The following is a 230,686-nucleotide window of genomic DNA, read 5'->3' on the forward strand; positions in this document are numbered from 1 at the left end:
TCGCCCATGTCGTCGTCCACAAGTTCGATCACCATCTCCCCCTCTATCGCCAGGCAGAGATGATGGCGGCGCAGGGCATCGACATCGATCGTTCAACCCTCGCCGGCTGGGCGGGCCAGGCCGCGCATCTGCTCGATCCCATCGTGAGCCGCATCCGCGAGGAAGGACTGAAGGCCGCCAAGCTCCACACCGACGACACGCCGGTGCCGATGCTCGTGCCCGGCAAGGGCCGCACCGCGCAGGCGCGGCTCTGGGCCTATGTCGTCGATGACCGCGCATCGGGCGCCGCCACCCCGGCGCTCGCCTGGTATCGGTTCACCCCCGATCGCAGCGGCATCCATCCGCAGAGCGAGCTGGGGTCGTTCACCGGCCTTCTTCAGGCCGACGGTTATGCCGGATATGACAAGCTCTACCAGGGCAACGGCATCCAGGAGGTCGCCTGCTGGGCGCACTTCCGCCGCAAGATCTTCGAGTGCCACCAGACGAGCCCGACGCCGCTAACCACCGACCTGCTCGATCGCATCGCCGGGCTCTACCGGATCGAAGAGGACGTCCGCGGCCAGCCGCCTGATGTCCGGCGCCGACACCGGCAAGAGCAAGCAATGCCAAAGATCGACGCGCTTCGTGGCGTGATCGACGACGCCCTGCGCCGCCTATCGCCCAAGTCGGCGATGGCAAAGGCGCTCGCCTATGGTCGCAAGCGCTGGGACGCGCTGACCCGCTACATCGACGAGGGCATGGCGGAGATCGACAACAATATCGCCGAGCGCGCCATCCGAGCGATCGCGATCGGGCGCAAGAACTGGCTGTTCGCCGGATCGAAGGCCGGCGGCGAACGCGCCGCCGCCATCTACTCCGTCATCGAGACGGCCAAGCTCAATGGCGTCGAGCCGCAGGCCTATATTGCCGATGTCATCGAGAAGATCGCCTCAGGCTGGCCCGCCTCCCGCTGGGACGAGCTCATGCCGTGGAACTGGACAGCACAGACCGCACCCGTATGCATGGCGGCATGACCGATCAGATCGCCCGGATTCGCATAACGCTCGAAGACATGCTGCGCGACAATCAAGGTGAGAACAGCGCGACAATCTAGATGAGAAAGGCGGCGGTGTGTCTGTCGGGACGAGGGGCGAAGCCCCGAGGAGCGACAGACACACCGCCGCGAGCGCCTTTTCTTCTGGAAGGGCGCTTTTGGTGATCGTGACCTGTCAGGTGGCGCCTCCTTCTGAAGGGGAGAAGCGGTGCCTGGGAGCCATATCAACGATCATCAGGTGAGATTATATATGAAGATGAGACAGACAGTGTCGCCGCGTTCAGCGGCGGCGTGCGCGGCGTTCAGCACGGCGACGGCCTATCGGCTGGAGCAGGATGCGCAGTTGCCGTCGCAAAAGAAGGCGCCGCGCGGTCGCCGTCGCCCCGATCCGCTGGCGGATATCTTCGATAGCGAGGTTGTACCGCTTCTGGAGAGTGCGCCGGGAATCCGCGCCGTCGCGGTGTTCGAAGAAATGCAGCGTCGTCATCCTGAGCTTCCCGATGGAGTGCGGCGGACGATGGAGCGTCGGATCCGCAGTTGGCGGGCGCTGCAAGGCCCGGATCGCGATGTGATCTTCCGCCAGGTGCACGAGCCGGGGCGGATGGGGCTGTCGGATTTTACGGACATGGCCGATCTGGGTGTACGGATCGCGGGGGTCGAGCTCGACCACCGGCTGTATCACTTCCGGCTCGCCTGTTCGGGCTTCGAGCATGCCCATGTGATCCTTGGCGGCGAGAGTTATGTCGCGCTGGCGGAGGGTCTGCAAAATGCGCTGTGGGCGCTGGGCGGGGCGCCGCGTGAACATCGCAGCGACAGCCTGTCGGCGGCGTTCCGCAATCTGGATGCATCGGCGCGCGATGATCTGACGCACAGATATGACGCGCTGTGCCGCCATTACCGGATGGAGCCGAGCCGCAACAACCGCGGCGTTGCGCACGAGAATGGCGCGATAGAAAGCGCGCACGGGCATCTGAAGGCGGCAGTGCGTGATGCCCTGCTGATGCGCGGATCGGTCGACTTTGGCGAGCTTGCGGAATATCGACGCTTCATCGACGAGATCGTCGCGCGCAAGAATGCCCGGAGCGCGAAGCGCATCGACGCCGAGCGGGCGGTGCTTCAGTCGCTGCCGGGCATGCGCACCAGCGATTATGAAGAGGTGCTCGTCATGGTCACCTCCTCGGGCGGGTTCACGCTGCGCAAGGTCTTCTACACGGTGCCGTCGCGGCTGATCGGTCACCGGCTGCGGGTACGGCTTTACGACGACCGGCTTGAGCTCTTCCTCGGCGGCACGCCCCTGTTCACTCTGCCGCGCGGTCGCGCCGACCGCAAAGGCAAGCATGATCATGTCGTCGATTATCGCCATGTGATCCATGCGCTGCGGCGTAAGCCGATGGCGTTGCTGAACCTCGTTTACCGTGACCAGCTCTTCCCGCGCGAGGCCTATCGGCGCATGTTCGACCGGCTGATCGAGCGGCTCGCCGATCGGATGGCGTGCCGGACGATGGTCGAGTTGCTCAGCCTTGCACATGAGCGGGCCTGCGAGGCCGAGCTTGCTGGCGTGCTGGAATCCCTGCTGGCGACGCCGCAGGGCATGCCGGACATGGCAGCGCTGCGTGCGCGGTTCGCGCCCGACCCCGCGGCTTTACCCGAGGTTATCGTCGAGCTCGTCCCGCTGAGCGCCTATGAAGCGCTGCTGGCTCCTCGCGCGGAGGAAATGGCATGACCCAGGGCATCGATGCGACCAAGCTCACCCTGATGCTCAATGAGCTGCGGCTTCCGACAATCAAGCAGCTCTGGCCGACGTTCGCCGATCGGTCCGACAAGGAGGGCTGGCCGGCGGCACGGTTCCTCAGCGCCATCACCGAGCATGAGATCGCCGAACGCGGTCGCCGCCGGATGGAGCGGCATCTGGCGGAAGCAAAGCTGTTGCCGGGAAAGACGCTCGATACGTTCGACTTCGACGCGGTGCCGATGATATCGAAGGCGCAGGTCATGGCGATCTGCGCCGGAGACAGCTGGCTCGAAAACGGCGCGAACCTGATCCTGTTCGGCCCGCCCGGCGGGGGCAAATCGCACCTGTCGTCGGCGATCGGACTGGCGCTCATCGAAAAGGGCTGGCGCGTGCTGTTCGTCCGGACCTCCGACCTCGTCCAGAAACTGCAGGTTGCGCGCCGCGAGCTTACGCTCGAAAACGCGATCAATCGGCTCGATCGCTTCGATCTGCTGATCCTGGACGATCTGGCTTACGTCGCCAAGGACCAAGCCGAAACCTCGGTCCTGTTCGAGCTGATCAGCGCGCGATACGAGCGGCGTTCGCTGCTGATTACCGCCAACCAGCCGTTCGGCGAATGGAACCGGGTCTTCCCCGATCCCGCCATGACGCTGGCCGCTGTCGATCGCCTCGTGCACCACGCCACCATCTTCGAAATGAACGTCGAAAGCTATCGGCGGCGCGCCGCGATCGACCGAAAGCAGCACGGCGCAGGTCGGCCCGCAAAGGTCGCGACAATCAAAAATACCGGCCTGTCGCTCCACGACAATCAACCTGCGACATAGGCCTTGCCAGCGACAATTAAACACATCAAAACGGCACCGTCGCGGTCAGCGCTTCTCATCCTGATCGTCGCTAACTTCTCATCCAGATCGTCGCGCTACAAAGACATGAAGCCCGCCATCTGGCGCCGTGTCGAACTTCCCGTCACCAACAGCCTCAAGACCCTGCACCTCGCGATCCAGGCCTGCATGCTCTTCGAGAACTACCATCTGTTCCAGTTCGACATTGGCGATGCCGCCTATGGCATCCGCTTCGATGATGACGATGCTTTCATGGTCCGCACCCGCGATGCCGCCAATATGCGCATCGGCAAGCTCGTCGAGCGCGGCATCACCAGCTTCACCTACACCTATGATTTCGGCGACAACTGGCGACATCGTATCGAGATCGAAGAGATCTCATCCACCATCCCCGGCATCGATTACCCGCGCTTCGTCGATGGCGAACGACGAGCCCCGCCCGAAGATGTCGGCGGAACCCCGGGATTTGAAGAGTTCCTCAATGCCATGGCCAAGCCGCGCGATCCCGAGCGCGCATCCATGGTGCAATGGTATGGCGGCGTCTTCGATCCCACCGATATCGGCGCCGACGAGATCAACGCACGCATGGCGAAGCTCGCCAAGCGACGAGCACAGGGAAGAGCCGCCTACGCCGACGCTAAATCCCGCGACAGCTAATCGATGGCGGCTTCCTGACCACGCTTACCGCGCTTCTCGGTACGGACGACGAATGGACGCACGCGGTCACTCGAGACGCTGGTTTCGTCGGGAAAGGAATCCCGATCGAGCAGCTGCATGAGGCGATGGAACTGATCGGTTTTGCCTTGGTGCGGCGTGGCCGAAAGCAGCAGCAAGTAAGGCGCTGCCTCCGAGAGTGCCGCGCCCAGCTTATACCGCGCAACCTGATCGGTGCTGCCACCCATCCTGTGCGCTTCATCGATGATGACCAGATCCCAAGATGCTGAGATCAGGTCTTCGAAACGCTCTCGATTGTATGTGCTTAGCTGCTCCAGGCTCCAGCCACGCCTTGCCTCGAGTGGCTTCACGGAGTCCAGCGAGCAAATGACCTGATCGTGGAGACGCCAGAGGTTCTCTTCGTCGCTGCGCCATTGGCGAAACGCGGAAAGCTCGGCCGGTTCGATATACTGAACATGTTCCCCAAAATGGAGACGCATTTCGGCCTGCCACTGCCTTACCAGGCCCTTTGGGGCCACGATGAGAATGCGTTTAGCCATCCCCCGTAGCTTGAGTTCACGCAGGATGAGACCAGCTTCGACCGTCTTTCCGAGGCCCACCTCATCGGCCAGCAGATACCGAATTCTGTCCCTGCTCATCACGCGATTGAGGGCGTAAAGCTGGTGAGGCAGCGGCACCACGCTGGACTGAATGGGCGCCAAAAGTAGATTGTCTTCAAGAGCGTCCAGCAGCTTTGCCGCCGCTGCGGTGTGCAGAATTTCATCCGATGTTGGCTGGACGGACTCCAGCGAACTTAAATCACTCGTACGTGCGCGGACAACGGCATCCTTACCGGGCAACCAGACCCGATAGGCGATCTCACCCCAGATCTCCTCCCGGTCCACGACACGACATGGGGCGGCATGCCTTGCATGCCAACACCAGTCGCCGATGCCATGCCCGCGGACCTCATGCGTCACGCATCAGCCTCCATGCGAGTGAGTGCCTGGTCGTACCAGAGAAGGAGCTTCTCATCTTCCTGCAACGCCTCGTCGGGGATCTTTTGGGCAATACCGATGATGGTCTTGTAGTCCTTTGCTCCCCACGCGTTCTTGAAGCCCGCGCGAAGCACCTCGAGCCGGAACTCCCTGAGCTTCCGGCCGGGCGCGGACTTGTAGTTTTCGAATTCCTTCAGCAGCGACCGCTCGCGCTTCTGCTCGAGATCCTTCGCCTTGCTCGGATCGGGCGCGTACCAGCGGTCCTTCGCCTTGGCCTTCAGCCGCGGATCATCCTTCTCAAGACCGCGCAGATCCTTGAAGTTAGTGGAAAGGTAGCTGTGGATCTGACTGGGTACGTCGCCACTGCCATCGTAGCGTAGGAAGTTGTCGGCGAGCAGCGCCGACAGCTCTGGCCTCTCCTCGTGCTTCCGCCAGCCCGCACCGACTTGGGTGGTGAACTCAGGATGCACTTCTTGGTAGGTCGAGGGGCGCTTTCGCAGGAAGTCCATCAACCAGTCGATGGCGGAACGCTCGTCGGAGACGAACAGCTCCATCTGTGGCGCCTGCGCGGCTTGAGCCCGCTTTCGATCGTATTCGGCGACCTGTTCCGGAAGGAACACCATGCCGTCGCGTTCCGGGTAGCGATTGCGCAGGCCGTCGAGGAACTCTTCTGTCGAAAGCGGCACGGGGAAGTCGTGTCGCACAAACCAGGCAACCATTCTGTCGTAGATGCGGCGCGGATCGCGCTCCACGACCATCTCGAGGATGCCGCTCTTTCTCTTTGTGATCGGCAGCTGTCGGAGATGGGTTTCAACGAAATCCCATGAGGACTCAGGTGCGGCCCCGCGCTCTGCAAGGCGCTTCTCCAAGCCACCGTTTGGTTTGTAGGCCGAGATGACCAGATCTTGTTTCACGGCATTCGGCGAAACAACCTGTTGAAAGCTGCCTTGTTTCTTGTCAAGAGCGGTGACTTCAGCGACGACAAAGCCCACCTGTTGAAGGCCGACTTGAATCGAATTCCAAACCGCTGCTCTACTATTCGAGAAGACTATCGTGATCCATCGTCCAGGCTTCAAGACGCGATAATACTCTGCAAAGGACTCCGTCATTAGCTTCTGATAATCAAAAACGCTCTTATCTCTGACGCGATCCACAATGGCCTCCGGCAAGGCATCCGTACGGACTCCATGCCAAGATTCCACCAGTACATTCAAATCAGCGTAGTATATGTTTTCACCAAATGGCGGATCGGTGAAGATGTAGTCTACGCTTTCAGTGGGAATCGGCATATTTGTAGCCGACCCAGTCGTTATTGCAGTTACACGCTTCGGCCTGTAAGACTGAAACGCCTTAGTCAATCGCGAAAGCTTACCTTCTAGAACATACCAAGGGCTGCACTCCGCAGTTTGGCTGGCAACATAGAAGACGCCGCTAAGATATTGATTAACCTGCGAGAATCCGCTCGGCCTGTTGCGGTTAAGGATCGACATTGTCCAAATTGCCTGCTCCACCATGAAGAGAAGGAAATTTCGAGTGCGTGGATCTCTGTGTTCCTTAGCCTTTTGCCAAAGCAAGCCCATTGCTTGTGCAGCTCTCGGCAAGAACATGTGGTGAATGGCCGCGGTGTTTGTTGTTTTCATGCGCCCAACCCGGGTCATTTGCGAGTCTGGCATCGAATTCATTGGTAAATCATTCGGGAAGGGGAGTTCAGAAATTCTCCGAATGATCCCAAGGTCGTGATCGTCGGGCTCTTTGCTAAATTTCTGACGGCCGATTGAGTAGGCGATACTTACCGGCACTCTCTTCGGTCGCTTGTTCACTTCTTTGTTGCCTGGATTGAACCGCCCCGGGATTGCCGGAGGCCCTAACTCCTGAGAGGAAGGGCCTGTGATGAGTAAGACAACGAACAAATTTGCACCTGAGGTTCGCGCACGTGCGGTCCGGATGGTGCTGGATCACGAAGGCGATCATCCATCACGGTGGGCAGCCATTGTGTCGATCGCAGCGAAGATCGGCTGCGTTCCGCAGACGCTTCATGAATGGGTGAAGAAAGTCGAGGTCGACAGCGGCAAGCGCGCCGGTGTGCCGACCGAGATGGCTGATCGCCTCAAGTCCCTTGAACGCGAGAACCGCGAGTTGCGCCAGGCCAACGAGATCCTGCGCAAGGCGTCGGCATATTTTGCCCAGGCGGAGCTCGACCGCCCGTTCAGGCGATGACTGCCTTCATTGATGAGCATCGTGAGGTTTATGGGGTCGAGCCGATCTGCCGGGTTCTGCCGATCGCCCCATCCACTTACCACGAGCGGGTCGCTCAGCGACGAGATCCTGAAAGGCTATCAGATCGTGCCCGGCGCGATCGGGATCTGAAGCCCGAGGTGGTCCGTGTTTTTGCGGAGAACTTCGGCGTTTACGGGGTGCGCAAGGTCTGGCGACAGATGAACCGCGAGGGCTTCGCCGTCGCGCGATGCACCATCGAGCGGCTGATGCGCGACTTGGGCTTGCAGGGTGTAATCCGGGGCAAGCCGGTGCGCACGACGATCAGCGACAAAGCCGCGCCTTGTCCGCTCGATCAGGTGAACCGGCAGTTCCATGCGCCGGCGCCCAACATGCTCTGGGTGTCGGACTTTACCTATGTCGCGACATGGGCAGGCTTCGTTTATGTGGCCTTCGTCATCGACGTTTATGCCCGCTATATCGTCGGTTGGCGGGTCAGCAGGACGGCGCATGCGAGCTTCGTCCTGGATGCGCTCGAGCAGGCCATCCATGATCGCCGTCCTGCCCACCGTGGCGGGCTGATCCACCACAGCGATCGCGGCAGCCAATATGTGTCGATCAAATATACCGAGCGCCTCGCCGAGGCCGGGATCGAGCCGTCGGTCGGGAGTGTTGGCGACAGTTATGACAACGCCTTGGCGGAGACGATCAATGGCCTTTACAAGGCCGAGGTGATCCACCGGCGAGGTCCGTGGCGATCCTTTGAAGCTGTCGAATATGCCACGCTCGAATGGGTCGACTGGTTCAACAACAGGCGGCTGCTGGAACCCATCGGCAATATCCCGCCCGCTGAAGCCGAAGAACGATATTATGCCATGCTGGACGACGTCTCCATGGCTGCGTAACTTAAACCAAATGGCCTCCGGCAGTCCCGGGGCGGTTCAGATCAATGAAGCTTTCAAATACGAGGTCCATTTGCTCCTTTGTGGCCTCAGCTCCACAGTGATGGCAGGTTATCTTCTTGGATACTTTCTGCGTCTCATCATCCATCGCTGCAAATGTGAACACAACTTCACCACCGCAGGATTGGCATCCAAGAGTCTCACTCCAAACGGTATAATCAATACGCGCTTTTCGCTTCCCGTCCGAGTGTAGCGTCTCGTACATCCAACCAATTTCGCGCTCGACGTCAGCCAGCAATTGCTTGCCCGCCTTGGCGAAGGAATCGACATCGAACGGCAGGTTGTAGTTGGCACCAATGAACGTAGCCGCCGGGGAAAGATCGTTCAGAATGGCGTGCCGCGCGCCCCACTTCGGCGCGGCCATGCCTGCTTTCTTCCACTCCATCTCCACCTGGTGACGATAAGACGCGGGGGCCGTGCCGCACCACTGTGCCGCCACGCCGGTCATGCCCGATCCGGCAAATCCGTCGAGCACGACGTCACCAGGCTCGGTGAAGTGCAGGATGGACGGCACGATGGCCAAGTGGGGCACCTTGGTGTGGTAGGAATGCGCCTTGTAAATCGGATCAGTCTTTCCCACGGACACGTCGATAGCCATCGGCTCGCGAGCGTATTCCTGGCTAGGATCGTAAGCCTTTCCGTAGTGCTTCACGAAATCTGCCAGCCAGGGATTGGGGCACGCCGTGTAGTAGGGCGGATCCGACATCGCCAGGATCGCTTCGTCCGTCCCTTGCGGGAATCCCTCCTGCGTCCGGAACACCGGATCCTTCAGCTTCTCCGCCAAAAGCCCCAGAAAGTGCGCTCGCCGCGCGTCCTCGCTGGGGAAGGTCATGCCAAGGCATTCGAACGCGTTGCCGCTCTTCTTGGTTTCCATCTTCAGTTGTTCGTTCATCATCAGTCTTTCGGGAAATTGGGAAGTGCGCGATCAATCGACCACGAAGCGAAGCTTGGTGGTATCCTTGCCTTTGCAGCGATCGTTCAAGAACGCCTCAAACCGTTTGCGCAGATCTTCCGGTGTCGCGGGCGAGCCGCCAAGCAGAAGCGCCTGCCTGATATCCTCTCCGCTGACATTGATCTTTTCGAGGCCGGACAGGGCCTCCTGAATGGCCGCAACGAAGTCCGGCGTGACTGGTTCGGGGATTACCTTCGATGAAAGATACCCGTCGACTAGGCTTCGCGCTGCCGGCTTCAGGAGATCGAAATTCTCTTGGATGATCGGGTCTTCGAGATTGTCCAGAAGGGCCTGACTCCAGCCGTTGATTAGCCGGTCAAGCTCGTCATCGAGCTGCTTCAAGACATTGGCCGCGGGCAGCAAGTCCCCTTGCTCGTTCGCTGGGCGGAAGCCACAATGCGAACACACAGGTCCTGCAGAAAGATCAGATTCCACCAACGATGGACAGCTCTTGAGCTTGTCCAGCTTCTCCTCGAATGTTGTCAGCTGGCTGGTTGGCATAAGCGAGATCCCAGCAAGCGCGCGCAAAGCGACAAGTCGAGAATCCTTGCGAAGCGAAGTCTTAGTCTTGTCCTCGGTAAGGCCAAGTCGGGCAGTGCTGTGCTGCCCAACGTAGGCGGTAACGTAGTCCTTTTTAAGCTTTGCCAGGGTCTGCCGGTAATCTGTGGCATTCTGGACCCCGCTATCCGCAGCGAGCCTTTCGAGAAGCTGCTTGCGAGCATCCTGAGCCTGTTTAACCCAAGCATGATCAGGCGACAGGACCATTTCAGCCTGCGAGAGGTAGCCGGCCGTTGCGCCAAGCTCCGCCACGAGATCGAGAAGACCCTCGATGGCTTTCAACGTTTCGAGGTTCTTGGTCTGCGCAGCAATATCTTCAGACCCAATCCGGAGATTCTTGAGTTTACCCACCGTATTGTAGGGAGCCAAGTTCTCAGAGAATGCCTTCAGACTCTCGAGTTTGCTTCGCCGGTCAGCGATTTCCTCATCACGCAAGAGGGACTGACCCCAGAAGCTTAGCCTGCCGGACATATCGGTTGTCGCGCCAAGAACGCGGCGGGTCAGCTTTCCAACCTCTTCCTGCAGCCGTTTGACCGGCTCGTCGGAACCCTGGGTCGCTTGCTGAGCAAGCCCCGGCGGCAAGCCGAGCAGCTCAAATAGCGATCGAAGGATCGCGACGTTGATTTCCTTCGGAGCCTCCACATGCTTGAACTGCTTCAGGTCATCCAGCGAGCGCTCAGCGAGCAGAGATATCTTGCCGGAATCGATCTTGTCTCCGGTGATCGCGAGGACGATGTCGCCGGCGTAGACCAGTGCTCCAAGCACCGTGACCAAGAGATCGGGCTCAAGTCGGAACTTGATTGGCGAGAAGAATTCCACGTCGCCATCGCCGCTCAGCAGCTCGCTTCGATTAAGGACTTGGCCTTGACCCTTTGCCTTCAATCTAACGAGAACATCCTTGGCGTAGCGCGAGCGAGTGGGCTCAATCCGGTCACCGTCGAGCATTTCAAGGCCGTCGAGGATAATGATCGCATCTTTCGTGCGGCTTCCGCCGGCCAGCGCCTTCAAGGCGTTGCTGACTAGCTGCTTGCGGTTCGCTTCGGTCATCAGAGCTGAAAAGGCGGGATATTCTGGTGCGTCTTCCGCAAACTGGTTGTTGAGTGCCAGACCCGAGATCACGTTGACCACGTCACGGAAATTGATGCGCTCGTCGGGTCCGAGACGCGCCTTATCCCGCAGCGAAACACCTTTGGCCCAATCCTGCAGGGTTTTGGCCTTCCCTTGGTACGAAACCTCGAAGGCCGTCATCTGCTTTTCGTGCAGCCATTTGCTGATGTCCCGGATGGCATCCTTCGTCTTGTCGAGGTAGATGGACTTCGCGCCGCCACTCGCCGTCGAAGCAAGCTCTCGCGCGGCAGCGTAACAAGAAAGATGCCGCCTCACATCGTCATCCAGGTTCTTCAAGCGGAAGAATACCTCATCACCCTTGGCGTCATCTCTAAACCGCGGAGGCTCAAAAGGTTGGATGAAATAGATGTAAAAATCGCGCTCGGGCTGCGCCGTCGGACGGTCGTTTGGCGCTCCGAAGAAGAGGTAGCCATTTCGCTCGACACGGCGGTCCTGCCATTCGATCTGGTATTGCCAGATCTGATGCCCGGTCACGTAACTCGTGTCGTCGGTCCGCTCCATAAGCTGACTAATGGCGCTATAGTACGCACGATCGAGCGCATCATCGGATAGCGCTTCGGCGCGCTTCTCAATCTGCGCGTCGTAGTCCACGTCCTTCTTGAGATCGAGGTAGTATTGCTCCGTGTCAGACGCCTTCGAAATGAACTGCCCGTTCACCGTCTTGAGCGTTTCGCGAAGCACCGTCTGGACGAGCGACAGCAAGTCGGCTTCCGGCTCCCCACCCATGTCCTCAATGCCTGGTTGGAAGAGACACAGGGTGTCGCGAAGCTCTTCGGCAGTGGGGCCCACCGGAACGTAGATGTCGCCGCCGGTAGTCAGGCGATGCACCGACAAGCCATCGATGATGCGCAGTGCCATGGGCTTGTATGCAGGACGCGTGAAAGCTTTCGTCACCCGCTCCGAGAGGACTTCAGATACCTTCAGCACCGGGCCAATGTTGGGGTCCGCGCGAAGGACGGAGTTCGACGTGACGGTGTCCCAGAATTTGTCGTAGCCGATCAGGCCTGGCCGATCGCTCGGAACTTCATCCTTCAGGATCGCCTGGATTTGATCGCGCAAGGTCACGAGAGCGCCACGCTTTTCGGTGAATACCAGCCGCTCGAAGGTACCGATGTAATCGGGATGCACAGGAAAGAGCCTGACATACTCGTCCATGCGCTCGTTCATTGAGCCATAGAACTTTGCAAACGGCGTGAGGTACGTCCGGATCTTGTCCTGCTGATCGGCGGTCTTCTTGAGGAGACGTTCGGCGACTACGAAGCTCACGTCCTGGCGTGCGAGAAGCACTTGGGTGAAGCGATCCTTCACGCGGCGCAAGCTGTCGGCAACATGCTGGAATCGACTGCTGTCGAAGATGGCTTCCTGAACACCGGCCACGAAGCGAAAACGCAGATGCTTTGCGACTTCACCAATCTCGCGAAGGAACGAGAGATCGAGAACCAGATCGTGATCCTTGCGAGACCGCAGATATTCGAGGAATTCGTCGACAACGAGCAGCACGCCCTGGTTCGGATGAACTTCCGCGAACGCGGCCATCATCTCTTCAAAGGCCGCCTTGTTGTTGATCACCTGGTCCGCAGGAGGGAAGGAAAAGCTGACGCCGTTCTTCTCGAGGAAAAGTTCCAGCTGCTGAGTGATGATGTCGCGCAAGGACATCTGGCTCGAGATTTCGATCCTGTGGACCTTGAACTTGCCGGCGATCGTTGCCGCGGCTTCAGCCACTTTGGGATGACGGATCAAGGGAACGTAGGCGGCATCCTCGGCGACGAGCGACAACACGGACATGAGGTGCGATTTACCCGTACCGTAGTTACCGACGACCAGAAGTCCCTTGTGATCAACGGCTTCGTCGAACGACAGCTGCGGGACGATCTGCGTTGCGATGCGCTCGGCCATATCGTCGGAAATCACGTAGGTCGAAACGAGCTTCTTCGCTTCGTCCGGACGGTTCGCGTCCAGAAGCTGAATGACCGATTCAATCGGTTCAAACTGAATGAGATCGCCATACTGCATGGACATCTCCAAAATTCCTCTCAAAGCTCAGTTCAACTCAAGTACGATTGCGCCATCTACGGCGACATCGCAGTGCTCGGGATGACCCACTTTTGCGTAAAGCAGGCGGCCATCCTTGAAATTTCCCGGCCATGCCACGACGACTGTCATAGCGTGGGCCAAGCGTTTGATCGTATCGAAGGGATTTATCTTCAATTCTGCATCAAACATGACTTCGATATTGTCGAGTACGACTACCCCGCGATCGCGGTGATGCGAGAGCATGTCCCTCAATACGCCCAACACCTCGAAGCTTCTTTGCGAAGAAGGGATTGGAAGAAGCAGGTTCGAGAGTTCGCTACCGACATTTATGATCTGCAGATCGTGGGTTTTAGCGAATTCGGCGAGCAGAGCCGTTTTGCCTCCTCCGGAATTCGCGACGACTAGAACCAGCTTGCTGTTGAGCTGCGTCGCATCGGCAACCAATTGCTGAAGGCGCTCAAGCATCCTGCGCTCCGCGTGTATGAGAGGAGCTCTCAGCTCCCATTGCAGAGTTTATCGCGTCTGCATTCAGCAGAACGATCTGCTGATCCTGAGGCCGCCGAGCCGACGGGTCCGTGTCGAGCCCAAGCCGTTTGAGTGCGTAGTACAGGAGCGCGCGCTTGACCGGGATGGTCGCCCTCCCCCCTTCCATCGCATAATCGAGTTCGATCGCCTTTCGTTGGCCGACGCTCAGTTCAGGATGGGGCGCAATGACGAGGTCAATGTCACTGAGCCAGTCACGATCGCGCGAATCTGTCCCCTCGCTAGCCTTGCTCGCGCGGGTTTCTCCGATGCGGGACAGGACGAAGTCCTTGAACTCCCCGCTACGGACGCAGTGGGCCCGGGCGTGCCATCTGAACCCGTCAAAGACCAAGGCATGCGGCGCGATCCAGCGCCAGGACGGATCCGGCGAGGACATCGATTGATAAAGGACCTCGAGTACTTCCTTGCGCTTGATCGCGGTCACGACCGCTCGGAGAATGGGGGCAGACACACCGCGGGCAGGTGTTGGCGCGCAAGCAAACCCCGGAACGCTGCCGATCCAGGCATCGTCAGGAGTAATGATCCCGTCGGCTATCGATCTGATCTGAGTGAGATACCGCTCGGCGTCAGGCTTATGGAAGATTGGCTTGAAGGAAGAGCTTCGCACATAGGTCCGTGCGCTTTTGTCGTAGACCATGTTGGTCCCGGCCAGACCCAGATATCTGTTGAGATCGGCTGACGCCTGATTGATCGAAACCCCGAAAGTCTCGACGATATCGCTTCGGTTTACGTGCCCTTCCCAGAACAACCGGAATTCAATGAATTCCAGCCTGCTCTCGACCCCGCGTCGTAAACCTGATTCGCCGTCCATGCCTCGAAGCCCCCACAAAAGCTGGACCGACCAGTTTCTGTATGGGCACACCTACTGGACGGATGTAATTAAAGCAATGCGAATCTAATCCGCCAACACGTCAACACGATCCGAGATCGTAGACGCAACTCGCTCTGTAGACGCGAGAAAATTAAGAACGCGTTGCGTCGTCTTGCGCCTTGGTCGACGCCCTTCGCGCAGATCCTGCACGAAACGGGGGTCCCCGACGGCCTGCCTACCAAACATGCTGGCCTTCGTACCGCTACGCGCCAAATAGCCCTCGATCTGGTCCAGGAGCTCCATCGCCTTCGACTCGCTTTCCGCTTGTGTTCTTGTTATGTTCTTATTAGGAAGGCTTCCTAGAGTCTAGGATCGAATTTCCTAGACGGATGCGATAGGACCCGCAGCGATGGAAGATGCACGCAAAGCCCTGGACGATCTGATCCAGCAACGAGGCTGTAATTACTCCTCGATTTCTCGCCTTCTCGGACGCAACGCGGCCTACATCCAGCAATACATCCGCCGCGGCAGTCCCCGGCAGTTGGACGAGCAGGACCGGTCCGTGCTGGCCCGCTTCTTCGGAGTAAACGAGAAGATCCTCGGTGCGCCCGAACGGCGATCCGGCCCGGTCGTCGAACTGGTCCATGTCCCGGTTCTCGATGTCGAAGCCTCGGCAGGGCACGGCGCTTTGGCAGAGATGGAATCCAAATGCGCCCAGTTCGGGTTCGACGAGAAGTGGCTGCGCCGTCTGACCGCAAGCAAAGCGACGAGCCTTTCGATCATCGCCGTGCACGGGGATTCGATGGAGCCGACGTTGCATGACGGCGATGAAGTCATGGTTGACCTGAATGATGGACAGTCGCGGCTTCGCGACGGGATCTATGTGCTGCGCATGGATGATATGCTCAGCGTCAAGCGGGTGGCAATCGAACCGCAAGGCAAGCGGGTCTCCGTGCTCAGTGACAATTCGGCCTATCCCAGCTGGCGTGGCCTGGAGAAGCGGACGATCAATATCGTCGGCCGCGTGCTTTGGTTCGGCCGCGCGCTTCGCTAGATAGCTCGCCAATGCTTGCCTTTCTCGCTGCCTCGATCGTCGCTGCCGGCCAGACCTTTACCTGCACGCCCACGCATGTGTGGGATGGCGACGGGCCCATATGGTGCGCCGAAGGCCCCCATGTCCGCATTTCAGGAATCGCCGCACGCGAAATGGACGGGACATGCCGAACCAATCAGCCCTGCCCCGACGCGTCGGCGATCGAAGCGCGCGACGCGCTGGTCGATCTTCTTGGCGGCCCTCGCGGGACCATCTCGACAGGGCATGTCGCGGTTCGTGGACCGAGATTGACGTGCCGGTCGGAAGGATCGGCAGGCGGCAACCGGACGGCTGCCTGGTGCCGATTGCCGAACGGAGCCGATCTCTCCTGCGCGATGATCCAGACACGCACAGTGCTGCGTTGGGATCGCTATTGGAAAGGGCCTGCATGCCGCTAGGCCCGGAACTCTGTCTGACAGGCCGTCTTGCCGAAGGCCCCTTCGGACTTGAACTGCATTCGGGCGGCGGGGTGTGGGAGCTCGACACCGGGCGTGGAGCACGCCGGTTGCTCGGATGCGAAGTAGAAGTCTGCGGACGCCGCGCCGGGTTCAACGAGTTCATCTGCGATCAGATCTGGCCAGCAGGACAACCACGCCCTCCTCGCTCCAAATTCAATATTGAACTTCTCCTGGCGTGCAGTGTCGTGGGCTACGGTTTGATCGCGTTCTTCCTCGGCCTTGTTGGACGTCTCGGCTGATGCTGAGCGATTGGGAACTCTGGGCCTGTGCCAACCAAGTCCTGAATACCCATGGTGAGAATGCACCCCTTCATGTCGCCGAGCAGATCGGCGCGCTCGCACTGGCACAGGACGAGGCGGGCATCGCCACTTGGAAAGCCATCGCCAAACGCGTGGCAGAGCTGATGGGGAAGGATCGCCCGACGCGCCTGCAATAAGCCAGTATTACCTCAACCACATCTCAATGCTGGTCAGCCCATCGGCGAGAGATCGCCCGGAAAGAGAGTGGGCTGAGAGCTCCTGCCGGCATTCCCCTCTCCTTCGAACTCCAAACCCTGCATGCGTTCGACCAGGTGGCGCGCTAGATCGACACGAGCATTGCGCTGGGTTCGCGGGTCGTCAGCACCGAGCCCGACAAGCGTTGCTTCGGACGCAACCGCAAGCGCGACCTCGATTTGCGTAAACAGGATTTCATCGGCGATTCGGGACATGGTCGCCATGAGAACAAAAACAGAACTAACAGTCAACCGGTGCCATATGAACCCATGCGGAAAGATGCTGCGTCAGATCCCGATTTCGAAGGGCTTGGTGATCGAGCGATCGAGTTCGGGCGGCTCGCGAGCCGATTCTTGCGAACGATCAGACGCCTTGCCCTTAGCCTGGCCCGTTGCTGCCGCAGCGCGCAGCTGATTGACCGTTTCGAGTGCTGAGCGCTTCATTCCCGGATTGCGCTCAACAGCTGCTTCGAGCTTGCCGGCATTGTCGACAAACAGGGTCAGACCATCGCGCAGGCGGGTTATTGTCACGAGAAATGTCTGCTGGTTGGCAAGATTGCGTTCGCGGCTATCCATGACGGCGATCCCGCGGTCGGAGGTCAGACCCTGCGCCATGTGCGCATTGAGCGCGTAGGCGAGATCAAGACGCTCGAGCATGGGATCGCCCAGCCCCAGCAGGTGTTCGGCGCCAAGCGACGTTTTCACCGTGACACCCTTCGGATCAACCGCCACGATGCGCGCCTGATCGGCGTTGAGCAGTCCGCGCTTGTGATCGGTCGCCGTCCAGCGAATGCGGTCACCATCGTGGATTTCTAGTGGGCGAACCTCAAACAGACGCAGCGGATCCTGCTCACCCTGCGGTCGCATCTGGCCCGGCCGGAATTCAAAGCGCTTGCCCCGCTCGTTCTGTAGCATCACGCGTTCGCGGGAGGGATCGGTCGCGATCACCTCATAGCGCCCTCTCTGAAGGCCCTGCCCCCTTTGCCGGCGGTCGACTTCGAGCACCATGCCGGCCGCATAGCTGCGCGCATAGCGCATTTCCTCACGCGTCAGATTGACGCGCGACAGCACAGTGAGACCCAAGGAACCCGGTCCCAATTCGCCATTGGCCTTGAGCCCGATTTGGACTGCTTCATTCACCTGTCCGCGCAAGTTGCGACCCGAAGCATAAATCGCGGTCATCTCCCGCTCTGCAGGCGAAAGCGATAGCCAGGCCGCCGCGGCGTCGACGGAAGCTGTATTTCCCGACGTGACGACATGCGGGCCAAGATGTCGCAAGGCCTCGTCGATATTTCCGCCCTGCGCTGCATATTGAGCGTCGCGCAACGCCTTATCGCGGGCCCGGAGATTGGTGTTCATGGTGGCCGTTTCGACGCCTGCCTTCTGCATGACGTCGAAGGGTTTGCCTGCATCGACAGCGCCCAATTGCTTCCTGTCCCCTATGCTGGCGAAGCGGTCGAGCTGAAGCAGATTGGCTAGACGCACGAGCTTTTCCTTGTCGGCATTGCCGACCATCGAGGCTTCGTCGAGCAGCACCGTGGTGCCGCGCAGAGACGCGCGAGCCTCGGCAAGCCTCGCCTGGTCTGCTCCTTCCAGAAGGCCCTGATGTTGGCGCAAGAAGCGCGCGACCGTCATCGAGGGAATGCCGGTGTCACGTTCAAGCATCTGCACGAGCGTGTTCTGGACTGCGAGCCCGAGCACGGACTTGCCTTCCTCGCGCAAGATGTCCGCCACAGGTTTGAGAACGGTACTCTTGCCGGCGCCAGCTACGCCTTGAATGGCGACAATCCGGTTGTGCGAGGCGAGAAGCAGGCGCCCTGCCCCTTCCTGGCCAGGGTTCAAGGTCAGGCCATATTTGAGCTGAGAGAGCGCCTGTAGCCGCTCTCCGGCCACATCAGCTTCGACCACGGCAGACCCATGGCCACGTCCGGTTTCGACGGCGGCGATGATGCGCTGTTCGAGCCCGATCGCATCGCGGGTCGTGACAAGATTGCGATCTGCACCCTTGCCTTTTTGCAGGTGGCCCTGGCGCAGCAACTGGTCGACGCGGTGTTCGATGTCGGGGAGCGTGGTGGGCAAGGCAAAGCCTAGCGCTGAGCGATATATCTCAGTCCGCGAGAACGCCGCCTCGCGCTCGCCTAAATGCCGGATTGCCGATGCGACCGCATGAACGGCGGCGATCTGTTCGGGCGTCCGGCGCTCCATATCGCGAGGCACAAGCGGGTCGCCCTGACGTAGCCCCAAACGCTCCGCGAAGGTCGCAGCCAAAAGGCGCGCCCGCTTACCGATCGATCGGACCGAATTTCCAATTCCGGAGACGGAGCCTATGTCGGTGGCGGCCCTTGCATTGGCCTGTGCAATGACCAGCCTCGGATCAAAGCCCAAGTGTGCCGCTGCCTCGCGCCATTGATTCACGAGAGCCTGGCGGTCAGCCACTGGCCCCTTATCCGCGCGGGTCATCAATGTGGCTGCATCCAATGCGGCCGGACCTTTTGCCTCCATGGTCGAGTATGCCTCGAGAATCTCGGCGCGGCGCGAACTGAAGGCGTCACGCACGGGTTTTGGGACGCCCACCGCTTCGAAATTGCCATGCTTGCCGAATTCGCCAACCTGGTAGCCGAGCTTTTGTACGGCCAAGCGGAAGCGCGCCATGGTCATGGCATTGAGCAGCGTGTTGTGCTCCCAGATCTTGTCATTCCTCAGCGCTCGCCATTTGCCATCGGGTCCCTGGGTGACATTGGCAACCACGGCGTGAAAGTGCGCGTTGGGCTCCTGATTGCGGTTTGTATCGTGCTGGAAAAGCCCGATCACGAGATTGCGCGTCGCGACCACTCGTTCCTTGCCTCGGACCTCCATGCGGGTTTCGGCGAGATTCTTCTCGGCCCAGGCCAGCGTCTCGCGGACGGCAGCGCCATAGGCATCGAGGATGCGCCTGTCGCCCCCGACGAGGGCAAGGATGGACCAGCTCTTGGGCATCGAGAATGTGAGGTCGGTGCCGGCGCGATGGGTCCTGTTATCGCTCCCGACACGGCTTCCATCGGGCAGCATGCCCTTGAGCACGGCCTCGAACTGCGAGGCTTCGATAACGCCTCGCAGTCCAAGCGTCTCCGCGCCTTTGCCAAGCCACTGACCAGATCTCTCGGCATCAGCGCGGGTATAGTAATTGTCGGCAGCAAAGTAGTTGGCAGCGCCGCCGGCGGTACGGACATTGGCTACAGAGAGCATCAGGTCTCACTCCGCCCGGCGGCGTCTGCCTCGTGCGTCACAGTTCAAAATCGCCGAGATCGGGACCCTCGTGCGATGGCTGATCCTGCTCGGGAACGCCGTCTTCGAGCATGAGCTTGCGGGCTTCTGCCTCTCGTTGGCGCTGGGCTGTCCGATCGACGGCTTGCGGCTTATTCGAGGGCGGATTGGCCCGTGGCAAGTCGCTTCGGCGTCCCTCCTTCACGCTTGTCGATGGATTCTTCTCATCGGGATGATCGCCTTTGCGAAGCGTCGCATTCGTGGGCAGCAATGGACGGGAGTTACGCGGCGTTGCCGTGCGCTCTTCGGGCGACGATTTTCCCAGATGACCGGACTTACCTGACGGCTTCCTGAGGTCGTCGGGAATGTCCTTTTCGTCCTGTTTCGCCGCCTGCTGGCGTGATCGCTTGGCATCCGCCTCGACTACCGGCTCAAGCGGAAGAGTACCTTGCTTCGGGACGACAGGCTTGCCTGCCCCGTCATCGTTCGACGAAGGATGTTCGCTCTGGTTTGTTGGCGGATTAGCAGACGTCTGGCCGCCCCCAGTTTCGCCTTCGGCTTTCCGGATTGGCTCTCGATCCTTGGCCCGACCGACGAAGACATGCGCGATTCTTTCCCGGTCTATCGGCTTCAAACGGACCGGCGCCGCAGGAAAGCCGTCCGGGAATTTGATGAAGCCCGAGAGGCGCGGCAGGTTCATCAGTTGGTCGGGCAGCAACAAAGGCTCGATATGCTTGCGCGGCGTCAGACTGACGGCGTCGCGGGCATTGTTATAACCATAGGTGTAGCCTTCTTCCATGTCGCGAACCTGGCGATGGCCGATGAAGTCGGAACACCAGGTAGCTGTCTCGCGGTCTGCCGTACCGAGGATCAATTTCGTCCGGGCAAGCGATGCGAGCGTCATCGCCATGTTCTCACCGTAGACCTCCTTAAGCTTGGCGTAGGCATGGATGCCGGTGACGATTGCGCCGCCGAAATTGCGCGCCGTCTGCAGGCCTTTCTCGAGAGCGGGTAGCCGGTGAAGAGCGCCCAGCTCGTCGATGAAGAACCAGCATTTGAGGTCCTTGGTGCGGGGCATCGTCATAAGCGTGTTCATCGCCGTATCGAGCCACAGCGTGAGCAGCTGCGCGCACACGCTCATGTCGACGTAGCGCGCCGAGATGAAGACCATCGAGCCACTTCTTTTGGCGTTAGTGCCTTGCTCGTCATGGGCGCCCTCCTCGATCCAGTCGCGGACCGAAAAGCGGCGCCCGGAAGTGGGCAGGAGCTTCAGCGCCTTGGCGTTCACGTTGAACACTGCCCGGATCGATTCCGCCATACGCGCGGCTTCGGGAGCGGTCAGGGGATCGGCGATCGTGCCTCGCATCATGGCGTGGACCCGCGAGAGATCGGCGGTCATCAGTTCGCGAGCAAGCGCAGCATTGGTGCCCCGCCCTTCGGCCACCAACTTGAGGCAGAACTCGACGAACAGCGCACGCGCTGCGATAACCCAGAACTGTGCCTCCCCGCCCCCGTCATGGGGCACGAGGGCTTCCGCTGCCGCCCAGAATTCGCCCTCGGTGCGGCATTCGTCGAAGAGGCTCCATTGGGGACAGCGCGCGTCGAGCGGGTTCAGAATGATGTCCCGGTCGGCCTGGTAGAAGTGTTCGATGAAAGCGCCGGTGAGGTCGAACACGACGCAGCGCTGTCCCTTTGCGCGCGCTTCGGCAATCATGTCCGACATGGCGACTGTCTTGCCCATGCCGGTGGTTCCGATGAGCATGGCGTGGCTCTGTTCGAGCCGCCAGGGATAGACAACCGTCGCAAGATGCGAGGGCCGGTATGGAAATGCCGCGGACAGTTCCTTGGGCGAACACAGATGCCATTTCCAACCCATGGCGCTCGAAAGCTCTCGGGCGCGCTCGCGCTGGTTGTGCCCGCGCAGCTCATCGACCAGTTCCGGTAGCGTAACGAGCATGGCCCCGCGCTCATGCTTGCGCTCTTTCGAGCGACTGCCGAAGCGCGCTGCGAACCAGTAGAACAAAACGAAGGCCGGCACGAGAAGCAAGGCCGAACGCACCAGAGCATCGCCCAGCAAGTCGAGCAGATGATCCCATGCACGGCTCACCGGCGGATAGGCATCGAGCATGATGATGGGGATCTGGACTGTTCCTCCAAACCCCGTTTCGAGTGCGACCTGTTTGGCCGGATCGAACTCCATGAAGCCGTAGATGGCAGCATAAATGCGCATCCAGACGAGGTAGGTTTCGTGATCGCTCAGCCCTGCCGAAATGGTCCACCAGCTAGTCCAGGAAATGCCGATGGCGGCGATGATCAGCGGCCCCTTGAGGCCTGCTGCAAACATGAAGCTGAAGTGTCCGAGCAGCTGACTTCCGCGCGTGAAGTTGACGAGGTTACGCTTCATCGGAACCTCCCTCGCTGGCGTTTGCGGTGAGCCCTAGTTCCTTGCATTTGCGCGCGTAGGCCTGATGGGCTCGCTCACGCAGACTGTGATCGGCATGCCCTGCGAGGAGGGCATCAACGCCGACCATCGTGAACACTGATTGACGGCTGATGCGGTCGACCGATGTTTCGAGCTTCGATGCAAGATCGTCATTTTCACATGCCTGCGAAAGCAGCGACCGGATCCATTCGCTGACGCTTATATCGCGCCGCTTGGCTGCAGTACGAACCCGCTCAGCGAGCTCGACAGTGACATGTACCTGGAGAGATTTTGGCCGTGTCATGCACGGACTCCTTGTGGTCAGGAGCCCGGAACGCACTGCGAAAGGCGGTTATTTTCTAAATCAGAAATGAGAACATGTCAAGAACATGCGAGATGCGCAGGAATGCGCCATTTCTGGCTGCATTCAATCGAATCCGATTGGCGAATTGGCGACTATTCATTTCTGATTGAGAAGCTGCCATTTTTGCGAAAATCCTTCAAAACGCTGTCTTTACTATCTTTTTTACCGCCTCCCGCTTGCGATTTGTCGCGTAGGGTGTGCTCCTCAGTCCCCAGCTGCAAGGTCAGGAACCAGCCATTGAGCCTGTAACGGGCGATGCGGATTGCGATGCCGATTTCTTGAGATGGCTCGTGGGCTGCCGTCGCCCGGATCTCGGTAGTCACAGAACGGATCAGGGCCTATGCCGATTGGCTGAAAGCAGGCAACGAGGAGCCTGAGCATGACCCAGGTCACACTGAGCGCGACACCCAAGGGCAATGGTTTCCAAGCGACGATCACCTATTCAAACGGGGTGTCAATCAGTTCGGCCGAGGCTTTCCCTACCCAGGCAGAGGCGATCGAGGCGGCAGCTTTGAAGGTCCTGGAAATGCCAGAGCGACTTGCTGACCTGGACAAGCCCGATGCCCAGGATTGATGTCGGCCATCGACAATTGCGCCTGGTCTGACGTGGTCTGCAAAGGTCTGCGAGCAAAAAGAAAGGAGGAAGCCCTGACGGACTTCCTCCCAAACCGACGGGTCAGAATTCATCACTGAGCCGGCCCGGCACCGTATCAATGACACGGTCCAGCAAGGCCTTGGGCAACGCGCCGTAGTCCCCTTCATCGACCGCGATGTAGCCTGCATCTTCATCGCTCAGAATGTACTGCGTGAAGTAGCTGTGAAAGGACCGGGCATGGGCCTGATCCAGTGCGGCAACGAAGGCGGCCTGATCTGCCTTGAGACCGGCATCGGCAATGTTCGGCGAAGCGTACATGATCTATCCTCCTGATGTTCGATGCGTCGCATCAGGAGTTGCGAAAGATGTGGGTGACGGGCTGGGTCAGGGACCGCGCAAGCGGCCGCGAAGCGGCGATGGGGGCAACGATTTTTGCCGGGCTTGCCCGGTAAAAATGGTGGGGCCCCGTCGTCCTTGACGCAGCCCCAAAGCCTGCATCAGACTTGGCCTTTCTGCGAGAGAGACATCTCCAACGTCAGCGGGAAAGCGCACCAATCGCCCCACAAACCGTTTTCCTACACGCGTCCGGAATGCCAGTATCGTCAGCGGAGGGGACCAACGGCCAGCAAGAAGGAAACCCTATGGCCAGGTCCAAACCCACTGCGCGCGATGCGCTGAAGAAGCTGCGTGAACAGCGTGCTCAACTCGAAACCGAAGAGGCGCGCCTTCGCGAAGAGGCAGCGACCGAACTCGGCAAGGTGTTGATCGAGTGCGGCGCCGAGACGATCGAACCGGCACAACTGCGCCAGATCGTGCGTGCATCAATGGCACTCGGGATCGAAGAAACGCTGAAGCGCATCGCACCTGCGTAGCCCCAACCTGCGGCGGCAAGGGGTTCGATGCCCCGCGCCGCCGCATAGCCCCAGAGCAAAAGAAAAGGCCCCGATGGCGTCTGCCACCGGGGCCTTGTCGTGGGGTAAGGACATTCAGTCCTCGTCGATGTCGGGGGCTCCCTCGTTGCTGCCCGAACGGCCCTTGGTGAGGAAGTCGACCTTGTCGGCGATGATCTCGCAGCCGTAGCGCTTGGTGCCGCTCTGATCCTCCCACTGGGTGTAGTGGATGCGCCCTTCGACCGTCACGAGCTGGCCCTTGGTGCAGTACTTGGCGACGTTCTGGCCCAGGCCGTTGAAGCAGGTGATCCGGTGGAATTCGCTGTCCTTGGCGGTGTAGCCGTTCTCGTCCTTGTAGGTCTTGCCATCCTTGCGGGCGGGACGGTCGGTGACGACCGAGATCGAGGTGATGCTGGTTCCACCCTGGGTGGTGCGGGTTTCGGGGTCGCGAGCGATGCGGCCAACGAGGATAACGAGATTGGTCATGGGCTTTCTCCTGATCGAGCATTCCGGGTCCATCCCGGCTGCAAACCCGAGCAGAAGCGCCCCGCGGCGAAGCGCACCGGAGGGGAACCCGGAACTGGTTCGGGTGGTGCGGGCAGCCGGGCACAGCCCGGCAACTCGGCCGGACCTGATCCGGGTTGCGCGTCTCGACGGGGGGTGATTCAGGGACAGGTTTGTATCGAAGCCGGGTGGAGCTGGATGCCGTGAACAGGTTTGCCCTGCCTCGTGTTCCTCCGGTCTTGGTCGGATCATTCCCCCGCCATCCCTCCACCGGAGAGCCCCTTCCTAGATCACGGTACGGACCGCTCCGCCAGCAGTTGGCCTGGTCCCGGACACCCCGGCTCCGCCAGGGACAGGCATATCGATCGTCACCCCTTCAGCGCCGTCCAGAGGGTTGCCTCGAAGCATCCAGGCCTGCGGCGTGATCAAGCGCGCCCAGTCCGCAAAAGAGGGGATTGAGCCCAAGTCTTCGCGCACGTGCTGCTCGCCGACCAGACGCACCGGAACGACCCGGCCATCGGCATTAACGAGGGTCTCGCCGAAGATCGCCTCCAGCATGAATATCCCCTCGGCATGGTGCCGCAGCGCGCGGTGCCGAGGGTCTGCCAGGATTGCCTTGGACTGGTCGAACCACTGGTGCAGCGGGAGATAGTCATCGACCGTGCCGCCCCATTTCCGGACCGACGAGAGGGCGTGGTAATAGCAATGGGCCATGCCAAGTCTCCTAGAGCTCGGTCGAATGATCATCGGTCGCGGTGAAGCGCAGGCTGCAGTCGAGCACGAAGGTCGCTTCAGCCACATCGATCACCAGTTCGCCGCAGGCACCGTCGTTGATCTCCCAGCCAGGATGGTGACGTTCGAGCGCCAGATATGTCAGCTGCTCGAGAGCTTGCTCGAGTGAGTGCAGCTCCGCGGAACCGTCACCATCGGAGTTGCCTGCTTCGTCTTCCATAATGGTGACATCGGGGCACGTGATCGCGGCACCAGAGGCATCGAGGCACGCGCATTCCTCAACAGCACCGCTGTCGCCGCAGCCGTCAAAGCGGATCTCGACGCGGGCGATTCCGGCTTCCTGCAAGCGCGGGAGAATGACGGTCTTGAGTTGCTGAATTTCTTCGACCACCTGGGTCTGCCGCTGGGCCTGACGAACGGCAAAGTCGGCCATCACGGCCTCGATATCGATCATGGAATGCCTCCTGTAGAAAGGAGCCAACGACCATCGCTGGCTCCAGTCGACAGGCGCCCCCCTTTCCTCTGATGGACGACGCCAGCGCCGATCCGGCGCTGGCGCGAAAACCGACAGGGCCTTAGTCGGTCCTGGCCGAAGTGTTCTTCGGATTGGTACCGAGGGGCCCGCGGCGATCGACAACGGTGATCCGCCGAGCCTTGGCCTCGATCACCAGGCGTTCGAGTACGCCATTACCCGGGAACGCGATGACGTAGCGCGGATCGAGGGAGAGCATCCGCTCGTTGCGCTTGAAGCCGGCACGGGCGCCCAGGCGCATATCCAGCGAGAATGTCACCTGCGGGATGCCTCGACGTTCAGCCCAGCTCGAAGCCAGACGGTCGACACCCTTGGTGTCGCCGCCATGGATCAAGACCATATCCGGCACGCGGTCGCGGACCTTGTCGAGCGTGGCCCAGACATTGTTGCCGAAGGTCAGCGCATCGTCTTCGGTAGCATGACGGGTGCGCCCTCCGGCGAACACGACCGGGGTTCCTTCGGGCACGGCCGCACGGCGTTTGGCCTCGGCGCGGGCGCGCAGGAAGTCGCGACCTTCGACGAGCGCGGACGTCAGCATTGCACTGTGGTTGAAGCGCGAGCTGGAGACCGGCTTCCAGGAGGAACCGAACTCGTTGAGGTAGAGCGCGGCGGCAACTTCGCGCATCTCTTCGAGCGCCAGCATCGCGCTTTCTGCGCACTGCGCCCGCTCGACCTGGGTCTCGAGTTCATGGGTGTGGACCTCGGATCCATCGGCCGTAGCAATCAGCGCGCGGACCTCGTCGGTCGCCCGGTCGATGGCAGTCGATTTGCGTTCCGCCGAGCGGTGAAAAATGTTGACGAAGGCCCAGCCAAGATCCTCGGCATCGGCTTCTAGAGCGGTCCCGGACACCATGGCGAAAAGATCGGACCAGACCGCTTCGAGGGTTTGGACGACCGCCTCCCGGACTGGGAAATCGCTTGTCGATACGGGAGCGGGTCCAATCGAGAAGCCGGCAAGATCGAGCCCGGCGAGTTGGTCGGCGAATGACGTGTGCATGGGATTTCCTCCTGACTGACGTGAGGCCGACGCACCCGTTCATGGCTGCGCCAGCGAGAGCCCGTCAAGGCCAGCATTCAGGCAGGGTTGCGCACCCGTCAGGGGAAACCTGGCTTGGCGGGCTGGCGCGGGCAGGCCTTGAGCCCAAAGGGCGAAGGCCAACACGGGCCCGACCAAGCCGGGTTGCGCAAGACTGGCGGCTGGCCCAGGGCCTCTCTCGCATGGCGCCAGACCATGGGCGGTCGGAACAGATCCATAGGCAGGGGCACGCCCTATGCTTCATCCATGCATCGCCCCGGCTCGGCTCAAGCCGCACGCTTGGCGTAGACACCCTCTCCGTTCGACATATGCCCGAGACAGTCATAGTCGCCGAACACGGCATCGAAGCGGGATGCGATCTGGGACAGCCAGCGCTGTGCCCGCGGTGAGCGGGCCGTGCGCCAATCGGCGTCCCAATAGGCGCTGTCATCACGCTCGACGATCCAGACGGCCACCAGCCCGCCGTAGACCGATACGCCGAAGTCCGCGTAGGCATTGCGCATGAGGATCCGATCCTCGCGGCCGCGCCACCCGTCATGCGGGATCAGCGACGGGAAGGCTCGGCCGGCCCGCTCGCGCAGGTCTTCCCGCAGCCACTCGTATTCGAACTCCCAGTCGTCCTCGGGTTCGACCTCGAGCACCGTGAAAGCGACGATTGCGCCGCTGGGATAGGTGACTGATCGGCCCATAGCATCCTCCCTCAGGCGGCAAGCGCAGCGTCGTCTGACGCATCGCCAGATAGTTCGACTGTGACCCTTCCGCCGAGCTTCAGCAGCAGGCTCGAGGCTTCTTCGGCCTTGGCGGCAGCGGTCAGAATGGCGCGGTCGTCGTCTTTCAGGAGCTTGAGCCAGTGCTCGATATAGCTCGCGTGGTTGTCGAGATGGGTCACGGGCAGTCCCAGCTCAGCGCCCAGCATGGCGCTGGAGAGCTCGGCCACATATCCTGACAGTCCAGCCCCAATGTGAATTCCAGCAGCATTTTCCCGACCCGGTTTCATGCTGCGATCTCCTCGGACTGAGGCTGCTGAGCGTGCATCCAGTCAGCGGCGGCCTGAGCCTTGCTGGCGGCAGTGAAGATTGCGCGCGGATCATCCTTGAGCGCCCGGAGCCAGGAGGCGACGTAAGCGGCATGGTCGGGGCGCGGATGGTGCGCGATGCCGAGGTCAGCGAGGACAAACGAGGCGGTCAGCTCGGCGCAAATCTCCTCGATCGCAAGACTGTCACGCTTGAACCGCTCCGCGAAGTTGCGGTCGAGCCGGTGCTTGGCCCCTGTGGCGTGGGCCGCCTCGTGCAGCAGGGTGCCCATGTGCGCCGATGCATCGCGAAAACTGGCGAAGCCTGGCATAAAGATGCGATCAAGGTCGATCCGGTAGTGGGCATCATAGGCGCCTTCCGTAATCGGAATCTTCAGTGCCTCGACGAATGCATCAGCGTGTCCGAAGCGCTCGCTCTCGGGCAGTTGTGCCACCGGCTCGGGCTCGTATCCTTCGACCTGGGCAAGGTTGAACACCGTGAACGCGCGGGCGAACATGCGGCCAGGACCTGCCTCTGCGTCATCACGATCATCCTCGGCGCGCGATGCAGCCTGCTTCCAGAACACGACGGTGGTGCCGTGCTCACCCTTGCAGACCTGGGCCCCGAGCGAGGCCCACTGACGGTAGGTGCCCCACAGCCCGCTGGAATATGCGCTGGCCTCAGCAGCGATCCACAATGCCAGCACATTTACTCCCCGGTAGCGCTTGCGCGAGGTCACGTTCTGGGGCCGCGTGGTGGCCGCACCGTCGTGATGCCAGGGCATACGCCAGTCGCCGGCACCGGCTTCTATGGCGGCAACGATCTGGGTGGTGATGCGGGAATAGACGTCGGCGCGCTCGGCTGTCGGATGGGTCCGGGTCATGGGATATCTCCGCGACGGCCGGAGGGAATCTCTTTCCCGCTCCTTCAATCCGTCACCCTAAAATCGGCCCCTCTCCTCTCCCGCCACACCGCAAGCCGGTGTGGCGGCACCTGGCGCGATCTGGGCGAGGACAGCTTCGATCCGTGCCACCTCTGCTTGCAGCGTGACGCGCTGCGGCTCAGGAAGACGCTTCTCGCAAAGCAGTGCGCGCGCCTCGTCGGCCCCGCGCTGCCAAGCCGGACGATGCCGCTCAGCGATGCAGGCGTTGGGACAGCGGACCGGCTCACACATGGCGATCATCGGCGCGGGCGGGCCCGGTTCGGTGATCCGGTTGAGGCAGAGCGCGGTAGCGGGGTCGAAGAAGCAGTCAGCCAGCGGCCCGACGTGCAAGGTCCGCGCGAGACTTGCGAGCATCGTGCGCAGACGCGCCCGGTCGGCAATCATGGCTGGAAGCGGTGACAGATCGGCGGCGTCATCCAGCGCTGCTCCCACGCGGTATGCAGCAGGGCCGCCAAGGCGCGCGCCACCTTGCCGCTCGTCGAAATAGACAAGGATATCGTCGATCTGGCCGAGTGCCCGCTGCGCCTCGACTTCGCCGCGAAAACCCGACCGGCTGCTCCCGGCATAGCCTTCGAACGCGGCGACACTGGCGTGCTTGTACTGGATCATGCCGGCAATCGTGCCGAAGGGGCGGTTGGCGATATGCCAGGCGATGGTGCGGCGAAACTGCCGGGTGGTGATCCGCCATGGCACCCCGGCAGGGCCTAGGGGAATGACCGGGGCAATATCTGAACCGAACCGATCGTTGAGATGGTCGCGGAAGCGGTTCAGTTGCCGGACAATCTCCGAGGACACATGGGTCTTGGTGTTGACCCTGAGCGCGAGGACCGGCCACAGCGTCGTGGTCCCGCGTGCGCGTCCGGCCCGCGCGGACAGCTGCTCGAGCACGGCCACCGCTTCGGCGACCGGTGCAATCGTCACCCACTCGGCCTCCTCGCCGCGACCGAGCTTGCCCTTGTAGGCGATCGACCGGATGCGGTGGCGAAGGATGGCGCCGTCTTCGGCCCTGACCACTTGCAGGCAACCGCGCTGCATGGCCTGCAACTCGCTGTCGCGCATGCCCGAGAGGTAGGCGCAAACGACATAGGCCGCAGCCTGAAGCATGGCTTCCTCCAGCGCGAGCGCCTTCGCATCGAAGCGAGGCCGCCATGGCAAGCTGCTCGTCGGGTCGAGCGATATCGGCGTATCCATGCCGCCATCTTCCGTGCCCAGCTCGTCGATGGCAGCCGCAATCAGGTCCGGCGCACCGGTGGTCAGTCCAAGATGCATGGCCGGCTCGGACTGTGCATCGATGCCGGCGTGCAGGTGCATCAGATGGTAGTTTATCGGCGGCGTGACCTCGCCGGTCCGCTGATCGGTCCGCGTCGTACCATTGTGGGAGTTGGTCCAGATGGGAATACCGCGGCCTTGTCGCCGCAAGGTTGCTATGTATGCGTTGAGGCGCCGGCGCTGCCGCGCTCGCCGGATGATGGGATCGAGTCCGGCCTCCTGTGCGAGCAACCGGTTGCGCCTCGCTTCGAGGCGATCAAGCTCCCCGCGCGCGGCAAGGATATCGCCAGAAAAGTGGGTCACGTAGCGCAGCGACCAGGCCAGAAGCGGCGTGATGATCTCTTCGGGAATGCGCGGCGTCCGGTTCTCGCCGGCGATGTGCCTGGCACCTGCCACAGAGTACGTGTTGCGTTCCGGCCATGGCTCAAAGGAAAGGCGCGCAGTCGGCAGGTGCCGACGCAGTTCGTGGAGGTCGAAGATCACGCGCAGCAAATCTGCAGCTGCCACCGGACGCAGCCCGGCGGTGCGCAACGAGCGCGCAAAGCGGTCGACGAGTGGCTGATCGACCGGTGAAAGATCGAAACGGCCAAGCTCCGCCTTCACGAAGTTGAAAAAGCGCAGGGCCCGGTTCGCCTCGCCCCGCACCGCCGCCGGCTCAAGCTTGCGGCGATGCCCTGGCAGGTCGGTGTTGAGCCGTGCATGGAGGAACTGGCGCAGCGCATCGGCAATGGCGGGATCTTCGATGCCGCCGAAATGCACGGTGACGTGGCAGCGCCTTGCATTGTCGCGAAACACGCCGGGCGAGAGGTCCCAGCTCGGATCGCCGTAGCACGAGAGGTCCGCACGATCGAAGCCGGGGCGCAGGGCCCCGGAAATAAGCACCGGCAAGGCATCACGATCATCGGTCGCTGTGGTCTGTGACGCGATGGCAGTCATGCCCGTGCCTCAGGCGGAAGGTAGAGCGCGGGAGGATGAGTTGCGATCTGCGTGCGGGCCTGCGCCACAACGTCATCGCCGAAAGCGGGCAGGATCTGACGGGCGATGCGTGCATGGGCATGGCCGAACTTGGCGGCCCACTCGGCCTGGCCCATCGCGGTGCGTTGCTCGTCGATGAAGGCCAGGAACGCGAGGATGGCGGGCAGCTTGCGCGCGGTAATGACGGCGTTGCGGCAATCGAGGCAGCCCCAGAACGGTGTCGGGCATGGCGATCCGGCGGTGCTAAACGGACTGGTATAGAAACCGGCGCAGCTCGCGAGCCAGACGTCCTGCTCGCCGTCGAGCAGCGCAATGGTATCGTCAGTGCCGCGGAAATCGGGGTCTGTAACGGAATCGCGTAGCTGCGCTTCCTCAAGCGGTGGCAGTAGCCGCGGACCTGCAACAGCTTCCTCAAGAGCATCTACGACGGTCTGCTCGTGCAATGGCCGCAGCGACGGGACATCGGCGTAATGCCGCGCGGCAATCTCGACCGTATGCCCGACAGCAAAGCGGGTCATGTGTCCTTCGGTCTTGAGGTACCAAAGGGCCTTGTGCGTCTTGCGCAGCTGGGAGAGGCGCAGATAGAGCGGCGTGCCTGCATCATCGACGATACCGTGCCGAGCAGTCCAGGCGTCGATGGTCGAGCGGGGATGGCGAATGCCGTCGGCGATCTCGCCGTGCTGATAATAGACCCACAGGCAATCGGAAGGATTATGCGCCCGCGCCTTGGCCGAGTGTGCAATGATGCGCCGGATCAGGCCGCCCGGCGTGGTCGAGCCGCCGTCGCGCACCCGGATAGTCTTGTGTTCAGCGCCGTGCGCGCGAAGCTTGATATAGGCGATGTCCACGGTTCCGCCCGAGGCATTGCGCAGGCAATCGATGGTGAGCGTCTTGCAGCACTCGAGTTCAAGCCCGGTCTCCAGCGAGAGCAGAACGAGCAGCGGCACGATATCGGCAGCCGTGAGGTGATGGGCTGCGTGAAGGCTGATGTTCATGTCCGGAGCCGGCATGTTGCGGCTCCGGAATCGCCGGTGGAGCGCCTGCCACTCGGCATCGCGATAGTACAGCACCCCGCGTGCTTCGATGGCCGTATGGGCTCTTCGGGTCGCAGCCTCGATCTCAGGAACTTCGTCGAACCGGGGGCCAGCACGCAACCGCGCATCGATGGCGGCAAGGTCGGCGCGTGCCGCGTCGCGGAGCTGGCGGGCGACTAACGGGCTGTAAGCATCGCGCGGCCGCGGCCTCACATGGGGGTGCGAACTGACGTAGCGCAGCCGCTCGCGAAGCTCGGGGTGGATGGCACCCGCCGTATCGGTAGCGATCCGGCGAAGGACGGCAACGATCTTGGCGACCACGGTGGGAAGATGCACCCGCGACTTGCCCGCAGCTTCGAGCCAGGCCTCGAAGCCGTCGATATGACGGGCGCGCAGGTCCGCAGGGCCATCGATCCGGTCCGTTGTCGTCGCGAGGTAGGCGAAGAAGCGCGGCAGTGTGTTGGTATAGGCCTTGACGGTCGTCCGCACGATGATCGGCCCGCGCGGCGCAACCAACGAGAACAGGCCGCGGGCAAAGGCGAGCGCGAGGCCACGCGGGCGCAGGGTGGTGAAATCGACCAGCACCCCGCCGCCGTATGGGGGATCGATAGTGAAGCGCAGCGCACTGACCTGATCCCAGGGATCGGCACCCTGCGTTGCACCGTCTTGCTCAAAGCTGACCTTGCGCCCCTTCCTGGGTGAGCCGGTCATGCCGGGAGGTATCCCGGCACGCGCGCAAGCAACTCTTCGACCGCCGCATCGACGGTATCGGCGCGGGTAGCAAGATGATCGAGATAGATCGACGTGGTGGAAAGACTGGAATGGCCGAGCAGGCGTTGCACCTGCTGAAGCGGGTCGCCGAGCAACTGGCGATAGCCTTCCATGGCGCCTGCCGGTGCGGCTGCTTCGGCGAGGCGGCGCTGGATCAGCATCGCCAGCATGTGAACAGCGAAGGAATGCCTGAGTTGATGGGGGCTGACGCGAACGGGAATGCCCGCATCCGCGCAGCGGCGGCTCGCCCGGGCGAAGATCGCTTCCCATGAGTTGGGGAGCACAGGATGCCCGACCTCGGTAAGCCACAGGACGGCAGCTTCACATGGCGTGCCATCGTCGGCGCAGATGACAAACCTTGCCCGCTCGTCGGGGGTGACGACTTCCATATCCATAGTGCCGCCGCCAACCAGATGCATCACGGTCGGCAGCAGTGGTGGGCGATGTATGAAGATCGGGCGTTCGATGGCATCCCAGCCTCTGCGCGCCGTGAACTTGGAGACGGCCGAAGCGCGCTCAACCGCCATGTAGGCATCGAATGCCGACAGCAGTCGGCGTGGCAGCAGGATGGTACGGCCGCGATCACCCTTGGTCAGCGCCGCTGGAAGCTCGACCCGGCGTTGGCGCTCTGCGCGCGCATCCCCAACGGGAATCTCGGCGGCGAGCAGGAAGGAAGCTTCTTCGAGCCGCAATCCGGTCGTGACCAGCAGGTCCGCGAAAAGCGCGTTGCGCGCACCATTGCGGTCGCGTGCTCCGGGGCGCTCGGCTCCCTCGACGGTCAGGCCACGCAGTCCGACGTCCCGAAAGGCCTGGTAGTCGGCCAGATCGACAAAGCGGACATCGGACCGGCGGGCAGCGCGCTCGTAGGCTTCGTTGCGACCGGCAATGGCAGCGCGACGGCCCCCGTATGATCTTCGCCACACCTGCCGGTGGGTAAATGGGGTGCGTTCGACCAAGCCTTCGACTGCGGCCCAGCGGTATAGCTTGTCCAGCGAGGCAATCGCCCGGTTCCACGTCGATGCGGAAATCCGGAACTCCGCATCGCTGCGCCGGCGCGCGCGATAATAAGCACCGACATCATCGGCATCGGCTTGCCAGACAGTCTTGCCACGGACCGAGCCCAGGAAACGAACCCAGACCAGAATATCGTAGCCATGCGCGCGCAGCGAGTGGCGCGAACGCGCGCCGTTCAGCGGCAGGTCCAGGAAGAAGCGATCGAGGTCCGGATCATAGATCGCCTCCTCGCGCAGGATCACCGGAATGTAGGCGTCCAGGCCATCCGCTGCGCGGCGTTCCTGGATAACGATCAAGGCCCCTGAAATATCCACAGCTTGCCAGTCCCTCCCCCGGACCCCCTCCCGAATCCAGAACGCACCCGTTGCGCGCCTGCGGGACGGTGGTCATCAGGCCGGATTACGCCAGCTTATGGATAGCGCTTCATCCGGCCTGATGCCCCCCTGCGTTGCGCCAAATCATACCGTTCAATGGTGCGTCAGGCACGGTGCAGACTGTCCAGATAAGGCGATGAGTTCCTCGGCGGCATAGGCCGCCGTACCGAAACGGTTCTTGAGATCGCGTCCCAGCCGGCTGGCATGGCCGGTCCAGTGCGACAGCTCGTGAGCGAGCGTGGCATAGTAGTGGTCGAAGCCTTCAAACAGGGTCGCCGGAGGCATTGTGACCCGATCAGCCGTGGGTTCGTAGTAAGCCTCGCAGCCCTGCTGGCGTAGATTGACGGGGATGGCAGCGAAAAAGGCGTCGAGTTCGCCCTCGCGCCCTTCGGGCTCGACCAGTTCCAATGTTGCAGCCGGATGGAAGCGCTCGGGCAGACCGTCGACCTGATCGGCATTGAAGACCGGATAGGCCTTCAGCACCCGGCGGGCTTCGTCGGTCTTTTCGCCGGTATCGGGAGCTTCCACCTCCTTGGTGTAGCTCTTGTAGAAGATCGCAATGGTCGATTTCTCACCCTTGCGGACCTGGGCACCGAGCGATTTGGCCTGGTTGTATGTCATCCAGAACGGCGAGGCGTAGCCGCACATGTCGGCGACCATCCACAGCCAGAACACATTCATGCCCCGGTACGGAATCCCGCAGGCCCGCAGGGGCCGAGAAACGGGCACGCCGCGCCACGGCTTGATCCACGGCTTCGTGCCGGCTTCCAGACGCGCGATGATTTCCTGAGTGATGCGGGTGGCGGGCGACAGGCCGCCGCTCTGCCCCTTGCGATAGGCCATGATGGTTCTCCTGATTAAGGCATCTGGACAGTCGGCGACGGGTTCGCCGGTCAGTGCCACAGGGTCCCGAGCCCCCTCTGCTCTTCTCCCAAAAAGGAAGCGGCCCTCCGGCGTAAGCCGAAGGACCGCTTCTCGAGGTGCGAGTGCCCTTGCCTGTCAGGAGGAGGTCAGGCGGCCAGCTCACGGGGGGACTGATCTTCGGTATCGACACCGGTTTCAGCTGCAGTGGTGTCGACCTCGGGCTCGCCAGCATCCGGCGCAGCGGAAGCGAAGCGCATGACCTCAGGCACCCAGGCCAGAGCCTTCTCGCGCACTTCGACTTCTGTGATGTAGGTGCCGCCGAAGACACGCTCGGCACTCATCGCGAGATCGCCCTTCTTGACCGAGGCAAAGCGCGAGGAAAGCTCGAAGCCGCCGACATCGGTCAGCGAGTCGAGGATCACCTGCTTTGACACCCGGTCGAAATAGTTGGCCGCAGTCGGGCGCCACCACTGCGCCATGTCGATGCCGATCAGGCTGCCGAGGTGGTCCTGGAACGGCAGCTGACGCTCGCCCGTCATGTTGAGGCTCGCCTCGAGCGACCGGGCTACGACATAGCCAAGCCATGCCGCGCGGCTGTCATTGGACAGCGCGCGAAACAGGTCGAAGCGGGAAGTCGCATCGGTGCCTGCACGCCAGCTTTCGTCGAGATTGGACCTGAGCTCAGCGAGCGCGCTGCTGGCCGGAGCATCTTTGGCTTCGAAGCCAATGATCGGACCGGCCGGAAGAGGCGCACGCAGTGTGGTCGCAGCCCGCGTCCGCCAATCGTGCGTATCGGCATCAGCCAGCGTGAAGACCATGACGTCGAGCGCAAGCCCCGGGTCAGAGGCGACATGCAGCGCAAGGACGTCGCGGCGCTGCATGGCGAGCTCGTCGACCAGGCGCTTGGACAAGGTGGTCCGGCGCTTGTCCGTGCCGTCGTCTGCCGGAATGACTTCGATCCCGCTGTCGGCTTCGGCAGGTTCAGCCTGCCGCTCGCCGTAGAATACGGGCTGGAGAACCGGCGTGCCATCTCGAGAGAGCACCAGGATCATGCCCGCCTCGGCCTTCAATTCGGCCGGGATCACGGGTGGGCGTGCGCGGATGTCCTGACACTCGCGTTCGATGGCCTCGATAGCCGCTTCGGCCGCCGCCACGGCTTCCTCGGCGCTGTCCTCATCTTCCAGGATCGCCGCATGCTCGTCGTAGGAGGCATCGAGTTTGTCGAGCCTCGCCAGTTCCGCCTCGGTGAGCGGCGCCGGTTCGGCAGGAAGCCTGACCAGCCCTTCGACCAGATCGTGGCTGGCATAGGGATCGAGCGTGGGCTTGACCCAGGCGAGACCCTGCTCAGCTGCGAGCGCCTTCGCCTGTTCTTCCATCTTCGCCGCCGCGAGGCTCTCGAGCAAGGCGACATCGACCCAGGATTCACTGTCGTCGTCATCGAACAGTTCGCGCTCGATCCGCCCCCCGGCAGCAATGTAGGCGTCGCGGCCAATAAGCCGGGCGCGCGGATCGCTGCCCCGTACGGTTCCAGAGAGGACCATTCGCCGAATGCTGTCGGGATTGGGCGCATAGTAGGCCGAGGAAACCTGCTCGAAGACGCGGGCCTGGACTTCCTGGTCCGAGGTTGCGCCAAAGGCTTTGGCGATGTCGAGAGTGATCTGGCCCGAGGCAAGTGCCTCGAACACGACGGGCGCGAGCGTCGCGAGACGCAGACGGCCCTCGACGAAGCGGACGGTCAGGCCAAAGCGGCGCGCAACATCTTCAACAGTCGCACCGCCTGTCACAAGCGCGGCAAAGGCCTGGGCTTCATCGGCAGGGTTCATGGCCAGGCGGTGGAAGTTCTCCGCAAGGCTGGTCTCGACCGCGGCTTCAGCACTGTCTTCGAGCACGAGGCAGGTGACTTCGTGATCGCGGGCGAGGATCTTTTTGTCCGCGAGCGCGAGCATCGCGCGGCGGCGGCGCTCGCCGGCTTCGACCTCGAACTTGCCCTTGGCGGCGGGCCTCACGATGAGATTCTGCAGCAGACCGTGGGCTGCGATGCTGGCTTTGAGTTCGGCATCTGCAGCGGGGTCGCTGTGCCGGCGGACATTGCGAGGGGACTGGACGAGCTTGTTCAGCGGGATCGACTTGATCATGGGACACACTCCTGATTGTGAGCCCAGTGCATCGACCATCGACGCCCAAATGGCTCAATCAGGGCAAAGCCCACTCCCCTCTAGTGCGTTTGCTGCGGATATCCCGATCGGCACGGACAATGACCGATGGCGATGGTTGGGACAATCCTGCCGCTCCATAGCGATAGGTCGAACGGCAGAAACTGCCAGCAGCCGGCATTCAGCGGTTGCCTAACCGGCATCGCAGATTGACATAAGGTGGGCCGTCATCGGTCTGTAAGTTTTCGTCTTTATCAGAGGCGAGAATGCGGAGAGCAAATTTGGCGTTTGCTGGCTGGCTCCATCAACAAGGTTGCGCTTTTCGCTCAACTAGGTTCCGTAGACACAGGCAGTGTGGGAGAATTTCTCCGTCGTACCGTCCGGGCGATTCACCCAAAAACAGCGCGTCCCGAAATCTGCCGTGCGAACACTAAAATGTGTTATGCCGCAGCCGATCTTCATACCGGCATCTGGATGCCGGTCGAGTGCGGCGCGAAGAACGACTGCATCGTTGGCGCTTACCTTGTCGCCCAAGTCGTAGCGGTGTAGCATGGCGTTGAGATAGGCGACAGCATCTCCTCGCTTCACGAAGTGCATCGGCCCGAGATCTATTGGCTTAGCAGGCATCCAAGTTTCTCCCCTAGATCTGCTCTCCGACTGCTGCCCCATTATCGTCTAGGGGTAGCAATCGCTCGCGCAGTTCCCGAACGATTATCAGCGGAATATCCATAGCTTCGAGCTGATCGCGGCGTTCAGCGACCCAAGCTAGACAGTCGTTTTTGCTGAGATCATCCCTCGCGATCTTTTCGTAAAGTGCGACCGCGCTCATGCGGGAAAGCCCAAGTTCCATGAGCGACAACAGCGTTCGCGACGAGACGCCGAATTCCAGCTGCGTTCCGATATCGAGGTCATGCTCGATCAGATCGTCGCGGCCGATCTCGCGCAGGTGCATATGAAGCACATCCATATAAGCTGAGAAGAATTTGGGAGCCTTGAAGCGCGCGATCTGTTCAACGAGATCCATCGTGTCGCGAATAAGGGCAGGTAGCCGATAGCTCCTTCCAACGCTTTGATGCCATTCGATATTCCGACGTATCATTGTGGCAAGTGAAAGGCCCCGCAGCCAGTTTACAACGATGACTGCGTAGCGACGGTTCACATTTTCAGGGCCGAATGCGGGAAAAAGATGGGTGTGGATCCTGCCCATGATCGCAACAAAGCGGTCGAAGCTGTCTACGCTGGCGACATCAGCCGGCAGCAGATTTTCCACATCGCCGGAGTAGGAGCGGAAGGCTTCCAGAAGTCTTTGCAGCCCCATTGCGCTCACGCCAGGGTGGCGGGCCGCGAGCGTAGCGTCGATGTCAATCTTGGACGCCAGATCTCCCAAAACGCGGTCGAGTCTCGCAAGCGAAGCTGCGTCGTGCCGCTTCGCAAAACTTGCCCCGGAGATCGATCCGAGGCGCATGTAAGTCGTCAGAAGATAGGCTCCGACTTGCTCGAACTGATCGGATGGTCCAAGAGATGCTAGGTCGAGCGTATCGCGGTGGTCGAGATAGTTGACCAATTCGTCCCCAAATTCCAGCACAGCGTCGGTTTCGCGCTTGATTGGGTATCTGGCGCGTTGGGGTACGCCGGTCGGCCACGCAGCTTTGTCCTGCGGATTGATACAAATAATGTTTCCCTGAAACTCATCACCCCATCGGCCGGCACGGCCCGCGAGGTTCCAGAAGTCGTGCGGCTCCATCGGATGCCCCATGCCCTTGCGCGGACCGCGCAGGACGATGGTGCGGCATGATAGATTGACGCCTTCGATCAGCGTCGATGTGCAGACCAGGAACCGGATCTTTCCCGCGCGAAAGAGACGTTCGATCTCCAGTCGGATAAGTGATGGCATATTGCCGAAGTGAAAGGCGACACCACGTTCAACGAGTGGCGCGAGCCGAAAATTAGGATGCACGCCTTTTCGCGCCAAATCCGCTAAAGCTGCGAGTTCTGGGTCGATATCGACCATCGCAGGAAGCAGCTGGCTGATCAAATCGGCAACTTCCTCGGACTCCCCTGCCCCATTGGCATAGACAAGGGTGCCTCCACGCTGGCCGATCGCAGCGGCAATGAATGCGAGACGCTTGCGCAACCCGTCTGGCTTGCTGGGAAGTTCGAGCGTTCCAATCGGAAGAAGGGCTTCTCCTTGCCGGGCCGCCAACTGCCAAAGTTTTGGTTTTCGGGGGACCTGGTCTGCAACAATTACGTTTTGCAGCACCGTAGGCGCGTCACTGTCCACCGCCACAGTCTCGATTTCAGGAGGGGCGTCGGTTAACAGTTCTTCGGGGTTTTGTGTTGCCGGGCTGATGAAGACAATCTTCAGCTTGGGATTGGCGCGTGTCGCACGCTCGATTGCGTCTTGAAGAATGACGCCGCGCTGATTGTCTCCGATCTTGTGGGCTTCGTCGACAATCACGAGGTCGACTTTGAAGTCATCTCCCAGGATGTTCGCAAGAAGGTGCAACCGCTCCTGCGTGAAGACTAGGATCAGCCTCCGATCGCCGCCACGCGCAGAATCAAACTTCTCACGTAGTGGAAGCGATGAGACTTCGATCGAGTCGTTTTTTCCCAGAATCTTGGCGATGTTCGATTCGATTTCGGACACTAAGGCTCGTGTTGGCGCGAGGTAGATAGCAATATCCGCACTGCCCACGGCCATCTGGTCAATTAGCCATTGGAGCACAAGAAAGGTTTTTCCAGATGCAGTGGGCGCGGACGCCGAGAGCCAGTTCTGCCCCTTTGCGTTATTCCAAAAGCGCTGCTGGAATTCGTTGACTTGAAGCCACGCGCCGCTCGACTCAACAAGAATTGAGCGCTCCATCTCGCGTCGCTGTGCTTCCAGCCGAAGCGCGACGCCCAACCGCCCCTCAAGATCTTCTGCTAACATGTCCCGTTGGCGGGCGAGCGTGACGGCGCGAAAGTTTGATAACTTCCCGAGCAGGACCGCCCCGGCGTCGCGGATTGCCTGATCCTTGCTCAAGGAAAGAGCGGCGGTTGCAATCCGCAACGCGGTCTCTTGGTCAAATCGCTCGGCCGAGCGCGCAAGTATGCTTCCGGCCAGCAATAGGCGCGGCCAATCAATCACTACATCATTCGCCTCGGGCAACAGATTGTCGAGTTCGGTGCGAACTGTCATCCAGGTGATGGCATCTAGGTCATCACGTATTCCCTCGTCGCGCAGCCAGGATTGTAGTTCTGCGAGACTCATTCGCTTTTCAGTCCCATTGATTTGAGGAACGCTGAGCGGAAACCCTCGGCGGACGGGAGCGGTATGCAGAACAACTGGATTTCCATGTCGCTCAGCTTTTCAGCCAAAAGACGGGCGCCTATCTTGGCCCGCCAGCCCGTCAGCGCGTCGAGCGACGCCGCAACAATTTCGTCGGCGACCGCCTGCACATTATCCGCCGGATAAAACGGCGCGTCGAAGCCGACCAAGGCGATGCCGCAGTATTGAACCCGTGTAGACAAGACCGAAGAGCGATCAAAGTAGCGCCGGAGCGCGTCGGTTAAGACCGGATCGGTGAGATCAGCCTTATCGCTCAGCAGCATGAGGTCACGTTCGCGTCCGGCCCCTTCATGCTCCGGCTCGATAAGAAAGGGCGCTAGCGAGGCGAGGCAATCATGGATGGCTGAGTCGGCGCTTTTGTAGACTTTCGACTCGCCCCAATAGAGCTTGAGTATTCCGCTAGATGTCACACCTGCATAGACCCCGTCTGCGCCGTGATAGTGCATCCGGCTGTCTGTCTTCAGATCCATCTTACAAAGAATCTGAGGCAGCTGAAGGAATCGCTCCGCCAGAAGGAATAGCAGCATCTCGCCGCCCTCGCCCGTCTTTGCGAGGTCGGTGAACGACCGCTTGGCGCGCTCGACAAGCTCGGCGATGGCCTCCGTGCTGTTAAATTTCTGGTCGCGGAGCTTTGCATCTGCAACCTTCGAGCGAGGGATGGCGTAGTCGACAACTGCATTGCGCATGAACTCGGCAAGCCGTTGGGGCTGGACGCGACCATTTCCGTCAACTGTCAGGCAATGACAGTGAACCTTTACCTTGTGGCCATCGATCGAGATGTCGCGTTCGACCAGTGTGAGGTGAACGTCGAGGGCTTCCGGATTACCGGTCAGGATCGAAAGAAGATCGGTTTCAGTCAGCTGCGACAGATGGCCCCCCATTAGCTCGTCCACCCAATTCGTAAAAGGAAGACTGAACGATCGTAGGGTGCTGAAGGGAAGGCGTCCAGAAAAGTTGAAACTAAGGCCTTGGGGCACAATGCTGTCGGTCTGCTCAATGAAGCGGGAAGAGCGGGTTTCGGCAGGAGCAGCCGTTCTGTCGCGGTCTAGGAACAACTGACGCTAAATCGGTCGTTGCCATTACCGCGGCGAGGCCGAAAGCGTCAGTGGACGCATTGAACAGCGAACACTATTGAGGGCTGCCATGTTTCACCTGCACTGCACCAAGAAACTACTAGAGCGGATCAAACCCGAGATCGCTGAGCCCTGGCAAAGCGATACCGCCTTGGGCAATTGGTATGCCACGGTGCTGTTCTGGAAGCCGCAAGTCGCTTTGCTGGTTTCTGAGCGCACGCTGCTTCCCGTGCTTATGCCGCTAGCCCCAGCGGCCACGCTTGCTCGAAGATTCCCGGCACAATTGGCGCTGGTTCTGAATGAGCACGGCGTCTCATCTGAATTCATCGCTCAGGAAGTCTGGCGGATGGATCAGGTCCGGTACGCAAAGACTGCGAACCGGAGCGTCGTGGGCATCCTCAATGAGTTCGTTAAGCAGGCCGAATTCTGGCTGGCCGCCTATGCCTATGAAAAGGGCGATGATGACGACCTCCTGGCGATTTCCGCCAAGCTAGCGGAGACACCGTGTAGCCCGCTGTACAAGGGCCCGGTTTCGCCGGACAAAGCCCTTCGTGAACTCGTGAAGGCTGGTGCGCAGATTTAAGTCTGCTGGCCGCCCCCTGTGCTCGGAGATCCTACGGCAATCGTCCGGAAGGCCAAATCTTGCCGTCAGACAGGATCGGGCGGTAAATCGACGATACGGAAAACAGCCCCTGATCCGGCATCACGGACAAGGTCAACGCGCTCCCCATCCCAGTGATAGTCGAGGTGGCGCCCTTGCAAAGGATTTGACGCGCAGTCCGGGTAGAAGAGCGCGACGCATTCCCCACCATGATGCCGGATGCTCGGGTAGACAATGCCGTCGGATTCCGAGCCCCTGAGATTCGCAGCAAGAGCTTGAGATGCCGCGTAGCTGTCAGGGGCCAGCATCGGGGTCAGTTCTGCATCTGCGGATGTCAGATCATGGAGGTCTGCATCGACCGCCATGACGATCTCCCGGAACTGCGAAGTCCAGCCAGGCGCTTCCTTTGTCCGTGCCATAAAGCGGGCATGGTGGTGGATCGTCTCGAACAGTGCGGTTTCAAACCGGTCCCCGACATAGAGCACACCATAGCTACCATCGGTAAAGCGGCTCGGCCGGTCAGTGCTGACGTGGGTGAATGGTGCCATGAGGTAGGAGGCGCCGTTGCCGCCGACGCGTCGGTCGACTGGAACGAGGTCGAGATTCCCAATCGTCGCCATGATGCGGGGATTGGTCTTCTGCTCTGCCGAGATCAACAGCGGCCAGTCGGCCGGATCAGCGATGTCTTCGAACAGGTCGATCGGCGGAAAGGCGCTGCGGATGATCCTGACAGCGCCCTTCCACTCAACCCGAGAAACAGGGATAGCCGCCGTTCCGCTCACCAGCCACCACGATCGGCGTCGAGGTAGCGACGCACCCGCATGATGTCTGTGAGTTCGCCCCCGAGCATGACTTCGAGCGCACTGGATCCGCCAAACGCATCGTTGGCCGACCTGATCCAGGCATATCCCCGCGTCGCCTCCGAGAAGATGATCCGAAGCGCCTTGTGGATGCCCATGAGGTTGGAGAGCCGAGCGCGGCCATCGCGAGAAACGCGCCCCGGGCCTTCGGCTTTCCAGCGGCGATAAGAGCGCACTGGCATGTCGAGCAGCGTTGCCGCCTGGTCGTCGGTCAGCTCCCATTTGCCGAACAGATTGAGGACTGCCCGGAACATGGCAGCTGCCTCGTCCTGGGTAATCGGATCGGGACGGAAAGCGGCAATGGCAGTATCAACGGGTTGCAGAGCCAGCATGGCAAATCTCCATATGGCAGTACATACGCTCAATAATGCCATTTGGCAACAATCTATGCGGACGATGCCAACCTGGCAATCACGCTCGCCGCGCCTTCGATCGGCACGAACAGCCGCGTCTGGTAGCGGATGATTTCCGTAAAGCAGCCTTGGGCCTTGTACCAGTCAAGGCGGGCTACGCTCCATCCGGTCAATTCAATTCGCTGTGAGCCATTGACCAGACTGCGCTTGACCATGAGCTGCTCACGGCCGGCGAATTCCATGGGTCGGCCGGTCGCTAGGACGGTCTGGACGATGTCATCGGCGGAGTGCGATTGCTCGCGTTCCAAACCCAGCGCCCGGCACAGTTCGGGCACGCAATGGGCTGGAACCTCCCGGCCAAGGAGCGACCGGCCATCTACCGCCGAGATGCGGCTCACCCTCACGAAATCCGAAGGAAGCTTGTCCCAGACCGGCAGCAGGAGGCCCGTCGCAAGATAAAGGCGCTCGCGCTTGTGGCTGGACCGCGCTTCTTCAACCTCGGCCGCCCAGGCTTCGCGGAAAGCTTCGACGGAGATACCCTCCCAGCTGCTCTCAGCCAGCTGATCCTCGGTGATGTGGCTGCGCTTCAGCGGGCGCAGCAATTCGAAGCGGGAAACGCGCGTGCCGTCATCGGCAAGAATGCTGCGGGCGGGCACGAGCAAGGCGACCCGGCCCGAGCGGGCGTTCCGAACAGTTCGCTGCCGTTGCCCAGCGGCGAGGCCGTAGAGCTCCTCGAGTCGCTTGAGCGTCAACGGCTTCAAGGCTCTGGCAATTTCCAGTTCCAGCAGATGGGTTGTTGCGCCCGACGCCGGATCCGTGCGCAGCAGCGTGTCCAACAGTAGCGTGAAGTCCTCGACCGCGATGGTCTCAAGGCCGAGATCGAGCGTCCCGGCCTGGCGGGCGACATCGATACGCGCCTCGACCAGCCCCATGAACTCGTCAAAGATCGCGTTCTGCAAGGCAATCGGCAACGCGAGGATGCGATTGAGCCAGCGCTGGATCGGCGGCAGGTCATCGACCATCGACCCGTCAGGAGCTTCGATCCTGAGGCCCGTCAGCTCCTGGAAGCGCCCGAGGCTGACCGCTTCGAGCTTGCCGGTGAACAACAGGCCGAACCAGCGATGGAGCGCTTCCTTGGCGTAGATGCTCTCGAGATTGTCAGCCGGATCGAACAGGTTTTGCCCGCCGGTCTGGCGCTGCCCGCGCGTGAGGGCACCGAGGCTGTCGAGGCGACGTGCTATCGTCGAGATGAACCGGCGCTCACCGCGTACATCGGTCGTAACGGGCCTGAACAGCGGGGCCGAAGCCTGGTTGGTCCGATTGGTGCGGCCAAGCCCCTGGATTGCTGCGTCTGCCCGCCAGCCCGGCTCGAGCAGAAAGTGAACGCGGCGGGCCTGGTTCGTGGATGCGAGATCGGCATGGTAGCTGCGCCCCGTTCCCCCGGCATCGGAAAAGACAAGAATGCGCTTGGTGCCGTCCATGAATGCCTGGGTTTCAGCGACGTTCGCGCGCGGCGACCGGGATTGCAGCTTCTGACGACCATCGCGGCCGACGATGAGCCGCCGCGTCCGGCCGGTCACTTCCGCCACTTGGTCGACGCCAAAGCGTTCGATAGTGGCATCAAGCGCTGTCGCGATCGGCGGCAAGGCGCAGAGCTGCTCGATCATCCGGTCGCGCGCGGCGAGTGCCGATCGGCACATTACCGGCGCGCCTTGCTCGTCGCTCATCGGCTCGGAGCGAGGATTGCCGTTTTCGTCGGTGAAGACGGCCATCAGCCGGACAGGAAAGCTCTTGGCGAGGTAGTCGATCACATATTCTTTGCAGTCGCAGTTTATGTCGAGCGTGGCGGCAGGAGGCGCAGGTTTCCTTCGGTTTTCCATGATTTCACTCCAGATAATATGAGGGTCAGGGGGAATGTTCGGTGACGGGCTAGGCCCGCCTTCGAACATCGGTAAGCATGGTAATCAGGGCATCGGATGGTGGCTTGAAGCGCCCGGGCTTGATGGCGGGGGCACCATGAGCCGCGAGGATTTGCAGCTTCTCCTCGGGATCGGCCCGCAGGTATGTCTCGGTGCTCTGTATGCTGGCATGGCCAAGCCACAACGCGACCTTGCGGATGTCCCCGGTCGCCGCGAGCGTGTGCATCGCGCTGGAATGGCGCAACACATGCGGCGTAACCCGTTTGCCGAGGATCGACGGCTGCTTCGTTGCCGCGGTCTTGACGTGCTCGGCCAAACGGAATGCGAACCCGTCACGGGTCATGGGTTGCCCGTTGGCATTGAGGAATATCTCGGCAGCTTGCGCGTCGGGCCGTATCGCAAGCCACGCGCGCAATGCGAACTGGGTCTCCTTCCAGAGCGGCAGGACCCGTTCACGCCGACCCTTGCCCATGATGTGCACGGTGGACAGGGAGCGGTCCGGGAAATCGCGCAGCTGCAGCGACACAAGTTCCGATACCCGGAGCCCGCCGGCATAGGCCAGATGCAGCATGGCGCGATCGCGGGTGCCAAGCCGAGTGCGGGGATCGGGGGCGTCGAGCAACGCCTTGATCTCGGCCCGGTCGAGATAGTCGATCAGCGCCTTGTCAGTCTTCTTGGTCGGGATCGATCTGACGCGGAGAGCCTGATCGAGGCAGGCTGGAATGCGATACTCGATATACCGGAAGAAGGACCGGATCGCAGCGAGCCTGCCATTACGGGTCCGCACGCAGCTGCCGCGGCCGGTCTCTACATGGTCCAGGAAGGCCATGATCATGTCGGTGCCGAGATCCTCGATCTCAAGATCGGTCGGCCGACGCTTCAGCCGATCGGCAGCGAACTGAACGAGGAGGACGAAGCAGTTGGCATAAGTCTTCACCGTGTGCGGGCTGACGGCACGTTCGCGTGGCAGATGTTCACGCAGGTATGCCGAGAGATGGGGAGCGAGCGCCGTCATGCCGCTTCTCCCCGGTAAAGTTGCTCGCTGGCGGCAGCGATGTCGCGCAGCAGCACCGGAGTGGCTTCGAGATACCAATACGTGTTGGCGACCGACGCGTGCCCCAGATAGACGCTGAGTCCGGCCATGTGGTGTGCGATCGCCTCCCTGTCGGGCGGACATGCCTCAAGCGAGCGGACAGCGAAGGTGTGCCTCAGATCGTGGAGTCGCATGCCCGCCGTACCGGTTGGTCCACGATATCCGAGCTGCCGGGCTAATCTGACGAACACGACGTGGGCGCGCACCTTGTGCGGTGCCCGTCCCCGGATAGTGACGAACAGGTCGTTGCCCCTGGCCGCGTGCTTCTCGCGGAGGGCGAGATAGGCTTCGAGTGCTTGGCGCGTCGATGGCTGCAAGGCAATCAGCCGCTGCTTGCCGAACTTGCCGTTGCGGACGATCAGGCCATCCTCGACCAGATCGTTGCATTGTAACGCGAGGGCCTCGGAAATCCGGAGACCTGTCGCCGCGAGCAGGCCGAACAGGTAATGGTATGTGTATGGGCTGATCGTGCCTTGGGGTGGAACGTCCAATGCTGCAGTCATGATCGCCCGCACTTGGTCCGGTTCAATGATGGTCGGCGTCGGGCGTGGCCGCTTGCCCCGGCCGAAGACGCCGGCAGGCGGAACTTCGTGGCCTGAATCTTCGGCCTGAGCGAAAAGGCTGAAGTTACGTGCGGTGTCGAACCTCCGGCGGGCCACATATTGTGAGCTTGACGTGTGGCACCAGTCGTAGATGCGCTGGACCTGAGTGTGCCGATCGCCGAAACCCTCGGCGTAGGCAGCGTACTGGCGGAGCATCCGGTCCTGTTCGGAATACTTGCGACCCAGGCTGCGATGCAGAGCGACGTATCTTGAGATGTGTGTGTTCAACATGGCAGGTCTCCGGGCCAGGGCTGCGCGATCTTCATGAGCATCGGCAGATCGACCTTGGCGTAGATGGCAGTGGTCTCGGGCGAGCTGTGACGCAGGATGGTCCCAACGGACTCCAAGCCCGCGCCGGTGCGCAGCAAGTTGGTGGCAAGCGAATGCCGGAATATGTGCGACCCGGTCGGCACCCCTTCGATCCCACCGCGCTCGTGCGTGCGTGCAACGATGCCTGCGATCTCCGCGGACGAGCTGAATGGCCGGAACGGAGCTTGCACGCGCAGGAACAGATGCTCTTCGACGGCCTTCGGGCGGGCTGCCGCAAGATATGCCAGAATCGCGTCGCCGACATCCTGCGGCAGTGGCAACCGGTCCGGCCTTCGGGTCTTGCCCTTGACCCGGATGTACCCGCCCCGCCAATCGATATCGTCGAGCCGCATGTCCCGGACATCGCCCGCTCGCAATCCGAGCCTGGCGAGCAGGAGAATGATGGCCTTGTCGCGGACTTCCACCGGCCGATCAGTCGGACAGGCTGCAATGATCTTCTCGATCGTGGCCGGGTCAACGTGACGGGGTAACGCCGAAAGGCGGTAGCGTTGCACTGATGGTATCGCGTGCAACAATGCCGGTCGGCACTCGCCTTGCACGATCAAAAACCGAATGTAGCTCCTCATTATCGTGACGAGCAGCGATGCCGAACCCGGCGTCTCCTTGCTTCGTCGTTGGAACGCGCGCCTGAGAGCGGCTGCATCCCATTTTGAAGGCTCGCCGAGCATGGGCATGAGCCGCGTGATATCGGTCCGGTAACGCCGGATCGTCTCGTCGGTCGCGCCGCGATGTTGCTTGAGCCATGTCAGATATGCCGCCATGTGCGGGTTATCGTCCACCACCGGTTCGACCGATGGGATGACGCCTCGACCCCGCAGAAACTCGACGAAGTGCCGAGCGCAGCGCCGCCGCCGCTTGGTGCCCGTGGTGACCAGCTTGCCCCGCTTGCGCCAGACCGGGCAACGACAATCATGCACGGCGTACTGGTCGATGATCGTGTCGTCGATATCGGCCCACCGTCGTCGCGCAATGCGAAGCCAGGCCACGACATGCTCGGCCTCGGATCGATAGGACTGCGCCGGTCCCTGCGCGAGTTGCAGGCTATTGATCGCGTCGAAATAGTCGGCGAGGTGCCGTGGCAGATCGTCGATCCCGTCGTCGACTTCGACGTAGCCTTGATCTTCCAGGAAGCGGACGAAGCGTCTGACTCGCGCTGCCATGTCCGCCTTATATACTGGCTGCTGCGCTGAATACCGGTGGCACCGGCACCGGTGCTTCTCGAACCGCCGAACAGCCCGATCGTCGATCGTGCGGACCGCGATCCCATGGAGTTCCAGCCAATGCAGGAAATGGCGGGCAGCAGCGCCAAACAGAACCGCACAGGCTGACCTCTCGTCGAGCGACAGAGAGGAGAGGAATGCGGTGAGTAGGGTGTCGTGTCTGGGCGGGTCTTCGACCCGGAGCGGGGCCGCTCGAAACGGCAATGATGATCTTGTTCGCATTTAACTTCCTTCGACTTGTTGAGGTCGAAGGAACTGTAATTATCTGGAGTGAAATCATGGAAAACCGAAGGAAACCTGCGCCTCCTGCCGCCACGCTCGACATAAACTGCGACTGCAAAGAAGCGATCTAATGTTGAGCTCAACATTAGATGTATTCCCGCGGGGACAGATCGATCTCCAGCGCTTCGCGCTCTTCGTCCGAGAGGTCGGCTAGCCGACGATTAAGCATGGCTTCTGCGGTCGAGACGAGCTGGACGACAACGGCGTTCCCCTCGGCAATCGCTGCGTCGATGGCTGGTAACAGGCTGGGCAGCTTCATCGACAGAAGCAGCTGCGCGAAGAAGCGCTGCTTGGTTCCTTCGAAGATGGACAGCGCTGCGGACTTGGCACCGGAATTGAGCGTCCCGCCGGTTTCGCTATCGACGATCCGCGTGGCTTCCAGCGCTTCTCGGAGGTTGGCGTGAATGATCGCTTATCGCGAGGAAGCGGTAATGCGGAGGAACGCGGCGTAGTCCTGCAAAGCTGCGGAACATTTCGCCACGTCCTTCACATTATTCTATAGGGTGTCGAGCCATCCCATCAGATTGGCATCTCGCTTCCACGAAGGTGGCACGTTGCTCGCCGCCGGGGCGCCAACCTGTTCCAGCGCCTTTCGTTTGGTCTCCAGATTGGCCTGAGCATAGTGATTGGTCGTATCGAGACTGACGTGCCCGAGCCAACTGCGGATGACGGTGATATCGACCCCGGCGGCAACGAGGTGGACGGCGGTCGCGTGCCGGAAGCTGTGAGGCGTAACGTGTTTTGACTGGAGGGTCAGCGTCGATTTCGCGGCTTGTTCCACGTAGGCGTTGAGCTTGAACCGCACCCCTGACGCCCCTAGCGGTTCACCGTATCGATTGACGAAGATCCGCTCATCGGGCGCACGCGGCTGTCGCTCCAGTAGCTTCCTGAGCAATGCCACGGTTTCTGGCCAGAGCGGGCAGATGCGTTCCTTGCGCCCCTTGCCGTAAAGACGCACGAAGTTCGGTGCATCGAACCGGATTGCTTCGGGACAGAGGTCAAGCGCCTCTTGGATTCGCGCGCCACTGTTATAGAGGAACGAGAGCAGTACATGGTCGCGCAGCCCTTCGAGTGTCGATCGGTTGGGCTGGGCGAGGATGGCCTCGACCTCCTCGGGCTCGAGGTAGCACGGCGCGGAGGTGGGCTCCCGCTTCAACGGAACAGCCAGGACCTCTGAGCACTGCGCGATGTATTCCGGATTCTTGTCCGCCACGAAGCTGAAGAAGCTGCGGATGGCGGCCAGTCGGCAGTTCCGCGTGCCGATCGTGGTCTTGCGGCCATGCTCGGTATGATGAAGGAACGCGCGCACCTCGCCGGCCGAGACGTCGGTGAGCGTCAGCCGCGCGACCCCGCAGCCTTTTCGCTCCGCGACGAACCGAAGCAGCAGCCGCCAGGTGTCGCGATAAGAGCGGATCGTGTGGATTGACGCGCTGCGCTGCTCGGCCAGCCACTCCTGGAAGAACGCCCGCAACAACGCGGGCAATGGATTGCCTTTCCTCATGGCCGCGCCTCCGTGACAAGGCACGGGGCGCCGAGCGCGCGGAACCGTTCACTGGCTTCCTGCAACAGATCCTGCGTGACGGTGATGTAGACCAGCGTGGAGTGGAGATCCCGGTGCCCCATGTAGGTCGAGAGGAAGTGCAGTTTTTCCTGAGGGTTAATGCCGGACCGGTACCACTGGAGGATGCGGTTCACCACCATCGAGTGACGAAGGTCATGGACCCGCGGCCCGGTCCGGCCCGAAGCGGGCTTGAGCCCAGCACGGCGCATGACGTTGGTAATCATTGTCGTAACCGCCTCGGGCCTGTAGCGGTCATTTAAGTGGGCATGCCAGAACAGCCCTGATTTCGGGTTCTGTGGGCCGCCAGCGCGCCGCCTCGCATCGATGTACGCGCGCAGTTCGACCGCGACACTGTCGGATAGAGGCAAGATCCTGGTCTTGTAGAACTTCGTTTCCCGGATCGTGATCGTGCTTGATTGCAGGTCCACGTCACCAAGATCGAGCCATGCCAGCTCGCTTCGCCGTAGCCCGGCACAATAGGCCAGCATGATCATGGTGTAGAGGGTCAACGGCCGCAGCGGAGCGTCCGGCGACGGATAAGTCCGTGCGGTATCGAGCATACGCCGAACGTCAGCCGGGCTGAAGATATGCGGTTGCCGATGCTCCCGCGCTACTTCCCGCTCTGGCCGGGGATTGAAGCGCTTTGGCGGGATAGTCGGATCGAGGCGGAACCGCGCCTTGGTCAGGATGCGCGCCAGCTTCTGGCATTCAGCCGCGTGGTTGCGGGTCGGCTTGGCAGCCGCCCAGCTCGCAATCATTGCCTCAAGTGGTTGCTCCGCGAGGTCGGGACGGGCCTGAAGGAACCGATCGAACCGCAGCAGCCAGTGAGCCTGCGCTTCATATTGATATCCCCGGCTGCGCATCAGCATGACATGGTCTTGCATGAAGTCACCCAGCACGCTGCCGAAGGGCGCAGGCCGTCGTAACGCGGCCAAGGATTCGTCGGGATTCGGGGAAGCCAAGGCCCGCCAGATCGGCTTGCTTTGCTTGACGTTGTACCGACGGCGAAGTGCAGCAACAGGGTTGTCGGCGATCAGCCCGATTTCGACGAGGTGGTCGAGGAAGCGGTCGACAATGCAGACCTGATTGAGCAGCGTCGACAATCGCCAACGTTTTTGCATCTCCTTCAGCCAGGCGTCGAGCATCTGCCGGTCCACCGCCGGATGCCGGCGGGCAACATCTTCGAAGGTGCAAAGGAACCAGCGATATGTCGGTACGCTTCCCGGCCGGAACTGCGATTTTACCAGGAAGGCGTCGACGACGGTGCGATCGGGATCGTGCCAGGCGCTCATGACAGCACCTCCATTCCAGGCACCTCGAGTGCCACGGCTCGGAGATCATCTGTTGCCAGTTTGAGATAAGTATTGGTGGATTCGGTGGATCGATGCCCGAGCACGTCGCCGATGATCTTTTGCGGGACCGATGCCCGCAGCATTTCGACCGCACGTGCGTGGCGAAAGACATGCGGCCCCCGCTTTCCTGCTGGCACTACGCCTGCGGCGGCCAACCGACCGCGGATCATGCCGTACAGGTTCGTCATTGCGATATAGGGTGCGCAGGATCGGACGAAGATTTCCCGCACTTCAACCTGGGGCCGCCCAAGGCGCAGATAATCCAGCAGCGCTTCACCAACAGTCACCATTAGCGGCATGTACGAGTACGCGTTGGTCTTGGTGTGGCAGATCCGGAGGGATTCTGCGCGCCAGTCCACGTCATCGAGCCGAAGGCGGCATATCTCACCTTCGCGCAGCCCATACGTGGCAAGCAGCTGAAGTATCGCATAATCGCGTAGTCCGCGTGGCGATCTGTCCTCCTGCGTTGTCGCCAGAACCGCGGCGATTTGGCTCCTTTCCAGCGTCGACGGCACATCTTCGTAGGCATAGAGCATGGGGCCGATGATGTGTGGCGTCAGATCGGTCGGGATGCGACCCGTCCGATGCAGATGGCGAACCACCGAACGGAGACGCTCAGCGACATCGGCCAATGATTTGCGCCGTAAACCAGGCGCGCGCATGTCCATGTAGAGATCGATGTCCACGATGCTCAACGTTTCGAGGCTGGCGGCACCGGCCCGGTCGAACTGCCATCGCAGGAAGTTTCGCGCCTCCCACATCAGCGCCGCAATGGACGCGCTTGCCAAACCGCGCTCCTCGCGCAGCCATGCCTCGTATTCGCGGCAAATTTCATGTCGATGCTCGTCATCGGGACCGATCATTTCTGCGTCCGGGGGCCAATTGCCTTGAGCAAGCCGGAGGAGCTTGGCGATCGCGGTGCGGGGCAACATGTGCCAACGCGCACTGGGAGGCCGACCGTACTGGATCTCAAAATCCTGAACCGCATAGCCAAAATACTGATCGACCTGCTGCGGCGTCACAGTCTCGACCTGTATATCGCACTCGGCCAGATAATCGAGAAACGCGCGGGCGTAGAGACGGTGGTTCGCCACGACCACGGGATTGTAATTCTGTGTGGTGAGCGAATTCGAGAGTTCGGTGATCAACTCGTCATGCAACTTCAACATGATTGCCTCCTCAGCTGGTCCAGGGACCGCCGAGGTTCGCAACCAATATAATGCGCAGCAACTGCGCACACTATCATGGGAATTCGCCGGTTACGCCGCGCTCCTCCGCATTACCGCTTCCTCGCGATAAGCCGTCTTATGCGCAGCTCGCCATAAGATTGCCCAGGCCTCGGCATAGGCGTCATAGACCGCAATCTGATCCTCGCTCAGGCGATGCTCGAGGATTTCGTATTCGACGCCGGCGAAGGACAATGCGCGCGCGGTGTAGAGGCCGAGCGACTTGAGGTCCCGCGCAACCAGTTCCATCGCTGCGATCCCGCCGTCACGAATGTCGGCGACGAACGCCTCGCGATTGGCGAAGGCTGTCTCCGGACCCCACAGGCCAAGGCGCGTGGCATAGGCCAGATTGTTGACGTCTGATGCACCTGTTGCCGAGGCGTAGAGCACGCGTGCCCGCGGCAGGAGGTTCTGCAGGCGCACGCCAGCGATACCCTGCTCCGATCCCTTGACCTTGCCTCGCGATCCTTCGCCGCCAGCAGCATTGGCCATGGCGTGCGCCTCGTCGAACACGATCACGCCGTCGAAGTCATCACCCGCCCAGGCGAGGATCTGGTCGAGGCGGGTCGCATCGTTTCGGCCTGACCGCAGGGTCGGGTAGGTCACGAAGAGAATGCCATCGCGCATGGCGATGGGGGTGCCGAGTTTCCAAGAAGCCAGTGGCTGGATGTCGATCGGTAGACCACCAAGCGCAGCCCAGTCGCGCCGGGCATCTTCCAGCAGTGCCTCGTTCTTCGAGATCCAGATATGGCGGCGCTCCCCGCGCACCCAGCGATCGAGGATGACGCTGGCAACCTGACGGCCCTTCCCGGCGCCCGTTCCGTCCCCGAGGAAATAGCCCTGGCGGTACGTCTGGCCTTCCGCAGATGCCTTGAGCGAACAGCCCTTGTCCTCGGGCTCGAACCGACCGGGTAGATCGCGCGCATGGGCGCTAGCCGCGTAGATCAGTGTCTCTGCCTGGGCGGCCGACAGCAGTCCCTTGGCAATCATTCCGTCGGGCAGCTGGGGCACAGCTTCGGGAATCGGTGCGGCGATCGACCCCATGGCGACGGACTCAACGAGCGGCGTTGGATGCTCGGCCGCGCCATCGATAACGATCCTGCTCGGGCGATAGGGCAGATAGTGACCGACCTGAGGGGCAAGCGGCGCGGGGGTTTCGAGCGACTGGTAGGTGAGCGACCCGATAACGGTGGCTGCAGGAGTGAGCCTGGCTGATGTCGGCAACGGCCTGCGCGGCGCGGTCACCAGGCGAAACGGCGCACGAGCCGGGAGGCTCGATTGCTCGGGAGCAGCCTCCAAGCTGGCGCGAGCCGGCAGAGCATCGACAAGATCGACCAACTGGCCGATTTCGCTGGTACGGATTGTGACGGGCTCCTTGGAGCCTCCCACCTTGTCGATGACCAGCAGCCGGGTGGTGATCCCGGTGCCATGTCTGATGAACGCACGTTCGACTGCGGCATTGAGCCGCAGCGAGACTGGCCCCTTCAGACCCGCCAGAAACCTCGCGCAATCGAACCATTCGGGCATGATTGCGACAAGCCGACCGCCGGACGCCAGACGGTTCCAGGCCGACCTCAGGTGGCGCGAGCCGGTGCGACTATCGTGCCCTCGCTCGATGCCGTGCGAATAGGGAGGGTTCATCAACACGACGCTTGGGGTGATGGCGGGATCAAGCAGTTCGTCGATCAGCTCAGCGTCATGACCGGCCACTCGGGCAGCCGGGAACAGGGCATTCAGGCAGTCGCGGCGGAGCGGCGAGATTTCGTTGAGGGCAAGGCGCGAGCCGGCCTTGGCGGCCCAGACCGCGAGCATGCCCGTTCCGGCCGAGGGTTCCAGCACAAGCTCGCCAGTGGCCAGCGCGCAAGCTCGGGCAGCAAGCCAGGCAAGGCGCGGCGGCGTCGCAAACTGCTGCCATTCGATCTGCTCGTCGCTGCGATTGGTCTGGGTCGGCAGTCGGGCATCGAGGGAGCAGAAGAACTGTTCCGCCTCGTCGATCGACGCCGAGAGCAGAATCTGATCCGCTGCTCGCAGGTATTGAACCTGTGCCAGCTCGGTAGCTGCATGGGCGTCACGAACTGACCAACGCCCGAGAGCATCGCTCCCCCCGAAGTGCTCTGTCATGATGCGCGTGACGTCGCTGCGTGAAAGCGCGCGGCCTGCCGCCAGCTCAGAAGCCATGGTCTGGGCCGCCATCACAACAACGGGCGGTGATGGGTCATCGAATGCAAAGGCGAGGGAAGAGTTGGACATGGGAACCTCCTGACGAGGTCCTGCGGGTGGGCAGGCCTCAATCAACCGAAGGCCCCCTCTCCTCTGCTCGACGGATCGGGTTGTCGGGCGAGCCGCGACTTGAGTTCATCGTTCCAGTCAAAACCGGGTGAGGCTGGCGCGCGTGAGTGGATAACGCGATCAGGCGCAGTGTAGGCCTTCAGCGCGCGCTCCTCGGCGTGAGCACCTCCGGCGTCATTGTCGATGAATAGGAAGAGTTCGCGCACGCTTTCCGGGATTGAAACGAGACCGAACCGCTCGTTTCCAAGCGTCGCCCAGCAGGGGATCCCGAAGAGCTGCATGGCTGAGAGGGCGCTCTCGATACCTTCGGCAATGCCCAGCCTCCCCTGCACCGGGGGAGCAACTCTGACGGCACCACAGCCGAGACTGCCAAGCGCACGCTTGGGCCGCTCGAAGCCGGCCAGCTTGCCGCTCGCCACATCGAGAAATGTCCTGTGTACTGCGATAACGCCAATGTCAGTCGTTACTGCCGCCAGCATCGCAGGGAGAAATTGGACTGCTCCGCGTGGCCCGAGCGGCGTACGTTCCAGGTAACGGAACTGGTCAGATGCGCGCTGGAGACCACGCTGTGCGAGATATCGTTCGACGGGGCTGTCGGAGATCGCCGAAGCCGATTGCCACAAGCGTCGTGCATTGGGACTGAAGTCACCCTGCTTTTGCCGATCAGCGGTAAAGGCGCCAGAACCGTCAAAGAGCTCGCGGCTGCGAACGCCTTTGCGATCCAACGCCGCAATGACATCCTCATTCGAACATCCGGCGAAGCAATGGAACAGGATGGCCTTTCGCCCCAAGGTCACGCTGAGCGACGGTGTGCGGTCGTCGTGGGCGGGACAGCAGCACATGCCTTTGCCCTGGCGCCATGTTCCCTGGAGGCTTTCGACAATCGTGCGGGCGCGGCATTCGAGTTGATGGGCATTCTTTAGCTGGGGCATCGACCTACTCCGGTAGAGGTGCCCTCCCCGTGCAGCCTCCGCTCTGCACCAGCGCCAAACCAGTTTCCTACGTCATACGTTCTTTATATGTTCCATCTCGATTCGGCTATAGAAGGATCGAGAAATGACAATGAGAGCCCTCCTGATCGGTGGCATTGCCATCGCATCAGCCATGTCTGCTAATGCCCAGGAACTGCCAAGGCCAGATGCCCCCAAGCAACATGCCGGTCCTTCCGGCGGCATTCGGATTGTCGAAGCATCGAACGGGTTTCAGTTGGTCGAGCATGGGTTCTGGCAATCCGCGCAACCCGCCCCAGCACCAAGTTCGAGCGTTGCAGTAAATGGACGGGTCAACCTGCCGTACAGATACGAGCCCAAGGCCAAAACTGCCCCATCCGGGTTTCGGCGGGCGAGCTACCTGCCCCACGTCTATGCGGCGGAAGCGAAGTATTCATTGCCTACCGGCCTGCTCGACGCGCTCGTCTGGACGGAATCCCGCTATAACCCCCTTGCTGTCAGTCCGGCAGGCGCTGCGGGCCTTGGCCAGCTGATGCCAGCAACGGCAAAGGAACTCGGCGTCTTCAATCGATTTGACCCCATGGCCAATATCTTCGGCGCGGCGCGGTATCTAAGGCAGATGCTCGACAGGTTCGGCGTGGTTCACCTCGCTGTCGCGGCCTATAATGCCGGTCCAGGCGCAGTCGAACGCGCAGGCGGTATACCGCGGAATGGCGAGACGCCCGGATATGTCCGCGACGTTCTTCGCCACTGGCGTTTTTAGCGGTTGCTCCGCAAGTTAGCCGAAACAGAGGCAATCGACGGAATGTTGCCGGGCTGGACCATTTTGCAGGCAAGCGACTGCACGGGAGTTTAGCCGCTTTTGGCCTCGGCTGGGTACTTGGCTGCAATCTGCATTACCTCCTTACCCCACAACGCCAACGCCTCGCGCTTCTCGTTGGTATACTGGTGTCGGTGATAGACCCCCGCCACACCGGCCATAGCTGATCCTGATTGGTGATTGAGGACCGCTTCAGAAACCACCAGAGGTATGCCGAGACGCTGGAGGCCAGTTGCCACCGTCCGCCGAATGTCATGCATTGTGAAGTGACCGGCTTCGTAGCCGAGCTTCTCGTCCACGCTTGCTCTGATCCGCTTCCATGCTTTCGAGAGGCCGCTAACGCTGTTCGTGCTGGTGACCTTCGATGCCAACAGGATCTGGGATTGCTTGTGAGCGTCGTCAGGGTCGATCCCTGCGGCCATGAATACCTCTGTGACGACTGCAAGAGCCTGCGCGGACAGCGGCACCACATTCGCTTTGCCATTTTTCGCTCGGTCGCCTGGGACGGTCCAGACCTTCGCCTTGAAATCGAACTCGTCGCAAGCTGCATCGAGCACTTCACCCCGGCGTTGAGCCGTAAGGACAAGCATCTGCACAAGGTGACCGAACGGATAGCCATCCTCGACCGCAGATTGCCATAGCGCCGCGAGTTCTCGGTCGCTGAGTACGCGATCACGAGGTTCATTGCGTTTCGGACGCCAGGCGTCCCGGCAGGGATTGGCGGGCATATGCTCGAGCCTGGTGAGTGCCCAAGTGTAGAAGGTCGAAAGATGGCGATAGACGATCCGCGCCATCGTGAGGGTTTCCTTGCCCCGCTCGAATGCAATCTTCTCAACAAAGCGGCTCACGTCACCTCGGGTAATGGAGTCCGCGAGGCGGTCTCCGAGCTCGGGCTCAATGTACTTTCGGAAGACCCGATCGAACTCCCTCGCGCTGCGCTTTTTGCCCTCGATCTGCTGGGACAGATACGTCTCGTAGAGCTCGGCGACTGTACCGACGCCCTTTGCCCCCTTCCTCTTAGCACCCGGCTTTCTGGCAATGCTCTTGCCCTGCTCGACATCGACAAGCAGATCGCGCGCCTTCTTACGGGCATGAGCGAGGGTAAAGCTCGGACCATGGCGCCCGATGGTCACATTCAACCATTTGCCCTGAACCCGCTTGCGCAGAATGTACGTCTTGATACCACTGGCACCCATGCGGAGCCTCAGGCCGGGAACGATACCATCGGCCAGCTCAATCTGACCAGCCGCCGGTGCCTTGAGCCCAGCGATCTTCGCGTCCGTCAAACCTACTTTGTTCGCCATATGTGCCTGCTACCTTAGGTAGCTTTTTGTAGTGGATACTGGCGAACATTTCAAGAACAATGCGGATTATGAATCGCAGATTTCCGCCATTTTTGGACACATGCGGATGCGCTAGGACCCTCTGATCATGGCTCTTAATCAGCGGGTCCTAGGTTCGAGCCCTAGTGCGTCCACCACTTCCTTCGACGATCTGCGCCGCAGAACCGCTTCATGAATATGGCCTCGCATATTCCGCAACATGAAACGCGTTCGGCCTCAAATGGCGACTTCGAAACTGTCGGCCCGCGCCAGTTTCCAGGCGTTGCCGTAGAAATCGCGTTCGCAGGCGCCGTCCAGCAATTCGCCTTCCTCAAGGAAGATATGGAGTTGGGAGAAGAGCCGGATCTCGGTCAGGCTGACCCGGCGGACGAGATGGTGCGGGGTGATTTCGCCCGGATGGGCTAGTCCTGCCGTCGCGATCATCTCGGACAGCGCGAGAAGCGTGTTGCGGTGGTAATGATAGACGCGCTGCGCCTTGTCGGGCACGACGAGCGCGCGCTGGCGGACCGGGTCCTGCGTCGCGACGCCCGCCGGGCAGCGGTTGGTATGGCAGGAGAGCGACTGGATGCATCCGATCGCGAACATGAAACCGCGGCCCGCGTTGGTCCAGTCCGCTCCCAGCGCGATCGCGACCGCGATGTCGAAGGCGCTGACGATCTTGCCGGCCGCTCCCACCCGGATCCGGCTGCGCAGCCCCGCCCCCACCAGCGTGTTGTGCACGAAGAGCAGGCTTTCGCGCAGCGGCATGCCGAGGTGGTCGGCGAATTCCTGCGGCGCTGCTCCGGTCCCGCCTTCGGCGCCGTCGACGACGATGTAATCGGGCAATATCCCGGTTTCGAGCATCGCCTTGACGATGCCCATGAATTCCCAGGGCTGGCCGACGCACAGCTTGAAGCCGACCGGCTTGCCGCCCGAAAGGCGGCGCAGGTCGGCGATGAACTGCACAAGCTCGATCGGTGTCGAGAAAGCCTGGTGCCGCGCCGGCGAAATGCAGTCGCGGCCCATCGGAATGCCCCGCGTCGCCGCGATCTCCGCGCTCACCTTTTCGGCGGGCAGGATGCCGCCCTTCCCCGGCTTGGCGCCCTGGCTGATCTTCAGCTCGATCATCCGGACCTGCGGATCGGCCGCCCGTTCCGCAAAGCGGGCGGGGTCGAAGCGCCCGTCTTCGGTACGGCACCCGAAATAGCCGCTGCCGATTTCCCAGATCAGGTCGCCGCCATGCTCGCGATGATAGGGGCTGATCGAGCCCTCTCCGGTATCGTGCGCGAACCCGCCCAGCTTCGCCCCCTTGTTGAGCGCGCGAATGGCATTGGCGCTCAGCGCCCCGAAGCTCATCGCGGAGATGTTGAAGATCGATGCCTGATAGGGTTGCCGGCACGCGTCGCCGCCGATCGCGACCCGGAATGTCGCCGGGTCCGACGGAGGCACGGGGCGGGTCGAATGCGCGATGAACTCATAGCCGTTCTGATAGACGTCGACGAGCGTTCCGAACGGACGATCGCTGATCTGGTTCTTCGCGCGCGCATAGACCAGCGACCGCTGGATGCGCGAAAAGGGCGCGCGTTCGTGGTCGCCCTCGATCAGATATTGTCGGATCGCCGGCCGGATCTCCTCGAAGAACCAGCGCAGCCTGCCGACGATCGGGTAGTTCCGCTTGACCGCATGCCGTGCCTGGAAAATGTCGAACAAGCCGACGAGCGACAGGGCGACGCTCGCCGGAAAGACGAACAGCGCCCATGGCGCCGGGAGGAACAGCCCCGACACCAGCGCGGCGAGGACGCTGAGGAGCAGCGGAGCAAAGCGTTTGGGGAGCAAGTCGGTCTCCATTCGATCGTGCGACATGGCAAGGGGAGAAAGGCCGCGATGGCGCGCGGCCAAAGGGGCGGTCATCCGGACCGGCGGCGCATCCGCGTCGTCGCGGGCATTGGGATCATATGGTCCGCCGCCCGCCGCGCGGAACGAAACGGGGCGTCGCCTCGCGCTCGTGAAGCAGGCTGACCATCGCGAGCATCACCCGGCGAGCCGATGCGCTCGCACCGATGCGCGGGTCGCACCAAAGGCTGGAATAGAGCGCGGCATGGCGACGCAACGCACGGTCGAGATCGCCCTCCCGGCCCGCCAGGCGGCGTTCGAGGTTCGCCACCGCGTGCGACCCGCGTTCGATCGGCAGGCCGTTCGCGTCGACGGCGCGCCAGACGGCGCGGCGCTGCGCCTCCTGCGCTACGGGCGAAGCGTCGACACGGAAATGTCGGTCGAGCACGGCCTCCATCGGCTCGCCCGGCGTGCGCCGATCGGACAGGCGCAAGGCCAGCGCGAGCATCTGGTCGTCGGCGAGCGGCGAATGCTCGAGCCGCTCGATCGCGCTGTATCCATCGTCCGCAACCGCCCGCATCCGGGACGCCTCCTCAGCGGAAGCCAATATTTGCTCCGCCCGCTGCGCGGCTTCGCACAGCAGGCGCGAGAACAGCGCTTGCTGTTCCGCAGGTCCATCCACATCGATCTCCAAAGCGCTGAGCGGCGAGCGGCCCACGGGCGCGAGTCATGCCGCATGTCTCGAAAACCCCCGGGCCCGCCGCAATGCGGGTCCGGGGCGGCTAGCCTTCGAGCAGCCGACCGGCGTGATGCGCCGAGCGCCTCAGGGACAGGGAGACATGCATGGCGCGCAACATGGCCTTCTTTGCGGAAAATTCAACAGGCCGCGATGCTTCCTCCATATCGCGGCACGTCCGGCCACCCGCATCGACCGCACCGCGATCCCATTTCGCGCCGGATTTCGCTTTACAGGGCAGAGGGTGCCCGCCCGCTCTTGGCAGCGGGCCGCGAATGATGAACCATAAGCGGTCGCAAGGGGGATGTGATGGGGGAAGCTCGGTTGGGGAGAATGGCGACCGGCTCGATACGCGGCGGGCGGCCATGACCGACGTCAGGCTGGAGCGCGAGGCGCTGAAGCTGTTCGAACGGATGCTCGACATCGAGGAAACGGAACGCGACGCGTGGATCGAAGCGCAGACCGAAAACCGGCCCGAACTGGCGAGCCGGCTGAGGGCGATCCGCCGCGCCGCGGACAATGCGATGCTCCAGACCGGAGCGGCAACGGATGCACTGGAGGACGAGGAAATTCCCGAGCGCATCGGCGCCTATCGCATCGTCGCGCGCATCGGGCGCGGCGGCATGGGTTCGGTTTATCGCGGCGAGCGCGCGGCGGGCGATTTCGTCCACGAAACGGCGATCAAGATCATCAAGCCGGGGCTGCTTTCCGCGAATCTGGTCGAACGCTTCGAGCGCGAACGCCAGACGCTGGCGCGGCTGCGCCATCCCAATATCGCCCAGCTCTATGACGGCGGTGCGACCGAGAACGGGTCGCCCTATATCGTCATGGAATATGTCGACGGCCTGCCACTGTTGCAGTGGATCGACGAACATCGGGCGAGCCCGGCCGAGCGTCGGCGGCTATTCCGCGACATCTGCGCCGCGGTCGGCGTCGCGCACCAGAATCTGATCGTCCACCGCGACCTGACGCCTTCGAATGTGCTCGTCACCCACGACGGAACGGTCAAGCTGATCGATTTCGGCATCGCGCGGCCCGCCGACGCGCTGGCGGGACCCGGCCCGGCCGCAACCACCGGCCGGTCGTCGCTCGACAGCCTGAGCCTGACGCCGGGCTATGCCGCGCCGGAGCGCATGACGGGCGCCGAGGTCACCACCGCCGCCGACATCTTCTCGCTCGGCCGGCTGCTGGCCCGGATGATGCCCGAAGGCGACGACCCCGAATTGCGTGCGCCCGAATTGCGCGCCCCCGAATTGCGCGCCATCGTCGCGCGCGCGACGGCGGAGGAACCGGGGCGGCGCTATCCCACGGCGGAGGCGCTGCGCGCCGACGTCGAGGCCTGGGACGCGAACCTGCCCGTCGCGGCGATGGACGGCGGGCGGGCCTATGTCCTGCGCAAGTTTGTCCAGCGTCACCGCTTCGGCGTGTTCGCCGCCACCGCCGCCGCGCTGTTGATCGCGGGCGCGTTTGCCGCGACGGGATACGCCTATTCGGTCGCGGATCGCGCACGCGCGGCCGAAGCGACGCGCTTCGGCCAGCTTCGCGATCTCGCGCGCTACATGCTCTTCGATCTCAACGACCGGCTCGAACGCGTCGTCGGCAACACCGAGGCACGCGTCGATCTGGCGCAGAAGGCGCAGACCTATCTGTCCGCGCTGGCCGCGTCGCCGGGCATCGAGGATGAGCTGCGGCTGGAAGCGGCCGAGGGATTCATCAAGCTCGCACGCATCCAGGGTGTTCCCGGCGAACCCAATTTCGGGGAGAAGGAACAGGCGCGGGCCAATCTGGCCGCGGCGGAACGGCTGCTGCGCGCCGTTCGCGATCCGGGCGCGCCGACCGCCAATGCCTTGGCGCGACTGTACGCCCATCGCGCGGTGATCGAGGCGCACGGCTTTCTCGACGACAAGGCCGCCGACAAGGCGATCGCCGAAGCGACCCGCGCCCTCGACCGGACGCCTGCGGCGAAACGCGACCGCGGCTGGTTCGAGGCGCGCAGCACCGTCCGCAAGGCGCAGATCGAACTCGCCGACCTCGCCGACAGGATGGACCGCGTCGGCGCGCTCGCGCAGGATCTGGAAAAGGAGGTCGGCGAATGGCCCGCCGACGCGCAGACCTCGCGCGCCGCCGAACTCGACCGCGCCTATGCCGACTATTACCGCGCCTATGCGCTGTCGTTCGACGACAAGACGATGGAACGAAGCCTGCCGCTGTTCCACGCCGCAGAACAAAGGTTTCGCGATCTCGAGCGCGCGCTGCCGAACGACCCCATCGTCCTCTACATGATCGCTTGGACCGGTTATAACGGCTTTCCGGTCGCCTCGCGCCTCGGCAAGAAGGAAGAGGCCGCTCATTTCATCGAGCTGGCGCAGACGACGATCGATCGGCTGATGGCGATCGAGACCCGCGACAATGGCCTGATCACCATGTCGACCGGCATCCGCGAGGCGCAGGCGCAGTGGCTGCGCGACAGGGGCCGCTTCGCCGAAGCGATCGCCACCCAGCGCGAGGTGATCGCCGGACACCGGAAGCTGCTGGCGGTGAAGCGGTCGGCGAACACGCTGAGCGCGCACGGTTTTTCGCATATCATCCTTGGGATCATCGGGCGCGATGCCGGCGACCGGGCGCTGGCGTGCGATTCATGGCGGCAGGCCGAGCGCGACTTCGCGGACCTTCAGAAACGCGGCACGCTGCTCGGCTTCTATGCCGAGTTCCTGCCGGGGCTGCGCGCCAATCTGGCGAAGTGCGCGGCGGGGCGACCCGCGTCCGATTTCGGCCCGCTCCGCTGACCCGGCATCGCCGCCCCGTGGGACGGCACGGTCAGTCGGGGTCGATCGGATTGGCGAGCGCGTCGGCCAGCCAGGCCCGCGCCACCTGCCATCGCCGCTTCACAGTCGGTTCCGACACGCCCATCACCTCGGCGATATCGGCCGTCGTCATGCCGCCGAAATAGCGCATCTCGACGATCTCCATCAGTTCCTCGTCCAGCACCCGCAAGCGCATCAGCGCCGCGTCGAGCGCACCGAGGTCGATGCGGCGCGGGCCGTCCTCGATCTGCGTCGACAATTCCACCTTGCGATGGCTGCGCTTCGACGAGGACCGCAGGCGCGCGTGGTCGATCAGGATATGGCGCATCATCCGCGACGCGAGCGCGATGAAATGCGACTTGTCGGCCAGCGAGATGCGCTCCATCTGGACGAGCCGCAGCACCGCGTCGTTGATCAGGTCGCCGGTCGAAAGCGACGAATTCTGTTCGCGCCGCAACCGTGCGGCCGCGATCTGTTCCAGTTCGGGATAGAGTTTCCCGATCAGTTGATCGCGCCCATCGGCGACGCCATCGCGCCAGTTCCGCAGCAGCAATCTGGTCTGTGAACTTTCCACGAGCCGAATCCCCCCAACGCTCTGCGACCCGACCTTTCGGTCAGGGTAATATTGCAATGCATCATCGCGCAACCCCCTGCTTTTGCCGCGAATCCCGTTTTCGGGCGCCCGTCGGAAATTCGTCCGCCGCCGTGATCCGAATTCCACCGGTTCGCCGCTAACCAAGACGAGGGCGAACGGGCCGCATGGCGGATGCCGACGCGGAATGCCGGGACTATTGGGGGGACCGTGGGCGCGTGACCGATCGAAAGCGCATATTCGTCGCCAGCGCCGCTGTTCTGGCCGTGGCGGGTGGCCTGTATCTGGCGCTGGCGGACAGCAGTGCCGATAGTCGCCCGGCGGCTCAGCCCGCCGCCCAGCCCGCGATGCCCGCCGTTCAGCCGCTCGCCGCTGCACCGCCGGCCGACGCGGTGGCGCCGCCCGGCCTGGACAGCTCCCGCCCCAACGACTGCCTGATCGAACCGAGCCGCGTCGTGCGGGTCAACAGCGGTGTCGAGGGCGTGATCGAGGCAATCTACGTCGACCGCGGCGACAATGTCGGCAAGGGGCAGGTCGTCGCCCGCCTCCGCGCCGATGTCGACCGCGCGAGCGCCGCCGCCGCGGAGGCCCGCGCCGCCAATGCGCATGCGGTGCGCGCCGCCGACGCCCGCGCCGGCTACCTCGCTTCGGTCAGCCGCCGCAGCGACGAGATCCGCACCCACCTCGCCCGTGACAAGGTGGAGGAGGCAAAGGCCAACGCCGATGCCGCGGCGGAGGAGCGCCGCGCCGCGGCGCAGGACCAGCGCGTCGCCCAGCTCGAATATGTCCGCACCCAGCGCGTCCTGACCGAAAAGACCGTCCGCAGCCCGGTCAATGGCGTCGTCGTCGAGCGCGCGATGGCGCCGGGCGAATATCGCGGACCGAGCACGTCGCACATCCTGACGATCGCCCAGATCAACCCGCTCAACGTCGAGGTGTTCGCCCCGATCGCGCAACTCGGCGCGGTGCACGTCGGCGACATGGTGACGGTGTTCCCCGAGGACCCGGTGGGCGGGTCCTATCAGGCGCAGGTCAAGGTGATCGACCGCGTGTTCGACGCAGCCAGCGGCACCTTCGGGATGCGGCTGGAGCTTCCCAATCCGGGCAACAAGCTACCCGCCGGGCTTCGTTGCCGGCTTGAAATCGGCGGAAAGGCGTCACCGCGCACATGACGGCGCGGGGGCAAGCCAGCGAGAATAGGAGATTCGAGCGATGATGCGAAAAATGGCACTGCTGGGGGGCGCCGCGATGCTGCTCGCTTCGGGGGTCGCGCAGGCCGAAACGCTGCACGAGGCGCTGGAGGCCGCCTATCATTCGAACCCGACGCTGACCGCGCAGCGCGCACAGGTGCGCGCGGGCGACGAGAATGTCCCGATCGCGCGCGCCGCTGGCCGGCCGACGCTCGAAGCCTCTGCGGTCTATCAGGAAAATGTCCTGAAGGGCGATCAGACCGGTAATCTCTTCACCTCCGACCCCGATCGCCAGCTCGTCGGACAGCTCAACATGAACGTCCCGCTGATCAGCTTCGGTGCCGTCCGCAATTCGGTGCGGTCGGCCGAAGCCCGCAGCGACGCCAGCCGCCACGGCCTGCGCAGCACCGAATCGGACCTCTTCACCCGCGTCGTCGCGGCCTATATGGACGTCATCCGCGACGAAGCGACGGTGCGCCTCAACCAGCGCAACAGGTTGGTGATCGACTATACGCTGGCCCAGACGCGCGACCGCTTCGACGTCGGCGACGCCGGACCGACCGATGTCGCGCAGGCGGAAGCGCGCGTCGCGCTCGCCATCAGCCAGCTCGAAACCGCCGAAGCGCGGCTGATCGCGAGCCGGGAGAATTATATCCGCCTCGTCGGCAACCCGCCGGGCGACCTCGCCCCGCCCCCGCCGCTGCCGCAATTCCCGGCGACGTCGGAGGAAGCGGTGCGCGTCGCGCTCGACAACAACGCCGCGCTGCTCGCGGCGCAGGCCGAAAATCGCGCCGCAAGACACGATATCGATGTCGCCGATGCCGAGAATCTGCCGCGCGTCAGCGCGATCGGCGGGCTCAACCGCTATGATTATCTGGGGTCGCTGGCGCCGAACACCGGACCGCGCAACCGCGATCAGGGAACGACCGGCTATGTCGGCGTACAGTTGAAGATGCCGCTCTATCAGGGTGGCCGCGTCGCGGCGCAGGCGCGGCAGGCGCGGCAGAAATACGGCGTGACGGTCGAGCAGATCGCCGCCGCCGAGCGCGACGCGGTGGCGGAAACGCGCTCCGCCTTCGCCAACTGGCGATCGACCAGCCGGGTCATCGACGCGGCGCGCAGCGGCGTGCGCGCCAACGAGCGGGCGTTGGTCGGAATCCGCGCCGAAGTGAAGAACGGCCTGCGTCCCCTGCTCGACCAGCTCAACGCCGATCAGGAACTGCTGAATGCCGAGGTCACGCTGGTGACGGCCGAGCGCGATGCCTATGTCGCCGGCTTTGCCCTGCTCGCCGCGATGGGCCGGGCCGAGGCGCGCCACCTCGATTTCGAAACCTCGCTGCTCTACGATCCGATGGTCCATTACGACGATGTGCGCGATCGCGTCTCGCTGTTCGAGGCCGATTCGCCGATTCCACAGCCGGTCGCGACCGGAACGGCTGCGACGCCGGCGCAGGATGCCGTCATCAAGACGCCCTGACGCCTGCGGGAAGCCTTCCGATTGCCAGAGCGCCGCGTCTTAAATCTGCACCGTTTGCCCTGAGCTTGTCGAAGGGCCGTTCTTTTCCTTTTACGCCGCAAAAGAAGGACGGTGCTTCGACAAGCTCAGCACAAACGGAAAAAGGGTGGAGCGATCTTCAGGACTCGCCCCTACGCCGTGCCGCTGAACGCCATGGTCTTTTGCAGCCGTTCCTCGGACAATTCGGTCTGGCGGCGCGACGCGGCATGACGCCGCTCGGCCGCGCCCTGCGCCCAGCGGCGCAGCAGGTTCGCGGGACGCCCCTCTATCGGCCAGGCTTTTGCCGACGCTTTCAGCGCCCGTGCGGCGCGCGGGGCGAACAGCGCGTAAAGCTCGTCGTCGATGGCGGTGATCGCCTGCGTGCTGCCGGGATCGCCCTGCCGCCCGGCGCGCCCTTCGAGCTGGCGGTCGATGCGCGGGGTTTCGTGAAAGGCGGTCAGGATGACGTGCAGCCCGCCCGCCGCGTGCGCCTCCTTCGACAGTTCGATATCGGTACCGCGTCCGGCCATGTTGGTCGCGACCGTCACCGCGCCGATCCGGCCCGCCGCCGCGACGATCTCCGCCTCTTCGGCGTCCTGCCGCGCGTTGAGGATGCGGCAGGCGATGCCGACGCGGTCGAGCGCGGCGGCGACCGCCTCGGAATCCCCGACCGAGCGCGTCCCGACGAGGATCGGCCGCTGCCCTTCCTCCTCGCGCACCGTGCGCACCGCCTCCGCCACCGCGGCCCATTTCGAGGCGGCGTCGGCATGGAGCTGGTGCCCGCGATCGCGGCGCAGATTGGGGCGGTTGCGCGGCACGACCGTGACCTTCAGCCCATAGTCGGCCCACAGTTCGGGCGCGGTTTCCTTCACCGTCCCGCTCATCCCCGACAGGCGCAGATAGCGGCGGAAGAAACGCTGATAGGTGATGCGCGCCATCGTGTTGCGCGTGCCCGACAGCTCGACCTCCTCCTTCGCCTCGATCAACTGGTGCAGCCCGCCCTCCCACGACCGGTCGGCCATCACGCGGCCGGTCGATTCATCGACGATCTGCACCTTGTCCTCGGCGACGATATAGTCGCGGTCGCGTTGATAGAGGCGCAGTGCCGCGATCGCCTGTGACGCGATCTGCTCGCGCGCCTGCCGAATCCGCCAGCGCGTCTGCGGCAGACCTTCGGACAGCTCGGCGACGACGCGGTGGCCGCGCTCGGTCAGTTCGACCGCGCGGTCGGCCTCGCGGATGCGGTAATGGCGCCCCTCCTCCAGTTGGCGCACCAGTTCGAGCGCGGCCAGATAGAGGCCGTCGTCGTTCGCCGGCATCTCGGCCGACAGGATCAGCGGCGTGCGCGCCTCGTCGATGAAGATCGAATCGGCCTCGTCGACCACGGCGAAATAGAGGCCGCGCATGATCAGCGGTTCGCGGGCGCGGTCGCCGAACAGGTCGCGCATCACCCGCCGCGCCGCGCCGCGCTTCGGCCCCAGCGCGGTCTGGTCGCGCAGATAGTCGAAGGTGATTTCCTTGTTGGTGCCATAGACGACGTCGGCGCGATAGGCGGCGCGGCGCTCGGGCGTCTCCTGCCCGTGGATCACCACCCCCAGGCTGAGCCCGAAGCGTTCGTAGACGGGGCGCAGCTTGGCGGCGTCGCGCTCCGCGAGATAGTCGTTCACCGTGAACACATGCACCGGCATCCCTGCCATCGCCCCGGTGATGGCGGGCAGCAGCGCGGTGATCGTCTTGCCCTCCCCCGTCGCCATTTCGGCAAGGCCGCCCTCGACCATCACCAGACCGCCCATCAGCTGCACGGGAAAATGCCGCATCCCCAGCATCCGCCCCGTCACCTCGCGGATCAGCGCAAAGCATTGATCGATCAACGCCGGGTCGGAAAGTCCATGACGCATCAGCCTGACGCGCAGCGCGGCGCAGCGCGCGTCGAGGTCCGCGTCATCCAGTGGGCAGAGCGCCTCCGCCGCCTCCGCGATCGCCTCCGCCCGCGCGAGCATGGCGGGCCGCTCGCCCGCCAGCGCGCGGCCGACGAGCAGGTCGACGGGGCGATCCCATTTCCACGACGGCGCGGGGCCGCGCTCGGGATAGGGCGCGATGACCGGGCGCGCGTCGCTGCGCACCTCGCGCCACAGCGCGCGCGCCGATGCGCGAAAGGCGGCAAGCTCAGGCATTGAACCGCGACAACAGCAACTGGCGCAGCCGCCGCGCGACCTGCCAGCCGATCGGTTCCCAGCCGAGCTGGAAGCGGACATGGACGCGCGTCCCGAACGGCACCTGCCGCAGTTCGGACGGCAGGCCGATGTCGAACAGGAAGATGCGGCCCAGCGCCTTGCGCCCGTTCGGATCGGTCGGGTCGGTGGGAATGGTGCCGCCCTTGCCCAGCGCCAGCGCCTCGCTCGGCAGGTCGCGCGTGCCGCCGGGCACCTCGCGCACCACGCGCCCTTCGTGCGTCGCGCCGGGCAGCGCGGCGATGCGGTAGCGGACGCGGACGAGTTCGCGGCGGACAAGGTCGATGTCGTCCTGCGACACCGCGACGCGCACCACCTCCGCCTGTCCGGGGGTGACATAGCCGATCAGTTCGCCCTGGCGAACATGCCGCCCCGGCAGGTCCGACGCGGGCGCCAGCGCGGTGACGAACCGCCCCTCCGCCCCCGCGAGCAGGCGAAGCTCGCCATAGCGCTCGCGCTGGATCGCCAGCTTCTGTTCGGCCTCGTCGATCGCGAACTGGCCGATCTGGCGCTTGACGCGGTCGCCGCCCAGCTCGGCATCGGCCGCCGCCTGCAGCTCGCGCCGCCGCCAGTCGAGCCGCGCGACGTCGGTCTCCAGCGTCGGCTGGCTGGTCTCGATCAGCAACTGTCCGGGGCGGACGAGGCTCCCCTCGCTCACGGCGACGCGGGTGATGAAGCCGCCGGTCGCGGCGCGCACATGCGCCTGGTCGGGCAGCCACACCACCCCCTGCGCGTTGACGTGGTGCGGCGCCGGAATGACGAACAGGATCAGCAGCGCCGCCGCCACCGCGCCGCCCGTCAGCCGCATCGCGAAGCCCCGGTTGCGGTGGAGCTGCGGGCTGCTGACGACATGCGCCCCCATCTTCCACAGCGGCAGGCCGACCCCGGTCCACAGCGTCCACAGCGCGATCAGGACGCCGATCAGGAAAAAACGCGACGCAACGATCAGCGCGATGCCGAACAGCATCACCATGCGCGCGACGAAGGCCGCCGGGGCGTAGACGAGGAACCAGCGTTTCTCGCCCGGCGTCGCGTCGAACGGCGGCATGTCGTGGGTGCGAAAGACATGCCGGTTGACCAGATCGCCCCAGTAGCGATTGGCGCGCGAGCCGAGGTTGGGGATTTCGAGCAGGTCGGCGAGGATATAATAGCCGTCGAAGCGCAGCAGTGGATTGCCGTTGACCAGCACGGTCGAGATGCCGGCGATCAGCATGACGTTATAGGCGAAACTGCGCGCGAGCCCGGGCTCCAGCATGACCCACAGCAGCGCGGCAATCGCGGCGACGAACAGTTCGGACACCATCCCGGCGGCGCCGACCAGCGCCCGCTGCCACTTGTTCGGCAAGGCGTTCGCCGCCGACGCGTCGACATAGGGGACCGGAAAGAGCACGAGCAGCATCACGCCCATCTCGCGCACCTCGCGCCCCCATGCCTTGGCGGCGAAGCCGTGGCCGAGTTCGTGGATCGTCTTCACCAGCGGATAACAGACCGCCATGATCAGCAGATTGTCGGTCGACAGCACCCGGTCGATGATATTGGTCGGCAGTTCCTGCCAGTGGGTGCCGACGACCAGCAGCGCCGCGCCGACCACGGCGAGCCACAGCGCCAGCCCGGCCCAGCCGAACAGCGGCCGCACCCACGGCATGGCGCGGGTCAGGAAGGCATCGGGATCGACCAGCGGAATCCGCAGCGACATCGGGCTTTTCAGATTCTGCATCAGCAGTTGCCGCCGCTGCTTCCTCTGTCGCTTGATAAGCTCGCCGGTATCGGGAAGCATGTCGGTGGACAGCAGGTCGGACCCGTGCAGCTGGCCGAGCGCCGTGATGACGTCGTCCTGCGTCGGCGCGTCCTCGCCCAGTTCCTCGACCAGCCGCTCCCACAATTGCTCGACCGTCCGCTCGCCGTCGAGCCGCCCGACGAAGCGCCACGCGCCTTTCGTCAGCCGGTGCGCCTTGCCGGCGGCGCCGTCGTCGAGCACATATTGCACCGTGCCGCGATAGCGGTGGCGCCGGACGCGCACATGCGTCTTCAGCCGGGGCTTCAGCCGGGCGACCTGGAACCAGGAGGCGCTTTCAAAGGGATTGGCCATCGCGCGCTTACCCTGACCGGATGTGTCGAGGCAGACTCGGAAACCCGTTCGTGTCGAGCGAAGTCGAGACACCCATCGGCGTGGCGCTGTCCTGATGGGTGTCTCGACTTCGCTCGACACGAACGGAGGTGGCGGAGCGCATCATATTCTAAGGCAGCCACTTCCAGAAGAACAGCCGCAGCCATTCGCGCAGGCCGCGCGTCCAGATCCAGGCGTTGCTGCGCCGGTCGATCTTCACCTTGGCGACGCCTTCCATGCCCGGGCGCAGCACCGCGCGGCGGTCGCCCGCCAGCTCCGCCTCGACGCGGAACACATTCTCGCCATCGACGTTGGCCGTGACCGACGTGATCCGCCTGACCGTGAAGGGCACCGTCTCGCCCGCGAGCCCCGTCGGCGCGAAGCGACCCTGCTGCCCGGGGCGCAGATAATTCACATCCTCCTCGGCGACGTTCAGCACGACACGGAAGCTGCCGAGCGGCGCGACCTCGAACAGCACGTCGCCCTCCTCGACCGGCGTCCCGACCTTCTGGCTGAGGTCGCCCGACACCAGCACGCCCGACAGCGGCGCGACGATGCGCGTGCGCGCGAGCTTGTATTCGATCAGGCGCAGGCTCGCCTCCGCCTGGCGAAGCTGCGCGCCGGCCAGGCTCATGTCGGCGCGCTCATGCTTGGCCAGCGCCTCGCGGTAGCGGCGGTCGAACTGCTGCACCTCGCCGAGCGCGCGGGCGCGGTCGACGATCAGGTCGCGGTCGTCGAGCGTCGCAAGCACCTGTCCCGCGCGCACGACGTCCCCGGCGCGCGCCTGCGACCGCGCGATGAAGCCGGAAAAGGGCGCCGAAGCCGCGCGCTGCACCTGGCCTTCGAGTTCGGCGTCGGCGCGCACCTGAAACTGGGCGAACGGAACGAACAGGATCAGCAGCAGCAGCAGCGCGCCGATCCCCAGCGCCTTAGCCAGCGGACGGCGCGGGCCGAACAGCGCGCGCGCGCCATCCATCCCGTGCCGCCGGACGCGGCCGCCGATCCATCTTTCCTCGCGCCGCCGCAGCGCGATCCCCGGCGCCACTAGCGCCGCGATCGTTTCGGCGAGCAGCAGGTCGCGGGCATCAAACGGCTCGGCATCGACCGCGCGCTCGATCGTCAGCACCCCGACCGGCAGTCCGCGGTCGGTCATCGGCACGCTGGCGACCGCGCCCTTGCCCGCGAGCGCGAGCAGGCGGTCCTGCTGCAACAGGATCGGATCGCCTTCACGCACCAGCGGGACCGACAGCAGCATGTCCTGGTCCATCGCCTCGTCCATCGCAGCTTCGAGCGCCTCGGCGACGTCCGACCGTTTGCGGAACCACGCACCGTGCGACATGGCGGACAGCTTGACGCGGTCGCCCTGCACCAGCCCCAGCGACACGCGGTCGGCGTCGAGGGTGATCGTCGCCGCGTTGCACAGCGCCAGTTCCGCCTCGGCCAGCGTGTCATGCTCCTGCATCGCCGCAAGCACGTCCATCGCCGCGGTCGCCGCCTCCGTACGCCCTTCATCGCCGGCGGAGCGGTGCTGCCAGACCAGCGAGTGAATCCAGCCGACGCCCCAGTGGAGTTCGCGCAGCAGCAACTGCATCTGCGGCGAGGTCAGCCCCGTCACGGCGAGCAGCACCGCGCCCATCACCCGCCCGTCGGCGGCGATCGGATAGCCGATGCCCATCGTGTCGGGATCGTCCGCATCGCCTTCGACCACCACCTGTCCGTTCGCGAGCGTCGCCTCGGCGACCTTGCGCAGATGGGGGTGCTCCTGCGGGCCGGCGGGCCATCCCGCCGCGGGGGCGAAGGCGCCGCCGGTGCCCTCGAGCAGGATCAGTCCGGCGCTTACCCCGCGCGTGCGGGCGCATTGCAGGGCAAGCCAGGCCTGGCAGAAGGACCCAGCGTCGCGCGCCGACGCCAGCGATGCCCACAGCCGGGCCTCGTCCGCCCCCTGCGACCGCGACGCGGTTCCGATGTCGGTCGCCACGCTCACCCGGTCATCCGCGCATCAGCCGAGCGGGCCATAGCGCTGCTCATAATCGCGCACCAACTGCCCCAGCGCATCGCTGAGGCGCTTCGCGGCAAAGGGGCTGAGGATCACGCGGTGCTGGACATCGACCTCGAGCGGTCCCGGCGCGGCGCCGGGCTGGTCCCAATTCTGATTGACCCCGAAATTCAGCACCACCTCTTCACGGGTCGAGGTGACGTTGGCCATGTTGCAATAGCTGCTCTTCAGATTGTCGGTGCGGAACTTCAGCGTCTGCTGACGCGGCGGCGCGGCCGGCGGCGCGGGCGTGCTCTTCCCGGCCGCCGCGCGTCCACCCGCTTTCGCCTTCGCCGGTCGCTTGTCGTCGCTCATCATTTACGGTCCTTGTTCCTGCGGCCCTTGCCGCGGCGCGGACGCGGATCGGAACGGCGGTCGAGCAGCAGCGCCGGAAGCGCCACCGGCATCAGGTCGAGCGCGTCACCGTCATCCACCGTGTCGGCGAGCCACTGTGCCAGCGGCGCATCGACCTGCTCCGTCGCTTCGGTTTTCGCCATCAGCACCGGCGTGGCGCCGAAGTCGATCGTCGCCGCGGCGGTCTGCCTGCCGCGCGGAGCGGCTGGCGCGGTTTCGGCCTTGGCGTCCTTCTTGCGCGCGGCATCCTTCGCGGCCGCGATCTCCTTGGCCTTCTTCGTCTTGCCCGAAGCGGTGGCATGGATGTCGCCCGCCCATTTGGCGACCGCCGCGTGCGTGCCATAGGTGACGGCATCGAAATGCGGCCGCTCCGCCGACGAAGACGACAGGATCGGCAGGCCGTCGACGACCCGCTCGACCTGGCGCAGCGCGTCGAATTCGGGCGAGCGGTCGTCGAGGAAGCCGACGAGTTGCACCGCCTCGTCCATGCGCGTCGAACTCGGCGCCGCCGCGTTGATGCTGTCGACGGTGACCGTCAGCCGTTCGCTCGCGCCATAGGGCGCGTCGGCCGGAACGCGCGCGTCGAAGCTGAGCAGCCAGACCGCGCCCGCCGGGATCGGCGTGTCGCTGACGATCGAGACGATCGCCACGCGCTTGCCGCCCGGCGCGGCTTCGGTGCGGAACTCGACGACCGCGTCGGCCGGAAGATCGGCCCCGCGCAATATGCCGTCGATCGTCAGCAGCGCCGGGTCGTAGGTGACGCGGAAGGACAGCGTCCTGACCCCGCCCTCGCTGGTGAAGCGCACCTGCAGGCCCGCACGGTCGGCCAGCGGCACATCGACCTGCTCGCCGGGCCCGCGCACGAAGTCGGGCAGCTCGGCGGTCCCCGCCGCGGCGCGCGCGAACAGGATCGAGGCGCGATAGTCGCCGCCCTCGGCTCCGTCGCCATCGCCGTCGAGCAACCGGCCGTCACGGCTCAGGAAGCCGTCGTCGCCGATGAACAGGCTGTAGCGGTCGTATTGCAGCGGCTTGCCGTCGGTGCGCGACAGGGTGAAGCCCTGTCCATCGGCGTCGTAACGGATCGTCGCCGCAATCGCCCCGAAGCGCTCGCCGACCAGCGTCACCGTCCGCCCGGCCTGCTCGGCGCCCAGCGGCTGCGAGAAGCGGATCGTCAGGATACCGTCGGCGATCGTCGCCTGCGTCACCTGAAGCTGCGGCGCCTGCGGCTGATCGGCGATCGACAGCGCCAGCGGCACGGCGGCAAAGCTGCCGTCCTCGTTGACCAGCGTCGCCCGGACGACATAGTTGCCCGCCACCGCATAATCATGGCTCGCCGCCGTGGCGGTGCCGACGATGCGCGTCGGCGTGGAGCCGTCGCCCCAGTCGATGATCCACTCGATCGGCGTGTCCTGACCGGGATCGACGGCGCCGAGCAGCACGGTATAGCTCTGCGCGACCTGCCCCGTCGCTTCGCCGGTCACCGACAGCGTCGGCGCGACGTCGCGGACTGCGATGGCAAAGGCGAGTTCGGCCGACGCGCCGCCCGCATCGGTCACGCGGACGACGACCGGCACCGTCGCATCGCCGTCGAGCGCCTGCCAGGTGAACCGGCCGCTGGCGTCGATACTCGCTCCCTCCGGCCCCGACACCAGCGTCCAGACGAGCGCACTCGCGTCGCCATCGGGATCGCTGGCTGCAAGCTGGACCGAAACGGCCTGCCCTTCGTCCACCACGATGCCCGCCACGGGGGAGATCACCGGCGGCAGGTTGGAACTGGCAAGCAGGGCAATGGCGAAGCTCTGCTCGCTGAACGCCCCCTTGGGATCGGTCACGCGCACCGTCACCATCTGCGTGTCGGCGGCGCCCCCGGCGATCCACTCGAACCGCCCGTCCGCCGTCACCCGCGCCCCTGCGGGACCGCTGACGAGGCTATAGACCAGCGTCTCCGCCGCATCGTCGGCATCGCTCGCCGACAGCGCGACGTTCAGCAGCCGCCCGCGCTCGATGCTCTGCGCGGGGATCGGCGCCAGCACCGGTGCCTCGTTGGGCACCGCCACCAGGGTGATGGTGAAGCGTTGCTCGCTGAACGCGCCCTTCGGATCGGTTACGCGCACGACCACCTCGCGCGGCCCGGCTACGCCGGTCGCGACCCAATGGAACACGCCGTCGGCTCCCACGGTCGCACCCGCGGGACCGCTGACCAGCGACCAGACCAGCGTCTCCGCCGCATCGTCGGTGTCGCTCGCCGACAGCGGCACGGTCAGCGCCTTGCCCTGTTCGACGCTCTGCGCGGGAATGGCTGCGAGAACCGGCGCCGCGTTGGTCACCGCCACGACGGTGACGGTGAAGCGCTGTTCGCTGAATGCGCCCTTCGGATCGGTCACGCGCACGACCGCCTCGCGCGGCCCGGCCGCGCCGGTCGCGACCCAATGGAACACGCCGTCGGTTCCCACGGTCGCACCGGCAGGACCGCTGACCAGCGACCAGACCAGCGTCTCCGCCGCGTCATCGGCGTCGCTCGCCGACAGCGGCACGGTCAGCGCCTTGCCCTGTTCGACGCTCTGCGGTGCGATCGGCGCCAGAACCGGCGCTTCGTTGCCGACCGGCGTCACCCGAAGCAGGAAACTGCGTTCGGCCGACAGGCCAGCGGCATCGGTGACGCGAACCGTCACGGTCCGGTCGCCCAGCCCCGCCGCCGTCCAGGCGAGCAGGCCGTTCGACGACAGCGTCATCCCGGCCGGCCCTTCGACGAGCGTCCAGGTCAGCGCCGCCGCCGCATCGTCGACATCGGTCGCGGCAAGCTGCACCGACAGCGCCGTGCCTTCGACCACGCTGCGATTCGCCACCGGCTCCAGAACCGGCGCATCGTTCACCGGGTTGACGGTGATCGAAACGGTCGCGGAGACCGGTGCGCTCAGCCCGTCGGTGATCGTGTAGGTAAAGCTGTCCGTCCCGAAGAAATCGGCATCGGGCACATAGGTCCACGGCCCGCCCGGCACCGTCGGCGGCAACAGCGTGCCGCGCGTCGGGCCGGTCAGGATGGCGACGGTCAGCGCATCGCCGTCGGCATCGCTGTCGTTGGCGAGCATGTCGATCAGGACGGTGCCGTCCTCGTCGACCGACACGGCGTCGTCGACCGCGACCGGCGCCTGGTTGGGCACCGTGCGGAAGGTCACATCGTCGATGACGACGCGGCTGTCCTGATCGCCCATGCCGATCAGGTCGAACGACAGCAGGGCGCCGTTGCCGCGCGCCACGCCGAGCAGAGACACGGTCACGACCGCCGATCCGCTGCCGGGCGTCCCGGTTACGCTGACCCCCTGCGCAAGGTGCAGCGTCCCGTCGGCCTGCAGGTTGAGGAACGCATCGGTCAGGTCCAACCCGTCGAGCGCGCCGAGCAGAGACCGGCCGGTGACCGGATCGAGCAGCGCGACCTCGAACGCGTCGGGCGGCAGGCTGCCGTTGGTGCCGAGCGTGGCCGAGCGGATGACGAAGCTGATCTCCGTCGCGCCGTCGGGAATGGCGAAGGCCTGACGCAGATAGGACAGATAGCGCCCGTCCTCGGCAAGCACGCCCTCGCCGCCCGTGACGCTGGCGCCGCCGAAGGCGCTCCAGCCGTCTGCGGCGGCGAAATCGCCGTTGGCGAGCGTGGTGACCACGGGTCCCGACGCCAGCGGCAATCCGCTGCCCGGCGGGACCGCGAGCACGCCCGCGCCGCCCGGCGTCGACGACAGGGTGATCGTCGGCGGCGGCGTGCCGGTGTCACCCTGCGGCGTCGCGGGCTTCGTCGCGTCGGGCACATCGGCGGCGCTCGGCAGGCGCCGTTCGCCAAGCCGGATCATCTCGGTCATCAACCGCGTCGGCTGGCTGGTCGGCACGTCGTCGAGCCGCAGCGCATGCCCCATCTCGTGCATCACGACGGTCAGCAGGTCGACCTTGCCCTCGGCTTCGCTGCCCAGCGCGGCGGCGAGCAGCTGGGCCAGCGTTCCGCCTTCATATTCCCCGTCGTCCATCGGCGTCGTATCGACGAACCAGCCGCGACCCGCGGCATCCGCGTCGATCGTGATGACGCCGTTCTCGAACCGGGCGAGCGCGCCGTCGGGCAGTTCGCCGATCTCGACCGTGATCCGGTCGAGCGCGGCGCCCGCGCCGTCGATCAGCCCCGACGCGACCCAGCGCGCCTGCGCCGCGGTGACGATCGGCGCGAGCTGCTCCGCGGTCAGCGGTTCCACCGCCGACGTCGTCACCATGTCCCTGGGATCGAGCAGGATCGGCGAGCCCGACTTCACGGCGGTGAAGCGCACGGCGTCGAGCAGGAAGATCTGGCTCAGCGTCTCCGACAGGTCGATGGTCCGGTCGACGCCGCTGGTCGGGACGCCATCCCATGTTTCCACCAGCATTTCGGTCCGGCGGTCCATCGTCCAGCGCGTTTCCGTGTCCTTCTCCTGCATGCTGGGGAAGCGCTCGCCGCGGCTGATCGGATCGAGCACGCGTTCGGGATGCGCGTTGCGGTCGGCCAGATATTTGCGCAGGAACTGTGTGATCGCCGCCGCGCGGTCGAGCCCGAGCTGATCGTTATAGGCCACGTCCCCGCGCTCGTCGGCATAGCCATAGATGCGGACCTTGACGTCGGGATTCTTGACCAGCCAGTCGCCCTGCTGTTCCAGCAGCCGCATCTGGTCGGCATCGAGCTCGCTCAGCAGCCGCGATCCTTCCGCCGTCTTGGGCCACAGGATGCGATATTCGACGCCGGAAGGCTCCATGAAGGCGTGCTCGATGGTGGCGGTGTTTTCCATGTCCACCGGCTCGAGCGTGAAGGTGATGACCTTGCCCTTATAGGCCTGCGGCACTTCGACGCTGTAGCTGTTGTTCGACATGAAGCCGGGCTTGAGCTGAACGATCTCGCTGTGCGAGCCGAGGCTGGGATCCACCGGCGTGAAGGTCACCTTGATCGCGGCATTGGCCGTCATCATCCACGGCACGAAGGTGTCGAACGTCAGATAATTCGCATTGGCCGGCACATAGAGGCGATTGTGGGTGATCGCGCTGAAATTCACCACCTTGTCGATGAATTCGTGCGCCGCCGTCTCGGCGCGCTGGACGTCGCCGGAGGTCGGATCGATTCCGGCCAGCATCGCGCTGGTTTCGATCATCGTCGACATGAAATCCTTGAGCAGCTTCTGCCCGCCCATGATGAGCGCATAGTCGGACTGCTGCGGGAAGAAATGGTCCATATAGGCGTTGAACACCTGGGTGATCAGCGATGCGACGCCGTCCAGCCCCGCCTTGTCGGCGGTCGCCGACTTTTCATACAGCTTGGACAGCGAGAAATCCTTGGTGACGATGCCGTCCTCGGTGTTGAAACTGACCCCGGCGTCGAGCAGCCGGCCGATTAGATTGTCGATCGCCTGGATGATCTGGACCGTCGCCATCGCCTGCAGCGCGGCCTTGCCCTGGCTGAAATCGCCCGCCGCGCGTTCGAGCCAATATTCATTGTACCATTGCCGGTATCCTTCCGACGATTCCGACGTCGGAATCGGCGGTCCGCCGTGCTTTTCCTGAATGAAGGCGCTGGCCAGCTTGGTCGCGAGAATATCCGCCCATTTCTTCAGGACGTTGTTCATCACCTCCTTGAACAGGGTGGAAAGGCTGGTCTGGACGGTGAAGATGCCGGTGATGTCGATATCGGGGAACGGGATGCCGAAGATCGTGCCCTGGGTATTCAGCGTGAACCCCGACCCGCCGTGATAGGACCAGCCTGGCAGTTCATAGGACAGCGGAAAGCGCCCATAGCCCGAATCGAAGATGAAATTCTGAAGGAAGCTGGTGATCGCCTGCTTGGTGCCGCTTTCGAAATCGCCGTTGAAGATCGACGGCACGGCCTTGTCATTGTCGACGCTGGCGACCTTGCCGTTGTCATAGACGGGCGAGATGGTGCCGATCGTCCCCGGCCGCACCCCGGCGCCCCCGCCGACCGCGCTGAAGAACCAGCCTGCGCCGATGCCGTCCCAGATCGCGGGCGAGACGAAGCCGTCGAGCGCGCCGCTCGATCCGCCCTTCCCGCCGGACACCAGCACCGGATAAACCTGATACCAGGGCGCGGTGCCGAATTCCTGCGTCTCGATGCCCAGCGCATAGGTGCTGCGGCCCTCGTCGACGACGCGGCGGAAGATCGGATAGCCCTGGATATTGTCGACGTTGGTGTTGATCGTGCCCGCATACCAATGGAGGATGCGGCTGTCGGGTCCGCCAAGGCCGAACATCGCGAACAGCGTGTCGTCGCCCTGTATCCCCGAAATGCCTTCGAGGTTGACGTCGAGATTGGGGCGGTTGGGCGTGAAGGCGCCGCCCGCCGTGGTGGGGGCATTGTTGATCATCGACCGGCCGTTCATGGTCGCGGTGAAGATATATTTCTTCATCGGATCGGTGATCTTCTCGGGCAGCAGCGTGATCGTCTTGCCGCCCACGGTGATTTCCGACAGCTTGACCTCGGTCAGTCCGGTCGCCTGGTAATAATTGTCGGCGAACTTGACGTTGCTCCAGACCTGCACCGTGGGGTCGGAAAAGTCGGCGAACTCGATCGTGTCGAGCTTGAGCCCCAGCTTGCCCGCCACCTTCATCAGCTTGGTGAAGGCCTTGCTGACATAGCCGATCGTCTTGGACAGCGGCGGGAACATCAGGGTGGCCGTCGAGGCCACGCTGAACAGCAGTTGGACGAGATCCTCCAACGGGATGTTGAGCGCGTCCTGCTTGAAGTCGTGCGGGTCCAGCGTCGTCATGTGGATGCCGTCCTCGCCCCCGGCATCCTCGAAATAGGTGCCGAGCCGCTGGATGATCTCCGAATTGACGACCGAGCCACGGTTGTGCCCGACGAAGTGCAGCGGCGACTGGAATATCCCGCCGCCCGACGCGCGGTTGAGCTCGACCAGCGACGCGAACAGCGCATCGGCCGCGGCCTCCGCAAAGCCGGTGTCGGTGATGTCTGACTGGCTCGACCAGTCGCTGACCAGCACGATCGCCTTGCCTCGCGCATCGGCGATCGCAGCGGCGTTGCGCTTGCCCGTCGTGCGGTCGACCCAGTCGCCGGTCTTGCCGTCGTAGAAAAGCACCACGCCGCCGCCGCTGGCCTCGGTGATGAAGCCCGCCATGTCGGTGAAGACGCCGCCGTCCTGCTCGAACATCGACCCGAACAGCGCGGGTGAGTTCATCATGCCGAGGCCGAGCTGGAAGCCGTGCGTGAGCAGCGTGACGCCGTTGAACGGAGCGTCGGCCACCACTTCCTTGACCTGCCACGACGCGGCTTCGCGCATGCCCTTGCCGACGATTTCGACGCCCCAGTAGTAACGCTGTCCCGCGGTCATCGCCTTCGCATATTCGGGCGAGAAGGTGACCTGCCAGGTCTGGCCGTCGAGCGGGTTGTTCGGGTCGTCGGCCAGCTTGACCACCGTGCCGTCGGCCTTGACGAGATAGGCCCCCGGGTCGAGCTCACGCGTCGTCAGGATGCGATTGGGGTGGTGATCCCCGGCCATCGATGCGGCGGACGGATCGCTGTCGAACAGGTTGCGGATCGACGGCGGATCGTCGGGCCACAGGCCCGATCCGGGGAGCAGCGAACTGACGTAGAGCTTCGCCTTGGCGTTCTTCGTGCCGGTCAGCGTCGAATCGAGCCGCCATTCGAAGGTCAGCGGCGGCGCGCTCGCGCCATGCAGGTCCTGCTTGCCGAGCGGCGCGAGCAGTTCGAGCGCGTCGAGCTGTTGCAGCGCCAGCCCGCGGCCGTGCCTGGCGACGTTGATCGACAGATAGTTGGGCGGGTTATACGGATCGTCGAAGCTGCCCGGATTATCCGGATCGACCGGATAGATGTCGGGGTGCCCGAAATTGACGTTGTCGATCGGGGTCTGCTTCCACTTGTAGCTGCCGTCGGTGTCCTTCGCCCCCGGCGTGATGCCCCGGATCACGTCGATGTCGAGGACGACGATGTTCCCGAGGCCGCGATAGTTGGCGTAGAGTTTCTGCCCCGAACTGTCGACGCGCAGCTCCTCCAGGAACGCCAGCGGAATCGGCGTCGTCGATCCCACGATCTCCGGCGCGGCGGAGAAGGGATTCTTGATGACCATGATCTTCGACCCGGTCTGGTGCAGCGCATCGACGTCGCGGGCGACGGTCTGGTCGCCGTACCACATATAGACGGGCAGGCCCCAGTCGGCGACGAACATGTAGCTGAGGTCGGGCGTCACCGCGATGCCTGCGGCGTTGCGGATGTCGAGGTCGAAGATCTGCCCCTGCGTCAGGCGCTTGGTCGATGAATAATAGATGCCGGCGATGCTGTCGATGACGTCGCGGACGCCGATCGGCCCCTCGTTGATCACCGGCGCCACACCGACATGCTTGACCTGGAAATTGGTCGGATTGTTGTTGGTGACGCTCAGCAGGTGGACGCCGCTGCGCGTATCGCCGCGCGACACGAACACCATCTTGTCGGCTTCCGCCGTCGCCTGGATGTCATAGACCTCGACGCCGCCGTCGATCTTGCCGATCACCTCGCGCCACCGGCGGGCGTTGGGCTGGCCGGCCTTCGGACGGTCGCGGTCGTCGACGTTGATGACCATGACCAGTCCATGGTCCTTGCCATAGTTGGTCCAGCCGCGCGGCCCGTACATTTCCGACACCGGCACGCCGACATAGAGGCGCGTGCCGTCGGCATTGACCGCCATGCTGGTGATGTGGCCGAACTCCTCGCCGCCGCTGCGGATCGCGACGTTGATCGCGTGCGTTTCATTCTCCAGCAGTTGCAGGTAGGTCGCCGAACCGGGGTCGATGTCGATGATGTAGACCTTGCCGAGCCCGCCGACGTAGAGGTAGCGGTTGTTGGGATCGACCGCGAGCGTGGTCACCCCGCCCGGGATTTCGATCATGTCCACTTCGGGCGTGTCGAAATCGGCGTCATATTGCTGAAGCGTCAGCGTATCGATGATCGCAATGCCCTTCTGGGTCGCCACGAAGGCGCTTCCAAGGTCGGTCGTCACGACGATTTCGGTCACGGGCGCGCCCAACTCGATCCGCCCCACCAGCAGGTCGGCGCCGCCTTCGTCCTTGCGCGCAAGGTCGATGATCTGGACGCCGCTGGCATCGCCCGCGAAGGCAAAGCCGCCCTTGTTGTCGATGGTGATCGTCTTGCTCGCCACATATTGGGCGTTCGCGGGAATCCGCCCCCTGGCGTCCAGCATCGTGCCGGCGGCGGGCCGCTCGATCCGGATTTCCGTGACGCCCAGCAGGACGCGCTGCGGCACGTCGAACTCGACGACCGCAAAATCCTGCGTCCCGCCCGCGCGCACGCGAATCTTGTCGCTGGTCAGGACGATCTCCTGACTGCCGTTGCGCAGCACCACGCGCATGTCGGCGAAGCTGTCCCCCGCCGTCGTCGCGCCCAGCGCCGCCGTCGCGGCGGGATAGATGAAATTGCGCCCGGTCAGCACGGCGACCGGCTTGCCGTTCTCGAATTGCACGGTGCCGCCCAATATCTCCGGCGTGCCGTCGCTGATCTTCTTGGGCGTCGGCACCGTGGCCGTGACCTTGGTGTAAAGGTCGGTCGGAGAGATGGTGACGTCGAGCGTCGTTTTCAGAATCTCCCCATCGGCATAGGCGCGCCACACCTCGAGCTCCGCTAGCCCGTAGAGCGTCGGCGCGGCCATCAGCGCGATCGCCGTCGCGCCAAGGCCCAGCCCGACGACCGCACCGCCAAGGCCGCCCGACGCCGCGATGCCGAGCGCCGGCACCATGATCGCGGTCAGGGCGGCGGCATAGCCGGGATCGAGCTGGATGCGCGGCAACGGCGACGCGACCCGCGCCACCAGAATCTGGCCGCGTCGCGTCAGGCCGGGGAACGGCGGCGATTCGGCGCGCGCCATGCCGTCTTCGTCGATGCGGCCCGAATCGATGACGGTCCACACCTCGACCTCGGCGCCGTTTTCGCCGACCGGCAACAGCATCTTCTGGAAGAACCAGACCTCGTCGCCCACCGCGCCGACACCGCCGGCGGCCGGTACCGCCAGCTGCACGGGGCCGGTCAATTCGGCGCCCGCGACATCGAATTCGAACGCGCCGACGAAATCGAAGATATCCTCGTTCGGCATCGCGACCGGCAGGTCGTCGCGCGCGATGGACTCGATCGTCACCGTCGCGTCGCCGTCCAGTCCGCCGGGACCGAAGCCGATGGTGATGCCGTCGGTATTGGCGACGATCGCGCCGTCCCTGCCGATCTGCACGACATTGCCGACGATCGGATCGGACACGCGCACCTCGATGCGGTCCTCGCCGAAGCGGTTGATGACGGTGACCGTCGTCACCCCCGGACCGACCGCGCGCATCACGCCGTCGGCATCGACCGTGACCACGGCGGTGTCGCCCGAAACATAGGTGGTCCCGGCTTCCGCGCCGTCGAGGAAATACTGCTTTTCGGGGTCCTGCGCGGTGACGATCCGGCGCGTCGCGCCGCCCGCCATCATCGTCACATTATCGGGATAGGCGTCGATATTGTAGACGGCGGTCAATATCTCGTCGCCGTCCTTCGGCGACCCGACGGTGACGACCGTCGCCGCCGCGATACTGCCCCGCTCGACCTTGATGTAGGTCGCGCCGTCGCGCAGCGCGGTCAGCAGCCCATCGTCGCCCCAGCGCACCACATCGGGGTTGGCGACCGTCACATTCAGATAGGATAGCGGCAGATAGACGTCAGCCTGATCCTCGAACTGACCGATCACCATGATCGGCGCCACGCCGCCTTCTTCGGCGAAGCGGACGCGGCGCAGGTCGAAATCGATCGCGACCAGCCGCGCGTCGGACACCGCGATGTCGATCACGCCCTCGGCCGAGGTGCCGAAGCCGTCGTCGGCGGAAATCCGGATTGCGGCCGCGCCGCTGTATCCGGCATCGGGGGTGAAGACGACCGAGCGGCCGTCGGCGGTCAGCACCGCCGAGCCGCCGGTGACGCCGACGATCCGGTAATAGAGGCGGTCGCCGTCGGGATCGGTCGCGACCTTGCCCAGGTCGATCCAGGCCGACAGGTCGACGTGGGTCTTCACCGCATCGATGGTGTCGGCGATCACCGGTGCCTGATTGGCGCGGAAGCCGTAGTTGGCCGCGACGAGCTGCGTGTCGGTGGCATCGACAACGCCATCGCCGTCGACATCGGCCCCCGCCAGCGCCGCGATCACCGCCGCGCTGTCGACGCCGTCGACCTTGCCGTCGCCATTGATGTCGCCGGCGATGCGCATCTCGACGCCATAGGCACCGGCGCCGGTCACGATCAGTTCGTGCAGTCCGGCCTCGCGCAGCGCGAACAGCGTCACCCGCTGGCCGCCCGACACGCTACTGGCGATGGCGGTCAGCCCGGCGATTTCGGGGATCGCATCGCCCGTGGTCGCGACCCGCAGGATCAACGCGCCGCTCTCCATCCCCGCGATCTCGCTCGCGCGCACGGTGAAGGCATAGCTGTCGCTGCCGCCCCCGGCGGGCAGCGTGCCGGCGAAGGGTTTGCCGGTGAAGGCCGCGGCGCTGCCCAGATCGTCGCGCACGACGCTGGTCGTGACGCCGCCGTCGGCGGCATAGCGGATGCGCCGCCCCTCGCCGTCGGACGGAATCTCGATCGCCAGCCGCCCGTCGACATAACCGTAGCGGACTCCCTCCCCGGTCGCGAGGTCGCGCACCGCGGTCAGCCGCCCGGCGTCGTCATATTCATAGACGGTGGCCGACCCGCCGGGTCCGGTGACCTGCACGACGCGGCCCGCCGCATCGCGCAGGAACTGGAGCGCCGCGCCGCCCAGCGCGGTCACGCCGCCATCGCCGACGAGAAGCATTCCCGCGGCCGACCGGATTTCCACCGTGCCGTTGCCGCTGTCGATCACGTAGGTCGTGCCGTCCGGCCCCTTCAGCACATAGTCGCGGTTGCCGTGGACCGGCGACGCGGGGTTGTAGGCCAGCCCCGTCTCGACATCGAAATAGGCGCCGCCGACCTTGCGAAGCTGGCGGTCGACCGACTGCAACGTCCAGCCATTGGCGCTGTCCGCCACCCAGGCGGGACGATAGAAGGTCACGGAGCCGATCGTCTCCGCCACCGGGCGGAAGGTGAAGCCCGCGCGCTCGCCGGTCGGCAGCGTCAGCATCAGCCGCGTGCCCTGCTCGAAACCGGGCAGCGCCCCGCCGACGCCGGGCAGCGTCCCGGCATTGGTGTCGATCGCGACGTCGAGGCCCAGGAAGATCCATTCGCCGGTCAGGCTGTCATAGGCGCGGGTCAGCGCGAAAGGCACGCTGCCGAGTTGGGCCGAGACATCGACATGGGTCGATTGATAGCGCCCCAGCTTGTCGGCGCCGGTGCGCACCTCGACCGCCGCGCTCGCGACGCTCGTGCGTCCCGAAATGTCGCGCCCGGTCAGACGCAGCGTATAGAAGCCATCGGCCAGCCGCCGCCCGTCGAGCGTCGCCAGCACGCCATCGGCGGTCACATCGCCGCGCGCGATGTCCTGCACGCTGCCGTCGGCGCCGATCAGTTGCAGCGTCCAGAAATCGAGATTGCCGTCGGCGATGCTGCCGCGCACGTCGAGCGTCCCGCGCACGATCATCGCGTCGATCCCGCCGCCGAACAGGGCGACCGGCGCCGCCTTGTCGGCGGGGTCGCGCACCTTCAGCCATTGCTCGACCGTCGCGGTTCCGCCATCGGCATCGACCGCCGTCGCGCGCACCCAATATTTGCCCGGATTGCCGGCCGTGATCGTCGCGCGTCCATTGGTGTCGAGCGCGACTTCCTGCCCGTCGACCCACAAGCGCAGCGACACGATGTCGGACAGGCTGTCCGCCGTCGGATGGAGCAGCACCTTCTGCCCCGGCGTCGCGGCGAAGCTGGGGGTCGTCTCGATCCGCAGCGTCGGCGCCGCGGGTTCGAGCTGCGCCCGCATCAGCACGGTCCGCCGCGTCGTCGCGCGCCCGTCACTGACGATCAGCGTGACGACATAGTCGCCCGCCTGCCCCGGTCCCGGCGTCCAGACGAACGCGCCCGTCGCGGCGTCGATCGTCGCGCCCTCGGGCAGGTTTTCGGCGCTGAAGGTCAGCGTGTCGTCGCTGTCGGGGTCCTGCGCCGCGATGCGGAAGCGCTTTTCCTCGCCGATCAGGAAGGCGTGATAGCCCTCGGTGATCGTGGGCGCGCGATTCACATTGGCGACGCGCACCAGCACGTCGATGGTGCCGACCGCGCCCGACGGGTCGGTCGCGGCAAAGCGGATCAGATGATCGCCCGCCTGGTCATAGCCGGGCGTCCATTGCAGCTCGCCGCGCGCCGCGACGAACAGCGCGCCCGCGGGCAGGCCGCTGACCACCGACAGCGACAGCGGATCGCCGTCGCCATCGGCCGCGACGACGGTGAAGGTCGACGCGGCGCCCTCGCGCAGCAACTGCGTCGCCATCGGCACGAACAGCGGCGTCTGGTTCGCGTTGGCGACGGTGATCGTCACCCGCTCGGTGCTGCGCGAATGGCCGTCGCTGGCCGCGAACAGGATCTGGTAGCTGCCGGCGGCATTCAGCGCCGGTTTCCAGCGGAACAGCCCGGTCACCGGATCGAGCGTCGCGCCCTCCGGCGCGCCCTCCATCGTGAAGCTGATGTCGTCGCCGTCGGCGTCGATCCCGCGCAGGCTGAACAGCAGCTCCTCGCCCTCGGCGATCGCCTTGTCGCCGACCGGAGTCAGTTGCGGACCGCTGTTGGCGGCCCGGACGACGATGCGGAATGCCCGCGTGTCGCTGGCCGCCAGCGTGACGCCGTTGCCGCTGTCGGTGACGGTCAGGCTGGCGTCATAGCTGCCGATCTCAGCCGCCGTCGGCGTCCACTCCAGCGTCACGCGGCCATAGACGGACGTCGGCGTCACGGTCGCGCCGGGCAGGCCCGACAGCGCATAGGACAGCGCGTCCTGGTCCATGTCGCGAACGTCGATCGTCGCCGTCAGCTTTTGACCGGCCACCGCGACCAGATTGCCGATATGGCCGATCACCGGCGCTTCGTTGGGGCTCGTGACCGAAATGATGAAGGTATAGGCGCCGGTCAGCGGGGTCCCTGTGCCGTCGCCGTCGTCGGTCGCGGTCACCGTCACCGCATGATCGCCGCGATGGTTCGCGCCCGGCGCGATCCGCATCACGCCGGTGCCGTCGCCATTGTCGACGAAGGTGATGAAGGGCGGCAGCGGCTGGAACGGGCTTTCGTTGATCGCCGCGAGGCTCAGCGGATTGCCGTCGGCGTCGAAGGCCGAAACCGGAATCTCGACCACTGTGTCCTTGGCCACGGTGACATTCTCGATCGTCCGCACTTCGGGGCGGCGGTTCTGGTTGAACACGCGGATCGGCACCGTGATCTCGGTCGACAGCGGCGGCTCGTCGCCGTCGCCCGTATCGGTGGCGCGGAAGCGCAGTTCATAATCGCCGGCCTGCGCATTGTCGGGCGTCCAGCGCAGCTCCATGGTTTCGGGGTCGAAGGTCGCGCCCGGCGGCAGCGCCGACAACAGCTCGACCGTCACCGTCTTGGGCAGGCTGGTGGTCGCCACGACCTCGCCGGTCTGCATGTTGCGCAGCGCGGGCGTGTAATAGGGATTGTCGGGATCGAAGGCGAACGCCTTGAAGACCAGAAGCTGGCCTTCGAGCACCTGCCACCCGTCGAGCTGGTCGAACACCGGCGCCGCATTGGCGTTGAGCACCGTGATCTTCGTGGTGAAGCGCACGCTGGTCTCGCCATCGCTGACGTCGAAGGTGACGTTGTAGTCGCCGGCCTGGATATAGGTCGGCGTCCATTCGAACGCGCCGGTCGTCGGGTTCAGCGTCGCGCCGAACGGCAGCGAGGGGCTGGAGAAGGTCAGCGGCCGGTCGCTGTCGGCGCTCGCATTGATGCGGAAGCGGATGAAATCGCCCTCGCGGGCGCTGCGGTCGGCGACCGGCACCACCTGCGGCGGCTGATTGCGGTCGGCAACGACCAGCGAGATCAGCGCCTCGTCCCGGCTGATCCCGTCGGTGACATAGAAGCGCACGTCATAGGTGCCCGCCGAGCGATAGTCGGTGAGCCAGCTGAACATGCGCGTCGCCGGGTCGAAGCTCGCGCCGGCGGGCAGGCCGTCGACCCAATAGGTCAGCGGATCGAAATCGGCGTCGGTGGCGGCAAGCTGGAATTCGAACAATTGCCCTTCCGCCCCCTCGACGCGGATCGGCGCATTGCGGAACTCGGGCGCGCTGTTGCCGCCTTCGACCGCCAGCACGAAGCGCTGAAGCGACACCGCCCCGCGCGAATCGAAGGCTTCGACCACCACCGCGACGCTCGCCGGGCTGTCGGGCCCGGGCGTCCAGCGGATCAGCCCGGTGTCGGCGTCGATGGTCATGCCGTCGGGATGGGTCAGCAGGCCGAAAACGACCGTCTGCCCCTCGGCATCGCTCGCGGCGGCCTGATAGGCGAAGGCCTGGCCGACCTTGGCGCGGTCGGGCGCCTGGCTGGTGAAGCTCGGCGCGGTGTTGGGCAGCGTGCCGGCGACGATGCCCGCGGCGAACTCCAGCCGCCGGTCGCCCGGCGCGGTGATCGACACGGTGCGGCCGCTGGTGCTCTGCCCGGCCTCCAGCACGCCGCCCGGAGGCAGCGCCGACGCCAGATCGACCAGCCAGCGGCCGTCGTCGGTGCGTCCCGAGGCGTCGGTCGGAACGCCCGGAAAGCCGCCGAGCGGATCGATGGTCAACAGCGCCGGCAGCGTGATCGGCCCGTCGGTGCGGTTGGTGATCGTCACCTTGTAGGAGATGGTGCCGGTCAGGCGGTCCATCCGCGTATCGCTGAACACGACATCGACCAGCATCGAAATATCGTCATACGCCTGGAACGCGCTCTGATAATTGACCGCCATGCGCTGGCCGGTCGCAGCGGCGAGCCCTGCCTTGACCGTCAGCCGGTAATTGCCGGCGAGCAACGTCCCGACCTCCAGCACCGCGGTGCGCGTCGTCGCGTCATAGGAGACCGACCGGATCGCGTGCGTCTTGCCGCTGTCGTCGGTCAGTTCGTAATATTGGCGGTTGGTGACCGAGGCGGCATCGCCGGCCGCACCGACGAACATGTCCTGATCGAAGGTCACGGTCAGGAACGGCATCGGCAGCACCGCATTCGATCCGGCAGGCGGATTCGTGGCGACGACCGCCGGCACGGTCGCCGGGGCGACGACATCGACCTGTCCGCTCTGGCTGATCAGCAGCCGCCCGTCGCTGGTCGCATGCACGACGTCGCCGCGCGAGCCTCCCGTCGCCACCGCGATGCGGCGCAGCGTCGCCATGTCCACCATCGTCAGTTCGCTGCCCTCGGCGGCAAGGCCGGTGTCGGCGACCTTGCCCGCGGTGTGCGACACGAACATCAGCCCTTCCAGCCGCGTTCCGGTCCGCCCGAAAGCGATCGAATCGGCGGGCGCGTCGAAGGTCAGCATCGTCTCCGCCCGCGCGCGGTCGTTGAAGCGCACGACCTGCTTGCGGTCGGGCCAGGTCACGGCCCACAGCGTGCCGTCGCCGTCGAAGGCGAGGCTGCCGACACGCAGATTCTCGTCGCGGCTCCACTGGGTGAAGCTGCCGTCGTCGGGGTCGAAGACCGAAATGCCGGCGTTGGTCGATACATAGATCGCGCCGCTTTCGGGATGCACCGCGATCGCGATCGTAATGCCGTCGCCATGACGTTCGATCACCGCGCCGGTGTCGGGATCGAGCCGCAGCAGCGCGCCGCCGCCCGTCGTCGCCCACAGGCGCCCTTCGGGGTCGAAGGCCATGTTGAACACCGGCACATCGAGTTCGGCGAGCGGCGTGCCCGCCACCCCGCCGCGCGCGTCGAAGCGCCAGATGGTGCCGCGATTGGCACCGCCCGAAACCAGGATGCTGCCGTCGGGCGCCTCGACGATCGCCATCGGACCGATGCCGCCGTCGCTCTGCCCAATCCCCACGGCAAAGGCGCGCGCGATGAACGGACTCAATATCGCATCGAACTCGCTGGGCGCCGACAGCGCCGCCGCGGCGGGAACCTTGGCTTCGGCCGCGGTGAACAGCGCGTTGGTCGACGGCGCGGGCGAGGGTTCGGGCGCCTGCCCGAAATTGGGCGGCGTCGTCCCCGGCACGGTCGGCAGCGCGCCCAGATTGACGCCCGACCCGTCGGCGACGGCGTTGACGCCGGGCTTCGGCACCTCGCGATTGCCCGCGACGTCGGTCGCCAGCGCCAGGAACTCATAGGTCTTTCCGGCCTCGCCCTCGAACACCAGCGATCCCGACGCGTCGGTCAGCCGCCGCTGCCAGATGCGGAAATCGCCGCCGTCCTCTGCCACATAAAGGGTGACGTGGCGCACGCCCGATCCGCCATTGTCGTCGCGCACGTTCCAGTCGATGCGATAATCGTCGGTGGTGCCGATGCGCGTCGCGGTCAGGCGGCTTTCGGGCGCCTTGCCGTCGACCATCTGGTTGAGGATCGTCGTGTCCTCGGGCGCGAAGCCGTCCATCAGCACGCGCGCCGACGCGGCGATGGTCTCGCCCGTCGCGACGTCGGCCGCCGGCCGCACCGCATAGGAAACGAAGCCCGCCCCCGACCCCTGCGCGTTGTTGGGCGCCAGCAGGCCGCGCGTCGTGTCCTGCAGCACCTCGCCCGTCACCGGGTCGATCGCCTGGATCAGCCAGCTCGCGCTCGCGGGCTGCTGATAGAGGTCGAGCACCGCGCTGACGCGCAGGATGAAACCGCGCGTGCGCACGAAGTCATATTCGGCCTGGAAGCTCGTCCGCCCGTCGGGCACATCGATGGTGATGTCGCCGATGCGGATATCGCCGAAGGCGAAGCTGCGCGCGTCGAGCTGCGGGTCGAGCTGCGTGACGATGCGGATCTCGTTCGTGTAGCGCGACGAGCCGGCCGAATTCTCGAAACCGATGCTGTAGGGAAGCTCGGCCGACGCGGGCAGCCAGCCCAGCGTGTCCATCGTCTGCGGCCCGGTGATCGACGCCAGCCGCCCACCCGCGCCGCCGCTGGTGAAGAAGCGCGAGAAATCGAGCTGCGCCAGTGGATCGCCGTCGACCGGCTCCGGTCCGTTGATCTGGAAATCGGCGGGCAGGCCCGCGCCGCGCTGCGCAAAATCGACCCAGGGGACGTAGACGCGGAACGCCTCGAACCAGGTCGGACCGCTCAGGCCCAGATCATAGTCGGCGGGGTCGGGAAGCGCCGGGATCGGCACCTCGCCCGTGTAGCGCGGGCTCTGGCGCTGATCCATATATTCGATCGCCGCCATCTGGCCGTTCTTGTGGCCGTACAGCGCGCGCACCTGCTCGAAGAAGCCGAGGTAATCGCCGTTCGAGCGGATTTCGCTGCCCGCCGGACCGTAAAGGATGCCCGACGCCAGCGTCGCCATCAGGCTGACGATATGCGCCTGCGTGCGGATCGGCGGCACCTCACCCTCGGGGCGCAGCAATCCCGCATCCTCCAGCGCGGCAAGATACAGGTTCACCCAGTCCCGCTCGCTCGCGGCGAGCGCCAGCAGCGCGGGCGGCGCGTCGTCCGCCGCCAGTATCGCGTCGCGCAGCCGCAGGGCCTCGTTCGTCTGGAAGGCGACGAACTCCGCCCGCGTCATCGTCGTCGCGGAAGCGAGGATATGGAAGCGGAACGGGATGAACGGAATCTCGTCCCGGCTCGGCGTCGCGGCGTTCGACTGGTAGAGGCCGACGAAGTCGAGCTGGTCGAGCACCCCGCGCGCGGCGGGAAGCTGGTCGGCGATCAGGTCCTTGACCGCATCCCACCAGTTTTCGAGATTCCCCTCGCCCGCCGCCAGCAGATTGTCGAGCGATGGGAAGGATTGCGCCATCTGCGCGCGGAACGCCTCGAACGAGCGGTCCGCCATCGCCTTCAGCCCCGGATAGGTCGAGACGTTGAAGGTGAAGCCCGTGAAGCCGTCCGCCGGATGATCGTAGAGGAAGCCCGAAGTGATGAGCTGGCCGTTGGTGTTAGTGATCGATTCGAGGCCCAGCCACGGCACCAGCGCGTTGACCCCCGCCAGCACGCCTTCGGGCGCGCCGCGGACGTTGGTGAAGAAGTCGAGGAAGCGCAGGCCATAGACATATTGGTTGCTGCCCAGCTCGGGCACGCCGACCTGGAAATAGGTGTAGGGCGCGTCGAGGTTCGACCGGTTCTCCAGCGCCACCGAATAGGTCGCCTGATCGCCCGCCAGGATCACCCGCGGGCCGCCGACGCCGATCGTCACCTCGGGCTCGATCCCGCGCTCGATCAGGAAGCGATAGGGCTCGCTCGACTGGGCGCCGTCGGGGTTGATGACCTTGATGTCGTAAAGGCCGTGCGGCGCGTCGGTGAAATCGAAGGTCGCGATGATCGTCGACGCGTCGACGACCTTCCACGCGACGGGTTCATATTCGGCGATATTGGGACGCGACACCTTGACGATGGCGTCGGGGTGGAACTGCGCGCCCTTGATCGTCGTCGTCACATAGCGCGAATCGCCGCCGCGATCGGTCTGGATGTCGGTGATGACCAGCGGCAGCAGGTCGGCGACCAGCGTCACCTGCGATCCGTCGGCGGGGCCGCTGTAGCCGCGCACCAGCACATAATAGACGCCGGGTTCGGTGCCGGGGACGATCGCCGTCAGTTCCTGCGCCAGCGGGCCGGTATAGGTCGCGTCGAACGCGGCCGAGGTCGGCACCTCGTCGTGGCGCACGAACACCTCGTTGATGCTGCGTTCGTCGTCGGAGCCGACGCGCAGGCGCAGCGTCTTGTCGGCGGGAACCTCGATCCGGTAGAGCCGTTCCTGCCCCGGCGCCAGCGCGACGGTCAGCGGGATGCCGAGCGTCAGCGTATCGACGGCGATCGACAGCGTCTCGGCCGACGCGGTGGTGTTGTTCGCCTCGCCGACATCCTCGTGAAGCTGGTTGCGCACGTCGGCGCGGACGATGATGCGATAGTCGCCCGCCGCCGCGCCGGGCAGCGTCGTCGTCAGGCTGAGCGTGTAGGTGCCGTCGGGATTGAGGACGCCGCCGTAATCGGCGCGGCCGAGCAGCTTGTCGCCGACGTCCCAGGTCGCGTCGCGCGACAGATAGACGGCGTCGGTCCAGCGCCCCGCCGCGACGACGTCGCTGACGTTCCTGACCGTCCAGTTGATCGTCACCTGATCGCCCGGCCGCCGGTCGCCGGGGACGACGATATCGACGACTTGGATATCGGTCGGCGGCGGCAATTCGATCACCATCGGGATGGCGCTGACGCGCGAATTGTCCCGCTCGTCGCTCTCGAAAACCTGTCCGGTCGCGTTGTAGCGCGCGGGGTCGGACACGACGAAGACATAATAGGCCTCGGTCCCGAGGTCGGTCGGCACCGCAAGGTCGAGCGCGACGTCATAGCTGTCGCCGGCCGCCAGCCCGCCGGTGTGGCGGACCGATCCGATATAGCGGTCGGACGTCAGGTCGAGGAACGGATCGCGCGACAGATAGATCAGGTCGTCCCACTGCGCCTGCAGCGCCGGGGTCGCCCCGCCGTTGTTGGTCACGCGATATTCGAGGCGGAAGGTCTGCCCGCGCACCGCGCGTTCGGGCGCGGTGAGCGCCGTCACCTGAAGGTTCGGCGGCGTATAGGGGGTCAGCGTCACCGCCTTCGCCGTGCTGTTGTTGCCTTCGCCCTGGAACTCGCGGACCTTGCCCGCCAGCAATCCGCGCACGCCGTTCAGGCGCGGCGACAGGGTGCTGTTCGCATAGCCCGAATCGGCGAGTTCCGAATCGGTCATCGCGATGACGTGCATCGCCCCGTTCAGCTCGAAGGGCAGCGTCACCGTCACGGTGGCGTAATAGGATTCGCCGGCCTCCAGCACGCCGACATGCTTGTTCTCGGCGCGGACGATCACGCCCGGCGCGCTCTCGCGCGACATCAGCCAGTCGCCTTCGTCGAGCGAGGCGTCGAGCGACAGATAGACGCGGTCGGTCCAGCTGTCCTCGCGCGTCGCGCGGTTGCCGACATTCTCGACCTTGAAGCTGATGGTGATCGTGCTGCCCGCGGCGATGGTGTCGGGCAGCGTCAGCTCGGTGACGCGCAGGTCGGGCTCGCGATAGACGACCGGGAAGGCGGCCTGCCCCACGTTGCCCTGCGGCAGTTCGAAGGCATATTTGGCGAAGCGGTCGAGCAGGGTGCTGTTGCCGCCATCGCGGACGATGTCGGTGGGTACCGGCGTGTTGCCGGCCGAGTTCGCGACGACGTAGACGTAATATTCGCCCTCGACCCCCGGCGGCAGGGAATATTCGGCGGTGCGGCTATAGCTCTGCCCGGCGCCGAGCGGGCCGTTGGTGACGTTGACCGTCGCGACCTTCTGCGCGCGCGCCTTGTCGAACACCGGGTCCTTCGAAATCCAGATTTCGTCGGTCCAATATTGGGTGCCGCTCCACACCGCGCCGCCGCGGTTCTCGACCGTATAGGTGACGCTGGTCTTCTCGCCCGAATAGGCGGGTGCCGACGGCGCCGCCGGCACGACCTGGACGACGCGCAGGTCGGCGGGCGCGTTGGTGACGCTGGTCGCGGCAAAGCCGTTGTTGTCGAGATTGTTCGGATCGCCCGCCAGCTGCGACACGACGATCACGTACATCCCCGCCGCTGCGGGGTTCAGCGTGAAGGTCTGGCTGTTGGTGTAGGACTGGCCGGGGTCGAGCGGCTTCAGATTGTCGAAGCTGCCGAGGTCGAAGCGCCGCGTCGCGTTTTCGAGCAGCGGCGCATCGGCCAGATAGACGCGATCGATCCACTTGGCCGCAGCCGCGTTGCCGTTGGAACGGACCGTCCAGCTGACGTTGAACTGCCCCCCGCCGACGCCGACCGGATCGGCCGTGACCGCATCGACGGCGATCGCGCGGGTAAAGGTCTGCGGCGGGACGCCGACGATGTCGATCGCGCGGGCGCGATAGTTGCTGCTGTTGATCTCGTTCGGGTCGTCGGGATTAACGTTGGTCGCGAGCGAATCCTCGAGCAGCGTCGCATAGGGGTCGACCCACGGCATGATGTAATAGGTGCCCGACACCAGCCCCTCGGGCAGCGTCAGCGTCAGTTCGCGGTCGTATCCCGCATCCTTGACCAGGATGCCGCCGTCATAGGTCAGTGTCGTCAGCAGGATGTCGCCCTGCCCCGGATGCGGCCGGTTCTTGTCGCGGGTCAGCCAGATCTGCTCGGTCCAGCGGCCGAGGTCGGTGTCGCCGGCGCCGCGGTTGGTGACGCTGTAGCGTACGGTGACGCTGTTGCCCTCGAACGCCTGCGCCGGGGCGACGACGCTGTCGACCACCAGATCGGCGAAGGGGATCGGATCGACGAAGATTTCGTGCGCGACGATATTGCTCTGCGCCGTGTCGTTCGGCCATTCGTCGATGGCGTTGCCGCTGTCGGTGGCGACGAGGATATAGACGGTGCCGCGGAAGCGCTTGGGGATGGTAAAGGTCCCCGAGGCCGACAGATATTCCTCCAGCGAGCCGAGCGCCGACGGGTTCTGCAGGCTCGACACCAATATGTCGTCGTTGGAAATCTTGTCGTCGAGCGACAGCCACACCTGATCGGTCCACAGCCCGTTGGCGGCGACCAGCCCCTGGTTGACGACCTTGAACTCGATCGACGCGGTCGCGCCGGCGGTGATGCGGTCGGGGGCGATGACCTCGCTGACGCGCAGGTCGGGCCGCGGCAGCGCCGACACCAGGATCGCGGTGCTGCTGACCCGCCGGTTGTTGTCCTCGTTCAGATGCTCGTAGACGCTGTTCCCCGCGTCGGTGACGACGATCAGCTCATAGTGATCGCTCGTCTTCGACGGCAGCCGCATTTCCTCCTTGCGGCTATAGGTCTTTCCGGCCTCCAGCGGCCCGGTGTAGCTGTATGTGCCGATCAGCGTGCCGGCGCCCGTGTCGCCGACCTTGCGCAGATAGACGCGGTCGGTCCACGTTCCGGTCGCATTGGCGGTGCCGGCGTTGCGGACGGTCCATTCGACGTCGATGACCTGCCCCTCGACACCCGTCGCGGGGAAGGAGATGCTGTCGACGACCAGGTCGGGCGGCGGGGCGAGCGCAACCGCCATCGCGTCCGACGCGCGGCTGTTGTTGGTAGTGAACACGAACTCATAGGGGCCGCTGCGCGGGTCGCTCGACCCCGGCGTCTCGACGACGATACGATAGGCGCCCGACAGCCCGTCGGGCAGGCGGAAGCTGGCCGTGCGGTCATAGCTGGCACCCGGCGCCAGATAGCCGAGGTGGTTGACGCTGCCCAGCCGCACCCGGCCGGTGCCGTCGGCCCGTTCCAGATAGACCTGATCGAACCACTCGCCGCTGTTGGTCAGCCCGATGCCCTGATTGGTGACGCGCCAGGTGACGTCGATCGTCTGTCCCGACACCGCGCCGGCGGGAACCGCGACCGACGCGACGACCAGGTCCGCCCACGGAATCGGCGACACGTCGAAATTCCCCGCCAGCACGCCGCGGTTCGCCTCCGCGCCATTCTCGAACACCTCGCCCTTCGCGTCCGACTGTACGAACAGCGTGTAGCGGCCGTGGAATCCGGCCGGCAGGATCAGGTCGAGCCCCGCGCGATAGGTCTCTCCGACGTTCAGCGCGCCGCTGTGGACATATTCGCCGAGCACGATGTCGTCATTGTTGCCGAGCACGCCGTCGCGCGACACGATCACCCGGTCGGTCCAGCCGTGGGTAAAACCGGCGCCGGTGCCGACGTTGGTGACGGTCCACTCGACGCGGACGCGCGCGGGATCGTCGATCGTCTGCGCGGGCGCCGTGACGTCGCTGACCTCGAGGTCGGCATAATCGGACAGCCCGACGTTGAGCGCGATCGACCCGATGTTGTTCGCCTCGCCCGCCGCCGTTTCGGCGACGACCCCGCCGCTGTCCGACTGGACGATCAGGCGCCAGGGACCGCTGGCGTCGATCGGCAGCGTGACCTTGAGCACCCCGTCATAGATCGCGCCCGCCGCGAGCTGTGCCTGCGCGATCAGCTCGCCCAGCTTGATGTCGCCCGCGCCGACCACATCGTCGTCGCGCGACAGCCAGACGGTATCGGTCCAGCCGCCCAGCGTCGAACCGGTGCCGTCGTTGCGGATCTGCCAGCGCACCTCGATTTCGGAGAAGGATTCGGCGTTGCCGCCTTCCGGCCCCTGGATCAGCACCGGCACCAGGTCCGGATGGGTCAGCATCAGCGCGCCCGACATGCCGTCGTTGTCGCCGTCGCGTCCGCCTTCATAGACCTGGCCCTGCGCGTCGGCGCGCACGAAGATGCGCCATTCGCCGTCGGTATAGCCGGTCGGAATGGTGACGAGCTGCTTGACCTCATAGGATTCGCCGGGCGCAAGATCGAAATTGCGCGGCACCGACGCAAGCTGCTGCGCGCCCGAAATCGTCGTGTCGTCGTCGATATAGATACGGTCGACCCACGGCGCGGTCGCCGCGCTCTCGCCCGTGTTGCGGATGACATAGGTGACGAGGACGGTCTCGCCGGGCACCGCGCCCGGCGGCACCGAAACGCTGTCGACAACCAGATTGGGCGCCGCCGTCGCGGCGAAGCGCACCACCGGCGACACGACGCTGTTGTCGCTCTCCAGGAAATTCTCGAACACCGTCTGCCCGGCATCGGTCACCAGAATCAGGCGATAGTCGCCGACGCGGCCGTCGGTCACCCGCACCTCGACGCTGGCGGTGTAGCTGTCGCCGACCGCGAGCCCCGATCCGCGCACCACCTCGGCCAGCACCAGATCGTTCGCGTCGACGACGCCGTCGGCCGACAGGATCAACCGGTCGATATGCCCGCCCGCCGCGGGGGCGTCGCCGGTGTTGCGGACGCGCCACGACACGGTGAAGGGATCGCCGCCGAACACCGTGCCGGCGGGCCCCGACACCGCGTCCGCCACCAGATTCGGCGCGGTCGCGCTGATCTGGATTTCCACCGGCGCGCTGGCGTTGTCGGCGCGCGTATCGGGCTCCACCACGGCCTGTCCCGCGTCGGTGACGACGAACAGGCGGTAGAGGCCGCCGATGTCGGAGGGCAGCGCGATGTCGAGCGACGCCGTATAGCTGCCGCCTTCGGCGAGCGGATCGGTGCGGCGATATTCGCCGATGAAGATGTCGTCGCCGTTGCCGAGCACCGCATCGGCGCTCAGGATCACCCGGTCGACCCAGCCGCCCTCGGCCGACGCCGACGCGCCGGCATTGTCGACCCGCCAGCTCACCGTCATCGTCCCGCCGCCGATCGCGGTCGGCGGCGCGCCGACGTCGCCGACGCGCAGGTCGGCATAGACGCGCGCCGCGACGGGCATCGTCAGTTGCGCGCTGTTGTTGCCTTCGGCGTTGCGGCCGTCGGCGACCTCGCGCACGGCATTGCCGCCGCCCCCGGCATTCTGGTCGGCATACAGGGTGACGCAGATCGACCCGACCGAGCGCGCGCCGTCGGGCAGCTTGAAGGTGAAGCTGCGCGCCCGCTCCGCTCCGGCGGCGAGCAGCATGTCGCTCGCGACCGCGGTATCGAGCAAAGTCTCGCCGGTGGTGATGTTCTGCACCAGCACCCGGTTGTTCCAGCCCGCCAGCGTCGCGGCATTGCCGATATTGGCCTCGGTCCAGCTCAGCGTGATGCTGTCGCCCGCCTGCGGGGCGGTGGCGTCGATCGCCATGTCGCGGATCACCAGATCGGGGGCCGAGGTGATCGTCAGCGCCGCCGCGTTGTTCGTCTCGCCGGTTCCGGCGTCGTTCGCCTCCGCGACCTGATCGAGGATGTCGGTGGTGACGGTGAAGGTGAACTGGCCGTGCCCGATCAGCCCCTCGGGCCAGACGATGCTGTAGCTGCCGCTGCGCGACGCGCCCGCGTCGATCGGGGCCGCCGCGACGGTGGCGAGCAGCACCTGCTGCCCGCTCGACGCGTTACGCACGACGATGCGCTCCGAAAAACCGCCCGTGGTCGGCCGGTTGCCGCTGTTGGTGGTCGTCCAGTTGATCGTGACGGTATCGCCGGGTTTCCAGCCGCTTGCCGGTTCCACCGCGACCTGGCCGACGGTCAGGTCGATGAAGGGCGCAAGGATCGACTGGAATTCGACCGACGCCTCATTGTTGGTCTCGGCCGATCCCGAGGCATTCTCCTCCGCCACCGCGTTCGCGATATCGGTCGTCACGATCGCGACGATCTGGCCGACACCGGCGTTGCCGGTCGGCAGGCTCACCGTCGTCTGGCGCTGGCGCGACGCGCCGGGCGCCAGGTCGCCGCCGTTGTCGGCTATCACGAAATTGCCGATGATCTGCCCGGTGTCGAGGTTGCGCAGGATCAGCCGGTCCGACCATGTCCCGGTCGCGGGCAGCGTGCCGTCGTTGCGCGTCTGCCACGCGACGGTGATCGTGCCGCCCGACTGGATCGCCCCCTCGCCGCTGACCGTGACGCCCTGCGGGATCAGGTCGGGGGCGGGGCGCACCTCCAGCCCCGGAATCGGGATCGGCGCGGTTTCGGGGTTCTCGAAGACGTTGAAGCCATAGGTATAGACCGAACCGACGTCGCCGATATAGCCTTCGAGCAGCAGCGTGTAGGTGCCCATGTCGGGCAGGACGTAGCTGTCGACGTCGTTGAAATAGCCGCTGAACAACTGCCGCCCGTTGGGCGCGATCAGCCGCCAATAGGCGCTGCCGCCCGACAGGGCCTGACGGTCGAAATAATAGCGTTCGCCGGCTTCGCCATCGAAACGGAACGCCTCGGTCTCCGATCCGGGGCTCAGCGTCCCCGTCACCGGCAGGCCGGGGGTGATCGGGGTCGCGGCGGCGAGATCGAGGACGCGCAGCGCATAGTCGCGCGCGGTCGTGCTGTTGTTGCGCACCCGCAGTTCATAGTCGCCCGCCGGGACGACCAGCACCGGGTTGGCGGCGCCGACCGACGCGCCGTCCGACGACTGGAAATTCTTGCTCGCCACCTCGCCGCGCGGCCCGGTCAACGTCCAGACGAGGCTGCCGTCGCTGGTCAGCGGATCGACGAGCAGCAATGTGCCTTCCGCCAGCGTGAAGCGATAGACATCCTCCTGCTGCGGCTGCGCGAACGTGCCCGAATGGGTTGCGCCGAGCGTCAGCGGCGCGACCTTGTCGACCAGCTTCGACACCTTGAACTGGACCGGCGCCGACGCGCCCGCGACGGTGACATGCCCCTCGACCACCAGCGTATAGGTGCCGGAACGCGTCAGCACGACCGGCCCCATGTCGCTGCTCGCGCCGGTGTTGTTGTAGACGATCTGGCGGCCCTGCGGATCGATCAGCCGCCAGCGTCCGGTCGGCCCCGACGACAGATAGTCGAAGAACAGCTTGTCGCCGGCCTCGCCGACGAAATTATACAGGCCGGTGCTGTTGGCGGGTTCGAGCAGGCCGTCGATGACGGTATCGAGCGCGATCGCGGACGCCGACGCAAGGTCGAGCAGGCGGAAGGCATAATCGCCGGTGACGTCGTTGTTCGCCCACACCGTCAGCACATAGTCGCCCGCCGCGGCCCGGAAGGGCGTGGCGTCGGTCCGCGACTGCGAATCGCTGTTGGCGAAGGTGCGGTCCTGGATCGTCGTGCCCTGCGGCCCGGTCAAGCTCCAGCGGAAATTGCCGTTGTTGGTCAGGCTGTCGAACAGCAGCAGCGCATCCTGCGTCAGCGAGAAGCTGTAGCGCATCCGGTCGCCGGGCAGCGGCACCGTCCCCTGCGTCGTCGCGCCGACGGTCAGCGCCGCGCTGCGGTCGGTCATCGACACCAGGCGGAACGCCGTCGTCTGCGGTTCCGCATTGGCGATGCGCCCCTCGACCATCAGCGTGTAGCGGCCGGTCTCGGTCAGCTCGACCTGCGAATCCGACCCGATCGAGCGCGGGGTGAACACCGTGTTGCCGCGCGGGTCGATCAGCCGCCAATAGGGCAGCGTCGCGCCGCTCATATAGTCGAAGAACAGGCGCTCGCCCGCGGTTCCGTCGAAATGGAACAACTGGGTCATGTTGCCCGGATTCAGCGTCACCGACTGCTGCTCGCCCGGGGTCAGCGCCGCCGCCTGCGCCAGGTCGAGCAGGCGGAAGGCATAGCTGCCCGTCGCCGTCCCGGCCGAGATCGCCAGGCTGTAGGTCCCCGGCTGGAGCAGCATGACCGGATTGTCGCTGAAGTTCAGCGAATCCGACGCGGTGAACTGGCGCGCCGCCGGGGTCTGGCTCGGCCCGCTGATCTGCCAGCGGAAATTGCTGTTGTTGGTCAGCGGATCGAACACCACCGCGGTCGGCTGCGTGATCGTGAAGCTGTAGCGCTCGACCGCGCCGGTGCGCGCGATCGAACCGGTCACCGCCTCGCCGAACGGCACGGCGGGCATCGCCGTCGCCGCGGGGGTCATGGCGACGGCGATATTGTCGACGTCCTGATCGCCGGTCGAGGTGCCCTGCGAGGCGCTGAGCGCGACGCGCCCCGCCTCCAGCTCCATGCCGGGAATGAAATAGTCGGTGACGACCTCGATCACGGCGCCGCCCTCGGCGGTCAGCCGGATGGTCAGCAGCGTGCCGCCGGCGGTGCGCGTCATCAGGATGCGCGCGTGCGTCCAATCGCCGCTGGCCAGCGTCAGGCCTGGGCTGGCGATGTCGGTCAGCTTCACCCCGTTGTAATGGATCGACACATGGTTGGCGTTGACCTCGCCGTTGTTGGCGAAGCTGTCGAAGCCGATCCCCAGCGCCCCCGCGACATTGGGCTCGAGACCGCTCGACCCGCTGCGCGGGATCGTCGGCCCCGGACCGCCGGCGCCATAGAGCGCGACGGGCAGCCAGGCGAAGGCGATGCCGTCGGGGTCGGTCGCCTGCCCCGCGCGCCGCTCGATGCGGAAATCGAAGCCGACATCGACGACGTCCTGCCGTCCACTGCCGGTCGCGGAGAAGAAGACGCCGTTGTGCGGATTGCTGTTCAGCGCATCGGTCAGCCGCAGGAAATCATTCTCGCCGTCGCGCAGCACCTGCGCGGCCGCCCCCTGGTGATTGACCAGCACATAGGGCAACCCGGCGGCGTCGAAATCCTGTCCGGTCGCCCCGTTGGCGGGCGGCTGCGCCGCGACGTCGAGCAGGAAGCTGTAGCTGAAATTGCTGCCTTCGGCGGCATAGCCTTCGACCAGCAGGGTATAGGTGCCCGCCATCGCCGCGGTCATCAGCCCGCTGTCCTGCATCGAGGTCGGGCCGAACACGACCTGCCCCAGCGGATCGATCAGCCGCAGGCGATGATTGTAGTTGGGGCTGTTCAGCACATCGATGCCGAACCGCATCCCTTCCGTCGCCTCGAAACGATAGGCCGCCGTCTCGCGGCCCTGCGGCCCCAGATTGCCGGTCGTCCCCTGATTGGCGACCAGAAGCTCCGCCGCCGCGAGGTCGAGCAGGCGGAAAGCATAGGCGCCGGTGAACTGGCGATTGCCGTCGATGGTCAGCGTGTAGGTGCCGGCCGCAAGGTCGAGAACCGGGTTGCCGGTGAAGTTCAGCCCGTCGCTCTGGTCGAAGCGGCGCGCCGACACGATCTGTCCGTCCGGCCCCGCCAGCGACCAGTTGAGCTCGCCCTGATAGAGCAGCGAGTCGAAGACGAGCCGCGTCCGTTCGGTCAGCGTGAAGCTGTAGACGTCGCGCTCGCCGGGCTGCGAGATGGTGGAGGAAATCTGCGCGCCGATGGTCAGCGGCGCGGTCTGCACCGCCATCGGATAGATGATGAAATCATAGGCCGCGGCCAGCCCCTGATCGATGCGCCCCTCGATCAGCAGCGTATAGGTCCCGCTGAGCGCCAGAAGCTGCCCGTCGATGTCGGCCATCGACTGCTGGTTGAAGACGATGTTGCCGTTCGGGTCGATCAGCCGCCAGCGCACGTCGCTCTTGACGCTCAGCACGTCGAAGAAGAAGGATTCGCCCGCATTGGCGGAAAAACGATGGATCGCGGTCGCGTTCGACGGGGTCAGCGACGCCGTCACGCGGCTGCCCATCGCCAGCGGCGCCGCATTGGCGAGGTCGAGCAGGCGGAAATTATAGTCGGCGACCGCATCGTCGATGCCGTCGATCGTCAGCTCATAGCGGCCCGCCGCGAGCGCCAGCACCGGATTGCCGGTGAAAGTGAAGGAATCCGACTGGTCGAAGCGGCGTCCGTCGACGATCAGGTCGCCATCGGGGCCGGTCAGGCTCCAGCGCAGCCGGCTGTTGTTGGTCAGGCTGTCGAACAGCGCCAGAGTCGTCTGGGTCAGCGTGAAGCTGTAGCGGTTCTCGGCGCCCGGCGTCGCGATACGTCCCGTCACGCCATTGGGGTTGGTGCTGCGCAGCAGCGCGCCCGCGGGCAGGCTGGTCGAATCGAAATCGAGCGCGATCTTCAGGTCGGGCGTCCCGGCGGGGGGTGCCGATGCCATGTCGGCGGCGATCTCCGCCGCACTGCGCGCGACGCCCCACAGGCGGAAGCTGTCGACCGCCCCTTCGATCGGGGCATAGCTCGACTCGTCGTCATAATAGCCGATGTAGAAGGGGTCGGCGACGTCGACATTGTCGTTCAGGCGGATCTGCCGCGACGCGGCTTCCTGGCCATTGACATAGAGTTTGAGCGTCCGGTTGTCGCGATCGACGACCATCGCCATGTGGACCCACTCGCCGGTCGGCACCACGCCGCTCGCGCTGGTGACGTCCTCGCGCCCGGATGCATCGCGCACCGTCGCCCAGATCTGGCCGCTGCTGTTGACCGCCAGGCGATAGGGCGCGGTGTCGCCCAGCCCCTTCGACACCACGGGCATCCAGCTGCTGGTGAAGCGGTCGAGGAAGAACCAGCCCTCGATCGTTAAATTGCGGGTCAGGTCGACGTCGGGTCCGTCGGGCAGTTCGACATAATCGACCCCGCGCAGCTTCAGCGCGTTGCCGTCGACCCCGGCGACGACCGTCGGCGCATCGGGGTTCGGCCCGTCGAGCGTGATCGGCACCGGCGCGGTCTGCGCCATGTTATACACCGCCACGCGATAATCGACCGGCCAGTTCACGACCGCCGCGCGCATCTCCATCACCAGCGTGTAGGTGCCGCCATAGGCGAGCACGCCGGTGTCGATGTCGCCGACCTGCACCGGACCGGAAATCTGCCGTCCGAAGGGGTCGAACAGGCGGAAGCTGGCGCGGCCCAGCGATCCGCCGAACTGCTGCAGGTCGATGAACAGCCGGTCCCCGGCCGCCGCGTCGATCCGCCACACGGCATTGTCGCGCGACCCGCTGGACCGCCCCGTCGCGACGCTACCCTGCGGCAGGACGGGCGCGGCTCCGACGTCGATCAGGCGAAAGGCATAGGCGCCGGTGGCCGCGCCGGTGCCGTCGACGGTCACGGTATAGGTCCCCGGCCCGACCTCGATCAGCGGATTGCCGCTGCCATATTCGTGGCTTTCGCCGTTGCGCATGTTGCGCGCCGCCGAAACGCCGCCCGGTCCGGTGATGGTGACGGTCATCTGGCTGTTGTTGTGCAACGCGTCGAACAGCAGCATCTTCGGTTCGGCGACGGTGAAGCTGTATGTCCGCGTATCGCCCGGCGTCGTCAGCCGCCCCTCGATCACCCCGTCCAGTCCCGCCAGGTCGCGCAGGACGGGGACATCCGCCCCCGACACCTGGTTGCGGACCGTGCCGCCCGCGATCGCATCGAAATCCATCCGCAGCACGAGCCCGCCGGTGTCCGACGGCACCCCGTCCATCCCGGCGAGAATTTCCTCCGCCGACCGTCCATGGTCCCAGATGCGCAATTCGTCGATCGCGCCTTCCAGCTTCTGGTAGCTGTCGTTCTGTTCGGGGCCGGTGCCGATGTAGAGCGGCGAGGCGGCGCTGCCGTTATGCGGCGCGGTGGGGACATTGGTGCGCGACGCGACCAGCACGCCGTTCAGATAGATGCGCATCTGCCCCGTGCTGCGCTCGATCACCGCGGCGACATGCGTCCACTGGCCCTGCGGCACCGATCCGCTCGCCGTCTCCAGCGTGTCGTTGGCCGTCCCGCGATAGCTCGACAGGTGGACATAGCCGCTGCTGTTGTACCACAGCGTATAGCCGCGCCCGTCGGTCCCTTCGCCCTTGTAGATCAGCGGCGTCCAGCTGTTGGTCATCCGCTCGGGATTCAGCCAGAACTCGACCGTCAGATCCTCGCGCAGGTCCAGCGCGGGATCGTCGACCAGTATCTGCTCGTGCGTCGTCATCGACAGCGCGTCGCCGATCTTGCCGGGGCGCAGCAGCGACGGCTGCTCGACATTGCCGTCGAGCGCGATCGCCGTCGCGGCGGTCGTCGCCCGGTGCAGCGCAAAGCGATAATCGCGCGCCGCCGCGTCCCAAACCCGCCCCTCGATCATCACGACATAGGTGCCCGCCTGGTCGGCGGTGAACTCATAATCGCCGACCGATGTCGGGGTGCGCGTCTGCGTTCCGTCGGGCCGGATGATCCGCAGCGTCGCATTGCCGATGCCCAGCAGGCTCTGGAAATAGAATCGCTCGCCCGCCGCCGCGTCGAAACGGTACATGTCGGTCTCGCTCGACGGCTCCAGCCGCCCGCTGACGCTCTGCCCGAACGCCACCGGCGCCGCGTCCGCAAGGTCGAGCAGGCGGAAGCTGGCGGACGAGGTGCGATAACCGTCCGCCTGCACGGCGATCTCATAGCTGCCGGGCGCCAGCGTCAGCACCCGCTCGCCCGACACTTCGGAATCGCTGTAATAGAAATCGGCGGAACTGACCGTTCCGGTCGCGCCGCGCAGCGCCCAGCGGATCGTCGAATCGTTGGTCAGCGAATCGAAATAGACGCGCGTCGCCTCGGTCAGCGTGAACGTGAAGCGGTTGACCTCGGTCGGCCGCGCGATCGCGGTGCTGACCGTCTCGCCCAGCGCGATCGCCTGCGGCGCGGGGTCGACCGGCCGGGCCAGCGCAAAGCTGTAGGCGCTGCTCTCCGCCGTGTTGGTGGCGCGTCCCTCGACCAGCAGATAGTGGCGCCCGGTGACCGCGGCGACCAGCGTCCGGTCGGCGAAGGTCAACGCGCCCGTCACCTCGTTGCCGAAGGAATCGACCAGGCGGATCGTGGTGGTGGCCGGCACCGTCTGCGCGTCGAAGACGATCGTCTCGCCCGCGGTCAGGTCGAGCGCATAGACATCGGTTTCGCTCGACGGCGCCAGCGCGCCCGCGATCGTCGCGCCATCGGCGGCAAGCGGCGTCGCAGTCGCGGCAAGGTCGAGCAGGCGAAAGGCATAGGGACCGACCGCCGCGCCGGTACCGTCGATCAGTAGTTCATATTCCCCGGCCGCGAGCATCAGCGGCGGGCGCGTGCCCTGAAAGGCGCCGTCAGCATCGCGCAGCGACGCCGAATAATCGATCCCGGGTCCCTTCAGGCGCCACGTCAGCGTCGTGCTGCCGGTGAAGCTGTCGAGGGCCAGCAGCCGCTCCGACGAAAGCTGAAAGCGATAGCGCTGGACGTCGCCCGCCGCCGCCAGAACGCCGTCGATCCGCGCGCCGAGCGTCAGGTCGAGCGGCGCGGGATCGCGCGGGCGGTTGAGGATGAAGGAATAATCGTCGTCGGCGGCGGTGTTCGCCACCCGCCCCTCGATCAACAGGACATAGGTGCCGTCGACCGGCAGCGCCAGTTCGCGGTCCGCGAAGCCCACGGGCCCGACGACCATCCGGCCGAACGGATCGATCAGCCGGAAGCTGCCGCTGCTGAGCGCGGTCTGGGTATCAAGATAGAGCGTCTCGCCGGCGACGCCGGTGAAGCTGTACATGTCGGTCGCGCGCGAGGGCAGCAGCCGGCTCTCGACCAGCGCGCCGCCGGGCGTGATCGGCGTCGCCGCCGCCAGGTCGAGCAGCCGCATCGAATAGGCGCCGGCCGTGCCCGACACCCGCAACTGATAAGTTCCGCCCGCGGGAAGGTCGATCACCGCGCTGCCGCTGATGCTGGTGCCATCGCTGGCGCTGAAGCTGCGGCCGTTCACCTCGACGCCGTTCGGCCCCAGCAGCGCCCATGTCTTGCCGCTGTCGTTGGTCAGCGAATCGAAAATGAGCCGCGTCGGACCGGCGACGGTGAAGCGATGGAGGCCCGGCTCGCCGCCGGCGACCAGCGTGCCCGACAGCGTGTCGCCGGGCTGGAACAGCGCGCCGCCCGATATGTCGGGCAGCGCGACATGCTCGGTCAGGTTGACGCGGAAGCCATAGCCGATCGGCGCGGCTCCGACCCGCTGCTCGATCGCAAGCGTATAGGTGCCGGTGACGCGCAGATCGACGGTCGAGGTGCCATAGAGGTAGTTCGCGTTCGTCACCTGCCGCCCGAACGGGTCGAACAGCCGCCAGCCGATGCTGTAGTCGCTCGATGTCGCATCGATCAGCCGTTCGAGCGTCACCTTGTCGCCCGCCGCGGCGTCGAAGCGATAGACGTTGCTCGTCCCGCCGGTCGCGAAGCTGCCGGTGACGTCGGCGTCGAGCGCGACCGGCTGGGCATTCGCGGTGTCGATCAGGCGAAAAGCGTAATCGAGCGCCTCGCCGGCGCTGCTGTCGACGATCAGGCTGTAGGTGCCGGCGGGCAGGTCGAGCAGCGACGACAGGCCCGACGACAGGTCGAGCGAATCCGAATAGGCGAAGGCGCGCTGGTTCACCTCGGCGCCGCGCGGTCCGATCAGCGTCCAGTGGAGGTCCCAGCGGCTGGTCAGCGAATCGAACAGCAGCCGCGACGGCTGCGTCAGGGTGAAGGTCAGCGTGTGCCGCTCGCCGGGCTCGCGCCGCCCGGTGACGAGGGTATCGACGGCGATCGCGCGCGTCGGATCGGCGACCTTGACCATGCGCGCGGAAAAGGCGGCGGCACCGCCGTTGCCGACAACGCCTTCGACCACGATCAGATAGGTGCCGTCCATCGGCAGATTGGCGAGGTTGAGGTCGGCCAGCGCCGTCGGCGCGACGAGTTGAGTCCCGTCCGGACGGTAGACGCGCACGGTCAGCGAAGCGCCGCTCTGGCTCGCCACGTCGAAATACCAATGCTCGCCCTTCGCTGCGGCGAAGCTGTAGAGCCGCGTTTCGGTCGCCGGCGCGCCGCCGGTCGCGGGCGAGCCGGAGGGCGAGGAATCGGCCGCGGTCCATCCGTCGGCCTCGTCGAACCGCCAATAGCCGACGAGCCCGCTCTCGCCGCCCGACAGCGGCGCCTGCGCCGCGGCGGCGATCTGGGCCGCCGAACGCGCCACGTCCCAGACGCGCACCTCGTCGATCGCCCCGTTCCACGGATAATAGGCCTGCGGGCCGCCGCCGATCACCAGCGGCGCGCCGCTGTGGCGGATCGCTTCGGCGAAGTCGCGCTCGGCGACCTGCAGGCCGTCGACGTAAAGCCGCATGACCGCGCCGTCATAGGTGGCGGCGACATGCACCCACCGCTCGCTCTCGATCGGCGCCTCGATATAGGCGTCGTACCAGTCGTTGAGATAGAAGCGGACGGTGTCGCCGATCCGCAGCAGGCCATAGCCGTCGTCCCACGACGTGCTCGACCCCTTGAACAGGATCGCCTGATAGGGATCGCCGCCGAAGACGATGATGCCGCCGTCGCCGTCGTCGACGGCCTCCGCGCTGCGCACCCACGCCTCCAGCGTCAGCGTCGCCGGGCGCAACGCGTCCGAATCGGCGACGATCAGGTCCTTCTGCCGATTGACGTCCCAGCCGTGGTTGACGGTCCCGGGCAGCCCCGAATAGTCGAGCGGCGCGCCCTCGCCGCGCCCGATCGCGTCGCTCACCCCGCCGTCGCCGACCGCGCCCCCGAACCCGGGCAGCGCCGTCACGTCCTGCGCCGCGCCCGCATCGAGCAGGCGGAAGGCGAAGTCGCCCCGCGCGTCGCTTCCGCCGCCGCCCACCGTCAGCCGGTAGCGCCCCGCGGGCAGCGCCAGGAGGGGCTGGCCCGAGCTGCCTTCCGAATTGGAGAAATAGCGCCCGTCGACCACCGTGCCGCGCGGGCCGGCCAGACTCCATTGAAAGCCGCGGTCGTCGCGCAGCGCGTCGAACAGCAGCCGCGTCTCGCCCGCCAGATCGAAGATATAGGTGATCGTGTCGCCCGCGCCCTCGATCCGCCCGCGCACCAGTTCGCCCGGCGTCAGCGCGGCTTCGGCCGCGGTCACGCGCGACAGGATGAAGCCATAGTCGAACGCGGCGCTGTTGCTGTCCGCCCCCTCGATCGCGAGCGTGTAGGTGCCGGTGCGATCGAGCGCGAACACGCCCGAATCGTTATAATAGTCCGGGCCGCGCACATATTCGCCGTCGGGACCGATCAGCCGCCAGCTCACCGTGCCGCCGGTCAGCGTCTGCCGGTCGAAGAAATAGCGTTCGCCGGCGACCGCATCGAAGGCATAGAGGTCGGTGGCGCGCCCCTCGTTCTGCGCCGAAACCAGCGTGCCGGCCTGAATAGGCGCCGCATTGGCGATGTCGAGCAGGCGAAAGGCGAAAGCCCCCGTCGCGTCGCCGTCGCCATCGACGGTCAGCCGATAGTCGCCGGCGGCCAGGTCGAGGATGTTCGATCCGGAGATGTCGATCGAATCCGACGCGCCGAAGGCACGGCCGTTGACGAGCGTGCCGTTCGCCCCGACCAGCGACCAGCGGATGTTCGACCGGTCGGTCAGCGAATCGAAATAGACCTTGCGCGCCTCGGTCAGCGTGAAGGTGAAGCTCTGCGTCGCGCCCGGCACGTCGAGCGAACCGGTGACCGGGGGCACGGCCGTCGGGGCCGACAAGGACAGAAGCGAGATCCCCTCGCCCTCGCCGTCCGCCCCACCGAAAGTCGTCAGCGCGGCGGTGATGCCCGGCGCGCCCGACGGTCCCGAGCTGCCGGAACCGCCATGGGCATAAAAGCCGCTGGCCGTGTCGGCGCCGTCAACGTCGAGCGCATAGCCGCCGACCCGCACCGAAAGCGCCGACATGTCGATGCCCGGCGCGATGCCGCCGATGCCGGTACCGGCGCCGGCCCCGTCGAACGGCATCACGGTCAGGAACTTGGCGGAAGGCTCCATGCTGGCGACCAGCCCGGACGGAAGGCCAAGGCCGAGTCCGACATCGATCGGCGCGACGTCGGCGGACAGCAGCAGGCGCGGCTCGAGCGCCTCGACCGACAGGCGGCTGGACAGGATCGACGATCGGCGCAGCGCCGCCTTGCGCTGTTCGGCGCGGATGCGCGCGGCCCCTTCCCCGAAGCTGAAGAGATTGGCGAGTGGGCGGCCAGGCGACGTTCCACGCCTAAAACCATTGAGCATTCCGATCCCCCCTCTTCCGACGCGACGGCCGCCATCGAATCCCATATTTCTATGCGCACGATGGGGGGATTTCGGATCACGCCCGCGCGATGGCGCGCGAGAAATTTCGCAGCGCTTCATTATGGATAGGGGATACGGACCTCAGGCGCCGGGCAAGGTCGGAGCGCGCGCGGCGGAATCGCGCCGCGGCGTCAGCGATACGCACCCTTCGGCCGCACGCCCGCATGCTTCGGAACGCTGCGCACCGCGATGCTCGAATGAATGCGCTCGACGCCGGGAAGGCGCGACAGGATCGTCTTGTGGATTTCCTCGTAGGCCGCGGCATCGGCGGCCGTGATCCGCAGGATGTAATCGGGATCGCCCGTCATCAGGAAACATTCCTCGATTTCCGGGTGCTGGCGGACGGCTTCCTCGAACCGGTTGAGATAGGCCTCGGTCTGCCGCTCCAGCGTGATGCGGATGATGACGATCAGCCCGTCCCGTTCCGTGGGCGCGACGATCGCCGTATAGCCGCGGATCACCCCGCTCGCTTCCAGGTTGCCGACCCGGCGCAGGCAGGCCGAAGGGGAAAGGCCGACTTCGGCCGCCAGCTCGCGATTCGGCATGCGCCCGTTCAGGCGCAGCAGCCGGACGATGTTGCGGTCGATGGCGTCCATTCGAACCCTATCGCACGAGGATGAAACTTAATTCAACTAAAACCGCTAAAACAGAATAATCACGCGTAATTCGCATCCAAAATCCAACATTATTCTGATATTCTTTTTGCCGGAAGGGGATCGTCTTTGCCAGATAATCGCGCGCCTACGGCCCGCTGCGGCCGGCTTTGGATCGACCTGTCGGCGCTGGCCCGCAACTATGCGGCCATCGCCGCGCGCGTCGCCCCCGCTACGGCCGCGGCGGTGGTGAAGGCCGATGCCTATGGCCTCGGCAGCGGTCCGGTGGCGTCGGCGCTGTGGGATGCCGGCTGTCGCCGCTTCTTCGTCGCGCATCTCGACGAGGCGCTGGCGATCCGCGACGAACTTCCGCCGCAGGCCGAACTCATCGTCCTCAACGGCCTTCCGCCGGGGGTCGAGCCGCTATGCGCGCGGCACGAGATCGTTCCCGTCCTCAATTCGCTTGGTCAGGCGGAGCGCTGGGCCGAGACCGCGCGCGCGCTCGATCGGCGGCTTCCCGCCGTCCTGCAACTCGACAGCGGCATGTCGCGGCTCGGGCTCGCCCCCGAAGACGACGTCCGGCTCGCGCATGACGATCGCTTCCGCCAGGCGGTCGACCTGCGGCTGGTGATGAGCCACCTCGCCTCGTCGGGCACCCCCGGCAGCGAGGCCAACGCGATGCAGATCGCCGCCTTCGACCGGCTGGCGGCCGCCTTTCCCGGCATTCCCCGGTCGCTCGCCAATTCGGGCGGCGCCTTTCTGGCGGCCCCCTATCACAAGGACGTCGTGCGGGCGGGGATCGCGCTCTACGGCGGATCGCCCAGCGGCGACCCGGCCGACGCGCTCGAACCCGTCGTCCGGCTCGACGCGCGGGTCGTGCAGGTCCGCACAGTCCCCGAAGGCACCGGGGTCGGATACGACCTCACCCATCGCTGCACCCGGCCGACGCGCATCGCGACGATCGGCGTCGGCTATGCGGACGGCCTGCCGCGCACGCTCGGCAATCGCGGCGCCGCCTGGTTCGACGGCCGGCGGTTGCCGATCCTCGGGCGCGTGTCGATGGACAGCATCACGCTCGACGTCAGCGACCTGCCCGCGGGGCAGCCTGCGGAAGGCGACTGGGTCGAGATCATCGGCCCGCATCAGCCGGTCGACGTCCTCGCGCGCGATGCGGGGACCATTTCCTACGAGATACTGACGTCGCTCGGCCATCGTTACGACCGGCACTATCTTCCCTTCGCGGGGGTCAATTCAGGGAGGCCGGCATGAAGATCGCGGTTCTTGGCAGCGGGGTGATCGGCGTCACCACCGCCTGGTATCTGGCCGAAGCGGGGCACGAGGTGGTGGTGCTCGACCGCCAGGCCGGCCCGGCGCTCGAAACCAGCTTCGCCAACGCGGGCGAGGTCTCGCCCGGCTATTCCGCCCCGTGGGCCGCGCCCGGCATCCCGATGAAGGCGATCCGCTGGCTGATGATGCGGCACGCGCCGCTGATCCTGCGGCCGCAGATCGATGGCGCGATGCTGCGGTGGCTGCTGGCGATGCTGCGCAACTGCACCAGCGCGCGCTATCATGTGAACAAGGCGCGAATGGTCCGCCTCGCCGAATACAGCAAGGACTGCCTCGTCGCGCTGCGCGAGACGACCGGCATCGCCTATGACGAAGGCACCGGCGGCACCCTGCAACTGTTCCGCACCCAGAAACAGCTCGACGGCATGGCAAAGGACATCGCGGTGCTGCGCGCGAGCGGCGTCCCGTTCGAGGTGCTCGACCGCGACGGCTGCGTGGCGGTCGAACCCGGTCTGGGCGCGGCGCGCGACAAGGTGGTGGGCGGGCTGCGGCTGCCCGGCGACGAAACCGGCGACTGCTTCAAATTCACCGCTGCGCTCGCCCGCATGGCGGAGGCGCGCGGCGTCACCTTCCGCTACGGGACCCGGATTCAGGCGCTGCGGCCCGATATCGGGGTCGAAACCGACCAGGGGCTGGTGACGGCGGACGCCTATGTCGTCGCGCTCGGCAGCTTTTCGCCGCAGATGCTGCGGCCGCTGGGGCTGACCCTGCCCGTCTATCCGGTCAAGGGCTACTCGATCACCGTGCCCGTCGCCGACGCCGCGCACGCGCCGCTTTCGACGCTGATGGACGAAAGCTACAAGATCGCGATCACCCGCCTCGGCGACCGCATCCGCGTCGGCGGCATGGCGGAGATTTCGGGGTACAACAACGCCCTGCCCGAGCGGCGGCGCGAGACATTGCTCCATTCGCTGACCGACCTGTTCCCCGGCGGCGGCGCCATCGACGCCCTCACCTACTGGTCGGGCCTGCGTCCGATGACGCCCGATGGCACGCCGGTCGTCGGCCCGACCCGCTATCCCAACCTGTTCCTCAACACCGGCCACGGCACGCTGGGCTGGACGATGGCGTGCGGATCGGCGCGGGTGATCGCCGACCTGATCGGCGGCCGGCCGCCCGACATCGAAACCGCCGACCTGTCGCTCGCGCGCTACGGCCGCTCCTGACACCTGCAACAACATCGAAAGGAAACAGCATGACCATCAACCGTATCGAGTCCGGGCGGCGCATGAGCCAGGCGGTCGTCCACAACGGGACCATCTACCTGTCGGGTCAGGTCGGGGCGCCGGGCGAAAGCGTCACCGCCCAGACGCGCGCCGTGCTAGCCGCGATCGAGACGCTGCTCGCCGCCGCCGGCTCGGACAAATCGAAGATCCTCTCGGCGACGATCTGGCTCGCCGACATGGCCGACTTCGCGGAAATGAACGCGGTGTGGGACGAATGGGTGGACGGCAAGGACGCCCCCGCGCGCGCCACCGGCGAAGCGAAGCTGGCTACGCCCGAATACAAGGTCGAGATCATCGTCGTCGCCGCGGCCTGACCGACACCAATGCCGATATCGTCGCCCCGGCGAAAGCTGGGGCGACGCGGCTTATCACCTGTGGAAATTCCGCCTTCCACCGGCCGACCTGCTCCTTCGTCAGGCTGAACCCGTTTCAGCATCCATGGTCGGGCCTTCCCTTCTGCACCGCCTTCAGGTGCGGGCAGACCTTGCCCCTTGAAACAAGTCGGCCATTATCCCTTTTCGACGAGCAACCGTTCCCCGGCGGAGGCCGGGGTCCAGCTACGTGCGCCTGCCTCGCATGGACCCCGACATCGCCATGCCCCTGCGCACGAAATATAAATTCCTTGATAGGATAATTATAACAGTCTATTTTCTCCATATAAGGAATAATGAAAATCGGGCCCATGACCCGCACGGTTCGCTGGAGAGAGAGACGATGGACCAACACAAGCACATCCTGCTGGTCGGTGGCGGCGGGCCGACGGGGGCGCTGGTGGTCAACGCCCTGATCGCCGAGGGGCACCGGGTCGCGGTGATGAACACCGGGCGCCATCCGGTCGCCTTCGATGGTCCGGTCGAGCATCTGGCGGCCGACCCGAATTTCCTCGAATCCGTGCAGCAGGCCGTCGCCGGGCGCTATTTCGACACCGCGATCGTGCAATATGGCCGCCTCCGCCTCGTCGCCCGGGCGCTGACGGGCCATGTCGAGCATCTGATCGGCATCACCTCGACCTTCTATCCCGGGTGGATCGACCCGCCGGCGACCGTGCGGCCGACCTCGGAAACCGGCGAGGCGCGCGACTGGTCGGTGCAGTATCTGGACGAAGGTCTGCCGATGCCGCCGCACGTCCCGCTCGACCCCGTCGGGAAATTCGGCGTGCGCGTGGTAGAGACCGACACGGCGCTGCAATGGGCGCACGCGCAGGGCGATCTCGCGACCACGATCCTGCGCTATCCCCGCATCTACGGGCCGCGCCAGCCCGGCGCGGTCGAATGGAGCATCATCCGCCGCCTGCTCGACGGGCGCGAGCGCATCATCGTTCCCGAAGGCGGCTTCCTGCTGCAAAGCGCGCTCTATGCCGAAAATGCGGCGCGGATCGTGCTGGCCGTCGTGCGCGACCGGCGGGCGTCGGCGGGGCGGGTCTTCAATTGCGCCGATGGCGAGCCGATCTCGCATCGCAAGTGGATTCGCCTGATCGCCGACGCGATGGGCAGGACGGTGGAACTGGTCTCGGCGCCCGCGGCGCTCGCGCGCCCGGCGTGGCCCTATGCCCGCTGGCCGCTGACCGTCGGGCATCACGTCCTCGACATCGGCGACCTCGCTGCGCTCGGCTACACGCCCGCGCCGGTCGCCTACGGCATCCGGCGCACGGTGGACTGGTTCCTCGAAGACCCCGCGGCGCGCGGCGGCGCCGCCGAACCGCAACTGAAGGACGCGTTCCGCTACGACATGGAGGACCGGATCATCGCCGAACTCGACCGCGCCCGCGCCGCGATCGAGGCGATCGATTTCCCCGATTTCGACATGAGCCACTATTACGCGCACCCCAGCCGGCCCGCCCGGTGATCCCCGGCGTCAGGCCGGGGCGAAGCGTCCGAACCGGCTTGCGTGAAAGACCAGCGGGGCGCCGTCGGCGACCGCGACGTCATGGACGCGCCCGATGATGATGTGATGATCCCCCGCGACGGGGCGGTCGGCGACGCGGCACTCGATGCGCGCCAGCGCGCCCTCGACGACGGGAAGCGCGGGACGCGCCGCGCGCGGGCTTTCGGGTGCGCCGCCCGACCGGGCGTGGCGCAGCGCCAGCTCGGCCTGGCCGTCGTTCAGCACATGCACCGCGAACATCCGTCCCGGCGCGAAGGCCGGAAGGTGGCGGCTCCGGTTGTCGAGGCACCAGAGGACGAGCGGCGGCTCCATCGAGACCGAGGTGAAGGAGTTGGCGGTGATCGCGACGGGTTCCGCGTCGGCGTGGCGCGCGGTGACGACGGTGACCCCGGTGGCGAACAGGCCGAAGACCTGCCGCAGCGCGCGCGCATCGAGCGCCGGCTCAGTCCGCATCCGCGGCCCCCGCCACCACGCCGCCCGCGTGGAGCGCCGTGACCTCCTCGCGGCTGAATCCAAAGGCGACAAGCACCGCGTCGGTGTCGGCCCCCGGCACGGCCGGCGGCGTGCAGGCGCCCGCCGCGGTGCGGCTGAAGCGCGGTGCCGGGGCCGGCTGGACGAGGCCGCCGACCTCGACGAACACCCCGCGCGCGGCATTGTGGGGGTGCTGCGGGGCCTCGGTCATGCGCAGCACCGGGGCGAAACAGACGTCGCTGTCGCCGAGCAGCCGGGTCCATTCGTCGCGCGTCCGGCTGCGGAAGATCGCGGCGAGCCGCTCGCGCTGGCCGTCCCACTGCCGCGGGTCGTTGCGGTTTCCGAACTCCGCCGGGTCGATCCCCAGCCGCTCCTGCAACAGCGCGAAGAACTGTGGCTCGAGCGAACCGATCGTGACGAACTCGCCGTCGGCGCACTCATAGACGGCATAGAAGGGCGCGCCGCCGTTCAGGATCGTGCCGCCACGATCCTCGCGGAACATGCCCTGCGCAAGCATTCCGTGCACGCCGGCGGTCAGCAGCGCGGCACCGTCGACCATCGCCGCGTCGACCACCTGCCCCTTCCCCGACCCCCGTGCCTCGAGCAGCGCGCAGACGACGCCGAAGGCGAGCACCAGCCCGCCGCCGCCGAAATCCCCCACCAGATTGAGCGGAGGCACCGGCGGCCCGCCCCGTCCGCCGATGCTGAACAGCGCGCCCGCGAGCGCGATATAGTTGATGTCGTGCCCCGCGCGCTGCGCAAGCGGCCCGTCTTGGCCCCATCCCGTCATCCGGCCGACCACCAGCTTCGGATTCCGTTCGAGCAGCAGGTCGGGGGCGAAGCCGAGCCGTTCGAGCACTCCGGGTCGGAACCCCTCGATCAACCCGTCGGCGCCGTCGATCATGCGCAGCAGCGCCGCCTTGCCCTCGTCCTGTTTCAGGTCAAGGCGGATCGACCGGCGATTGCGCGCCAGCACGTCGAAGGGCACCGCGACGCCGATGCCGTTCCCCCCGTCGACGCGCTCGACGCGGACCACCTCCGCGCCCATGTCGGCGAGCAGCATGGCGCCGAACGGCGCCGGCCCCAGCCCCGCCAGTTCGATGATGCGAATGCCGGCGAGCGGCCCCCCACCCGCCGTCATCGCGCGCCGCCCACCGGCGGTGCGCTTTCGCTCGCATCCCAGACCTGCTGGTCGGACAGCGCGATCAGCTTTTCATAAATGCCCGGCGGATAGTTGGTCATATGCGGTCCGGGCGCGTCCGGTCCGGGCTGCGAAACCTCCTGCGCCGACGGCTCATAGACCGGCGGGTTTCGGTATCGCTCCAACTCCTCCGGACTGATGCCCGCCCGCGCCACGACATCGGGATCGATCCAGCTATCGGGCGCGATCGGCGCGTCGGAACAGGATAGTTCGAGCGCCAGCCCCTCGGGCCCGGCGAAATAGATCGACTTGCAGAAACCATGGTCGACCGGCCCCAGCACCGGCACGCCCCTGGATCGCAGCCGCGCCTGCATCCGCAGCAGGTCCTCCATGCCCTTCACCTTCAACGCGATATGCTGTGTCGTTCCGGCGGCGCTCGCCGCGGTCGGGTTGCCCGCGTGCGTCTCGCCGAACCTTTGCGGGATGCTCGCGACGAGCGGTCCCTGCACGAAGGCCACCGCGCTTTCGTCGTTCATGCGCAGAAAGCCGTGCCACGTCTCCTTGGCGCCGTGCATCCAGTACAGCGCCACCAGTTCCATCCCCAGCTTGTCGGTGAAGAAGTCGATCTGCGTCTTGATGTCCGCCGTGCTGATCGCGAGATGATGTAGTCCCTGCACCCGGTTATCCATGACATTCTCCCGTGCGGCCCGGCCGCTATACGTCAGCGCCCCCTGAAGACCGGCGGGCGCTTCTCCAGAAAGGCGCGGGGCCCCTCGACGGCATCGTCGGTGGCGTGGACCCGCGCCGAAAATTCGGTTTCGACCGCGAGCGCCTCCGTCTCTGGCAGGCCCAGCGTGGCGCGCACCGAGTTGCGCACCGCCTGCACCGCGAGCGGGCCGTTGGCGGCGATGCGGCTCGCAATGCGCATCGCCTCGTCCATGAGCAGCGCGGGATCGACGAGGCTGTTGACGAACCCATAGGCCCGCGCCTCCTCGGCCGAGATGGCCTCTCCGGTCAGCAGCATGTGCATCGCGTGGGCAAAGGGAATCTGGTCGCGCAGGCGCACCGTCGATCCGCCGCCGGGGAACAGTCCGACCTTGACCTCGGGAATGCCGAAGGTGGCGTGTGGGACGGCGACGCGGATGTCGCAATTCATCACCAGCTCCATCCCGCCGGCCACCGCATGGCCGTTGACGGCCGCGATCAGGGGCTTTCCGATGTCGGTCTTGAACGGTCCGCCGCTCTTGCGCCCACCGCTCTTGCGCCCATCGCTCTCGCGGATGTCCAGCCACCGTCTTTCCCACTCGGTTTCGGGTGCCCGCGCCCCCGTCATCAGCGGGATGACCGCGTCGAGGTCGCCCCCCGCGCAAAAGGCCTTGGTCCCGGCGCCGGTCAGGATGGCGACGCGCAGCTCGTCGGCGGCGCGGACATGCTCGAAGACGTCGATCAGCCGGACCGCCATTTCGGCATCCATCGCGTTGAGCCGTTCGGGGCGATTGAGCGTGATGACCGCTATCGAATCCCGGATTTCCAGATCCACGACCGCCATCGTCAAATCTCCCGGATCGCGCGAATGTGGCCGGCCGCGGCGATCATACCAGAATCCCCGGAATCTCCTCGCCCAGCAGCGCGGCGCCGTGCAGTTCGAGGCGGGCGTCGAGGTCGAACACGATATGCGCCCCGACGGTGTTCACGTCGCGCGCCGCCCGCCCCAGCGGGCTGTCCTGAAAATGGCCGCTGGCGCCCGCCGCTTCGCAGACATAGGCGATGACGCTCTTCGACTGGTCGACGGCATGGGCAAGCTGCGTGGCCCAGCGCGTCCGGTCGACGCGCGTCGCGTCGTTGCGCAGCCGCATGACGTCCTCGACCAGATGCCGCAGCAGCAGGTAAATCTGCTCGACCTGCACCTCGGCGCGGGCCAGCCGCATATAGCTTGCGGTGCCGACCCGCCGCGTTCCGCCTTCCGCCTTCCGCGCCAGCAGCCGTTCCTTGAACAGGCGCACGCTGTTGCGCGCCTGCCCCAGCGCGGGCATCGCCGCCGCCAGCCCCAGCGTCGGCAGCATCGGCGTGCGGTAGAGCGGGTTCGGGTGGAGGCTTGCTCCGGGCGTGTTGCCCTCGATCATGTCGGGGAAGGACAGCATCCGGCCATCGGGGATGAAGGCGTCCTCGATCAGCACGTCGTTGCTGCCGGTCGCCTGCATCCCGTCGACGAACCACGTATCCTCCACCCGCACCTCCGATCGGGGCAAGGCGAAGAACATCGGCACCCGCTTGCCGTCCTCGCGCGTCACGATCGCCGCGGGCAGCACCCAGTCGGCGTGCATGATCCCCGTGCTCCACGACCAGCGCCCGTTCAGGCGATACCCTCCCTCGACGCGCGTCACCTGCCCGGTCGGGGACAGCATCGCCGGGGCCAGCGCATAGCTCCGGCTCGCGAACAGCTCTTCCTGAAACGCGCGGGGAAAGAGGCAGAATATCCAGACATGCTCGATATAGAAGTTCGCGACCCAGGCCATCGACGCATCGCCCTCGCTCAGCGCGAGTCCGACCTCGAAGAAGGTATCGAGGTCGAACTCGAGCCCGCCATACACGCGCGGCGCCATCAGCTTGAAGATCTCCGCCTCCTCCAGCGCCCGGATGACCGTGTCGGTCGGGCGCCGCAGCGCCTCGGCCTCGCGCGCCTCCGCGGCCAGCAGCGCGGACAGGCGCTTCGCCCTCCCGACCAGTTCTTCCTTCGTGGTGGTCGGTGCTTTCGCGCCGGGCGCCTCGCGAGCCAAAGTCTCTGCCGTCATCATGTCACTCCGTGGTCCCCGCGAGCGCCCGGACGTCGGGGCTCGCGATCATCCTTCACCGAAACTTGAACTGCAATTGCACCGCGATCGTCCGCGGCGGGTCGACATATTGCTCGTAATTGTTGCCGAGGATGTTCGACAGCGGGATGTCGTCGCCGAAATGCGCGGTCGTCTTGTCGGTCAGATTCTTGCCCACCAGCGCGAGCGAAAACGCCTCGTTCGGCGACGTCAGCGTGATCGACGCGTCGAGCTTGGTGAATGCCCGCTGCGCCACGAAGGGATCGAGGTCGCCCGCGGTGAAGAAGGAACCGCTGTGGAACAATTGCCCGTCGATCGAATAGGTCCAGCCCCCGGCGAGCCCGTCCTCCCAGCGCGCGTTGAGCGTGCCGGAGAATTTCGGCGCATAGGGCAGCCGCTTTCCGGTCAGGTTGCAGGTCGTGCCCTGCCCGAACGGACAGGGACCGGCCGGATAGGAATCATATTCCGATTTCAGATAGGTCGCGGACACGCCCAGCGTCAGCCGGTCCGACGCGGCGAACTGGGCCTGCGCCTCGACGCCCGCCGAGGTGGCCGCCGCCGCATTGCCGACGATCAGCGCCGCGACGCCGTCGAAGATGCTGACCTGCAGATTGTCGTACTGGCTATAGAAGGCCGCGATCTGCCCGCGCAGCCGCCGGTCGGCGCTTTCGCCCTTGATGCCGATCTCGAAACTGTCGACCTTCTCGTCGTCGAAGATGATCGCGTTCAGCTTGCCCTTGGTGTCCCCCTCGTCGAAGCCGCCGGCCTTGAAGCCCTGCGTGTAGGAGGCATAGTACATCACGTCGCCCGGCTTATAGCGCAGCGTCAGCGCGAGCGAATGGTTGTTCGTGCTGCGCTCGATGTCGTTCAGCTGATGCGGAACGCCCAGCCCGATCGCCGAAAAGACCGTGAGATTGGGATTGGGCGTCAGCGAGCCGAGGTCGGAGAAATAGAATCGCTTGTCCATCCCCTTCCTGTCGTGGGTGTAGCGATAGCCGGCGACGAGCGACAGCGCATCGGTGGCGTTGATCGTGCCCTCGGCAAAGACCGACCAGTTGTCCGTCGTCTGCCGGAAATTCTGCACGCGCGTGCCGCTGCCGAACGGAAGCGGGGTCTGCGAGAAATTCAGGAACGCCAGCTTGTCGCTGCGCAGCTTTTCCGACGACAGATAGACGCCCCCCTGATATTCGAACACCCCGCCCGACGCCGACGCCAGCCGCAGTTCCTGCGCCCAAGACCGCCAGCTCTGATCCCATAGCTGATGGATCAGGTCGAGCGGCGTGAAATCGCTGTCGAAGGCATAATCGACGTCATAGCCGGCATAGCTGGTGACGCTGGTCAGGGTGTGCGAGCCGAGGTCGAGCGTCGCGGTGAGGTTGGCGTTATACGTGGACGCATCCTCGAACTCCCGGTTGAAGCGGTTGGCCACCCCCGGGCCCGACTTGCGATAGTTCAGCTCATATTCGGCATTGGGATCGATCGGCTGGATCAGTTGCCGCAGCGTCGGCGACGCCTTGCTGATCTGGGCGCGCCCGCCCCGCATCCGCGCCTTGCCATATTCGCCCTTCAGCAGGACCTCCAACCGATCCGTCGGGTTCCACGCCAGCGTCGCGCGCCCCACCCAGTCGCGCCGCCGCGGCTCGTCGGTGCCCAGGAATGTGTTCTTGACGAAACCGTCGGTGATATAGGAGCGGACCACCACCCGCGCCGCGAGCGTATCGGACAGCGGCCCCGACAGGATGCCGGTGGTGCGGAACGTCCCGAACTGCGGCTCGATATATTCCAGGATCGACGCCTCGAACGTGTCCGTCGGCTTGCGCGTCGTGATGTTCAGCGCGCCGCCGATCGTGTTCTTGCCGAACAGGATCGGCTGCGGCCCCTTCAGCACCTCGATGCGGTCGACGTCGAGGAAGGCGTGCCGCGACGACTGGCCGCGCCCGAAATAGACGCCGTCGACGAAGGTGCCGACCGACATTTCGAAACCCTGGTTCTCGCCCGACCCGATCCCGCGGATGAACAGCAGGTCGCCGACCGGGGTCGGCGTCACCGACACGCCGGGCACCGCCTTCAGCGCTTCGCCGAGCATCTGGACGCCCTGCTTGTCGAGGCTCTGTCCCCCGACGACCGCGACCGATACCGGCACGTCGAGCAGATTCTCCTCGCGCTTCCGCGCCGTGACGATGATCTCGTCGAGGCCGCTGCCCGACGCGTCGGCGCGCGCCGGCTGCCCGGTTCCGGTGTCCTGCGCGAACGCGGCGGGGGATTGAAGCGACAGCGCCAGGGCCGTCGCCGTCAGAAGTCCCATTCTGGCCTTGATGGTATACGCAACAGACATCTCTTCCCTCCCCAATGTCAGGACCATATGCGCGGCCCTTGTTCCCACTTATCCATCTGATTTTATGTTATGATTTCTCTCTTCCGATCAGGTCCGGATCGTGCTGGCCGATCGGCGGCGCCGGATGGCGGATCGTCGTCGGCGTGCGCGAGAATTTGATCGACGGGCCGGTGAGCTTCGCCTCCACCCCATCGGACAGGCGCACGGCCTGCAACATGTCGCGCGCCGCAATGTGCGGCTCGGCGGCGACGTCGGCGTAGGTATTGACGCGCGTGACGGCCAATCCGCGCGCCGAAAAGGCGGCGATGACCTCGTCCACGGGGCGCGGCGCGCACCAGCCCGCGAGCAGGCCGTTCAACTCTTCGCGGCGTTCGAGCCGCTCGGCGAGCTTCAGACCCGACAGGTCGGACCGGCCGATCAGTTCGGCCATCGCGTCCCAGTGCGTATCGAGCAGCGTCGCGATATAGGCGTGGCCGTCGGCGCACGGATAGGTGTTGGCCGGCATCGCCTTCAGGAACTGGTTGCCCGTCTTGGGCAGGTCGAGCCCATAGGCGCCGACAGTCAGATTCCCGTTGCTGGTATAGAGCAGGCAGTCGGTCAGCGCGACGTCGACATGCTGCCCCTCGCCGGTGCGATCGCGATGGCGCAGCGCCGCGAGCAGCCCCAGCGCCGCATGCAGGCCGGCGAGGTCGTCCGCCAGATAGGTCGGCGCCTTCAACGGCCCCGCTCCCGGCTCGCCCGCCACCGACGTCCAGCCGCAGTAATTCTGGGCGATCGGATCGTAACAGGCCCGGTCCGACAGCGGCCCGAACTGCCCGAAGCCGCTGATCGAAACATAGACGATGTCGGGCTTTACCTTCGCGATGTCGCGATAGCCCAGGCCCCATTTGGCCAGGGTTCCGGGCTTGAAGTTCTCGATCAGGACGTCCGCCTGTTCGCACAGCTTCAGGAACGCCGCCTTGTCGTCCGGGTCGCGGACGTCGAGGGCGACATTCTGCTTGTTCCGGTTCACCGTCTCGTGCTGGACCATCAGGTCCGAACCGGGGATGCCGTGCGGCTGGCGCCGCATCACTTCGCCCGCCGGATGCTCGACCTTGATGACCCGGGCGCCGAAGTCGGCGAGGATGCAACCGGCCATCGGGCCGGCCCACGACGTCGTCAGCTCGATCACGGTCAGGCCCTGGCACGGGCCGGTGCAATCGTGTCGCGCGTCTCTGTAGAACTCGGCCTTTTCCAAAGTCTCTCTCCCGATCCGTTTCCGCAGAGCTTTTGCCGTCTACAGAGCGAAGGAATAGCCCCCATTGACGGGGTAGGTTTGCCCGGTGATCCAGCTTGCCGCGTCCGACGCGAGGAAGAGCGCCATGTTGGCGATATCCTCCGGCTCGCCGAACCGCCGGATCACATATTGGCCGAGCATCCGGCGGGCGCGTTCCGGGTCCTCGGTGACATCGGCCACGCCCGGCGTGCGCGTCGTCGCGATGGCGATATTGTTCGCCGTCACCCCGTGACGCCCCATCGTTCTGGCAACCGCGCGCGTGAAGCCCGCCGCGCCGGCTTTCGCCGCGGAATAGATTTCGAGGCCCGGTTCGCCGACCCGTCCGGCATCGGATACGATCGTGACCAGCCGGCCGAATTTCCGCTCCATCATCGCCGGCAGAACGGCACTGGAGCAGTTCAGCACGCCGTACAGATTGACGCCCAGAAAGGCGTCCCACGTCGCCCGGGATGCCGACCAGAATGGTGCCGGTTCGACCTCGTCCGGCTTCGCCCCCATGTTGCCGGCATTGTTGACGAGGATATCGACCGGACCGAACGCCTCCGCGGCCTTCGCTACCATCGCCTCCACGGCATCGCGGTCGGTCACGTCCGCCGCGATGCCGACCGCTTCGCCCCCCAGCGCGCGAACCTCTTCCGCAACCGCCTCCGCGCGGTCGGCGCGGAAATCATTGACGACGACTGCCCGGGCTCCCGCTCCGGCAAAATGCAGGGCGATCCGGCGGCCGACGCCCTGCCCCGCTCCGGTGACGAGGCATGTGCGCCCTTCCAATGTCAGAATCTGCCGGTTCAACGCTATCCCCCCTTCAACGCGCCGTCGTCTTTTGCGGAGAGAATATCCCCGCATAGACGGCATCGTTCGTCATCGAACGCTCACGAAAATCGTCGCGCTCCTCCTTCGATCCCATGTCGCGGACGACCCGGCGCTCCATCGCCAGCCCCTCCGCGAGCGGCAGGTCGAGCGACCGGTTGAGGAGCGCCTTGCCGGCCGCGAGGGCATAGGGCGCCTTGCCGACGAGTTGCCCCACCAGATCCTCGACGCACCGGTCGAGCGCCTCTCTCGATGCGACCGCCGTCACCAGGCCGACCGCAAGCGCCTCGCGCGCGCTCAGCGAGCCGCCGAGCAGGATCAGTTCCTTGGCCTTGGCGAGCCCGACCAGTCGCGGCAGGCGCTGCGTGCCGCCGGCCCCGGGCAGCGCGCCGAAGCGGATTTCGGGAAGGCCGATCTTCGCGTCGTCCACCATGATACGGAAATCGCAGGCGAGCGCGATTTCACAGCCGCCCCCCATTGCGGCGCCGTTGATGACCGCGATGACCGGCTTCGCCACCGCCTCGATATGGCTGACGAAATCTCGGCGCGGATCGCCCGTGACGCCTTTTTCGGTGATCATGTCCTCGATCTCGCGCAAGTCGGCGCCGCCGCAGAAATGCTTTTCGCCCGCCCCAGTCACCAGGATGCACGCGATCTCGCGATCGGCCTCGAGGTCGTCGAGCGCGTCGTTGAAATCGACCGTGAGCTGCATGGTGATCGTGTTGGCGCGCGCCGGACGGTCGAGGATGATCGTCGCGATCGCCCCGCTGCGCTCGATACGGATCGGCCTGGCCTGTTGCAAAACCCACTCCCATGTATTGCTTGACTGAGGAATTTAATAATCTCATATTATCCAAGTCAACACATTTTTTGAAATGGGGAAAAGCTTTGGCGGGGCTCTTTTTGGAAGGCGAACCGAACCCGGCGCTCAGGGGGCAGAAATGCGAAGGCTGCGGCCGCGTCGCCTTTCCGCCCAATCCCTACGGCTGCGAAAAATGCGGGGCGCCGGCTGCGATGCTGGTCGATCGCCCGCTGGTCGGGCGGGGGCGCATCGTGGCGTTCGTGACGACGACCCACGCGAACAGGCGCGATTTGTCGGTGCCCTATACGATGGCGTCGATCGCGCTGGACGATGGCCCGGTCATTCGGGCGATCATGGCCGATTCGACCGGCGAATCGCTCGCCGCGGGCGATGCGGTCGAAACCGTGCTCGTCGAGCGAGCGGCGGAAGAGGAAAGCACCGACCGCGTCCTGCGGTTCCAGAAGCGCGAGGCGGCGTGATGCGCCGGCCGCTGCGCGATTATCGCCCCGTCCATGTCATCGGGATCGGCCTTCATCGGTTCCAGCCGCTCAGCGAGACGACCTATGTCGAACTCGGCCTGACGGCGATTCGCGAGGCGATGGCCGATGCCGGGATCGCCTTTTCCGCCATCGACTCCGCCTATTGCGGGACGGCGCTGCTCGGCATGGCGCCCAGCCGTGCGATGCTGAGGCATCTCGGGGCCTCGGGCCTGCCGATCACCCAGGTCGAAAATGCCTCGGCTTCGGGATCGACGGCCGTACGTCAGGCGGTTCTCGAAGTCGCCAGCGGCATGGCGGACGTGTCGCTCGCGATCGGGCTCGACAAACCCGCCCCGATCCGCCTCGCCCACGAAGCGGCGGGCGTTCCCGATCTGGTCAACGCCTACGCCTCGCCCTTCACGCATTTCGCGCTGCTCGCCGACGATTATATGCGCCGGTACGGGGTCACCGCCGAACAGGTCGCCCGGGTCGCGGAAAAGAATTTCCGGAACGCATCGAAGAACCCCCATGCACACCGGCAGAAGGGCTATTCGCTCGCGGAGATAGTGTCCGGCCCCAATATCTCCGGCCCCCTGACCCGACTGCAATGCTGCCCGATCGGGGAAGGCGCCGCCGCCGTGATCGTCGCGTCCGACGACGCCATCGCGCGGCTCGGCCTCTCTCGCGCGCGCAGCGTCCGGGTCCTCTCGTCCACGTCGCGCTCGGAGCGGGTTTACGACCCCGGCGCCGATCCCGACACCGAGCTGACCCGCGAAACACTGGCCATGAGCTGCGCGGAAGCGGGCGTTTCACCCGGCGACCTCGACGTCGTCGAATTTCACGACGGCTTCTCGATCGAGGAACTGCTCTACGTCGAGGCGCTGGGCGTCTGCCCGCCCGGACAGGCCGCCGGACAACTGGCGCGCGGCGATTTCGACATCGGCGGGCGCATCGCGATCAATCCCTCGGGCGGCCTTCTGGCGATGGGGCATCCCATCGGCCCGACCGGCGTCGGCCAGATTTGCGAGATCGCGCGGCAACTCCGCGGCGAAGCCGGCCCGCGCCAGCACCCGGGGGCCCGCCTCGGGCTCGCCCATATGGTCGGCATCGGTTCGGTGTGCGTCGTCCACATCCTTTCGGCCGCCGATTGACCCCGGCGCACACCGGCCCGTCAGCATCAGTCAACAGGAATCACCCATGCGCATTGGTCAGATCGTTCCCAGTTCCAACACCACGATGGAAACCGAAATTCCCGCAATCCTGCGCGGGCGCGAACGCCTGCATCCCGGCGATCGCTTCACCTTTCATTCGAGCCGGATGCGGATGAAGCAGGTCACAAAGGAAGAACTCGCGGCGATGGACCGGGACAGCCTGCGCTGTGCGGCGGAACTGGCCGACGCCGCCGTCGATGTCGTCGGCTATGCCTGCCTCGTCGCGATCATGAGCATGGGCCGCGGCTATCACTGCGCCAGCCAGGACGCGCTGCAGGCGCGAATGCGCGAGGAAGGCCACGCCGCGCCGGTGATCACCTCGGCCGGCGCCCTCGTCGACGAACTCCGGCTCGCGGGCGTCCGGTCGGTCGCGATCGTGACCCCCTATATGCCGGCGCTGACCGCGCTGGTCGTCGATTATATCGAGGATCAGGGCATCCGCGTGGTCGACGCGATCGCCTTGGCGATCCAGGACAATCTCGAGGTCGGGCGCCGCGATCCGATGGCGCTGGTGGACGATGTGGACCGGCTCAGGATCGATGGCGCCGACATGGTGGTCCTGTCCGCCTGCGTGCAGATGCCGTCGCTCGCCGCGGTCCCCGTCGTCGAGGACAAGCTCGGCCTGCCGGTGACGTCGGCCTCCATCTGCACCGCCAGATCCATGCTGCGGTCGCTCGGCCTCGAACCCGTCGCGCCGGACGCCGGATTCATGCTGGCCACCCCCGGCTGACGCCACCTCCATCGCCACCGCAAGGTCACCGAACCCGCAACCGAAAGGCCACAATCATGGCAAAAGACTACAAAAAACCCACCACCACCCCTATTCTCATCGCATTCACCGAGGCGCAGCAGTCGCGCGAAACCTACGGCGGCGGGGTGGCGAACGTAGTCCTGCAGGGCATGCATCTGCGGCGCCCCGACGCCACCCGCGACACCGTACTCCTTTTCATGCACCCCACAGCGACGCTCGACACACTGCCGCTGCCGCGCGAACTGGCCCGACGCGGCGTTCCGGTGCTTGCATGCGGCAGCCGCTATCCGCACAACGACAGCGCACTGATCATGGAGAAGGTGCTCGTCGACCTTGGTCACTATGTCCGATATGCCCGCGAACGACTGGGCTACAGGACGGTCATTCTCGCTGGCTGGAGCGGCGGGGCCTCGCTTTCGGTCTTCTATCAGTCGCAAGCCCAGAATCCGACGATCACGGCGACGCCGTGCGGCCATGCGATCGACCTGTCGGGGCTTCAGCCGGCCGATGCGATCATGCAGCTTGCCGCCCATTCGGCGCGTGCGCGGATCATGACCGAGTCGATGGATGCTTCGCTGCGCAGCGAAGGCGACCCGACCGATCGCAACGCCGCCTTCGACCTCTATGACCGCATCAACGGGCCGAAGCCGCCCTATGCCCCCGATTTCGTCGCGGCCTATCGCGCGGCGCAGATCGACCGCAACCAGCGGATTACGGCGTGGGTGCGCGAGACGCTAGACGCGCTGAAGCGGCGCGGTTCGGCCGATCAGGAACGATGCTTCGTGACCCACGGCACCATGGCGGACCCTCGGTGGCTCGACCCCATGCTCGACGCCAATGGGAGAGCTCCCGGAATCTGCTACCTCGGCGAACCGGAGGCCGTGAACAACGGCCCCATCGGACTGGCGCGGTTCGCGACCCTGCGAAGCTGGCTTTCGCAATGGAGCATCGACGAATCGCGCGCGAACACGGAGCTTCAGGGGCCGCATGTCACGGTTCCCGCGCTGGTGATCGCCAATGCCGCCGATGACTGCTGCCCGCCTTCGCACACCGACATCATCTATCGCAGCCTCGGTGGTCCGAAGGAACTGCATACCATCCCCGGTGCCAATCACTATTACATCGGCCAGCGGGAGCAGTTGGATGCCGCCATCACACTGATCATCGACTGGCTTCGGAAGGGCGGCCTGCTCGAAGGCCTGCCTGACGCCTCTGGAGGGGGGTGAGCGGGGGTAGCGCGCCGCTGCCCCCGCTCTTCCCTCCGCCGCGGTCGCGCCCGACGTTGCGTCGCGCACAACTGTATCTTAAACGACGGGCATTCGCGAAACGGGGCGCGACGGGCGCCGATACCGCCAGCGCGGCCCGTGCGACTGATAGAGGTGGGACGATAGTCCATTGACCAGTGTATCTGCAGACGGCGCAAAAGCCGAGACGAGCCCGCAACGCGCGCCCCAGCGGCGTAAGCGGCGGGAGCAGCAGCGCGCGATCGAGACCAAACAGGCCATCCTCGCAGCGGCGTTGCGCGAGTTCGCCGACAAGGGATTCGACGGCGCCAGCACGCGGGAGATCGCCGACAAGGCCGACGTCAACCACCGTTTGATCGGGCATCATTTCGGCAACAAGGAATTGCTGTGGGAAGCCACAGCCAAATATGTTTTCGGCGAATATGTCGCGCAGCAGCGAAAGCGATATCAGGGCCTGGACGGGGTCGATCAGCCCATCCTGCTGCGTCTGATGCTGCGCGAGTTCATCCTGTTCAGCGCCAAGGTTCCCCAACTCCACCGCTTCATGGTCCAGGCCAACGAAGGCGGGCAGAAGCGGCTGGAATGGCTGATCAAGAATCATCTCGCGCCCGGCATCGCCATGGACCTGATGATTTTGCGGAAGGCGCAGGAGGAAGGCATGCTTCGCAGCGGCGACCCGATGCATCTCCGCTATCTATTCATCGGAGCTGCTACGTCGGTGTTCACGCTGTCCGAAGAATATCAATTCATGTCGAAGCAGAATCCCTTCGATGAGGATTTCATCGAAAATCACATCGAAATGGTTCTGTCGCTTTTCCTGACGCCGAAAGACAACGCGCCCTAATCATCCTTAGGGGGTTTCAGATCAAACAGCCGACAAGTTCACGAAAACCTTGCGGAACCTCTCCGTCGGGCCCGGTAGGCTAGCGCGAACAGTGCGAAGGCGCCGAGAGGCACGTCAATGGCGGGCGGGCCGACCTGCTTCAGGAGAGGGGCTTGCAGGTCCAAGGGGCGTGTGCCCGCCGCCGTCGGCCGGCCGGCCGGCCGGCCGGTCCGGAAAACGAGACCGGCCGAACGGGAGACGGACGCGATCAGAGATCGTCGTCTTCCCCGTCGTCGGGACCGGTCATCATCTCTTCCGCCACCGCATCGGTGCGGCCGCGGATCGCGCTTTCGAGCCGCTGCATCAGCTCGGGATTTTCGCTCAGGAAATTCTTCGCATTCTCGCGGCCCTGCCCGATTCGGATCGAATCATAGCTGAACCAGGCGCCCGATTTCTCGACCAGCCCGGCCTTAACGCCGAGGTCAAGGATCTCGCCGATCTTCGAAATACCCTGACCGTACATGATGTCGAACTCGACCTGCTTGAACGGCGGCGCAACCTTGTTCTTGACCACCTTGACGCGCGTCGTGTTGCCGACGATATCGTCGCGGTCCTTGATCTGCCCGGTGCGGCGAATGTCGAGGCGGACCGAGGCATAGAATTTGAGCGCGTTGCCGCCGGTCGTTGTCTCGGGATTCCCGTACATCACGCCGATCTTCATGCGCAGCTGGTTGATGAAGATCACCATGCAGCGCGAACGGCTGATCGACCCGGTGAGCTTGCGCAGGCTCTGCGACATCAGCCGTGCCTGCAGGCCGACATGACTGTCGCCCATCTCGCCCTCGATCTCGGCACGCGGAACGAGCGCCGCGACCGAATCGACGACGAGCACGTCGATCGCGTTCGAACGCACCAGCGTGTCGACGATCTCGAGCGCCTGCTCGCCGGTGTCGGGCTGCGACACGATCAGTTCGTCGATGTCGACGCCAAGCTTCTTCGCATAGACGGGATCGAGCGCATGTTCGGCGTCGACAAAGGCCGCGGTGCCGCCCATCTTCTGCGCCTCAGCAATGCAATGCAGCGCGAGCGTAGTCTTGCCCGAACTTTCGGGGCCATAGATTTCGATGACGCGCCCGCGCGGCAGGCCACCGACCCCCAGCGCAATGTCGAGCCCGAGCGAACCGGTCGAGATCGCCTCGACCTGCATCGCCTCCTTCGAGCCGAGCTTCATCACTGAGCCCTTGCCGAAGGCGCGGTCGATCTGCGCCAATGCGGCGTCGAGCGCCTTCTGCCTGTCTGGTCCGTTCACTGATTTCCCCGATTCGACGAGTGACAATTGTCCGGCCATTTGCCGTCCCTTTCCTGCTCTAGAGCGAGCACAGAGGCATCGCAACGCCCGACCTTCGTACCACATTTGTTCTATTGGAACAATAGAAGAACAAAATAATTTGGTGAGCGGAAAGACTATTCAGTGAAGAACGCGTTCAGAGCCGCCTCGATCTCCGTCAGGCGGAAGGGTTTGGTCACCAGCGTCCGGTGCGCGTGCGCGGGCGGGATGATGTCGCCGCCGCCGGTGGTGAAGGCAAAGGGAATCGCCCGCGCCGCCAGCGCATCGGCCACCGGCCATCCCTTGGTTTCACCCAGGTTGATGTCGATCAGCGCTGCCGCGACCGGCTGCGCGTCGAGCACCGCAAGCGCCTCCTCGATCGACGTCGCCTGTGCGGGCTCGGGAAAGCCGATCGCTTCGAGCATGTCGACGAGCATCATGCCGATCAGCACGTCGTCCTCGACCAGCAGGACCAGCCGATCATCCATCATCGGACACCCGGTGCGCGGCATCGTCGAGCGCCGCCGAAACAGCTTCGGCAAGTTGCGCGACGGAAAAGGGTTTGGGCAGGAAGGCGACATGATCGATGTCGATCGACTGGCGAAGCTGCTCCTCGGCATAGCCCGACATGAAGAGCACGGATAGCGCCGGCCGCCTCGCGCGCATCGCGCGGACCATCGTCGGACCGTCCATCGTCGGCATCACGACGTCGCTGATCACCAGATCGACCTTGTCCATGCCCGCGAACCGCTCGAGCCCCTCCTCGCCCTGCGACGCGGTGACGACGCTGTAGCCCGCACGGGTCAACGCGCGTTCGGCGACGGCGCGGACCATGTCCTCGTCCTCGACCAGCAGGAGGGTGCCTGTGCCCCATTGGGACTTCTTTGCGCGGATCGGAGCGGCGGGGACGGCGGGGGCGCCGCTGCCGGGGATGGCGGGGGCGGCGCCGGCGGTGCGGTGGACGGGCAGGTAGATGGTGAAGCTCGTCCCCTCGCCGGGCCGGCTGTCGGCGAAGATGAAGCCCGCCGACTGCTTGATGATCCCATAGACCGTCGACAGGCCCAGCCCCGTCCCCTTGCCGACGTCCTTGGTGGTGAAGAAGGGTTCGAAGATCTTGGGCAAGATGTCGGCGGGAATGCCCGCGCCGGTATCGCTGACCTTGAGCGCGCTGTAATCGGCGGGCGGCATGAACTCGTTGCCCATCTGCCGCACCTCGGCCGCCGACACCGGATAGGTCTCGATCGTCAGCGTGCCGCCGCCGGGCATCATCGCATCGCGCGCGTTGACGGCGAGATTGATGATCACCTGTTCGAGCTGGACCGGGTCGGCACGCACCGCGCCGAGCCCGCGGCCATGGTGGACCGCAAGCTGGACAGTGTCGCCCATCAGCCGCCTGAGCAGGTGCGAAACCTCCGAAATCACGTCGGGAAGCTGCAATATCTGGGGGCGCAGCGTCTGCTGGCGCGAGAAGGCGAGCAATTGCCGCGTCAGGCTGGCGGCGCGATTCGCGTTGCTGCGGATATGCTGGATATCGTCATAGTCGCTGTCGCCCGGCGTGTGGCGCATCAGCATCAGGTCGCAGCTTCCGAGCACCGCGGTCAGGATGTTGTTGAAATCATGCGCGACGCCGCCCGCGAGCTGGCCGACCGCCTGCATCTTCGACTGCTGCGCGACCTGGCGCTTGAGCCGCGTCTCCTCGCTCGAATCCTTGAGGCTGAGCAGCACCGCCGCCTCGCCCAGCCCGCGCACGCCGACGACGCGCATCGACACCGGATCGTCGCCCTGCCCGACGAGGCGGATCGACAGATCACCGCCGACCTGCTGACCGCTGCTGTGGCGGCGGATCATGTCGGCGAGCGGCCCCTTGTCCTCGCCGACGACGAGGTCGCCGGGGTAGCGCGGCATCCGGCCATCGGCCACCCCTGCCGCGCGCCCGAAGGCGCGGTTCATGTAGAGGAACCGCCCGTCGCGATCGACGAGCGCGAGCCCGAAGGGGAGCAGCGACAGCAAGGTCTCGATATAGGTCTGCGCGGTGCCGCGGTCGGCGGGCCCGACCTCCTCGTCGATCAGCGCGAGCAGCACCGGGGCGGCGGGGTCGGCCGGCGCCAGCGGAATCTGGAGCATCCGCACCGGCGGAGCCCGGTCGCCCTCGCGCGCGAAGGTCAGCCCGCCCGAATCGTCGAGCCGCAGCATCGCCGCCACGTCGCGCCCGGCATAATGGCTCGCATCGCTCTCGCCGAGCGCCCGGAGTAGAAAGGCCTGGTTGGCGACGCGCAGCCGGCCCTCGGCATTGACCAGCGCCGCCATCACTCCCGCCTGCCCGAGCGTCCGGCCCGCCGGTCCTTCGAGGTGGCGGAGAATCTCCGACGCAAGGTCGAGGCGGTCGATCGCCGCAAAGCGCCAGACCAGATAATCGTCGGCCTGCCCGGTGCGGTTGACCTGTGCGCGCAGCGGCAGCGCGCCGACCTTCAGATCGTCGACGCGCCCCTCGCCGTCGCGCCACGCCGCGCGGCCGGCGTTCTTCAGCGCCTCGGCGCCGCGCCCGTCGAGCGGCAGGCCGGGCGGGGTCACGAAACCGCCCATCCAGGTCGCGAACAAATCGTTGGCGCAGACGAGGCGCCCCGCCCGGTCGGTCACCGCGATCGCGACATCGTCGTGATCGACCGCCTGGCGCAGCATCGTCCAGTCGGGCGCCGCCGCCTCGCTGGCTCCCACGGCGGGAAAGACCCGGCGCAGCAACAGAACGCCGCCCGCCGCGATGGCGAGACCCGCGAGGAAACCCGCCGCCAGCACGGCATCGCGCGTCGCCCAGAAAAGAAGCCCGACCGACAGCAGCACCAGCCCACCGAGCAGCGTCCTGTCGAATCGCGACAATCCCGAAGGCACCAGCGCCGCCGCCGGCCCCGCCCCCCTGCCGAGTTCGGCGTCAGCGGAAGGCAGGGTCGTCGCGGTCAAGGGCAGTCTTTCCTGTTTCGCATCACCAGATGCGGACACGGTCCTTCGGCGCCAGATACAGCTTCTGGCCCGGCTTTACCTGATAGGCCTTATACCAAGGGTCAAGGTTGCGCGAGACCCATGCCCGCTGAATCGAGGGCGAATGCGGGTCGGTGGTGATACGCTGCGACAGATTCTGCTCGCGGTAGTTGCGCCGCCACACCTGCGCCCAGCCGAGGAAGAAGCGCTGGTCGCCGGTCAGCCCGTCGATCACCGGCGCTGCCTTGCCGCCCAGCGACGCCTTGTACGCGTCATAGGCGATGGTCAGCCCCGCGAGGTCGCCGATATTCTCGCCGAGCGTGAAGGTACCGTCGAGATGTTCGCCGGGCAGCACTTCATAGGCGTCATATTGCGCGACGAGCGCCTTGCCCGCCGCATCGAATGCCGCGACGTCGGCCGGGGTCCACCAGTCGGACAGCTTGCCGGTCTCGTCATATTTCGCGCCCTGGTCGTCGAAATGATGGCTGATCTCGTGGCCGATGACGGCGCCGATGCCGCCATAGTTGATCGCCGCATCGGCCTTGGGATCGAAGAAGGGCGGTTGCAGGATCGCCGCGGGAAAGACGATCTCGTTCATCCCGAAATTGGCGTAGGCATTGACCGTCATCGGGGTCATTCCCCATTCCCAGCGGCGGATCGGCCCGCCGAGGCGGCTGATATTGTCGTCATGCGCGAACTGGTTGGCGCGCAGCGCGTTGCCGAACAGATCGTCGGCACGGATTTCGAGCGTGCTGTAGTCCTTCCAGCGGTCGGGATAGCCGATCTTGGTGGTGAAGTTGGCAAGCTTGCGCTTCGCCTTCACCTTGGTTTCGGGCTGCATCCACGTCAGGTGGCCGATGCGCTCGTCAAGCGCGGCGAGGACGTTCTTCACCAGCCCGTCCATCGCCGCCTTGGTTTCGGGCGGGAAATATTTGGCGACATAATCCTTGCCAACCGCCTCGCCCATATTGTCGCTGACGAAATCGACCGCGCGCTTCCAGCGTTCCTGCATCTGCGGCGTTCCCGACAACGCGGTGCCGTGGAAGGCGAAAGCCTCCTGCGCCACCGCGTCGGGCAGCACGTCGGCGAAATCGTCGAGGCTGCGGACGAGCAGCGCGTCGCGGATCACGCCGATCGGCGCCTCGGCAATCAGCTTCGCCTCGCCGGTGAAGGCGCTCGGCTGCGACACGAGCAGGCTGTCCTCCTTGACCCCGATGCCCCGTATGAAGGTCGTCCAGTCGAAGCCCGGCGCCGCCTGCGCGAGTTGGGCGATCGTCATCTTGTTATAGACCTTGGTCGCGTCGCCGCTGTCGTTCTTGTCCCAGTGAACCTCGGCAATCCGCTTCTCGAAATCGTAGAGCGCCCGCGCGCGCCCCGCGGCGTCCTTTTCGCCCGCGAGGGTCAGTATATTTTCAAGGTGGCGGAGGTAGGCGGCCTGCAACGCCGTGTTGCGGTCCCCGCCCTTCAGGTAGAAATCGCGGTCGGGCATGCCGATGCCGCCCTGATACATGGTGTAGATATAGACGTCGGGATTCTTGTCGTCCTGGCCCACATAACCGCCGAAGAAATGCGAGATGCCGTTGCGGTCGGTCTCGGCCAGCAGTGCCGCCAGCCCGGCCTTGTCGACGGCGCGTACCTTGTTCAGCCAGGGCTCGATCGGCGCCAGCCCCTTCGCCTCGACCCCCGCGCCGTCGAGATAGGAGGCATAGGCGCGACCGATCATGCTGTCCGGATTGCCCTTCGCCGCATCCAGTATCTCGCGCGTGCGCTGCTGCGACAGGTCGGCGAGCGCGGTGAACATGCCATAGTTGGATTTGTCGGCGGGGATCGCCGTCGTCTTTGCCCAGGTGCCGTTGGCATAGGCATAGAAATCGTCGCCGGGCTTCACGCCCCGGTCCATGCCCGCCATGTCGAGCCCGAAATCGCCGATCTCCGGCCCGGCGGCGGCATCGGCGGCGGGCGCCGGAGCCTTGGCGGCGTCCTTCGCCGTGACGGAGGAGGCGAAGCCGAGCAGAAGCGCGCCGACGGCGGCGGTCGCGAACAGGCGCGAAGAGATATGCGAACGAGTCATGACGGTCCCCAGAGGATGGTGGGCGCGACCACGGCCCCGGCGCGCGGGGCAGATGGTTACAATGGAAACAGCTATACCCGCGCGAACCGCGCGTTCAACCGGCCGCCCCGTCGCTCGTCGATGCCTCATGTCGTTGGTCGCGCGCCCGGCGCAGCTTGCGCCGCCAGCGCAGGCGGATCCAGTTGTCCCAGAACAGCGCCGCGAGCAGATAGCCCACCACCGCCGACACGACCGAGATGACGAACAGCCCCGCGAGCAGCGCGGGCGCCGCGTCGGACAGCACCCAGCGCACCCACGCACCCGCCGACGCGCCTTCGTCCACCATGATCGAGATGGTGGCGACGTTGGCGTGCAGCCCGAACATGCTGTTCCCCAGCCACACCGAAGCCGCGATCAGGAAGGGCGTCGTCGCCGGGTTCGACAGGAAGGTCATCGCGGCGCCGATCGGGATATTGGCGCGGAACGGCAGCGCAAGCAGCGCGACGCCCAGAATCTGGACGCCGGGGATCAGGAAGAAGATGCCGACGAACAGCCCGAGCGCGGTGCCGCGCGGCACCGACGTCCGCGTAAAGCGCCACAGATGGCTGTGCGCGACGCGATGCGCGAAGGGCTTGATGAAGCGGCTCTCCAGCAATTCTTCCCGCGAAGGAGAATTGCGGCGGATCCAGTTCATCACCGCAGCCTTGTCGCGAGGTTTGCCGCCGCGGCTCATCCCCGTTCCTTCATCAGGCGCTGCTTGTCGCGCTTCCAGTCGCGTTCCTTGATCGATTCGCGCTTGTCGTGCGCCTTCTTGCCCTTTGCGAGCGCCAGTTCGACCTTGGCGCGCCCGCGGCTGTTGAAATAGACCGACAGCGGCACCAGCGTCATTCCCTGCCGCGCGACGGCGGCGTGCAGCTTGTTGATCTCACGCGTGTTCAACAGCAGCTTGCGCGGCCGGCGCGGTTCATGGTTGAAGCGGTTGCCGTGGCTGAATTCGGGGATATTGGCGTTGATCAGCCACACCTCGCCGCCCGCCACCTCGGCATAGCTTTCGGCGATCGTGCCCTCGCCGAAGCGCAGCGATTTGACCTCTGTCCCCTGCAACGCGATGCCCGCCTCGAACACCTGTTCGACGGCATAGTCGAAGCGCGCGCGCCGGTTCTCGGCGACGACCTTCTTCTTGTCGAATTCGGGGGCGGATTGCGGACGGGCCATTGAGAAACCTGAAAATTGAACCTTATACCGACTCTAAATGGAGAAAGGAGGATTGCAGGCCAGTCACCTCCTAAATCACTCCCGCCGCCACGAGCGCGGCATCGATGGCGCCCCGCGACGCAGCCGACGCCGGGATGATAGGTAGGCGCACTTCGGGCGAAAACCAGTCGTGGACGCGCGACAGCGCATATTTGACCGGCCCCGGCGAGGCGTCGGAGAACATCGCCTTGTGCAGCGCGAACAGCCGGTCGTGCAGGCTCAGCGCGCCGCTCCAGTCGCCCGTGGCGCAGGCGGCGGCGAAATCGGCGCACAGCCGCGGCGCGACATTGGCGGTCACCGAAATGCAGCCGACGCCGCCCAGCACCGCGTGCGGCAGCCACAGGTCGTCGTTGCCGCTGAGCTGGCAGAAACCGGCGCCCGCCCCGGCGCGGTGGACGGTGACGCGGGCGAGGTCGCCGCTGGCATCCTTGATCGCCACCACCGACGGAATCTCGGCCAGCCGGCACATCGTCTCGGCCGCGATGTCGGTGACGGTGCGGCCGGGGACGTTGTAGACGACGATCGGCAGGTCGCTCGCGTCGGCCAGCGCGCGGAAATGCGCGATCAGCCCGTCCTGCGTCGGCCGGTTGTAATAGGGGGCGACGACCAGCGCCGCCGCCGCGCCCGCCGCCTGCGCATGGCGCATGTGCCGGATCGCGGTCGCGGTGTCGTTCGACCCGCAGCCGGCGATCACCGGCACGCGCCCCGCCGCCGCCTCGATGCAGACGTCGATGACCCGGTAATGCTCGTCGAAGCTCAGCGTCGGGCTTTCGCCGGTGGTGCCGCACGGAACCAGCGCGCTCGTCCCCTGTTTGACCTGCCAGTCCACGAGGCGCACGAAGGCCGGGGCGTCGAACGCCCCATCGCGAAATGGCGTCACCAAGGCGGGAATCGAGCCCGAAAACATGCTCCGCTCCTTTACAAAAAAGCGCCGGAACCGATAGGGAAGGTCGGCGCGCCGCCTAATGAACGCCTATTCAGCGCCCCGCAAGGAGTTTGGCACTAAAATGCCCGGCATGATCTCGCTGTTCCCCGTTTCCCGTCTCGCGCTGGTTGCGGCGCTCCTTCTTCCCTCCATGGCGGCCGCCAGCGAACTGACGCCCGAACAGATGGCCTGGTATCGGGCCCAGATGGGGCTTGCGTCGGTCTCGACCACACCGCCGACGGCGACCAATACGGTCGGCGACGCGGTGATGGAATGGCGGCGCCTGACCCAGGACCAGAGCGCCTCCTTCGACCGCCTATCGCGCTTCCTGATGGCGAACAAGGGCTGGCCCGACGCGGACAAGATGCGCACCCGCGCCGAAAAGGCGATCGCGATCGACAGCTTCGACCCCGCGCGCACCCTCGCCTATTTCCAGGCCTATCCGCCAAAGACGCCGAGCGGCGAGCTGCGCATGGCGCTGGCGCTCAACGCCTCGGGCCGCCGCGACGAGGCCTATGCCGCCGTCCGCCGCGCGTGGACGAGCGGGCCGCTCGACGAGAGCGAGGTCAACCGCGTGCTCTCCTTCTTCCCCGGCGCGCTGAGCCTGGCCGACCATGATGCGCGGATGGACCGGCTGCTGTGGTCGAACAACACCGCCGCCGCGGCGCGCCAGCTCGGCTTCACCTCGCCCGAAAGGCGCGCGCAGTTCGCGGCGCGGCTCGCGCTGCGCAGCGCTGCGGTCGACGCCGCGCTACAGGCCGCGGCGGTCGAGGCGGCCAACCCGGCGATCCTGCGCACCGACCCCGGCTATATCACCGCCAAGGCGACCTGGCTGCGCAAATCGGGCCGCGTCGGCGAGGCGCGCGCGCTGCTGGCGGGCCCGCGCAGCCTGTCGAGCCCTCCCACCGACGCCGAGGAATGGCTCGAAACGCTGCTGACCAACGCGCGGCAGGCCGACGCGGCGGGCGACAAGCTGACCGCCTACAATATCGCGAAGCAGATCGACGACGCGCTGCCGCCGGGCACGGTGGTGCGCGAGACGCCGCTGGGGGTGCGCGACGATTACACCTCGCTCGCCTGGCTCGCGGGCCAGCTCGCCTTCAAGGATCTGCGCCGCCCGGCCGAAGCGGTGCGGCTGTACCGCGCCTATGGCGACGCCGCCCGCTCGGCGCAGACGCGCACCAAGGGCTATTACTGGGCCGGCCGCGCGGCGCTGGCGGCGGGCGACGCCGCGACCGCCAACGCCCATTTCGCCGACGCCGCGCAGCATTACGACCAGTTCTACGGCCAGCTCGCGCTCGAACGGCTCGGCCGGCCGCAGCCGCGCCCGGCCCCGGTGCCGAGCATCCAGGTCAGCGGCGCCGAGCGAACGGCATTCGACGACGACCGCCTCGTCCGCGCGTCGCGCGTGCTGGGAGAGATCGGCGCGTGGCGCGAACAGTCGCTGTTCCTGCGCGCGCTGGCGCAAAAGGCGACCTCGCCCGCCGATCATGTGCTCGCGGGCCAGCTCGCGCAGCAGATCGGCCGCCCCGACCTGGGCGTGATGATCGGCCGCAGCGCGCAGGCGAACAGCCTCGACGCGGTCGAAGTGTCGGGCTTTCCGACCGTCCGCGTTCCCGCCGGTCATGAGGGCAACTGGACCTTCATCCACGCGATCACGCGGCAGGAAAGCCAGTTCGATCGCGCCGCGGTCAGCCATGCCGGGGCGCGCGGCATGATGCAGCTGATGCCCGGCACCGCTCGCGAGGTCGCGGGCAAGCTGGGGCTCGGCTACGACGCCGGATCGCTGACCACCGACACCGGCTACAACATGACGCTGGGGTCGACCTATTTCCAGCAGATGCTCAGCTATTTCGGCGGCAGCTACCCGCTCGCCGTCGCCGCCTACAACGCCGGGCCCGGCAATGTGAACAAATGGCTGCGCGCCAACGGCGATCCGCGGACGGGCGCGATCGACATCCTCGACTGGATCGAGGCGATCCCGATCTTCGAGACGAAGAACTACGTCCAGCGCGTGCTCGAGAATGCCGTCGTCTACGACACGCTGCGCGAAGGCGGTCGGACGCTGCCCAAGGCGCCGCTGAGCTTCTACCTCGGCAAGTCGAACCCCGGCTGAAGCCCATGGCGGGGGACAGGAGCAACATCATCAGCCCGGCGGGCTTCGCCGCGCTGCGCGCCGAATATGACGCGCTGCTGGGCGGGGAGCGGCCGAAGCTGGTCGAAACGATCAGCTGGGCGGCGGGCAATGGCGACCGCAGCGAGAACGGCGACTATATCTACGGCCGCAAGCGGCTGCGCGAAATCGACCGGCGGCTCGCCTTCCTCGCGCGGCGGATGAAGGCGGCGCGCGTCGTCGATCCGGCGGCGCAGCCCGACCGGGACCGCATCTGGTTCGGCGCCAGCGTCGAGCTTGCCGACGAGGACGACATGCGGCGCACGGTCACGCTGACCGGCGACGATGAAGCCGACGCCGGCGCCGGGCGGATCGGCTGGAACAGTCCCCTCGCCCGCGCGCTGCGCGGCGCGGCGGTCGGCGACCTGCGCACGGTCCAGCTTCCCGCTGGCCCGAAAGAATGGGAAGTGATGGCGATCGCCTATCCCGGCGCTGGTTCGACCACGCCCTTACCGGAATCCGGAATCAATTGACGTAAGATCGACTCAGACCGTCATTGCGAGCGAAGCGAAGCAATTCAGAGCGGTTTACGCACACCCTGGATTGCTTCGCTTCGCTCGCAATGACGCTTTCACCTGATGCCTTTATAATATCAGGGCTGCAGCAGCGCCGGGACGATCCAGATCGCCGACAGCACGACGATCACCGCCGCGAGCGATATGGCGAGGACATAGCGGACATTATGCCCCTTGACGGCGCTGGTGGCTTCTTCATCGGTGACTTCGACATGTTCGTCGACGACTTTCATGACCGGGCTCCCTATCGTTGGCCTGCAAAGGCAACGCGCTGCCCGCAAGCGCGGTTCCAGCGCAGGTGGGGAGAGTATGGCGCCAGAGGGTCTGTAAGCCGGGTTCTGTCCACCCCTTGCGGGGATGGGCGATCATTCCTCTAGGCGGCCGGTTGCCCGGACGCTCAAGCAGTCAACCCGGACGGCGGGGCCGGAACCAGCCCTGGGCACCCTCCCCTAAGAAAGGGGCCCGTGCCATCCCTATTCGACCTTGCTCCCGGTGGGGTTTGCCGTGCCGCGTCCGTTGCCGTCCGCGCGGTGCGCTCTTACCGCACCCTTTCACCTTTCGCCGGGCCGAAGCCTTTGGCGGTCTGCTCTCTGTGGCACTTTCCCTGAGCCCGCCCGAAAGCGGACCCGCCGGACGTTATCCGGCACCGTGGTTTCCGTGGAGCCCGGACTTTCCTCCCCTTCCCTCGCGGAAAGCGGCGATCGCCCGACCCTCTGGCACGGCACAATATAGCGCGGATGGCGGGCAATTGCGAGCGATTGTAAGAGTGTCGGCTTTAGGGTGAGGAACTGACATAGCTCTCCTCCACTTCCGTCATCCCGGGCTTGACCCGGGATCCCGCTTTTTGGGGCGTCGACCGGTCTTCGGCATCAAGCGGGGCCCCGGATCAAGTCGGCAATTATCCCTTTTCGACAAGTCACTGTTCCCCGGCGAAAGCCGGGGTCCATGCGGGGCAGCGCTGTGCCATCTGGACCCCGGCTTTCGCCGGGGAACGGTTCCTGACTTGCCTGAAGGATATATATCCCGATCAAGTCCGGGGTGACGATGAAAGATAGGTCGGCTCCCGACCGAACCCCGCCGCTCAATCCCCCTCGGGCTGCGGCAACAGCAACGCGAGCAGGATCGCCCGGCATTCGCCATCGATCGTGCCGTCGATCAGTTCGGGACGAAAACGGCGCTGGAACGCCACGGTGGCCGCGAAGCCGTCGGTCACGTCGTAGCCGAAGCGCTCGAGCGCGAGCAGGAAGCCCGCGTCGGTCCACAGCGGATCGGTCAGCTTCTTGGTCGGGCGCGGCAGCGCGAGGCGGCGGCGCGCCAGTTCGTGCCACGGAAACAGTTCGCCCGGGTCCTGCTTGCGCGTCGGCGCGATGTCCGAATGGCCGACGACATTGCCGCGCGTGACGCCGTGGCGGTCCTTGATCAGGTGGACGAGCCGGACGACCGAGGCGATCTGCGGGTCGGGAAAGGGCACGTAGCCGAATTCGTGCCCCGGATTGACGATCTCTATGCCGACGCTGGCCGAATTGATGTCGCGCACGCCCCGCCAATGCGACTTGCCGGCATGCCAGGCCCGCTTGTCCTCGGGCACCATATGGGTGATCTGCCCATCCTCGCTGACGACATAGTGCGCCGAAACCTTCGCCGCGGGATCGGCAAGCCGATCAATGGCTTCGGCGCCGGTCTTCATGCCGGTGTAATGCAGGACGATCATCGAGATGGGCAGCGCGCGCTCGTCGAAATTGGGGGACCAGCGTTCGATAAAATCGCCCATGCCTCTCGCGATCCATTATTGTTCCGGCCCGGCGCGGAACCGCTCTTTCCCCTGCGCCAGCGGGGCGCAAAAAGCAAGGTCAGGCGGCGACGGGGCGCCGCACCTGCTGGTCGGCCGGTTCGTACAGGCCGCGCAGGCGCGGGCTGGCGACGAACTGGTCGGTCTGCCCGAGCACCGTCTCCCCGGCGCCGAGGACAAGGAAACTCTGCGGCGCCGCGATCGCGCGCAGCCGCGCGAACGCCTTCTGCCGCATCGGCATCGCGAAATAGAGCAGCAGGTTGCGGCAGAAGATCAGGTCGGCCGGCGCGGCCAGCGGCGGCCGGTCGATCAGCATGTTCTGCACCGAAAAGTCGACGCGGCGGCGCAGATCGGCCTTGGCGAGCCATCCTGCCTCGGTCTGGTCGAACCAGCGGACCATGCGCTGCACCGGCAACCCGCGCTGAATCTCGAACTGGCTGTAGAGCCCGACCCGCGCGCGCGAAATGGCGTGATGGCTGACGTCGGTGCCGATGACGTCGACGCGCCAGCCCGCCCAGCGCTCGCCCTGCTCGGCGAGCAGCATCGCCATCGAATAGGCTTCCTGCCCGGTCGATACGCCGCAATGCCAGATCGTCAGTTGCCGCTGGCGCGCGTTCACCACGCGAAGATATTCAAGCGCCTTCTCCGCAATATCGTCGAAGACGCTGTGTTCGCGGTAAAAGAAGGTCTCGTTGTTGAGCATCGCATCGACGGTGTCGTCGAGCAGTTGCCGCCCGTTCGCGGTGACGAGCGCGGCGACCAGCGCGTCGAGGTCGGCGATGCCGTGCCGCTGCAACACCGGCTTCAGCGACATCTCGATCCGCCAGATGCGGTTCGGCGACAACGTCTGGCCGGTGCGCGATTCGAGCACGCTCATCAGGACGCGATAGGCCGATTCGCTGGCCGTGCCGCCGCCCATCATCGCCGCGGCCGTCCCGCCAGGCTGCCGCCCAGCATCAGCGCGATCGCGTCGGGGTTGAGCGTCGCCGCGGCAATCCCGGTCCGGCTGACCGCGCCGGGCATGCCCCATATCACGCAGCTTTCGGGCGCCTGCGCGAAAACCGTGCCGCCCGCCGCCTTCAGGCGCGCGGCTCCCTGCGCGCCGTCGCGCCCCATGCCGCTGAGGATCACCGCGACGCCGCCCTCGCCATAGACCTCTGCGACCGACGCCAGCATCGGGTCGGCCGAAGGACAGCAGCCATTGTCGACCGGGTGCCGGTCGAGCGCGATCTCGCGCCGCCGGCCGTTGGCGACGACCACCAGATGCGCGTCGCCCGGCGCCAGATAGATATGCCCCGCCTCGACCGGCATCCCCGCCGTCGCGACATGGACACGGCGCGTCGTCAGCGTCGCAATCTGCCGCGCATAAAATTCCATGAAGGCGTCGGGCAGATGCTGCGTCAGCAGGATCGGCGCGCGAATGCGCGGATCGAGGTGCGCGAGAAAGGTCGTGAACGCCGGAATGCCGCCGGTCGACGCCGCCACCGCGATGCATTCGAGCGGTTGGCCGGCGTCGATCACCGGCGCCGCCGCGAGCCGCGCCGGACGGCGGACGGCGCGCGCCGCGGCGGGAATCGCCGGCGGGCGCTGGCCAAGCGAGAGGATGCGATCGGTCAGCACCTCGGCAAAGCGGCCCGAGAAACTGCCGCGCCCGGGCTTGGCGAGCGTGTCGCTGGCGCCGAGCGCCAGCGCGTCGATCGCCGCCGATCCGCCCTCGACGCAATTCGACGACAGGATCAGCACGCGCGCATTCGCCGCGCGCTGGAGGATGAGCGGTAGGGCGTCGATGCCCGTCATTCCCGGCATTTCGAGGTCGAGCACGACGACGTCGGCCGGTTCGCGCGCCAGCCAGGCGAGCGCATCCTGCGCCGAGGCGAAGGACGCGCAGATGCTGAGCCCCGGCCGCTGCTCGATGATGCGTTCGAGGATGCTGCGCACGACGAGGCTGTCGTCGACGAGCATCACGCGCACGTCGCGCGGAACCGGGCCGGCCTCTTCCGGCGGCGGATCGGTCGGGCGGGGTTGCGGCCGGGTCATGCGGCGGTCTCGAACAGCCTCAGGCAACGCCGACGAGTTGCAGCTTTCCTTCGAGCGTTTCGCGGTCGAACGGCTTCATCACATATTCGTCGGCGCCGGCTTCGATCGCCGCGCGGATATGGTCGATGCTGTTCTCGGTAGTGCAGAAGACGACGCGCGGCCGCTCGTCGTGCCCGAAATCGAGATCGTTGAAGGCGCCCAGGAATTCCATGCCGCTCATCACCGGCATGTTCCAGTCGAGCAGGATCACGTCGGGCCGGTTGGCGCGGCAGAAGCGCAGCGCTTCCTGGCCATCGGCCGCTTCATCGACCGCAAAGGCCATGCTTTCAAGGATATGGCGCGCGACCTTGCGAATGACCTTGCTGTCATCGACGACCAGACAGGATTTCGACATTTTCTACCTCCGACCCCCGGGGATTTCGGCCACCCTAGGCCAAAGGGGTATGCAGCGCGTTAACATGATGGGCACCCCGTCAGGCCGCCCGCGCGGCGGGCGCGGCGATGAAATGCGCCGGGTCGACGACGAGCAGCGATGCCCCGTCATGCTCGATCATCGCATCCGCGACCCGCGCCCAGCCGGGCAGCAGCTTGCCCGCGACACGCGTTTCGGGCGCCGCGATGAAACAGACATCCTCGATCGCGTCGGCGAGCAACGCATAGCCGTGCCCACCGACGTCGACGACGATCACGCGCTGGCCGGGAGCGACGGGAACCGCCGGCAGGCCGACGACGACATGCGGGTCGATCAGCGTCAGCACGCGGCTGCGCAGCGCGAAGATTCCTACGACATGCGGCGGCGCGGCGGGAACCGCGACCGGCTGGCCGACGGTGACGACCGAATTGATCGCGTCGCTGCGCAGCGCGACGCGCGTGTCGGCGATCCGCGCGACCAGATAGAGCCTGTCGATCACGGCCGGCCTCCCCCGACATGCCGGCGCAGCGCATCGAGAAGCGCCTGGCGATCGTAGCGATAGATGGTTTCGTCGGCCGGCCCGGCCGTCGCCGCCGAAGCGCGCAGGCGGATCACCGGGACGCCGCCCCCGCCATGTGCGCAAAGCCCGTCGTCGGCGGCAAGGCACAGCAGCACATCGGGCGCCTCGCCTTCGCCGGCATCGCCGTCCGACACAACGCGATAACCCGCGCCGCGCAGGATCGGCGCGAGGAAATTGCCACCCCAGCCGTCGGCATCGTCGGCGATGCGACACAGCGGCCGGCGGGCCTCCTCCACGGACGGGGTCAGGACGGCCGCGTGGCGTTCCATCAGCCAGAACGGATCGATCAGTTCGACCGGCTCGCCGCCGACCAGCACGACGCCGGCGACCAGCCCCGGCGCCGCGGCGGGCTGCACCGCGTCGGGCAGCCGCACGATGTCGACGACCGCCGCGACCGGATAGCAGAGCACCGTGCGGCCATCGAACAGGCGCAGCAGCTTCACCGTGCCATGGCCTTCGGGCAGCGCGTCGGCGTGGACGGGGAAGATATCGTCGCCGATCTGGACCCGCACCGTCCCGGCGCTTTCGAACAGGGCGAGCGCGGGCACTTCCTCGACGCGCTCGATCACCGACAGGCGCACGCCGCGCGTCCGGCCATCGGTATCGCGGAACAGCAGAAGCTGCGCCGCGTCGCGCGCCGCGGCCGCGGCGGCGGCTTCCTCGGCGGCGGCGGCTTCGCCGCGGTCCGCCTCGACCGCGTCGATCGCCGCGGCGGCCAGCAGTCCCTGCACGTCGAGCAGCAGCACCGGCTGCCCATTGTCGGGCAGCGTCGTGCCCGCATAGAGGCCGGTCGCCATGATGATCGGCGCCGCGGGCTTGATCACCAGTTCCTCCTGATCGTGGATCGCCGCGACGCTCAGCGCATAGCTCTGCCCCTGCCCCGGCCGGACGATCACCAGCGCGCGGTCGTCGTCGTCCTCCTCCGCATCGCGCGGGCAGCCGAGCACCTCCTCCAGCCGCAGCAGGGGATAGCGCTGCCCGCGCACGGTCGCCAGTTCGCCGCCGCCGACGCGGTCGATGCGCACCGTATCGCTGTTTTCGAGCAGAATCTCGCGCACCGCGCCGCGCGGAATCGCGAAATATTGCCCGGCGGCGCGCACCATCAGGCCGGAGATGATCGTCAGCGTCATCGGCACGCGCAGCAGGATCGACAGGCCGCGTCCTTCCTCGTTGCGCAGTTCGACGACGCCGCCGATCTTCTCGACATTGGCCTTGACGATATCCATGCCGACGCCGCGTCCCGAAATCGCCGTTACCCGCGCCGCGGTCGAAAAGCCGGGGCGGAAGATCAGGCCGAGCCGTTCGGCGGGCGTCAGCGCGCGCGCGTCGCTCGCGGTCAGGATCCGCGCCGCGACCGCCTTGGCGACCAGCGCGTCGGGCGACAGGCCGCGGCCGTCGTCGCGCACCTCGATCTCGATCTGGTTGCCCGACTGGCGCGCCGCGACGACGATGGTCGCGGTCATGTCCTTTCCCGCCGCCGCGCGGTCGGCAGGCGCCTCGACGCCATGGTCGACCGCGTTGCGGACGATGTGGATCAGCGGATCGCGGATATTCTCCATCATCTCGCGGTCGAGCTCGACCTCGCCGCCGCTGGTCGTGAAGCGGATTTTCTTGCCCGTTTCCTGCGCCAGGTCGCGCACGATCCGCGGCAGCGGCGCGAACAGCTTGTCGATCCGCTGCATCCGCATCTGGCTGACCGAATGGCGCATGCCGGCGATCGAATCCGACAGGCGGTCGAACGAGGCGATCAGTGCCGGATCGGCCCCCGATTCGCGCAGCATCCGGGCGAATTCGTTGCGCGCGAGGACGATGTCGGTGACGCCCGTCATCACGCTGTCGAGCAGCGGCAGCGGCACCCGGATCGAGCGCCACCCCTGCCCGTCGGCCAGCAGATCGTCCTCGCGGCGAAGCGGAATGCCCGCGACCTCGACCGCCGGATCGGCTTCGGCCTGCCGGCCGTCGAGCGCGGCGATGATCGCGCCGTCGTCGCCCGCGGGCTCCGCCCCGTCGCGGCCCAGCACGTCGCACAGCTCGCTCAGCCGGTCGACGATCGCCAGCACGGCGGTGACGAGCATGGCGTCGGCCGGGCGGTTGCCGCGGCGGACCTGGTCGAGCGCATCCTCGGCGGCATGCGACAGCGCGGTGACGCGCGGCAGGGCCAGAAATCCCGAACTGCCCTTGATCGTGTGGACGAGCCGAAAGATCGCGTCGAGCCGCTCGTGATCGGCGGGGTCGGCCTCCCACGCGACGATCGCCCCCGCCGCTTCGGCAAGGATTTCCGACGTCTCGGTCAGAAAATCGTTCAGCAGATCGTCCATCGCGGTATCGGTGCGCCCCTAAATCCTGCGCGCACCATGGCCGACAATGGTTAACGGAGGGTTTGCCTGGCCCCCTTGAGCACCGCCCCGACGAGCAGCGAGGTCGGCGTTTCGCGCGCGAGCATCACCGTGCCGCCATTCTGCGCCGCGACCGCCTGGACGAGCGCGGCGGGCGCGGTGCGCGACGTCATCGCGGCAGCCCCTTCGCCTTCGGAAAGCAGGCGTTCGACATCGGCATCGACGAGGATGCGCTCGGCCTCGGCATGCAGCGCGATCTCGATCCCCTCGCCCGCCTTTTCGCAGCCGATGTCGAGCCGCCCGCCGCGCACCAGCCCATCGACGAGGATCAGCGCGAGGTTGAGGATGATCTTGACCGCCGGCTTGGGCAGCGGTTCGTCGGCGATCATCCAGTTCAGCTCGATCGGCCGGTCGGCCATGATCCCCTCGATCGCGGCCTTCGCCTCGTCGGGCGGCACCGCGTCGCCGAACCCGCCCGCCGAACCGAAAGCGAGGCGGAAGAATTTGAGCTTGTTGGCCGACGTCCTCGCGCTCTGTTCGAGCAGATCGAACACGCGCGCGCGCATTTCGGCGTCCTGCTCGTCGGCGAGCAGTTCGAGCCCGTTGGCGAAAGCGCCCACCGGGCTGAGCAGGTCGTGGCACAGGCGCGAGGCCAGCATGGACGCGAAATCGACGCGATCGTCGGTCATGGATGAAGGCTCCCCCCAGGGCGGACCGGACCCGGTCCGCTGCCGCTCCTACGGCAGCGAAGGGGCGAAGGGCAAGCGCGATCCCCTTGAATTTCGACGCGCCGAAGCCACATCGGCCCCGATGCAGGGGGACGACGCTATCTTGACCGTGACGCTGGCGGACAGCGCGGCCGGATTGCGGCTCGACCGCGCGCTGGCCGAGGCGCTGCCCGACCTGTCGCGCGAGCGCGTCAAGACGCTGATCAAGGGCGGCCGGGTCGCCGACGCGCGCGGCACGGTGCTGTGGGACCCGGCGGCGAAAGCCGCGGCGCCCGCGACGCTGGAAGTGCGCGTGCCGACCCCCGCGCCCGCCCACAATGTCGCGCAGGACCTGGATCTCGTCATCGCTTATGAGGACGAGCATCTGATCGTCGTCGACAAGCCCGCGGGCATGGTCGTCCACCCCGCCGCGGGCAATCTGGACGGGACGATGGTCAACGCGCTGCTCCACCATTGCGCGGGGCAGTTGTCGGGGATCGGCGGCGTCGCGCGGCCGGGCATCGTCCACCGCATCGACAAGGACACCAGCGGGCTGATCGTCGCCGCCAAGCACGACAAGGCGCACGAGGGACTGGCGAAGCAGTTCGCGGCGCACAGCATCGATCGCCGCTATCTCGCCATCGCGACCGGCCGCCCGATGCCCGCGAACGGCACGGTCGAGGCGGCGCTCGGACGCTCGCCGACGAACCGCAAGAAGATGGCGGTCGTGCCCGCGGGGCGCGGCAAGCAGGCCGTCACCCATTATCGCACCATCGAACCGCTGCGCGGTGCAACGGTCGTCGAATGCCGGCTCGAAACCGGCCGCACCCACCAGGTGCGCGTCCACATGGCGCATATCGGGCATCCGCTGGTCGGCGACCCGGTCTATGGCCGCACCCGCAAGCCGCTGTCGGACGTGCTGAAAGCGCGGGGTTTCGAGCGGCAGGCATTGCACGCGGCCCATTTGGGTTTTATTCATCCGGTAACTGGCAAAAGGATCGCACTCGACAGCGATCTGCCCGCGGACATGCGGGAACTGATCGACGAACTGCGCGTTTAGGTTTCGAATGAAAATCTATTTTGACCGCCGGAACCAACCGCGGCAGGATATTTTCAGGTTTTAGGGAAGACACTTTACCAATGGCGAATAAAAGCAACGTTCCGGCTGTGGTGCCCGCGCTCGGCGGTGAGGCGAGCCTGAACCGCTATCTGGCCGAAATCCGCAAATTCCCCCTGTTGACGCCCGAGCAGGAATATATGCTCGCCAAGCGGTTCCAGGAACATGACGACAATGAGGCCGCGGCGCAGCTCGTGACCTCGCACCTGCGTCTCGTCGCCAAGATCGCGATGGGCTATCGCGGCTATGGCCTGCCGGTCAGCGAGCTGATCAGCGAGGGCAATATCGGCCTGATGCAAGGGGTGAAGAAATTCGACCCCGACCGCGGCTTCCGCCTCGCCACCTATGCGATGTGGTGGATTCGCGCCTCGATCCAGGAATTCATCCTGCGGTCGTGGAGCCTCGTGAAGATGGGCACCACCGCGGCGCAGAAGAAGCTGTTCTTCAACCTCCGCCGGATGAAGAACAACCTCGAGGCGTTCGAGGACGGCGACCTGAGCCCCGAGCATGTCGCGAAGATCGCGACCGACCTCGGCGTCACCGAGGACGAGGTGGTCAGCATGAACCGCCGCATGGCGATGGGCGGCGACACGTCGCTCAACGTCCCGATGGGCGAGGACGGCGACAGCCAGTGGCAGGACCTGCTTGGCGACGAAGGCCCGCTGCAGGACGAGCGCGTCGCCGAGGCGGAGGAACGCGACGTGCGCCACGCGCTGCTCAGCGAAGCGCTCGAAACGCTGAACGACCGCGAACGCCACATCCTGACCGAACGCCGCCTGACCGACGATCCCAAGACGCTCGAGGACCTGAGCCAGGTCTACGACGTCAGCCGCGAGCGCGTCCGCCAGATCGAGGTGCGCGCGTTCGAAAAGCTGCAGAAGGCGATGCTGAAGCTCGCCGGCGAACGGCGGCTGATTGCGACCTGACCGGCGGGGCCCCACGTCCCGGGTTAACGTCATTTGATTCGGGCCGGGGCTGGCGCGACACCGTTTCCTTCGTCATGCTCGCTCTGTTTCGGCATCCATGACCTGCGCTTGCGGCAGATGCCGCGCAACGCGGGAGGGCAGACCGTGGATGCTGAAACAAGTTGGCAATTATCCCCTTCCGACAGGTGAGCGTTCCCCGGCGAAAGCCGGGGTCCAGATGGCACGGCGCTGCCTCGCATGGACCCCGGCTTTCGCCGGGGATCACCAGCGTCCCTGTCTCAGGGGTATAAACGCCAACTTGTTTCAGAGCCTGCCCCGGACCCGATCCGGGGGTCCATGGTCTGCCCTCGCCTGAAAGGCGGCACAAAAGGGAAGGTCCGGCCATGGATGCTGAAACAAGTTCAGCATGACGAATAATGGACCTGATCCGGGGGAAGCAATCCAGGGCGTTTACCGCGCGCTCTGGATTGCCGCGCGGCTTCGCCGCTCGCAATGACGAGTCCATTCGATGTCATCGCGCTCCAAATCCAGCATGACGGGATCGGGGATGGCCGAATTTTTCCGACCCCGACCAACCTGGCTGCGTCACCGCCTGATCGCGGCGTGAATTGACAGGCGGGAGCAAAGGATTAGCCTCGCGCGCTGACGCTTCGTCATCGCTACAGGGGACTCAATCATGTGGAAATGGATCCGGATACCCAAGGGTATCGCGCTGCTCGCCTTCCTGCTGCCGTGGATGACGGTCAGTTGCTCCAACCAGAAGATTGCCGAGGCGAGCGGGTTCGGCCTCGCTTTCGGCAGCATCAAGACGATGGGCCGGGCATCGAGCAGCGGTGACGGCGCCGCGATGAACCTGTGGTTGATCCTCGCGCTGCTCGCGATCGTCGGCGGGCTGGTGCTGCTGTTCACGCGCGGGCGCGAAACGGCGAAGCTGGTGCTCGGCACCTCGGCGGCGGCGCTGCTGCTGATCCTGATCGGGACGTGGCGCTACAGCAAGGACGCGATTGCCGCCGAAGCGGCCAAGAATGGCGGCGGCAACGGCGGACTCGATCAAGCGGCGCTGTCGATGATCCAGATTCACTGGGAATTCGGCTATTGGCTCGCGCTGCTGGCGCTGATCGCGGCGGGCGTGATGGCGTGGCTGGTGATGAGCGGCAAGGAAGCCGAGGCCGAGGCAAAGATGCGCTCGCTCGCCGCCGATGCCGCGGACGCGGCCAAGGTTGCCGCCGCCAAGGCAGGCGACGCCGCCAGGGATGCGGCAGCGAAGGCGAACGACGCGATCGATGCCGCCAAGGACGCCAGCAAGGACGCCAGCAAGGACAGGGCCGGCGACGATGCCGGCGCCGCGCCGGACGGGAAAGACGGCGACCCGCCGAAGCCCTGAACCGGCGAGAATGGCGGCCGTCGTACGCTCCGGCCTGCGGCCCCGTTCCCAGGAGCGTAATCCGCTTTGACTGAAACATTTGCGTGTCCCCGCGCAGGCGGGGACCCTAGGCAGGCTGGCGCAAGGTCGCTCTGGGTCCCCGCCTGCGCGGGGACACATCTATAAACCAGCCGGTTTCATTCAAAGATGATCATGCGTCAAAGTCATATGCTTCCGCGCCTTCGGGAAGCTTGCGCTTTTCCGCTTCTGGTTGAGGCTCATTCAAGCCAAACATGACAGAATCTAAAAACGGCGCGCAAAGCCGAAATAGAGTTGGAAATCGGGACTGGCGCGGTTGAGGCCGATATTGACGCCGATGTCCCATTGGCTGTCGTCGTCCGGCTGCCATCCGGCCGACAGCCCGGCGAGCCATTCGCTGTCGTGCCCGGCAGGATCGCGGTCGCGCGCGAAGGAAAGTTCGGCCGCGATCGATACCGCGTCCGACGCCGCGAAACCCAACCCGGCCACCGTGCCATAGGCGAGATGGCGGCCGTCCCCGTCGGCGTCGACCGCCGCGTCGACGTGCGGCGTCAGGCTGAGCGAAACCGCCCCCGCCTCGACGCTCGCCGGGATCAGCAGGCCCGCGCCCCAGTCGCCGGCGCCGAGCGCGCGGCCGCCGACCGGCAGGCTCGCATAGGGCATGACCGCCAGCGAAAATCCCGAGCCGTCGGGATTGCGCAGGTTGCGGCGCAGCGCCAGCGTCACGTCCCCCGTCCCGGTGCGGCCGGCCGCGGTCCCCGCAACCATATCGCGCTCGCGCACACGGCCGAGCGCGGTCCAGCCGATCTGCACCTCGGTCGACGGCGTCAGGCCGACGCGCAGCAACGCCTCCCCCGCGGTCACCGTGTCGGTGCGCAGGGTGCCGTCGCGCTCGCGCGTCCAGTCGCCGATGCCGAGTTCGAATACCACGGTCCCCGCCTCCACGGTGCAGGCGGGGGTGCCGAGCCCCGGCCGGTCGGGGCACAGCGTGCGCGGTTCCTGCGCTGCCGCCGGGGCGGTCGTCGCCAACAGGACAATTAGCACAAATGCGGGCGGCAGCATGACGAATCGACGCATGCGATCGGGACTTTTCCTTTGCATCGCACTCGACTAGGCCGCTTCGATGGCGAGGAAAAGCGGGACGCGGGCGAAATCCACCTTGGGGCGGTTCTTCGGGACCGCGCTCAAGATTCTGGTCGGCGCCCTGCTCTTCTCTGTCCTCTGGGTGCTCCTCTATGCAGTCGTGCCGCCGCCGGTGACCTTCACCATGCTCGCCGACGGCAACGGCATCACCAAGGACTGGACCAGCCTGTCGCGGATCGACCGCACCATGGTCCGCGCCGCGATCGCCGCCGAGGACGGTAAATATTGCAGCCACAACGGCTTCGACCGCGCCGCGATCGAGCAGGCGATCGAGCGCAACGCGCAGGGCAAGCGAATCCGCGGCGGATCGACGATCAGCCAGCAGACGGCAAAGAACGCCTTCCTGTGGCAGGGCAGCGGCTGGACGCGCTATCTGCGCAAGGTGCCGGAGGTGTGGTTCACCTTCCTGATCGAAAAGATCTGGGGCAAGCGGCGGATCATGGAGGTCTACCTCAACATCGCCGAGACCGGCATCGGCACCTATGGCGTCGAGGCGGGGGCGCAGCGCTATTTCAAGCATGGCGCGAGCCGGCTGACGCCCGCCGAAGCGGCGCGCATCGCCGCGATCCTGCCGCTGCCCAAGAAGCGCGAGGCGATCAGCCCGTCGGGCTTCACGCGCCGGTACGGCAACATGATCCGCGCCCGCATCGGCGTCGTCGCGCGCGACGGGCTCGACGCGTGCGTCTATGAATAGCGGCGCGCCGTCGGCGTAGGCCCGGAGCGCGCGAAAGGACGCCGCAGGCGACGTCCGCCATCGGTTCGCCGCACAATGCACTCCAATTACCGGCGCAAGCAATCGCGCGCTCTTGCAGGGACTCCGCAGGTGCCGGAAAGGGCGACCTGAACGCGGGGGCGGCTCATTGAAGGAGTGATATCATGAGTGCCGTTTCCAGAAATTCCCGAATAGCGTTGCTGCTCGCCATGCTGGCCGCACCGGCGACGGTCGGCCTGGCGGCGCAGCCGCAGCAGGACGCGTCCGAGGGCGACGTCATGACGACCGTCTATGGCACGCTGCCGACCGAGGCGGAGATGACCAAGGGGCCGGAGATCGAGGGCATCATCTCCGCGCGCAGCGGCAACCGGATGCAGGTCACGACCGCCGACGGCGCCAACACGGTCATCGCCATCACCGACACCACCCGGATCAAGTCCAAGGGGGGCTTCCTGGGCCTCAACCGCAACAAGCTCGCCGCCGATTCGCTGCTCAACGGGCTGCCGGTGACGGTGGAGACGCTGCAGTGGGACGGCGGCCTGGTGGCGAGCCAGATCGACCTCAAGAACAAGGACCTCAGGACCGCGTCGATGATCCACAACGGCACCGACCAGCGCTTCGCCGAACAGACAGCGGCGACGGAGGCGCTGCGCGGCCGCATGGGCGACATCGACCAGTATAATGTCAAGGGCACGACCAACGTGAACTTCGACGTCGGCAAGGCCGTGCTGTCCGAGCAGGCGAAGGCCGAGCTGTGCGCCACGGCCAGCCAGGCCGAGGGGATGGACAACGCGCTGCTGCTCGTCGTCGGCTACACCGATTCGACGGGAAGCCAGGAGTTCAACCAGCAGCTCAGCGAAAAGCGGGCGGGCCGCGTCGTCAATCATCTTCAGCAGGCCTGCGGCTGGAAACCCTATCGCATGCTGACCCCCACCGGGATGGCGGAAGCCGACCCGGCGGCCAGCAACGACACCATCGAAGGCAAGGCGCAGAACCGCCGCGTCGCGGTGAACGTGCTGGTCAGCAAGGGCCTCGACGGCCTGTAAGGAGCGCGGGGTGGGCGCCGCCCACCCCGATATTTCCGGGGCGGTGCCGGATGGCGTCGCCCCCGGATTCTTCATCTTAGAAACATCGCGGTGTTCCCGCGGAGGCGGGGATCCAAAACGACGCCCAACAGCCCCGCTACGCCGGCTTCCAGCTCTTGCGTTCCTCGGCCTGTTTCAGCACCTCGAATGCCGCCTGCCCCGCCGCGAAGCGCTTCGCCGCTTCTTCGTCGCCGGGCCTGACGTCGGGGTGGCATTCCTTCGCCAATCCGCGCCACGCCTTCTTCGTCGCCTCGAAATCGGCGTCGGGGTCGAGCCCCAGCACCTCGAGCGCGCGCATCTCGTCGGCGCTGCGGCTGCCGTCGCCGGGGCCGCCCCAGCCATAATGCTGTGCGCGGGCATAGCTGCGCGCGCCGCGCGCCTCGTCGGCGGCGCGCTCGGCCGCCTCCTCGGCGCTCAGCCCGGCGAAATAGTCCCAGCCGCGATTATATTCGGCGGCGTGCGCCTCGCAGAAATACCAACGTTCGGGGCTGTTCGGCGACTTGGGGGCGGGACAGTTGCCGGGTTCCTCGCAACCGTAGCGGTCGCAGATCCGCACCTTCTGAGCCTCGCGCGACGCGCCATAGGCGCGCCAGCGGGGGAAACCCCAGTCGTCGGATCTCTTGGCGCGGCTCATCCCGTTCATGTAGCGGTTGGGAGACGCGATGGCTAGGCGGCAGCCTCAATCATTCACCTCATAGCCGAAGGCCTTGCGCGCCAGCTTGACCACCGCGGGATCGCGTTCGGGCGGCGTCATCGGCACCGCAGCCTCGAGCCGCTCGGCGACATGGGTCAGCGCGGCGATGCGCGCCGCCTTCTTGTTGTTGCCGTCGATCACCTTCCACGGCGCCCAGCGCGTGTCGGTCTGCTGGAACATCTCCTCCATCGCGGCGAGATAATCCTGGCGCTTGGCCCGGTTGCGATAATCCTCGCTCCCCGTCTTCCACCGCTTCCACGGATCGTCGAGGCGGTCGGCGAAACGCCGGTCCTGTTCCTCCTGCGTGACGTGGACGAACAGTTTGACGAGGTTGGTCGCCGATCCGGCCAGCTGCGCCTCGAACTCGTTGATCTCGTCATAGCCCTTGCGCCACTCGGCCTCGGTCGCGAAGCCCTCGACCCGTTCGACGAGGACGCGCCCGTACCAGCTGCGGTCGAAGACGCAGATTTCGCGGTTTCCGGGCAGGCGCGTCCAGAAGCGCCACAGGAAATGCCGCGCCTTTTCCGCATCGTTCGGTGCGCCGATCGGCCAGACCTCGTAGAAGCGCGGGTCGAGCGAGGCGGTCATCCGCTGGATGATCCCGCCCTTGCCCGCCGCGTCCCAGCCTTCGAGCATGATGACGCTGCGCTGGCCATAGGCGATGTGCGCGGCCTGGATGCGTTCGAGCCGGTCCTGCAGCGCGGCGAGGTCCTTGCCATAATCGCCCTCGTATCGGGCGCCGGTTTCATGATCGGAGAGCGAGATGGTCATGCCGTCACCCTAGCCCAGCCCGACGCGCGCGACCAAGGGGGTGATCGCATATGTCGCTATCTGATACAGCCGCGGACGCCTTTCCCGGGCGGTCAGAGCAGTCCGGCGAGCAGGTCCGCGACGCGCCCGGGCGCTTCCATCGGGATGAAATGGCTGTTCTGAGCCCACAGCTCGTCGCGCACCGCGCCGAGGTGCGGGCCGAGTTCGGTCCATGTCGGGCTTTGCGAGAAATCGAGCGCGCCGTCGCGCGTTCCCGCCGGGGCGCGGATCAGCGTGACGGGCGCCGCGAGGGCGCCCAGCCACGCATAGGGATCGTTCCGCAGCGCATTCTGATACATCGATGCTTCCAGCGCCGGCGGGCACGCCAGCTCATAGCCCTCGCCCGAAGCGGCCGGCAGCAGCCCGTGGGCGCAATAATCGGCGAGCACCCGCGGGTCCCACCGGCTGTAGGGCAGGCGATCGGCGAAGCGCGCGCGCATCTCGTCCGCGTCCGCCCACTGGTTGCGGCGGCGCGACACCGGAAATTCGGCCGGATCGGGCACCGGCGCATCGCCGCCGCCGGCATAGAGCGCCGGCGCCATGATCACCGGGTCGATCAGGACGAGATGGCGAAAGGCCTCGCGCCGCTCGGCGGCGAGACGGGTAAGGACATAGCCGCCCATGCTGTGGCCGCAGCCGACAAACGGTCGCCCCGCGAAGCGATCGACCAGCGGCAGCAGCACGCGCGCGTTGATCGTCCAATCGGACAGCGACGCCGGCCGAAAGCTGCGCCCGTGGCCGCGATGATCGGGCGCGACGACATGCGTGCCGGGCGGCAGCGCCGCGACCACCCGATCCCAGCACCGCGCATGAAAACCCGTCGCGTGGAGAAGCAGCAGCGTCGCCCCTTCCCCCAGCTGCCCCCATTCGAACCAGCAGATGTCGCCGTCCGGCGTGGCGAGACTGTGCGTGGTGGGACCCTGCTCCGTCATTTCGCCGCCTCGATGCAAGGAACACCATAAAGCGCCATCTGCCGGTCGCTCGTCACGACCATCAACCGTTCCCGCTCCGCCTGCGCCAGAATCAGATGATCGAACGGGTCACCGTGATGAAAGGCGAGCGTATCGAGCGCGCGGATATGCTCCGCCGTCACGGGCAACAAGTCGATGCGCTGATCGTCAAGCAGCTCGGCGAAATGGCTTCCCGATTGCGCCAATTTGCCGACCCGCCATTTTATCGTAATTTCCCAAAGCGACACGATACTGACCAGCACGTCATTGTCCGCATCGGCGATCAACGCGCGCGACACGGGGCCGAGGTGCGGCGAATCCTCCAGCCACCAGATCAGCGCATGGGTGTCGAGCAGCAGCCTCATTTATACCAGTTGCGCGCGGCCTCGGTATCTTCGCCATAGAGGGCGTCGAGGAAGCCTTCGGGCCATTCGTCGAAATCGTTGGCGACCCCGGTCTTCCCCCGCAGCGCCCCCGGCTGCCGCGGCTTGGCGTTCCGCGGCGCGGGCTTGATCGTCGGCGGGCCGGCCGCATAAGCGGGCGCGACGGTAAAGGGCATGGACATTTCCCGCACTCCGGCTTCGGGCGGCGGCGCATCGGCCAATTGCCGCAGATAATCCTTCACCAGCGCCGACAGCGACATCCCCAGTTCCGCCGCGCGAATACGCGCGCGGCGATGCGTTTCGTCGTCGAGGGCGATAGTGACATTCTTCATGTGAAACTGCGTATCACAGTTTCACAACTATCGCAAGAGAAAGCCCGAACGGAGCGTGTCCGTCAGCCCTTCGGACCGTCCACCAGCCGGATATGGAGTTCGCGAAGCTGTTTCTCGGTGACGGGCGCCGGGGCGCCCATCATCAGGTCCTCGGCCTTCTGGTTCATCGGGAAGACGACGACCTCGCGAATGTTCGGCTCGTCGGCGAGCAGCATCACGATGCGGTCGACCCCCGGCGCCGACCCGCCGTGCGGCGGTGCGCCGAACTTGAAGGCGTTGATCATGCCGCTGAAATTGGCATCGACGTCGGCCTGCGAATAGCCGGCGATCTCGAACGCCTTGTACATGATGTCGGGGCGATGGTTCCGAATCGCGCCCGACGATAGTTCGACGCCGTTGCAGACGATATCATATTGCCAGGCGAGAATATCGAGCGGGTCCTTCGTTTCCAGCGCCTCCAGCTCGCCCTGCGGCATGCTGAACGGGTTGTGGCTGAAATCGATCCTGCCCGTGTCCTCGTCGGCCTCGAACATCGGGAAATCGACGATCCAGCACAGGTCGAAGCGGTTCTGGTCGATCAGGTCCAGCTGTTCGGCGACGCGCGTGCGCGCGAGGCCCGCGAGCTTCGCCGCGACGGCTTCCTTGCCCGCCGCGAAGAACAGGCCGTCGTCGGGGCCGAGGCCGAGTTCGGCGGCGAGCGCGTCCATCTTGTCCGGTCCGTGGTTCTTGGCGATCGGGCCGCCCCATTCGCCGCCCTTGCGCGTCGCATAGCCGAGCCCCGCAAAGCCCTCGCCCTGCGCCCAGGCGTTCATGTCGTCGAAGAATTTACGGCTCTTTTCCGCCGTCCCCGGCGCCGGCACCGCGCGCACCACGTCGCCCGCCGCGACGATGTCGGCGAAGCGGCCGAAGCCCGATCCGGTGAAATGCGCCGACACGTCGGTGATGATCAGCGGGTTGCGCAGGTCGGGCTTGTCATTGCCGTATTTCAGCATCGATTCGCGGTAGGGAATGCGCGGGAAGCTGCCGGCCGGGGTCACCGACCGGCCGTTCGCATATTCCTCGAACACGCCCGCGAGGACGGGTTCGATCGCATTGAAAACATCGTCTTGCGTGACGAAGCTCATCTCGAAATCAAGTTGGTAGAACTCGCCCGGCGAACGGTCGGCGCGCGCGTCCTCGTCGCGGAAGCAGGGCGCGATCTGGAAATAGCGGTCGAAGCCCGCGACCATCAGCAGCTGCTTGAACATCTGCGGCGCCTGCGGCAGCGCATAGAATTTGCCGGGATGGACGCGGCTGGGCACCAGATAGTCGCGCGCACCCTCTGGCGACGAGGCGGTGAGGATCGGGGTCTGATATTCGGTGAACCCCTGCTCGACCATACGGCGGCGCAGGGAGGCGATGACGTTCGCGCGCAGCAGGATATTGGCGTGCAACCGTTCGCGGCGCAGGTCGAGGAAGCGGTATTTCAGGCGGATGTCCTCGGGATATTCCTGCTCGCCCGCGACCGGCAGCGGCAGTTCGGCGGCCGCCGACTGCACCGCGACGTCGCGCGCGCGCACCTCGATCTCGCCGGTGGGCAGGTTCGCATTCACCGTCTCGGCCGAGCGCGCGACGACGTCGCCGGTGATCGTGACCACGCTTTCGGCGCGCAGCCCGTCGAGCGTCGCGAAGGCCGGATCGCTGCTGTCGGCGACGATCTGCGTCAGGCCGTAATGATCGCGCAGGTCGACGAACAACAGCCCGCCATGGTCGCGCTTGCGGTGCACCCAGCCCGACAGGCGGACCGTCTGGCCGACGTCCTGGCTGCGAAGCTGGCCGCAGTTATGGGTGCGATAGGCGTGCATTTTCGTGTCTTTCAAAGGCTGGAGAGACGCGCCCCGGAAACGCGCCGACATGGCCGCGCCTAAGGCAATGCGGCGCGCCGTTTGTCAAGGGCAGGCTGGGAAATGGGTTCGGGGCGAGCCGGGATAGGGGAAAGAAAAAATGCGCGCGGAGGCGCAGAGACCGCAGAGATTTCGGTTCACGCGGAGGCGCGGAGGCGCGGAGAGGCAGCGCTTGCCGCGAAGCGGCTTTTCTCTCTCCAGCTTCGCGATGAAATCGAGGTCAGGAAAGGAAGGGCCAATCGGCCCGACTTTCTCCGCGCCTCCGCGTCTCCGCGTGAATTTCATTCTTTCCTCCTCTGCGGTCGCTGCGCCTCTGCGCGAATCTCTATTCTCCCCGCCGCAGCGCACGAACCGCGCCACCACCAATTTTTCCTGCCCGTCGCGAAAAAGTCGCGGTATAGGCGCCCCATGCAAATCCATCCGTTGATCGAGTCCAGCGCGGCGCTCCTTGAATTTGTCGACCTCATCAAAGACAGCGATTTCATCGCGGTCGATACCGAGTTCATGCGCGAGAATACCTTCTGGCCCGAACTGTGCCTGATCCAGATCGCGGACAGCAACCATGCCGCGGCGATCGACCCGATGGCACCGGGCATCGACCTGCAGCCGCTGCTCAACCTGCTCGTCGACAATGAGGACGTGCTGAAGGTCTTCCATGCCGGGGGGCAGGATGTCGAAATCATCTTCAACCTGACCGGCAAGACGCCGCATTCGATCTTCGACACGCAGATCGGCCAGATGGCGCTCGGTCAGGCCGAGCAGGTCGGCTATTCGAACCTGGTCGAGGCGTGGCTGGGGGTGCAGCTCGACAAGGGCGCGCGTTTCACCGACTGGAGCCGCCGGCCGCTCGACAAGCGCCAGATCGACTATGCGATCGGCGACGTCACCCATCTCGCCAAAATCTTCCCGATGATGCTGAAGAAGCTGGTGAAGACCGGCCGCGGGCACTGGCTCGACGAAGAAATGGAAAAGCTCGCCGACCCGGCGCACTACAGCGTCGATCCGGACAAGGCGTGGCTGCGGATCAAGGCGCCGACGCGCAAGCCCGAGGTGCTCGGCCGGCTCAAGGCACTGGCGGCGTGGCGCGAGCGCGAGGCGCGGAACAAGAATTTGCCGCGCGGCCGCATCGTCAAGGACGAGACGCTCGCCGACCTCGCCGCGCATCCGCCGAAGGATCAGGACGGGCTGGGCCGGGTGCGCGGCCTGTCGGCGACGTGGAAATCGAACGATATCGGCGGGCGGCTGATGGACGCGCTCGCCGGCGCGCAGCCGCTGGCGAAGGAAGACATGCCCGACCGCGCCCCGCGCGGGCCGGGGCTGGGCAAGGAGGGCGCGCTCGTCGCCGACCTGCTCAAGCTGCTGCTCAAGATCCGCTCGCGCGAACTCAACGTCGCGGCGCGGCTGATCGCGCGCAGCGACGATCTGGAAGCGCTCGCCGCCGGGCGCCGCGACGGCATCGCGATGATGCAGGGCTGGCGCTACGAGGTGTTCGGCCAGGCGGCGCTCGATCTGGTCGAGGGACGGATGGGTTTCGCGGTGCGGGGCGGCAAGCTGGTGATGAGCGAAATCGAGCCGGCGGCCGCCGACGCCTGACGACCATTGGCTTGGGGGTTGGTTCCCCGGCGCGGCACGATCGCAGACGTCAAGCGGCGGCGCGCGCTAAAGCAGCACCAGTTCGGGCTTGGCGCCCAGCGCCTGACCCAGCGCGCGCAGGCGGCGGTCGACCGCCTCGCCCGCCAGATGATGCCAGCCGGGATCGAGGCTGAGTTGCAGCCTGCCGTCGACGAGCGCGAGCGCGCTGGCCTTCAGCGGCGCTTCGACCCCGCCCGTCAGGCGCTGCGCAAGCCGGATCGCAAGGCCCCATTGCCGCGCGCGCTCGACCCGCTCCGCCGCGACCAGGCTGTCCATCGGGGGGAAATCCTCGTCGGCGCCGCCGAATCCGGCATGGAGCGCGCGCGCGAGCAGGATGCGGCCCGGAATGTCGATGCTGCGCCAGTTGCCGTGCAGGCCGATCTCGGTGCTCCGTTCGGCGCGGAAATCGGGGTTCGCCGACCAGGCGACGTCGCTCAGCAGGCTCGCGGCGAGCCGGATGCGGGCGTCGGCGGGGGTTTCGCTCGCGAACAGCGGCGCGATCCAGTCGGCGATCGTCCGGCCGTGCGATCCGAAGCGCGCGAGGCGACGCCCCTCGAATTCGGCGGCGGCGATCAGCGGGTCCTGCGCGCGTGTCGCGGGATCGAGCGCCTGATAGAGCAGGCCTTCGCGCAGCCCCGATGAGGAGACTGTCATCTGCGGCGCGTCGATGATGTCGACGAGCGTCGCCAGCAGCATCGTCGCGTCGGGCAATGCGGCGGCGCGGTTCGACGCCATGCCAGGGATCGCGCGCAATTCCTCGAAGCTCATCCGCTTCGTCGCGCGGATCAGGCGGCGCAGCGCCGTGCGCGGGATCACATGATGATCGAGCACGGGCAGCGGATAGCGCGTCAGTTCGAAATCCAGACGCGCCAGCGCGCGCCACGAACCGCCGACCAGATAGAGCGGCAACCCGGCCATGTCGCCCGGCCAGCCCGCCGCTTTCAGCAGCCGGCGCACCGCGCGGTCGAACGCCTGCTGCCCCTGCCCGCGCAGCGCCGGCAGGCGCAGCACGCCGAGCGGAAAGGAGGCGCGGCGCCCGACCGCGCCGTCGGCGACCTCGGCCAGCTCCAGACTGCCGCCGCCGAGGTCGACGGCGATGCCGTGCGCATCGGGAATCGCCGCCAGCACGCCGCAGCCCGCCGCCTCCGCTTCCTCGGCGCCCGACAGCAGGCGGATTTCGAGCCCCGCCTCGGCCGCGCCGGCCATGAAGTCCGCGCCGTTGGTCGCATCGCGCACCGCAGCGGTCGCGACGCATTGCAGGTCCCCCACCTCCATCTGGCGCGCGAGCAGCGCGTAGCGGCGCAGCGCGGCGAGACCTCGCGCCGCATCCTCGGGCGCGATCGCGCCGTCGATCGCCAGGCCGCGCCCGAGCCCGGCCGGCACCTTTTCGTTGAAGATCACCGCGGGCGCGCGCGCCGCCCCTTCGTAGACGACGAGGCGGACCGAGTTCGAACCGATGTCGATGACCGCAGAGCGGAGAACGGGCAAGAGGTCAGTCCCCGCGCAGATGGACGTCGAGCGTCGGGACGTCGTGGCGCTTGTGGAGCGCGGTGCCGCGTCCCGAAAGCGATGGATTGTTCATGAAATAATGATGCAGGTTGAACGGCTTGTCGCCCGGAACCAGACGCACATAGGTGCCGTCGGGCTGAAGCACCCAGCTTTGTTCGTTGTCGATCAGGTTCGCGACCAGCACCTGGTCGAGGATCTGGTCGTGCACGGTCGGATTCTCGATCGGGATCATATATTCGACGCGCCGGTCGAAGTTGCGCGGCATCCAGTCGGCGCTGGAGATATAGAGCTTCGCGCCGCTGTGCGGCAGGCGCGCGCCGTTGGCGAAGGCCCAGATGCGGCTGTGTTCGAGGAAGCGGCCGACCACCGATTTGACGCGAATCCTCTCCGACAGGCCGGGCACGCCGGGACGCAGACAGCAGATGCCGCGCACGACGAGCTCGATCGGCACGCCCGCCGCGCTCGCTTCGTAAAGCTTGTCGATGATGTCGGGATCGACGAGGCTGTTCATCTTCGCCCACAGGCCCGACGGGCGCCCCGCCTTCGCGGCGGCGATTTCCGCATCGATCAGCTCGCTGAGGTGCCGGCGCATGTTGAGCGGCGACATCGTCACCATTTCCAGCCGCCCGGGTTCGACATAGCCGGTGATGTAATTGAAAAGCTGCGCGGCATCGCGACCGGCGCGCGGATCGGCGGTGAAGAAGCTGAGGTCGGTGTAGATGCGCGCGGTGACCGGATGGTAGTTGCCGGTGCCGAAGTGGCAATAGGTGCGGTACCCCTGCCCTTCGCGGCGCACGACCATCGATATCTTGGCGTGGGTCTTCCACTCGATGAAACCGTAGACGACCTGCACCCCGGCGCGTTCGAGCTGGTTCGCCCACAGCAGGTTCTGCTCCTCGTCGAAGCGGGCCTTCAATTCGACGATCGCCGTCACCGACTTGCCCGCCTCCGCCGCCTCGATCAGGGCGCGAATGACCGGCGACTGGTTGCCGGCGCGGTAGAGCGTCTGCTTGATCGCGACGACGTCGGGGTCCGCCGCCGCCTGGCGCAGGAAGGACAGGACGACGTCGAAGCTTTCATAGGGATGATGGACGACGATGTCCTTGCTGCGGATCGCGGCGAAGCAGTCGCCGCCATGTTCGCGGATGCGTTCGGGAAAGCGCGGCGAATAGGCCGGGAACTTGAGGTCGGGCCGGTCGATCTCGACCAGCGCGGACAGCGCCGCGAGGCCGACGAAGCCGCCGATCTTGGCAATCGTCGCCTCGTGCCCCTGAATGCCGTCGCCAAGCACTGCCGCCAGTTCCTCGGTCATGTCAGCGCCGAATTCGAGCAGGATCACGCGGCCGCGGCGGCGACGACGGATCGCGGTGCGGAACAGGCGGACGAGATCCTCCGCCTCTTCCTCTATCTCGATATCGCTGTCGCGAATGATGCGGAACACCCCGCGCGAGCGGACGGTGAAGCCGGGGAACAGCAGGTCGGCGAAGATCTTGACCAGATATTCGACCGGCACGACGGCGCTCGCCTCGCCCGGCAGCGACACGAAACGCGGCAGCGACGGCGGCAGCATCACCAGTTCGCGCACCGTCTCGCCATCCGCCTTGCGCTGGAGATCGAAGATCACCCCCAGCCCGCGATTGGGGATGAAGGGAAAAGGATGCGCCGGGTCGAGCACCTGCGGGGTCAGGATCGGAAAGATCTGGTCGATGAAATAGGGACGCAGCGCCGCGCGCAGCGCCTCCGGGTCCGAATCCGAACCGTGGACGACGATCCCCTGTTCGGCCAGCAGCCGATGGAGAAGCTGCCATTCGCTCTGCTGCTGGTCGACGAGGCGCTTCACCTCGGCCTCGATTTCAGCGAGTTGCTGGCCCGGCGAGCGGCCGTCGGCGGACGGGTCGTCGATCCCCTGAAGCTGCTGCCCCTTCAGCCCCGCGACGCGGACCATGAAGAATTCGTCGAGATTGCTGCCGGAGATCGACAGGAAGCGCAGGCGTTCGAGCAGCGGATGCGCGGGATTGCGCGCCTCCTCCATCACCCGCCGGTTGAAGGCGAGCCACGACAGTTCGCGGTTGAAGAAGCGTTCGGGGCCGAAGCGGGGCGGCGCCGGATCGGCATCATTTTCGGCGCGAAGTGGGCCTGCAGCTATCGACATGTGGCGTCATCCTGCCTTTCGAGCAAATCGGGATCGATCAGCCCCTGTGACAGTAATGTTTCACGCGTAAGACGAATGCCAATACGGCGTCTTTTTTCGAGCGAGGCCGCGTCCAGCGCGGCGACGATGCGGTGGATCATCGCATAGCTGCGCTCCATCCGCGGCACGATGTAGGAGGGAACCTCGGGCGCGATCACCAGTCCGCGGCGCGCGAACAGGGCCTCGATCAGGTCGCGCGCCAGGCAGTCGTCGGGCTCGCCGATCGTCAGCACCGGCACCGCGCGCAGCCGCGACGCGAGGTCGGGAAGCGCGATCCCCCAGTCGGCCGGCAACGCATCGGCAATGATCAGCAGCGGCGTCCCCGACGCCTGCGCCGCGTTCCAGGCGTGGAACAGCGCCTCTTCCGAAACGCTGTCGTGCCCGTCGATGACGCGGCCGCCGGTCTCGCGTGCGAACAGGCGCCCCATCAGGCTGCGGCCCGAACCGCGCGGCCCGGTGAGCACGGCGGTCCGCACCGGCCAGGTCGCGACGTGGCGCAGGTAGCGCACCGCGTCGGCATTGCTCGTCCCGACGATCAGCGGGCCGTCGTTGGCGCCGCCAGCGCTCCAGTCGAGCGGCAGCGCGATCTGTCCCGTGGATACCGCCATCAGCGGCTGATCCTGAGCTGCCCGCCGCCTTCCTGCACCTTGAAGCCGCGCGCGGCGAGCGCCGCCTTGAGCGTGCCGAGGTCGCCGCGGAAGGTCACGCGCATCACCGACGTGCCGCCAAGCGCGAGGCTGGTGGTCGAGGCCGACTGGACCCCGGCGATGGCGCCGACCGCGCGCTCGGTCGCCGAAACCGATTCGACGTCGGGCGACACATATTGGACGGTGAAGCTCTGGACGCCCGCCGGCGGGGTCGCCGAAACGCTGGCGTCGGTTTCGACGGGCAGCGTATCGTCGCCGGCCGCATCCTCGGGCAGGTCGACCTTCTCGACCGGCTTTTCGAGGACCAGATAGGTGTCGGTTCGCAGGACGCCGGCGGCCAGCGCATTGGTATAGATGGCATCCATGCGCGCGACCGCCTTTTCCATCATGTCGGGCAGCGCGGCGGGGCTCGGCCCCGTCATGGTGAAGCTGTCGATCAGCTTGTCGTCGGGGCCGAAACGCGCGGTGAAATAGCCTTTGATGGGCCCACCAGGATAGCTGTATTCGACGCGCGCGATCGGCATCAGCACGTCGGCGGCGCCATATTGGTCGAGGATCACCCGCCACCAGACGCGCCCCCGCCGCCCCGTCTGCCCGGCGTTGAGCAGCAGCGTATCGGCGCCGGTGCCCGCGGTGCGGACGTAGTCGATCGCGCTCTGCCCCGTATTATATTCGGCCCAGGCGCGCTGCCACGCACTGCGCTGCTCGAACACCTGCGCGATGCCGTCGACCGAATAGACGGGGATGACGAGCAGCGGCGGCGAGCGCAGCGTCCGGCCGCTGACACCCAATATCTGTCCCGCGCGTACGCGATCGAACTGGATACCCAGCGTGGCGACATAGCGGCGCGGCCCGATCTGTTCCTTTTCGACGACGATCGCGGTGACGATGCCGTCGAGCACCGAATCGCCGAGCGCGGGACCGTCGCTGCCGTTGATCCGGCGATAAAGCTGCTGCCACCCCTTGCGCTGCGCCTCGCGCCACCCTTTTTCGCGCGCCTCGTCGGCATTGGCGCCGACGACGTCGACGGTGATTCCGCTGGCGAGGAAATCGCCGCTGCTGTTGATCGGGGTGATGCCGCGATTGCCGCGACTGATCTGCCCCTCGACGAGGCCGGCGACCAGAATCGCCAGCAACAGCGCGGCAAACGCGGCCCAGCGCCAATCGCGCGGCCAGGAAATCGATCGCGAAAAGCGAGGGAACGGGAGGGAAGCGGCGGAAATCATCTCTACTCTTGGTTCAACCCTCGAAGCCGTTCCGTCCTGCCGCCACCACGGCGCCGCAACGGTGATTCCAGCATGCCCTACGCGAAAGCCATGGTCAGCGACAAGGAAATCATGGCATTTGTCGCCGGGAAGAGTTAGGCGCGCGTGCCATGGATTCCAAGCATAACCAACCCGCCTCCTATACCTATGCCCAGGCCGGGGTATCGATCGAGACCGGCAATGCGCTGGTCCGTGCCATCGCTCCGCTCGCCCGTGCGACGCGCCGCCCCGGCGCCGATGCTGATCTGGGCGGCTTCGGCGGCTTCTTCGACCTCAAGGCCGCGGGTTTCAGCGATCCGCTGCTCGTCGCGGCGAACGACGGGGTGGGCACCAAGCTCAAGCTCGCGATCGAATCGGGGCGGCACGAAGGCGTCGGCATCGACCTTGTCGCGATGTGCGCGAACGACCTGATCGTGCAGGGCGCCGAGCCCCTGTTCTTCCTCGACTATTATGCGACCGGCAAGCTCGACAACGATGTCGCGACCGCCGTCGTCGCGAGCATCGCCGAGGGATGCCGGCAGGCAGGATGCGCGCTGATCGGCGGCGAGACCGCCGAGATGCCCGGCATGTATGCCGAGGGCGATTACGATCTCGCGGGCTTCTGCGTCGGCGCGGTCGAGCGCGACCAGGTGCTGACCGCCGACAAGGTCGCGGCGGGCGACGTGATCCTCGGCCTTGCGTCCTCGGGCGTGCATTCGAACGGATTTTCGCTCGTGCGCCGCCTCGCCGCCGACAAGGGATGGAAGCTGGGACGCCCGGCGCTGTTCGATCATGACGTGCTGCTGATCGACGCGCTGATGGCGCCGACGCGCATCTATGTGAAGAGCCTGCTGCCGCTGGTGAAGAGCGGCAAGGTCCACGCGCTCGCGCACATTACCGGCGGCGGGCTGCTCGAAAATATCCCGCGCGTGCTGCCGAAGGCGCTGCATGCGCATGTCGATGCCGATGCGTGGGACCAGCCGCGGCTGATGGCTTTCCTGCAGGCACAGGGGAATATCGAGCCCGAGGAAATGGCGCGCACCTTCAACTGCGGGATCGGCATGGCGGTGGTGGTGGCGGAAGCCGACACCGCCGACGTGACCGCGGCGCTCGAAGCCGCGGGCGAGACGGTGCACCGGATCGGGCATATCGCCGAGGGCGAAAAGGGCTGCACCGTGTCGGGCGGGCCGGAGACCTGGAGCGCGATGGCCGCGTGGAGCGCGACGCATCACGGCTGACCCCGTCCCCCGTTCGCGCGCGAGCTTGTCGAGGGGCCGTTCTTCCTTTTGAACCGGAAAGATCAAGAATAGTGCTTCGACAAGATCAGCACGAACGGATGAAAGGAAGGGTCCTGTGAGCAAAGCCCGCGTCGCCGTCCTAATCTCCGGCACCGGCACCAACATGGCGGCGCTGCTCTATGCCGCCAAGGCCGACAGTTGCCCGTTCGAGATCGTCCTCGTCGCGAGCAACAATCCCGACGCGCCGGGCCTGACGCTCGCGGCCGCAGAGGGTATCGCGACCTGGGCGCAGTCGCACAAGGGCATGGGCCGCGATGCCTTCGACGCGCTCGTCGATGCGCAGCTCCGCGCCGCGGGGTCCGACTATGTCGCGCTCGCGGGCTATATGCGCATCCTGAGCGCCGATTTCGTCGCGCGCTGGGAAGGGCGGATGCTCAATATCCATCCCAGCCTGCTTCCCAAATACAAGGGCCTCCATACGCACCAGCAGGCGATCGACGCCGGCGACACGTTCGGCGGATGCAGCGTCCATGTCGTGACCGCTGCGCTCGACGACGGGCCGGTGCTGGCGCAGACACCGGTCGCGATCCTGCCCGGCGATACCGCCGACAGCCTCGCCGCGCGGGTGCTGATCGCCGAGCATCAGCTCTATGCCCCCACCCTCGCCGCCTTCGTGATGCGTGAGGCGACGCCCGACTATTGGCTCGCCCGCGTGCGCGAACTGGCGATGGCGATGCCCGAGGCCGAAGAGACGCTGTCGCACGGGATGCCCTGCTTCGGAATCGTCAAAGGCAAGAAATTCGCCTGGTTCAGCCACGATCACCACGGCGACGGACGCACCGCGCTGCTCGTCAAGATCAGCGGCGCCGAGGAGCAGGCGTTGCTGATCGAGCAGGACGCGAAGCGGCATTTCCGCCCCGCCTATTTCGGCGACGGCTGGATCGGCATCCGGCTCGATACCGGCGACAATGACTGGGACGACCTCGGCGCCCGGATCGCGCGAAGCTGGCGCGCGGTCGCGCCGAAGAAGCTCGCCGGGCTGATCGCGGTCGCGGACGAATTCTGACGCCGGACCGATTGCCGCTGGCCTTTTCGGCAAAAGCGGGGTGAATGAAGGGCGATGCGGTCCGACATCGCCTTCGTCCTGACGATCCTGTGGATCGCGGTCTATGCGACCGTGATCGCGCGCATCCTGCTGCGCCCGCAACGCGAGCCCGCCTCGCGCCTCGCTTGGCTGATCGCCGCGATCGCGGTCCCGGTGGTCGGCGTCGTCGCCTATCTGTTGCTCGGCGAAGCGCGGATCAGCGCGAAACGGCGCGCGCGATACCGGCAGATCGAGGCACATCTGCCGCACCCGAGCGAAAAGGCGGCGGCGCGCAGAAAGCTGGCGAAGACGCCTTATGCCGCGCCCTTCGCGCTCGCCGAGACGGTGAACGCCCTGCCCCCGACGCTGGGCAATCGCGCGCATCTGGCCGCCGACGGCAATGCCGCGATCCGCGAGATGGTCGCCGACATCGACGCGGCGAAATCGACCGTCCACCTGTGTTTCTATATCTGGCTCGCCGACAACAACGGCTTTCGCATCAAGGATGCGCTGATCCGCACCGCGCAGCGCGGGGTGAAGGTGCGCGTGCTGGCCGACGCGCTCGGGTCGCGCGGTTTCATCCGATCGGCGCACTGGATCGCGCTGCGCAACGCCGGGGTCGACGCGCGGATCGCGCTGCCGATCGGCGGGCTGGTCTGGACGCTGATCCGCGGCCGCTTCGACCTGCGCAACCACCGCAAGCAGCTCATCGTCGACAACCGCATCGCCTGGTGCGGCAGCCAGAACCTCGCCGACCCCGAGTTCCGCATCAAGTCGCGCTATGCGCCGTGGATCGACATCATGACGCGATGGGAAGGGCCGGTCGTGCGCGACTGCCAGTTCGTCTTCGCCGCCGACTGGGAATCGGAGCATGGCGACGACATCAGCGACCTGCTGGGCGATGCGGCCGAGCCGCCGCCCGCCGCGGATCCCGGGATCGCGGCGCAGGTGATCGGCACCGGCCCCAACCTGTCCTATCCCGCGATGACCGCCTGCTTCACCTCGCTGATCCACGCCGCGCGGCGCGAACTGGTGATCACCACCCCCTATTTCGTGCCCGACGAACAGCTGATCTGCGCGCTGCTCGACACCGCGCGGCGCGGCGTCGCGACGACGATGATCCTGCCCCGCCGCAACGACAGCCGGATCGTCGCCAATACCAGCCGCAGCTATTACGAGCCGCTGATCGCGGCGGGCGTGCGCCTTTACGAATTCGGTCCGGGCCTGCTCCACGCCAAGACGATGGTCGTCGATGGCGAGGTGGTGCTGATCGGGTCGGCGAATCTCGACCGGCGCAGCTTCGAACTCAACTTCGAGAATAATATCCTGTTCGCCGACCAGCGTTTCGCCGCCGATATCCGCGCCCGGCAGGATGCCTATCTGGCGCAGTCGACCCCGGTCACGGCGGAGACCATCGCGAACGTCGGCACGGTGCGCCGCCTGTGGCAGAATCTGGTCGCGACGCTCAGCCCGCTGCTGTGACGCGTAAGGAAAAGGCCGCCGGATCGCTCCGGCGGCCTTGTCGGATATCGCTGGAGGCCTCGCTCAGCCGACGATTTCTTCGGGCTTGAAGAAGAAGGCGATCTCGATCGCCGCATTCTCGTCGCTGTCGCTGCCGTGGACCGAGTTCGCCTCGATGCTCTCGGCAAAGCTCTTGCGGATCGTGCCTTCGGCGGCGTCGGCCGGGTTGGTCGCGCCCATGATGTCGCGGTTGCGCTTCACGGCGTCCTCGCCTTCGAGCACCTGCACGACGACGGGGCCAGAGGTCATGAAGGCGACCAGATCGCCGAAGAAGGGGCGTTCCTTGTGGACCGCGTAGAAGCCCTCGGCCTGCTCGCGGGTCATGTGGATGCGCTTCGATGCGACGACGCGTAGCCCGGCGTCTTCGAGCGCCTTGGTGACGGCGCCGGTCAGGTTGCGACGCGTCGCGTCGGGCTTGATGATCGAAAAGGTGCGGGTGACCGCCATGGGGAAAGCTCCTGCCTTGCTGTGTCTGGAATGCGCGCGCCTCTAGCCGCGCTTTTGCCGCACCGCAAGAAAAGAGCGAAAGCCGCGCGAGCCGCGGCGATCAGCCGCCGGTGCTATAGGTGACGGTGCCGTTGACCATATCGCCCGCCTGGGTCGCCGTGACCTGGATCCCCGTCTTGTCCGCACCTTCCTTTTCCGCGCCCAGCATCAGCGTGTCGCCCGCCTTGACCTCGGTCGTCACCTTCATGCCAGCGCCCTCGGCCTGCTTGCGGAAATGGGCGATGACGTCGGCGGCCTTCGCCTTCGCCTCGAAGCTCGCCATGCCGCCGTCGCCGTCCTTGCCGGAGGCGGCGAAGCCCCCGGTCATCTTCGCACCCGGAAAGGGCGCGATGCCCGCCGGCAGCTTCGCATTGGCGGCGCCGCCGCCGAAACGCATCTCGCCGTCCTCGGTCCTGATGCTGATATTGCCCTCTTCGCCGTCGGCGCTGCTGGTGATCTTGTAGTCGGTCTTTTCGCCGGTCTCGGGATCGGTGACGGTGCCGCTAGCGACCTCGGTCTCGGACTTCGATCCACAACCCGCCACGAGCAACGCAGCGGCAGCCGCGACGCCGAGAGGAAGCGAAGAGAAAAGGCGCGTCGTCATCATGATCCTCCTGCTGGCCGGCAGGCTATCGGACGGATTCCCGCCTGTCACCCCCGGTCGATCGCGACCGACCCTGACGAGCGCGGCGCAGCGTGTCGGTGATGGCCGTCACACGACGGGTCAGGGTCCTTCGGACCAGCGCCCGCGCTCGTCCTGCTTCCAGAAATGAAGCTCCACGCCATCGACCTTGCCCAGCGCGCGCCACGTCGCGCGGGCATCGTCGATCCGGCTGTTGTCGAACAGCAAGAACACGCGGTCGAAGCCGAGCGCCTCTTCGCGCCACGCGCCGTCGGCAAGCGCAACGAGCCGCGCCCCGTTCGCGGGCGCCATGTCGAGCGTCCCCGCCAGCAGAATCGGCTCGATCGCCTCGTCGGGCGATCCGGCGGCGCCGTGCGGCAGGAAACTCGCTGGCTGGAGCGTCCACAACGCCTCGTCGATCGCCTGCCGCTGCATCGCCGATGCGGCGACCACCAGCAGCCGGTCGCCGCCGTCCAGGATGCGCGCCGCGATCGCGGGAAGCACCCGCTCGACGGGATCGCGGGTCAGCCGATAGAAATCGACGCGTGCCACCTCGGGCTTCAGCCCTCGTGATTGTCGGCGATATAGCGGTCGAGCAGCCGCACGCCGTAGCCGGTCGCGCCCTTCGCCCACACCGGACCATCCTTGTCGGCCCACGCCATGCCCGCGATATCGAGATGCGCCCAGGCGACGCCTTCGCCGACGAAGCGCTTGAGGAACTGCGCCGCGGTGATCGACCCGGCCTCGCGCGGGCCGATGTTCTTCATGTCGGCGATCGGGCTGTCGAGCAGCTTGTCGTAGGCCGGCGACAGCGGGAAGCGCCACAGCTTGTTGCCGCTCGCCTCGCCCGCTTCGATCAGCTTCGCCGCCAGATCGTCGTCGTTCGCGAACATCCCGGCATATTCATGGCCGAGCGCGATCACCATCGCGCCGGTCAGCGTCGCGAGGTCGACGATCACCTTGGGTGAGCAGGCCTGCTGGACCCAGGCGATCGCGTCGCACAGCACGAGTCGGCCTTCGGCGTCGGTGTTGAGCACCTCGACCGTCTGGCCCGACAGGGTGGTGACGATGTCGCCGGGCCGCTGCGCGTTGCCGTCGGGCATATTTTCGACCAGCCCGATGACGCCGACGACATTCGCCTTCGCCTTGCGCCCGGCGATCGCCTTCATCGCGCCCGCGACCGCGCCGCCGCCGCCCATGTCCCATTTCATCATGTCCATGCCGGGGCCCGGCTTCAGGCTGATGCCGCCGGTGTCGAAGGTGACGCCCTTGCCGACGAAGGCGACCGGCGCATCGCCGGAATTGCCGCCGTTCCAGCGCATCACCAGGAGCCGCGGAGGACGCGTCGAGCCCTGCGCGACGCCGAGCAGAGCGCCCATGCCGAGCGCCTTCATCTGCCGTTCGTCGAGCACCTCGATCTCGACGCCGAGGTCGGAGAGATGCCGGCAACGCTCGACGAAGCTTTCGGGATAGAGAATGTTGGGCGGCTCGGCGACGAGCGTCTGGGTCAGCGCGACGCCGTCGGCGACCGCCGACTGGCGGCCCCAGCGCGCCGACAGGTCGCCGGCGGGCGACGCGATGACGACCTTCTGCAGGCTGGGCTTCGCGGTGTCGGCCAGCCGGGTGCGATAGGTGTCGATCCGCCAGTTGCGCAGCTTCACGCCCATCGCAAAGGCGAGAACATCGTCCTCGTCGCTCTGCCCGGCGCTCGCGAAATCGACATGCACCGTCCCGACGCCGCTGGTCTGCAACCGTGCGGTCAGCGCCGCGCCGCCGCGCTCTAGGTCGTGCGTCGTTCCTTCGCCGACGCCGACGAGCAGCAGTCGCTTTGCCTGATCGCCGTCGATCGCCGCGGTCTCCGCCACCGTGCCCGCCGCGCCGTCGAACCGCGTCTGAGCCGCGAGCGCCCCGAGCAGCGCACCGAGCGCGGAAGCGCCCCCTTTGCGGACCGGAAAGGCGACAACGTCGGCGGACGCAGCGATTTGCGCGACAAACTGAATGTCCATGGACCTACTTTCTTATGCGACGATTGATTGGAACGTGCCGGACCGATAGGGGTTTCGCCTGCGAGTTGCAAAAACAAAGCAGCCGATCCAGTCCGGGCGGACGCTAGCGAGATGTGGGACAAAGGGATTCGATGAACTGGGCTTTGTTCCGACCGACGACGGGTGTGCGGGCCTTCGGGCTGGCGACCGCGAGCGGCCTTGCCCTGTTCGCAAGCCAGGCGTTCGCGCAGCAGGCGCGCGAGGCACCGTCCGCCGCCGCGCAGGACGAACCCGACCTCCAGACTCCCGTGGTGTCGCCCGTCACGACCGACGCGCCCGATCCGGCGGATGAGCAGCAGATCGGCTTTGCCGCCGACAATCTGAACTACGACACCGACAGCGAAATCGTCGTCGCAGAGGGCAATGTCGCGATGAACCGCGACACCATATCGATGCGCGCCGACAAGGTGACATGGAACCGCAAGACCGGCGAGGTCGTCGCCGAGGGCGACGTGGCGATCAAGAATCCCGAGGGCGACACCGCCTATGGCGACCGCATCGTCCTGACCGACAGCCTGCGCGACGGGGTGGTCGAGAATCTGCTGGTCGTGCTCGACAACGGCGCGCGGCTTGCGGCGGTGAAGGGCACCCGCTTCGACAACGGCAATATCGAGCTGGAAAACGCCGCTTATACGCCCTGCCCGGTCGAGGACGCGGCCGGTTGCCCGAAAAAGCCGAGCTGGCAGATTCGCGCCGTGCGCGTGCTGTACGACCGCACGAAGAACAAGGTGCGCTACAAGGGCGCGCGGGTCGAGATCTTCGGCCTGCCGCTGATCCCGTTGCCCGGATTGAGCCATCCGGCGAACAGCGAGGCGGGCAGCGGCATCCTGGTTCCCGAGGTGCGGATCGACCGGACCAACGGGTTCGAATTCGCCCTGCCCTATTATCTTCGCCTCGCGCCCGACCGCGACCTGACGATCACGCCGCACCTCTATACCGGCGCCGCGCCGATGCTGGAGGGCGAGTTCCGCGCGCTGACCGATATCGGCTCGTTCCGCATCAACGGCTATGCGACCCACAGTTCGGTGGTACCGCTCGTCGGCGCGCCGACGCGTTCGACCAAGGAATTCCGCGGCTATCTGGAAAGCGCGGGCAAGTTCCAGTTCGATCCGCGCTGGAGCCTCACCTATTCGGGCCGCATCGCGAGCGACCGCACCTTCATGCGGCGCTATGACATCAGCCGCGACGACCGGCTGCGCTCGACCTTCGAGGTCGAACGGATCGGCGGACAAAGCTATCTGTCGATCGCGGGCTGGGCGACGCAGACGCTGCGCGTCAACGACGTGCAAGGGCAGCAGCCGGTCGCGCTGCCGATCATCGACTATCGCCAGCGGCTCGACGATCCGTGGCTCGGCGGGCAGTTCGAGCTGCAACTGAACACGCTGGCGATCGGGCGGACGGCCGGACAGGACACGCAGCGCGCCTTCGCCGGCGCGCGCTGGGATCTGCGCGGCCTGACGGGGCTGGGGCAGGAAATCGCGCTGACCGCCATGGTGCGCGGCGATATCTATCACAGCGATGAGAATCTGCTCACCGCCATTCCCGGCTATCGCGGCAAGTCGGGTTGGCAGGGGCGCGGCATCGCCGCGATCGCCGCCGACATGCGCTGGCCCTTCATCGGCGAGCTGCTGGGCGGTACGCAGACGCTGACCCCGCGCATACAGGTCGTGGCGACCCCTCCGCTCAAGAACCTCGACATCCCGAACGAGGATTCGCGCGCCTTCGACCTGGAGGACAGCAATCTTTTCGCGATCAACCGCTTCAACGGCTACGACCGGTTCGAGGACGGCGCGCGCATCACCTATGGCTTCGAATGGAACTACAGCCGCCCCGGTTTCAACATCAACACGGTGATCGGCCAGAGCTATCGCCTTTCGGACAAGCCCAGCCTGTTTCCGAACGGCACCGGCCTGACCAACCGCACTTCGGACATCGTCGGGCGAACGACCGTAGCCTATCGGGATTTCCTGCGCCTCACGCATCGCTTCCGGCTCGACAAGGATAATCTGGCGGTGCGGCGCAACGAGTTCGACGCGACGATCGGCAGCCAGTCGACCTATGCCGTGCTCGGCTATTCGCGGCTCAACCGCGACATCCTGCTGCTCGGCGAGGATCTGCAGGACCGCGAGGAGGTGCGCGCCGGCGGCCGCGTCGCGGTCGCCCGCAACTGGTCGCTCTTCGGTTCGGCGATCGTCGATCTTACCGGCAAGAAAGACGACCCGAGCGCCACGTCCGACGGGTGGGAGCCGATTCGCCACCGGCTCGGCATTGCCTATGACGACGATTGCCTGTCGATCGCGCTGACCTGGCGTCGCGACTATATCGACACCGGCGACGCGCGCCGCGGCAACAGCTTTTCCTTCCGTATCGCTTTCCGCAACCTCGGTTTCTAGGCGCGGTCCGCTCAGCTTGCGTTCAGCGACGCGTGCCTATCCGGAGGACGAACGGGTCCGAACGGCCGATTGCGCTGGACCAGCAGGCATTCCGGCTGATACGGAGCGTCGCGATATTTCTCGAATAGGGTGAAGATGACCAGATTTTCGACCATGATCGGCCTGCTTGCCGTCGCGGCCGCGGGTATGACGCCGGTGCTGGCGCAGACCGTTTCCGACGATGAGACGCCGACCACCAGCCTCAACATCCCCGGCAACGTCCAGCTCTATGGCGATGCCAAGCCCAACGTCTATCGTCCCTCGGCGACGGTGAACGGCGAGATCATCACATCGACCGACATCGAACAGCGGCTGGCGCTGATCCGCATCGCCAACAGCGACATGGTGCTGCCGCCCGAGGAAGAGCAGCGGCTGCGGCAGCAGATATTCAGCAACCTGATCGATGAAAAGCTTCAGATTCAGGAAGCGCGCGCCGCCGATATCACGATCGACGAGGCGATGATCGATCAGCAGTTCGCCCAGCTCGCGGCGCGCTTCCGGCAGACGCCCGATCAGTTCGCCGAATATCTGAAGTCCAAGGGATCGTCGGCGAACGCGGTGAAGCAGCAGATCCGGGGCGAGTTCGCCTGGGACCGGCTGCTCGCACGCAACGTCCAGTCGACGACCAACGTGTCGACCGAGGAGGTCGAAGCGGTGGTCAAGCGGCTCAACGAGGCCAAGGGACAGGACGAATTCCACCTCGGCGAAATCTATCTGTCGGCGACGCCCGAGAATGCCGCGGCGGTCGCAGATAATGCGCGCAAGATCATGGAGGCGCTGCGCAGCGGCGGGTCATTCGCGGCCTATGCGCGGCAATTCTCCGAAGCATCGACCGCCGTCGTCGGGGGCGATCTCGGCTGGGTCCGGCCGGGCCAGCTTCCTCCCTCGATGGCGCAGGCCGCGGCCCAGATGGAGCCGGGACAGTTCGTCGGCCCGATCGAGGTGCCCGGCGGCATGTCGATCCTGCTGATGGTCGACCGGCGCCAGGTACTGACCGCCGATCCGCGCGATGCGGTGCTCAGCCTCAAGCAGATTTCGCTCAACTTCGCGCCGGGCACGACGCCGGCGCAGGCAAGCGAACTGGCCGGCAAGTTCACCGAAGCGACGAAGACCATCGCCGGCTGCGGCGCCGCCGATGCCGTGGCACAGAGCCTTGGCGCCTCGGTGGTGGCGCGCGACATCCTGATGCGCCAGCTTCCGGCACCGCTGCAGGCGACGATGATGGACCTGCAGGTCGGCCAGACATCGCAACCATTCGGCGCGGTCGACGAGGGGATCAGCGTCCTCGTGCTGTGCGGGCGCGATATGCCGCAAAGCGCGTCGGCCCCCGATCTGCAGCAGATCGAGCAGCGACTGCTCGACGAAAAAGTGAACAAGCGCGCCCAGCGCTATCTGCGCGACCTGCGCCGGGATGCCGTGATCGAATATAGCTGATGACCGCCGTCCCTCATCGACCGCCGATCGCCGTCACCATGGGTGATCCGGCGGGCGTCGGTCCTGAAGTCGTGGCGCGCGCCTGGATGGCGCGCCGCGAGCATAGCCTGCCCCCCTTCGTCGCCATCGGCGATGCGGCCGCGATCGCCGCCGTGTGGGACGGCCCCGTCGCGCGCGTCGGCGACATGGCCGAAGTGGTCGCCGCCTTCGCCGAGGCGCTGCCTGTCTGGCACCTCGAGGACAGCGGCGCGCTGACTCCCGGCGAACCGACCGCGGCGGGCGCGACCTGCGCGCTCCACGCGCTCGAAACCGGCATCGGGTTGACCCGGACCCCGGCCGCATCGGCGCTTGTCACCGGTCCGGTGTCCAAGCATGCGCTGCAAAGCATCGGCTACACCCACCCCGGCCAGACCGAGTTCATCGCCGAACGCTGTGGCGTCACCGCGACCAACGCGGTGATGATGCTGGCGGGCCCGGCGCTGCGCGTCGTGCCGCTGACCGTGCACATCCCGCTCGCCGAGGTGCCCGAACGGCTGACGAGCGACCTGATCGTCGCCAAGGCGCGGATCGTCGCGCGCGGGCTGAAGCGCGACTTCGGGATCGCGCACCCGCGCCTCGCCATCGCCGGCGTCAATCCGCATGCGGGCGAAAGCGGCCGGCTGGGCGACGAGGAGACCCGGATCATCGTGCCCGCATTGGCGGCACTGGCCGAGGATGGGCTGGCCATCGACGGACCGCTCGCCGCCGACGCGCTGTTCGCACCCGGCATCCGCGACCGCTACGACGCGCTGCTGTGCGCCTATCACGACCAGGCGCTGGCGCCGTTCAAGGCGCTGCATTTCCACGACGGCGTCAACCTGACGCTGGGGTTGCCGATCGTGCGCACCTCGCCCGACCATGGCACCGCCTTCAACATCGCCGGAACCGGCCAGGCCGATCCGGGACCGACGATCGCCGCAATCGCGATGGCGGCGCGCATGGCCGCGATGCGCGAGGCGGGCTGCGCAGCCGCGAAGTGACGCAGGACCCGTCGCGTCCGCTGCCGCCGCTGCGCGAGACGGTCCGCGCGCACGGCCTGTCGGCGAGCAAGGCGCTGGGGCAGAATTTCCTGTTCGACGAGCAGTTGCTCGACCGGATCGCGGCGCTGCCCGGCGACCTCGCGGGCGCCACGGTGTTCGAGGTCGGTCCCGGCCCCGGCGGCCTGACGCGCGCACTGCTGCGCGCCGGCGCGCGCGTGATCGCGGTCGAGCGCGACGCGCGCTGTCTGCCGCTGCTCGGCGAATTATCCGCGGCCTTCGACGGGCGCCTGACGGTGATTTCGGACGATGCGATGGCGATCGACGCCGACGCGCTGGCGGGCGGCCCTTACCATATCGTCGCCAACCTGCCGTATAACGTCGGGACCGCGCTGTTCACTCGCTGGCTGGAGCCGCCCGCATGGCCGCCGTTGTGGCGGTCGCTGACGCTGATGTTCCAACTGGAGGTCGCCGAGCGCATCGTCGCGCCGGTCGGCACCGGCGCCTATGGCCGCCTCGCGGTGCTCGCGCAGTGGAGATCGAACGCGCGGATCGCGATGAAGGTCCACCGATCGGCCTTTACCCCGCCGCCCAAGGTGATGTCGGCGATCGTCCACCTGACCCCCGGCGACCAGCCCGAGGGCGTCGACCCGGCGCTGCTGTCGAAACTGACCGAAAAAGGCTTCGGCCAGCGCCGCAAGATGCTGCGGCAGAGTCTCAAAGGTCTGCCGGGCGCGGTCGAGATGCTCGAACGCATCGGGATCGATCCGACGCGGCGCGCCGAAACGGTGAGTGTCGCCGAATGGGTTACGCTGGCGCGAGTGCTGGGCGGCCAGTCGACCTAATTCTGTCCGCTCGGCGGGTTCGCCGTCGTCACCACCGGCTTGGGCGCGATCGCTTCGGCCGCGACGACGCGCTTCGACGCGCCAGCGTCGATCGCCTTTTCGAGCGCCGCGACCTGCGGGCATGCGTCCGAACAGACGCGGCGCGCGTCGGCAAGTTTCTCGCGCGCCAGTTCGAGCGCGCCCTTGTCGGCAAGCGCCTCGCCCTGCCCGGCCAGCGCGACGACATCATTGGGTTCGAGCAGCAACGCCTCGCGATACAGGGCGATCGCCTTGCCCGGCAGCCCCTGCGCGCGCGCCACCTGCGCGAGCGCGATGATCGCCGAGCGGTTGCGCGGATCGGCGGCGAGCGCCGATTCATAATAGTCGATCGCGCCGTCGAGATTGCCCGCGCGCTGCGCATTCTCGCCCTCATGCTGGAGGGCGACCGAGCGCGGGAGAATGTCATTGTCGGCGCGCTGCGCGTCGGATGCGGTGGGCAGGCTGGCCAGTACAAGCCCGGCGCCGAGAGCCAGAAAACTGACGCGCATTGCATTCTCCCATCTTCGCATCCGCGGCGAGCCTAACATGGCGCCGTCAGCCGTGCGAGGAAAAAGCCGTCGCAGCGGTCGTGCGCCGGCGTGAGCAGGAAACCCCTGCCCGCCGCGCGCCCGATGCCCGCGGGCAGATAGCCACCGTCGGCTGTCCAGCCGGGATGCCGGTCGAGAAATTCGTCCACCTGGGCCCGCCCCTCGCGCGCGATGATCGAGCAGACAGCATAAAGAAGTTTGCCCCCCGGCGCCACCAGTTCGGCACCGAGCGCGATCAGTTTCGCCTGGTCGGCAAGATGACGGTCGAGCCGCGAGGGGGTGAGGCGCCAGCGCAATTCAGGGCTGCGGCGCCATGTACCGCTGCCCGAACAGGGCGCATCGACGAAGACGCGGTCGGCCCGGCCGCGCCAGTCGGCGAGCACGTCCACCTCCTTGCCCGGGTCGAGCAGCCGCGTTTCGATCCGCGTCGCCCCCGCGCGCTCGGCGCGCGGCGCAAGCTGGCGGAGTCGCGCGCGATTGGTGTCGCAGGCAAGGATATCGGCCGCGTCGCCGGTGCAGGAAGCAATGGCGAGCGTCTTGCCACCGCCGCCCGCACACAGGTCAACGATCCGCATCCCCGCCGCGGCATCGAGCGCGGCCGCGGCATATTGGCTGGCGGCGTCCTGCACCTCGAACAGCCCCTCGCCATAGGCAGGATGCTGCGCGGCGGCGGTTTCGGGAGGCAGACGCCACCCGTCGGGCGCGCCCGCGATCAGCTCGCCCTCGGGAAAGAGCTTCGCCAGTTCGTCGCGCCCCGCCTTGAGGCGGTTGGCTCGCAGGTCGAGCGCGGCGCGTTCGAGCATCGCTCCGCCTTCCCCTGCGCCGACGAGCGGATCGAACAGGTCGATCAGCGCCGGTGCCGCCAGGCCGGTTTCGGCGCGCGGTTCCCCATCGGCGATCGGTGCGGGGCCATAGGGCGAGCCGTCGAACAGCGCCGCAAGGTCGGGATCGCTGTCGGCAAGCGCCAGCATCGCGGCACGCCCGGACGGCGGCGCCGAACGCACCGCGCGGATCGCGTCGTAGACGAGGGCGCGGATAGCGCGGCGGTCCTTCGACCCCGCATAGCGCCGCGCGCGCATCGCCTCGGCAAACAGGGCATCGGCGGGCGGGCCGCCGTCGCGCGCCGAAGCGGCGATGGCATCGAGAATCTCGATCGCGGTCTGGAGGCGGGCTGCGGGAGTCATGGTGCTATGAAGCCCCTCCCCTTCAGGGGAGGGGTTGGGGCGGGGACTAGCGGCATCGCGCTACGCCGCAAACCACCCCGCTGCGGTTAGCGGGCAAGCCCGCAACGCTCGCTGCCCTCCCGCTTGCGGGAGGGGTTTGGAAGGAGGCGCGTTCGCGGCCATGCTCAGCCTGCCGGATAGTTGGGCGCCTCGCGGGTGATCGAAACGTCGTGGACATGGCTTTCGCGAAGGCCGGCATTGGTGATGCGCACGAATTTCGCGCGCTCGCGCAGATCCTTGAGGGTGCGGCTGCCGGTATAGCCCATCGCGGCCTTCACCCCGCCGACGAGCTGGTGGATCACGTCCTTCGCGGGACCCTTGAACGGCACCTGTCCCTCGATGCCTTCGGGGACCAGCTTCATCTGGTCCTTGATATCCTGCTGGAAATAGCGGTCGGCCGAACCGCGCGCCATCGCACCGACGCTGCCCATGCCGCGATAGCTCTTGTAGGTGCGCCCCTGGTACAGGAACGTCTCGCCCGGCGCCTCGGCCGTGCCGGCGAGCAGCGATCCGACCATCACGCTCGACGCGCCCGCCGCCAGCGCCTTGGCGATGTCGCCCGAGGTACGCAGACCGCCGTCGGCGATGACCGGAACGTCGTGCTTCGCCGCTTGCTCGACGCTGTCGAGGATCGCGGTCAATTGCGGCACGCCGACGCCGGCGACGATCCGCGTCGTGCAGATCGAGCCCGGGCCGATGCCGACCTTGACCCCATCGGCGCCAGCGTCGATCAGCGCGCGGGTCGCGTCACCGGTCGCGACATTGCCCGCAAGGATCTGCACCCGGTTCGACAGTTTCTTGATCTTCTCAACCGTCGCGCCGACCATGCGGCTGTGGCCGTGCGCCGTGTCGACGACGATCAGGTCACATTCGGCGTCGATCAGCGCCGCGGCGCGCTCGACCCCCGAATCGCCGGTATTGGTGGCCGCCGCGACGCGCAGCCGGCCGGCGGCATCCTTGGTCGCGTCGGGGAAGGTCACCGCCTTTTCCATGTCCTTGACGGTGATCAGCCCGATGCAGCGATAGTCGCCATCGACGACGAGCAGTTTTTCGATGCGGCGTTGGTGGAGTAGTTTGCGTGCTTCCTCCTGGCTGACGCCCGGACGCACGGTGGCGAGGTTGTCGGCGGTCATCAGTTCGCGCACCGGCTGGCCGGGGTTGTCGGCGAAGCGCACGTCGCGGTGGGTCAGGATGCCGACGAGCTTGCCGCCCGGTTCGACCACCGGAATGCCCGAGATGCGGTGCTGCTCCATCAGCGCGATCGCATAGGACAGCGGCGCATCGGGGGTGATGGTGATCGGGTTGACGATCATCCCGCTTTCATAGCGCTTGACCTGGCGGACGGCGGCCGCCTGTTCCTCGACCGTCAGGTTGCGGTGGAGAACGCCGATGCCGCCGATCTGCGCCATCAGGATCGCCATGTCGGCTTCGGTCACCGTGTCCATCGCCGAGGAGAGGATCGGGATGTTGAGCCCGATGTCGCGGGTGAGCCGGGTCGAGAGATTGGCTTCGGACGGCAACATGTCCGAGGGGCCGGGGACCAGCAACACGTCGTCGAAGGTCAGGCCGGTGATGATTTCCATGGGTTGCCACTTTCTGGTGCGGGCGGCGTCTGCCCCCCGGGCCGGGAAGCGGCGCGCGCGATTCGTTCGGTGGCGGCCCATGTAACCAGTCAGGCCGATCCGCGCCAGTGGGGGGCGCACGAATATTTCAAGGGCGCGTCGAACGCACGGATGGCGCATCGCGCCGGCGCGGGCTTGCGGGGCTTTCGCGGCGCGGCTAGGCGGGTCGGCGTGATCGACGCCGGCTCCCCCGCTCCTTCCCCATCCCCCTCATCCTCCGCGCTCGCTCCGTTCCGGTTTCCCGCCTTCCGCGCGATCTGGATCGCCAACCTCGCGTCGAACATGGGGTCGATGATCCAGTCGGTCGCCGCCGCCTGGCTGATGACCGAACTGACGCCGTCGCATCAGTTCGTCGCGCTGGTGCAGGCGAGCGCGTCGATCCCGATCATGCTGCTCGGCATCTTCGCGGGCGCGATCGCCGACAATTTCGACCGCCGCCGCGTGATGCTCGCGGCACAGAGCGCGATGCTGGTCGTCTCGGCGGCGCTGACCGTGACGACATGGATCGGCGCGATGAGCCCGGTGCTGCTGCTGTGCTTTACGCTTGCGGTCGGCTGCGGCACCGCGCTCAACGCGCCGGCATGGCAGGCCTCCGTCCGGCTTCAGGTCGGGCACGAGCATCTGCCGCAGGCGATCGCGCTCAACACCATCGCCTTCAACCTCGCGCGCAGCGTCGGGCCGGCACTCGGCGGCCTGCTGATCTCGCTGACCGGCCCCGCACCCGCCTTCGCGCTCAACGCGCTCAGCTATGTCGCGCTGATCCTCGTGCTGCTGCGCTGGCGCCCCGACATCACCCCGCCCAAGCGCACGCCGATCCTCGCCGCGATCGCCACCGGCATGCGCTTCTGCGCGCAGTCGGACCCGCTGCGCCGCATATTGGCGCGCGGACTCGTCTTCGGGCTGGGCGCGGCGAGTTTCCAGGCGCTGCTGCCGTCGCTGGTGCGCGACCGGCTGCACGGGACGGAGATCGTCTATGGCCTGTGCCTCGCCGCCTTCGGCGCGGGATCGATCTGCGCCGCGCTGGGGATCGGCGCAATGCGGCGGCGCTGGGGCAGCGAGACGGTGGTCGGCGCCTCGGCGCTGATCTTCGCCGCCGCGCTGATCCCGGTCGCGGTGACGCGCAGCCTGCCGCTCCTCCTCCTCGCCTCGTTCGTCACGGGGGCGATGTGGGTATCGACGCTGACGACGCTCAACGTCGCGATGCAGCTTCGCTCGCCCGAATCGATCCTCGGGCGCTGCCTGTCGATCTATCAGGCGGTGACGTTCGGCGGGATGGCGCTGGGCGCCTATCTGCTCGGGCTGGTCGCCGACCTGTGGTCGCTGCCGGTGGCGCTGTTCGCCGCGGCGGCATGGCTCGCGCTATCGGCGCCGGCGCTGCGCATCTTCGCGCCGATGCCGGGGCGCAACGAGGGGCGGGTGCTGCCCTGAGGCGAGTGCGTCAAATCCGTATCGCCCTCTCTGCCGTTCGTGCTGACCCCGGATCAAGTCGGCAATTGTCCCCTTTCAGACAGGTGCCGTTCCCCGGCGAAAGCCGGGGTCCACGCGGAGCAGCACCATGCCATCTGGACCCCGGCTTTCGCCGGGGAACACGCTCTTACGTGCCTGAAAAGCATACACGCCAAACAAGTTCAGGGTGACGAAAGGGAAAAACCGTGCTGAAATCCGAATCCCCACAAACCGTAACGCAAACCGCCGCAGCGGCGCCTCCCTACCCCTGCGCGGCTTTCCAGTCGCGCTTGATCTTCTTGGCGAGGCTCCATTTGTGGACCTCGGTCGGGCCGTCGTAGATGCGGAAGGCGCGGACCTCGCGGAACACCTGCTCGACGATCGTCTTGTCGGTGACGCCGGTGCCGCCCATCACCTGGACGCAGCGGTCGGCGATGCGCATCAGCGCCTCCGACACCGCGACCTTCGCCATCGAGCTTTCGGTCGTGCCGAGCGAGCCGGTGTCGAGCACCTCGGCGCACCAGCGGATCATCAGTTCGGCCTGCTTGAGGTCGATCAGATTCTCGGCGAGCATGAAGCCGACCCCCTCATGCTCGATCAGCGGCTTGCCGAAGGCCATGCGGCGGTTGGCATAGTCGCTCGCGATCTCGTGCGCGCGCTGGCAGGCGCCGTGCCAGCGCATGCAGTGCGACAGGCGCGCCGGCGACAGGCGAACCTGCGCATATTTGAACCCCTCGCCCGCCTCGCCCAGCATCTGGTCGGCGGGAACGCGCAGATTGTCGATCGTCACCGTCGCGTGGCCGCCGGGCATCGAGCTGTCGATCGTGTTCGGCACATGGTCGATGCGGATCGCCGGGTCGGGCAGATCGACGAGGAACATGCACGCGCCGCCGCCCTGCGCGACATCCTCCGCCTTTGCCATCACGATGCCGACCTTCGCGCCGTCGGCGCCGGTGATGAACGCCTTGCGGCCGTTGATGACCCAATGATTGCCGTCCATCCGGCAGCTCGTCTTCATCATCGAGGGATCGGACCCCGCGCCGCCCTCGTCGGCCGGTTCGGTCATGAAGAAGGCCGAGCGCGCGCGGCCTTCGACCAGCGGTTTCAGGAAGCGTTCCTTGAGGTCGGGACTGCCGACCTTGCCGAGCAGATACATGTTGCCTTCGTCGGGCGCGCCGGTGTTGCACGCCAGCGGGCCGAGCGGCGACAGGCCGGTCTTTTGCAGCACCCACGCCGTCTCGACCTGCGTCAGATGGTCGCCGTCGGCCAGGATATGCGGCGTGAGCACGTCCGCGGCGCGCGCCTTTTCCTTGAGTTCCGCGACCAGTTCGTCGGTCGGCGCGCCGTGATGATCGCGCCGCGCGTCGCTTTCATAGGGGGCGACGACGTCGCGAACGAACGCCTCCACCCGCTCGCCGATCTCCCGCGCCCGTTCCGATACGCCCATCACCTGCTCTCCTGATCGAATCCTGCCATGCCCATGCGCGATCGGACCCGGCATGGCAATCGGTCGCGGGGCCCATATGGTTAGAATGCTAACTTTTACCGCCCAACACCGACCGCGCCTATCGTATCTGCCGCTTCTCCAGCTTCCGGGCGAGCGTGCGGCGGTGCATGCCGAGCCGCCGCGCGGTTTCGGAGATGTTGAAGCCGGTCTCGACGAGCGTCTGGTGGATATGCTCCCACTCGACGGTCTTGATCGACGACGGACGCGCGTCGAGCGGCGCATCGACATTACCCTCCGCACGGTCGAATGCCGCCTCGATGTCATCGGTGTTCGATGGCTTGGCAAGATAGTAGGAGGCGCCGAGCTTGATCGCCTCGACCGCGGTGGCGATGCTCGCGAAGCCGGTTAGCACGACGATCCGCATCGCCGCATCCGACGCGCGCAGCGTCTGCACGCAGGCGAGGCCGGACGCGTTGCCGAGCTTGAGGTCGACGACGGCATAGCCCGGGCGAAAGCGTCCGAGCAGATCGGCGAGTTCCTCCGGATCGTGCGCGACCTCGACCCGGTAATCGCGCCGTTCGAACGAGCGCCGGAGCGTGCGCGCAAAGGCCTCGTCGTCCTCGACGATCACCAGCATTCTCTGATCGGCCATCATGGCTCTCCTTCGGGCGGCGCGAGCGCGGACAGCGGCAGGAAGATGCGCACCCGCGCGCCGCCCGCCGCGCGGTTCGTCACGCTGGCACCGCCGCCCAGCTTGCGCACGACATTGACGAGCAGGAACAGCCCGAGCCCGCCGCCCGGCCTGCCCTTGGTCGACCGATAGGGCTGTCCGAAATGTTCGAGCATCTCGTCGCTGAAGCCGGGGCCGCGGTCGACGATCTCGATCACCGCCATGTCGCCGTCGCGCGACGCGGTGATGCCGATCCAGTCGGGCGACACCTCCGCGGCGTTGTCGACGACATTGCCGATGACCTGGCGCAAGGCCGGGTCGGACACGATCGCGACGTCGGCGCCGAACAGGTCGTTGAACGCGACCGTCCCCGGCATGCGCGCGGCACGCGAATCCTCGACGATCTCGGTCAGGAAGCGGCGCATCGTCGTGAGCTGCGGCGCCTCGCCGCGCGCCTCGCCAGCCGACATCAATATGCCGCCGACGATCGTCTTGCAGCGCTGGACCGCCGCATCCATGTCGGCGAGATCCTCCTGCAATTCGGCATCGGCCGCGAAGCGCGGCGCCCCTTTCCAGTCGCCGATCAGCACCGACAGCGTCGACAGCGGCGTCCCCAGTTCGTGCGCGGCGCCCGAGGCGAGCAGTCCCATGCGGACGATATGATCCTCTTCGGCCGCCCGCTGGCGCGCGGCGGCGAGCGCCGCGTCGCGGTCGCGCAGGTTGCGGCTGATCCGCGTGACGAAGGCGACGAGCAGTACCGCGATCAGCACGAAGCAGACGAAGCTGCCCTTGAGATAGAGGCCGAGCGGATCGCCGGCATAGCGCGGCGGCAGCACCAGCGGCGTCGGCCCGATGCGCAGCGCCGCGAGCGCGGCGAGCGTCGCGGCGACGATCGCCCACGACGAGCGCGGCGTGAGCAGGATGGCGCCGATCACGACCTGGAGCAGGAACAGCGAGGCGAAGGGGTTCGCGAGGCCGCCGCTGTGATGAAGCTGCCACGCCAGCGCCGCGACGTCGAACAGCAGCGCGGCGGTCAGCTCGCCATTGGTCACGGCGCCGCCGCGATGCAGCCGCACGCGGCTCGCCACGTTGATCGAGGCGAGCAGCAGGATGGTGGCGAGCAGCGGGACGAGTGGCAGGGTGATGCCCATCAGGCCGGTCGCGATGCCGATCGTCGCGAGCTGTCCCCCGACCGCGAGCCAGCGGAGCTGGATCAGCAGCGTCAGGTTGCGGCGCCCGGCGTCGGCCTCGGGCAGCGCCAGCGATGGATCGGGAATGGCGGTCATCAGGCCTCTTTATAGGGACGCCACAACCGCCACGCAAAATAGAGGCTGATGAACGCGAGGCCGAACCAGGTCAGTGCATAGACCAGATGGCTGTCGGCGAATTTCACCACCGTCAGCCCGCCGACCGGATAGCCGCCGGCATTGGGCGCCGCGTCGGCGTCGAGGAAATAGGGCGCGACGCGCCCCAGCCCCCGCGCCTGCGCGATCGCGGCGACATCGCGCGAATACCAGCGGTTCGCGGCGGGATCGTTCGATCGCAGGAAAGCACCGCCCGGCTCGGTGACGCGCAGCAGGCCGGTCACGGTGACGGGGCCGGCGGGATTCCCCGCGGCGCGCGCCCGCGGATCGCGCTTGCCCGGCGGCACGAAGCCGCGGTTGACGAGCAGGGTGAAGCCCGGCGTCTCGAGCGGAGTCAGCACCCAATAGCCGCCGCCGCGCGCCGTCACCGCCTGCACCAGCGTCTCGCGGTCGTGGCGAAAGGTGCCGCGGGCGCGGATGCGGCGATAGGCGTCGGTGTCGGCGCGGATCGCGGGCCACGCCGCCGGCCCGGGCGCGGCGACGGGATCGGTCTGGAGGCGCGTCTCGACCGCGGCGATTAGCGCATGCTTCCAGACGCGCCGTTCGAGCTGCCACACGCCGAGCGCGAGCAGGCAGGCGGTCACGAGCAGCGCCGCCGCGGCGAGGACCGCGCGGCGGGTCGCCGTCACGGAAGCTGGCTGATGTCGTGCGGCATCGGCATCATGTTGGTGTTGAGGTGATGCATCACCCACAGCGACCCCGCCAGCGCGATGGCGAGGATGATGATCGTGAACACGAGCGAGGTCAGCGACCAGCCGCCCTCCGCCTTCGGCGTCATGTGCAGGAAATAGACCATGTGGACGATGATCTGCGCGACCGCGAAGACCATGATGATCGCCGCGGTCGCGCCGGCCTCCAGCGGCCGCGTCATCACCAGCCAGAAGGGGATGGCGGTGAGCACCACCGACAGCAGGAAGCCGATCGCATAGTCGCGCATCGACGCGTGCGGCATCTCGATCTCGGCGTGCCCGCCGGCGGCTTGCTCGCCATGGGGGTCGGGGGTCATCGCAGCACTCCCAGCAGGTAGACGATCGTGAAGACGCCGATCCAGATGACGTCGAGGAAATGCCAGAACATCGACAGGCACATGACGCGGCGGCGGTTGGCGGCGATCAGCCCATGGCGGCCGAGCTGGACCATCAGCGTGACCAGCCAGACGATGCCGAAGGTGACGTGCAGACCGTGCGTGCCGACCAGCGTGAAGAAGCTCGACAGGAAAGCGCTGCGCTGCGGCGTCGCGCCGATCTCGATCAGGTGATGGAACTCGTACAGCTCGATCCCCAGGAAGGCGGCGCCGAACAGCGCGGTCACCGCCAGCCAGAGCTGCGTCCCCCGGACGCGCCCCTGCTGCATCTGGAGCACGGCAAAACCGTAGGTGATCGACGAGAAGAGCAGCATCGCGGTGTTGAGCGCGACGAGCGGCAGGTCGAACAGATCCTTCGGCGCCGGCCCCGCGGCATAGCTGCCGCCGAGCACCGCATAGCAGGCGAAGAGGATCGAGAAGATGAGGCAGTCGCTCATCAGGTAGATCCAGAAGCCCAGCATCGTGCTGTGCCCCTCGGGATGCGCATGCTCCTCGAGCTGATAGAAGGACACCGGCTCGGCGGCGGCGGACGGCGTGGGATGGCTCATGCGATCAGGCTCCGGCCGCCGCGAGCTGGCGGGTGCGCGCCTCTTCCACCTCGGCCACGGTCGCCGCCGGGATGTCGAAGTCGCGCTTGTAGTTGAACGTATGGGCGATCGCACCGCCGATCAGCGCGGCGAAGCTCAGCCCCACAAGCCACCAGATGTGCCAGACGAGCGCGAAGCCCATCACCAGGCTGATCCCCGCCAGGATGATCCCGGCGCCGGTGTTGCCCGGCATGTGGATCGCCCGGAAGCCCGCGACCGGCCGCTGGTGTCCGCGCCGCTTCATGTCGTGCCACGCATCGAGGTCGTGGATCAGCGGCGTGAAGGCGAAATTATAGTCGGGCGGCGGCGAGCTCGTCGCCCATTCGAGGGTGCGGCCGTCCCATGGGTCGCCGCTTTCGTCGCGTAGATCGTGGCGCCGCCAGATGCTGACCCCGAACTGGATCAGCATCGCGACGATCCCCATCGCGATCAGCGCGGCGCCCACCCCGGCGACGACGAACCAGATCTGCAGGCTCGGGTCGTCGAACACGCGCATCCGCCGCGTCACCCCCATCAGGCCGAGGATATAGAGCGGCATGAAGGCGACCCAGAAACCGACGACCCAGCACCAGAAGCTGACCTTGCCCCAGAACACGTCGAGCTTGAAGCCGAGCGCCTTGGGCCACCAGTAGTTGATCGCCGCGAACACGCCGAACACGACGCCGCCGATGATGACGTTATGGAAATGCGCGATCAGGAACAGCGAGTTGTGCAGCACGAAGTCGGCGGGCGGCACCGCGAGCAGCACCCCGGTCATGCCGCCGATCACGAAGGTCAGCATGAAGGCGACCGTCCACATCATCGGCAGTTCGAAGCGGATGCGGCCGCGATACATGGTGAACAGCCAGTTGAACAGCTTCGCCCCCGTCGGGATCGAGATCACCATCGTCGTGATGCCGAAGAAGCTGTTGACGCTGGCGCCCGATCCCATGGTGAAGAAATGGTGCAGCCAGACGAGATACGACAGGATGGTGATGCACACCGTCGCATAGACCATCGAGGTATAGCCGAAGAGCTTCTTGCCGGAGAAGGTCGCGGTGACTTCGGAATAGACGCCGAACAGCGGCAGGATCAGGATATAGACCTCCGGGTGGCCCCATATCCAGATCAGGTTCACGTACATCATCGGCGAGCCGCCGAAATCGTTGGTGAAGAAATTGGTGCCGACGTAGCGGTCGAGGCTGAGCAGCGCGAGCGTCGCGGTCAGCACCGGGAAGGTCGCGACGATCAGGATGTTCGCGCACAGGCTGGTCCAGGTGAAGACGGGCATCTTCATCATCCGCATCCCCGGCGCGCGCAGCTTCAGGATGGTGACGATCAGGTTGATCCCCGACAGGGTCGTCCCGACCCCGGCGATCTGGAGCGACCAGATATAGTAATCGACCCCGACGTTGGGACTGTAGGCCAGCCCCGATAGCGGCGGATAGGCGAGCCAGCCGGTCTGCGCGAACTCGCCGATGAACAGCGAGACCATGCACAATACCGCGCCCGCGGTCGTCATCCAGAAGCTGAAATTGTTGAGGAAGGGAAAGGAGACGTCGCGCGCGCCGATCTGGAGCGGGACGATGTAGTTCATCAGCCCGGTGATGAAGGGCATCGCCACGAAGAAGATCATGATCACGCCGTGCGCGGTGAAGATCTGGTCGTAATGGTGCGCGGGCAGATAGCCCTCCGACCCGCCGAAGGCCATTGCCTGCTGAAGCCGCATCATCACCGCGTCGGCGAAGCCGCGCAGGAACATGATCAGGCCCAGGATCATGTACATGATCCCGATCCGCTTGTGATCGACGGTCGTGAACCACTCGGTCCACAGATAGCCCCAGAGGCGATAGCGGGTGATCAGCCCGAGCAGCACGAGGCCGCCGACGGCGACGCCGAGGAAGGTGAAGATCAGGATCGGTTCGTGCAGCGGAATCGCGTCGAGCGACAGGCGGCCGAAGATCGGATCGGTGGCGGGAGGGGAAGAGGGGGTCATGGCGATCTCGGTCAGGACATCGGGCGGGTGGCGGGAGCATTGAGCGCGGTGCGCCCCGGACCGGCGCCGGGAACGGGCAGCCCCTCGCCCTTCAGCCGTTCGGGATTCACCGGCGTGGCATCGGGCCGCTCGCCGCGCATCAGCGGCGAACTGCACAGCGCCGCGACATAGCGCAGGCTCCAGCGCGCGATGTCGGTGCTGCCGCGCGCGGCGAACTTGTCATAGGCGATGTCGCGGACGTTGTGGATGCCCGCGATCCCCGCCCCGCCCTTCGCGTCGATCGACATCATGTCGTGCATGCACATCTTGCCGGGTTCGACGCACATGTTGACCACCGCGTCGAAAAGCTGCGGCTCGACAGCGGCGAACCGGCGAACCGGCTCCTTCTCGCTCGGCCGTTCGAGCCGCAGATAGGTCAGCCGGTCGAGCGTCCCGCCCTCCGAAGCCTTGGCCTGCGCCACCCACCGGTCGAAGGCCGCGGGCGGCAGGCTCTTCACCGCGAAGCGCATGTTGGAAAATCCGGCGCCTGAATAATTGGCCGAAAAACCCGTGAAATTGCCGGTTTCGTTGAAGACGCCGTGCAGCCTGGTCTCCATTCCCGGCATCGCATAGATCTGCCCCGCGAGCGCCGGGACATAGAAGCTGTTCATCACCGAAGAAGCCGAGATGCGGAAACGCAGCGGGCGATGCGCGGGCACCGCGAGTTCGTTGACCGTCGCGACGCCCTGTTCGGGATAGATGAACAGCCATTTCCAGTCGAGCGCGACGACCTCCACGTCGAGCGGCTGCACCTCTGCCGCGACCGCCTGTCCCGGCCCGGTGCGCGCGAGCGGGCGATAGGGATCGAGCAGGTGCGTCGCGACCCAGGTGATCGCGCCGAGGCAGATGATGATCAGCAGCGGCGCCGACCAGATCACCAGTTCGAGCTGGGTCGAATGGTCCCAGTCGGGCTTGTAGGTCGCGTCCTTGTTGCCCGCGCGATAGCGCCACGCGAAGAAGATGGTCAGCAGCATCACCGGAACGATGATCAGCAGCATTAGCCCGGTCGAGATCAGGATCAGGTCGCCCTGCTGTTTCGCGACGTCGCCGGCCGGATCGAGCACGACCAGGCCGCATCCGGCGAGCAGGGGCAGCGCGGCGAGCGGCAGCAACCGCTTCCACGCGGCCGAACGGGGGAGATGACTGGGCATGACGCGCGCCTAGGCCTCCTTTGTTGCACAGCCCATAGGACATTTTGTCCAATCCCGCGAGCGGCGACGATCGCGCAGGGGCGATTTCATAACGGGCGCTTTTGCCCTATGATCGACTCGCGCCGCGCCAGCGACGCCCAGAAGCAGGACGTCTGCCATGTCTGCCGAAAACGCGCCTTCCACCACCCAGGCCGAACGCGATGCGCGCGCGCTCTACGATGTTGGCCATCGCATCTCTCCCGGCGAAATAGCCATCGGAGTCATCATAGGCCGGACGTCGGAGTTTTTCGACTTTTTCGTCTATGCGATCGCGTCGGTGCTGGTGTTCCCGAAGCTGGTCTTTCCGCATCTCGACCCGGTCGACGGCACGCTGTGGTCGTTCGCGATCTTCTCGCTCGCCTTTTTCGCGCGGCCGGTCGGGACCGTCCTCTTCACCTGGATCGACCGCACCTATGGCCGCGGCGCCAAGCTGACCAACGCGCTGTTCCTGCTCGGCGGATCGACCGCGGCAATCGCCTTCCTGCCCGGCCATGCGACGATCGGCATCGGGTCGGCGCTGCTGCTCGCGCTGTTTCGCATGGGTCAGGGCGTCGCGCTGGGCGGGTCGTGGGACGGGCTCGCCTCGCTGCTCGCGATCAACGCGCCGGAGGGCAAGCGCGGCTGGTACGCGATGATCCCGCAACTCGGCGCGCCGCTCGGCCTGATCGTCGCCAGCCTGCTGTTCATGTTCCTGATCGCGGCGCTGCCCGCGCAGGATTTCCTCGACTGGGGCTGGCGCTACCCCTTCTTCGTCGCCTTCGCGATCAACGTCGTGGCGCTGTTCGCGCGGCTGCGCATCGTCGTCACCCCCGAATATGCCGCGCTGTTCGAGGACAAGGAACTCGAACCCGCGCCGCTGACCGAGACGCTGCGGTCCGAATGGAGGGTGATCGCGGTGGGCGCTTTCGCGCCGCTGTGCAGCTTTGCGCTCTTTCACATGGTGACGGTGTTTCCGCTGTCGTGGGTGTTCCTGTTCACCGAGGAAACGCCCGCGCGCTTCCTGGCGATCGAGGCGATCGCGGCGGTGGTCGGCGTGTTCGCGATCATCGCCTCGGGCTATCTCGCCGACCGGGTCGGGCGGCGCACCGTGCTGGGCGTCACCGCCGCCGCGATCGCGGCGTTCAGTGGCTTCGCGCCGCAACTGCTCGGCGCCGGCGAGATGGGCGAGGCGGTGTTCATGATCCTCGGCTTCCTGCTCCTCGGGCTGGCTTTCGGCCAGTCGTCGGGGGCGCTGTCGTCGAACTTCGACCAGCGCCACCGCTATACCGGATCGGCTTTCACCTCCGACCTCGCCTGGCTGTTCGGCGCCGGCTTCGCGCCGCTGGTCGCGCTGTGGCTGTCGAGCGCATTCGGCCTGATCGCGGCGGGCGCCTACCTGCTGTCGGGCGCGATCGGCACGCTCGTCGCGCTGTGGCTGAACCGCGAACTGGCGCAGACCATCGGCTGAATCGCGGCCGGGTCAGCCGAGCGGCAATTCGGTCGTCGACTTGATTTCCGATAGCGCGACGGTCGAGTTGATTTCCTGCACCCCCGGCAGCTTGCTGAGCTGGTCGAAGAAGAAGCGCTCATAGGCGTCGATGTCCTTTGCCACGACGCGCAGCATGAAATCCATCGACCCCATCAGCACATAGGCGTCGAGCACTTCCGGAAAGGACCGGATCGCCGCGCTGAATTCGTCGAGGTTGGCGCGGCCGTGCGCGTTGAGCTTCACCTGCGCGAAGACATGTGCGTTGAGCCCGACCCGGCGCCGGTCGACGATCGCAACGCGCTTGCGGATGAAGCCGTCGCGTTCGAGCCGGTCGATGCGGCGCCAGCAGGGCGACACCGACAGCCCGACGCGCTCGGCGATCTCAGCCGTCGTCTGGTTGGCATCGCGCTGCAATTCGCGGAGGATTTTTATCTCGAACGGGTCAAGGTCGGTCATTTATTCCTTATATACCGATTTATCCGGCAATAATATCCTATAATCGTGCCCGCACCCTTGAAAAGCGAGCAAGATTGTTCGCCTCGCGGATGCGATGATCGGGCATCATTTCGAGGAGCAAGATGATGGTTGCCCGCCCTGCCCGCCTGACGCCCCCGGTCGAATGCGTTCGCCTGTACGATGCCGAAGCGCAACTCGACGGCGTGATCGCCATCCATTCGACCGCGCTCGGGCCGGGTGCCGGGGGCTGCCGCTTCTGGAGCTATCCCGACGCCGACAGCGCGCTCGCCGACGCGCTGCGCCTCGCCGAGGGGATGAGCTACAAGAATGCGCTCGCCGACCTGCCCTTCGGCGGCGCCAAGGCAGTGCTGCGGAAACCCGCGGGCGATTACGACCGCGCGGCGCTGTTCCGCGCCTTCGGCCGCGTGGTCGAGGGACTGGGCGGGCTCTATGTCACCGCCGAGGATGTCGGGACCACGGTCGCCGACATGCAGGAGATCGCGGGCGTGACGCACCATGTCGCGGGGCTGCCGCCCGCGAAGGGACGCGCCGGTGGCGATCCGTCGCCATGGACCGCGCGCGGCGTGTTCGAATCGATGCAGGCGGCGGCGGGCTTCGCGCTGGGCCGCGACGTGGCCGGGCTGACCGTCGCGGTGCAGGGCACCGGCCATGTCGGCGCCGAACTCTGCCGCCACCTGGCCGATGCGGGCGCGAAGCTGGTCATCGCCGATCCCGACCCGGTGCGGCGCGACCGGCTGCGCGCGATCCTCGATGCGCGGGTGGTCGGGGTCGACGAGATCGCGACGGTCGAGGCCGACATCTTCGCGCCCTGCGCGCTCGGCGGCGCGCTGACCCGCGACACGGTCGCGGCGCTCAAGGCGCGGCTGGTGTGCGGTGCCGCGAACAATCAGCTGGCGACGCCCGATGTCGCGGACCTGCTGCACGAACGCGGCGTCGCCTATGTTCCCGACTATGTCGCCAATGCGGGCGGGATCATCAGCGTGTCGGCCGAATATCTGGGCGAAGGCCCTACCGAGGTCGCCGAACGCGTCGCCGCCATCGCCCCGCGGGTCGCGGCGCTGCTCGAACGCGCGGCGCGCGAGGCGCGTTCGCCCGCGCTCGTCGCCGACGAAATGGCCGAAGAGGCGATCGCCGACGCGCAGCGCCGGGCGGCGGCCTGAATGCACCGCTTTCGGATCGAGGCGCTCGCCGACCCGCAGTCGCTGCCGCGCGTCGCCGGTTTCTTCGCGCAGCGCGCGATCGTGCCGACCAGCCTGTCGGCCTCGCTCGATCGCGGCTGGATGCGGATCGAGGTCGCGGTGGCGAACCTTGCCGCGCAGCAGGCGGCGATCCTCGCCGCCAAGCTGGGCGAGACGGTGGCCATCGCGGCGGTGGAACTGGAGGATTCGGGCGGCGCGATGCCGGCGATTCCGGTCGGTGCGCCGGCGTCGGCCCGCTCCCCGGCCCCCGTTTCGCCCTGACGGCCGGGCGCGTCAGGCCGGACGCACGGCCTTGCCCTCCCGGCCCAGCTGGCGCCAGCTTATCGCCAGCAGCACGAGCGCGGCGACCGCATAGCGGGCGTAGAAGAGCTGCGCCGCCCAGCCGGGCAGCATCTCCGCGATCGCCAGCCGGTGATAGCCCGGCGGGAGCAGCGCCAGATAGCAGAGCCCGATGGCGACGGCTTCGCCCCAGCCCTCGCCCGTCTCGATGCGCGCGAGCGACACGCGGCAGAGCTGGACGAACAGCGGAAACAGCAGGACATAGGTGTGCCCCCACCCCAGCGGAGCGACAAGGCAGGCGATAGCGGTCGCCCAGCTCGCGACGGTCAGGGCCGGCGCGCCGGTCCTCCGCACCCGCAGCACGATCGCCGCCATCGCCCCCAGCATCGCCAGGACGACACCGCCGCGCAGCCAGCCCGGCAGCGGCGCGGTCTGGTAGGACAGGGAATAAACCTCGAGCGGAAGATCGAGCCGTTTGACGATGGCGGCGACCGACTGGTTGTCGATATGGACGATCGCGCGGCCCGACATGGCGGGAAGCTGGGTCTGGAAATAGTCCAGATAGAGGGCGGGCGGCACCTTGACGAGCGCCACGAGCGGAATGCCGACGGCAGCGATGACGAACCCGGTCAGCATCGGGCGCCACTGCGGCCGGCAGAAAAGCCAGAACAGCATCAGCACCGGATAGATCTTGATCCAGCAGCCGGCGGCGATCAGCGCGCCGGCCAGCTTCGGCCAGCCGCGGCTGTCGAGCCAGACCGCCGCGACGCACAGGAACAGGATGATCGTGCCGACCTGTCCCTGCCGGACGGCGAGCATCGCGCCGGTCGAGGTGGCCAGCGCCACGATCACAAGCGCCGCGAGCCAATCGCGCCGCAGGCCCAGCGCCTCGCGCGTCAGGCTCAGCCACATCAGGCAGGACAGCACGCCGCATCCGACGATCACGGCGCTGGCAATCGCAAAACCCTGTTCGACCGACCCGAGGAGCAGCGGCAGGAACAGCAGGGCGGCGGGCGGCGGGTACAGATAGCCCTGCAGGCTCTCCCGCGCGTCGGGCGCATACAGGGTCGCGGGATCGGCGAGCAGCCGCCGCACGCTGTCGTAGAAAATCCGGTAATCGCTGCCGACATGCCCGTGCAGGCTCATGGCTTCGACGCCGTGAAGCAGTAGCAGAAGCGGCAGAAGCGCGGCGAGCGCCCATCGCATCCGAAGCGAAGAACGGGAATCGCTGGAAACCATGGTCCTGACGCTCCTGGGCTGCATTCCCGTAACCGATTGGCGCCAGTCCCTAGGCGACAAGTCTTGCGATATCCTTGATCGCCCTTCGCGCGCGGCGCGATCACGCGCTCTGGCCCCGGCGCCGAAAATCGCTATCAAGCGGCGCAACGCGGATTCACGGGGAGAGACGAAGTGAGCGGATGCCTCGAAGGGAAAGTCGTCGCGATCACCGGCGCGGGGCGCGGGATTGGCCATGAGCTGGCGCTGCACTGCGCGGCGCAGGGCGCGGCCGTCGTCGTCAACGACCCCGGCGTCGCGCAGGCGGGCGATGGCGGCGACACCGCTCCCGCCGAAGCCACCGCCAACGCCATCATCGCCGCGGGCGGCAAGGCGGTCGCCAATTTCGGCAACGTCGCCGATCCGAAGGAGGCCGCGGGCATCGTCGAGGATGCCGTCGCGCGCTTCGGCCGCATCGACGCGGTCGTGAACAATGCCGGCATCCTGCGCGACACCATCTGGCACAAGATGAGCTATGAGGACTGGAAAAGCGTCATCGACGTCAACCTGACCGGCGTCTTCAACGTCTCGAAGGCCGCGACGCCCCATTTTCGCGAGCAGCAGTCGGGCAGCTTCATCCATTTCACCTCGACCAGCGGCCTGATCGGCAACATCGGCCAGGCCAATTATTCGGCGGCGAAGCTGGGCGTCGTGGCGCTGTCGCAGTCGATCGCGCTCGACATGGCGCGCGTCGGGGTGCGGTCGAACTGCATCGCGCCCTTCGCGTGGAGCCGCATGACCTCGTCGATCCCTGCCGAAACCCCCGAGCAGCAGGAGCGCGTCCGGCGGATGCAGGAAATGTCGGCGGACAAGATCGCCCCGCTCGTCGCCTACCTCGCCTCCGACCTGTCGCGCGATGTCACCAACCAGATCTTCAGCGTGCGCAAGAACGAGATCCTCCTGTTCTCGAAGCCGCGCCCGGTGCGATCGATGGTGAGGCTCGATGGCTGGACGGCGGAAACGATCGCCGACGAACTGATCCCCGCCTTTCGTCCCGCCTTCGCGCGCGCCGACGAGGTGTCGGCGCATGTCTTTCCCTATGACCCCGTCTGACGGAGGCGCCGCATGAGCGAATGGCAGGGCTGGATCGGGCGCGAGGAGGAACGGCGCGACCGGGTCGACGCGTCGGCGCTGGCGCGGTGGCTCGCGACACTCGACCGCGGGCCGACGTCCGACGGCGCGGTGCCGCAGGGGTTCCACTGGTGCCTCGGCCTGCCCGATGCGCCGACCGCGCAGCTCGGCAATGACGGCCATCCGCGACGCGACGAGAGCGAAGACAGCTTCATGCCGCCCGCGCCGCTGCCGCGCCGCATGTGGGCGTCGAGCGAGGTCGAATTCCTGCGCCCGCTGCGCGTCGGAGAGACGATTGCGCGCCGCTCGCGCATCGCCGCGATCGCCGAAAAGCAGGGCGGATCGGGCAAGCTGCTGTTCGTCACGATCGAACATCGGACGCACGCCGACGATGCGCTCGCGCTGCGCGAGACGCAATCGATCGTGTTTCGCGAAGCGGCGCCCCCCGATGCGCCGCTCTCCCCGCCCGCGCCCGGCGCAGCAGGCTTCGACGCGGCGGCATGGGACGCCCATCGCCCGATGACCCCGAACGAGCCGCTGCTTTTCCGCTATTCTGCGCTGACCTTCAACAGCCACCGCATCCATTACGATCTGCCCTATGCGCGCGATGCGGAGCGTTATCGCGGGCTGGTCGTCCACGGCCCGCTCACCGCGACTTTGCTCCTCGACCTCGCGCAGCGCCAGTTCGGCGACAATGCCCTGACCCGCTTCGCCTTTCGCGGCCTGTCGCCGGCGATCTGCGGCGAGCCGCTGCACCTCGTGCTGCGTGGCGGCGGCGACGCGATCGAACTGGCCGCCTTTGCCGGCGACGGGCGACAGATCATGAGCGGCACCGCCGCGACCTGACCCAGCGATAGGACCGACCATGCACCTCAGCCCCTATGATGCCGAGCATTTTCCCGAAATCCGCGAGGGCGTGCGCCGCCTGTGCGCCGAGTTTCCGGGCGAATATTGGCGCGAACTCGATGCGAAGCGCGAATATCCGACGGCGTTCGTCAAGGCGCTGACCGAAGCGGGATACCTGTCGGTGCTGATCCCGGAGGAATATGGCGGATCGGGGCTGGGCCTGTCGGCGGCGGTCGCGATCCTCGAGACGATTCAGGCCGAAGGCTGCAACGGCGGCGCCTGCCACGCGCAGATGTATACGATGGGGACGATCCTGCGCCACGGCTCCGAAGAGCAGAAGCGCGCCTATCTGCCGAAGATCGCGACCGGCGAACTGCGCCTGCAGGCCTTCGGCGTCACCGAGCCGACGAGCGGCACCGACACCACCGCCCTGCGCACCGTGGCGGTCCGTGAGCCTGCCCTGTCGAAGGATGGGGGCGACGATTATGTCGTCAACGGCCAGAAGATCTGGACCAGCCGCGCCGAGCACAGCGACCTGATGCTGCTGCTCGCGCGCACCACGCCCCGCGACCGGGCCGCGAAGAAAACCGACGGCCTTTCGACCTTCATCGTCGACATGAAGGCGGCGCTCGCCGACGGTTCGCTGACGATCCGGCCGATCCGCACGATGATGAACCATGCGACGACCGAGATTTTCTTCGACAACATGCGCATCCCGGCGGCCAACCTGCTGGGAGAAGAAGGGAAAGGCTTTCGCTACATCCTGTCGGGCATGAATGCCGAACGCGTGCTGATCGCCGCCGAATGCGTCGGCGACGCCAAATGGTTCACGAAGAAATCGGCCGATTATGCGAACGAACGCCACGTCTTCGGCCGCGCCATCGGCCAGAATCAGGGCATCGCCTTCCCGATCGCGCGTGCCTATGCCAACATGCGCGCGGCCGAACTGATGGTGCACGAAGCGGCCCGGCTCTACGAAGCCGGGCAGCCGAACGGCGCCGAGGCGAACATGGCGAAGATGCTCGCCGCCGATGCGTCGAGCGAGGCGGGCAATGTCTGCATCCAGACGCACGGCGGCTTCGGTTTCGCCGAGGAATATGACGTCGAGCGCAAGTTCCGCGAGACGCGCCTCTATCAGGTCGCGCCGATCTCGACCAACCTGATCCTCTCCTTCCTCGCCGAGCATGTTCTCGGCCTGCCGCGGAGCTATTGATCGGCGACGAGCCGCGCGCGAAGCTGCCCAAGCGCGGCGGCGAGCTGCGCGACCTCCGCCTCCCCCCGCGACCCCGCGACGATCGAGGCCGACAGGCAGAAGCCGGGCGCCACGTCGGCGATGCCGACCGCGACCGTCCATATCCCGCGATGCGCGAAACCGCGGTCGATCGCATAGCCCCGCGCCGCCGCCTCGCGCACCTGCGCGGCATAGACGTCGAACGGCAGATCGGCCTGCCAGCGCACGGGCGCATAGCGGCGCGCCAGTTCGGCATCGTCGACGCGCTGCGCGGCCGCCAGCGCCCGGCCCGCCGCGCCGCCGCCGAGCGGCTGGCGCTGCGCATCGGCGAACCGCAGCCGCATGACGGCGTCGCTTTCGGCGTGCGCGACGAGTTGCAGCCGATCGCGCGACGCCATTTTCCATAGGCCCACCGCGGCGTCGCCCTGCTGCGCCAATCTTGCCATCAACGGCCGCGCGCGATCGATCAACGAGCGCCCCGCCCGGTCGCGCAATCCCTCGAAACCGTCCCATGGCCCCGCCAGCCGATAGCGCTTGCCACCGGCGCCGCGCACGATGGCCCCTTCGGCCACCAGCGTGTTCAGCAGGTTGAAACAGCTCGACGGGCTGAGGTCGAGCGCGCGCCCGATCTCCGACAGCGTCAGGCCATCGCCATCGGCGAGCAGCCGCAGGATGGCAAAAGCTTGCGCGACGGACCGGACCGGCTGGCTCATCCATCCTTCATATTTTTCCTGATGATGAAAATCAAATTCCATTTATTGAAAAATGCCGAGGAACATCCTAGCCCACGCCCGAAGCGATTCGGCCGGCAGCGCGCGGCGCCGAGGCGCGAAAATCATTGCCATCGCGCGGTGGGCGGACAAGGATCGAAACAGCGATCAGGCCTTTTCCGCAAACGCGGGCGACAAGAAGGGACCGAAGGGATGCAGAACCCCGGAATGGACGCCGACGTCTTCGAACAGTTCATCGAACAGCTCGACCGCTACGTCCGCGAGCGCCTTCTCCCCGCCGAGAGGGAGATCATCGAGACCGACCGCATCCCCGACGACATCCTGTCCGAAATGCGCGACATGGGGTTGTTCGGCCTGACCATCCCCGAGGAGTTCGGCGGCGCGGGAATGAACGTCAGCCAGTATATCCGCACCATCCACACGCTGTCCTATGCGATGCCGGCGTTCCGGTCGATCATCTCGATCAACATCGGCATGTTCACCTCGGCGCTCAAGAATGGCGGGACCGACGCGCAGAAGGCCGAATGGCTGCCGCGCGTCGCATCGGGCGAGATCGCCTGCTTCGGCCTGACCGAGCCGGGATCGGGATCGGACTCGGCGGGGCTCCAGACCAGCGCGGCGCAGACCGACAACGGCTGGGTGCTGAACGGCACCAAGCGGTACATCACCAATTCGCCCTTTGCGAAGGTCGGGCTGATCATGGCGCGGACGAGCAAGGAGAATCTGCCCAAGAACGCTCATGTCTCCGCCTTCATCGTGCCGATGGACGCGCCGGGCGTATCGATCGGCAAGTCGGACAAGAAGATGGGCCAGGCGGGCAGCCATATCGCCGACATCGTGATGGACGACGTTCGTGTCGGCGGCGAGGCACTGCTCGGCGGCGAACTCGGCAAGGGCTTCGCCTATGCGATGATGAGCCTCGACAACGGCCGCATGTCGGTCGGCGCCGCCGCCACCGCCTATGCCCGCCGCGCGCTCGACAGCGCGGTGCGCTATGCGACCGAGCGCAAGGCGTTCGGCGAGCCGATCGCGAACTTCCAGCTCATCCAGCAGATGCTCGCGCAGAGCGAAATCGACATCTATGCCGCCGAATGCATGATGGAGGATGTCACCCGCCGCGCCGACGCGGGCGAGAATGTCCTGCGCAAGGCCGCGGCGTTCAAGGTCTTCGCCAGCGAGATGTGCGGCCGTGTCGTCGATGCCTGCGTGCAGGTCTATGGCGGGGCGGGCTATCTGGCCGAATATGACGCCGAGCGCTTCTTCCGCGACGCGCGCATCTATCGCATCTACGAAGGAACGACGCAGATCCTTCAGCTTCAGATCGCCAAGCATATGCTGCGCGAGTTCCATGCGAATGGATAAGGCCGCCACGATCGAGGCCCCAGAGGGAGCGGCTCATGTATAACCTCCTGCCCGGCCTGTCCGTCATCGAGGCGTCATCCTTCGTCGCCTCGCCCACCGCAGGCCTGTATCTCGCCCAGTTCGGGGCCGAGGTGATCCGCGTCGACCAGATCGGCGGCGGTCCCGATTTCCGGCGCTGGCCGGTCACGGAAAACAATGATTCGCTCTATTGGGAAAATCTCAATCGCGCGAAGAAGTCGGTCGCGCTCGACCTCGGCCGGCCCGAGGGGCGCGAACTGCTGCAGGCGCTGGTGCGCGCGACGGGGCAGTTCGTCACCAATTTCCCGGTCAAGGGCTTCCTGTCGCACGACCTGCTGGCCGAAGGGCGTCCCGACCTCATCACCATCCGCGTGATGGGCTGGGCCGACGGATCGCCCGCGCTCGATTATACGGTGAACAACAGCGTCGGCTACCCGATGCTCACCGGTGCGGGGCCGGAGCCGGTCAACCATGTCCTGCCCGCGTGGGACCTGCTCACCGGCGCCTATGCCGCCTTCGCGCTGCTCGCCGCGGTCCAGCGGCGCGCCGCGACCGGCGACGGCGGCGAGGTGCGCCTGCCGCTGTCCGACGTCGCGATCGGCACCGTCGCCAACATGGGCGGCATCGCCGAGGTGCTCTATAGCGGCGCGAACCGGCCGCGGCTGGGCAACGCCGTCTATGGCCTGTTCGGCCGCGATTTCACGACGCGCGACGGGCAGCGGACGATGATCGTCGTCGTCACGCCGCGCCAATGGGCGAATCTGATCGCGGCGCTCGACCTCGGCGACGCCGTCGCGACGGTCGAGGCGGAACGCGGCGTGTCCTTCGCGAAGGACGACGGGCTGCGCTTCACGCACCGCGACGCGCTCTATCCGCTGTTCGAGCGGGCGATCGCGCGCCGCGACCACGCCGACCTCGCCGCCGCCTTCGACGCGGGCGGGATCGTCCATTCGCCCTATCGCACGATGCTCGACGCCGCGAACGACCCGGCGCTGGTGGCGGACAATCCGATCTTCGGGGAGGCGACCAATCCGAGCGGCTTCGCCTATCCCGCCGCGGGCGCCTTCGCGACGATCCCGCAGGCCGACCGCCAGCCGCCCCGCCCCGCCCCGCGCAACGGCGAGCATTCGGAAGAGGTGCTGGCCGACCGCCTGTCGCTGTCGTCGGGCGAGATCGCCCGGCTGATCGACGCCGGAATCGTCGGTGTCGGTTGAGATCGCTCTCCCCTTTTTCGTCACCCCGGACTTGATCCGGGGTTCCGCTCAGCAACGTCGACAAGCGGGACCCCGGATCAAGTCCGGGGCGACGAAGCAGTTAAATGACCCTGTCCAGAACGGAGACCCGAAATGACCCTGCGCCGCGCCGCCATCGTCGCCCCGATCCGCACCGCCGTCGGCAAGTTCGGCGGCAGCCTGTCGTCGATGGGCGCCGGCGAACTCGGCGCCGTCATCCTGAAGGCGCTGATCGACCGCACGAAGATCGACCCCGCGCGCGTCGATGACGTCGTCTTTTCGCAGGGCTATGGCAATGGCGAGGCGCCGAGCATCGGGCATTGGTCGTGGCTTGCCGCGGGCCTGCCGCTCGAGGTGCCGGGCTATCAGCTCGACCGCCGCTGCGGCTCGGGCCTGCAGGCGGTCGTCAATGCCGCGATGATGGTGCAGACGGGCATGTCCGATATCGTCGTCGCGGGCGGCGTCGAATCGATGTCGAACGTCGAACATTACACGACCGACATTCGCAAGGGCGTGCGCGCGGGCAATCTGACGCTGCACGACCGGCTGACGCGCGGCCGCGTGATGTCGCAGCCGGTCGAGCGCTTCGGCGTCATCACCGGGATGATCGAGACCGCCGAGAATCTGGCGAAGGATTACAACATCACCCGCGAGCAGGCCGACGCCTACGCCGTGCGCAGCCACCAGCGCGCCGCGGCGGCGTGGGACAAGGGGCTGTTCGACGACGAACTCGTCCCGGTCAGCGTGCCGCAGAAGAAGGGCGACCCGGTCGTCTTCGCGCACGACGAAGGCTATCGCGCCGACGCGAGCATGGAGACGCTGGGCAAGCTGCGCGCGCTGGAAGGCGGCGTCGTCACCGCGGGCAACGCCAGCCAGCAGAATGATGCCGCCGCCGCATGCCTCGTCGTCGCCGAGGACAAGCTGGACGAACTCGGCCTCGAACCCATCGCCTGGTTCCATAGCTGGGCAGCCGCCGGATGCGACCCGAGCCGCATGGGCATCGGGCCGGTGCCCGCGGTCGAGCGGCTGTTCACGCGCAATGGGCTCGGCTGGGACGACATCGACCTCGTCGAACTCAACGAAGCCTTCGCGCCGCAGGTGCTCGCGGTGCTCAAGGGCTGGGGCTGGTCCGACGACGACAGCCGCAACGAGATACTCAACGTCAACGGATCGGGCATCTCGCTCGGCCACCCGATCGGCGCGACCGGCGGGCGTATCCTCGCCAATCTGACGCGCGAACTGGTGCGCCGCGACGGCCGTTACGGGCTGGAGACGATGTGCATCGGCGGCGGCCAGGGCATCGCCGCGATCTTCAAGCGCGCGGTTTGAGAGAGGCAGTCACCGATGAGCATCGGGCGGTCAGGTTGAAACAAGCCCCTCCTCCCCGTCACCCCGGACTTGATCCGGGGTCCCGCTCGGCGACGGTGGCAAGCTGGACCCCGGATCAAGTCCGGGGTGACGAAGAAGGAAAAGGAACGCGCTTAAATCTCAAATGGATGAGCTCTGACGATGCGCATGGCTTTGCATAACGCTCTTACCGCCGCGCAGGTATATCGCAGCGCAGCGCAAGCCGCGCTCGCCCACCGGCTGGCTGCAAACCCGATCGACGCCGAGCAGCGCGCGGCGCACGGCTTCGCATGGGTCGCGACGACGGTCGCGGCGCTGGAAGCCGTGCTCGACTGGCTCGAGGCCGGAAGGGGCGCCAACCCGCTCGATGCGCAGGTCGCGACGCTGGCCTTCGCCGAAGGCATCGGCCAGCTCGCCGGCGGGCTGCCGATGGGGCAAAATGAAATCTTCCGCCCGGCCGACCTCGGCATCGGCGTGGCCGCCCGAACGCTCGCCGATGCCTGCGCCGATCTGCTCGACGCCGACCATGCCGCGACCCGCACCGCCGTCGCCGCGGCGCTCGCCGAGGGGCATTGGCCGAGCGAAACGCTGCACGACGCCGACCTCGACGCGATCCGCGACCAGTATCGGCGCTTTACCGAAACGGAGATCATCCCCCACGCGCATGGCTGGCACCTCGCCAACGCCCTGATCCCCGACGCCACGGTTCAGGCGATGGCAGACCTCGGCACCTTTGGCGTTTGCATAGCGGAAGAATTCGGCGGGCTCGGCCTCGGCAAGCTCGTCATGTGCATCGTCACCGAGGAGCTGTCGCGCGGCTGGATCGGCGCGGGATCGCTCGGCACGCGGTCGGAGATCGCGGGCGAACTGATCGCGATGGGCGGCACCGACGCGCAGAAGGCCGAATGGCTGCCGAAGATCGCCAGCGGCGAGATACTGCCGACGGCGGTGTTCACCGAGCCCGACACCGGCTCCGACCTCGGCTCGCTCCAGACGCGCGCGCGGCGGGTCGGCGACGGCTGGGTGATCGACGGCGCGAAAAACTGGATCACCCATGCCGCGCGCTCGGACCTGATGACGCTGCTCGCGCGCACCGTCCCCGACGCCAAAGGCTATGCGGGCCTGTCGATGCTGCTGGTCCCCAAGCCGCGCGGCACCGATGCCGACCCCTTCCCGGCCGCGGGGATGAGCGGCAGCGAGATCAAGGTGCTCGGCTATCGCGGGATGCGCGAATATGCGCTGCAGTTCGACGCGATGCAGGCCCCCGCCGACGCGCTGCTCGGCGGCGAGGAAGGGCAAGGCTTCAAGCAGCTCATGCGCACTTTCGAGGGCGCGCGCATCCAGACCGCGGCGCGCGCAGTCGGGGTGGCGCGGCGCGCGCTCGAGCTCGGGCTCGCCTATGCGCTCGCTCGCAAGCAGTTCGGCAGGGCGATCGTCCATTTCCCGCGCGTCGCCGACAAGCTGGCGATGAGTCTCGTCGATTTCGTCGCCGCGCGCGAGTTGAGCTACGCCGCCGCGCGCGCCAAGGACTCGGGCAAGCGCTGCGACATCGAGGCCGGAATGGCGAAGCTGCTCGGCGCGCGCGCCGCCTGGTCGAACGCCGACGCCGCGCTGCAGATCCACGGCGGCAACGGCTACGCGCTCGAATATGAGATCAGCCGCGTACTGTGCGACGCGCGCATCCTCAATATCTTCGAGGGTGCGGCCGAGATTCAGGCGCAGGTCATCGCGCGCGGGCTGACCGCCGGGCGGAACTAGATCGCATTCGTTTTCAGAGCATGGTGATTTTGGATAGACCCGCTTCGTCATTGCGAGCGGAGCGAAGCAATCCAGGGCGGTCTGCGTACGCTCTGGATTGCCGCGCGGCTTCGCCGCTCGCAATGACGATCATTTGATGTCACGCTCTAAATGAACCTCTATGCTCCCGCGAAGGCGGGAGTCCAGAGCGGCGAAAAGCCCGCGTCGGCATATGGACGCTCTGGGTCCCCGCCTGCGCGGGGACACGAAAGACATTCAAACGGCATATTTCGACTTTCTCCTCGTACCCGGACCTGATCGGCATATATACCCTTCAGGCAAGCCAGGAGCCGTTCCCCGGCGAAAGCCGGGGTCCACACAGCGCTGCTTCGCATGGACCCCGGCTTTCGCCGGGGAAAAGTGACTTGTCGAAAAGGGGTGATTGCCGACTTGATCCGGGGTGACGATACAGGAACACGCGCCATCGCCCCGTCGCGCATCGTCATGGATTACCGCGATTTAAGGGTAATTTTACAGCTCGCGGGCTAGAGGGGCGCGATGAATGCCACCCTCTCCCCTCCGCTGCTGCTGCTCATCCTGACCAGCGTCGGCATGTCGGCGCTGGCCCAGATGCTGCTCAAGCTGGGGGTGCAGGGCGCACGCGCCACGCGAACCCTGTCCGAAACCATGCTGGCCTATGCCAGTTCGCCCTATCTGATCGCGGGCTTCGCGCTCTATGGCCTCGGCGCGGTGCTGTGGCTGTTCGTCCTCGCGCGCCTGCCGCTGAGCGTCGCCTACCCCTTCGTGGGGCTGGGTTTCATCTTCACGATGCTGATCGGCGCGATGGCCTTTCATGAACATCTGTCGCCCACGCGCATCGCCGGTACGCTGTTGATCGCACTCGGCTGCGTTCTCGTCGCGCAGAGCGCGGGCGGTTCATGATCGGGGCGGCCGCCGCCTGGATCGAAGCCCATTATCGCGGACTGGTCGCAACGCTGATCGCCGCGACGGCCGGCGTGCGCCTGCTCGCCTGGTTCGCGATCGGCGAGCCGCTCGGCAACGACGGTCTCGCCTATTTCCGCATGGCGGAGGCGATGGCAGGCGGGCATTGGCCGGTCGATCAATGGGGACAGCACGCCTTCTATTCGATCGGCTATCCGGCGACGCTGACTCCTTTCTTCGCGCTGTTCGGCGCGAGCGTCGGGACCGCGATCGCCGCGAATCTGGCGCTCGCGGCGGCGAGCGCGGTGCTGCTGGTGCTGCTCGCGCGCGAAATCGCGATGCGACCGCCCTTGATCCTCCTGCTCCTGCTGGTGCACGCCCTGTGGATACCCGGCATCTGGAACAGCGCGATGCTGGCGCGCGAGAATCTGTCGGCGCCGCTCTTCCTGCTCGTCCTGCTCGCGTCTTGGCGGATGCTGCGCGGTGGTGGCAGCACAGCCGCGCTGCTCGCGGGCGCCGCCTATGGCGCGGCGATCCTGACCGGGGGGTCTGCGCTGCCGCTGATCGTCGCGCCGCTGCTCGCGCTGCTGTGGACGGGGGAGCAGCGGGTGCGTCGCGGCCTGCTGGTCGGGGGCGGGGCGCTGGCCCTGCTCATCCCCTGGGCCGCCGCCACCACGGCCATGGTCGGCGCGCCGACGCTCAACACCAATGGCGGCTTCAACCTCTATCTCGGCAACAATCCCGCGGCGACGGGCGCCTTCGTCAGCATCGCCGACACCCCCGCGGGGCCCGAGTGGGAGGAGATGCGCCGCCGGCTCGGCGAGCGCGGGGCGAGTGCCGAACTCGGCGCGCGCGCCATTGCCTATGCCGGCGCGCATCCCGCGCGAACCGCGAGTCTCGGCCTCACCAAGCTCGCGCTGTTCTGGGCGCCGAACGTCCCCGACGCCGCCGATTTCGCGCAGTCGCGCGCGGTGGCGACGGCGCGCTTCGTCGAGGTCGCGCAATATCTGCTCATCCTCGGCTTCGCGCTGTTCGGCCTGCTCGCCGGCGGAGGAACGCCGCGGCAGCGCTGGATCGTCGCGGCGGCGATCGCCGGTTTCTGGACGCTGCACGCCGCCGCCTATGTCATCACCCGCTATCGCGACCCGGCGATCCCCGCGCTGATGCTGTTCGCAGTCGTCGGCTGGGGCATCGCCTGGGACCGGCTGCGCCCCCGCCTGAAGGAGGCGCTCGATGCCGCCGCATGATCCCGCCGAGCCGGCCAAGGTCGCCCTGATCGTCGATCTCGACCGGACGCTGACCCGCGCCGATGTTGCGGTCGAATCGCTCGTGCGCCTGATGCGGCGCAGTCCGACGCTGTTCTGGCAGTTGCTGATCGCGCTGCTGTGGGGCCGCGCCGCGCTCAAGACGCGCCTCGCCCGGCTCGATCCGGTCGATCCGGCGCTGTTGCCGCTGCGCACCGAAGTCGTCGACCTGATCGGCGAAGCGCGCCGCGACGGCCGCCCGGTCATCCTCGCCAGCGCCGCGCACCGGCGCAACGTCGGCCGCGTCGCGCGCCATCTGGGACTGTTCGACCGCTATCTGGGGTCGAGCCGCCGCCGCAACCTGAAGAGCGCCGGGAAGCTGCACGCGATCCGCGCCGCGATCGGCGACGCACCCTTCGACTATGTCGGCGATTCGACCGCCGACCGCGCGATCTGGCGCGAGGCGCGGCGCGCTTACACGGTGGGCGTTCCGACCCGCTCGGCGAACGAGCAGCGCGTCGGCCCGCCCCCCAGGGGCCCGTTTCGCGCGCTGGTGAAGGCGATACGCCCGCACCAGTGGGCGAAGAATGCGCTGGTCTTCGTGCCGCTCGCCACCTCGGGCCACATTCTCGATTTCGTCGCGCTCGGGCAGGCGGCGCTCGCCTTCGTCAGCCTGTCGGTGATCGCGTCGAGCGTCTATCTGCTCAACGACCTGCTCGACATCGACGCCGACCGGCGTCACGCGCGCAAGCGCTCGCGCCCCCTCGCGGCGGGCGATCTCGGCATTCCGCTGGCGCTCGCGATCAGCGGCGCGGCCGCGATCCTGGGCCTCGCCATCGGCTGGTTCCTGCTCGGCCCCGCGACCTTTGCCGCGCTCGCGGCCTATTTCGCACTGACGCTCGCCTACAGCTTCCGGCTCAAGTCGGCGATGATCGCCGACGTGCTCGCGCTCGCCTCGCTCTACACGATCCGCATGATCGTCGGCGCCGCCGCGATCGCGGTTGCGCCGTCGATGTGGCTGCTGATCTTCTCGATCTTCTTCTTTCTCAGCCTCGGTTATCTCAAGCGCTATGTCGAGCTCGACGAAAGCCGCAACGAGCGGCACCAGCTCTTGTCGGGACGCGGCTATGTGCCGTCGGACAAGATGTTCGTCGCGATGGGCGGCGTCGCGTCGGGGATGGTGTCGCTGCTCGTCCTGCTGCTGTTCGCCGCCGAAAAGGGTGAAGGCGGCGAATATGCGCATCCGGCGCTGTTGTGGCTGCTCGTCATCCCGCTGCTCTATTGGCTCAACCGCATCTGGATGATGGCGGGGCGCGGCCAGGTCGACGGCGATCCCGTCGCCTTCGCGCTGCGCGACCGGCGCAGCATCGTCGTCGGCGCCCTGCTCGCGGTCATCGTCGTCGCCGCCAAATATGGCGGCTGACGACAACGCTCGCTTCACACTTTCCTAGAAATCGTACCCCAGCGTCAGGCCGAAGGTCCGCGGCTGGTTGGCGAAGCGCACGACGACGTTGGCGTTGCTGGCGACCGCCGACCAATAATATTTGTTGAACAGATTCTTCGACCACAGCGACAGCGACCAGCCGGCCTGCGACTTCAGGCCAAGACTGGCGTTGACGACGGCGTAGGAATCGACCTTGTAGAGCGGATCGTCCTCGAAAATCGTGTTCGCCTTGCCCTGATAGCGCAGGCTGACCGCGCCATTGGCGCTCAGCGTGTCGGTCACCGGCGTATCGTAGGCCGCGACGATGCTGCCCTGGAAGCGCGGGCTGTAGATGAACTCCGCCCCGTCGAAATTCTCCGGCTGGCCGGCGGCGTTGGTGCCGACATAGTCGATCACGCGGGTCTTCAGCCACAGGCCGTTGGCGGCGATCGTTACGCCCTGCGCAGGGCGCAGCGTCAGTTCGCCCTCGAAGCCATAGGCCTTCGATTTGGGCACATTGTCGAGGCGCGACAGCGCGGTGTAGATCGGATCGGCGAAATAGGTGCTGATCTGCTTGTCCTTATAGTCGTAGTAGAAGGCGGCGAAATTGGCCTGCAGCAGGCGGTCGGCCAGTGTCGCCTTCAGCCCCAGTTCGTAGGCCGTCAGCTTTTCCTGCGTAACCGGGGCGTTCTGGCGCGCCTTGCTCGCCGCGTTGACCGGCGAGGTGCCCGATTTGTAGCCGCGCGAAACCGACGCATAGACCAGCGTGTCGTCGTTCGGCGACCAGTCGAGCACGACGCGCCAGGCGAGGTTGTTCTCGTCCAGCGTCGACACCACCGGACCGAAGCTGTTGGTCGCATCGTCGAAGGTGTTGCACTGCCCCTCTACGATCGGTGCCGGGATGGGCAGCGTGCCCCCCGCCGAGAAGAGGAAGCGGTTCACGATGTTGACGTTCGGCAGCATGCTGCCCTTGTAGTCGCGCGAACAGCCCACATAGTCCTGCTTGTCCTCGGTATAGCGAAGACCGACCGTCAGTTTGAGCTGATCGGTCAGTTCGGCGTCAGCATTTCCGAAGACGCTCCACGTCCTGGTGTTCATCGTGCCGATGTCTTCATAGGTACGGAAGGCCGCCGCCATGTCGGCTGCGGTGTAGCCGCCGGAATTGAACGGCGTGTCGAGCAGGTTGACGCCGGGAACGAGGATATAGGGCACCGCGCGGATGAAGCGCGAGTTCGCATTGTCGCCGAGCATCGTGCGGTTGCTGTCGACGATCTTGTCGTGGCCGTAATAGGCGCCGACCAGCCAGTTCAGCGTGCCGGCCTCGCCCTCGAAATGAACTTCCTGCGCAAAGCTCTTGATGCGGCCGTCGGCCTTCTGCAGCAGGATTTCATAGGGCGCGCCGCTCCAGTCGGACAGCGCCTTGCGCTGGAAATCATTGTAGCTGGTCAGGCTGACGAATTTCACCGCATCGGCGACATCCTGATCGACGCGCAGTTTCAGGCCCCAGAAACGATTGTCTTCGGCGAGGTCGCCGGGCAGTCCGGCACCGCGGCCGACGTCGGCCGATCGCCCTGCCTCGGGCGCCCAATCCGCCTGGCTCGCCCGGGTCGGGAAATTGCCGGCGATATAATCGGCCAGCCCCGGAGCGTTGAAGAGGTGCGATGCGCTGGTCCCCGTCACAGGGTCGGTCGCCGGTGTGAAGCCGATGCCCTGCCCGGCGACCGTGTCCGACTTGTTCTGCCACCAGGTCACCGACAGGTCGATGCTGGTGCCGGGGCCGGGGTCGATCGCCAGCGAGCCCCGGATGCCCAGCTTGTCGACCTTGCCAAGCCGTTCGCCGGGACGCGAGTTGCTGATCTGCCAACCCTTGTCGCTGTTCTCGCTGCGCACCGCGATCCGTGCCGCAATCCCTTCGCCGAGCGGCCCCGAGACGTGGCCCGCGAAATTATAGGTCCGGTAGTTCCCGAGTTCGGCAGTGACGCCCGCGTCGAAATGATCGGTCGGCTTCGCGGTGATGAAATTGATCAGTCCGGCCGTCGTGTTGCGACCATAGAGCGTGCCCTGCGGTCCCTTCAGCACCTCGACGCGCTCGAGGTCCATGATCGGGCCGGTGTTCATGATCGGATAGGCATAGGCGACCTCGTCGACATAGGTGCCGACGGTCGAGGTCGCGGACAGGTTGATCGTGTTGAAGCCGATGCCGCGCAGCGTATAGGTGGGCACGCCCTGATAGCTTTGCGACACGGTGAAGCTCGGCGCCACCGCGGTCAGGTCGCGCACGTCGGTGACGCGCAGGCTTTCCAGCGTCGCGGCGTCGACCGCCTGCACGGCCATGCCGATGTCGTTCAGCGATTCGGCGCGGCGCTGCGCGGTGACGATGATCTCGCCGTCGGCCCGCGCCGTCGTTTCCGCCTCGTCAGCCAGCGCCGACGGCGCAACGGACAGGCCGGCGGCGGTGCCGGCGAGCAGGAACAGTCGATAGGCCTTCATTCGTCATCTCCCTCAAGCGGCTGGCCGATGCGGCTCGTCTTTGCGCGAGCGCCGGCGCGGCCGGACCCTGTCAGAGGATATAATTGCGGCCCCGCTCACAAGCTGGCATCTGTGTCAGTATCGAACCGGGGGGAGGACATGTGACGGACAAACGGGCGCTTTGCTGGTCGGAACTTCCCGCGCTGATCGCCGACGTGCAGGCGATCGGCGACGCGACCGGCCTTTCCTATATCGCCGCGCAGGCCGACCTCGGCGATCCCGAACCGATGGCCGACGAGCACGGCCGCCCCTATGCGGAGACCAGCTTCCGCTGGATCGATCCGGCCTATGCCTATTGGCGCGACCGCAAGCTGGCGCTGCACGTCGCCTTCCTGACCGCGGCGCGGCTGATCGCCGAACCCTTCTATTACAGCGACGGGCGGCTCGGCAGCTGGCGCGCGACCGCGCTGCTCGACGCGGTCGATTGCCAGCAGGCGAAGGAGACCCCCAATTTCGGCGAGGCGATCATCGCGCCAGTCCATCTGCCACGCGGACTGGTCGGCGCCGTCTTCTGGTGCTCGCGCGAGCCGGTCGGGGTCGAGGCGCTGTTCCGCGCGCATGCCGGCACGATGCACAACCTCGCGCTGCGCCTCGTCGCGACGCACAACGAGGCGCGGGGCCGGCCGCGCAACGCCACCGTGCCGCAGACGCTGACCCGGCGCGAGGTGCAGTGCCTGCGCTGGGCCGCCGCGGGCAAGACCGATGGCGAGATCGGCATCATCCTGTCGCTGTCGGTGTCGACGGTGCGCTTTCACCTGCGCAACGCCGCCGCCAAGCTGGGCGCCACCGGGCGCGCGCAGTCGATCCAGATCGCCGCCGGGCTGGGCTTCGTCGGCGCGCAGGCCGCCTGACGCATCCGCCAGCTTGGCCGGGTCGCCGCGCCGTTTAGGAACAGGGCATGGACATCGCACTCGAACCCGATCTTCACGCGTTCCGCGACATGGTGCGCGCCTTCCTGGCCGAGCATCTGACCGAGGAACTGCGCCGCGCCGCCGAGCGCGCGACCAGCGTCTTCATCGATCCCGCCATATCGCTGCCGTGGCAGCACATCCTGCATGCGCGCGGCTGGGCGGCGCCCGACTGGCCCGAACGGTTCGGGGGACCGGGCTGGAGCGAGATCGAGCGCTATGTCTTCGCCGCCGAATGCGTCGCGGCGGGCGCACCGAACCTTGCGCCGATGGGGCTGAAGATGGTCGCCCCGGTAATCATGCATTATGGCTCGCCCGATCAGCAGGCGCATTATCTGCCGCGCATCCTGTCGGGCGAGGATTATTGGTGCCAGGGCTTTTCGGAACCCGGCGCCGGCTCCGACCTCGGCCGGCTTCAGCTTCGCGCGGTCCGCGACGGCACCGACTATGTCCTCAACGGGTCGAAGATCTGGACGACGCACGCCCATTTCGCGAACCGCATGTTCTGCCTCGTGCGCACGTCGAACGAGGGCAAGCCGCAGGCGGGGATCAGCTTCCTGCTGCTCGACATGCAGTCGCCGGGCATCAGCGTCGAGCCGATCCGCACCCTCGCCGGCGAGCATGAACTGAACCAGGTCTTCTTCGACGACGTCCGCGTCCCCGTCGCCAACCGGCTGGGCGAGGAGAATGACGGCTGGTCGGTCGCCAAGCATCTGCTCACCTTCGAACGCGGCGGCAAATATGCGCCGACGCTGATGGGACAGCTTCGCCGCCTGCGCGGCCACGACGTGCCCGACCCGGTGATCCGGGCGCGGCTCGACCGCGAGGCGGTGACGCTGCGCGCGTTGCAGGCGCTGGAGATGAAGGCGATGCGCGGCCTTGGCGGCGGCGCGGCGCTCTATGCCTCGGCGCTCAAGCTGTTCGGCACCGAAGCGGCGCAGCGCATCGACACGCTGGCGTGCGAAATCGCCGGTCCGGCGGCGTGGAGCGAAGCCGACGGCCACACGCCGCCGAGCCTTGCGGTCGCGGTGCCGCGCTATCTGAACGGGCGCGCGGCCACCATCTATGCGGGATCGAACGAAATTCAGCGCGACCTGATCGCGCGCCAGATTCTCGGCTGACCGCCGCCTTCAGGCCGCCGCCTCGGCAAAGCGCGCGAGATGCGCGGCCTGCGGCCCCATCGCTGCCGCGATTCCCAGCGCACGCTTGAAACGGCTGCCGAGCGCCAGTTCCTCGGTCAGCCCCATCGCGCCATGGATCTGCACCGCGCCTTCGCCGACGATCCGCACCGCGTCCTGCACCTCGACGCAGGCCGCACCGACCGCGGCGGCGCGCGCCGCCTCGTCGCCGTCCACCGACAGCACCGCCAGCTCGGTGAGCGCGGCCGCCTTCATCAGTGCGAGCTGCATGTCGGCGCAGCGATGGCGCAGCGCCTGAAACGAGCCGATGGGCACCCCGAATTGCCGGCGCTGCCCCATATAGGCGGCGGTATCGTCGATCATGCGCCGCATCAGCCCGACGGCCTCGCCGCACCGTCCCGCCAGCACCATGTCGGTGACGATCTCGGTCGCCGCGCGCGCCGCTTCCCCCCCGGCAAGCGCTTCGACCTTGGCGGGATCGGACGCAAAGCCCAGGTCGGCGGTGACGCCGCCGTCGAGCATGATCCGGTGGCGCTGTTCGACGCGGTCGGGGTCGGCGGCGACGAGCAGAACCGCCTGCGGATCGGCGACGACGAACAGGTCGGCCTCGGCCGCGCCGGCGACCAGCGTCGCCAGTCCGCGCAGCCGCCATCCCCCGTCCGCCGCCTCAACGATCGGCATGGCGGCGGCTGTCGCCGGACAGACCAGCGCCGCCCGCTGCCGCCCCTCGGCCAGCGCCCCCAGTGCAGCGTGACCCGGCGCCAGACGCCCGACGAGCCAGGTCGCCGCCGCGTGCGAGAGCCAGTCGGCACCCACCAGCGCCGGTCCCAGCTCCGCCATCAGCAGCGCCGTCTCGACCGCGCCGCCGCCGAAGCCGCCCGCCGCCTCGGGGATCGTGACGCCGCCGAGGCCGAGCGCGGTCAGGTCGGCCCACCCCACCCGTTCCCTGTCGGCAAGGAAGCGCTGCACGCTGTCGCGCAACATCTGGCGTCCGGCATCGAGCGGAAGGTCGAGGCCCGCCATCGTCACCCGGCCCGTGCCGCGACGAGATCATATCGGCATGCCGTCATCGTCGTCTCTCCAATCGCTTCCGTGCCGGCGCGGCGCATGCGGCCGCCCTTTTCCATTGAGATCATGCCGCTTTGGTCCACGATGCTCTAGCTGGCGAGCGTGTCAGGTCGCGCCGTGGCTAATCGCGGCTTAATCATCGCTACAAGCGCTCGTTAATGGCCATATGACCACTTACGCAACATCATCGAACGAGCCGGTTGGGCGGCTCCTTGGCTGGCTGGGGCTCAAATCCGCGCGGGGGCACGACGATGCCCCCGGTGCGGTGGCGGCCCAAATGGGTGAGGCGCGCGACCGCCCCCATGAAGTGCGAAGTCAACTCGCCCATTCGATCATGTCCTTCCTTCTCGACAACGACCTCGATATTTCGCCCGCCAACCTCGTCCTGGCGCATGGCGCCTTTTCCGGAACCAACCCCAAGCTTGCGCGCCAGTTCGCGGCGCGATCGCAATCGGCAGAGGGGATCACCCAGCCCTGGCTCGATGAGCTGGTCGCACAAGAACCCGAGCAGCAGGGACGCGCCGACCTCGACCGGCTGATGGCCAAGCTCGAAACCGATCTCGACAGTTTCCAGGCCAGCACCCGGCAGGCGCGCAGCGTCACCAGCGATTATGGCGTCGAGCTGGCGCAGCATGTGTCCGACCTCGAACAGGTCGAGAAGACGGGGCGAATCGTCTCCAACCTCGCCGTGCTGGCGCGCACGATGCTCGAACGCACCCGCAAGGCCGAGGACGACATGCACCGGAGCGAGGAGGAGGCGAAGGCGCTTCGTCGCAGCCTCGCCCGCGCCAAGCGCGATGCCGAGATCGACTATCTGACCGGCCTGCCGAACCGCCGTGCCTTCGAGGCGCTGCTCGATCGCCACCATGGCGAAGCGCGCGCGGCGTGCGAGGCGCTGAGCGTCGCCTTTTGCGACATCGACGAATTCAAGAAGATCAACGACGTGCACGGGCACGACGCCGGCGACCGGGTCATCAAGATGATCGCCGACACGCTCGCCCACATCTCGAACGACCATTGCCATGTCGCGCGCCACGGCGGCGAGGAATTCGTGATGCTGTTCCGCGGCCTGACGCCGAGCGAGGCAGCGAAGCAGCTCGACGACGCGCGCGAGCGGCTGTCCGCGCGCCGCCTGATCAACCGCAAGACCGACGAGCCGTTCGGGCAGATCACCTTTTCCGGCGGGGTGGCCGACGTCTTCGGCTATGCTGATCCGCGCGCGGCGCTGAAAGCCGCCGACGAAGCGCTCTACCGCGCCAAGGAAAGCGGGCGGAACCGCATCGAGATCGCCGCCTGACGAGCCCGGGGCCGTCAGTCGTGGCGGCTCCAGCGCGCGAAGATCGCGGTGGGCAGCAGCAGTCCGCGCGCCTCCTCGCGCACCGCGAGTTCGCCGCATTCGACCTTGCCGGGCAGATCGGCGAATAGCTGCGCCAGCAGTTCGCCGATCGCCAGCGCCGACATCCGCACCGCATAGACGGTGAGGAACAGCGCGCGGCTGTCGGCGTCGAGCAGGTGGCGGCAATCGGCGAGCAGCGGCGCCAGCCCCTCCTCGATCTGCCAGCGCTCGCCGTTGGGGCCGCGCCCGAACTTGGGCGGGTCGAGCAGGATGGCGTCGTAGCGCCGTCCGCGCCGCACCTCGCGCGCCGCGAACTTGCCGGCGTCGTCGACGATCCAGCGGATCGGCCGTTCGGCTATGCCGGCGAGCGCGGCATTCTCGCGCGCCTGCGCGACCGATTTCTTCGAGGCGTCGACATGCGTGACCGCCGCACCGGCAGCCGCGAGCGCCTGGCTGCCGACCCCGGTATAGCCGAACAGGTTGAGGAAGGCCGGATCGGTCTTGCCCGCGACCTGTTCGCGCAGCCAATCCCAGACCGGCGCCATGTCGGGAAAGAAGCCCAGGTGGCGAAAGGGCGTGCAGCTTGCGGTGAAGCGCGCCTCGCGCCAGCCGAGCGGCCAGCCTTCGGCGGGCACGGGGCGGTGATAATACCAGCGCCCCCCGCCATCCTCGTCCGACGCGGGGACGAACTCGCCATCGGCCTTGTCCCATTCGGCCTGCGGCAGCGCGGGCTGCCACATCGCCTGCGGTTCGGGGCGGATGAAGCGATAGCGGCCATAGCGTTCGAGCTTGCGCCCGCAGCCGCTGTCGACCAGCCCATAATCCTCCCACGCGTCCCCGACGAGCGTCGCCAGGGGCAGCAGGTCAGCCACGGGCGGCTTCCGCCAGGATATGCGCCTTCACTGCGTCATAGTCGCCGGGCAGCTTGCTGTAGCGCTCCTCGCGCTCGAACAGGTTGCCGAGCCGCGGCGGCAGCGCCGGACGCACCCCGGTCGCGCGTTCGACCGCGTCGCGGAACTTCGCGGGATGCGCGGTCGCCAGCGTGACGACGGGTACGTCACCGTCGATCTCCAGCGCGCGCGCGGCCGCGAGGCCGACGGCGCTGTGCGGATCGATGATCTGCCCGCCCCGTTCCTGCGCCCAGCGCAGCGCCAGCGTCATGCCGTCGGCGTCGATGCGCGCGCTCGAGAACAGCGCCTGCGCGCCGGCGCGCATGTCGGCGGGGATCGTCATCGCGCGGCTGCGGTCGAATTCGGCCATCATCCCGGCGATCGCCGCGCCGTCGCGGCCCGACAGGTCGAACAACAGCCGCTCGAAATTGCTGCTGACCTGGATGTCCATGCTCGGCGTCGCGGTCGGGGTGACGGCGCCCGCGCTGTAATCGCCGCTGGTCAGCGCCCGGTGGAGAATGTCGTTGACGTTGGTCGCGACGACCAGCCGCGCGATCGGCAGCCCCATCTGCGCCGCGACATAGCCCGCGAAGACGTCGCCGAAATTGCCGGTCGGCACGCTGAATGCAACCGGCCGCTCAGGCGCGCCGAGCCGCACGGCGGCATAGAAATAATAGACGACCTGCGCCATCAGCCGCGCCCAGTTGATGCTGTTCACCGCCGACAGCGTCAGCTGACCCCGCGCCTCGGCATCGCCGAACAGCCGCTTCACCATCGCCTGCGCATCGTCGAAACTGCCGTCGATCGCGATATTATGGACGTTAGGCGCGAGCACAGTGGTCATCTGCCGCCGCTGGACGTCGCTGACCCGGCCTTCGGGGTGGAGCATGAAGATGCGGATATGGTCGCGTCCCGCGACCGCCTCGATCGCCGCCGATCCGGTGTCGCCCGAGGTGGCGCCGACGATCGTCAGCTCGGTCTCGCCGCCGCGCAGGAAGGTTTCGAAAAGCTGCCCGAGCAGTTGCAGCGCCACGTCCTTGAACGCCAGCGTCGGGCCGTGGAAGAGTTCGAGCAGCCAGTGGCGATGGTCGAGCTGGACGAGCGGCGTCACCGCATCGTGCCCGAAGCGGCCGTATGCGGCCTTGCACAGCCCGCGCAGTTCGTCCTCGCTCAGCACGCCGGCGACGAAGGGTGCCATCACGCGCACCGCCGTCTCGACATAATCGAGCCCCGCGAGCGCCCGGATCGCGTCGGTCGTCATCCGCGGCCAGCGCGCGGGCACATAGAGGCCGCCGTCGTCAGCGAGGCCGGCAAGCGTGGCGGCACGAAAGTCGAGGGTCGGCGCGGAGCCGCGGGTGCTGATATAATCCATCTCGGCCATGCGCCCTAACGGCGCGCCGTCATCGCTGCAAGCGGCGGCGTAGCGCGAGGACGTAAATCGCCACCGCCATCGCGGCGAACAGGAACCATTGCACGGCATAGGCAAGGTGGTTGTTCGGCACGTCGGCGCCCGACGGCACCGCGCTCGCGCGCAGGCCCGGCGCGGGCTGGTCGGCGACGAGCATCGCCCGCGCCGGCACCGCCCTGCCCGTCAGATGCTCGATCAGCCCCGGCTGGTCGGGACCGGGGACGATCGTGCCGGCCACAACGCCGCCCTTCCACGCAGGCGGCGTGAAATCGTCGGCGATGCCGACGTCGACGAGAACGCCCGGCCCCTCGGCGCCGGTCCGGCAATCGGCGATCATGCGGATGCCGGTCCGGCCGCGGCGGTCGGTGCCGCTGCGCGGGTCCCAGCGGACGGGTTCGAGGCAGACCACGCTGCTCTTGCGGAACAGCAGCGCGTCGGGAATGGGCGGAAGCTCGGGATAGGCGACGCTCGACGCCATCGCCCCGTTGCGCTCGTAGAGCGCGATCAGCGCCTCCTTCTCCCCCTTGCGCTGGAGTTGCCAGACGCCGAGCGCGATCATCACCGCCACCGCCGCCGCGACCAGCAGCGTCGGGATCAGCGGCCAGCGCCGCGCCGGAGTCGCGGGGTCAGTCATCGCCGTCCTCGGCGCGGCGCCCTTCGGCCGCCTGCCGCTGATGCTCGCTGGCGAGCAGCGCCGCCTTGCCGACGCGCAGGCCATAGAGGACCGCGGCGGCGGTCAGCGGCACCCACAGGAGGATATGCACCCACAGCGGCGGCTCGAAGGCGAAATCGAGGCTGAGCGCCGCGGCGATCAGCAGCGCGCCGATGATCAGCGTCAGGAAGGCCGCCGGCCCGTCGCCGACGTTGTAGCGGCCGTAATCGAGCCCGCAGGCGCGGCATCGCGGCCGGAAGCGCGCCGGCCCCTCGAACAGTCCCGACGCCCCGCATTCGGGGCAGAGACCGAAAAGGGCAGCGCGCCAGAGCGGCGGCTGCCCTTGCTGTTTCGGAGCTTCGCCGGGCAAATCAGTGCGCAGCGACCGGAGCGCCCCAGCCGCCCCAGACATAGACGATGATGAACAGGAACAGCCACACGACGTCGACGAAGTGCCAGTACCAGGCCGCGGCCTCGAAACCGAAATGCTGCTGCGGGGTGAAATCGCCCTTGTAGGTGCGGACGAGGCAGACGATCAGGAAGATCGTCCCGACGAGCACGTGGAAACCGTGGAAGCCGGTCGCCATGTAGAAGGCCGAGCTGTAGTTGATCTCGCCGAAAGCGAAGGGCGCCGCCGAATATTCATAGGCCTGGATCGTCGAGAAGATCGCGCCGAGGATGATCGTCAGCCACAGCCCCTTCTTCAGCCCTTCGCGATCGCCGTGGATCAGCGAATGGTGCGCCCAGGTGATCGTCGTGCCCGAGCAGAGCAGGATCAGCGTGTTGAGCAGCGGCAGCGAGAAGGCGTCGATGACGTGGATGCCCTTTGGCGGCCACTGGGTGATCGCCGCCGCGCCGTCCTGACCGAACAGCGAGCTGACCGCACCGTCCACGATCTCGACCGGCACCGGGAAGAGCGCGAAATCGAACCATGCCCAGAACCAGCCGACGAAAAACATGACTTCGGACGCGATGAACAGGATCATGCCATAGCGCAGGTGAAGCTGGACGACGGGGGTATGATGCCCCTCGTGCGCTTCCTCGATCACCTTGCTCCACCAGCTGAAGAAGGTGACGATGATGCCGAGGATGCCGAGCCAGAACACCCACTTGCCGGACCCGCCGAAATAATCGGTGTGCATCCACATCACGGCGCCGAAGAACATGACGAGCGCCGCCAGCGAGCCGATCATCGGCCAGACGCTGGGATTGACGAGGTGATAATCGTGATGTTTGGCACCAGCCATGTCGCAGTTCCCGTTTATTGCCCCAGCATCGCGATTCCCCATCGCACCGCCGGTCTGGTTATTAGACTCTCGATCGCGGCCTTAGCTCGCCTTTTTGCCCTCGTCCACAGGGTAGAAGGTATAGCTCAGCGTGATTTCCTGAATGTCGCGCGCGTCGACATCGTCCTTGATCTTCGGATCGACGAAGAACAGCACCGGCATGCGAATCCGCTCGCCCGGCTGCAACACCTGTTCGGTGAAGCAGAAGCACTGGATCTTCGTGAAATACTTGCCCGCCTGGTCGGGGGTGACGTTGAAGGTCGCGGTGCCGGTGATCGGATGCGGCGAATTATTCTCGGCGATGAAGATCGCCATGTCGCGCGCGCCGATGCTCACCGTGTCGCGCGGCCGTTCGGGATAGAATTTCCATGGCAGCTTCGGCGAGACGTTGGCGTCGAAGCGCACCGAGATGGTGTCACTGAGCACCTGCGGCTCCTCGGCGGCGGCGGCAGGGTCGTAACGCTGCGTCGTGCCGTTGAAGCCGGTGACGCGGCAGAAGAGATTGTAGAGCGGCACCGCGGCGAAGCCGAGCCCGATCATCATGACCGCAACCAGTCCCGCGAGCATCGCGGTCCGCAGATTCTTGCTGTCCGTCATCCCATTCGCGCCATCGTGATGAAGAAGAAGAGCAGCGCCAGTCCGCCCAGGATCCAGCCGGTCAGATTGGCCCGGCTGCGCTGGCGGCGGCGATATTCGGCCTCGTCGAAAGGCTCTTGCGTCGGTTCGTCTGTCATAGCGGCCACATATGGTCGGCGACGATCGCGCCGAACAGGATGAAAAGATAGGCGACGGAAAAGGCGAAGAGCCGCTTTTCGGGCTGCATCCGGTCGTTTTCGACCGAACGGCGCAATCCGACCTGCGCCGACAATAGCACGAACAGCGCCGACAGGATCGCCGCGGTCCAGCCATAGAGCGCGCCGGCATAGCCGAGCGGCCACGGCGCGACCGCCGCGACGGCCATGATGATCGCATAGAACAGAATCTGCCGCCGCGTCGACGTCTCGCCCGCGACCACGGGCATCATCGGGATGCCCGCCGCGGCATAGTCCGACCGCACGAACAGCGCCAGCGCCCAGAAATGCGGCGGCGTCCACAGGAAGATCAGCAGGAAGAGCAGCACCGGCAGCGGCGCGACATGACCCGTCGCGGCGACCCAGCCGATCAGCGGCGGAAAGGCGCCCGCCGCCCCGCCGATCACGATATTCTGCGGCGTCCGCGGCTTGAGCCACATCGTATAGACGATGACGTAGAAGAGGATCGACACGGTCAGCAGCGCCGCCGCCTGCCAATTGGCGGCGAACAGCATCAGGAACACCGAGAAGGCGGCAAGCCCGACGCCGAACTGTAGCGCCGTCTGCGGATCGAGCCGGCCCGCGGGCAGCGGGCGTCCGGCGGTGCGCTTCATCTTCGCGTCGAGCGCCGCCTCATACCATTGATTGAGCGCCCCCGACGCCCCCGCCCCCAGCGCGATCGCGAGGATCGACGAGAAGGCGAGCACCGGATGGATATGCCCCGGCGCCGCGAGCAGCCCGCACGCCGCCGTGAAGACGACGAGCGACATGACGCGCGGCTTGGTCAGCGCGAACAGATCGCGCCAGTCGGCGGGAAGCGCCGTACCGGCATGGGTCAGGCTGTGCGTCATATCGGACATGCTAACCTTTTCGGTCCGTCATTGCGACCCGGGCGAAAACCGGGGGTCGGCGATCCAGAGTAGCGAAAACTTGCTCTGGACTGCTCCCCCCCGGATCAGGTCCGGGGCTGCGATGACGACTTCGATACGCTCACACATTCCAAAAACCGGCCTTGAAAGAGACGCCCCCTGCCAATGTGGCGGCAGGGGGCAGAACCCGATCAGGCGATACGCGGCAGTTCGTTGAACTGGTGGAAGGGCGGCGGGCTCGACAGCGTCCATTCGAGCGTCGTCGCGCCTTCGCCCCACGGATTGGCGGCGGCCTTCTTGCCCGCGACATAGGCATAGACGATGTTCGCGAAGAAGAAGAGCATCCCGACGGCCATGATCGCATAGCCGATCGACGAGATGTGGTGCCAATAGGTGAAGGCCTCCGCATAGTCGGGATAGCGGCGCGGCATGCCCTGCTGCCCCAGGAAGTGCTGCGGGAAGAACAGGACGTTCACGCCGATGAAGAAGATCCAGAAATGGAGTTGCCCCAGCACTTCGCTGTACATCCGGCCCGACATCTTCGGGAACCAGTAGTAGAAGCCCGCGAAGAGCGAGAAGACCGCGCCCAGCGACAGCACGTAGTGGAAGTGCGCGACGACATAATAGGTGTCGTGCAGGTTGGTGTCGACGCCGCCGTTGGCGAGAACGACGCCGGTCACGCCGCCGACGGTGAACATGAAGATGAAGCCCAGCGCCCAGAGCATCGGCGTCTTGAAGCTGAGCGAGCCGCCCCACATGGTGGCGATCCAGCTGAAGATCTTGATGCCGGTCGGGACCGCGATGACCATCGTCGCCGCGGTGAAATACATCTTCAGGTTGACGCTCATGCCGACGGTGAACATGTGGTGCGCCCACACGATGAAGCCGACGACGCCGATCGCGACCATGGCATAGGCCATGCCGAGATAGCCGAACACCGGCTTGCGGCTGAAGGTCGAGATGACCTGGCTGATGATGCCGAAGCCCGGCAGCACCATGATGTAGACCTCCGGATGGCCGAAGAACCAGAAGAGGTGCTGGTAGAGCACCGGATCGCCGCCGCCCGTCGCGTCATAGAAGGTGGTGCCGAAATTGCGGTCGGTCAGCAGCATGGTGATCGCCGCGGCGAGGACCGGCAGCGACAGCAGCAGCAGGAAGGCGGTGACGAGCACCGACCAGACGAACAGCGGCATCTTGTGGAGCGTCATGCCCGGTGCGCGCATGTTGAAGATGGTGGTGATGAAGTTGATCGCGCCGAGGATCGACGCCGCGCCCGCGAGGTGGACCGAGAAGATCACCATGTCGACCGCCGGGCCGACCGATCCGCTGGTCGACAGCGGCGCATAGAGCGTCCAGCCCGTGCCCGCGCCGAGCCCGCTGCCGCCGGGGACGAACATCGACCCGACGAGCAGGACGAACGCCACCGTGGTCAGCCAGTAGCTGACGTTGTTCATGCGCGGGAAGGCCATGTCGGGCGCGCCGATCATCAGCGGCACGAACCAGTTGCCGAAACCGCCGATGATCGCCGGCATCACCATGAAGAAGATCATGATCAGCCCGTGCGCGGTGATCAGCACGTTCCAGAAATGCTTCGCCTGCGTATCGCCCGCGGCCGGATCGAAGAACTGCGCCCAGCCGTGGAGATACTGGATGCCCGGCTCCGCGAGTTCGAGGCGCATCATCCCCGACATCACGCCGCCGATGATGCCCGCGAAGATCGCGAAGATCAGGTAGAGCGTCCCGATGTCCTTGTGGTTCGTCGAGAGAAACCAGCGGGTGAAGAAACCGGGCACATGATCATGCTCGTCATGCGCATGATCGTGGCCGTGGACGGGTGCAGTCGCTGCGATATCGGTCATCTGTCGGACCCCTTGTCTTAATTCTTGGCTGCCGGAACGGCGGCGGGCGCCGCCGCCGGCGCGGCTTCGGTGGTGGCGGGGACCGGACCGGTCGGCGCCGGCGCGGCCGCGGCGGGCGCCGCGGCTTCGGCGCTGTCGGGGTTACCGCCGCGCGAGCGGACCCACGCCTTCCACTTGTCCATCGGCAGCGCTTCGACCGCGATCGGCATATAGCCGTGATCGACCCCGCACAGTTCCGAGCACTGGCCGTAATAGACGCCCGGCTTGGTCACGGTGAAGGTCGTTTCGTTGGCGCGGCCCGGCACCGCGTCCATCTTGATCCAGAAGGACGGGACCGCAAAGCTGTGGATCACGTCGGCGCCGGTGATGATCAGCTTCACCTGCTGCCCGACGGGAACGACCATGCGGTTGTCGACCGCCAGATGATAGGGTTCGCCCGCGGCCGTCGCCTGCTCGGGTGTCAGCATCTTCGACACATATTCGCCGATGCCCTGGTCGGGATAGGCATAGCCCCAATACCATTGATAGCCGGTGACCTTGACCGTCAGCGCATCCTTCTTCGGCGGTTCGTACTGCGCCGCGAGCAGGCGGATCGACGGTACCGCGATCACCGCGAGGATCAGCACGGGAACCGCGGTCCAGATCACCTCGATGATCGTGTTGTGCGAGGTCTTCGACGGTTCGGGATTGGCGCTGGCGCGATAGCGGACGACCACCCAGAGCAGCAGGCCGAGCACCAGCAGCGAAATGGCGGTGATGACGGGGAGCAGGATGTGGTGGCTGAGGCCATAGGCCTTCTGGCCGAGCACGCTGGCCTGCGGCTGGAAGTTCAGCCCGCCGTCGACCGGCTGTCCGACGCCCGGAACGGGCTTCATCGGCACATAGGTCGCGTCGCCGGCCGGCACCGCGGCCGCGTCCGTCGCGGGCGCCGCCGCGTCGGTCACGGCGGGAGCCGGAGTCGCGACCGGCGTCGCCGCCGGCGCCTCGACCGGTGCGGCGGCGGGAGCCTGCGCCTGCACCACGCCCATGGTGCCGAACGATAAAGCCGCTGCAATTACAAGGGTTTTCAAACTCTTCATAAGAATGGTGCCGCCCGTTGCCTATATTGTTCCCGATATCCAGCCTCGTCCCATCCGACCGCGGATCGCGGATCGCCGATGCCAACGAACGGGCTGAATCTCGCGGGCGCTATAGACCCGCTTGCCGCTTGCCTCAAGCATCTCTAACACTATTTTGCGGCTCGCAAATCTTGGCGACCCCAACCCGCTTCGAAAAAAGCGGGACAACAGGAAGAAAAGACCGTTCTCCCATGACAGACGACGAAATACTGGCCGAGTTCCGCGCTGCCGACGCGCTGTTGCAGGGACATTTCCTGCTCTCCTCCGGCCGCCACAGCGAATATTATCTGCAATGCGCCCGCGTCCTGATGAATAGCGAGCGCGCCGGGCGGCTTGCCTCCGCGCTCGCGGCCAAGCTGCCGCGCGAGCTGCGCCAGGCGACCGACCTCGTCGTGTCGCCGGCGATGGGCGGCGTCATCATCGGCCACGAGATGGGCCGCGCGCTGGGCAAGCCCGCGATCTTCGTCGAGCGTCCGACCGGCACCTTCGAACTGCGCCGCGGCTTCGCCATCGCCCCCGGCACGAAGGTGCTGATGGTCGAGGATGTCGTGACCACCGGCCTGTCGTCGCGCGAGGCGATGGAGGCGGTGCGCGCGGCGGGCGGCGAAGTGCTGGCCGAAGCGGCGCTGGTCGACCGCTCGGCGGGAAGCAACATCGACCTCGGCGTTCCCTTCTATCCGCTCGTCGCGATCAATTTCCCGACCTATGCCGCCGACGACCTGCCGCCCGAGCTGGCGGAAACGCCGGCGATCAAGCCGGGGAGCCGCGCGAATTGAGCGCGTCCCGGTCCGGCCGCCTGCGTCTCGGCGTCAACATCGACCATGTCGCGACGATCCGCAACGCACGCGGCGGCGACCATCCCGATCCGGTGCGCGCGGCGCAGATCGTCGCGGCGGTCGGCGGCGACGGCATCACCGCGCATCTGCGCGAGGACCGGCGCCACATCCGCGACGACGACATCGCCCGCATCCAGGCCGCGACCGACCTGCCGCTCAATCTCGAGATGGCGGCGACCGACGAGATGCTCGCCATCGCGCTGCGCCATGCGCCGCACGCCGCCTGCATCGTTCCCGAAAAGCGCGAGGAGCGTACGACCGAGGGCGGGCTCGACGCGGCGGGGCAGCATAATCATCTCGCGCCAATCGTCGCGCGGCTGGGCGACGCGGGGATTCGCGTCAGCCTGTTCATCGAACCCGACGCGCGCCAGATCGAGGCCGCGATGCGGCTCAAGGCGCCGGTGGTCGAATTCCACACCGGCCGCTATGCCCATGCCGAGCGCGAGGCGCGCGCCGCCGAGCTTCGCCGCCTCGCCGACGCCGCGGCACTCGCGTGGAAGAACGGCATCGAACCGCACGCGGGCCACGGCCTGACCTATGACAATGTCGTCCCCGTCGCCGCGATCCCGCAGATCGCCGAACTCAACATCGGCCACTATCTGATCGGCGAGGCGATCTTCACCGGGCTCGAAAGCGCGGTGCGCCGGATGCGCGAGCTGATGGACGAGGCGCGGGGATAGGATGATGACCACCGTCATTGCCGCGTCGCCTTCGGCTCCTCGCAATGACGGCCCACCGGGGCCGTCATGATCATCGGCCTCGGCTCCGACCTGTGCAGCATAGAACGCATCCAGGCGTCGCTCGACCGCTTCGGCGAGCGCTTCGAAAGGCGCGTCTTCACCGACATCGAGCGCGCCAAGGCGGCGCGCCGTCCCTTCACCCGCGCCGGCACCTACGCCAAGCGCTTCGCGGCCAAGGAAGCCTTCTCGAAAGCCGTCGGGACCGGCTTCAGGCGCGGTGTGTTCATGAAGGACATCGGCGTCGTCAACGCGGCGTCGGGCGCGCCGACGCTGGCGCTCACCGGCGGCGCGGCGGCGCGGCTCGCCGAAATGGTGCCGCCGGGGCATGACGTGCATATCCACCTGACGCTGACCGACGACCATCCCTGGGCGCAGGCCTTCGTCATCATCGAGGCGATCAAGGACCGAGCATGACGAAAGCGCAGAGCAAGGACGAAGGAAGCTGGGGCAAGCTGGTCCGCGACATCGCGGTGATCCTGCTGCTCGTGCTCGGCATCCACAGCTGCGTCGCCAAGCCTTTCTATATCCCGTCCGATTCGATGATGCCGGTGCTGCGCAACGGCGACCGGCTGATCGTCAGCAAATATCCCTATGGCTGGTCCTACGCCTCGGCCAGCTTCCACCTCGCCCCGCGGACGGAGGGCCGCTGGTTCGCGGCCCTGCCCGCGCGCGGCGACATCGTCGTCCTCGAGCATCCCGAGACGCGGATCGACTATATCAAGCGTGTCATCGGCCTCCCCGGCGACACGATCGAGCTGCGCGGCGGCGCGCTGATCATCAACGGGAAGCCGGTGAAGCGCGAAATCCAGCCGATGCTGTCGATCCCGATCGACCCCAACCTGCCCGGCCCCGACAGCGGCCTCGGCCGTTTCGCGACGCGCGATGCGGCGGGCCGGCCGGTGCTCGAACTGCCGATCGTGCGCGAAACGCTGCCCGGCGGCGCCACCTTCGACACGATCGACATGGGCCCCGGCTATGTCACCGACGATTTCGGGCCGATCAAGGTGCCGGCCGACCATCTGTTCCTGATGGGCGACAATCGCGACGGCAGCGCCGACAGCCGCGTGCCGAGCAGCATGAAGGGACTCGGCGGCCCGGTGCCGTTCGAAGCGATCGCCGGCCGCGCCGAAATCATCAGCTTTTCGACCGACGGCACCGCGAAATGGTATAACCCGCTGAGCTGGTTCACCGCACTTCGATCGGGGCGCGCCGGAACCAACCTGCGGCCCGAGCGTGACGGCAGCGCAAACAGGGAGTGACGGGCATGGCGGACAGCAAGACTCGGGGCGAAGCCCCCGGCCCCACCGATATCCGCAACCAGCTCGTCCGCACCGAAATGCTCAAGGCCAGCGTATGGCTGGGTCTCGCCCTGCTGA

Annotated in this window: 175 protein-coding genes, 1 tRNA gene, 1 other RNA gene, 1 pseudogene and 1 other annotated feature (2 of these 179 running past the window's edge); of the genes and pseudogenes, 63 read left to right on the forward strand and 115 right to left on the reverse strand. The window is 66.2% G+C overall.

The genetic code is table 11. The features are described from left to right. The 4 genes from tnpC to SGRAN_RS14385 all read left to right on the forward strand — a co-directional run. Positions 1-1,013: the 3' portion of an IS66 family transposase gene (tnpC, locus tag SGRAN_RS14370; protein ID WP_067182653.1), read on the forward strand. The gene continues 529 nt to the left of window position 1, outside the view; 1,013 of the gene's 1,542 nt are visible here — the last part of the coding sequence; its start codon lies beyond the left edge, outside the window; it ends in the stop codon at positions 1,011-1,013. A 228-nt stretch (positions 1,014-1,241) separates the two neighbouring features. Beyond that, complete coding sequence (gene istA / locus SGRAN_RS14375; protein ID WP_079639878.1) at positions 1,242-2,756, forward strand: IS21 family transposase; 1,515 nt, start codon at positions 1,242-1,244, stop codon at positions 2,754-2,756. Further along, positions 2,753-3,589, forward strand: coding sequence for an IS21-like element helper ATPase IstB (gene istB / locus SGRAN_RS14380; protein ID WP_067182650.1), 837 nt, complete (start codon positions 2,753-2,755; stop codon positions 3,587-3,589). The genes istA and istB overlap by 4 nt, the downstream gene beginning before the upstream one ends. A gap of 105 nt (positions 3,590-3,694) precedes the next feature. Beyond that, positions 3,695-4,264: a plasmid pRiA4b ORF-3 family protein gene (locus tag SGRAN_RS14385; RefSeq protein ID WP_067182647.1), complete on the forward strand. Its 570-nt coding sequence runs from the start codon at positions 3,695-3,697 to the stop codon at positions 4,262-4,264. Here SGRAN_RS14385 and SGRAN_RS14390 read toward each other — a convergent pair. Further along, positions 4,261-5,241, reverse strand: coding sequence for a DEAD/DEAH box helicase (locus tag SGRAN_RS14390; RefSeq protein ID WP_082737275.1), 981 nt, complete (start codon positions 5,239-5,241; stop codon positions 4,261-4,263). The genes SGRAN_RS14385 and SGRAN_RS14390 overlap by 4 nt on opposite strands. Beyond that, positions 5,238-7,079 (reverse strand): TRM11 family methyltransferase, encoded by a 1,842-nt coding sequence (locus SGRAN_RS14395; protein WP_210434147.1) that lies wholly within the window; start codon positions 7,077-7,079, stop codon positions 5,238-5,240. Before SGRAN_RS14395 ends, SGRAN_RS14390 begins: the two co-directional genes overlap by 4 nt. Positions 7,080-7,149: 70 nt before the next feature. Here SGRAN_RS14395 and SGRAN_RS14405 point away from each other — a divergent pair. After that, a protein-coding gene (locus SGRAN_RS14405) for an IS3 family transposase (RefSeq protein ID WP_148650883.1) occupies positions 7,150-8,378 on the forward strand; the annotation gives its coding sequence in 2 pieces (ribosomal slippage) (positions 7,150-7,438 and positions 7,438-8,378; 1,230 coding nt in all). After that, positions 7,431-7,547, forward strand: a sequence feature (AL1L pseudoknot). Its footprint overlaps the gene before it by 117 nt. A 1-nt stretch (position 8,379) precedes the next feature. On the opposite strand, the gene SGRAN_RS14410 is transcribed toward SGRAN_RS14405, so the two are convergent. The 4 genes from SGRAN_RS14410 to SGRAN_RS14425 are packed head-to-tail and all read right to left on the reverse strand — an operon-like array spanning position 8,380 to position 14,461. Further along, positions 8,380-9,327 (reverse strand): DNA methyltransferase, encoded by a 948-nt coding sequence (locus SGRAN_RS14410; protein WP_210434148.1) that lies wholly within the window; start codon positions 9,325-9,327, stop codon positions 8,380-8,382. Between the two features lie 33 nt (positions 9,328-9,360). Further along, positions 9,361-13,086, reverse strand: a complete 3,726-nt coding sequence (locus SGRAN_RS14415; protein ID WP_067187100.1) for a DUF6079 family protein — start codon at positions 13,084-13,086, stop codon at positions 9,361-9,363. A gap of 27 nt (positions 13,087-13,113) precedes the next feature. Then, positions 13,114-13,572 carry a BREX-3 system P-loop-containing protein BrxF gene (gene brxF / locus SGRAN_RS22295; protein WP_148650884.1) on the reverse strand — a complete coding sequence of 153 codons (459 nt, stop codon included), beginning with the start codon at positions 13,570-13,572 and terminating at the stop codon, positions 13,114-13,116. Continuing rightward, complete coding sequence (locus tag SGRAN_RS14425; RefSeq protein ID WP_067184740.1) at positions 13,565-14,461, reverse strand: WYL domain-containing protein; 897 nt, start codon at positions 14,459-14,461, stop codon at positions 13,565-13,567. The genes brxF and SGRAN_RS14425 overlap by 8 nt, the downstream gene beginning before the upstream one ends. Before the next feature lie 409 nt (positions 14,462-14,870). Here SGRAN_RS14425 and SGRAN_RS14435 point away from each other — a divergent pair, with 409 nt between their 5' ends. The 4 genes from SGRAN_RS14435 to SGRAN_RS14440 are packed head-to-tail and all read left to right on the forward strand — an operon-like array spanning position 14,871 to position 16,448. Continuing rightward, positions 14,871-15,515 (forward strand): S24 family peptidase, encoded by a 645-nt coding sequence (locus tag SGRAN_RS14435; protein WP_067184745.1) that lies wholly within the window; start codon positions 14,871-14,873, stop codon positions 15,513-15,515. 11 nt (positions 15,516-15,526) lie between these two features. Further along, on the forward strand, positions 15,527-15,952 hold the full coding sequence (locus SGRAN_RS23035; RefSeq protein ID WP_082737276.1) for a thermonuclease family protein: 426 nt from the start codon (positions 15,527-15,529) through the stop codon (positions 15,950-15,952). Beyond that, the gene (locus SGRAN_RS23040; RefSeq protein WP_237234028.1) at positions 15,853-16,251 is read left to right on the forward strand and encodes a DUF5818 domain-containing protein; all 399 of its coding nucleotides are present in this window, start codon (positions 15,853-15,855) and stop codon (positions 16,249-16,251) included. The genes SGRAN_RS23035 and SGRAN_RS23040 overlap by 100 nt, the downstream gene beginning before the upstream one ends. Continuing rightward, on the forward strand, positions 16,251-16,448 hold the full coding sequence (locus SGRAN_RS14440) for a DUF6961 family protein (RefSeq protein WP_067184748.1): 198 nt from the start codon (positions 16,251-16,253) through the stop codon (positions 16,446-16,448). Before SGRAN_RS23040 ends, SGRAN_RS14440 begins: the two co-directional genes overlap by 1 nt. Before the next feature lie 33 nt (positions 16,449-16,481). Here the strand turns inward: SGRAN_RS14440 and SGRAN_RS14445 are convergent, their stop codons facing one another. From SGRAN_RS14445 to SGRAN_RS22300, 5 genes are all read right to left on the reverse strand, one after another. After that, positions 16,482-16,721 carry a hypothetical protein gene (locus SGRAN_RS14445; protein ID WP_067187101.1) on the reverse strand — a complete coding sequence of 80 codons (240 nt, stop codon included), beginning with the start codon at positions 16,719-16,721 and terminating at the stop codon, positions 16,482-16,484. A gap of 72 nt (positions 16,722-16,793) precedes the next feature. Further along, positions 16,794-19,730: a MobF family relaxase gene (gene mobF / locus SGRAN_RS14450; RefSeq protein ID WP_067184751.1), complete on the reverse strand. Its 2,937-nt coding sequence runs from the start codon at positions 19,728-19,730 to the stop codon at positions 16,794-16,796. Between the two features lie 37 nt (positions 19,731-19,767). Beyond that, positions 19,768-22,152, reverse strand: coding sequence for a type IV secretion system DNA-binding domain-containing protein (locus SGRAN_RS14455; protein WP_067184754.1), 2,385 nt, complete (start codon positions 22,150-22,152; stop codon positions 19,768-19,770). Further along, entirely contained in the window at positions 22,142-22,474 is a 333-nt protein-coding gene (locus SGRAN_RS21815; protein WP_082737277.1) for a ribbon-helix-helix protein, CopG family, read from the reverse strand. Before SGRAN_RS21815 ends, SGRAN_RS14455 begins: the two co-directional genes overlap by 11 nt. A gap of 152 nt (positions 22,475-22,626) precedes the next feature. Then, on the reverse strand, positions 22,627-22,857 hold the full coding sequence (locus tag SGRAN_RS22300) for a hypothetical protein (protein ID WP_148650885.1): 231 nt from the start codon (positions 22,855-22,857) through the stop codon (positions 22,627-22,629). A gap of 56 nt (positions 22,858-22,913) precedes the next feature. Between SGRAN_RS22300 and SGRAN_RS14460 the strand changes: the two genes are divergently transcribed. Next, complete coding sequence (locus SGRAN_RS14460) at positions 22,914-23,108, forward strand: hypothetical protein (protein WP_020820072.1); 195 nt, start codon at positions 22,914-22,916, stop codon at positions 23,106-23,108. A 102-nt stretch (positions 23,109-23,210) separates the two neighbouring features. On the opposite strand, the gene SGRAN_RS14465 is transcribed toward SGRAN_RS14460, so the two are convergent. After that, the gene (locus tag SGRAN_RS14465) at positions 23,211-23,447 is read right to left on the reverse strand and encodes a hypothetical protein (RefSeq protein ID WP_067184757.1); all 237 of its coding nucleotides are present in this window, start codon (positions 23,445-23,447) and stop codon (positions 23,211-23,213) included. A gap of 323 nt (positions 23,448-23,770) precedes the next feature. On the opposite strand from SGRAN_RS14465, the gene SGRAN_RS23045 reads away from it, so the two are divergent. Then, a complete protein-coding gene (locus SGRAN_RS23045) occupies positions 23,771-24,001 on the forward strand; it encodes a DUF6437 family protein (RefSeq protein ID WP_237233521.1) in 231 nt (76 codons plus the stop codon). 114 nt (positions 24,002-24,115) lie between these two features. On the opposite strand, the gene SGRAN_RS14475 is transcribed toward SGRAN_RS23045, so the two are convergent. The 15 genes from SGRAN_RS14475 to SGRAN_RS14545 form a co-directional block, all read right to left on the reverse strand. Then, entirely contained in the window at positions 24,116-24,505 is a 390-nt protein-coding gene (locus SGRAN_RS14475; protein ID WP_007688363.1) for a single-stranded DNA-binding protein, read from the reverse strand. Positions 24,506-24,808: 303 nt separating this feature from the next. Next, positions 24,809-25,237, reverse strand: a complete 429-nt coding sequence (locus SGRAN_RS14480) for a DUF6915 family protein (RefSeq protein WP_067184763.1) — start codon at positions 25,235-25,237, stop codon at positions 24,809-24,811. A gap of 10 nt (positions 25,238-25,247) precedes the next feature. Then, positions 25,248-25,709, reverse strand: a complete 462-nt coding sequence (locus SGRAN_RS14485; RefSeq protein WP_067184766.1) for a DUF6878 family protein — start codon at positions 25,707-25,709, stop codon at positions 25,248-25,250. Positions 25,710-25,830: 121 nt separating this feature from the next. After that, positions 25,831-26,784, reverse strand: a complete 954-nt coding sequence (locus tag SGRAN_RS14490; RefSeq protein WP_067184769.1) for a DUF2493 domain-containing protein — start codon at positions 26,782-26,784, stop codon at positions 25,831-25,833. 305 nt (positions 26,785-27,089) lie between these two features. Next, positions 27,090-27,512: a hypothetical protein gene (locus SGRAN_RS14495; protein WP_067184772.1), complete on the reverse strand. Its 423-nt coding sequence runs from the start codon at positions 27,510-27,512 to the stop codon at positions 27,090-27,092. An 11-nt stretch (positions 27,513-27,523) separates the two neighbouring features. After that, positions 27,524-27,820 carry a zincin-like metallopeptidase domain-containing protein gene (locus tag SGRAN_RS14500; protein ID WP_082737278.1) on the reverse strand — a complete coding sequence of 99 codons (297 nt, stop codon included), beginning with the start codon at positions 27,818-27,820 and terminating at the stop codon, positions 27,524-27,526. Then, on the reverse strand, positions 27,817-28,719 hold the full coding sequence (locus SGRAN_RS14505; RefSeq protein WP_037485796.1) for an ArdC family protein: 903 nt from the start codon (positions 28,717-28,719) through the stop codon (positions 27,817-27,819). The genes SGRAN_RS14500 and SGRAN_RS14505 overlap by 4 nt, the downstream gene beginning before the upstream one ends. A gap of 57 nt (positions 28,720-28,776) precedes the next feature. Further along, complete coding sequence (locus SGRAN_RS14510) at positions 28,777-30,984, reverse strand: hypothetical protein (RefSeq protein ID WP_037485793.1); 2,208 nt, start codon at positions 30,982-30,984, stop codon at positions 28,777-28,779. After that, the gene (locus SGRAN_RS14515; RefSeq protein WP_067179944.1) at positions 30,981-32,768 is read right to left on the reverse strand and encodes a hypothetical protein; all 1,788 of its coding nucleotides are present in this window, start codon (positions 32,766-32,768) and stop codon (positions 30,981-30,983) included. The genes SGRAN_RS14510 and SGRAN_RS14515 overlap by 4 nt, the downstream gene beginning before the upstream one ends. After that, positions 32,765-34,156 (reverse strand): tyrosine-type recombinase/integrase, encoded by a 1,392-nt coding sequence (locus SGRAN_RS14520; protein ID WP_081796380.1) that lies wholly within the window; start codon positions 34,154-34,156, stop codon positions 32,765-32,767. Before SGRAN_RS14520 ends, SGRAN_RS14515 begins: the two co-directional genes overlap by 4 nt. 153 nt (positions 34,157-34,309) lie before the next feature. Then, positions 34,310-35,059, reverse strand: a complete 750-nt coding sequence (locus SGRAN_RS14525) for an ArdC family protein (protein WP_067184778.1) — start codon at positions 35,057-35,059, stop codon at positions 34,310-34,312. A gap of 167 nt (positions 35,060-35,226) precedes the next feature. Continuing rightward, positions 35,227-37,215 carry a ParB/RepB/Spo0J family partition protein gene (locus SGRAN_RS14530; protein ID WP_067184781.1) on the reverse strand — a complete coding sequence of 663 codons (1,989 nt, stop codon included), beginning with the start codon at positions 37,213-37,215 and terminating at the stop codon, positions 35,227-35,229. A 348-nt stretch (positions 37,216-37,563) separates the two neighbouring features. Beyond that, the gene (locus SGRAN_RS14535) at positions 37,564-37,830 is read right to left on the reverse strand and encodes a DCL family protein (RefSeq protein WP_210434149.1); all 267 of its coding nucleotides are present in this window, start codon (positions 37,828-37,830) and stop codon (positions 37,564-37,566) included. A 43-nt stretch (positions 37,831-37,873) separates the two neighbouring features. Then, on the reverse strand, positions 37,874-40,483 hold the full coding sequence (locus tag SGRAN_RS14540) for a DEAD/DEAH box helicase (protein WP_067184787.1): 2,610 nt from the start codon (positions 40,481-40,483) through the stop codon (positions 37,874-37,876). After that, complete coding sequence (locus SGRAN_RS14545; protein ID WP_067184790.1) at positions 40,480-41,442, reverse strand: HamA C-terminal domain-containing protein; 963 nt, start codon at positions 41,440-41,442, stop codon at positions 40,480-40,482. The genes SGRAN_RS14540 and SGRAN_RS14545 overlap by 4 nt, the downstream gene beginning before the upstream one ends. Before the next feature lie 262 nt (positions 41,443-41,704). Between SGRAN_RS14545 and SGRAN_RS14550 the strand changes: the two genes are divergently transcribed. Then, complete coding sequence (locus SGRAN_RS14550) at positions 41,705-42,217, forward strand: DUF6933 domain-containing protein (RefSeq protein ID WP_067184791.1); 513 nt, start codon at positions 41,705-41,707, stop codon at positions 42,215-42,217. A 65-nt stretch (positions 42,218-42,282) separates the two neighbouring features. Here the strand turns inward: SGRAN_RS14550 and SGRAN_RS14555 are convergent, their stop codons facing one another. The 12 genes and pseudogenes from SGRAN_RS14555 to SGRAN_RS14605 all read right to left on the reverse strand — a co-directional run bounded on the left by SGRAN_RS14555 (position 42,283) and on the right by SGRAN_RS14605 (position 56,254). After that, positions 42,283-43,017 carry an RES family NAD+ phosphorylase gene (locus tag SGRAN_RS14555; protein WP_067184794.1) on the reverse strand — a complete coding sequence of 245 codons (735 nt, stop codon included), beginning with the start codon at positions 43,015-43,017 and terminating at the stop codon, positions 42,283-42,285. Next, entirely contained in the window at positions 43,014-43,427 is a 414-nt protein-coding gene (locus SGRAN_RS14560; protein WP_067184797.1) for an MbcA/ParS/Xre antitoxin family protein, read from the reverse strand. Before SGRAN_RS14560 ends, SGRAN_RS14555 begins: the two co-directional genes overlap by 4 nt. Before the next feature lie 53 nt (positions 43,428-43,480). After that, positions 43,481-45,175 carry a strawberry notch C-terminal domain-containing protein gene (locus tag SGRAN_RS14565; RefSeq protein ID WP_237234029.1) on the reverse strand — a complete coding sequence of 565 codons (1,695 nt, stop codon included), beginning with the start codon at positions 45,173-45,175 and terminating at the stop codon, positions 43,481-43,483. Between the two features lie 202 nt (positions 45,176-45,377). Then, positions 45,378-46,382: a tyrosine-type recombinase/integrase gene (locus tag SGRAN_RS14570; protein ID WP_067182623.1), complete on the reverse strand. Its 1,005-nt coding sequence runs from the start codon at positions 46,380-46,382 to the stop codon at positions 45,378-45,380. Then, positions 46,379-47,293, reverse strand: coding sequence for a tyrosine-type recombinase/integrase (locus SGRAN_RS14575; RefSeq protein WP_067182626.1), 915 nt, complete (start codon positions 47,291-47,293; stop codon positions 46,379-46,381). Before SGRAN_RS14575 ends, SGRAN_RS14570 begins: the two co-directional genes overlap by 4 nt. After that, a complete protein-coding gene (locus SGRAN_RS14580) occupies positions 47,287-48,834 on the reverse strand; it encodes a tyrosine-type recombinase/integrase (RefSeq protein WP_067182629.1) in 1,548 nt (515 codons plus the stop codon). The genes SGRAN_RS14575 and SGRAN_RS14580 overlap by 7 nt, the downstream gene beginning before the upstream one ends. Before the next feature lie 145 nt (positions 48,835-48,979). Next, positions 48,980-49,306: pseudogene (locus SGRAN_RS23275) on the reverse strand (strawberry notch-like NTP hydrolase domain-containing protein); the annotation flags it as partial. An 84-nt stretch (positions 49,307-49,390) separates the two neighbouring features. Continuing rightward, complete coding sequence (locus SGRAN_RS14585; RefSeq protein WP_009823939.1) at positions 49,391-50,395, reverse strand: site-specific integrase; 1,005 nt, start codon at positions 50,393-50,395, stop codon at positions 49,391-49,393. Beyond that, positions 50,392-51,747, reverse strand: a complete 1,356-nt coding sequence (locus SGRAN_RS14590) for a tyrosine-type recombinase/integrase (RefSeq protein ID WP_009823940.1) — start codon at positions 51,745-51,747, stop codon at positions 50,392-50,394. The genes SGRAN_RS14585 and SGRAN_RS14590 overlap by 4 nt, the downstream gene beginning before the upstream one ends. After that, entirely contained in the window at positions 51,744-52,976 is a 1,233-nt protein-coding gene (locus SGRAN_RS14595) for a site-specific integrase (protein WP_007015824.1), read from the reverse strand. The genes SGRAN_RS14590 and SGRAN_RS14595 overlap by 4 nt, the downstream gene beginning before the upstream one ends. Before the next feature lie 90 nt (positions 52,977-53,066). Further along, complete coding sequence (locus SGRAN_RS14600; protein WP_067184802.1) at positions 53,067-55,283, reverse strand: strawberry notch-like NTP hydrolase domain-containing protein; 2,217 nt, start codon at positions 55,281-55,283, stop codon at positions 53,067-53,069. A 41-nt stretch (positions 55,284-55,324) separates the two neighbouring features. Then, a complete protein-coding gene (locus tag SGRAN_RS14605) occupies positions 55,325-56,254 on the reverse strand; it encodes a DUF7146 domain-containing protein (protein ID WP_067184805.1) in 930 nt (309 codons plus the stop codon). A gap of 124 nt (positions 56,255-56,378) precedes the next feature. On the opposite strand from SGRAN_RS14605, the gene SGRAN_RS14610 reads away from it, so the two are divergent. Next, a complete protein-coding gene (locus SGRAN_RS14610) occupies positions 56,379-57,035 on the forward strand; it encodes a lytic transglycosylase domain-containing protein (protein WP_067184808.1) in 657 nt (218 codons plus the stop codon). A gap of 89 nt (positions 57,036-57,124) precedes the next feature. Here the strand turns inward: SGRAN_RS14610 and SGRAN_RS14615 are convergent, their stop codons facing one another. Further along, complete coding sequence (locus tag SGRAN_RS14615) at positions 57,125-58,396, reverse strand: tyrosine-type recombinase/integrase (RefSeq protein ID WP_067184810.1); 1,272 nt, start codon at positions 58,394-58,396, stop codon at positions 57,125-57,127. A 94-nt stretch (positions 58,397-58,490) separates the two neighbouring features. Here SGRAN_RS14615 and SGRAN_RS22305 point away from each other — a divergent pair. Further along, positions 58,491-58,572, forward strand: a tRNA-Lys gene (locus SGRAN_RS22305). Positions 58,573-58,651: 79 nt separating this feature from the next. On the opposite strand, the gene SGRAN_RS14620 is transcribed toward SGRAN_RS22305, so the two are convergent. Then, positions 58,652-60,250: an FMN-binding glutamate synthase family protein gene (locus SGRAN_RS14620; protein ID WP_237233523.1), complete on the reverse strand. Its 1,599-nt coding sequence runs from the start codon at positions 60,248-60,250 to the stop codon at positions 58,652-58,654. Positions 60,251-60,365: 115 nt separating this feature from the next. Then, positions 60,366-60,929: a hypothetical protein gene (locus SGRAN_RS14625; RefSeq protein ID WP_148650886.1), complete on the reverse strand. Its 564-nt coding sequence runs from the start codon at positions 60,927-60,929 to the stop codon at positions 60,366-60,368. 419 nt (positions 60,930-61,348) lie between these two features. Between SGRAN_RS14625 and SGRAN_RS14630 the strand changes: the two genes are divergently transcribed. Continuing rightward, positions 61,349-63,769 carry a serine/threonine-protein kinase gene (locus SGRAN_RS14630; RefSeq protein ID WP_067184817.1) on the forward strand — a complete coding sequence of 807 codons (2,421 nt, stop codon included), beginning with the start codon at positions 61,349-61,351 and terminating at the stop codon, positions 63,767-63,769. A gap of 31 nt (positions 63,770-63,800) precedes the next feature. Here the strand turns inward: SGRAN_RS14630 and SGRAN_RS14635 are convergent, their stop codons facing one another. Next, complete coding sequence (locus tag SGRAN_RS14635) at positions 63,801-64,361, reverse strand: ECF-type sigma factor (RefSeq protein WP_067112272.1); 561 nt, start codon at positions 64,359-64,361, stop codon at positions 63,801-63,803. Between the two features lie 236 nt (positions 64,362-64,597). Between SGRAN_RS14635 and SGRAN_RS14640 the strand changes: the two genes are divergently transcribed. After that, the gene (locus SGRAN_RS14640) at positions 64,598-65,551 is read left to right on the forward strand and encodes an efflux RND transporter periplasmic adaptor subunit (RefSeq protein ID WP_237233524.1); all 954 of its coding nucleotides are present in this window, start codon (positions 64,598-64,600) and stop codon (positions 65,549-65,551) included. Positions 65,552-65,603: 52 nt separating this feature from the next. Continuing rightward, entirely contained in the window at positions 65,604-67,046 is a 1,443-nt protein-coding gene (locus SGRAN_RS14645; protein ID WP_237233525.1) for a TolC family outer membrane protein, read from the forward strand. 170 nt (positions 67,047-67,216) lie between these two features. On the opposite strand, the gene SGRAN_RS14650 is transcribed toward SGRAN_RS14645, so the two are convergent. The 6 genes from SGRAN_RS14650 to SGRAN_RS14675 all read right to left on the reverse strand — a co-directional run bounded on the left by SGRAN_RS14650 (position 67,217) and on the right by SGRAN_RS14675 (position 111,718). Next, positions 67,217-69,238: a preprotein translocase subunit SecA gene (locus SGRAN_RS14650; RefSeq protein WP_067184822.1), complete on the reverse strand. Its 2,022-nt coding sequence runs from the start codon at positions 69,236-69,238 to the stop codon at positions 67,217-67,219. Continuing rightward, positions 69,231-71,384 (reverse strand): site-2 protease family protein, encoded by a 2,154-nt coding sequence (locus SGRAN_RS14655; protein ID WP_067184825.1) that lies wholly within the window; start codon positions 71,382-71,384, stop codon positions 69,231-69,233. The genes SGRAN_RS14650 and SGRAN_RS14655 overlap by 8 nt, the downstream gene beginning before the upstream one ends. Before the next feature lie 148 nt (positions 71,385-71,532). Further along, a complete protein-coding gene (locus tag SGRAN_RS14660; protein WP_237233526.1) occupies positions 71,533-73,386 on the reverse strand; it encodes an HlyD family efflux transporter periplasmic adaptor subunit in 1,854 nt (617 codons plus the stop codon). 15 nt (positions 73,387-73,401) lie between these two features. Beyond that, positions 73,402-73,752 (reverse strand): DUF3467 domain-containing protein, encoded by a 351-nt coding sequence (locus SGRAN_RS14665; protein WP_082737281.1) that lies wholly within the window; start codon positions 73,750-73,752, stop codon positions 73,402-73,404. Then, complete coding sequence (locus SGRAN_RS22310; protein WP_067184827.1) at positions 73,752-111,062, reverse strand: Ig-like domain-containing protein; 37,311 nt, start codon at positions 111,060-111,062, stop codon at positions 73,752-73,754. The genes SGRAN_RS14665 and SGRAN_RS22310 overlap by 1 nt, the downstream gene beginning before the upstream one ends. Before the next feature lie 191 nt (positions 111,063-111,253). Then, positions 111,254-111,718 carry an Lrp/AsnC family transcriptional regulator gene (locus SGRAN_RS14675; RefSeq protein WP_067184830.1) on the reverse strand — a complete coding sequence of 155 codons (465 nt, stop codon included), beginning with the start codon at positions 111,716-111,718 and terminating at the stop codon, positions 111,254-111,256. A gap of 126 nt (positions 111,719-111,844) precedes the next feature. Between SGRAN_RS14675 and alr the strand changes: the two genes are divergently transcribed. The 4 genes from alr to SGRAN_RS14695 all read left to right on the forward strand — a co-directional run bounded on the left by alr (position 111,845) and on the right by SGRAN_RS14695 (position 116,133). Then, a complete protein-coding gene (gene alr, locus SGRAN_RS14680; protein WP_067184832.1) occupies positions 111,845-112,984 on the forward strand; it encodes an alanine racemase in 1,140 nt (379 codons plus the stop codon). Beyond that, positions 112,981-114,228, forward strand: a complete 1,248-nt coding sequence (locus SGRAN_RS14685; protein ID WP_067184834.1) for a D-amino acid dehydrogenase — start codon at positions 112,981-112,983, stop codon at positions 114,226-114,228. The genes alr and SGRAN_RS14685 overlap by 4 nt, the downstream gene beginning before the upstream one ends. Before the next feature lie 29 nt (positions 114,229-114,257). Next, positions 114,258-114,602, forward strand: coding sequence for a RidA family protein (locus tag SGRAN_RS14690; RefSeq protein WP_067107944.1), 345 nt, complete (start codon positions 114,258-114,260; stop codon positions 114,600-114,602). A 400-nt stretch (positions 114,603-115,002) separates the two neighbouring features. Next, positions 115,003-116,133 (forward strand): NAD-dependent epimerase/dehydratase family protein, encoded by a 1,131-nt coding sequence (locus SGRAN_RS14695; protein ID WP_067184837.1) that lies wholly within the window; start codon positions 115,003-115,005, stop codon positions 116,131-116,133. A gap of 9 nt (positions 116,134-116,142) precedes the next feature. Here the strand turns inward: SGRAN_RS14695 and SGRAN_RS14700 are convergent, their stop codons facing one another. From SGRAN_RS14700 to SGRAN_RS14740, 9 genes are all read right to left on the reverse strand, one after another. After that, positions 116,143-116,625, reverse strand: coding sequence for a flavin reductase family protein (locus tag SGRAN_RS14700; protein WP_067184840.1), 483 nt, complete (start codon positions 116,623-116,625; stop codon positions 116,143-116,145). After that, positions 116,615-117,784, reverse strand: coding sequence for a CaiB/BaiF CoA transferase family protein (locus SGRAN_RS14705; protein WP_067184843.1), 1,170 nt, complete (start codon positions 117,782-117,784; stop codon positions 116,615-116,617). The genes SGRAN_RS14700 and SGRAN_RS14705 overlap by 11 nt, the downstream gene beginning before the upstream one ends. Continuing rightward, the gene (locus SGRAN_RS14710) at positions 117,781-118,473 is read right to left on the reverse strand and encodes a VOC family protein (protein WP_067184846.1); all 693 of its coding nucleotides are present in this window, start codon (positions 118,471-118,473) and stop codon (positions 117,781-117,783) included. The genes SGRAN_RS14705 and SGRAN_RS14710 overlap by 4 nt, the downstream gene beginning before the upstream one ends. A 32-nt stretch (positions 118,474-118,505) precedes the next feature. Then, on the reverse strand, positions 118,506-119,333 hold the full coding sequence (locus tag SGRAN_RS14715) for an enoyl-CoA hydratase-related protein (protein ID WP_148650889.1): 828 nt from the start codon (positions 119,331-119,333) through the stop codon (positions 118,506-118,508). A gap of 43 nt (positions 119,334-119,376) precedes the next feature. Continuing rightward, the gene (locus SGRAN_RS14720) at positions 119,377-120,576 is read right to left on the reverse strand and encodes an acyl-CoA dehydrogenase family protein (protein WP_172709659.1); all 1,200 of its coding nucleotides are present in this window, start codon (positions 120,574-120,576) and stop codon (positions 119,377-119,379) included. 55 nt (positions 120,577-120,631) lie between these two features. Then, a complete protein-coding gene (locus SGRAN_RS14725) occupies positions 120,632-122,899 on the reverse strand; it encodes a TonB-dependent receptor (protein ID WP_067184853.1) in 2,268 nt (755 codons plus the stop codon). Positions 122,900-122,996: 97 nt separating this feature from the next. Beyond that, on the reverse strand, positions 122,997-124,166 hold the full coding sequence (locus SGRAN_RS14730) for a CaiB/BaiF CoA transferase family protein (protein WP_067184854.1): 1,170 nt from the start codon (positions 124,164-124,166) through the stop codon (positions 122,997-122,999). Between the two features lie 39 nt (positions 124,167-124,205). Then, the gene (locus SGRAN_RS14735; RefSeq protein WP_067110639.1) at positions 124,206-124,997 is read right to left on the reverse strand and encodes an SDR family NAD(P)-dependent oxidoreductase; all 792 of its coding nucleotides are present in this window, start codon (positions 124,995-124,997) and stop codon (positions 124,206-124,208) included. 13 nt (positions 124,998-125,010) lie between these two features. Further along, positions 125,011-125,817, reverse strand: coding sequence for an enoyl-CoA hydratase/isomerase family protein (locus SGRAN_RS14740; protein WP_067184857.1), 807 nt, complete (start codon positions 125,815-125,817; stop codon positions 125,011-125,013). 101 nt (positions 125,818-125,918) lie between these two features. On the opposite strand from SGRAN_RS14740, the gene SGRAN_RS14745 reads away from it, so the two are divergent. The 5 genes from SGRAN_RS14745 (at position 125,919) to SGRAN_RS14765 (ending at position 130,346) form a co-directional block, all read left to right on the forward strand. After that, positions 125,919-126,296, forward strand: coding sequence for a Zn-ribbon domain-containing OB-fold protein (locus SGRAN_RS14745; protein WP_172709660.1), 378 nt, complete (start codon positions 125,919-125,921; stop codon positions 126,294-126,296). Beyond that, a complete protein-coding gene (locus tag SGRAN_RS14750; protein ID WP_067184861.1) occupies positions 126,296-127,447 on the forward strand; it encodes a thiolase family protein in 1,152 nt (383 codons plus the stop codon). Before SGRAN_RS14745 ends, SGRAN_RS14750 begins: the two co-directional genes overlap by 1 nt. Before the next feature lie 46 nt (positions 127,448-127,493). Then, positions 127,494-128,237 (forward strand): maleate cis-trans isomerase family protein, encoded by a 744-nt coding sequence (locus SGRAN_RS14755; RefSeq protein WP_067184864.1) that lies wholly within the window; start codon positions 127,494-127,496, stop codon positions 128,235-128,237. A gap of 56 nt (positions 128,238-128,293) precedes the next feature. After that, positions 128,294-129,484: an alpha/beta hydrolase family protein gene (locus SGRAN_RS14760; protein WP_067184865.1), complete on the forward strand. Its 1,191-nt coding sequence runs from the start codon at positions 128,294-128,296 to the stop codon at positions 129,482-129,484. Between the two features lie 169 nt (positions 129,485-129,653). Next, positions 129,654-130,346 carry a TetR/AcrR family transcriptional regulator gene (locus SGRAN_RS14765; RefSeq protein WP_082737289.1) on the forward strand — a complete coding sequence of 231 codons (693 nt, stop codon included), beginning with the start codon at positions 129,654-129,656 and terminating at the stop codon, positions 130,344-130,346. 247 nt (positions 130,347-130,593) lie between these two features. Here the strand turns inward: SGRAN_RS14765 and recA are convergent, their stop codons facing one another. From recA to dapA, 7 genes are all read right to left on the reverse strand, one after another. After that, positions 130,594-131,673, reverse strand: coding sequence for a recombinase RecA (recA, locus tag SGRAN_RS14770; protein ID WP_067184871.1), 1,080 nt, complete (start codon positions 131,671-131,673; stop codon positions 130,594-130,596). A gap of 116 nt (positions 131,674-131,789) precedes the next feature. Further along, positions 131,790-132,140, reverse strand: coding sequence for a response regulator (locus tag SGRAN_RS14775; RefSeq protein WP_237233527.1), 351 nt, complete (start codon positions 132,138-132,140; stop codon positions 131,790-131,792). After that, complete coding sequence (locus SGRAN_RS14780) at positions 132,133-134,541, reverse strand: hybrid sensor histidine kinase/response regulator (RefSeq protein ID WP_067187104.1); 2,409 nt, start codon at positions 134,539-134,541, stop codon at positions 132,133-132,135. Before SGRAN_RS14780 ends, SGRAN_RS14775 begins: the two co-directional genes overlap by 8 nt. Before the next feature lie 88 nt (positions 134,542-134,629). After that, entirely contained in the window at positions 134,630-136,696 is a 2,067-nt protein-coding gene (locus SGRAN_RS14785) for a M13 family metallopeptidase (RefSeq protein WP_067184874.1), read from the reverse strand. Between the two features lie 94 nt (positions 136,697-136,790). After that, a complete protein-coding gene (locus SGRAN_RS14790; protein ID WP_210434150.1) occupies positions 136,791-137,408 on the reverse strand; it encodes a DUF2062 domain-containing protein in 618 nt (205 codons plus the stop codon). After that, entirely contained in the window at positions 137,405-137,890 is a 486-nt protein-coding gene (gene smpB, locus SGRAN_RS14795; protein WP_067110614.1) for an SsrA-binding protein SmpB, read from the reverse strand. Before smpB ends, SGRAN_RS14790 begins: the two co-directional genes overlap by 4 nt. Before the next feature lie 70 nt (positions 137,891-137,960). Further along, positions 137,961-138,836 carry a 4-hydroxy-tetrahydrodipicolinate synthase gene (gene dapA, locus SGRAN_RS14800; protein ID WP_067184877.1) on the reverse strand — a complete coding sequence of 292 codons (876 nt, stop codon included), beginning with the start codon at positions 138,834-138,836 and terminating at the stop codon, positions 137,961-137,963. A gap of 100 nt (positions 138,837-138,936) precedes the next feature. On the opposite strand from dapA, the gene SGRAN_RS14805 reads away from it, so the two are divergent. Beyond that, positions 138,937-140,970, forward strand: coding sequence for a lytic transglycosylase domain-containing protein (locus SGRAN_RS14805; RefSeq protein ID WP_067184879.1), 2,034 nt, complete (start codon positions 138,937-138,939; stop codon positions 140,968-140,970). Positions 140,971-140,975: 5 nt separating this feature from the next. Then, a complete protein-coding gene (locus SGRAN_RS14810) occupies positions 140,976-141,500 on the forward strand; it encodes a GreA/GreB family elongation factor (protein WP_067184881.1) in 525 nt (174 codons plus the stop codon). A 119-nt stretch (positions 141,501-141,619) separates the two neighbouring features. On the opposite strand, the gene SGRAN_RS22625 is transcribed toward SGRAN_RS14810, so the two are convergent. The 9 genes from SGRAN_RS22625 to SGRAN_RS14850 all read right to left on the reverse strand — a co-directional run bounded on the left by SGRAN_RS22625 (position 141,620) and on the right by SGRAN_RS14850 (position 149,385). Further along, positions 141,620-141,775: a hypothetical protein gene (locus tag SGRAN_RS22625; RefSeq protein WP_156483147.1), complete on the reverse strand. Its 156-nt coding sequence runs from the start codon at positions 141,773-141,775 to the stop codon at positions 141,620-141,622. Positions 141,776-141,853: 78 nt separating this feature from the next. Continuing rightward, an RNA gene (gene rnpB, locus SGRAN_RS14815) (RNase P RNA component class A) lies at positions 141,854-142,259 on the reverse strand. 364 nt (positions 142,260-142,623) lie between these two features. Then, positions 142,624-143,313: an N-acetylmuramoyl-L-alanine amidase gene (locus SGRAN_RS14820; RefSeq protein ID WP_067113140.1), complete on the reverse strand. Its 690-nt coding sequence runs from the start codon at positions 143,311-143,313 to the stop codon at positions 142,624-142,626. Between the two features lie 79 nt (positions 143,314-143,392). Then, positions 143,393-144,253 carry a CheR family methyltransferase gene (locus SGRAN_RS14825; protein ID WP_237233528.1) on the reverse strand — a complete coding sequence of 287 codons (861 nt, stop codon included), beginning with the start codon at positions 144,251-144,253 and terminating at the stop codon, positions 143,393-143,395. After that, entirely contained in the window at positions 144,250-145,368 is a 1,119-nt protein-coding gene (gene cheB, locus SGRAN_RS14830) for a chemotaxis-specific protein-glutamate methyltransferase CheB (protein ID WP_067184883.1), read from the reverse strand. The genes SGRAN_RS14825 and cheB overlap by 4 nt, the downstream gene beginning before the upstream one ends. Positions 145,369-145,387: 19 nt before the next feature. Then, a complete protein-coding gene (locus SGRAN_RS14835; RefSeq protein ID WP_067113125.1) occupies positions 145,388-145,762 on the reverse strand; it encodes a response regulator in 375 nt (124 codons plus the stop codon). A gap of 79 nt (positions 145,763-145,841) precedes the next feature. Then, complete coding sequence (locus SGRAN_RS14840) at positions 145,842-146,279, reverse strand: chemotaxis protein CheW (protein ID WP_067184886.1); 438 nt, start codon at positions 146,277-146,279, stop codon at positions 145,842-145,844. Next, a complete protein-coding gene (locus SGRAN_RS14845) occupies positions 146,276-148,678 on the reverse strand; it encodes a chemotaxis protein CheA (RefSeq protein WP_067184889.1) in 2,403 nt (800 codons plus the stop codon). The genes SGRAN_RS14840 and SGRAN_RS14845 overlap by 4 nt, the downstream gene beginning before the upstream one ends. Positions 148,679-148,728: 50 nt before the next feature. Next, positions 148,729-149,385: a histidine phosphotransferase family protein gene (locus tag SGRAN_RS14850; protein ID WP_067184891.1), complete on the reverse strand. Its 657-nt coding sequence runs from the start codon at positions 149,383-149,385 to the stop codon at positions 148,729-148,731. 121 nt (positions 149,386-149,506) lie between these two features. On the opposite strand from SGRAN_RS14850, the gene SGRAN_RS14855 reads away from it, so the two are divergent. The 3 genes from SGRAN_RS14855 to SGRAN_RS14865 all read left to right on the forward strand — a co-directional run bounded on the left by SGRAN_RS14855 (position 149,507) and on the right by SGRAN_RS14865 (position 152,830). Continuing rightward, the gene (locus tag SGRAN_RS14855) at positions 149,507-150,463 is read left to right on the forward strand and encodes an RluA family pseudouridine synthase (protein ID WP_067187107.1); all 957 of its coding nucleotides are present in this window, start codon (positions 149,507-149,509) and stop codon (positions 150,461-150,463) included. 80 nt (positions 150,464-150,543) lie between these two features. Next, a complete protein-coding gene (gene rpoH, locus SGRAN_RS14860; RefSeq protein WP_067113112.1) occupies positions 150,544-151,446 on the forward strand; it encodes an RNA polymerase sigma factor RpoH in 903 nt (300 codons plus the stop codon). Between the two features lie 676 nt (positions 151,447-152,122). After that, positions 152,123-152,830 carry a hypothetical protein gene (locus SGRAN_RS14865; RefSeq protein ID WP_067184894.1) on the forward strand — a complete coding sequence of 236 codons (708 nt, stop codon included), beginning with the start codon at positions 152,123-152,125 and terminating at the stop codon, positions 152,828-152,830. 282 nt (positions 152,831-153,112) lie between these two features. On the opposite strand, the gene SGRAN_RS14870 is transcribed toward SGRAN_RS14865, so the two are convergent. Beyond that, the gene (locus tag SGRAN_RS14870; RefSeq protein WP_067184897.1) at positions 153,113-153,925 is read right to left on the reverse strand and encodes a transporter; all 813 of its coding nucleotides are present in this window, start codon (positions 153,923-153,925) and stop codon (positions 153,113-153,115) included. 46 nt (positions 153,926-153,971) lie between these two features. Between SGRAN_RS14870 and mtgA the strand changes: the two genes are divergently transcribed. Both mtgA and SGRAN_RS14880 read left to right on the forward strand, forming a co-directional pair. Then, a complete protein-coding gene (gene mtgA / locus SGRAN_RS14875; protein WP_067184899.1) occupies positions 153,972-154,685 on the forward strand; it encodes a monofunctional biosynthetic peptidoglycan transglycosylase in 714 nt (237 codons plus the stop codon). Between the two features lie 182 nt (positions 154,686-154,867). Beyond that, a complete protein-coding gene (locus tag SGRAN_RS14880; protein ID WP_067184902.1) occupies positions 154,868-155,749 on the forward strand; it encodes an OmpA family protein in 882 nt (293 codons plus the stop codon). A 136-nt stretch (positions 155,750-155,885) separates the two neighbouring features. Here the strand turns inward: SGRAN_RS14880 and SGRAN_RS14885 are convergent, their stop codons facing one another. The 6 genes from SGRAN_RS14885 to aspS form a co-directional block, all read right to left on the reverse strand. Then, on the reverse strand, positions 155,886-156,422 hold the full coding sequence (locus SGRAN_RS14885; RefSeq protein WP_067184905.1) for a J domain-containing protein: 537 nt from the start codon (positions 156,420-156,422) through the stop codon (positions 155,886-155,888). Positions 156,423-156,467: 45 nt separating this feature from the next. Further along, complete coding sequence (locus tag SGRAN_RS14890) at positions 156,468-157,253, reverse strand: polyphosphate kinase 2 family protein (protein ID WP_067184908.1); 786 nt, start codon at positions 157,251-157,253, stop codon at positions 156,468-156,470. A gap of 92 nt (positions 157,254-157,345) precedes the next feature. After that, entirely contained in the window at positions 157,346-158,224 is an 879-nt protein-coding gene (locus tag SGRAN_RS14895) for an alpha/beta fold hydrolase (RefSeq protein ID WP_067184911.1), read from the reverse strand. Further along, entirely contained in the window at positions 158,221-158,607 is a 387-nt protein-coding gene (locus SGRAN_RS14900) for a type II toxin-antitoxin system VapC family toxin (RefSeq protein WP_067107540.1), read from the reverse strand. The genes SGRAN_RS14895 and SGRAN_RS14900 overlap by 4 nt, the downstream gene beginning before the upstream one ends. Beyond that, entirely contained in the window at positions 158,604-158,957 is a 354-nt protein-coding gene (locus SGRAN_RS14905) for a hypothetical protein (RefSeq protein WP_067184913.1), read from the reverse strand. Before SGRAN_RS14905 ends, SGRAN_RS14900 begins: the two co-directional genes overlap by 4 nt. A gap of 62 nt (positions 158,958-159,019) precedes the next feature. Then, the gene (gene aspS / locus SGRAN_RS14910) at positions 159,020-160,801 is read right to left on the reverse strand and encodes an aspartate--tRNA ligase (protein ID WP_067184916.1); all 1,782 of its coding nucleotides are present in this window, start codon (positions 160,799-160,801) and stop codon (positions 159,020-159,022) included. A gap of 447 nt (positions 160,802-161,248) precedes the next feature. On the opposite strand from aspS, the gene rnd reads away from it, so the two are divergent. After that, positions 161,249-162,433: a ribonuclease D gene (gene rnd / locus SGRAN_RS14915; RefSeq protein ID WP_067184919.1), complete on the forward strand. Its 1,185-nt coding sequence runs from the start codon at positions 161,249-161,251 to the stop codon at positions 162,431-162,433. Positions 162,434-162,499: 66 nt separating this feature from the next. Here the strand turns inward: rnd and SGRAN_RS14920 are convergent, their stop codons facing one another. From SGRAN_RS14920 to SGRAN_RS14935, 4 genes are read right to left on the reverse strand one after another with little or no spacing between them, the layout of a single operon-like run. Then, positions 162,500-163,960, reverse strand: coding sequence for a Ppx/GppA family phosphatase (locus tag SGRAN_RS14920; RefSeq protein WP_067184921.1), 1,461 nt, complete (start codon positions 163,958-163,960; stop codon positions 162,500-162,502). Positions 163,961-163,964: 4 nt separating this feature from the next. Beyond that, a complete protein-coding gene (locus tag SGRAN_RS14925; RefSeq protein ID WP_082737290.1) occupies positions 163,965-166,133 on the reverse strand; it encodes an RNA degradosome polyphosphate kinase in 2,169 nt (722 codons plus the stop codon). Next, complete coding sequence (locus tag SGRAN_RS14930) at positions 166,124-166,780, reverse strand: HdaA/DnaA family protein (protein ID WP_067184924.1); 657 nt, start codon at positions 166,778-166,780, stop codon at positions 166,124-166,126. The genes SGRAN_RS14925 and SGRAN_RS14930 overlap by 10 nt, the downstream gene beginning before the upstream one ends. Then, positions 166,780-167,955 carry a heavy-metal-associated domain-containing protein gene (locus tag SGRAN_RS14935; protein WP_234002442.1) on the reverse strand — a complete coding sequence of 392 codons (1,176 nt, stop codon included), beginning with the start codon at positions 167,953-167,955 and terminating at the stop codon, positions 166,780-166,782. The genes SGRAN_RS14930 and SGRAN_RS14935 overlap by 1 nt, the downstream gene beginning before the upstream one ends. Positions 167,956-168,194: 239 nt before the next feature. Here SGRAN_RS14935 and purM point away from each other — a divergent pair, with 239 nt between their 5' ends. From purM to cls, 3 genes are all read left to right on the forward strand, one after another. Next, complete coding sequence (gene purM, locus SGRAN_RS14940) at positions 168,195-169,301, forward strand: phosphoribosylformylglycinamidine cyclo-ligase (RefSeq protein WP_067184929.1); 1,107 nt, start codon at positions 168,195-168,197, stop codon at positions 169,299-169,301. A 115-nt stretch (positions 169,302-169,416) separates the two neighbouring features. Further along, complete coding sequence (gene purN, locus SGRAN_RS14945; protein ID WP_067184932.1) at positions 169,417-170,367, forward strand: phosphoribosylglycinamide formyltransferase; 951 nt, start codon at positions 169,417-169,419, stop codon at positions 170,365-170,367. Positions 170,368-170,421: 54 nt separating this feature from the next. Then, positions 170,422-171,867 (forward strand): cardiolipin synthase, encoded by a 1,446-nt coding sequence (cls, locus tag SGRAN_RS14950; protein WP_067184935.1) that lies wholly within the window; start codon positions 170,422-170,424, stop codon positions 171,865-171,867. A gap of 63 nt (positions 171,868-171,930) precedes the next feature. Here cls and ndk read toward each other — a convergent pair whose 3' ends face one another. The 4 genes from ndk to SGRAN_RS14970 all read right to left on the reverse strand — a co-directional run bounded on the left by ndk (position 171,931) and on the right by SGRAN_RS14970 (position 175,020). Beyond that, a complete protein-coding gene (gene ndk, locus SGRAN_RS14955; RefSeq protein ID WP_067107570.1) occupies positions 171,931-172,353 on the reverse strand; it encodes a nucleoside-diphosphate kinase in 423 nt (140 codons plus the stop codon). Between the two features lie 100 nt (positions 172,354-172,453). Continuing rightward, a complete protein-coding gene (locus SGRAN_RS14960) occupies positions 172,454-172,996 on the reverse strand; it encodes a hypothetical protein (protein WP_148650890.1) in 543 nt (180 codons plus the stop codon). A gap of 120 nt (positions 172,997-173,116) precedes the next feature. Continuing rightward, positions 173,117-173,566, reverse strand: coding sequence for a DNA polymerase III subunit chi (locus SGRAN_RS14965; RefSeq protein WP_067184940.1), 450 nt, complete (start codon positions 173,564-173,566; stop codon positions 173,117-173,119). A gap of 8 nt (positions 173,567-173,574) precedes the next feature. Beyond that, entirely contained in the window at positions 173,575-175,020 is a 1,446-nt protein-coding gene (locus SGRAN_RS14970) for a leucyl aminopeptidase (RefSeq protein ID WP_067184943.1), read from the reverse strand. 131 nt (positions 175,021-175,151) lie between these two features. On the opposite strand from SGRAN_RS14970, the gene SGRAN_RS14975 reads away from it, so the two are divergent. The 4 genes from SGRAN_RS14975 to rsmA all read left to right on the forward strand — a co-directional run bounded on the left by SGRAN_RS14975 (position 175,152) and on the right by rsmA (position 180,786). After that, on the forward strand, positions 175,152-177,452 hold the full coding sequence (locus SGRAN_RS14975) for an LPS-assembly protein LptD (protein ID WP_067184946.1): 2,301 nt from the start codon (positions 175,152-175,154) through the stop codon (positions 177,450-177,452). Between the two features lie 135 nt (positions 177,453-177,587). Further along, positions 177,588-178,925 carry a peptidylprolyl isomerase gene (locus SGRAN_RS14980; RefSeq protein WP_067184949.1) on the forward strand — a complete coding sequence of 446 codons (1,338 nt, stop codon included), beginning with the start codon at positions 177,588-177,590 and terminating at the stop codon, positions 178,923-178,925. After that, a complete protein-coding gene (gene pdxA, locus SGRAN_RS14985; protein WP_082737291.1) occupies positions 178,925-179,944 on the forward strand; it encodes a 4-hydroxythreonine-4-phosphate dehydrogenase PdxA in 1,020 nt (339 codons plus the stop codon). The genes SGRAN_RS14980 and pdxA overlap by 1 nt, the downstream gene beginning before the upstream one ends. Further along, positions 179,941-180,786, forward strand: a complete 846-nt coding sequence (gene rsmA, locus SGRAN_RS14990; RefSeq protein WP_237233529.1) for a 16S rRNA (adenine(1518)-N(6)/adenine(1519)-N(6))-dimethyltransferase RsmA — start codon at positions 179,941-179,943, stop codon at positions 180,784-180,786. Before pdxA ends, rsmA begins: the two co-directional genes overlap by 4 nt. On the opposite strand, the gene SGRAN_RS14995 is transcribed toward rsmA, so the two are convergent. The 3 genes from SGRAN_RS14995 to guaB form a co-directional block, all read right to left on the reverse strand. Further along, on the reverse strand, positions 180,783-181,313 hold the full coding sequence (locus tag SGRAN_RS14995) for a tetratricopeptide repeat protein (protein WP_067107588.1): 531 nt from the start codon (positions 181,311-181,313) through the stop codon (positions 180,783-180,785). The genes rsmA and SGRAN_RS14995 overlap by 4 nt on opposite strands. Before the next feature lie 32 nt (positions 181,314-181,345). After that, entirely contained in the window at positions 181,346-182,536 is a 1,191-nt protein-coding gene (locus tag SGRAN_RS15000; protein WP_067184952.1) for an RsmB/NOP family class I SAM-dependent RNA methyltransferase, read from the reverse strand. 164 nt (positions 182,537-182,700) lie between these two features. Next, entirely contained in the window at positions 182,701-184,158 is a 1,458-nt protein-coding gene (gene guaB / locus SGRAN_RS15005; RefSeq protein WP_067184955.1) for an IMP dehydrogenase, read from the reverse strand. A 69-nt stretch (positions 184,159-184,227) separates the two neighbouring features. Between guaB and SGRAN_RS15010 the strand changes: the two genes are divergently transcribed. Beyond that, positions 184,228-185,625 carry an MFS transporter gene (locus SGRAN_RS15010; RefSeq protein ID WP_237233530.1) on the forward strand — a complete coding sequence of 466 codons (1,398 nt, stop codon included), beginning with the start codon at positions 184,228-184,230 and terminating at the stop codon, positions 185,623-185,625. Between the two features lie 280 nt (positions 185,626-185,905). Here the strand turns inward: SGRAN_RS15010 and SGRAN_RS15015 are convergent, their stop codons facing one another. The 8 genes from SGRAN_RS15015 to cyoA all read right to left on the reverse strand — a co-directional run bounded on the left by SGRAN_RS15015 (position 185,906) and on the right by cyoA (position 193,960). Further along, entirely contained in the window at positions 185,906-187,090 is a 1,185-nt protein-coding gene (locus SGRAN_RS15015; RefSeq protein ID WP_067184958.1) for an acyl-CoA dehydrogenase family protein, read from the reverse strand. 118 nt (positions 187,091-187,208) lie between these two features. Then, complete coding sequence (locus tag SGRAN_RS15020) at positions 187,209-187,742, reverse strand: response regulator transcription factor (protein WP_082737293.1); 534 nt, start codon at positions 187,740-187,742, stop codon at positions 187,209-187,211. Then, on the reverse strand, positions 187,742-189,046 hold the full coding sequence (locus SGRAN_RS15025) for an ATP-binding protein (RefSeq protein WP_067184961.1): 1,305 nt from the start codon (positions 189,044-189,046) through the stop codon (positions 187,742-187,744). The genes SGRAN_RS15020 and SGRAN_RS15025 overlap by 1 nt, the downstream gene beginning before the upstream one ends. Continuing rightward, positions 189,046-189,753 carry an SURF1 family protein gene (locus tag SGRAN_RS15030; RefSeq protein WP_067184963.1) on the reverse strand — a complete coding sequence of 236 codons (708 nt, stop codon included), beginning with the start codon at positions 189,751-189,753 and terminating at the stop codon, positions 189,046-189,048. The genes SGRAN_RS15025 and SGRAN_RS15030 overlap by 1 nt, the downstream gene beginning before the upstream one ends. After that, positions 189,750-190,130 (reverse strand): cytochrome o ubiquinol oxidase subunit IV, encoded by a 381-nt coding sequence (cyoD, locus tag SGRAN_RS15035; protein WP_067184966.1) that lies wholly within the window; start codon positions 190,128-190,130, stop codon positions 189,750-189,752. The genes SGRAN_RS15030 and cyoD overlap by 4 nt, the downstream gene beginning before the upstream one ends. After that, a complete protein-coding gene (gene cyoC, locus SGRAN_RS15040; protein ID WP_067184969.1) occupies positions 190,127-190,756 on the reverse strand; it encodes a cytochrome o ubiquinol oxidase subunit III in 630 nt (209 codons plus the stop codon). The genes cyoD and cyoC overlap by 4 nt, the downstream gene beginning before the upstream one ends. 4 nt (positions 190,757-190,760) lie before the next feature. Further along, complete coding sequence (gene cyoB, locus SGRAN_RS15045; RefSeq protein WP_067184971.1) at positions 190,761-192,770, reverse strand: cytochrome o ubiquinol oxidase subunit I; 2,010 nt, start codon at positions 192,768-192,770, stop codon at positions 190,761-190,763. An 11-nt stretch (positions 192,771-192,781) separates the two neighbouring features. Continuing rightward, positions 192,782-193,960, reverse strand: a complete 1,179-nt coding sequence (cyoA, locus tag SGRAN_RS15050) for a ubiquinol oxidase subunit II (RefSeq protein WP_067184974.1) — start codon at positions 193,958-193,960, stop codon at positions 192,782-192,784. Positions 193,961-194,117: 157 nt separating this feature from the next. Here cyoA and SGRAN_RS15055 point away from each other — a divergent pair, with 157 nt between their 5' ends. Beyond that, a complete protein-coding gene (locus SGRAN_RS15055) occupies positions 194,118-195,446 on the forward strand; it encodes an MFS transporter (protein ID WP_067184978.1) in 1,329 nt (442 codons plus the stop codon). Between the two features lie 12 nt (positions 195,447-195,458). On the opposite strand, the gene SGRAN_RS15060 is transcribed toward SGRAN_RS15055, so the two are convergent. After that, positions 195,459-195,923 (reverse strand): Lrp/AsnC family transcriptional regulator, encoded by a 465-nt coding sequence (locus SGRAN_RS15060; protein ID WP_067107621.1) that lies wholly within the window; start codon positions 195,921-195,923, stop codon positions 195,459-195,461. 125 nt (positions 195,924-196,048) lie between these two features. On the opposite strand from SGRAN_RS15060, the gene SGRAN_RS15065 reads away from it, so the two are divergent. Continuing rightward, positions 196,049-197,104 (forward strand): Leu/Phe/Val dehydrogenase, encoded by a 1,056-nt coding sequence (locus tag SGRAN_RS15065; RefSeq protein ID WP_067184981.1) that lies wholly within the window; start codon positions 196,049-196,051, stop codon positions 197,102-197,104. Beyond that, on the forward strand, positions 197,105-197,404 hold the full coding sequence (locus tag SGRAN_RS15070; RefSeq protein ID WP_067184983.1) for a hypothetical protein: 300 nt from the start codon (positions 197,105-197,107) through the stop codon (positions 197,402-197,404). A gap of 12 nt (positions 197,405-197,416) precedes the next feature. Here the strand turns inward: SGRAN_RS15070 and SGRAN_RS15075 are convergent, their stop codons facing one another. After that, positions 197,417-198,568 (reverse strand): glycosyltransferase family 87 protein, encoded by a 1,152-nt coding sequence (locus SGRAN_RS15075; RefSeq protein ID WP_172709661.1) that lies wholly within the window; start codon positions 198,566-198,568, stop codon positions 197,417-197,419. A gap of 264 nt (positions 198,569-198,832) precedes the next feature. Between SGRAN_RS15075 and SGRAN_RS15080 the strand changes: the two genes are divergently transcribed. From SGRAN_RS15080 to SGRAN_RS15090, 3 genes are read left to right on the forward strand one after another with little or no spacing between them, the layout of a single operon-like run. Continuing rightward, on the forward strand, positions 198,833-199,750 hold the full coding sequence (locus SGRAN_RS15080; protein ID WP_067184989.1) for an SDR family NAD(P)-dependent oxidoreductase: 918 nt from the start codon (positions 198,833-198,835) through the stop codon (positions 199,748-199,750). Between the two features lie 12 nt (positions 199,751-199,762). Next, positions 199,763-200,614 carry an FAS1-like dehydratase domain-containing protein gene (locus tag SGRAN_RS15085; RefSeq protein WP_067184992.1) on the forward strand — a complete coding sequence of 284 codons (852 nt, stop codon included), beginning with the start codon at positions 199,763-199,765 and terminating at the stop codon, positions 200,612-200,614. 19 nt (positions 200,615-200,633) lie between these two features. Then, positions 200,634-201,827, forward strand: coding sequence for an acyl-CoA dehydrogenase family protein (locus SGRAN_RS15090; RefSeq protein WP_067184996.1), 1,194 nt, complete (start codon positions 200,634-200,636; stop codon positions 201,825-201,827). Here SGRAN_RS15090 and SGRAN_RS15095 read toward each other — a convergent pair. After that, the gene (locus SGRAN_RS15095; protein ID WP_210434151.1) at positions 201,821-202,558 is read right to left on the reverse strand and encodes a helix-turn-helix domain-containing protein; all 738 of its coding nucleotides are present in this window, start codon (positions 202,556-202,558) and stop codon (positions 201,821-201,823) included. The two genes, SGRAN_RS15090 and SGRAN_RS15095, sit on opposite strands and share 7 nt — an antisense overlap. A gap of 210 nt (positions 202,559-202,768) precedes the next feature. On the opposite strand from SGRAN_RS15095, the gene SGRAN_RS15100 reads away from it, so the two are divergent. The 7 genes from SGRAN_RS15100 (at position 202,769) to SGRAN_RS15130 (ending at position 211,881) form a co-directional block, all read left to right on the forward strand. Then, the gene (locus tag SGRAN_RS15100) at positions 202,769-203,938 is read left to right on the forward strand and encodes an acyl-CoA dehydrogenase family protein (RefSeq protein ID WP_067185001.1); all 1,170 of its coding nucleotides are present in this window, start codon (positions 202,769-202,771) and stop codon (positions 203,936-203,938) included. Between the two features lie 35 nt (positions 203,939-203,973). Next, positions 203,974-205,170, forward strand: a complete 1,197-nt coding sequence (locus tag SGRAN_RS15105) for a CoA transferase (RefSeq protein ID WP_067185004.1) — start codon at positions 203,974-203,976, stop codon at positions 205,168-205,170. Between the two features lie 132 nt (positions 205,171-205,302). Continuing rightward, a complete protein-coding gene (locus SGRAN_RS15110; protein WP_067185007.1) occupies positions 205,303-206,517 on the forward strand; it encodes an acetyl-CoA C-acetyltransferase in 1,215 nt (404 codons plus the stop codon). A 180-nt stretch (positions 206,518-206,697) separates the two neighbouring features. Further along, positions 206,698-208,293: an acyl-CoA dehydrogenase family protein gene (locus tag SGRAN_RS15115; protein ID WP_067185010.1), complete on the forward strand. Its 1,596-nt coding sequence runs from the start codon at positions 206,698-206,700 to the stop codon at positions 208,291-208,293. Positions 208,294-208,830: 537 nt separating this feature from the next. After that, a complete protein-coding gene (locus SGRAN_RS15120) occupies positions 208,831-209,214 on the forward strand; it encodes a DMT family transporter (RefSeq protein ID WP_067185013.1) in 384 nt (127 codons plus the stop codon). After that, positions 209,211-210,461 carry a hypothetical protein gene (locus SGRAN_RS15125; protein WP_067185016.1) on the forward strand — a complete coding sequence of 417 codons (1,251 nt, stop codon included), beginning with the start codon at positions 209,211-209,213 and terminating at the stop codon, positions 210,459-210,461. The genes SGRAN_RS15120 and SGRAN_RS15125 overlap by 4 nt, the downstream gene beginning before the upstream one ends. After that, entirely contained in the window at positions 210,448-211,881 is a 1,434-nt protein-coding gene (locus SGRAN_RS15130) for a UbiA family prenyltransferase (RefSeq protein ID WP_067185019.1), read from the forward strand. Before SGRAN_RS15125 ends, SGRAN_RS15130 begins: the two co-directional genes overlap by 14 nt. 24 nt (positions 211,882-211,905) lie before the next feature. Here SGRAN_RS15130 and SGRAN_RS15135 read toward each other — a convergent pair whose 3' ends face one another. Next, complete coding sequence (locus SGRAN_RS15135; protein WP_067185022.1) at positions 211,906-214,371, reverse strand: TonB-dependent receptor; 2,466 nt, start codon at positions 214,369-214,371, stop codon at positions 211,906-211,908. A gap of 140 nt (positions 214,372-214,511) precedes the next feature. On the opposite strand from SGRAN_RS15135, the gene SGRAN_RS15140 reads away from it, so the two are divergent. After that, positions 214,512-215,261 (forward strand): helix-turn-helix transcriptional regulator, encoded by a 750-nt coding sequence (locus tag SGRAN_RS15140; protein WP_067108863.1) that lies wholly within the window; start codon positions 214,512-214,514, stop codon positions 215,259-215,261. 47 nt (positions 215,262-215,308) lie between these two features. Continuing rightward, positions 215,309-216,439, forward strand: coding sequence for an acyl-CoA dehydrogenase family protein (locus SGRAN_RS15145; RefSeq protein ID WP_067185025.1), 1,131 nt, complete (start codon positions 215,309-215,311; stop codon positions 216,437-216,439). 9 nt (positions 216,440-216,448) lie between these two features. Here SGRAN_RS15145 and SGRAN_RS15150 read toward each other — a convergent pair whose 3' ends face one another. Next, positions 216,449-217,480 carry an acyl-CoA dehydrogenase family protein gene (locus tag SGRAN_RS15150; RefSeq protein ID WP_067185028.1) on the reverse strand — a complete coding sequence of 344 codons (1,032 nt, stop codon included), beginning with the start codon at positions 217,478-217,480 and terminating at the stop codon, positions 216,449-216,451. A 211-nt stretch (positions 217,481-217,691) separates the two neighbouring features. Between SGRAN_RS15150 and SGRAN_RS15155 the strand changes: the two genes are divergently transcribed. After that, positions 217,692-218,822, forward strand: a complete 1,131-nt coding sequence (locus tag SGRAN_RS15155; protein WP_237233531.1) for a GGDEF domain-containing protein — start codon at positions 217,692-217,694, stop codon at positions 218,820-218,822. A gap of 14 nt (positions 218,823-218,836) precedes the next feature. On the opposite strand, the gene SGRAN_RS15160 is transcribed toward SGRAN_RS15155, so the two are convergent. The 10 genes from SGRAN_RS15160 to coxB all read right to left on the reverse strand — a co-directional run bounded on the left by SGRAN_RS15160 (position 218,837) and on the right by coxB (position 227,695). Continuing rightward, on the reverse strand, positions 218,837-219,721 hold the full coding sequence (locus tag SGRAN_RS15160; protein ID WP_067187113.1) for a class I SAM-dependent methyltransferase: 885 nt from the start codon (positions 219,719-219,721) through the stop codon (positions 218,837-218,839). Between the two features lie 4 nt (positions 219,722-219,725). Next, positions 219,726-221,123, reverse strand: coding sequence for a threonine synthase (thrC, locus tag SGRAN_RS15165; protein ID WP_067187112.1), 1,398 nt, complete (start codon positions 221,121-221,123; stop codon positions 219,726-219,728). 28 nt (positions 221,124-221,151) lie between these two features. Then, complete coding sequence (locus tag SGRAN_RS15170; protein ID WP_067185033.1) at positions 221,152-221,793, reverse strand: SURF1 family protein; 642 nt, start codon at positions 221,791-221,793, stop codon at positions 221,152-221,154. Beyond that, positions 221,786-222,181, reverse strand: a complete 396-nt coding sequence (locus SGRAN_RS15175) for a DUF983 domain-containing protein (RefSeq protein WP_067185036.1) — start codon at positions 222,179-222,181, stop codon at positions 221,786-221,788. The genes SGRAN_RS15170 and SGRAN_RS15175 overlap by 8 nt, the downstream gene beginning before the upstream one ends. 1 nt (position 222,182) lies before the next feature. After that, positions 222,183-223,058 (reverse strand): cytochrome c oxidase subunit 3, encoded by an 876-nt coding sequence (locus SGRAN_RS15180; protein ID WP_067108880.1) that lies wholly within the window; start codon positions 223,056-223,058, stop codon positions 222,183-222,185. A gap of 81 nt (positions 223,059-223,139) precedes the next feature. Then, on the reverse strand, positions 223,140-223,694 hold the full coding sequence (locus tag SGRAN_RS15185) for a cytochrome c oxidase assembly protein (protein WP_067185038.1): 555 nt from the start codon (positions 223,692-223,694) through the stop codon (positions 223,140-223,142). Then, positions 223,691-223,831 (reverse strand): hypothetical protein, encoded by a 141-nt coding sequence (locus SGRAN_RS22630; RefSeq protein ID WP_169799671.1) that lies wholly within the window; start codon positions 223,829-223,831, stop codon positions 223,691-223,693. Before SGRAN_RS22630 ends, SGRAN_RS15185 begins: the two co-directional genes overlap by 4 nt. Then, complete coding sequence (locus SGRAN_RS15190) at positions 223,828-224,739, reverse strand: heme o synthase (protein WP_067187114.1); 912 nt, start codon at positions 224,737-224,739, stop codon at positions 223,828-223,830. Before SGRAN_RS15190 ends, SGRAN_RS22630 begins: the two co-directional genes overlap by 4 nt. Positions 224,740-224,948: 209 nt before the next feature. Further along, positions 224,949-226,616, reverse strand: a complete 1,668-nt coding sequence (gene ctaD / locus SGRAN_RS15195) for a cytochrome c oxidase subunit I (protein ID WP_067108883.1) — start codon at positions 226,614-226,616, stop codon at positions 224,949-224,951. Between the two features lie 17 nt (positions 226,617-226,633). Beyond that, complete coding sequence (gene coxB, locus SGRAN_RS15200) at positions 226,634-227,695, reverse strand: cytochrome c oxidase subunit II (RefSeq protein WP_067185041.1); 1,062 nt, start codon at positions 227,693-227,695, stop codon at positions 226,634-226,636. Between the two features lie 230 nt (positions 227,696-227,925). On the opposite strand from coxB, the gene pyrE reads away from it, so the two are divergent. The 5 genes from pyrE to SGRAN_RS15225 all read left to right on the forward strand — a co-directional run. Next, positions 227,926-228,510 carry an orotate phosphoribosyltransferase gene (gene pyrE / locus SGRAN_RS15205; protein ID WP_067108887.1) on the forward strand — a complete coding sequence of 195 codons (585 nt, stop codon included), beginning with the start codon at positions 227,926-227,928 and terminating at the stop codon, positions 228,508-228,510. After that, positions 228,507-229,250: a pyridoxine 5'-phosphate synthase gene (locus SGRAN_RS15210; RefSeq protein WP_067185043.1), complete on the forward strand. Its 744-nt coding sequence runs from the start codon at positions 228,507-228,509 to the stop codon at positions 229,248-229,250. Before pyrE ends, SGRAN_RS15210 begins: the two co-directional genes overlap by 4 nt. Positions 229,251-229,316: 66 nt before the next feature. Then, positions 229,317-229,724: a holo-ACP synthase gene (acpS, locus tag SGRAN_RS15215; protein WP_067185045.1), complete on the forward strand. Its 408-nt coding sequence runs from the start codon at positions 229,317-229,319 to the stop codon at positions 229,722-229,724. Beyond that, entirely contained in the window at positions 229,721-230,569 is an 849-nt protein-coding gene (gene lepB / locus SGRAN_RS15220) for a signal peptidase I (RefSeq protein ID WP_067185047.1), read from the forward strand. The genes acpS and lepB overlap by 4 nt, the downstream gene beginning before the upstream one ends. Before the next feature lie 5 nt (positions 230,570-230,574). Beyond that, positions 230,575-230,686, forward strand: the 5' end (the start) of a protein-coding gene (locus tag SGRAN_RS15225) for an AI-2E family transporter (RefSeq protein WP_067185050.1). Its footprint extends 971 nt past the window's final position; the window shows 112 of its 1,083 coding nt (coding positions 1-112); it begins with the start codon at positions 230,575-230,577; its stop codon lies beyond the right edge, outside the window.

The organism is Sphingopyxis granuli (assembly GCF_001559015.1).
In the GTDB taxonomy this organism is placed as follows: Bacteria; Pseudomonadota; Alphaproteobacteria; order Sphingomonadales; family Sphingomonadaceae; genus Sphingopyxis; species Sphingopyxis granuli.

Coding starts and splice junctions, on each gene's coding strand:
- SGRAN_RS14475 (WP_007688363.1), bottom strand. CDS start 24,505: ATGACCAATCTCGTTATCCTCGTTGGCCGCATCGCTCGCGACCCCGAA.
- SGRAN_RS15090 (WP_067184996.1), top strand. CDS start 200,634: ATGCACCTCAGCCCCTATGATGCCGAGCATTTTCCCGAAATCCGCGAG.
- SGRAN_RS14455 (WP_067184754.1), bottom strand. CDS start 22,152: ATGAAGCGTAACCTCGTCAACTTCACGCGCGGAAGTCAGCTGCTCGGA.
- SGRAN_RS15085 (WP_067184992.1), top strand. CDS start 199,763: ATGAGCGAATGGCAGGGCTGGATCGGGCGCGAGGAGGAACGGCGCGAC.
- SGRAN_RS15025 (WP_067184961.1), bottom strand. CDS start 189,046: ATGACCGCCATTCCCGATCCATCGCTGGCGCTGCCCGAGGCCGACGCC.
- coxB (WP_067185041.1), bottom strand. CDS start 227,695: ATGAAGAGTTTGAAAACCCTTGTAATTGCAGCGGCTTTATCGTTCGGC.
- mobF (WP_067184751.1), bottom strand. CDS start 19,730: ATGCTCTCTGTAGCCAATGTCCGTACCGCCGGCGGCGCTGCCAACTAC.
- SGRAN_RS14565 (WP_237234029.1), bottom strand. CDS start 45,175: ATGAGCGACGAGCAAGGCGCGCCGGTAATGTGCCGATCGGCACTCGCC.
- SGRAN_RS14995 (WP_067107588.1), bottom strand. CDS start 181,313: ATGCGCGTCAGTTTTCTGGCTCTCGGCGCCGGGCTTGTACTGGCCAGC.
- SGRAN_RS14545 (WP_067184790.1), bottom strand. CDS start 41,442: ATGGGGGGCCATCTGTCGCAGCTGACTGAAACCGATCTTCTTTCGATC.
- mtgA (WP_067184899.1), top strand. CDS start 153,972: ATGGCGAGGAAAAGCGGGACGCGGGCGAAATCCACCTTGGGGCGGTTC.
- SGRAN_RS22310 (WP_067184827.1), bottom strand. CDS start 111,062: ATGCTCAATGGTTTTAGGCGTGGAACGTCGCCTGGCCGCCCACTCGCC.
- ctaD (WP_067108883.1), bottom strand. CDS start 226,616: ATGACCGATATCGCAGCGACTGCACCCGTCCACGGCCACGATCATGCG.
- SGRAN_RS14825 (WP_237233528.1), bottom strand. CDS start 144,253: ATGATGGGCGGCGGCACGGCCAGCGAATCGGCCTATCGCGTCCTGATG.
- SGRAN_RS14505 (WP_037485796.1), bottom strand. CDS start 28,719: ATGACCCGGACCCATCCGACAGCCGAGCGCGCCGACGTCTATTCCCGC.
- SGRAN_RS14820 (WP_067113140.1), bottom strand. CDS start 143,313: ATGGGCGATTTTATCGAACGCTGGTCCCCCAATTTCGACGAGCGCGCG.
- SGRAN_RS14845 (WP_067184889.1), bottom strand. CDS start 148,678: ATGGACGATCTGCTGAACGATTTTCTGACCGAGACGTCGGAAATCCTT.
- SGRAN_RS15020 (WP_082737293.1), bottom strand. CDS start 187,742: ATGGCCGATCAGAGAATGCTGGTGATCGTCGAGGACGACGAGGCCTTT.
- SGRAN_RS15115 (WP_067185010.1), top strand. CDS start 206,698: ATGCGCATGGCTTTGCATAACGCTCTTACCGCCGCGCAGGTATATCGC.
- SGRAN_RS14615 (WP_067184810.1), bottom strand. CDS start 58,396: ATGGCGAACAAAGTAGGTTTGACGGACGCGAAGATCGCTGGGCTCAAG.
- SGRAN_RS15190 (WP_067187114.1), bottom strand. CDS start 224,739: ATGACGCACAGCCTGACCCATGCCGGTACGGCGCTTCCCGCCGACTGG.
- SGRAN_RS14415 (WP_067187100.1), bottom strand. CDS start 13,086: ATGCAGTATGGCGATCTCATTCAGTTTGAACCGATTGAATCGGTCATT.
- cyoC (WP_067184969.1), bottom strand. CDS start 190,756: ATGAGCCATCCCACGCCGTCCGCCGCCGCCGAGCCGGTGTCCTTCTAT.
- SGRAN_RS14495 (WP_067184772.1), bottom strand. CDS start 27,512: ATGGGCCGATCAGTCACCTATCCCAGCGGCGCAATCGTCGCTTTCACG.
- SGRAN_RS14750 (WP_067184861.1), top strand. CDS start 126,296: ATGCGCCGGCCGCTGCGCGATTATCGCCCCGTCCATGTCATCGGGATC.
- SGRAN_RS15180 (WP_067108880.1), bottom strand. CDS start 223,058: ATGGCTGGTGCCAAACATCACGATTATCACCTCGTCAATCCCAGCGTC.
- SGRAN_RS14610 (WP_067184808.1), top strand. CDS start 56,379: ATGACAATGAGAGCCCTCCTGATCGGTGGCATTGCCATCGCATCAGCC.
- SGRAN_RS21815 (WP_082737277.1), bottom strand. CDS start 22,474: ATGACACGGCCAAAATCTCTCCAGGTACATGTCACTGTCGAGCTCGCT.
- SGRAN_RS15000 (WP_067184952.1), bottom strand. CDS start 182,536: ATGACTCCCGCAGCCCGCCTCCAGACCGCGATCGAGATTCTCGATGCC.
- smpB (WP_067110614.1), bottom strand. CDS start 137,890: ATGGCCCGTCCGCAATCCGCCCCCGAATTCGACAAGAAGAAGGTCGTC.
- SGRAN_RS15170 (WP_067185033.1), bottom strand. CDS start 221,793: ATGACTGACCCCGCGACTCCGGCGCGGCGCTGGCCGCTGATCCCGACG.
- SGRAN_RS14425 (WP_067184740.1), bottom strand. CDS start 14,461: ATGGACGGCGAATCAGGTTTACGACGCGGGGTCGAGAGCAGGCTGGAA.
- SGRAN_RS22625 (WP_156483147.1), bottom strand. CDS start 141,775: ATGAAAGTCGTCGACGAACATGTCGAAGTCACCGATGAAGAAGCCACC.
- SGRAN_RS14890 (WP_067184908.1), bottom strand. CDS start 157,253: ATGACCATCTCGCTCTCCGATCATGAAACCGGCGCCCGATACGAGGGC.
- SGRAN_RS14865 (WP_067184894.1), top strand. CDS start 152,123: ATGTGGAAATGGATCCGGATACCCAAGGGTATCGCGCTGCTCGCCTTC.
- brxF (WP_148650884.1), bottom strand. CDS start 13,572: ATGCTTGAGCGCCTTCAGCAATTGGTTGCCGATGCGACGCAGCTCAAC.
- SGRAN_RS15150 (WP_067185028.1), bottom strand. CDS start 217,480: ATGGCGGGCCTCGACCTTCCGCTCGATGCCGGACGCCAGATGTTGCGC.
- SGRAN_RS14775 (WP_237233527.1), bottom strand. CDS start 132,140: ATGGATGATCGGCTGGTCCTGCTGGTCGAGGACGACGTGCTGATCGGC.
- SGRAN_RS15120 (WP_067185013.1), top strand. CDS start 208,831: ATGAATGCCACCCTCTCCCCTCCGCTGCTGCTGCTCATCCTGACCAGC.
- SGRAN_RS14665 (WP_082737281.1), bottom strand. CDS start 73,752: ATGAGCGACGACAAGCGACCGGCGAAGGCGAAAGCGGGTGGACGCGCG.
- SGRAN_RS15155 (WP_237233531.1), top strand. CDS start 217,692: ATGACCACTTACGCAACATCATCGAACGAGCCGGTTGGGCGGCTCCTT.
- istB (WP_067182650.1), top strand. CDS start 2,753: ATGACCCAGGGCATCGATGCGACCAAGCTCACCCTGATGCTCAATGAG.
- SGRAN_RS14720 (WP_172709659.1), bottom strand. CDS start 120,576: ATGACGGCAGAGACTTTGGCTCGCGAGGCGCCCGGCGCGAAAGCACCG.
- guaB (WP_067184955.1), bottom strand. CDS start 184,158: ATGGAAATCATCACCGGCCTGACCTTCGACGACGTGTTGCTGGTCCCC.
- SGRAN_RS14435 (WP_067184745.1), top strand. CDS start 14,871: ATGGAAGATGCACGCAAAGCCCTGGACGATCTGATCCAGCAACGAGGC.
- SGRAN_RS14725 (WP_067184853.1), bottom strand. CDS start 122,899: ATGGGACTTCTGACGGCGACGGCCCTGGCGCTGTCGCTTCAATCCCCC.
- SGRAN_RS14850 (WP_067184891.1), bottom strand. CDS start 149,385: ATGACCGACGATCGCGTCGATTTCGCGTCCATGCTGGCCTCGCGCCTG.
- SGRAN_RS14550 (WP_067184791.1), top strand. CDS start 41,705: ATGTTTCACCTGCACTGCACCAAGAAACTACTAGAGCGGATCAAACCC.
- cheB (WP_067184883.1), bottom strand. CDS start 145,368: ATGACCCGGCCGCAACCCCGCCCGACCGATCCGCCGCCGGAAGAGGCC.
- SGRAN_RS14595 (WP_007015824.1), bottom strand. CDS start 52,976: ATGTTGAAGTTGCATGACGAGTTGATCACCGAACTCTCGAATTCGCTC.
- SGRAN_RS14480 (WP_067184763.1), bottom strand. CDS start 25,237: ATGGCCCATTGCTATTACCACGCCCTCTCGTCGGTCCGGAAATGGGGC.
- SGRAN_RS14705 (WP_067184843.1), bottom strand. CDS start 117,784: ATGACGGCGGGTGGGGGGCCGCTCGCCGGCATTCGCATCATCGAACTG.
- SGRAN_RS14885 (WP_067184905.1), bottom strand. CDS start 156,422: ATGAGCCGCGCCAAGAGATCCGACGACTGGGGTTTCCCCCGCTGGCGC.
- cls (WP_067184935.1), top strand. CDS start 170,422: ATGCGGTCCGACATCGCCTTCGTCCTGACGATCCTGTGGATCGCGGTC.
- SGRAN_RS14805 (WP_067184879.1), top strand. CDS start 138,937: ATGCCCGGCATGATCTCGCTGTTCCCCGTTTCCCGTCTCGCGCTGGTT.
- SGRAN_RS14710 (WP_067184846.1), bottom strand. CDS start 118,473: ATGGATAACCGGGTGCAGGGACTACATCATCTCGCGATCAGCACGGCG.
- SGRAN_RS15075 (WP_172709661.1), bottom strand. CDS start 198,568: ATGAGCCTGCACGGGCATGTCGGCAGCGATTACCGGATTTTCTACGAC.
- SGRAN_RS15060 (WP_067107621.1), bottom strand. CDS start 195,923: ATGACCGACCTTGACCCGTTCGAGATAAAAATCCTCCGCGAATTGCAG.
- ndk (WP_067107570.1), bottom strand. CDS start 172,353: ATGGCGGTCACCCGCACCTTTTCGATCATCAAGCCCGACGCGACGCGT.
- SGRAN_RS14500 (WP_082737278.1), bottom strand. CDS start 27,820: ATGAAACCGGGTCGGGAAAATGCTGCTGGAATTCACATTGGGGCTGGA.
- SGRAN_RS15070 (WP_067184983.1), top strand. CDS start 197,105: ATGCACCGCTTTCGGATCGAGGCGCTCGCCGACCCGCAGTCGCTGCCG.
- SGRAN_RS14685 (WP_067184834.1), top strand. CDS start 112,981: ATGAAGATCGCGGTTCTTGGCAGCGGGGTGATCGGCGTCACCACCGCC.
- SGRAN_RS14715 (WP_148650889.1), bottom strand. CDS start 119,333: ATGGCGGTCGTGGATCTGGAAATCCGGGATTCGATAGCGGTCATCACG.
- SGRAN_RS14900 (WP_067107540.1), bottom strand. CDS start 158,607: ATGAGGCTGCTGCTCGACACCCATGCGCTGATCTGGTGGCTGGAGGAT.
- SGRAN_RS14440 (WP_067184748.1), top strand. CDS start 16,251: ATGCTGAGCGATTGGGAACTCTGGGCCTGTGCCAACCAAGTCCTGAAT.
- rpoH (WP_067113112.1), top strand. CDS start 150,544: ATGGCGAATAAAAGCAACGTTCCGGCTGTGGTGCCCGCGCTCGGCGGT.
- SGRAN_RS14525 (WP_067184778.1), bottom strand. CDS start 35,059: ATGGCCTATCGCAAGGGGCAGAGCGGCGGCCTGTCGCCCGCCACCCGC.
- SGRAN_RS14925 (WP_082737290.1), bottom strand. CDS start 166,133: ATGTCGATAGCTGCAGGCCCACTTCGCGCCGAAAATGATGCCGATCCG.
- SGRAN_RS14645 (WP_237233525.1), top strand. CDS start 65,604: ATGGCACTGCTGGGGGGCGCCGCGATGCTGCTCGCTTCGGGGGTCGCG.
- pdxA (WP_082737291.1), top strand. CDS start 178,925: ATGACCGCCGTCCCTCATCGACCGCCGATCGCCGTCACCATGGGTGAT.
- SGRAN_RS14895 (WP_067184911.1), bottom strand. CDS start 158,224: ATGACGGAGCAGGGTCCCACCACGCACAGTCTCGCCACGCCGGACGGC.
- SGRAN_RS22630 (WP_169799671.1), bottom strand. CDS start 223,831: ATGACAGACGAACCGACGCAAGAGCCTTTCGACGAGGCCGAATATCGC.
- purM (WP_067184929.1), top strand. CDS start 168,195: ATGGATTCCAAGCATAACCAACCCGCCTCCTATACCTATGCCCAGGCC.
- SGRAN_RS14560 (WP_067184797.1), bottom strand. CDS start 43,427: ATGCTGGCTCTGCAACCCGTTGATACTGCCATTGCCGCTTTCCGTCCC.
- acpS (WP_067185045.1), top strand. CDS start 229,317: ATGATCATCGGCCTCGGCTCCGACCTGTGCAGCATAGAACGCATCCAG.
- SGRAN_RS14410 (WP_210434148.1), bottom strand. CDS start 9,327: ATGAACGAACAACTGAAGATGGAAACCAAGAAGAGCGGCAACGCGTTC.
- cyoB (WP_067184971.1), bottom strand. CDS start 192,770: ATGACCCCCTCTTCCCCTCCCGCCACCGATCCGATCTTCGGCCGCCTG.
- SGRAN_RS14870 (WP_067184897.1), bottom strand. CDS start 153,925: ATGCGTCGATTCGTCATGCTGCCGCCCGCATTTGTGCTAATTGTCCTG.
- SGRAN_RS14975 (WP_067184946.1), top strand. CDS start 175,152: ATGAACTGGGCTTTGTTCCGACCGACGACGGGTGTGCGGGCCTTCGGG.
- SGRAN_RS14760 (WP_067184865.1), top strand. CDS start 128,294: ATGGCAAAAGACTACAAAAAACCCACCACCACCCCTATTCTCATCGCA.
- SGRAN_RS15055 (WP_067184978.1), top strand. CDS start 194,118: ATGTCTGCCGAAAACGCGCCTTCCACCACCCAGGCCGAACGCGATGCG.
- thrC (WP_067187112.1), bottom strand. CDS start 221,123: ATGGATTATATCAGCACCCGCGGCTCCGCGCCGACCCTCGACTTTCGT.
- SGRAN_RS15145 (WP_067185025.1), top strand. CDS start 215,309: ATGGACATCGCACTCGAACCCGATCTTCACGCGTTCCGCGACATGGTG.
- recA (WP_067184871.1), bottom strand. CDS start 131,673: ATGGCCGGACAATTGTCACTCGTCGAATCGGGGAAATCAGTGAACGGA.
- SGRAN_RS15185 (WP_067185038.1), bottom strand. CDS start 223,694: ATGACGGACAGCAAGAATCTGCGGACCGCGATGCTCGCGGGACTGGTT.
- SGRAN_RS23045 (WP_237233521.1), top strand. CDS start 23,771: ATGGCCAGGTCCAAACCCACTGCGCGCGATGCGCTGAAGAAGCTGCGT.
- lepB (WP_067185047.1), top strand. CDS start 229,721: ATGACGAAAGCGCAGAGCAAGGACGAAGGAAGCTGGGGCAAGCTGGTC.
- dapA (WP_067184877.1), bottom strand. CDS start 138,836: ATGTTTTCGGGCTCGATTCCCGCCTTGGTGACGCCATTTCGCGATGGG.
- SGRAN_RS14530 (WP_067184781.1), bottom strand. CDS start 37,215: ATGATCAAGTCGATCCCGCTGAACAAGCTCGTCCAGTCCCCTCGCAAT.
- SGRAN_RS15015 (WP_067184958.1), bottom strand. CDS start 187,090: ATGGGCGTATCGGAACGGGCGCGGGAGATCGGCGAGCGGGTGGAGGCG.
- SGRAN_RS14880 (WP_067184902.1), top strand. CDS start 154,868: ATGAGTGCCGTTTCCAGAAATTCCCGAATAGCGTTGCTGCTCGCCATG.
- SGRAN_RS14515 (WP_067179944.1), bottom strand. CDS start 32,768: ATGACCGGCTCACCCAGGAAGGGGCGCAAGGTCAGCTTTGAGCAAGAC.
- cyoA (WP_067184974.1), bottom strand. CDS start 193,960: ATGCCCAGTCATCTCCCCCGTTCGGCCGCGTGGAAGCGGTTGCTGCCG.
- SGRAN_RS14540 (WP_067184787.1), bottom strand. CDS start 40,483: ATGAGTCTCGCAGAACTACAATCCTGGCTGCGCGACGAGGGAATACGT.
- SGRAN_RS14650 (WP_067184822.1), bottom strand. CDS start 69,238: ATGCCTGAGCTTGCCGCCTTTCGCGCATCGGCGCGCGCGCTGTGGCGC.
- SGRAN_RS14535 (WP_210434149.1), bottom strand. CDS start 37,830: ATGCACTTCGTGAAGCGAGGAGATGCTGTCGCCTATCTCAACGCCATG.
- SGRAN_RS14465 (WP_067184757.1), bottom strand. CDS start 23,447: ATGTACGCTTCGCCGAACATTGCCGATGCCGGTCTCAAGGCAGATCAG.
- SGRAN_RS14460 (WP_020820072.1), top strand. CDS start 22,914: ATGACCCAGGTCACACTGAGCGCGACACCCAAGGGCAATGGTTTCCAA.
- SGRAN_RS15065 (WP_067184981.1), top strand. CDS start 196,049: ATGGTTGCCCGCCCTGCCCGCCTGACGCCCCCGGTCGAATGCGTTCGC.
- SGRAN_RS14510 (WP_037485793.1), bottom strand. CDS start 30,984: ATGACTGCCATCGCGTCACAGACCACAGCGACCGATGATCGTGATGCC.
- SGRAN_RS14810 (WP_067184881.1), top strand. CDS start 140,976: ATGGCGGGGGACAGGAGCAACATCATCAGCCCGGCGGGCTTCGCCGCG.
- SGRAN_RS14930 (WP_067184924.1), bottom strand. CDS start 166,780: ATGGCGGTATCCACGGGACAGATCGCGCTGCCGCTCGACTGGAGCGCT.
- SGRAN_RS14600 (WP_067184802.1), bottom strand. CDS start 55,283: ATGTCCAACTCTTCCCTCGCCTTTGCATTCGATGACCCATCACCGCCC.
- SGRAN_RS14905 (WP_067184913.1), bottom strand. CDS start 158,957: ATGAAGAATGTCACTATCGCCCTCGACGACGAAACGCATCGCCGCGCG.
- SGRAN_RS14655 (WP_067184825.1), bottom strand. CDS start 71,384: ATGGCCAATCCCTTTGAAAGCGCCTCCTGGTTCCAGGTCGCCCGGCTG.
- SGRAN_RS14980 (WP_067184949.1), top strand. CDS start 177,588: ATGACCAGATTTTCGACCATGATCGGCCTGCTTGCCGTCGCGGCCGCG.
- SGRAN_RS14700 (WP_067184840.1), bottom strand. CDS start 116,625: ATGCGGACTGAGCCGGCGCTCGATGCGCGCGCGCTGCGGCAGGTCTTC.
- SGRAN_RS14580 (WP_067182629.1), bottom strand. CDS start 48,834: ATGCGAACAAGATCATCATTGCCGTTTCGAGCGGCCCCGCTCCGGGTC.
- SGRAN_RS14570 (WP_067182623.1), bottom strand. CDS start 46,382: ATGACGGCGCTCGCTCCCCATCTCTCGGCATACCTGCGTGAACATCTG.
- SGRAN_RS23035 (WP_082737276.1), top strand. CDS start 15,527: ATGCTTGCCTTTCTCGCTGCCTCGATCGTCGCTGCCGGCCAGACCTTT.
- SGRAN_RS14585 (WP_009823939.1), bottom strand. CDS start 50,395: ATGAGGAAAGGCAATCCATTGCCCGCGTTGTTGCGGGCGTTCTTCCAG.
- SGRAN_RS14590 (WP_009823940.1), bottom strand. CDS start 51,747: ATGAGCGCCTGGCACGATCCCGATCGCACCGTCGTCGACGCCTTCCTG.
- SGRAN_RS15130 (WP_067185019.1), top strand. CDS start 210,448: ATGCCGCCGCATGATCCCGCCGAGCCGGCCAAGGTCGCCCTGATCGTC.
- SGRAN_RS14445 (WP_067187101.1), bottom strand. CDS start 16,721: ATGTCCCGAATCGCCGATGAAATCCTGTTTACGCAAATCGAGGTCGCG.
- SGRAN_RS15135 (WP_067185022.1), bottom strand. CDS start 214,371: ATGAAGGCCTATCGACTGTTCCTGCTCGCCGGCACCGCCGCCGGCCTG.
- SGRAN_RS15125 (WP_067185016.1), top strand. CDS start 209,211: ATGATCGGGGCGGCCGCCGCCTGGATCGAAGCCCATTATCGCGGACTG.
- SGRAN_RS14630 (WP_067184817.1), top strand. CDS start 61,349: ATGACCGACGTCAGGCTGGAGCGCGAGGCGCTGAAGCTGTTCGAACGG.
- SGRAN_RS14785 (WP_067184874.1), bottom strand. CDS start 136,696: ATGACTCGTTCGCATATCTCTTCGCGCCTGTTCGCGACCGCCGCCGTC.
- SGRAN_RS15095 (WP_210434151.1), bottom strand. CDS start 202,558: ATGAGCCAGCCGGTCCGGTCCGTCGCGCAAGCTTTTGCCATCCTGCGG.
- pyrE (WP_067108887.1), top strand. CDS start 227,926: ATGACAGACGACGAAATACTGGCCGAGTTCCGCGCTGCCGACGCGCTG.
- SGRAN_RS14855 (WP_067187107.1), top strand. CDS start 149,507: ATGCAGGGGGACGACGCTATCTTGACCGTGACGCTGGCGGACAGCGCG.
- SGRAN_RS14485 (WP_067184766.1), bottom strand. CDS start 25,709: ATGATCGATATCGAGGCCGTGATGGCCGACTTTGCCGTTCGTCAGGCC.
- SGRAN_RS14385 (WP_067182647.1), top strand. CDS start 3,695: ATGAAGCCCGCCATCTGGCGCCGTGTCGAACTTCCCGTCACCAACAGC.
- rnd (WP_067184919.1), top strand. CDS start 161,249: ATGCAAATCCATCCGTTGATCGAGTCCAGCGCGGCGCTCCTTGAATTT.
- SGRAN_RS15105 (WP_067185004.1), top strand. CDS start 203,974: ATGTATAACCTCCTGCCCGGCCTGTCCGTCATCGAGGCGTCATCCTTC.
- cyoD (WP_067184966.1), bottom strand. CDS start 190,130: ATGACCCCCGACCCCCATGGCGAGCAAGCCGCCGGCGGGCACGCCGAG.
- SGRAN_RS14575 (WP_067182626.1), bottom strand. CDS start 47,293: ATGTTGAACACACACATCTCAAGATACGTCGCTCTGCATCGCAGCCTG.
- SGRAN_RS14490 (WP_067184769.1), bottom strand. CDS start 26,784: ATGCACACGTCATTCGCCGACCAACTCGCCGGGCTCGATCTTGCCGGC.
- aspS (WP_067184916.1), bottom strand. CDS start 160,801: ATGCACGCCTATCGCACCCATAACTGCGGCCAGCTTCGCAGCCAGGAC.
- SGRAN_RS14970 (WP_067184943.1), bottom strand. CDS start 175,020: ATGGACATTCAGTTTGTCGCGCAAATCGCTGCGTCCGCCGACGTTGTC.
- SGRAN_RS15110 (WP_067185007.1), top strand. CDS start 205,303: ATGACCCTGCGCCGCGCCGCCATCGTCGCCCCGATCCGCACCGCCGTC.
- SGRAN_RS14690 (WP_067107944.1), top strand. CDS start 114,258: ATGACCATCAACCGTATCGAGTCCGGGCGGCGCATGAGCCAGGCGGTC.
- SGRAN_RS14960 (WP_148650890.1), bottom strand. CDS start 172,996: ATGACGACGCGCCTTTTCTCTTCGCTTCCTCTCGGCGTCGCGGCTGCC.
- SGRAN_RS14605 (WP_067184805.1), bottom strand. CDS start 56,254: ATGCCCCAGCTAAAGAATGCCCATCAACTCGAATGCCGCGCCCGCACG.
- SGRAN_RS14835 (WP_067113125.1), bottom strand. CDS start 145,762: ATGTCGAAATCCTGTCTGGTCGTCGATGACAGCAAGGTCATTCGCAAG.
- SGRAN_RS15100 (WP_067185001.1), top strand. CDS start 202,769: ATGCAGAACCCCGGAATGGACGCCGACGTCTTCGAACAGTTCATCGAA.
- SGRAN_RS14675 (WP_067184830.1), bottom strand. CDS start 111,718: ATGGACGCCATCGACCGCAACATCGTCCGGCTGCTGCGCCTGAACGGG.
- SGRAN_RS14755 (WP_067184864.1), top strand. CDS start 127,494: ATGCGCATTGGTCAGATCGTTCCCAGTTCCAACACCACGATGGAAACC.
- SGRAN_RS14790 (WP_210434150.1), bottom strand. CDS start 137,408: ATGAGCCGCGGCGGCAAACCTCGCGACAAGGCTGCGGTGATGAACTGG.
- SGRAN_RS14695 (WP_067184837.1), top strand. CDS start 115,003: ATGGACCAACACAAGCACATCCTGCTGGTCGGTGGCGGCGGGCCGACG.